At 64.2% G+C, this 230686-nt stretch carries 206 protein-coding genes, 5 tRNA genes, 1 other RNA gene, 1 pseudogene and 1 riboswitch (2 of these 214 only partly in view); of the genes and pseudogenes, 80 read left to right on the top strand and 133 right to left on the bottom strand.

From position 1 onward, the window contains the following. A protein-coding gene (locus ACOOGG_RS15370; RefSeq protein WP_420437627.1) for a fumarate hydratase crosses the window boundary here: on the top strand, positions 1-1368 show its 3' portion. Its footprint begins 267 nt before the window's first position; 1368 of the gene's 1635 nt are visible here — the last part of the coding sequence; its start codon lies beyond the left edge, outside the window; the stop codon is at positions 1366-1368. Between the two features lie 4 nt (positions 1369-1372). On the opposite strand, the gene ACOOGG_RS15365 is transcribed toward ACOOGG_RS15370, so the two are convergent. Continuing rightward, a complete protein-coding gene (locus ACOOGG_RS15365; RefSeq protein WP_420436588.1) occupies positions 1373-2908 on the bottom strand; it encodes an AMP-binding protein in 1536 nt (511 codons plus the stop codon). A 75-nt stretch (positions 2909-2983) separates the two neighbouring features. On the opposite strand from ACOOGG_RS15365, the gene ACOOGG_RS15360 reads away from it, so the two are divergent. Continuing rightward, positions 2984-4348 carry a class E sortase gene (locus tag ACOOGG_RS15360; RefSeq protein ID WP_420436586.1) on the top strand — a complete coding sequence of 455 codons (1365 nt, stop codon included), beginning with the start codon at positions 2984-2986 and terminating at the stop codon, positions 4346-4348. Positions 4349-4363: 15 nt separating this feature from the next. Beyond that, the gene (locus tag ACOOGG_RS15355; protein ID WP_420436584.1) at positions 4364-4948 is read left to right on the top strand and encodes a septum formation family protein; all 585 of its coding nucleotides are present in this window, start codon (positions 4364-4366) and stop codon (positions 4946-4948) included. A gap of 20 nt (positions 4949-4968) precedes the next feature. Here the strand turns inward: ACOOGG_RS15355 and ACOOGG_RS15350 are convergent, their stop codons facing one another. After that, positions 4969-6126, bottom strand: coding sequence for an MGH1-like glycoside hydrolase domain-containing protein (locus ACOOGG_RS15350; protein ID WP_420436582.1), 1158 nt, complete (start codon positions 6124-6126; stop codon positions 4969-4971). A 46-nt stretch (positions 6127-6172) separates the two neighbouring features. On the opposite strand from ACOOGG_RS15350, the gene ACOOGG_RS15345 reads away from it, so the two are divergent. Both ACOOGG_RS15345 and ACOOGG_RS15340 read left to right on the top strand, forming a co-directional pair. After that, on the top strand, positions 6173-7201 hold the full coding sequence (locus ACOOGG_RS15345) for a glycosyltransferase family 4 protein (RefSeq protein ID WP_420437625.1): 1029 nt from the start codon (positions 6173-6175) through the stop codon (positions 7199-7201). After that, positions 7198-7446, top strand: a complete 249-nt coding sequence (locus ACOOGG_RS15340; RefSeq protein WP_420436580.1) for a hypothetical protein — start codon at positions 7198-7200, stop codon at positions 7444-7446. Before ACOOGG_RS15345 ends, ACOOGG_RS15340 begins: the two co-directional genes overlap by 4 nt. Here ACOOGG_RS15340 and ACOOGG_RS15335 read toward each other — a convergent pair. Further along, entirely contained in the window at positions 7443-7931 is a 489-nt protein-coding gene (locus ACOOGG_RS15335; RefSeq protein ID WP_420436578.1) for an NUDIX hydrolase, read from the bottom strand. The genes ACOOGG_RS15340 and ACOOGG_RS15335 overlap by 4 nt on opposite strands. Positions 7932-8049: 118 nt before the next feature. Between ACOOGG_RS15335 and ACOOGG_RS15330 the strand changes: the two genes are divergently transcribed. The 5 genes from ACOOGG_RS15330 to ACOOGG_RS15310 all read left to right on the top strand — a co-directional run bounded on the left by ACOOGG_RS15330 (position 8050) and on the right by ACOOGG_RS15310 (position 14331). Beyond that, positions 8050-9216: an LLM class flavin-dependent oxidoreductase gene (locus ACOOGG_RS15330; protein ID WP_420436576.1), complete on the top strand. Its 1167-nt coding sequence runs from the start codon at positions 8050-8052 to the stop codon at positions 9214-9216. A gap of 112 nt (positions 9217-9328) precedes the next feature. Then, on the top strand, positions 9329-10453 hold the full coding sequence (locus ACOOGG_RS15325) for an amino acid ABC transporter substrate-binding protein (protein WP_420436574.1): 1125 nt from the start codon (positions 9329-9331) through the stop codon (positions 10451-10453). A gap of 104 nt (positions 10454-10557) precedes the next feature. Further along, a complete protein-coding gene (locus tag ACOOGG_RS15320) occupies positions 10558-12105 on the top strand; it encodes an ABC transporter permease subunit (RefSeq protein ID WP_420436572.1) in 1548 nt (515 codons plus the stop codon). Between the two features lie 4 nt (positions 12106-12109). Beyond that, positions 12110-13534, top strand: a complete 1425-nt coding sequence (locus tag ACOOGG_RS15315; protein ID WP_420436570.1) for an amino acid ABC transporter permease — start codon at positions 12110-12112, stop codon at positions 13532-13534. Further along, positions 13531-14331 (top strand): amino acid ABC transporter ATP-binding protein, encoded by an 801-nt coding sequence (locus ACOOGG_RS15310; protein WP_420436568.1) that lies wholly within the window; start codon positions 13531-13533, stop codon positions 14329-14331. The genes ACOOGG_RS15315 and ACOOGG_RS15310 overlap by 4 nt, the downstream gene beginning before the upstream one ends. On the opposite strand, the gene ACOOGG_RS15305 is transcribed toward ACOOGG_RS15310, so the two are convergent. After that, positions 14328-15506 (bottom strand): citrate/2-methylcitrate synthase, encoded by a 1179-nt coding sequence (locus ACOOGG_RS15305; protein ID WP_420436566.1) that lies wholly within the window; start codon positions 15504-15506, stop codon positions 14328-14330. The two genes, ACOOGG_RS15310 and ACOOGG_RS15305, sit on opposite strands and share 4 nt — an antisense overlap. Before the next feature lie 81 nt (positions 15507-15587). Between ACOOGG_RS15305 and ACOOGG_RS15300 the strand changes: the two genes are divergently transcribed. Next, entirely contained in the window at positions 15588-16721 is a 1134-nt protein-coding gene (locus ACOOGG_RS15300) for a citrate/2-methylcitrate synthase (RefSeq protein WP_420436564.1), read from the top strand. A gap of 51 nt (positions 16722-16772) precedes the next feature. Here ACOOGG_RS15300 and meaB read toward each other — a convergent pair whose 3' ends face one another. Genes meaB through ACOOGG_RS15285 form a run of 3 tightly spaced genes read right to left on the bottom strand, consistent with a single transcriptional unit; the run spans position 16773 to position 21642 of the window. Beyond that, a complete protein-coding gene (gene meaB, locus ACOOGG_RS15295) occupies positions 16773-17747 on the bottom strand; it encodes a methylmalonyl Co-A mutase-associated GTPase MeaB (RefSeq protein WP_420436562.1) in 975 nt (324 codons plus the stop codon). Beyond that, entirely contained in the window at positions 17744-19942 is a 2199-nt protein-coding gene (gene scpA / locus ACOOGG_RS15290; RefSeq protein ID WP_420436560.1) for a methylmalonyl-CoA mutase, read from the bottom strand. Before scpA ends, meaB begins: the two co-directional genes overlap by 4 nt. Beyond that, positions 19939-21642 (bottom strand): methylmalonyl-CoA mutase family protein, encoded by a 1704-nt coding sequence (locus ACOOGG_RS15285; RefSeq protein WP_420436558.1) that lies wholly within the window; start codon positions 21640-21642, stop codon positions 19939-19941. The genes scpA and ACOOGG_RS15285 overlap by 4 nt, the downstream gene beginning before the upstream one ends. Before the next feature lie 129 nt (positions 21643-21771). On the opposite strand from ACOOGG_RS15285, the gene ACOOGG_RS15280 reads away from it, so the two are divergent. From ACOOGG_RS15280 to ACOOGG_RS15260, 5 genes are all read left to right on the top strand, one after another. Further along, complete coding sequence (locus tag ACOOGG_RS15280; protein WP_420436556.1) at positions 21772-22056, top strand: hypothetical protein; 285 nt, start codon at positions 21772-21774, stop codon at positions 22054-22056. Positions 22057-22253: 197 nt separating this feature from the next. Beyond that, entirely contained in the window at positions 22254-23456 is a 1203-nt protein-coding gene (locus tag ACOOGG_RS15275) for an amidohydrolase family protein (protein WP_420436554.1), read from the top strand. Positions 23457-23471: 15 nt separating this feature from the next. Next, positions 23472-24338, top strand: a complete 867-nt coding sequence (locus ACOOGG_RS15270; RefSeq protein ID WP_420436552.1) for an amidohydrolase family protein — start codon at positions 23472-23474, stop codon at positions 24336-24338. 17 nt (positions 24339-24355) lie between these two features. Continuing rightward, a complete protein-coding gene (locus ACOOGG_RS15265; RefSeq protein ID WP_420436550.1) occupies positions 24356-24835 on the top strand; it encodes a nitroreductase/quinone reductase family protein in 480 nt (159 codons plus the stop codon). Between the two features lie 11 nt (positions 24836-24846). Then, entirely contained in the window at positions 24847-26058 is a 1212-nt protein-coding gene (locus ACOOGG_RS15260) for a DegT/DnrJ/EryC1/StrS family aminotransferase (RefSeq protein ID WP_420436548.1), read from the top strand. A 20-nt stretch (positions 26059-26078) separates the two neighbouring features. On the opposite strand, the gene ACOOGG_RS15255 is transcribed toward ACOOGG_RS15260, so the two are convergent. Further along, on the bottom strand, positions 26079-26453 hold the full coding sequence (locus ACOOGG_RS15255; RefSeq protein ID WP_420436546.1) for an SgcJ/EcaC family oxidoreductase: 375 nt from the start codon (positions 26451-26453) through the stop codon (positions 26079-26081). 154 nt (positions 26454-26607) lie between these two features. On the opposite strand from ACOOGG_RS15255, the gene ACOOGG_RS15250 reads away from it, so the two are divergent. Both ACOOGG_RS15250 and betA read left to right on the top strand, forming a co-directional pair. After that, positions 26608-27678: a glycine betaine ABC transporter substrate-binding protein gene (locus tag ACOOGG_RS15250; RefSeq protein ID WP_420436544.1), complete on the top strand. Its 1071-nt coding sequence runs from the start codon at positions 26608-26610 to the stop codon at positions 27676-27678. A 78-nt stretch (positions 27679-27756) separates the two neighbouring features. After that, positions 27757-29409: a choline dehydrogenase gene (gene betA / locus ACOOGG_RS15245; protein WP_420436542.1), complete on the top strand. Its 1653-nt coding sequence runs from the start codon at positions 27757-27759 to the stop codon at positions 29407-29409. Here the strand turns inward: betA and ACOOGG_RS15240 are convergent. Then, a complete protein-coding gene (locus ACOOGG_RS15240) occupies positions 29370-29987 on the bottom strand; it encodes a TetR family transcriptional regulator (protein ID WP_420436540.1) in 618 nt (205 codons plus the stop codon). The genes betA and ACOOGG_RS15240 overlap by 40 nt on opposite strands. A gap of 96 nt (positions 29988-30083) precedes the next feature. Here ACOOGG_RS15240 and ACOOGG_RS15235 point away from each other — a divergent pair, with 96 nt between their 5' ends. Together ACOOGG_RS15235 and ACOOGG_RS15230 are read left to right on the top strand one after the other, a co-directional pair. Continuing rightward, a complete protein-coding gene (locus ACOOGG_RS15235) occupies positions 30084-31097 on the top strand; it encodes a quaternary amine ABC transporter ATP-binding protein (RefSeq protein ID WP_420436538.1) in 1014 nt (337 codons plus the stop codon). Further along, on the top strand, positions 31097-33046 hold the full coding sequence (locus ACOOGG_RS15230) for an ABC transporter permease (protein ID WP_420436536.1): 1950 nt from the start codon (positions 31097-31099) through the stop codon (positions 33044-33046). Before ACOOGG_RS15235 ends, ACOOGG_RS15230 begins: the two co-directional genes overlap by 1 nt. A 10-nt stretch (positions 33047-33056) precedes the next feature. Here ACOOGG_RS15230 and ACOOGG_RS15225 read toward each other — a convergent pair whose 3' ends face one another. Beyond that, on the bottom strand, positions 33057-33584 hold the full coding sequence (locus ACOOGG_RS15225; protein ID WP_420436534.1) for a pyridoxamine 5'-phosphate oxidase family protein: 528 nt from the start codon (positions 33582-33584) through the stop codon (positions 33057-33059). A 16-nt stretch (positions 33585-33600) separates the two neighbouring features. After that, positions 33601-35133, bottom strand: a complete 1533-nt coding sequence (locus tag ACOOGG_RS15220) for a class I adenylate-forming enzyme family protein (RefSeq protein WP_420436532.1) — start codon at positions 35131-35133, stop codon at positions 33601-33603. Between the two features lie 48 nt (positions 35134-35181). On the opposite strand from ACOOGG_RS15220, the gene ACOOGG_RS15215 reads away from it, so the two are divergent. The 8 genes from ACOOGG_RS15215 to ACOOGG_RS15180 all read left to right on the top strand — a co-directional run bounded on the left by ACOOGG_RS15215 (position 35182) and on the right by ACOOGG_RS15180 (position 43729). Beyond that, positions 35182-36201: an LLM class flavin-dependent oxidoreductase gene (locus tag ACOOGG_RS15215; protein WP_420436530.1), complete on the top strand. Its 1020-nt coding sequence runs from the start codon at positions 35182-35184 to the stop codon at positions 36199-36201. Between the two features lie 168 nt (positions 36202-36369). Further along, positions 36370-37491, top strand: coding sequence for an ROK family transcriptional regulator (locus ACOOGG_RS15210; RefSeq protein ID WP_420436528.1), 1122 nt, complete (start codon positions 36370-36372; stop codon positions 37489-37491). Next, on the top strand, positions 37488-38735 hold the full coding sequence (locus ACOOGG_RS15205) for a M20 family metallopeptidase (protein WP_420436526.1): 1248 nt from the start codon (positions 37488-37490) through the stop codon (positions 38733-38735). The genes ACOOGG_RS15210 and ACOOGG_RS15205 overlap by 4 nt, the downstream gene beginning before the upstream one ends. 14 nt (positions 38736-38749) lie before the next feature. Next, complete coding sequence (locus tag ACOOGG_RS15200; protein WP_420436524.1) at positions 38750-39973, top strand: substrate-binding domain-containing protein; 1224 nt, start codon at positions 38750-38752, stop codon at positions 39971-39973. Between the two features lie 10 nt (positions 39974-39983). Next, complete coding sequence (locus tag ACOOGG_RS15195; RefSeq protein ID WP_420436522.1) at positions 39984-40994, top strand: ABC transporter permease; 1011 nt, start codon at positions 39984-39986, stop codon at positions 40992-40994. A gap of 2 nt (positions 40995-40996) precedes the next feature. Further along, complete coding sequence (locus tag ACOOGG_RS15190) at positions 40997-42211, top strand: alanine racemase (protein WP_420436520.1); 1215 nt, start codon at positions 40997-40999, stop codon at positions 42209-42211. Further along, the gene (locus tag ACOOGG_RS15185; protein WP_420436518.1) at positions 42208-42969 is read left to right on the top strand and encodes an ATP-binding cassette domain-containing protein; all 762 of its coding nucleotides are present in this window, start codon (positions 42208-42210) and stop codon (positions 42967-42969) included. The genes ACOOGG_RS15190 and ACOOGG_RS15185 overlap by 4 nt, the downstream gene beginning before the upstream one ends. After that, positions 42950-43729: a glucosamine-6-phosphate deaminase gene (locus tag ACOOGG_RS15180; protein ID WP_420436516.1), complete on the top strand. Its 780-nt coding sequence runs from the start codon at positions 42950-42952 to the stop codon at positions 43727-43729. The genes ACOOGG_RS15185 and ACOOGG_RS15180 overlap by 20 nt, the downstream gene beginning before the upstream one ends. 3 nt (positions 43730-43732) lie before the next feature. On the opposite strand, the gene ribA is transcribed toward ACOOGG_RS15180, so the two are convergent. Further along, positions 43733-44341: a GTP cyclohydrolase II gene (gene ribA / locus ACOOGG_RS15175; RefSeq protein ID WP_420436514.1), complete on the bottom strand. Its 609-nt coding sequence runs from the start codon at positions 44339-44341 to the stop codon at positions 43733-43735. 66 nt (positions 44342-44407) lie between these two features. Here ribA and ACOOGG_RS15170 point away from each other — a divergent pair, with 66 nt between their 5' ends. Continuing rightward, a complete protein-coding gene (locus tag ACOOGG_RS15170; RefSeq protein WP_420436512.1) occupies positions 44408-45262 on the top strand; it encodes an LLM class F420-dependent oxidoreductase in 855 nt (284 codons plus the stop codon). Positions 45263-45341: 79 nt separating this feature from the next. Here the strand turns inward: ACOOGG_RS15170 and ACOOGG_RS15165 are convergent, their stop codons facing one another. Genes ACOOGG_RS15165 through ACOOGG_RS15155 form a run of 3 tightly spaced genes read right to left on the bottom strand, consistent with a single transcriptional unit; the run spans position 45342 to position 48763 of the window. Continuing rightward, positions 45342-46448, bottom strand: coding sequence for a Zn-dependent alcohol dehydrogenase (locus tag ACOOGG_RS15165; protein WP_420436510.1), 1107 nt, complete (start codon positions 46446-46448; stop codon positions 45342-45344). Positions 46449-46472: 24 nt separating this feature from the next. After that, entirely contained in the window at positions 46473-47474 is a 1002-nt protein-coding gene (locus tag ACOOGG_RS15160; protein ID WP_420436508.1) for a DUF7065 domain-containing protein, read from the bottom strand. A gap of 59 nt (positions 47475-47533) precedes the next feature. Continuing rightward, the gene (locus ACOOGG_RS15155; RefSeq protein WP_420436506.1) at positions 47534-48763 is read right to left on the bottom strand and encodes an MFS transporter; all 1230 of its coding nucleotides are present in this window, start codon (positions 48761-48763) and stop codon (positions 47534-47536) included. A gap of 68 nt (positions 48764-48831) precedes the next feature. Between ACOOGG_RS15155 and ACOOGG_RS15150 the strand changes: the two genes are divergently transcribed. The 4 genes from ACOOGG_RS15150 (at position 48832) to ACOOGG_RS15135 (ending at position 54317) form a co-directional block, all read left to right on the top strand. Continuing rightward, positions 48832-49635 carry a DUF2889 domain-containing protein gene (locus tag ACOOGG_RS15150; RefSeq protein WP_420436504.1) on the top strand — a complete coding sequence of 268 codons (804 nt, stop codon included), beginning with the start codon at positions 48832-48834 and terminating at the stop codon, positions 49633-49635. A gap of 19 nt (positions 49636-49654) precedes the next feature. Continuing rightward, the gene (locus ACOOGG_RS15145; RefSeq protein ID WP_420436502.1) at positions 49655-50608 is read left to right on the top strand and encodes an AAA family ATPase; all 954 of its coding nucleotides are present in this window, start codon (positions 49655-49657) and stop codon (positions 50606-50608) included. A 77-nt stretch (positions 50609-50685) separates the two neighbouring features. Beyond that, on the top strand, positions 50686-51954 hold the full coding sequence (locus ACOOGG_RS15140) for a DUF58 domain-containing protein (RefSeq protein ID WP_420436500.1): 1269 nt from the start codon (positions 50686-50688) through the stop codon (positions 51952-51954). Then, entirely contained in the window at positions 51870-54317 is a 2448-nt protein-coding gene (locus ACOOGG_RS15135) for a transglutaminaseTgpA domain-containing protein (RefSeq protein ID WP_420436498.1), read from the top strand. Before ACOOGG_RS15140 ends, ACOOGG_RS15135 begins: the two co-directional genes overlap by 85 nt. Before the next feature lie 18 nt (positions 54318-54335). On the opposite strand, the gene ACOOGG_RS15130 is transcribed toward ACOOGG_RS15135, so the two are convergent. The 3 genes from ACOOGG_RS15130 to ACOOGG_RS15120 form a co-directional block, all read right to left on the bottom strand. Next, entirely contained in the window at positions 54336-54731 is a 396-nt protein-coding gene (locus ACOOGG_RS15130; RefSeq protein ID WP_420436496.1) for a DUF3040 domain-containing protein, read from the bottom strand. A 78-nt stretch (positions 54732-54809) separates the two neighbouring features. Further along, entirely contained in the window at positions 54810-56057 is a 1248-nt protein-coding gene (locus ACOOGG_RS15125; RefSeq protein ID WP_420436494.1) for a DNA polymerase IV, read from the bottom strand. A gap of 3 nt (positions 56058-56060) precedes the next feature. Next, complete coding sequence (locus tag ACOOGG_RS15120; protein WP_420436492.1) at positions 56061-56570, bottom strand: NUDIX hydrolase; 510 nt, start codon at positions 56568-56570, stop codon at positions 56061-56063. Positions 56571-56699: 129 nt separating this feature from the next. Here ACOOGG_RS15120 and ACOOGG_RS15115 point away from each other — a divergent pair, with 129 nt between their 5' ends. After that, positions 56700-57017 (top strand): transposase, encoded by a 318-nt coding sequence (locus ACOOGG_RS15115; RefSeq protein ID WP_420433439.1) that lies wholly within the window; start codon positions 56700-56702, stop codon positions 57015-57017. Beyond that, complete coding sequence (locus tag ACOOGG_RS15110; protein WP_420433441.1) at positions 57014-57907, top strand: IS3 family transposase; 894 nt, start codon at positions 57014-57016, stop codon at positions 57905-57907. Before ACOOGG_RS15115 ends, ACOOGG_RS15110 begins: the two co-directional genes overlap by 4 nt. A gap of 116 nt (positions 57908-58023) precedes the next feature. On the opposite strand, the gene ACOOGG_RS15105 is transcribed toward ACOOGG_RS15110, so the two are convergent. Both ACOOGG_RS15105 and ACOOGG_RS15100 read right to left on the bottom strand, forming a co-directional pair. Beyond that, a complete protein-coding gene (locus ACOOGG_RS15105) occupies positions 58024-59319 on the bottom strand; it encodes a DUF222 domain-containing protein (protein WP_420436490.1) in 1296 nt (431 codons plus the stop codon). Between the two features lie 343 nt (positions 59320-59662). After that, positions 59663-60016, bottom strand: a complete 354-nt coding sequence (locus tag ACOOGG_RS15100) for a DUF2442 domain-containing protein (RefSeq protein WP_420436488.1) — start codon at positions 60014-60016, stop codon at positions 59663-59665. A gap of 408 nt (positions 60017-60424) precedes the next feature. Here ACOOGG_RS15100 and ACOOGG_RS15095 point away from each other — a divergent pair, with 408 nt between their 5' ends. Continuing rightward, the gene (locus ACOOGG_RS15095) at positions 60425-60712 is read left to right on the top strand and encodes a hypothetical protein (RefSeq protein WP_420436486.1); all 288 of its coding nucleotides are present in this window, start codon (positions 60425-60427) and stop codon (positions 60710-60712) included. 63 nt (positions 60713-60775) lie between these two features. On the opposite strand, the gene ACOOGG_RS15090 is transcribed toward ACOOGG_RS15095, so the two are convergent. Continuing rightward, positions 60776-61813, bottom strand: coding sequence for a threonine aldolase family protein (locus tag ACOOGG_RS15090; protein ID WP_420436484.1), 1038 nt, complete (start codon positions 61811-61813; stop codon positions 60776-60778). A 48-nt stretch (positions 61814-61861) separates the two neighbouring features. Between ACOOGG_RS15090 and ACOOGG_RS15085 the strand changes: the two genes are divergently transcribed. The 4 genes from ACOOGG_RS15085 to ACOOGG_RS15070 are packed head-to-tail and all read left to right on the top strand — an operon-like array spanning position 61862 to position 65604. Beyond that, positions 61862-62662: an inositol monophosphatase family protein gene (locus ACOOGG_RS15085; RefSeq protein WP_420436482.1), complete on the top strand. Its 801-nt coding sequence runs from the start codon at positions 61862-61864 to the stop codon at positions 62660-62662. A 46-nt stretch (positions 62663-62708) separates the two neighbouring features. After that, positions 62709-63389: a response regulator gene (locus ACOOGG_RS15080; RefSeq protein ID WP_420436480.1), complete on the top strand. Its 681-nt coding sequence runs from the start codon at positions 62709-62711 to the stop codon at positions 63387-63389. A gap of 11 nt (positions 63390-63400) precedes the next feature. Further along, positions 63401-64834, top strand: coding sequence for a sensor histidine kinase (locus ACOOGG_RS15075; protein ID WP_420436478.1), 1434 nt, complete (start codon positions 63401-63403; stop codon positions 64832-64834). Then, positions 64831-65604 (top strand): GerMN domain-containing protein, encoded by a 774-nt coding sequence (locus tag ACOOGG_RS15070; protein ID WP_420436476.1) that lies wholly within the window; start codon positions 64831-64833, stop codon positions 65602-65604. Before ACOOGG_RS15075 ends, ACOOGG_RS15070 begins: the two co-directional genes overlap by 4 nt. A gap of 21 nt (positions 65605-65625) precedes the next feature. On the opposite strand, the gene ACOOGG_RS15065 is transcribed toward ACOOGG_RS15070, so the two are convergent. Genes ACOOGG_RS15065 through trpD form a run of 8 tightly spaced genes read right to left on the bottom strand, consistent with a single transcriptional unit; the run spans position 65626 to position 73364 of the window. Next, a complete protein-coding gene (locus ACOOGG_RS15065; RefSeq protein ID WP_420436474.1) occupies positions 65626-66657 on the bottom strand; it encodes a 6-phosphofructokinase in 1032 nt (343 codons plus the stop codon). A gap of 14 nt (positions 66658-66671) precedes the next feature. Further along, the gene (locus tag ACOOGG_RS15060; RefSeq protein ID WP_420436472.1) at positions 66672-67847 is read right to left on the bottom strand and encodes an aminotransferase class I/II-fold pyridoxal phosphate-dependent enzyme; all 1176 of its coding nucleotides are present in this window, start codon (positions 67845-67847) and stop codon (positions 66672-66674) included. A 29-nt stretch (positions 67848-67876) separates the two neighbouring features. After that, a complete protein-coding gene (locus ACOOGG_RS15055) occupies positions 67877-68338 on the bottom strand; it encodes an SRPBCC family protein (protein WP_420437623.1) in 462 nt (153 codons plus the stop codon). Next, positions 68331-68834 carry a hypothetical protein gene (locus ACOOGG_RS15050; protein WP_420436470.1) on the bottom strand — a complete coding sequence of 168 codons (504 nt, stop codon included), beginning with the start codon at positions 68832-68834 and terminating at the stop codon, positions 68331-68333. Before ACOOGG_RS15050 ends, ACOOGG_RS15055 begins: the two co-directional genes overlap by 8 nt. Further along, entirely contained in the window at positions 68831-69973 is a 1143-nt protein-coding gene (locus tag ACOOGG_RS15045) for a glycosyltransferase family 4 protein (protein WP_420436468.1), read from the bottom strand. Before ACOOGG_RS15045 ends, ACOOGG_RS15050 begins: the two co-directional genes overlap by 4 nt. A 3-nt stretch (positions 69974-69976) precedes the next feature. Next, entirely contained in the window at positions 69977-71023 is a 1047-nt protein-coding gene (queG, locus tag ACOOGG_RS15040; protein ID WP_420436466.1) for a tRNA epoxyqueuosine(34) reductase QueG, read from the bottom strand. Further along, entirely contained in the window at positions 71020-72312 is a 1293-nt protein-coding gene (locus ACOOGG_RS15035) for an NYN domain-containing protein (RefSeq protein WP_420436464.1), read from the bottom strand. The genes queG and ACOOGG_RS15035 overlap by 4 nt, the downstream gene beginning before the upstream one ends. Continuing rightward, positions 72309-73364, bottom strand: a complete 1056-nt coding sequence (gene trpD / locus ACOOGG_RS15030; RefSeq protein WP_420436462.1) for an anthranilate phosphoribosyltransferase — start codon at positions 73362-73364, stop codon at positions 72309-72311. Before trpD ends, ACOOGG_RS15035 begins: the two co-directional genes overlap by 4 nt. Positions 73365-73409: 45 nt before the next feature. Here trpD and ACOOGG_RS15025 point away from each other — a divergent pair, with 45 nt between their 5' ends. Beyond that, entirely contained in the window at positions 73410-74849 is a 1440-nt protein-coding gene (locus tag ACOOGG_RS15025; protein ID WP_420436460.1) for an FGGY family carbohydrate kinase, read from the top strand. 46 nt (positions 74850-74895) lie between these two features. Continuing rightward, an RNA gene (gene rnpB / locus ACOOGG_RS15020) (RNase P RNA component class A) lies at positions 74896-75269 on the top strand. Between the two features lie 24 nt (positions 75270-75293). Here rnpB and ACOOGG_RS15015 read toward each other — a convergent pair. The 5 genes from ACOOGG_RS15015 to ACOOGG_RS14995 form a co-directional block, all read right to left on the bottom strand. Further along, entirely contained in the window at positions 75294-75797 is a 504-nt protein-coding gene (locus tag ACOOGG_RS15015; RefSeq protein WP_420436458.1) for a hypothetical protein, read from the bottom strand. A 13-nt stretch (positions 75798-75810) separates the two neighbouring features. Further along, positions 75811-76533, bottom strand: a complete 723-nt coding sequence (locus ACOOGG_RS15010; RefSeq protein ID WP_420436456.1) for a zinc ribbon domain-containing protein — start codon at positions 76531-76533, stop codon at positions 75811-75813. A 16-nt stretch (positions 76534-76549) separates the two neighbouring features. Beyond that, positions 76550-78895: a transglycosylase domain-containing protein gene (locus ACOOGG_RS15005; RefSeq protein WP_420436454.1), complete on the bottom strand. Its 2346-nt coding sequence runs from the start codon at positions 78893-78895 to the stop codon at positions 76550-76552. Between the two features lie 78 nt (positions 78896-78973). After that, entirely contained in the window at positions 78974-79438 is a 465-nt protein-coding gene (locus ACOOGG_RS15000) for a pyridoxamine 5'-phosphate oxidase family protein (RefSeq protein WP_420436452.1), read from the bottom strand. A gap of 44 nt (positions 79439-79482) precedes the next feature. After that, positions 79483-79818 (bottom strand): hypothetical protein, encoded by a 336-nt coding sequence (locus ACOOGG_RS14995; RefSeq protein ID WP_420436450.1) that lies wholly within the window; start codon positions 79816-79818, stop codon positions 79483-79485. Between the two features lie 66 nt (positions 79819-79884). Here ACOOGG_RS14995 and ACOOGG_RS14990 point away from each other — a divergent pair, with 66 nt between their 5' ends. Next, a complete protein-coding gene (locus ACOOGG_RS14990) occupies positions 79885-81042 on the top strand; it encodes an amidohydrolase family protein (protein ID WP_420436448.1) in 1158 nt (385 codons plus the stop codon). Here the strand turns inward: ACOOGG_RS14990 and ACOOGG_RS14985 are convergent. Beyond that, complete coding sequence (locus tag ACOOGG_RS14985) at positions 81020-82132, bottom strand: DUF1214 domain-containing protein (RefSeq protein WP_420436446.1); 1113 nt, start codon at positions 82130-82132, stop codon at positions 81020-81022. The genes ACOOGG_RS14990 and ACOOGG_RS14985 overlap by 23 nt on opposite strands. Positions 82133-82229: 97 nt before the next feature. Here ACOOGG_RS14985 and ACOOGG_RS14980 point away from each other — a divergent pair, with 97 nt between their 5' ends. The 5 genes from ACOOGG_RS14980 (at position 82230) to ACOOGG_RS14960 (ending at position 86870) form a co-directional block, all read left to right on the top strand. Further along, positions 82230-82805, top strand: coding sequence for a M48 family metallopeptidase (locus ACOOGG_RS14980; protein ID WP_420436444.1), 576 nt, complete (start codon positions 82230-82232; stop codon positions 82803-82805). An 86-nt stretch (positions 82806-82891) separates the two neighbouring features. Then, a complete protein-coding gene (locus tag ACOOGG_RS14975) occupies positions 82892-84097 on the top strand; it encodes a DegT/DnrJ/EryC1/StrS family aminotransferase (protein ID WP_420436442.1) in 1206 nt (401 codons plus the stop codon). Positions 84098-84118: 21 nt separating this feature from the next. Then, positions 84119-85204 carry a Zn-dependent alcohol dehydrogenase gene (locus ACOOGG_RS14970; RefSeq protein WP_420436440.1) on the top strand — a complete coding sequence of 362 codons (1086 nt, stop codon included), beginning with the start codon at positions 84119-84121 and terminating at the stop codon, positions 85202-85204. A gap of 27 nt (positions 85205-85231) precedes the next feature. Further along, positions 85232-86029: an SDR family NAD(P)-dependent oxidoreductase gene (locus ACOOGG_RS14965; protein WP_420436438.1), complete on the top strand. Its 798-nt coding sequence runs from the start codon at positions 85232-85234 to the stop codon at positions 86027-86029. Positions 86030-86081: 52 nt separating this feature from the next. Continuing rightward, the gene (locus tag ACOOGG_RS14960) at positions 86082-86870 is read left to right on the top strand and encodes an SDR family oxidoreductase (protein ID WP_420436436.1); all 789 of its coding nucleotides are present in this window, start codon (positions 86082-86084) and stop codon (positions 86868-86870) included. Positions 86871-86875: 5 nt separating this feature from the next. Here the strand turns inward: ACOOGG_RS14960 and ACOOGG_RS14955 are convergent, their stop codons facing one another. Further along, complete coding sequence (locus tag ACOOGG_RS14955; protein ID WP_420436434.1) at positions 86876-88093, bottom strand: aspartate aminotransferase family protein; 1218 nt, start codon at positions 88091-88093, stop codon at positions 86876-86878. Between the two features lie 62 nt (positions 88094-88155). Between ACOOGG_RS14955 and ACOOGG_RS14950 the strand changes: the two genes are divergently transcribed. After that, positions 88156-89226, top strand: a complete 1071-nt coding sequence (locus ACOOGG_RS14950) for an LLM class F420-dependent oxidoreductase (RefSeq protein WP_420436432.1) — start codon at positions 88156-88158, stop codon at positions 89224-89226. On the opposite strand, the gene ACOOGG_RS14945 is transcribed toward ACOOGG_RS14950, so the two are convergent. Next, positions 89219-90409, bottom strand: a complete 1191-nt coding sequence (locus ACOOGG_RS14945; RefSeq protein WP_420436430.1) for a cytochrome P450 — start codon at positions 90407-90409, stop codon at positions 89219-89221. The genes ACOOGG_RS14950 and ACOOGG_RS14945 overlap by 8 nt on opposite strands. Before the next feature lie 41 nt (positions 90410-90450). Between ACOOGG_RS14945 and ACOOGG_RS14940 the strand changes: the two genes are divergently transcribed. Further along, positions 90451-91260 carry a sugar phosphate isomerase/epimerase family protein gene (locus tag ACOOGG_RS14940; protein ID WP_420436428.1) on the top strand — a complete coding sequence of 270 codons (810 nt, stop codon included), beginning with the start codon at positions 90451-90453 and terminating at the stop codon, positions 91258-91260. Further along, the gene (locus ACOOGG_RS14935; protein ID WP_420436426.1) at positions 91257-92456 is read left to right on the top strand and encodes an acyl-CoA dehydrogenase family protein; all 1200 of its coding nucleotides are present in this window, start codon (positions 91257-91259) and stop codon (positions 92454-92456) included. Before ACOOGG_RS14940 ends, ACOOGG_RS14935 begins: the two co-directional genes overlap by 4 nt. A gap of 18 nt (positions 92457-92474) precedes the next feature. Here ACOOGG_RS14935 and ACOOGG_RS14930 read toward each other — a convergent pair whose 3' ends face one another. After that, complete coding sequence (locus ACOOGG_RS14930; RefSeq protein ID WP_420436424.1) at positions 92475-93278, bottom strand: alpha/beta fold hydrolase; 804 nt, start codon at positions 93276-93278, stop codon at positions 92475-92477. 57 nt (positions 93279-93335) lie between these two features. Here ACOOGG_RS14930 and ACOOGG_RS14925 point away from each other — a divergent pair, with 57 nt between their 5' ends. The 3 genes from ACOOGG_RS14925 (at position 93336) to ACOOGG_RS14915 (ending at position 97311) form a co-directional block, all read left to right on the top strand. After that, positions 93336-94385 (top strand): ABC transporter ATP-binding protein, encoded by a 1050-nt coding sequence (locus ACOOGG_RS14925; RefSeq protein WP_420436422.1) that lies wholly within the window; start codon positions 93336-93338, stop codon positions 94383-94385. A 98-nt stretch (positions 94386-94483) separates the two neighbouring features. After that, positions 94484-96082 carry an ABC transporter permease gene (locus ACOOGG_RS14920; RefSeq protein WP_420436420.1) on the top strand — a complete coding sequence of 533 codons (1599 nt, stop codon included), beginning with the start codon at positions 94484-94486 and terminating at the stop codon, positions 96080-96082. Positions 96083-96141: 59 nt separating this feature from the next. Further along, positions 96142-97311: an epoxide hydrolase family protein gene (locus tag ACOOGG_RS14915; RefSeq protein WP_420436418.1), complete on the top strand. Its 1170-nt coding sequence runs from the start codon at positions 96142-96144 to the stop codon at positions 97309-97311. 3 nt (positions 97312-97314) lie between these two features. Here the strand turns inward: ACOOGG_RS14915 and ACOOGG_RS14910 are convergent, their stop codons facing one another. Continuing rightward, positions 97315-97668: a carboxymuconolactone decarboxylase family protein gene (locus ACOOGG_RS14910; RefSeq protein WP_420436416.1), complete on the bottom strand. Its 354-nt coding sequence runs from the start codon at positions 97666-97668 to the stop codon at positions 97315-97317. Between the two features lie 21 nt (positions 97669-97689). Next, positions 97690-97875: a hypothetical protein gene (locus tag ACOOGG_RS14905; protein ID WP_420436414.1), complete on the bottom strand. Its 186-nt coding sequence runs from the start codon at positions 97873-97875 to the stop codon at positions 97690-97692. Positions 97876-97942: 67 nt separating this feature from the next. Between ACOOGG_RS14905 and ACOOGG_RS14900 the strand changes: the two genes are divergently transcribed. Together ACOOGG_RS14900 and typA are read left to right on the top strand one after the other, a co-directional pair. Further along, positions 97943-99619, top strand: coding sequence for a PQQ-binding-like beta-propeller repeat protein (locus ACOOGG_RS14900; RefSeq protein WP_420436412.1), 1677 nt, complete (start codon positions 97943-97945; stop codon positions 99617-99619). 126 nt (positions 99620-99745) lie between these two features. Beyond that, positions 99746-101602 carry a translational GTPase TypA gene (gene typA / locus ACOOGG_RS14895; protein ID WP_420436410.1) on the top strand — a complete coding sequence of 619 codons (1857 nt, stop codon included), beginning with the start codon at positions 99746-99748 and terminating at the stop codon, positions 101600-101602. A 28-nt stretch (positions 101603-101630) separates the two neighbouring features. Here the strand turns inward: typA and ACOOGG_RS14890 are convergent, their stop codons facing one another. From ACOOGG_RS14890 to ACOOGG_RS14880, 3 genes are all read right to left on the bottom strand, one after another. Then, positions 101631-102518 (bottom strand): DMT family transporter, encoded by an 888-nt coding sequence (locus ACOOGG_RS14890; protein WP_420436408.1) that lies wholly within the window; start codon positions 102516-102518, stop codon positions 101631-101633. A gap of 149 nt (positions 102519-102667) precedes the next feature. Then, positions 102668-109273: a PEP/pyruvate-binding domain-containing protein gene (locus ACOOGG_RS14885; RefSeq protein WP_420436406.1), complete on the bottom strand. Its 6606-nt coding sequence runs from the start codon at positions 109271-109273 to the stop codon at positions 102668-102670. 217 nt (positions 109274-109490) lie between these two features. Continuing rightward, positions 109491-109567 (bottom strand) — tRNA-Val (locus ACOOGG_RS14880). A 99-nt stretch (positions 109568-109666) separates the two neighbouring features. Here ACOOGG_RS14880 and ACOOGG_RS14875 point away from each other — a divergent pair. After that, positions 109667-109978 (top strand): hypothetical protein, encoded by a 312-nt coding sequence (locus ACOOGG_RS14875; RefSeq protein WP_420436404.1) that lies wholly within the window; start codon positions 109667-109669, stop codon positions 109976-109978. On the opposite strand, the gene ACOOGG_RS14870 is transcribed toward ACOOGG_RS14875, so the two are convergent. The 4 genes from ACOOGG_RS14870 to ACOOGG_RS14855 all read right to left on the bottom strand — a co-directional run bounded on the left by ACOOGG_RS14870 (position 109979) and on the right by ACOOGG_RS14855 (position 120766). Beyond that, positions 109979-111178 carry a cation:proton antiporter gene (locus ACOOGG_RS14870; protein ID WP_420436402.1) on the bottom strand — a complete coding sequence of 400 codons (1200 nt, stop codon included), beginning with the start codon at positions 111176-111178 and terminating at the stop codon, positions 109979-109981. It lies immediately after the preceding gene. Positions 111179-111181: 3 nt separating this feature from the next. Then, entirely contained in the window at positions 111182-111670 is a 489-nt protein-coding gene (locus ACOOGG_RS14865) for a cation:proton antiporter regulatory subunit (protein ID WP_420436400.1), read from the bottom strand. Between the two features lie 54 nt (positions 111671-111724). Next, positions 111725-120412: a hypothetical protein gene (locus tag ACOOGG_RS14860; protein WP_420436398.1), complete on the bottom strand. Its 8688-nt coding sequence runs from the start codon at positions 120410-120412 to the stop codon at positions 111725-111727. 280 nt (positions 120413-120692) lie between these two features. After that, positions 120693-120766, bottom strand: a tRNA-Cys gene (locus tag ACOOGG_RS14855). A 118-nt stretch (positions 120767-120884) separates the two neighbouring features. On the opposite strand from ACOOGG_RS14855, the gene ACOOGG_RS14850 reads away from it, so the two are divergent. From ACOOGG_RS14850 to ACOOGG_RS14840, 3 genes are all read left to right on the top strand, one after another. Further along, entirely contained in the window at positions 120885-122885 is a 2001-nt protein-coding gene (locus ACOOGG_RS14850) for a GNAT family N-acetyltransferase (protein WP_420436396.1), read from the top strand. Beyond that, on the top strand, positions 122878-123330 hold the full coding sequence (locus ACOOGG_RS14845; RefSeq protein WP_420436394.1) for an ASCH domain-containing protein: 453 nt from the start codon (positions 122878-122880) through the stop codon (positions 123328-123330). The genes ACOOGG_RS14850 and ACOOGG_RS14845 overlap by 8 nt, the downstream gene beginning before the upstream one ends. A 501-nt stretch (positions 123331-123831) precedes the next feature. After that, positions 123832-125202 (top strand): hypothetical protein, encoded by a 1371-nt coding sequence (locus ACOOGG_RS14840; RefSeq protein ID WP_420436392.1) that lies wholly within the window; start codon positions 123832-123834, stop codon positions 125200-125202. Positions 125203-125240: 38 nt separating this feature from the next. Here ACOOGG_RS14840 and ACOOGG_RS14835 read toward each other — a convergent pair. Further along, a tRNA-Cys gene (locus ACOOGG_RS14835) sits at positions 125241-125314 on the bottom strand. Between the two features lie 82 nt (positions 125315-125396). Between ACOOGG_RS14835 and ACOOGG_RS14830 the strand changes: the two genes are divergently transcribed. From ACOOGG_RS14830 to ACOOGG_RS14820, 3 genes are all read left to right on the top strand, one after another. After that, the gene (locus tag ACOOGG_RS14830) at positions 125397-126083 is read left to right on the top strand and encodes an alpha/beta hydrolase (RefSeq protein ID WP_420436391.1); all 687 of its coding nucleotides are present in this window, start codon (positions 125397-125399) and stop codon (positions 126081-126083) included. A 40-nt stretch (positions 126084-126123) separates the two neighbouring features. Next, entirely contained in the window at positions 126124-126366 is a 243-nt protein-coding gene (locus ACOOGG_RS14825; protein WP_420436389.1) for an integrase core domain-containing protein, read from the top strand. Positions 126367-126634: 268 nt separating this feature from the next. Then, positions 126635-128152: a copper resistance CopC/CopD family protein gene (locus tag ACOOGG_RS14820; protein WP_420436387.1), complete on the top strand. Its 1518-nt coding sequence runs from the start codon at positions 126635-126637 to the stop codon at positions 128150-128152. 221 nt (positions 128153-128373) lie between these two features. Here the strand turns inward: ACOOGG_RS14820 and ACOOGG_RS14815 are convergent. Further along, a tRNA-Cys gene (locus ACOOGG_RS14815) sits at positions 128374-128450 on the bottom strand. Positions 128451-128585: 135 nt separating this feature from the next. Between ACOOGG_RS14815 and ACOOGG_RS14810 the strand changes: the two genes are divergently transcribed. From ACOOGG_RS14810 to ACOOGG_RS14790, 5 genes are read left to right on the top strand one after another with little or no spacing between them, the layout of a single operon-like run. After that, on the top strand, positions 128586-128846 hold the full coding sequence (locus ACOOGG_RS14810; protein ID WP_420436385.1) for a type II toxin-antitoxin system Phd/YefM family antitoxin: 261 nt from the start codon (positions 128586-128588) through the stop codon (positions 128844-128846). Between the two features lie 3 nt (positions 128847-128849). Continuing rightward, the gene (locus tag ACOOGG_RS14805) at positions 128850-129251 is read left to right on the top strand and encodes a type II toxin-antitoxin system VapC family toxin (RefSeq protein WP_420436383.1); all 402 of its coding nucleotides are present in this window, start codon (positions 128850-128852) and stop codon (positions 129249-129251) included. A gap of 28 nt (positions 129252-129279) precedes the next feature. Next, complete coding sequence (locus ACOOGG_RS14800; protein WP_420436381.1) at positions 129280-130230, top strand: DUF7065 domain-containing protein; 951 nt, start codon at positions 129280-129282, stop codon at positions 130228-130230. Positions 130231-130240: 10 nt separating this feature from the next. Further along, positions 130241-131218, top strand: a complete 978-nt coding sequence (locus ACOOGG_RS14795) for an LLM class flavin-dependent oxidoreductase (RefSeq protein WP_420436379.1) — start codon at positions 130241-130243, stop codon at positions 131216-131218. Between the two features lie 5 nt (positions 131219-131223). Continuing rightward, on the top strand, positions 131224-132153 hold the full coding sequence (locus ACOOGG_RS14790; RefSeq protein WP_420436377.1) for a hypothetical protein: 930 nt from the start codon (positions 131224-131226) through the stop codon (positions 132151-132153). A 135-nt stretch (positions 132154-132288) separates the two neighbouring features. On the opposite strand, the gene ACOOGG_RS14785 is transcribed toward ACOOGG_RS14790, so the two are convergent. The 9 genes from ACOOGG_RS14785 to lgt form a co-directional block, all read right to left on the bottom strand. Then, positions 132289-132364: transfer RNA gene (locus ACOOGG_RS14785), tRNA-Gly, on the bottom strand. Between the two features lie 61 nt (positions 132365-132425). Further along, complete coding sequence (locus ACOOGG_RS14780; RefSeq protein ID WP_420436375.1) at positions 132426-133028, bottom strand: DUF4202 domain-containing protein; 603 nt, start codon at positions 133026-133028, stop codon at positions 132426-132428. 9 nt (positions 133029-133037) lie between these two features. Continuing rightward, positions 133038-133265 carry a hypothetical protein gene (locus ACOOGG_RS14775; RefSeq protein WP_420436373.1) on the bottom strand — a complete coding sequence of 76 codons (228 nt, stop codon included), beginning with the start codon at positions 133263-133265 and terminating at the stop codon, positions 133038-133040. After that, positions 133265-133582, bottom strand: a complete 318-nt coding sequence (locus ACOOGG_RS14770; protein ID WP_420436371.1) for a hypothetical protein — start codon at positions 133580-133582, stop codon at positions 133265-133267. Before ACOOGG_RS14770 ends, ACOOGG_RS14775 begins: the two co-directional genes overlap by 1 nt. Positions 133583-133623: 41 nt before the next feature. Then, positions 133624-134409: a DNA-formamidopyrimidine glycosylase family protein gene (locus tag ACOOGG_RS14765; protein WP_420437621.1), complete on the bottom strand. Its 786-nt coding sequence runs from the start codon at positions 134407-134409 to the stop codon at positions 133624-133626. A 41-nt stretch (positions 134410-134450) separates the two neighbouring features. Continuing rightward, entirely contained in the window at positions 134451-135686 is a 1236-nt protein-coding gene (locus ACOOGG_RS14760; protein WP_420436369.1) for a trans-sulfuration enzyme family protein, read from the bottom strand. Next, positions 135676-136932 carry a homoserine O-acetyltransferase MetX gene (gene metX / locus ACOOGG_RS14755; protein WP_420436367.1) on the bottom strand — a complete coding sequence of 419 codons (1257 nt, stop codon included), beginning with the start codon at positions 136930-136932 and terminating at the stop codon, positions 135676-135678. The genes ACOOGG_RS14760 and metX overlap by 11 nt, the downstream gene beginning before the upstream one ends. A 51-nt stretch (positions 136933-136983) precedes the next feature. Continuing rightward, a riboswitch (SAM-I-IV-variant riboswitch) is annotated at positions 136984-137127 on the bottom strand. Between the two features lie 52 nt (positions 137128-137179). After that, positions 137180-138346: a DEAD/DEAH box helicase gene (locus tag ACOOGG_RS14750; RefSeq protein WP_420436365.1), complete on the bottom strand. Its 1167-nt coding sequence runs from the start codon at positions 138344-138346 to the stop codon at positions 137180-137182. Positions 138347-138410: 64 nt separating this feature from the next. Continuing rightward, positions 138411-139250 (bottom strand): prolipoprotein diacylglyceryl transferase, encoded by an 840-nt coding sequence (gene lgt, locus ACOOGG_RS14745; protein WP_420436363.1) that lies wholly within the window; start codon positions 139248-139250, stop codon positions 138411-138413. 89 nt (positions 139251-139339) lie between these two features. On the opposite strand from lgt, the gene ACOOGG_RS14740 reads away from it, so the two are divergent. The 3 genes from ACOOGG_RS14740 to ACOOGG_RS14730 are packed head-to-tail and all read left to right on the top strand — an operon-like array spanning position 139340 to position 141476. Then, a complete protein-coding gene (locus ACOOGG_RS14740) occupies positions 139340-139798 on the top strand; it encodes a nuclear transport factor 2 family protein (RefSeq protein WP_420436362.1) in 459 nt (152 codons plus the stop codon). Further along, positions 139791-140576 (top strand): SDR family oxidoreductase, encoded by a 786-nt coding sequence (locus ACOOGG_RS14735; protein WP_420436360.1) that lies wholly within the window; start codon positions 139791-139793, stop codon positions 140574-140576. The genes ACOOGG_RS14740 and ACOOGG_RS14735 overlap by 8 nt, the downstream gene beginning before the upstream one ends. Before the next feature lie 15 nt (positions 140577-140591). Next, the gene (locus tag ACOOGG_RS14730) at positions 140592-141476 is read left to right on the top strand and encodes a 3-keto-5-aminohexanoate cleavage protein (protein ID WP_420436358.1); all 885 of its coding nucleotides are present in this window, start codon (positions 140592-140594) and stop codon (positions 141474-141476) included. Between the two features lie 12 nt (positions 141477-141488). Here ACOOGG_RS14730 and ACOOGG_RS14725 read toward each other — a convergent pair whose 3' ends face one another. The 3 genes from ACOOGG_RS14725 to ACOOGG_RS14715 all read right to left on the bottom strand — a co-directional run bounded on the left by ACOOGG_RS14725 (position 141489) and on the right by ACOOGG_RS14715 (position 147094). After that, positions 141489-143108 (bottom strand): alpha-amylase family glycosyl hydrolase, encoded by a 1620-nt coding sequence (locus tag ACOOGG_RS14725; protein ID WP_420436356.1) that lies wholly within the window; start codon positions 143106-143108, stop codon positions 141489-141491. Positions 143109-143139: 31 nt separating this feature from the next. After that, positions 143140-144234, bottom strand: coding sequence for a Zn-dependent alcohol dehydrogenase (locus ACOOGG_RS14720; protein WP_420436354.1), 1095 nt, complete (start codon positions 144232-144234; stop codon positions 143140-143142). A gap of 94 nt (positions 144235-144328) precedes the next feature. Further along, entirely contained in the window at positions 144329-147094 is a 2766-nt protein-coding gene (locus ACOOGG_RS14715; RefSeq protein WP_420436352.1) for a vitamin B12-dependent ribonucleotide reductase, read from the bottom strand. Between the two features lie 338 nt (positions 147095-147432). Between ACOOGG_RS14715 and ACOOGG_RS14710 the strand changes: the two genes are divergently transcribed. Then, positions 147433-148167: a dihydrofolate reductase family protein gene (locus tag ACOOGG_RS14710; RefSeq protein ID WP_420436350.1), complete on the top strand. Its 735-nt coding sequence runs from the start codon at positions 147433-147435 to the stop codon at positions 148165-148167. 30 nt (positions 148168-148197) lie between these two features. On the opposite strand, the gene ACOOGG_RS14705 is transcribed toward ACOOGG_RS14710, so the two are convergent. The 10 genes from ACOOGG_RS14705 to ACOOGG_RS14660 form a co-directional block, all read right to left on the bottom strand. Beyond that, entirely contained in the window at positions 148198-148476 is a 279-nt protein-coding gene (locus tag ACOOGG_RS14705) for a hypothetical protein (RefSeq protein ID WP_420436348.1), read from the bottom strand. Positions 148477-148580: 104 nt separating this feature from the next. Next, positions 148581-149645: a succinyl-diaminopimelate desuccinylase gene (dapE, locus tag ACOOGG_RS14700; RefSeq protein ID WP_420436346.1), complete on the bottom strand. Its 1065-nt coding sequence runs from the start codon at positions 149643-149645 to the stop codon at positions 148581-148583. Positions 149646-149765: 120 nt separating this feature from the next. Then, a complete protein-coding gene (locus ACOOGG_RS14695) occupies positions 149766-150590 on the bottom strand; it encodes a 2,3,4,5-tetrahydropyridine-2,6-dicarboxylate N-succinyltransferase (protein ID WP_420436344.1) in 825 nt (274 codons plus the stop codon). A 19-nt stretch (positions 150591-150609) separates the two neighbouring features. Further along, complete coding sequence (locus tag ACOOGG_RS14690) at positions 150610-151764, bottom strand: aminotransferase class I/II-fold pyridoxal phosphate-dependent enzyme (RefSeq protein ID WP_420436342.1); 1155 nt, start codon at positions 151762-151764, stop codon at positions 150610-150612. Between the two features lie 46 nt (positions 151765-151810). After that, the gene (gene hflX / locus ACOOGG_RS14685) at positions 151811-153121 is read right to left on the bottom strand and encodes a GTPase HflX (RefSeq protein WP_420436340.1); all 1311 of its coding nucleotides are present in this window, start codon (positions 153119-153121) and stop codon (positions 151811-151813) included. Continuing rightward, positions 153114-153896, bottom strand: a complete 783-nt coding sequence (dapF, locus tag ACOOGG_RS14680; protein ID WP_420436338.1) for a diaminopimelate epimerase — start codon at positions 153894-153896, stop codon at positions 153114-153116. Before dapF ends, hflX begins: the two co-directional genes overlap by 8 nt. Before the next feature lie 49 nt (positions 153897-153945). Next, a complete protein-coding gene (gene miaA / locus ACOOGG_RS14675; RefSeq protein ID WP_420436336.1) occupies positions 153946-154893 on the bottom strand; it encodes a tRNA (adenosine(37)-N6)-dimethylallyltransferase MiaA in 948 nt (315 codons plus the stop codon). After that, a complete protein-coding gene (gene miaB / locus ACOOGG_RS14670; protein ID WP_420436334.1) occupies positions 154860-156272 on the bottom strand; it encodes a tRNA (N6-isopentenyl adenosine(37)-C2)-methylthiotransferase MiaB in 1413 nt (470 codons plus the stop codon). Before miaB ends, miaA begins: the two co-directional genes overlap by 34 nt. A gap of 34 nt (positions 156273-156306) precedes the next feature. Next, positions 156307-157317, bottom strand: coding sequence for a recombinase RecA (gene recA / locus ACOOGG_RS14665; RefSeq protein WP_420437619.1), 1011 nt, complete (start codon positions 157315-157317; stop codon positions 156307-156309). 534 nt (positions 157318-157851) lie between these two features. Further along, positions 157852-158955 (bottom strand): hypothetical protein, encoded by a 1104-nt coding sequence (locus ACOOGG_RS14660; protein WP_420436332.1) that lies wholly within the window; start codon positions 158953-158955, stop codon positions 157852-157854. Positions 158956-159389: 434 nt separating this feature from the next. Here ACOOGG_RS14660 and ACOOGG_RS14655 point away from each other — a divergent pair, with 434 nt between their 5' ends. Both ACOOGG_RS14655 and msrB read left to right on the top strand, forming a co-directional pair. After that, positions 159390-160166 (top strand): glucose 1-dehydrogenase, encoded by a 777-nt coding sequence (locus ACOOGG_RS14655; RefSeq protein WP_420436330.1) that lies wholly within the window; start codon positions 159390-159392, stop codon positions 160164-160166. A gap of 127 nt (positions 160167-160293) precedes the next feature. Continuing rightward, positions 160294-160689, top strand: a complete 396-nt coding sequence (gene msrB, locus ACOOGG_RS14650; protein ID WP_420436329.1) for a peptide-methionine (R)-S-oxide reductase MsrB — start codon at positions 160294-160296, stop codon at positions 160687-160689. Between the two features lie 7 nt (positions 160690-160696). Here the strand turns inward: msrB and ACOOGG_RS14645 are convergent, their stop codons facing one another. The 8 genes from ACOOGG_RS14645 to ACOOGG_RS14610 all read right to left on the bottom strand — a co-directional run bounded on the left by ACOOGG_RS14645 (position 160697) and on the right by ACOOGG_RS14610 (position 170651). Continuing rightward, positions 160697-161935, bottom strand: a complete 1239-nt coding sequence (locus ACOOGG_RS14645; RefSeq protein ID WP_420436328.1) for a competence/damage-inducible protein A — start codon at positions 161933-161935, stop codon at positions 160697-160699. 31 nt (positions 161936-161966) lie between these two features. Beyond that, positions 161967-162548: a CDP-alcohol phosphatidyltransferase family protein gene (locus tag ACOOGG_RS14640; RefSeq protein ID WP_420436326.1), complete on the bottom strand. Its 582-nt coding sequence runs from the start codon at positions 162546-162548 to the stop codon at positions 161967-161969. Further along, positions 162545-163840: a 30S ribosomal protein S12 methylthiotransferase RimO gene (gene rimO, locus ACOOGG_RS14635; protein ID WP_420436324.1), complete on the bottom strand. Its 1296-nt coding sequence runs from the start codon at positions 163838-163840 to the stop codon at positions 162545-162547. The genes ACOOGG_RS14640 and rimO overlap by 4 nt, the downstream gene beginning before the upstream one ends. Further along, a complete protein-coding gene (locus ACOOGG_RS14630) occupies positions 163815-164873 on the bottom strand; it encodes a sodium:calcium antiporter (protein ID WP_420436322.1) in 1059 nt (352 codons plus the stop codon). The genes rimO and ACOOGG_RS14630 overlap by 26 nt, the downstream gene beginning before the upstream one ends. Positions 164874-164906: 33 nt before the next feature. Further along, positions 164907-167318: a DNA translocase FtsK gene (locus ACOOGG_RS14625; protein ID WP_420436320.1), complete on the bottom strand. Its 2412-nt coding sequence runs from the start codon at positions 167316-167318 to the stop codon at positions 164907-164909. Positions 167319-167391: 73 nt separating this feature from the next. Next, positions 167392-169050, bottom strand: coding sequence for a ribonuclease J (locus tag ACOOGG_RS14620; RefSeq protein WP_420436318.1), 1659 nt, complete (start codon positions 169048-169050; stop codon positions 167392-167394). Between the two features lie 53 nt (positions 169051-169103). Continuing rightward, the gene (gene dapA / locus ACOOGG_RS14615) at positions 169104-169997 is read right to left on the bottom strand and encodes a 4-hydroxy-tetrahydrodipicolinate synthase (protein WP_420436316.1); all 894 of its coding nucleotides are present in this window, start codon (positions 169995-169997) and stop codon (positions 169104-169106) included. A gap of 9 nt (positions 169998-170006) precedes the next feature. Next, positions 170007-170651 (bottom strand): transcriptional regulator, encoded by a 645-nt coding sequence (locus ACOOGG_RS14610; RefSeq protein ID WP_420436314.1) that lies wholly within the window; start codon positions 170649-170651, stop codon positions 170007-170009. Positions 170652-170894: 243 nt separating this feature from the next. Between ACOOGG_RS14610 and ACOOGG_RS14605 the strand changes: the two genes are divergently transcribed. After that, the gene (locus ACOOGG_RS14605) at positions 170895-174407 is read left to right on the top strand and encodes a hypothetical protein (protein ID WP_420436312.1); all 3513 of its coding nucleotides are present in this window, start codon (positions 170895-170897) and stop codon (positions 174405-174407) included. A gap of 24 nt (positions 174408-174431) precedes the next feature. On the opposite strand, the gene ACOOGG_RS14600 is transcribed toward ACOOGG_RS14605, so the two are convergent. From ACOOGG_RS14600 to rpsO, 4 genes are all read right to left on the bottom strand, one after another. Beyond that, on the bottom strand, positions 174432-175160 hold the full coding sequence (locus ACOOGG_RS14600) for an SURF1 family protein (protein WP_420436310.1): 729 nt from the start codon (positions 175158-175160) through the stop codon (positions 174432-174434). 15 nt (positions 175161-175175) lie between these two features. Further along, positions 175176-175946, bottom strand: coding sequence for a 4-hydroxy-tetrahydrodipicolinate reductase (gene dapB / locus ACOOGG_RS14595; protein ID WP_420436308.1), 771 nt, complete (start codon positions 175944-175946; stop codon positions 175176-175178). Positions 175947-176010: 64 nt separating this feature from the next. Further along, complete coding sequence (locus ACOOGG_RS14590) at positions 176011-178602, bottom strand: polyribonucleotide nucleotidyltransferase (RefSeq protein ID WP_420436306.1); 2592 nt, start codon at positions 178600-178602, stop codon at positions 176011-176013. 160 nt (positions 178603-178762) lie between these two features. Further along, positions 178763-179032 carry a 30S ribosomal protein S15 gene (rpsO, locus tag ACOOGG_RS14585; protein WP_420436304.1) on the bottom strand — a complete coding sequence of 90 codons (270 nt, stop codon included), beginning with the start codon at positions 179030-179032 and terminating at the stop codon, positions 178763-178765. 138 nt (positions 179033-179170) lie between these two features. Between rpsO and ACOOGG_RS14580 the strand changes: the two genes are divergently transcribed. Beyond that, positions 179171-180031, top strand: a complete 861-nt coding sequence (locus ACOOGG_RS14580; RefSeq protein ID WP_420436302.1) for a ribokinase — start codon at positions 179171-179173, stop codon at positions 180029-180031. Between the two features lie 6 nt (positions 180032-180037). Here the strand turns inward: ACOOGG_RS14580 and ACOOGG_RS14575 are convergent, their stop codons facing one another. From ACOOGG_RS14575 to infB, 6 genes are all read right to left on the bottom strand, one after another. Next, entirely contained in the window at positions 180038-181147 is a 1110-nt protein-coding gene (locus ACOOGG_RS14575) for an LLM class flavin-dependent oxidoreductase (RefSeq protein ID WP_420436300.1), read from the bottom strand. 5 nt (positions 181148-181152) lie between these two features. Beyond that, positions 181153-182106, bottom strand: a complete 954-nt coding sequence (locus tag ACOOGG_RS14570) for a bifunctional riboflavin kinase/FAD synthetase (protein WP_420436298.1) — start codon at positions 182104-182106, stop codon at positions 181153-181155. A gap of 68 nt (positions 182107-182174) precedes the next feature. Next, positions 182175-183041, bottom strand: a complete 867-nt coding sequence (gene truB / locus ACOOGG_RS14565) for a tRNA pseudouridine(55) synthase TruB (RefSeq protein ID WP_420436296.1) — start codon at positions 183039-183041, stop codon at positions 182175-182177. Further along, the gene (rbfA, locus tag ACOOGG_RS14560) at positions 183041-183412 is read right to left on the bottom strand and encodes a 30S ribosome-binding factor RbfA (protein WP_420436294.1); all 372 of its coding nucleotides are present in this window, start codon (positions 183410-183412) and stop codon (positions 183041-183043) included. The genes truB and rbfA overlap by 1 nt, the downstream gene beginning before the upstream one ends. 2 nt (positions 183413-183414) lie before the next feature. Continuing rightward, positions 183415-183708: a DUF503 domain-containing protein gene (locus ACOOGG_RS14555; RefSeq protein WP_420436292.1), complete on the bottom strand. Its 294-nt coding sequence runs from the start codon at positions 183706-183708 to the stop codon at positions 183415-183417. A gap of 8 nt (positions 183709-183716) precedes the next feature. Further along, the gene (gene infB, locus ACOOGG_RS14550) at positions 183717-185567 is read right to left on the bottom strand and encodes a translation initiation factor IF-2 (protein ID WP_420437617.1); all 1851 of its coding nucleotides are present in this window, start codon (positions 185565-185567) and stop codon (positions 183717-183719) included. Between the two features lie 101 nt (positions 185568-185668). Between infB and ACOOGG_RS14545 the strand changes: the two genes are divergently transcribed. Beyond that, positions 185669-186076, top strand: a complete 408-nt coding sequence (locus tag ACOOGG_RS14545; RefSeq protein ID WP_420437667.1) for a hypothetical protein — start codon at positions 185669-185671, stop codon at positions 186074-186076. A gap of 304 nt (positions 186077-186380) precedes the next feature. Here the strand turns inward: ACOOGG_RS14545 and ACOOGG_RS14540 are convergent. From ACOOGG_RS14540 to ACOOGG_RS14350, 39 genes and pseudogenes are all read right to left on the bottom strand, one after another. After that, positions 186381-186503, bottom strand: a pseudogene (locus ACOOGG_RS14540) (translation initiation factor IF-2 N-terminal domain-containing protein); the annotation flags it as partial. A 176-nt stretch (positions 186504-186679) separates the two neighbouring features. Beyond that, positions 186680-187843 (bottom strand): transcription termination factor NusA, encoded by a 1164-nt coding sequence (nusA, locus tag ACOOGG_RS14535; RefSeq protein WP_420436290.1) that lies wholly within the window; start codon positions 187841-187843, stop codon positions 186680-186682. Next, positions 187840-188322: a ribosome maturation factor RimP gene (gene rimP / locus ACOOGG_RS14530; RefSeq protein WP_420436288.1), complete on the bottom strand. Its 483-nt coding sequence runs from the start codon at positions 188320-188322 to the stop codon at positions 187840-187842. The genes nusA and rimP overlap by 4 nt, the downstream gene beginning before the upstream one ends. 167 nt (positions 188323-188489) lie before the next feature. Continuing rightward, positions 188490-189938 (bottom strand): proline--tRNA ligase, encoded by a 1449-nt coding sequence (gene proS / locus ACOOGG_RS14525; RefSeq protein WP_420437615.1) that lies wholly within the window; start codon positions 189936-189938, stop codon positions 188490-188492. 2 nt (positions 189939-189940) lie between these two features. Next, positions 189941-191164 (bottom strand): flavodoxin-dependent (E)-4-hydroxy-3-methylbut-2-enyl-diphosphate synthase, encoded by a 1224-nt coding sequence (ispG, locus tag ACOOGG_RS14520; RefSeq protein ID WP_420436286.1) that lies wholly within the window; start codon positions 191162-191164, stop codon positions 189941-189943. A gap of 60 nt (positions 191165-191224) precedes the next feature. Then, on the bottom strand, positions 191225-192436 hold the full coding sequence (locus ACOOGG_RS14515) for a M50 family metallopeptidase (protein ID WP_420436284.1): 1212 nt from the start codon (positions 192434-192436) through the stop codon (positions 191225-191227). Between the two features lie 96 nt (positions 192437-192532). Continuing rightward, complete coding sequence (gene dxr / locus ACOOGG_RS14510) at positions 192533-193708, bottom strand: 1-deoxy-D-xylulose-5-phosphate reductoisomerase (RefSeq protein WP_420436282.1); 1176 nt, start codon at positions 193706-193708, stop codon at positions 192533-192535. A gap of 30 nt (positions 193709-193738) precedes the next feature. After that, complete coding sequence (locus tag ACOOGG_RS14505; RefSeq protein ID WP_420436280.1) at positions 193739-195031, bottom strand: phosphatidate cytidylyltransferase; 1293 nt, start codon at positions 195029-195031, stop codon at positions 193739-193741. 24 nt (positions 195032-195055) lie between these two features. Next, complete coding sequence (gene frr / locus ACOOGG_RS14500; protein WP_420436278.1) at positions 195056-195631, bottom strand: ribosome recycling factor; 576 nt, start codon at positions 195629-195631, stop codon at positions 195056-195058. Positions 195632-195655: 24 nt separating this feature from the next. Next, positions 195656-196399 (bottom strand): UMP kinase, encoded by a 744-nt coding sequence (pyrH, locus tag ACOOGG_RS14495; protein WP_420436276.1) that lies wholly within the window; start codon positions 196397-196399, stop codon positions 195656-195658. A 2-nt stretch (positions 196400-196401) separates the two neighbouring features. Further along, entirely contained in the window at positions 196402-197193 is a 792-nt protein-coding gene (tsf, locus tag ACOOGG_RS14490; protein ID WP_420436274.1) for a translation elongation factor Ts, read from the bottom strand. After that, the gene (gene rpsB, locus ACOOGG_RS14485; RefSeq protein ID WP_420436272.1) at positions 197190-198083 is read right to left on the bottom strand and encodes a 30S ribosomal protein S2; all 894 of its coding nucleotides are present in this window, start codon (positions 198081-198083) and stop codon (positions 197190-197192) included. Before rpsB ends, tsf begins: the two co-directional genes overlap by 4 nt. Before the next feature lie 162 nt (positions 198084-198245). Further along, positions 198246-198761: a murein hydrolase activator EnvC family protein gene (locus tag ACOOGG_RS14480; RefSeq protein WP_420436270.1), complete on the bottom strand. Its 516-nt coding sequence runs from the start codon at positions 198759-198761 to the stop codon at positions 198246-198248. 49 nt (positions 198762-198810) lie between these two features. Further along, positions 198811-199719: a tyrosine-type recombinase/integrase gene (locus ACOOGG_RS14475; protein WP_420436268.1), complete on the bottom strand. Its 909-nt coding sequence runs from the start codon at positions 199717-199719 to the stop codon at positions 198811-198813. Between the two features lie 45 nt (positions 199720-199764). Beyond that, on the bottom strand, positions 199765-200895 hold the full coding sequence (gene dprA, locus ACOOGG_RS14470) for a DNA-processing protein DprA (RefSeq protein ID WP_420436266.1): 1131 nt from the start codon (positions 200893-200895) through the stop codon (positions 199765-199767). Between the two features lie 7 nt (positions 200896-200902). Continuing rightward, positions 200903-202438, bottom strand: coding sequence for a YifB family Mg chelatase-like AAA ATPase (locus ACOOGG_RS14465; protein ID WP_420436264.1), 1536 nt, complete (start codon positions 202436-202438; stop codon positions 200903-200905). A 144-nt stretch (positions 202439-202582) separates the two neighbouring features. Further along, positions 202583-202951, bottom strand: a complete 369-nt coding sequence (locus ACOOGG_RS14460) for a c-type cytochrome (RefSeq protein ID WP_420436262.1) — start codon at positions 202949-202951, stop codon at positions 202583-202585. A 146-nt stretch (positions 202952-203097) separates the two neighbouring features. After that, complete coding sequence (locus tag ACOOGG_RS14455) at positions 203098-203442, bottom strand: YraN family protein (protein ID WP_420436260.1); 345 nt, start codon at positions 203440-203442, stop codon at positions 203098-203100. A gap of 35 nt (positions 203443-203477) precedes the next feature. After that, positions 203478-203822, bottom strand: a complete 345-nt coding sequence (gene rplS, locus ACOOGG_RS14450; protein WP_420436258.1) for a 50S ribosomal protein L19 — start codon at positions 203820-203822, stop codon at positions 203478-203480. Positions 203823-203895: 73 nt separating this feature from the next. Further along, on the bottom strand, positions 203896-204618 hold the full coding sequence (gene trmD / locus ACOOGG_RS14445) for a tRNA (guanosine(37)-N1)-methyltransferase TrmD (RefSeq protein WP_420436256.1): 723 nt from the start codon (positions 204616-204618) through the stop codon (positions 203896-203898). Further along, positions 204615-205082, bottom strand: coding sequence for a ribosome maturation factor RimM (gene rimM, locus ACOOGG_RS14440; protein ID WP_420436254.1), 468 nt, complete (start codon positions 205080-205082; stop codon positions 204615-204617). The genes trmD and rimM overlap by 4 nt, the downstream gene beginning before the upstream one ends. 19 nt (positions 205083-205101) lie before the next feature. Next, positions 205102-205425: a KH domain-containing protein gene (locus ACOOGG_RS14435; RefSeq protein WP_420436252.1), complete on the bottom strand. Its 324-nt coding sequence runs from the start codon at positions 205423-205425 to the stop codon at positions 205102-205104. After that, positions 205422-205907 (bottom strand): 30S ribosomal protein S16, encoded by a 486-nt coding sequence (gene rpsP, locus ACOOGG_RS14430; protein WP_420436250.1) that lies wholly within the window; start codon positions 205905-205907, stop codon positions 205422-205424. The genes ACOOGG_RS14435 and rpsP overlap by 4 nt, the downstream gene beginning before the upstream one ends. Before the next feature lie 138 nt (positions 205908-206045). Then, entirely contained in the window at positions 206046-207479 is a 1434-nt protein-coding gene (ffh, locus tag ACOOGG_RS14425; RefSeq protein WP_420436248.1) for a signal recognition particle protein, read from the bottom strand. A gap of 48 nt (positions 207480-207527) precedes the next feature. Next, complete coding sequence (gene ftsY, locus ACOOGG_RS14420) at positions 207528-208424, bottom strand: signal recognition particle-docking protein FtsY (protein ID WP_420436246.1); 897 nt, start codon at positions 208422-208424, stop codon at positions 207528-207530. Between the two features lie 11 nt (positions 208425-208435). Continuing rightward, entirely contained in the window at positions 208436-209854 is a 1419-nt protein-coding gene (locus tag ACOOGG_RS14415; protein WP_420436244.1) for a S1C family serine protease, read from the bottom strand. 16 nt (positions 209855-209870) lie between these two features. Continuing rightward, the gene (smc, locus tag ACOOGG_RS14410) at positions 209871-213365 is read right to left on the bottom strand and encodes a chromosome segregation protein SMC (RefSeq protein WP_420436242.1); all 3495 of its coding nucleotides are present in this window, start codon (positions 213363-213365) and stop codon (positions 209871-209873) included. A 66-nt stretch (positions 213366-213431) separates the two neighbouring features. Further along, complete coding sequence (locus tag ACOOGG_RS14405; RefSeq protein WP_420436240.1) at positions 213432-214277, bottom strand: Fpg/Nei family DNA glycosylase; 846 nt, start codon at positions 214275-214277, stop codon at positions 213432-213434. A 22-nt stretch (positions 214278-214299) separates the two neighbouring features. Then, complete coding sequence (rnc, locus tag ACOOGG_RS14400) at positions 214300-214983, bottom strand: ribonuclease III (protein WP_420437613.1); 684 nt, start codon at positions 214981-214983, stop codon at positions 214300-214302. 23 nt (positions 214984-215006) lie between these two features. Beyond that, positions 215007-215306 carry an acyl carrier protein gene (locus ACOOGG_RS14395; RefSeq protein WP_420436238.1) on the bottom strand — a complete coding sequence of 100 codons (300 nt, stop codon included), beginning with the start codon at positions 215304-215306 and terminating at the stop codon, positions 215007-215009. Positions 215307-215406: 100 nt separating this feature from the next. Next, entirely contained in the window at positions 215407-216402 is a 996-nt protein-coding gene (gene plsX, locus ACOOGG_RS14390) for a phosphate acyltransferase PlsX (protein ID WP_420436236.1), read from the bottom strand. A 33-nt stretch (positions 216403-216435) separates the two neighbouring features. Continuing rightward, the gene (gene rpmF / locus ACOOGG_RS14385) at positions 216436-216615 is read right to left on the bottom strand and encodes a 50S ribosomal protein L32 (protein WP_420436234.1); all 180 of its coding nucleotides are present in this window, start codon (positions 216613-216615) and stop codon (positions 216436-216438) included. Between the two features lie 70 nt (positions 216616-216685). Beyond that, positions 216686-217183 carry a YceD family protein gene (locus tag ACOOGG_RS14380; protein ID WP_420436232.1) on the bottom strand — a complete coding sequence of 166 codons (498 nt, stop codon included), beginning with the start codon at positions 217181-217183 and terminating at the stop codon, positions 216686-216688. Between the two features lie 18 nt (positions 217184-217201). Next, the gene (locus ACOOGG_RS14375) at positions 217202-217792 is read right to left on the bottom strand and encodes a hypothetical protein (protein ID WP_420436230.1); all 591 of its coding nucleotides are present in this window, start codon (positions 217790-217792) and stop codon (positions 217202-217204) included. After that, a complete protein-coding gene (coaD, locus tag ACOOGG_RS14370; RefSeq protein ID WP_420436228.1) occupies positions 217785-218264 on the bottom strand; it encodes a pantetheine-phosphate adenylyltransferase in 480 nt (159 codons plus the stop codon). The genes ACOOGG_RS14375 and coaD overlap by 8 nt, the downstream gene beginning before the upstream one ends. A 27-nt stretch (positions 218265-218291) precedes the next feature. Then, complete coding sequence (locus ACOOGG_RS14365; RefSeq protein WP_420436226.1) at positions 218292-218816, bottom strand: RsmD family RNA methyltransferase; 525 nt, start codon at positions 218814-218816, stop codon at positions 218292-218294. A 6-nt stretch (positions 218817-218822) separates the two neighbouring features. Beyond that, complete coding sequence (locus ACOOGG_RS14360) at positions 218823-219455, bottom strand: GNAT family N-acetyltransferase (protein WP_420436224.1); 633 nt, start codon at positions 219453-219455, stop codon at positions 218823-218825. A gap of 15 nt (positions 219456-219470) precedes the next feature. Further along, entirely contained in the window at positions 219471-221642 is a 2172-nt protein-coding gene (recG, locus tag ACOOGG_RS14355; protein ID WP_420436222.1) for an ATP-dependent DNA helicase RecG, read from the bottom strand. After that, the gene (locus ACOOGG_RS14350; protein ID WP_420436220.1) at positions 221639-223297 is read right to left on the bottom strand and encodes a DAK2 domain-containing protein; all 1659 of its coding nucleotides are present in this window, start codon (positions 223295-223297) and stop codon (positions 221639-221641) included. The genes recG and ACOOGG_RS14350 overlap by 4 nt, the downstream gene beginning before the upstream one ends. A gap of 131 nt (positions 223298-223428) precedes the next feature. Between ACOOGG_RS14350 and ACOOGG_RS14345 the strand changes: the two genes are divergently transcribed. Both ACOOGG_RS14345 and ACOOGG_RS14340 read left to right on the top strand, forming a co-directional pair. Then, positions 223429-223677, top strand: a complete 249-nt coding sequence (locus tag ACOOGG_RS14345) for a hypothetical protein (RefSeq protein ID WP_420436218.1) — start codon at positions 223429-223431, stop codon at positions 223675-223677. Then, the gene (locus ACOOGG_RS14340) at positions 223674-225332 is read left to right on the top strand and encodes a phosphoenolpyruvate carboxykinase (ATP) (RefSeq protein WP_420436216.1); all 1659 of its coding nucleotides are present in this window, start codon (positions 223674-223676) and stop codon (positions 225330-225332) included. Before ACOOGG_RS14345 ends, ACOOGG_RS14340 begins: the two co-directional genes overlap by 4 nt. Here the strand turns inward: ACOOGG_RS14340 and galE are convergent. Next, a complete protein-coding gene (gene galE / locus ACOOGG_RS14335; protein WP_420436214.1) occupies positions 225329-226360 on the bottom strand; it encodes a UDP-glucose 4-epimerase GalE in 1032 nt (343 codons plus the stop codon). The two genes, ACOOGG_RS14340 and galE, sit on opposite strands and share 4 nt — an antisense overlap. 48 nt (positions 226361-226408) lie before the next feature. Next, complete coding sequence (locus ACOOGG_RS14330) at positions 226409-227968, bottom strand: hypothetical protein (RefSeq protein WP_420436212.1); 1560 nt, start codon at positions 227966-227968, stop codon at positions 226409-226411. A gap of 230 nt (positions 227969-228198) precedes the next feature. Between ACOOGG_RS14330 and ACOOGG_RS14325 the strand changes: the two genes are divergently transcribed. Continuing rightward, positions 228199-228435, top strand: a complete 237-nt coding sequence (locus tag ACOOGG_RS14325) for an Lrp/AsnC family transcriptional regulator (RefSeq protein ID WP_420436210.1) — start codon at positions 228199-228201, stop codon at positions 228433-228435. An 18-nt stretch (positions 228436-228453) separates the two neighbouring features. Here ACOOGG_RS14325 and ACOOGG_RS14320 read toward each other — a convergent pair whose 3' ends face one another. The 3 genes in view from ACOOGG_RS14320 to ACOOGG_RS14310 are tightly spaced (each overlapping or abutting the next) and all read right to left on the bottom strand, a layout consistent with a single transcriptional unit that may run on beyond the window. Next, the gene (locus tag ACOOGG_RS14320; RefSeq protein WP_420436208.1) at positions 228454-228840 is read right to left on the bottom strand and encodes a hypothetical protein; all 387 of its coding nucleotides are present in this window, start codon (positions 228838-228840) and stop codon (positions 228454-228456) included. Next, positions 228837-229637 carry a PIG-L family deacetylase gene (locus tag ACOOGG_RS14315; protein WP_420436206.1) on the bottom strand — a complete coding sequence of 267 codons (801 nt, stop codon included), beginning with the start codon at positions 229635-229637 and terminating at the stop codon, positions 228837-228839. Before ACOOGG_RS14315 ends, ACOOGG_RS14320 begins: the two co-directional genes overlap by 4 nt. Next, positions 229638-230686 carry the 3' portion of a CaiB/BaiF CoA transferase family protein gene (locus ACOOGG_RS14310; RefSeq protein WP_420436204.1) on the bottom strand. 88 nt of this gene lie beyond the right edge of the window, so only the last 1049 of its 1137 coding nucleotides appear in the window; the start codon falls outside the window, past its right edge — the gene reads right to left on this strand; its stop codon occupies positions 229638-229640.

Genomic DNA, 230686 nt, shown 5'->3' with positions numbered 1-230686 from the left:
CTTCGCAACGCCAATATCGCGGCCGGCGGCGTGCTGCCCGGCTGCCAGGACACCGGGACGGCCGTGGTGATGGGCCACAAAGGCGAGCGAGTGCTAACCGATGCTGACGACGAGCAGGCTATCGCCCGGGGAGTGTTCGACACCTACCAGACCTCGAACCTCCGCTATTCGCAATTGGCCCCGATGTCCATGTTCGAGGAGCGCAACACCGGCAACAACTTGCCCGCGCAGATCGAGATCTATGCAGTGCCGGGAGATGCCTACTCGTTTCTATTCATGGCCAAAGGTGGCGGCTCGGCCAACAAGTCGTATCTGTTCCAGGAGACCAAGGCGCTGCTCAACCCCGAGTCGCTCACCCGATTCATGGACGAGAAGCTCCGCACCTTGGGAACCGCCGCCTGTCCGCCCTACCACTTGGCCGTGGTCATCGGAGGCACCTCCGCGGAGTACACGCTCAAGGTGGCCAAGTACGCCTCAGCCCGTTACCTGGACACCCTTCCCACCGAGGGTTCTGAGACCGGCCATGCCTACCGCGACCTGGAGTGGGAGGATCGCATTCTGGAGCTGACCCGGAACTTCGGGATCGGGGCCCAATTCGGTGGCAAGTACTTCTGCCACGACGTGCGGGTGATCCGGCTGCCCCGCCACGGCGCCTCCTGCCCGGTGGGGGTGGCGGTGTCGTGCTCGGCCGACCGTCAGGCTCTGGGCAAGATTACGTCTGAGGGGATCTTCTTGGAGCGGTTGGAGACCGATCCGGCCCGCTTCCTGCCGGAGGTCACCGACGACGACCTGAGCGACCAGGTGGTTCGCATCGACCTGAATCGGCCCATGGCCGACATCCGAGCCGAGCTGTCAAAGCACCCGGTGAAGACTCGTCTGTCGCTCACCGGCACCTTGGTAGTGGGTCGAGACATCGCCCACGCCCGGATCAAGGAGCGCCTCGACGCCGGCGAGCCCATGCCCGGGTACCTGCGCGACCACCCGGTGTACTACGCCGGCCCAGCCAAAACCCCTGAGGGCTACGCCTCAGGATCGTTCGGCCCCACCACCGCGGGGCGCATGGATGCCTACGTGAACCAGTTCCAGGCCGCAGGCGGAAGCCTGATCATGCTGGCCAAGGGCAACCGATCCCGTCAGGTGATCGATGCCTGCGCCCGCTACGGCGGGTTCTACCTCGGCTCGATCGGCGGCCCAGCAGCCCGGCTGGCCAAGGACTCCATCCGCAAGGTGGAGGTGCTGGAGTACCCCGAACTGGGCATGGAAGCGGTGTACCGGATCGAAGTCGAGGACTTCCCCGCCTTCATCGTCACCGACGACAAAGGCAACGACTTCTTCACCGAGGTATCAACCCCGGTGGCGATCAACTAGAGAGCTAGTTGATTCTGCGGTCTCGGTCGATCCAGTAGGGGTCGCGGAGGCGGTATTTTTGGAGCTTGCCGGTGGCAGTGCGGGCCAGTTCCTCGCGGAACTCCACTGATGTGGGGCACTTGTAGTGGGCCAAGCGGTCGCGGCAGTGCTGGATCAGCTCGGCTTCGGTGGCCGATGCTCCCGGGGCCAGCACCACCAGGGCTTTCACCGTCTCGCCCCACTTCTGGTCGGGTACTCCGATGACCGCCACCTCGGCCACCGCCTCGTGGGAGAACAGGGCATCCTCCACTTCTATGGACGAAACGTTCTCGCCGCCGGAGATGATCACGTCCTTCTTGCGGTCCGACAATGAGAGATAGCCCTCGGCGTCGATGTGGCCGCCGTCGCCAGTGTGGAACCAGCCCCCGGCCAAGGCCTCAGCCGATGCCTCGGGCTGCTCCCAATAGCCGGCCAGAACATGGTTGCCCCGGGCCAGCACCTCGCCGGATTCGTCGACGTCCAGCGAGACGCCCAGCGCGGGTACTCCCTGGCGAGACAGCTTTGAGGCCCGCTCCGCCGGGCTCAGATGGTCCCACTCGGCCCGGCGGCGGTTCATGGTCAAATAGGGGGCAGTCTCGGTCAGGCCGTAGAGCTGCATGAACTCCCAGCCCAGTTCGGTCTCCATCCGCTCGATGGTGCGGGTGGGCGGGGGCGCCCCAGCCACGGTCATCCGCACCCGACCCGAACCGGGAATCTCCCCCTCCCATTCCTGGGCGGCGTCCAACACCGCGGCCACCACCGCCGGTGCTCCGCACATGTAGGTCACTCCGTGGCGCTCAACCCGGCGAAGGATCTCCTCGCCGTCCACTTTGCGCAGCACGATGTGGCGGGCCCCGGCCCCGCTGACGGCATAGGGCATGCCCCACCCGTTGCAGTGGAACATCGGAAGCGTGTGGAGGTACACATCCCGGTCGCTCACACCGGCGGCCCAGCCGAAGGTGGTGGCGTTCAGCCACAGCGAGCGGTGGGTCATCTGCACGCCCTTGGGGCGGGCGGTGGTACCCGATGTGTAGTTGATGGTGGCAGTGGCGTCCTCTTCGGGAGTCCACGGCTCGGGCTCAACGTCGAACCGGTAGAGGGCGTCATCAGATTCGGCGCCGATCACGTAGCGATGGCGGCACTCGACCCCGGCCAGCGCGTCGCCCAGCTCGGGGTCGATCAGCAGCATCGTCGCTCCGCAGTGCTCAACGATGTAGCTGATCTCGTCTTGATTGAGCCGGAAGTTGATGGGCACGCACACCCGGCCGTTCCCGCTCACTCCGAACAAAGAGACCATCAGCCGCGCCGCGTTGTGAGACACGATGGCCACCCGCTCACCGAAGCCGATGCCGTGCTCGTCCAACCCCGCCGCCTGGGCTCGGGCCAATTCGGCCATCCGAGAATAGGTCAGCTCGCCCCACCCCTCTGCAGGTTGATCCGGTTCGTCTACGATTCCCACTCGGTCGCCGTACACCGTCTCGGCCCGGGCCAGGAAATCCCCCACGCACAGAGCAACTTTCATGCCCCCACCGTATCCACCCCCTTGCGTTGAGTGCCTGCTGTGGGTTCGCCGCAGTCCACTCCTACAATTTCAGCCGTGACGGTTGCGCGAATCCTCGGAGCATTCGGCAAGACAGTCATCTGCATCGGCATCATCATCCTGCTGTTCGGTATCTTCCAGCTGTGGGGCACCGGTGTCATAGAAGCCCGGGCCCAGCAAGATCTAGAAGGCCAGTTCTCCGATCTGCTGGAGACCTCTGAGGGACTCAGCCCGCCGCCCTCCGATCCGGGGGTGTCCACCACCCCCGAGCCCACTCCTGAGCCCACCGCCACCCCCGAACCCACCGAAGACCCTCTTCCCGTGGAGGAAATCGACCCGGTCCAGACAAAACCGAGCCCGACCCCGACAGCCACCCCCCAACCCACCGCCACCCCTGAGCCCACCCCCGATCCTGCGTGGCTGGAACTGCTCTACCCCGACTGGGGATCGCCTCTCGCCCGGATCCACATCCCCACCATCGGATTGTCCAAGACCGTGGTTGAGGGGGTTAGGGTCAGCGATCTCCGCAAAGCCCCTGGCCATTACCCCAACACGCCCCTTCCCGGCCAGGCAGGAAACGCGGCCATCGCCGGGCACCGCACCACCTATGGGGCGCCCTTCGGAGAGATCAACGAGTTGGTTCCCGGCGATCAGATCTTCGTCGAGACCATCCAGGGGAGATTCGTCTACCAAGTGGTGGCCCAGGGAGACGGCCACGGGCACCTAATCGTGTCGCCCGGCGCGATTGAGGTGCTCGACCAGGATTTCAGCGAGCACCCCAATCGACTCACCCTCACCGCCTGCCATCCCAAGGGCTCGGCCCGACAGCGCATCATCGTGGTGGCCGAGCTGGTGGGCGAACCCGTTCCTTCCTATCGCCAACTCGGCGCCGACGGTCAAGTGGACGCTCAGCTGGCTGATGAGGATGTGAACGAGACGGCCGACCCCACCGAGACGGTCACCCAGACCCCGACGCCAACGGCTGCTCCAGTAGAAGAGGCAACGACGACCCCGACGCCGCCATCTGCCGACGACACGACCCCAACCCCGACGCCAGCGGCTGCTCCAACAGAAGAGGCACCCGCGGGAGCCCCGACTCCGGAGGCCGCCGAAGAGGCGCCCGAGCAAGCGCCGGTAACTGCCGCTGGAGATCAACCGCCTACCGAGCCGCAAAGCCCCGTCCCTGCGGCGCAGGCACCCACCGCGACTACCGATTCCTTCGGTGAGGGGCTCAACGGTGACGCCGACGCATGGCCGCCGGCCGTATTGTGGGGTTTGGCCGCGCTGGCCATCTGGTTCTTCGCCCTGTTCGCGGGACACCGGTGGAAGAAGCTGCCTGCCTACGCCCTGTCGGCTCTACCCTTCCTGGTCGTGATGTTCATGGCGTTCTGGCACATCGACAGGATCCTCCCCTCCTACTGAGTTATGGACTGATTGATGGACCACCGGACGCCGGGAGTCAACCGCATCCTGACAGCCGTGGCGCTGTCGCTGGTGCTGGCCCTTACCGCTACCGGCTGCGCCGGCGAAGAGTCCGAGGAATCCCGGCTTGACGAGGTGTTTGTTGAGCCCACCGCCGAGCCCGATCTGCTGCCCACGGAGGAGGATCTGCGGGATCGGTTCGAGGGGCTCGTCACCGAGCCCTATGACCTTCTGGTGGGAACGTGTTTCAACCAGTACCGGTATCTGGACCGTAACGACCTGCCCGCGCAGCTGACCACTGCCATTGGCTGTACCCGCCCTCACAATGCCCAGGTGTACGCCATCGTTATCAACGACGCCCCGCCCGGCGCCCCCTATCCCGGGGAAGAGGCGGTCAACGATTGGGGTCAAAAGCAGTGCTATGACCGGTTCGAGCCGTTTGTGGGTCTGGTCTACGAGTTGTCAGAGCTCGACATCGGCATGATCACCCCCAGCCGAACCGACTGGGAGGGCGAAAACTACCGCCGCCGGATCTCCTGCTATGTGTTCGACCGCAATCGGTGGCTCCTGAAGACCGATGTGGAGGGCATCGGCCTCTGAGATCTAGTCCCGAGCACGCATCACACCATCAGCGCGGCCAATGCCGTCCACGACTGCGGCACAGCACCACCCCCGGTTCCGTCGTCTGGGTTCCAGTACTCGGCAAATCCGCTCCGCATCGCCCCTCTCACGGTGGATGAGACCACCGCCTCAGCGGCTTCGCCCTGGCCGTGCCGGCGCAATCCCACCCACATCAGGTAGCTGAGCTGGGGCCATGCCGGCCCTCGCCAATAGGCGCGGGGATCGAAAACGGGCTCCTCCCGGTGAACGCCCGTCGGCCCGCAGCTTCCGCCATAGGCCGAGGGATCGACCAAGTCGGCAGCCACCGCGTCAATCCGGCCGGACTCGGAGGAAACCAGCATCGGCAGCAGTCCGTCCAAAGTGCGCACCCGCCCTGATCCCTCCTCCGCCGCGCCGGCATCAGCCCAGGTACGATGGGATTCGTCCCATCGGGTGGCCAGACATCCAGCCAGATCGTCAGCCCGGTCGGTCACCTCCGACCGCCCGGCCACTGCGGCCAGTTCCCAAGCATTGAACACCACCAATGCGTTGAATCCCGCCGATGCAGACTCGAACGCCGGATTGGCCACCGGAGAGCCTGCCGGACTGTGCTCGATCGACGCCACCAGCTGGTTCTTGAGCGGTCGCCAAGCTTCCAAAGAGAATCCACCGGGACAGAAGTCATCCCAGCGGGGACTGTCGTCAGCGCCGCTCTCCCACGGATGACACAGCGCCACCAGCCCACTGGGATGGCGGTGGCGGTCGAACAGCAGAAACCGCAGGCCGTGCTCGGCCTTGGCCAACGTCTCATCGTCGACGTCTGCCCCTCGCCGCACCAACTCCGCTACGGCATGCCCGTACATGGGGGGCTGGGTGATAGACGATGCCTCATTTCGACCCCACAAGTCGGCGGCCACACCGGGATGGCGCACATAGTTCATGTGGGGAACGAACCCGTCGACGGATTGAACCGACAGCGCAGTCTGGAGCTCGGTCAGCCCGCGGTCGTCGCCCAGCTCAGCCCAGCACACCGCGTGAAAGCACGAATCCCACAACCACTGCCAGGGGTAGGTCGCAGGATTCGGAACGGCATAGCCCTCAGGAACCCAGTGGGCTTCCAGTACTGCCCGGGCCGCATCCCGCACCGCTGAGCGGTTGAATTCCTCGGGCTCGTCCATATCTCCAGAGTCTCACGATAGGACGCAATCTGGTTACCTCGTGGGAATGGTCCGGGCCGCGATCGTCTCATTTCGACTGGGGTTGAGCGACGGCGTGTCGGTCGTCGCCCGGCTCTGGCAGAAGATGCTCGCCGACATCGGCTTCGACATTGTGACGGTGGCCGGGGAAGGTCCGGTTGACCGGCTAGTTCCCGGCCTCGGCATCGACCAGTTCGACGGACCCGACCCCGACCTTTTCACCGCCGCGGTGTCTGATGCCGATTTGGTAGTGGTGGAGAACCTCTGCACCATCCCTCTGAACCTCCCGGCTGCCCGGACGGTGGCCCGTGTTCTGGCCGGGCACCCCGCCATCCTCCACCACCACGATCCCCCGTGGCAGCGGGAGCGGTTCGCAGCGGTGACCGAGCTGCCCCCCGACGACCCCTCTTGGCGCCATGTGGTCATCAATCGGTTCACCGCCGAGCAGTTCTCCCAGCGGGGCATCGAAACCACTGTGATTTACAACGGCTTCGACACCACCAGCCCCGAGGGCGACCGGGCCGCGATGCGGGCCAAGCTGGAAGTGGACGACGAGACCCTGCTCGTCGCCCACCCGGTGCGGGCCATTCCCCGCAAGAACATCCCCGCGGCCATCGCCATCACCGAAGAGCTGAACGGCGCCTATTGGCTGATGGGGCAAGCAGAAGAAGGATACGACACCACCTTGGAGCGCCTGTTGGCCGAGGCCCGCTGCCCGGTCATTCATCGGCCGGTGGCCCGCACTCCCGACATCTACGCCGCCGCCGATCTGGTGGTGTTCCCGTCGGTCTGGGAGGGATTCGGCAATCCGCCGGTGGAGGCAGCCATCTGGCGGCGACCTTGCGTTGTGGGCGACTACCCGGTGGCCCACGAGCTGGCCGAGTTCGGATTCCAGTGGTTCACCCCCGACCAACTCGTTGAGATCCAGGCGTTCCTGAACTGCCCCGACACCGATCTGTTGGACCAGAATCAAGCCATCGCCCAGCAGCACTTCTCCTTGGAACGAGTCCGATCAGACTTGGTCGCACTCTTGGACGACGCCGGATGGCTGCCGTGAGCGCCGGGGACCTAGCCGCCCGCCGTCGGCTAATCGCGCGGTTGACCACAACCGGCCAGAGACTGGGCTATCTGCTGTATCTGGCCGCCGCCGCCCTGTTCTTCACCGGCTTCGCCTCCAGCTTCCGCAGCTCCCTAGTCACCGCCATCATCGTCTGCCTCCTCGTCGGCTCCCTCGTCCTCGCCCCCGCCATCATCTTCTCCTACGCGGTAAGAGCCGCCGACCGGGAGGAACCCTTGAGCTAAGGGCTTATGTCGATCGGCTCTTCAGGCAGCCGGCCAGCAACCACATCAGGCAGGAACTCCCGCAGCCGCTCCGGCAGTACCTGATCATCGGAACCCAGCAACTCTTCCAACGTCCACCAGCGGGCATCCTCAAACGCCGCCGCCTCGAGTGCCTCAAGATGTTGAGGAGCCCATTCACCCCCGTCAGGGCACCAGGCCACATGGATGCGCTCATTGGAGTCGAAATGGATGCCGGCGAAATCGAACTCCACGTGCTGGGTCCAAATGCAGGGGCCGACCTCCACGTCGGCAAACCCGGCTTCTTCCCAAAGCTCGCGACGGGCCCCCTCCGCCGAATCCTCCCCCGGGCCCAAGCCTCCGCCCGGAATCTCCCACCAAGGCCCCTTATGGGGGTCGATGGGGTCGCTGGCCTGCATCATGAAGATGCGCCCATGCCGGTCTAACAGCACCACGCGGGCTGCCGGTCGCCGCAAGGTCCATGCCATGGCCGCCGACCATACCCGCCGGGGCCACAGAGCGGCCGATTCAGTCCCTGGATAGATCGCTGTCGCCGTGCGCCGGTACAGTCCGGCTCGACACGCCACAACCAGGGGGATGCCCAAAATGGAGTTCGGATATTTTGCCCAGTGCTTCGTGCCCGATTTCGGCTACGAAGGCAATCCCGACTGGGAGGCCCAGCGCATCCGCGACAACTTGGAGATCTCGCAGCTTTGCGACAGCAACGGGTTCAAGTACATCTGGGCCTCAGAGCACCACTTCTTGCGGGAGTACTCCCACATGTCGGCCCCCGAGGTGTTCCTCTCCGCGGTGGCGTCCACCACCGAGAACGTGCATCTGGGCTCGGCCATCTTCAACATCACCGCCCCGGTGAACCACCCGGTTCGCTCGGCCGAGCGGGCCGCCATGATCGATGTGCTGTCCAACGGCCGCTTCGAGTTGGGCACCGGCCGGGGCTCGTCGTCCACCGAGGTGATGGGCTTCGGCATGCCAGGCACGCCCCGCGACCCGGATACCGGTTTGGCCGACACCGAGGTAACCCGGGGACTGTGGGGCGAGGCCATCGCCCAGATCCCCCAGATGTGGCGCGAGGGTGCCTACAGCTATGAAGGCGACAGTTTCTCGATGCCGGCCCGGGAGATCTTCCCCAAGCCGGTCACCAAACCCCATCCTCCGCTGTGGGTGGCCTGCGGCAGCCCGGGCACCTTCGAGAAGGCCGGCAAGCTGGGCATCGGAGTGCTGTGCTTCACCATCGGCACCCCCGACGAGATTGCCCCGCTGATCGAGATCTACAAGAACGAGATCGCCAGCTGCAAGAACCCGGTGGGCGACTTCGTCCACGACAATGTGATGTGCGTGGGATTCGGCATCTGCCTGGACGACCGTGAAATGGCCATCGACCTGGCCACTCGCAGCCACATGTACTACTACCAGTGCCTCGTGTACCGCTGGCTGGACACCTTCCCCAAGCCCGAGGGGATCCCGGAGTGGCCGGCGGTCATCCCCGAGCCCACCCACGAAGACGTCAAGATGGCCATCGACGGCGGGTCGCTGTGCGTGGGCAATGTCGAGGACTGCATTCATGTGTCCCGCCAGTACGAGAGGGTGGGAGCGGATCAGTACGTGATCAGCCCGCTCACCTCAACCCTGCCCATGGAGGTGGTGCGCGAGACCATCATGAACTTCGGCGACCACGTCATCCCGGTGATCGACACCGACCCGGTCCACCGCTCAACCCGCCAGCGCGAGGCAGCCCTAGCCGCGGCGGGGTAGGGCAAGCGCGCGCAAGTCACCTCGAAGCTAGACTTCACGCGGGTCTAGCCAAGCCGCGACCTGGGCGCTAACCTCTTGTCCGTCCCTTGAGTCCAACGTTGGGAGCAATAACATGCAAAAGTCCTTTCACCGCTTGCTGGCCCTGCTCGGGTTGGTGTTGGCCTTCTCGTTGATTGCCGCTTCGTGTGGCAACGATGACGATGACAGCCCGGCGGCCCCTGAGGCCACCGAGGCAGCCACCCAAGCGCCTGAACCCACTGAGGCACCCGAAGCCACTGTCGATCTTGTCCAAGACGGCGGAACCTTGCAGGCCGTCATGGACCGCGGCCATGTGCTGTGCGGCTCCCGCGACGACGTGCCCGGCTTTGCATTGTTGAACGAGAACGCCGAGTACGAGGGCTTCGACATCGACATGTGCCGCGTAGTGGCAGCCGCCATTTTCGGCGATGCCGATGCCGTTGAGATCGTTCCGGTCACCAGCGCCGAGCGCTTCACCGCCCTGGCCTCAGGCCAGTTCGAGGTGATGAACCGCAACACCACCTGGACCGCCACCCGTGACGGTACCGAGGGTGCCAACTTCTTGTTCACCACCTACTACGACGGCCAGGGCCTCATGGTGCCGGCCTCCACCGGCTTCACCACTCTGGACGACCTGGCCGACGCCAACATCTGCGTGAGCACCGGTACCACCACCGAGCTGAACCTCACCGCAGTGTTCGCCGCCCGCGGCATCCCCTTCAACCCGGTCACCTTCGAGGGCTTCGACACCTTGGTGCCAGCCTACGAAGAGGGCCAGTGCGAGGCGATGACTGCCGACAGCAGCGTGCTCGGCGTGTTCAAGTACGAAATCGAGCAGAACAACGGCCCCGAACAGCACGTCATGGCCGAGCTCATCTCCAAGGAGCCCCTTGGCACCGTGGTGCGCGACGGCGACACCGAGTGGGCGCAGGTTGTGAACTGGGCCACCATGGCTACCGTGCAGGCCTGGGAGTTCGGGCTCGACTCCACCAACATCGGCAGCTATGACGGCACCGACCCCAACATCTTGAACTTCCTCGGCCGCGACGGTTTCGATCCGGGCCTCGGCCTGCCCACCGACTTCGCCGTGAACGTGGTGGAGCAGGTTGGCAACTACGAGGAGATCTTCAACCGCTATCCGCAGTTGGGGGTCCTCAACGGCAGCGTGAACGACCTCTGGTCCAACGGCGGGCTCATGTACGTCCCGCCCTACCGCTAGGGAAAACCCCGCTCGTTTCCCAGCGAGCGAACACTGAACAATGAGCGGCCCACCGGTCACCAACCGGTGGGCCGCTCTCGTCTAATGTTCAAAGTCACACTGCTATGAGCAGCACCGCTGATTTCGCCAGCACACAAGCTGATCTCACCGCAGTACCTTCCGCGCCCTTCAGCCGTAGGGCTTTTGCCGGGGTGATCGACCTGCTGGTCCTGGGCTTTGTCGGGGTGGTCTCCTGCTGGCAGCTCGGCCTCAGGCTGCTCGATGGATATAGCGACCTCCCTGAGCTGGTCCTTGCTTGGTTCTTCCTCGTGGCAGCCCCCGCAGCCGTCGCCGCCATCATGATTATCGACGCTGTGCGAATCGGCCAGACCCCGGGCAAAACCGCGGCCGGGATACGAACCATTTTCGATGGCGTCGAAAAGAGAACCCTTCCTACCAGCGATCCGCGAGTTCCAGAACCGGGCATTCCAGCCCTTTGGCGCGATGTTCGAGTACTCCGGGTCGCCATCCAGATACTGGCAGTGGTCGTCGTAGTAGCTCTCATCCGCTGGATGTTCCACAACCTCATCGAGAAGATGGACGAACTCGGCCTGCCCAAAGGCTTCGACTTCCTTGACAAGCCTTACGGAGTGGCTCTCCGCGACGCCTTCGGCTTCAACGTGCGAGACCCTGTGTGGAAAGCGCTTTTCATCGGCTTCAAGAACACCATCGCCGCGTCATTGGTCGGCGTCTTCATAGCCACTCTTGTAGGACTCTTCGTTGGAATCGCACGCCTATCGTCCAACTGGCTATTGGCCAAAGGGGCAGCCATCTACGTGGAGACCCTGCGCAACATCCCCCCGCTGGTAGTCATCGTCTTCTTCGGGTTCGCCATCTTCACTTACGGCCCACTCCCCAAGTTCAACCCCTCCAACCCCCCGTGGCAGGGCAAGCTGCCAGGCTCCGACAGCAACTGGATCATTGTCAGCAAAGACCGCTGGGCCATCCCCTCGTTCTCAGAAGAAGGCAACTTGGCCGCCTTCTGGGTCGTCGTGCTGGCCGCGGCGATCATCGCCGCGGCCGTCTGGAGCTGGCGTACTCGCCGCAATAGCAATACAGGCATCCCCCACCATCGCCTAGCTTGGTCGCTTGGTACTTTCGCAGTAATCGTCGTCTTGGCATTCATAGCCACGGGCTCCCCGTACTCGTGGTCCTGGCCAGCCGTCTCTGAGTCTGGAAGAAAAGTGGAGGGAGGATTCAGCACCAACTCCGGTTACATGGCCCTTACCCTGGCCTTGGGCTTGTACACCGCCAGTTTCGTAGCTGAAATAGTTCGAGGGTCCATACTCGCTGTGCCCAAGGGGCAGACAGAGGCAGCAACGTCGGTGGCTCTAAAGGCAGGGCAGCGCTATCGCCATGTCGTCTTGCCGCAGGCCCAGAGGATTGCAATACCCCCCTATATCAGCGAGTGCGCCAACCTCATCAAGAACACATCTCTTGGCATTGTCGTCGCTTACCCAGATCTGACACAGGTCGCCGTCACCGCTTGGGGCATAAACTTCCCCGCTCCCCAACTCGTGCTGATCTTGATAACCGTTTACTTGACTATCAACCTCGTGGTATCTGCACTGTTAAACGTCTACAACCGCTCTCTTCAGCTAAAGGAGAGATAAGGCAATGACGTCTCCCGCTTCCCCCATGATGCCTAACCCCAAAGAGAGACTTGCCCCTGATGCCACACTTTCTGCGGGGGATTGGGCACGCAAGCACCTCTTCAACACATGGTACAACGCACTTGTCACCGTAATTGCTGCGGTAGTGGGGGCAATCCTCGTCTACTACGCCGGGCGCTTCATGTTGGTCACAGCCCAGTGGGAAGCAGTGCGCAAGAACCTCACACTGCTCATGACTGGCACATACCCCCGCGACGAGCAGTGGCGCCTCGTGGCGCAGATGTACTTGGTAGTAACCGCTGTTGGTCTGGCATGGGGTGCCTCAACCGCGCAAAGCAAAGATCGGGCCAAAGACACCGGCGTGGCCTTTAGCCTGCCTAAGCCCTTAGACCTGCTCCGCCGCTATTGGCCTGTCCTCTTCTTGCTGATCTTCATCTTGCTGTTCACCCGCACTATCTGGCCGACTCTGTTCACACTATCCACAGTCGTACTGGGCCTGTCAGTACGGTCTATAGCCATACGCCTACCGCGTGCAGCTAGACAGACCTCTTGGCACACCTCGGCCTTGTTGTCCATTGCGTCTTTCCAAGTGGTTTCGGGCACACACGGCAGCGCCTGGTGGTGGACCGCTGGTCTGGGCGCATTTGTAGCCATGCAGGCCACGTCCAAGATTGAAACCGAAACCCCCTGGCATCGCAGCGCTTGGCGCTTCACAGCGATTGTGGCCGCTGTTGTTGTCGTGCGAATTGCATACTGGCTCATAGGTGAGAATTCCGGGATCAGCTGGGACAACTGGTCGGGCTTGTACCTCACCTTGGTGGCCACCATTACCGCCATCACCTTGTCCTTCCCGCTAAGCCTGCTCTTGGCCGCCGGACGACGCTCTTCGCTGCCTGTGGTCCGTTGGCTCTGCGTAACCTACATTGAGTTGTTCCGCGGTGTGCCCTTTATCGCCCTGCTGTTTGTGGCGAAGATTTTCATTGATTTCTTCCTGGATGTGGAAACACCTCTGTCGCTGACTACCCGAACCCTCATTGCCTTCACCATCTTCAGCTCGGCATATTTGGCTGAGGTAGTGCGAGGCGGACTGCAAGCCGTGCCCAAAGGCCAGATCGAGGCTGGTCAAGCAATAGGACTTCAGCCTCCCGGCGTCATGCGTCTCATAGTGCTGCCTCAGGCCCTACGGGCGGTTATCCCCGCAATGGTGGGACAGTTCATCAGCCTGTTCAAAGACAGTTCGCTGTTCGCCATTATCAGTGTGGTGGAATTCTACCGGGCCCGAGAGCTCATCCACTCCCAGCAGGAGTACTCAACTACGGCTATTGCAGAAACCCTGGTGTTTGTGGCTATCGCCTACTGGGCGCTCAGCTACACCATGTCCAAAGAGAGCCAGCGCCTTGAGCGCCATCTCGGAGTCGGAGAACGATGACAGATACAACAGCATTTACCCCATCCACCACCGGCGTCGACAGTGATGCCACCCAGATCGGTGGACGCGAGCTAATGGTCGAGATGGCGGGCGTGGACAAGTTCTTTGGGACCTTCCAAGCTCTCTCCAACATCGATATGAAGGTGGGCGCAGGCGAGGTTGTGGTGGTGATCGGGCCGTCGGGATCGGGAAAGTCCACCCTTATCCGCTGCATAAACAGGCTGGAGCAACACGATCGAGGCCGCATAGTGGTAGACGGGGTCGAGCTCACCGATGACGTGCGCAACATCGCCCTCATCCGCCGGGAGACCGGCATGGTCTTCCAGCAGTTCAATCTGTTCCCCCACCTCACTGTGATCGACAACATCACCCTGGGGCCCCGCCAAGTTCTCAAGATGCCCAAGAAGCAGGCTGAGGATCGGGCAATGGAGCTCTTGGAGCGAGTCAAGATCCCCGAGCAAGCCCGCAAGTTCCCCGGTCAGCTCTCCGGTGGCCAGCAGCAGCGGGTGGCCATTGCTCGATCGCTCGCCATGCAGCCCAAGATCATGCTGTTCGACGAACCCACGTCGGCCCTAGACCCCGAGATGATCTCCGAAGTTCTCGATGTGATCCTCGAACTGTCACAGACGGGAATGACCTTGATCGTGGTAACCCATGAGATGGGCTTCGCCCGGGAAGCTGCCGACCGGGTCATTTTCATGGCCGACGGCGAGATCGTCGAAGTGGGCGAGCCCGAGCACTTCTTCACCAACCCCCGAGAAGAACGCACCCAACTCTTCCTGTCTCAGATCCTCTAGTCCTCGATGTACCGGGCTCGGAAGCGGAAGCGGACTGGGTCTTCGCCGTATTCCTCTAGGGCGTGAGCGATCCAGCCAGCGGTGCGGGCTATAGCGAAGATTGCTTCGCCCGCTTCAGGGCGCATTCCGGCCAAGAAGGTCATGGCACCCAACGCGAAGTCCACGGTGGCGGGTGCATCGGTGCGCTCTGTTGCCAGGCTCTGCACGGTGAGCACCTTTGGAAGATGCTCGTGCGATGCCCACGCTCCGGCCACCGCCTCTATGAGCGCGCTGCAACGAGGGTCCCGCTGGCGGTAAACGGCATGGCCGAACCCGGGAGTGTAGCCAGTCCTTCGCTGGGCCTCGCCCAGCGCTCCAGCGGGATCACCGCTGGCTGCGGCATCTTGGAAGATGCGGTGAACAGGACCGCTGGCCGCCCCGTGCAGCCGCCCGCCCAGAATCCCAAGGCCGGCTGCCACTGCTGAATAGGGGTCGGCTCTCACCGACGCTGCCACCCGAACTCCGAGCGTCGAGCTGGCCAGGCCATGGTCTAGCAGTAGGACTAGCGCACGATTGAGGACTGCCCGCTGCCGTGGATTGGACCGTCCCGGAGCCAATCGACACCAGAGCCGCTCAGACAGATCACCCTCCCTAGGTGCCGCGACCACCGGTAGTGAGTGCACCATCACAAAAAGCAGCCTTCGGCCCGCAGCCCGTACTGATGAGGCCGAGAGGTCATTGCGGAGTGGGTCGGTGGCCGACGCGATGCTCACCGCGATTCGGAGGCGGTCCATCATCGAGTCGGTATCAGGCAGCAGGCCTTGGACTTGACGGGACAATTCCTCTGCCTCGTCGCTCTTGGGCCACTCGGCATCAGGCTCAGATCCCCACGCCCAATCGACTGCACCTTCAAATCGGGTTTCGGCAGCCAGCCCGATCAGATCTCGCCCTCGTACCCGAAGGTCCCCATCATCAACATGGGTAATGCCAGTGGAAACCAGGACACCGATCTCGTCCTCCCGTCGACGGCCCGAACGGGAGCGCAACTGATCCACTTCCTCGGGGTCGAAGCGAGAGCTGCGGCCGTCCAAATCAACCACTCGCTGCAATAGACCTCGGCTCACATAGGAGTAGAGCGTGGCCCGCTTGACCCCCAGACGGGCCGCGGCCTCGGTACTAGTCAGCCAGTCATCCATTTCCACCTCACTATATTGATTGATCAATGTAGATATTGATCAATATTGTCGATATATCAATACAGCGGCATCATGGGCGGCATGAACGTTGACTGCCTGCCGAACGAGAACATTGCCCCGCCTGGCCTCAAAGGTCTGATAGTGGCCGACACAGAGGTGGGCTCGGTTCGCGGGGATGAAGGGTGGTACCACTATCGAGGCTGGAATGCCGCCGCATTGGGCCGCGATCATTCTTTCGAGGCAGTGGCTCACCTGCTGTTGAGCGGTGCGCTTCCGGACCAAGAGGCCGAGGATACGTTTAGGGCCGAGCTGGGCGCGGCTCGACGCCTGACTCCGGAGACGGTGAAGATTGTCGCCGCGCTGGCTCGGACTGATCTTCCTCCGATGTCCGTCCTGCGCAGTGTGCTGGGGATGGAGGTCGATCCTCGGCCCACGTTGGACCTCGAACATGACGAAAGACGGGCTGCGGTCATACGGGCCATTGGCATTACCCCCACCGTGCTGGCCGCGGTCACTCGCATTCGCTCTGGTTCTGAACCGCTGTACCCCGACGAGTCGCTGTCCCACAGCGCTGACTATCTGCGAATGACTTTGGGGCAGACGCCGCTCTCCCAGCACGCCCGTGCCGTGGAGACTTACCTGTGCCTGACGGCCGACCACGGCTTCAACGCCTCCACGTTCACGGCCCGGGTCATCACTAGCACCGGCACTGACGTGGGCGGGGCCATGGCCGGAGCGCTGGCCGCCCTGGCCGGACCGCTGCACGGCGGGGCTCCAGGCCGGGTGCTGGACATGCTGCGGGCCATCGGCCATCCCGACAATGCCGTGCCCTGGATCGCGGCCGAGCTGGACGCCGGTCGCAAGATCATGGGATTTGGCCATGCTGTTTATCGGGCAGCCGACCCCCGCTCGGAGACCCTAAAGGCCGTCGCGATCGATTTGGGCGGCAAGCTAGTGGACCGAGCCCTCGACATAGAGACCCGGATCCTCGGCTATCTGGCCGAGTGGAAGCCCAACGCGGTGATCGTGACCAACGTGGAGTTCTACGCCGGCGTGGTTCTCCACCTGGCAGGTTTGCCCCAGGAGGCGTTCACCCCCACCTTCACCACCAGCCGTGTGGTCGGCTGGGGCGCCCATCTGCTGGAACAGGCCGCCAACAACAAAATCATACGCCCCAACGCCCGCTACACCGGGCCCCTGCACAACTCCAACTAGGGCCGCTTACACCTCTAACAGCAAATGGTGTAAATGGCGCAAACAGCCAGGTCAGGTGTCGAAGGCTTTGAGGACTTGGTCGGCGGCGGCGGCAGGGGTGATTAGGCCGGCGGCTACCTGATCCTCTAGTTCGGCGGACACGCTGGAAACTTCTGGGGAGGCTTGGAGGCGGTCTCGGAGGCGGTCCTCAACCATGGCCCACATCCAGCGCACTTGCTGGTCGGCCCGGCGGTCGGCCATCTCGCCGGAGTCGGTCAGTGCGCGGTAGTAGGCATGGATCTGTTCCCACACCTGGTCGAGTCCGGTGCCCTCGATAGCGCTGACCGCCAGCACGGGGGGAACCCATCTGGGACTGGCCGGTGCGGTCAGCGAAAGCGCAGCCCGGTAGTCCCGGACCGCCCGCTGGGCGGCGATCTCGTTGCCGCCGTCGGCCTTGTTCACCACCAGAGCGTCAGCCAACTCCAGCACTCCTTTCTTGATGCCCTGGAGCTCATCTCCTGCTCCGGGCAGCATCATCACCAAGAAGAAGTCCACCATGTCGGCCACCGCGGTCTCCGACTGGCCCACGCCCACAGTCTCAACCAGGACGACATCGAATCCGGCCGCCTCCACCACCGTCATGGTCTCGCGGGTGGTGCGGGTCACCCCGCCCAGCGATCCAGAAGACGGCGACGGCCGAATGTACGCGGCATCGTCGATGGCCAGGTTGGGCATCCGGGTTTTGTCACCGAGGATGCTGCCCCCTGATACCGACGAGGACGGGTCGACCGCCAGCACCGCCACCCGGTGTCCTTGTGAGGTGAGGTAGGTGCCCAACGCTTCAATGAAGGTGGACTTGCCCACCCCGGGCACACCGGTGATTCCCAACCTTCTGGCCCCACCGGTGTGGGGCAGAAGCCGATTCAGCAGCTCGGTAGCCGCCACACGGTCCTCAGGCCGGGTGCTCTCCACCAATGTGACCGCCCGGCCTAGCCAGGTTCTATCGGCGTTCAGCACCCCCTCGACACAGGCGTCGAGGTCGATCACTGGCGGTCGTCCAAAGCAGACAGCAACTCTAGGGCGGCGTCAGCGATAACCGTGCCGGGACCGAAGATGGCCTGTGCCCCAGCAGCCCGCAGCTCGTCGTGGTCGCTGGGCGGGATCACCCCGCCAACCACGATCATGATGTCGCCCCGTCCCAGCTGCTTCAGCTCAGCCCGCAGCTCGGGCACCAGCGTCAGGTGGCCGGCAGCCAGCGACGAAGCTCCCACGATGTGTACATCGGCCTCCACTGCCTGGCGGGCCACCTCGGCCGGGGTTTGGAACAGCGGCCCGACGTCCACATCGAAGCCAAGATCGGCAAACGCGGTGGCGATCACTTTCTGGCCCCGGTCGTGGCCGTCTTGGCCCATCTTGGCCACCAGAATGCGGGGCCTGCGTCCGGTTCGGGACGCGAAGCCGGCTACCGCATCCCTCACCTCTCCGGTGCCTCCGCCATTGCCGTCGCTTTGTCTCATTTCTGATTGGTACACCCCGGAGATGGTGCGGATCCGGGGCGCATGGCGACCATACACCTTCTCCAGCGCGTCGCTGATCTCCCCCACAGTGGCCCGGGCCCGGGCGGCGTCCACGGCAAGGGCCAAGAGATTGGAGTCCGAACTGCCCACTGGGCGCTCGGCTCCCGCCGTCAATGCGTCTAGAGCACGACCGCAGGCCTCGCTGTCCCGGTCGGCTCGGAGCCGCTCGAGTCGGGCTATCTGGGAAGCCCGCACCTCGGCATTGTCCACCTTCAGCACCTCGATGCCCTCTTCGCCGTCCACCTGGTAGCGGTTCACGCCAACCACTGTCTGGGCGCCGGAGTCGATGCGGGCCTGGGTGCGGGCCGCGGCCTCCTCGATGCGCATCTTGGGGATTCCGGCCTCGATGGCCTCGGCCATGCCACCCGCGGCCTCAACTTCGCTTATGTGCTCCCACGCTCGCCGGGCCAAGTCGTGGGTCAGTCGCTCCACGTAGTACGAACCGCCCCAGGGATCGGCCACCCGGCAGGTGCCCGACTCGTGCTGAAGCAGAAGCTGGGTGTTGCGGGCAATTCGAGCTGAGAAATCGGTGGGCAGGGCAAGCGCCTCGTCCAGGGCATTGGTGTGCAGCGACTGGGTGTGGCCCTGGGTGGCAGCCATGGCCTCGATGGTCGTGCGCACCACGTTGTTGAAGACGTCTTGGGCGGTGAGGCTCCACCCCGAGGTCTGGCTGTGGGTGCGCAGCGACAGCGATCGGGGGTTGGATGGATTGAACGGGCGCATCAGCTTGGCCCACAGCAGGCGGGCGGCCCGCAGCTTGGCCACCTCCATGAAGAAGTTCATGCCGATGCACCAGAAGAAGCTGAGCCGGGGGGCGAAGGCGTCGATGTCCAGCCCCGAGTCCAGCCCGGCACGCACGTATTCCACGCCGTCGGCCAGGGTGTAGGCCAGCTCCAGATCAAGAGTGGCTCCGGCCTCTTGCATGTGGTAGCCGGATATGGAGATGGAGTTGAACTTCGGCATGTTGGTCGAGGTAAAGGCGAATATGTCGGAGATGATCCGCATCGACGGCGCCGGCGGGTAGATGAAGGTGTTGCGGACCATGAACTCCTTCAAGATGTCGTTCTGAATGGTCCCGCCCAATTTCTGGGGATCTACCCCCTGTTCCTCTCCGGCCACGATGTACATGGCCATGATCGGCAGCACCGCGCCGTTCATGGTCATCGACACGGTCATCTGATCCAGCGGAATGCCGTCGAACAGAATCTGCATGTCGGCGATGGAGTCGATGGCCACCCCGGCCATGCCCACATCCCCGCTCACCCGCTGGTTGTCGGAGTCGTAGCCCCGGTGGGTGGCCAGGTCGAAGGCCACCGACAGGCCCTTTTGGCCGGCAACCAGGTTGCGCCGGTAGAAGGCGTTGGAGTCCTCGGCGGTGGAGAATCCGGCGTACTGGCGGATGGTCCACGGCTGGGTGGCGTACATGGTGGCGTAGGGACCCCGCAGGTAGGGCTCCAGACCGGGGTAGGTGTCGCAGAAGTCCAGCGGGACCCGATCCTCGGCGGTGTACAGACGGCGCACGTCGAATCCCTCCGGCGTGGCCCAGGCGAGGCTGTCGGGGCTCTCCCCCACCTCGGAGTCCACGAGATCGGCCCAGACCGTCCCGTTGGCCCCCGCACCGATCTCGGAGTAAAGGTCGACGCTGGTGAAGTCAGGAACGGTCACAACTCCAGCCTCTGGTGAATGGCCTCCAGGGCCGCTGGCACGTCACAGCCCATGTAGATGTAGCCGTCGGCCCCCCAGCTCTCATCGGGGCGTCCGGCCAGCAGCACATATCCGCACCCGGCCTCTTTGAGCGCGGCAACGGCGGCCGAAGCATGCTCTCGATACATCTCATCGGATGAGCACACCACAGCAATGGGCGAGCCCGAATCAGACCAAGCCTGAGCCGTTTGATCCGCAGTGCTGTAGCCCTCGTTGGCCAGGGCCCGGATTCCACCCGCGGCCAGCAGATTGGCGGCAAAAGCAGACCGGGCGGTGTGGACGGCAACGGGACCGAGACTGGCCAAAAACGCCGTTGGAGGCAATTGGGCGGCGTCAGCAGCATCCCGAAGTGCCTCGAACGGCTCGGCCAAACGGCTCAACTCGGTATCGGTGTGAGCTGGCGGTCGCTCCACCACCGGTTCGTCCAAGTCCGGAAACTCGCTTACTCCGGTGATGGGCAGGCGACGGGTGGCCACGTCGCGGCTTCGCTCCCCACGGGTTGCTTCAATGCGCTCGGCCAGGCTCGCTCCCGCCTCCAGCTCCTGGAACAGGCCCCAGGCGGTCGTCGCCAGCGCGTCGGTGAGCGATTCCACGTAATAGGAGCCGCCAGAGGGGTCGATCACCTGAGCGACGTGGGATTCCTCGCGCAACAAGAGCTGCGTGTTGCGGGCGATGCGAATCCCTAGCTGGTCTGGGGCGCCGATGGCCGCGTCGAAAGGGCTGACCGTTATCGCATCAGCACCACCGGCAGCAGCAGCGAAGCAGGCCACGGTGGTGCGGATCATGTTCACGTACGGGTCGCGACGACTCATCATCGCCCCCGAGGTGACCGCATGCTGGCGTTGGGCAGCAGGCTCGAAGCCGCACGCCTCGGTCACCCGAGACCACAGGCGGCGGGCGGCCCGGAACTTGGCCATGGTCAAGAACTGGTCCACACCGGCGGCGTAGCGAAACTCCAGCCTGTCTGCCGCCAGCGCCAGGTCGAGGCCCGCCTGTTCACAGGCCCTCAGGTAGGCGACTCCGTCGGCCAGCGATCCGGCCAGCTCCTGGGCTTCGCTCGCGCCCTGGTCGGCCAATCGCACCCCGTCGGCAACCGCGACCAACACGTTGGCGTAGTTCCGGGTCAAGGTATTGGCAACTGACTCGGCTACCGCGGGATCGCGAGGGGCCATCCCGAAGCCGCCGAGAGCCTTGTCTCTAGCCACTCCCCTTTTGTCCCACAGGCTGACCAAGTGCCAGATTGCGGCCTCGCTCCCCGGCGCCAGCATGATCGGCACCGTGGCCGGAACCCCATCGAGCAGGTGTTCGAGTTCTTCCAGGCTGGATTCGCCGTCGATGTGGAGCTCTATGGCATCAGCCCCCCCGCTCAAGTCGTCCAGCACCGCGTCGTTCCCGGTAGCACGGCTATGGGCCTGCCGAACCTGCCACGGTCCGCCGACAACCTTGCTGCCACGGGTATAGGGCGCCACACCGGGCAGGCCGTTGTCGCCACCATGGTCGGCGCCGGTGTAGAGCGGCTGGATTGCGATGCCGTCGTAGGTGGAACTCACCAGCTTCTTGTCGAACGGCGCCCCCCGCAGCACCTGCTCCACCAGCTCCATCCACTGGTCTCGCCCGGCCAGTTCGAAATCCCCGGCCAGGCTCATCACGGCATCGCTCACAGCCACGATGGTAGGCCCTGCCCCCTCCCCTTCCCCCAACCGGCCCGCTCCGTCCTCCCTCACTATTCCGGCACGGGCAATAGAGCGAAAAGGGATTGACATACATTTGATATGGTCTAAAGTACTGACGTGGCCGATATCGAGCAGCAAGAGAAACAGAGCACATGCCCCGTGTGTTCCCTCCGGCAGCACTTGGCCACTTCTAGAACGCCCGGCGACGACGAAGTCCGTGCTCTTGAAGATGCCGCCATTATCGAGGCCGGTCTTGCCGACATGAAGGAATGGGAGGCTGAGTACGGCGCCTTCACCGAAGAAGAGATCGCATGGGCGGACGAAGTGCTAGACCGCGGGCGGCGGTTTTATGAGAATCAAGAGATCCATTGTCAGGAATCACCTACGACACTGGGGCACTGATCGCCGCTGTCGCGCGAGGAGATCAAGTGGTTACCAGTGATCCATTTGACATCATCCGGCTCAGCACCGCCGTTGGCCACAGAATTATCCTGCGGGAAATCTGAGCAAGCTACCCGGACGCAGCGGGATTTGTAGGACTGGGCTGGCGCGGCGAAAATCGGGATAACGACCCCCCCACTCCAACCAGAGGTAGCGCCATGGCAGAACTGCCGTTCAAGGTGTTCGACGCCGACAACCACTACTACGAGGCCACCGACGCCTTCACCCGCCACATTGACCCGGCCATGAAGAAGCGCTGCATGCAGTGGGCCAACATCGACGGCAAGCAGCGCTTGCTGGTGGCGGGCAAGATCAACCGGTTCATCCCCAACCCCACGTTCGACCCGGTGTCCAAGCCGGGAGCGCTTCAAGACTTCTTCCGAGGGCGCAACAAAGACGGCGTGGACGTGAAGACCATGTTCGGCGAACTCGACCCCATCTCCGAGCGGCCCGAGTACCGCAACCGCGACAAGCGCCTGGAGTTGATGGATGCCCAGAACATCGAGGCCGCCCTGTTCTTCCCCACATTGGGCGTGGGCATGGAGCAGTCGCTGCGCCACGACCCTCCGGCCGTGGTCGCCGCCTTCACCGCATTCAACCGGTGGCTGGCCGAAGACTGGGGATTCGCCTACCAAGAGCGCATCTTCGCCGCCCCGGTGATCTCGATGATCGACGTGGACTGGGCGGTATCCGAAGTGGAGTGGGCCTTGGCCAACGATGCCCGCATGGTGGTGATGGTGCCCGGCCCGGTGCCCACTCCCGACGGGGGCGACCGCTCGCCAGGCATGACCCACTACGACTCGGTGTGGGCTCGCATCGCCGAGGCTGGGATCACCGTGGGCATGCACGGCGGGGACGGCGGCCTGCACGACTACAACGAGCGGTGGGAGCCCACCGCCGACTTCCAGTCGTTCCGCACCTCCACGTTCAAGCAGATCACCGGCCACGACCGCCAGATCTTCGACACCATGGCCGCCCTGGTGTGCCACGGCCTCTACGATCGCCACCCCAATCTGCGGATCGCCTGCATTGAGAACGGGGGCATGTTCGCCCCCCGACTGGTGGAGGAGCTGAAGATCGCCTACGGCAAGATGCCCCAGGAGTTCCGAACCGACCCGGTGGAGCAATTCGTGAACCACGTTTGGGTCTCGCCCTACTACGAGGACGACATCGACCTGATTAAAGAGACGATGGGCGCCGACCACATGCTGTTCGGCTCCGACTATCCCCATGCCGAAGGGCTGGAAGAGCCCACCGACTTCATCTACGACATACCCAACTTCACCGACGCCGAGGCCAAGGCCATGATGCGCGACAACGCGTGGGATGTGATCACCCCCCGCTCCGCGCTGGCTGCCTGAGAGAGGATTCACACCATGGCCATGCCCACCGACATCCCGATCATCGACACCATGATCGGGTTCCCCAAGCCGGATTTCTCCACCTACGACTTCATCCGGGCCCAGACCAAAGACTCCCAGTCGTCCGAGGAGTTCGACTTCCCGGTGGAGTACATGTTCAAAGGGGTGCCCAAGGAGCTGTACGGCACCGATAATGACCCCGTTCAGGTAACGCTGAAAGAGATGGACCGGTTCAATATCGAACTCGCCCTCATCTCCTGTGAGGACGAGTCCGGCCAGCGGGCGCTGAAGGACTACCCCGAGCGGTTCATCGCCTCCATGAGCGTCGATCCCAACGACGTGATGGGCGAGGTTCGCCGCATCGACCAGCTCCACCGGGAGTGGGGCGTCAAGGCGGTGGGGGCGTTTCCGGCGGGCTGCTTCCCCCAGGTGCCCATCGACGACGCCAAGTTCTATCCGATCTACGCCAAGTGCGTGGAGCTGGATTTGCCCATTTTCGTGTGCGCCGGCGTGCCCGGCCCCCGGTTCCCGTTCTCACCCCAGCACGTGGAGCGCATCGACCAGGTGATGTACGACTTCCCCGAGCTCACCTTCGTAACCCGCCACGGCTGCGAGCCGTGGGAGGACTTGGCCGTCAAGCTCATGTTGAAGTGGCCCGGGCTGCACTACTCCACCTCGGCGTTCGCCCCCAAGCACTACCCCGAGGCCATCATCCGCTACGCCAACACCCGGGGCGCCGAGAAGATCATCTACGCCGGCTACTTCCCCATGGGCCTGTCGCTGGAGCGGATCATGACCGACATGAAAGACGTGCCCTTCCGCGACAAGGTCTGGCCCGGCTTCTTGCGGGAGAACGCCCGCCGAGTTCTCAAGTTGGATTGAGCTACAGGAGACAGGACATGAGCGATCAGCGAGTAGAGCAGACCTGGGAGACACCCTCTTTGGAGGAGATCCCGGTTATAACAAAGATGCACGTGGAGGCCATGGAGTCGAGCGACGACCCCATGGTGTGGGCCCAAGTGGGCATGCACCATGTGCTTATCCGCACCATCGGCCGGCGCTCGGGCAAAGAGCACAAGGTGGCCCTTCCCTACTGGCGCGATCCCGATGGCCACCGCATCGTGGTGGCATCGTTCGCCGGGGCCAAGGCCCACCCCTCGTGGTACTTCAACCTGGCCGACAAGGAGGCCAATCCCGAGCTGTTGATCACCGAGGAAGGCCGGCAGTTCTGGGCGATGGCCGACATCTGCGAGGGCGACGACTACCAGGCCACCTGGCATGGCTTGGTGGCCGACCGGGCATGGTACGCCGACTACCAGGCCAAGGCCCCCCATCGCCAGATCCCCCTGGTGCGGCTGGTCGAGAAGCGCCCGGCCTAGGGTTCAGCGCCATGACCAGCCAACCAATACGCACCCTGCCGCCCGCGGGGGCCATCCAAGACGAGCGCGAGATCGAAGCGGTGCTCGAAGTACTGCGCTCAGGCAACCTCAACATCGGCGACAACGTGGCCCGCTTTGAAGACGAGGTCTCCACCATATTGGGCAAGGAGCGGGGGGTGATGGTCAACTCCGGCTCCTCGGCACTGCTGCTGGCCATCAGCCTGCTCGACTTGGCGCCCGGAGACGAGATCATCACCTCGGTGCTCACCTTCTCCACCGACGTGTCGTCCATCGTGCAGTTGGGCCTGGTGCCGGTGTTCGTCGATGTGGAGCCCGACACGTACCAGATCGACGTGAGCCGGATCCCCGAGATGATCGGCCCCCGAACCAAGGCCATCATGACCCCCAACCTGATGGGCAACTGCCCCGACTGGGACGCCATCCGGGCCATTGCCGACGAGCACGGGCTGAAGGTGATCGAGGACTCCTGCGACGTGCTGGACACCCGGTTACGAGGGTCCAGGATCGGCGCCCGCAGCGACATCAGCCTGACCAGCTTCGCCATCTCCCACTCGCTCACCTGTGCGGGCAACGGTGGCATGGTGGCCATGGACGATCCTGAGATGCACGACAAGTGCCTGACCCGGCGCCGCTGGGGACGGCGCTCAGAGTCGTATCTGTATGGCTCCCGAAAGGGCCAGGACACCCGATGGGGCCCGCTGGACGACGGCACCATGTACGACCAGATCTTCATTTTCGATGACCTGGGCTACAACTTCGAGCCCTCCGAGCTGGGCGCGGCCTACGGACTGGTGCAGCTCTCCAAGCTCGAGGAGTTCAACGCCCGCCGCCGTCACGCCTTTGATCGCTACAACGACCTGCTGGTCAATCACACCGACAAGGTGATCCTGCCCCGCACCACGCCCGAGTTGGAGACCACTTGGATGCGCTACGGGTTCATCCTTCGGCCCGAGTCGGGTTTTGACCGCACTGAAGTGCAGAACTATCTCGAAGACCGCAATGTGCAGTCCCGCATGGTGTGGACCGGAAACATCCTGCGCCAGCCCGGCTTCTCGGGAATTGAGCACCGGGCCCCAGGCGACGGTTTCCCCCACGCCGATCTGGTGATGGACAACGCCCTGTGCATCCCCACCCACCACGGCATGGGGTCGGACGACGTGGGTTACGTAGTCGACACCCTCTCTCAGCTATTCGGCGACTAGCGCCCGGTAGCACCGACTGCTCAGGTACGGCCTAGCTGGCCCATGTCGAAGTAGTCCGACCAGCGGGCGATGCGGCCGTCGCGTATTTCGAATACTCCGCACACCGGAAGAGCCACTTGGCCATCGGCGGTGTTGATGTAGTCGGTGCGCTCGTTCAGAACGACATTGCCATTGGCCGCCTGATGGTGGGTCTCAAACGAGATGCCCCCGGAGGCGGGGAAAAATCCCTCCAAGAACGCCCGAATGGCCTCGGCCCCCTCTAGGGGATCCATAGGCACGTTGTGGTACACAGCGTCGTCGGCGAAGTAAGCCATGAGCTCATCGGCGTCGCCATTGGCCCACGCCGCGCAGAATTGGCTCACCAGCTCATACGGGTCGGTCGGCAGATCAGCCATTGCATTCTCCTGTGATCGGGAAAGACCAGCATGGCGCGCCCCGCGCCCACCCTGCCAAATGGCAAAGAACCTCTAGCGCCCGGCCAAACGATGTGCTATCTTTCAAAACAGTCCAGCTAGCCTGTTTTTGGCAATTGACAGTAGGGGGGATCCCATGCGGACTTACAAGACCAATCCATTCCGACGCTGGCGAATCATCGCCGTGCTTCTTGCCGTACTCGCCCTGGTTGCGGCGGGCTGTGGAAACGACGATGACGATACCAGTGCCCCGGTTGCCACAGAGGCGCCGGCGACCGAGGCCCCCACGCCTCCGCCGACCCAAGCCCCTGAGCCAGAGCCCGAAGATACCCGTGGGTCACAGACGACGATCACGCTTGCCGTCAACCCCTGGAACGGTTCGGCGGCCAACGTGGCCGTAGCCGCCCAACTGCTCGAAAGCGAACTCGGTTACACCGTAGAGCGGGTGGACATCGACGAGAACGCCCAGTGGGCCTCAATCAACACCGGTGATATCGACGCCTCGCTGGAGGTATGGCCATCGGGCCACGCTGACAATGTGGCCGACTTCATCGACAGCGCCGACGGCAATGTTGACAACGCCGGTTTGATCGGCCCCGTTGGCGAAATCGGCTGGTTCATGCCCACCTACATGGTGGAGCGGGAGCCTGCTCTGGCTACCTGGGAAGGCTTTGCCGACCCCGCCCTCGCCGGGCTGTTCGCCACCGCCGAGACCGGCGACAAGGGACAGTTCCTCAGCGGCGATCCAAGTTGGACGATTTATGACGAGCAGATCATCAATAATCTGAATCTGCCGCTGGAGATTGTCTACGTCGGCTCCGAGGCCGGAATCCTGGCCGCAGTGGACGCCGCTTACAGCCGCGAAGATCCAGTGCTGTTCTACTTCTGGACGCCGCACTCGGCGTTCGGCTCCTATGACCTCACCAGAGTGGCCCTCCCCGCCTACAGCGATGAGTGCTACGCCAGAGATGCCGACGGCGGCATCGACTGCGATTATCCAGAGGACGCTCTGTTCAAGATCGTTAACGCCGACTTGGCGGAGAACGCTCCTGACGCAGATCACCTCCTGCGGGCAATGAGCTACTCCACAGCCGACCAGATCCAAATGCTGGCCGCTATCGAAAACGACGGCATGTCAGTGGACGATGCAGCAGCGGCATGGATCGCGGATAACGAGAGCGTCTGGAGCGCTTGGCTCCCCTCCTAGGCTCCAGCTGAGAACCGGTGTCGGCGGCTTGCGGGAGCTGCCGACGCCGGTTCTCCAATTTCCATTGAGGAGCAGTCGTTGTACGACTTCATCATCGTCGGAGGCGGCTCTGCCGGCTGCGCCCTGGCCAACCGGCTGAGCGCGGACAGCGGCAACCAGGTCCTGGTGTTGGAAGCCGGGCGCCGAGACTACAAGTGGGATGTGTTCATACACATGCCCGCTGCCTTGGCGTTTCCCATCGGAAACCGCTTCTACGACTGGAAGTATGAGAGCGAGCCCGAACCCCATATGGGAGGCCGTCGGGTCTACCACGCCCGGGGGAAAGTGCTGGGCGGCTCTAGCTCCATCAACGGGATGATCTTCCAGCGGGGAAATCCCGCCGACTACAACAAGTGGGCCGCGGCACCCGGTATGGCGTCGTGGGATTACCGCCATTGCCTGCCGTACTTCAAGCGCATGGAGACCTGCTTGGCCGGCGCCGACCAGTGGCGAGGGGGCGAAGGGCCGCTGGTTTTGGAGCGAGGACCGGCCGACAGCCCGCTGTTCACCGCCTTCTTCAAAGCAGTGCAGGAGGCCGGTTACGAGCTGACCGACGACGTCAACGGCTACCGCCAAGAAGGGTTCGCGGCCTTCGACCGCAACGTACACCGCGGCCGGCGGCTCTCGGCTTCGCAGGCCTATCTGCACCCGGTGATGGGCCGCAAGAACCTCAAGGTCGAGACCGGAACCCTCATCAGCCGAGTGCTGTTCGATGGCAACCAGGCCACGGGCGTGGAGTATCGCCAAAGAGGGCGCAAGCGCACTGCCCAGGGTGCGAACATCCTGCTGTGCGCGGGGGCATTCGGATCGGCCCAGCTGCTTCAGCTTTCCGGGGTCGGGCCGGCTGGTCTGCTGGAGTCATTGGAGATCCCGGTGGTGGCCGATCGGCCCGGAGTGGGAGAGAACCTCCAAGACCATCTGGAGGTCTACGTCCAGTACGCCTCCAGCCAACCGGTTTCCATGCAACCCCATCTCAAGATGTGGCGCCGCCCCTGGATCGGCCTTCAATGGCTGGCCCGCAAGGGGCCAGGGGCCACCAACCACTTCGAAGGCGGTGGTTTCGTTCGCTCCAATCCCGACGTGACCTACCCCAATCTCATGTTCCACTTCCTGCCGTTGGCCATCCGCTATGACGGCTCGTCGCCGAGTGGGGGACACGGCTACCAGGTTCACGTGGGGCCGATGTACTCAGACGCCCGGGGCCATCTGCGTATCAAGTCACGCGATCCACGGGTGAAGCCGGCGATCCAGTTCAACTACCTGTCCACCGAGCAGGACCGACGCGAGTGGGTGGAGACCATCAGGGTGACCCGCAGAATCATGAACCAGGCCGCCTTCGCCCTCTACAACGCGGGCGAGCTGTCGCCGGGCCCCGAAGTCGCCACCGACGACGAGATCATGGACTGGGTGGCCCGCGACGCCGAGACTGCCCTGCATCCTGCGGGGACGGCTCGCATGGGCGCCGATGACCGATCAGTGGTGGATCCGGGCACAATGCAGGTTAACGGGACTGAGGGGCTGATGGTTGTGGACGCCTCGGTGATGCCCACCGTCACCAACGGCAACATCTACGCGCCGGTGATGATGATCGCCGAGAAGGCAGCCGACTTGATCTTGGGCAACGAGCCGCTAGCCCCCCAAGATGCCCCGAGCTACTCCGCTGAGCCGGCCACCTTCGATGCCGCTCCATGAGCGGTGATCATGTTCGAGACGAGGTCGAGCACCTTCCTGCGTTCCTCCGCGGTGGGCGGTGCCAATCCGAACAGGTCGATGAGCCAGAGCCCGTCGCCGACGATTCGGGCCAACAGCGCCTGAACGTCTTCGACCCCATCGTCGTGGCGCAGCCGATTCTGCCACCGCTGAAATGTGGCCCGCGTGCTGTCCAGCAGGTCGTCGTCCACCGCGGCCGCGGCCAGGATCGACACCGCGGTGTCGGTGGCCGCCTGGGTCGGCTCCCGCACGTAGTCGAGGTAGGCCAATGCGAATGCTCCCCGTTTCGAGTCGATGCCCTCGGCCAGCACGTTGAGCTCGTTGTCGAGCACTCCCATGACCTGATTGAGCAGCCCGATGATCAACGCGTCCTTGGAGCCGAAGTGGTAGAGGAAGCCGCCCTTGCTCACCCCGGCTCGGGCCGCCACCTTGTCGAGGGTCAACGACGAGACGCCTTCCTGGGTGATCACCTCGGTGGCGGCTTGCAGAATCCGGTCGCGGGTAAGCACGGCCCGCTCCTGAACCGGCAGATTCCTGGGCCGCTCGCCCGTCTCTCCCATCGCCAGGTCAGGGTAGCCCAAACCAATAGCCGTCTGACCGGACGGTAAAGTCGGGATCCGGGAGAGGCGATGGACACAACCAGCCAGTCAGCCCAGGTGAGCGTCGATGGAGTGTGGAAGGTCTTCGGGCGCAAGGCCCGCGAGGCACGGGAAATGGCCACCGCCGGCGCATCCCGGGAGGAGATCCAAACAGCGACCGGCAGCGTGGTTGCGGTGCGAGACATCTCCTTCGATGTCGCACCGGGCGAGACGTTCGTGGTGATGGGCCTGTCAGGCTCGGGCAAGTCCACCCTGATCCGGTGCGTCTCCCATCTGGTGGAGCCCACCGAGGGAAGGGTCAGGTTGTGCGACACCGACCTTACCCGGGCCGACAGTGCCACGCTGCGCAACCTGCGCCGACAGAAGATGGCGATGGTGTTCCAGCACTTCGGGCTGTTCCCCCACCGCAAGGTGGTCGACAACGTGGCCTACGGTCTCGAGGTTCAGGGTGTGGAACGCCGAGTGCGGCACGAGCGGGCCCGAGAGCTGCTTGACACGGTGGGCTTGGAGGGCTGGGGCGACCACTACCCCCAGCAGCTCAGCGGCGGCATGCAGCAACGGGTGGGGCTGGCCAGAGCCCTGGCCGTCGACCCCGAGGTGCTGTTCTTCGACGAGCCGTTCTCGGCCCTCGACCCGCTCATTCGCCGCGACATGCAAGACGAGCTGATCGACCTCCAGCTCAAGCTCCAGAGAACGCTGGTGTTCATCACCCACGACTTCGCCGAGGCGCTGAAGCTGGCCGACCGGATCGCCATCATGAACGACGGGGCCTTCGTCCAGGTGGGCACCCCGGTGGAAATCCTCACCGACCCAGCCGACGACTACGTGCGGGCCTTCACCCAGGATGCCCCGGTAGCCAAGGTGTTGCCGGCATCCTCGCTGATGCAGCCTCTCGATGGGACGCCCATCGATCCCGGTTGGACCCGGTTGGCATCGAGCACCCCGCTGGAGGCCGCGCTCCCCCACCTGTTGGGGTCCACCAATCCGGTGGTGGTCTGCGATGAGCAGCTCACGCCGGTGGGGCTGTTGCGCGGTCAAGACGTTGCCGGTGTTCTCTCTGAGAACCGCTGATGACGGCGGTAGACGAGGTCCGCGCCAAAGCCGCCGGGCTCCGCACTGCCTCTGAGCACAATCTGGCCCAATTCTTCCTGGCCGCAGGCACAATCGCGATGCTGGTCTTGGTGTTCCGGCTGTTCACCAATTTCGGGATCTTCCCCGATTCCTGGGACATCGGGCTGGCCGATCCCATTGACCGGGCCCGACGGTGGCTGATCAACAACCAGACCTCCCACTGGCTTTACACCGTCTTTTTGAATCCGATCACCGACGCCATCGACTGGGGCATCCGACGATTGGAGTCTATCCTCAAGTGGTTCCCGTGGTTCTCCTACCCGCTGTTCACCGGACTGGGACTGTGGTGGACCCGGGGACGGATCGCGGGAGCGCTGGGCCTGGCCAGCGTCGCGCTCATCGGAGTTGTCGATCTCTGGGCGGAGTCCTTCGCCACATTGGCGTTGATGAGCGTGTCGGTGCTCATCTCGGTGGTGATCGGCATTCCGCTGGGCATTGCGGCCTGGCGCAAAGAGTCGGTGGCCAAGGTTGTGCGTCCCACCCTGGACGCCATGCAGACCATGCCGGGGTTCGTCTACCTCATCCCCTTCGTGCTTTTGTTCGGGTTCGGACGCGTCCCGGCCTTGATCTCCACCGTGATCTTCGCCTTGGCGCCGGTGGTGCGGCTCACCGAGGTGGGCCTGCGCACGGTGCCCCAAGTCACCGTCGAGGCGTCGGAGATGTTCGGCGCCACCGAGCGCCAGACACTCCGGTTGGTGCGGCTCCCCCAAGCCCGTCCGGCCATTTTCGCCGGCATGAACCAAACCACCATGCTGGCCATGAGCATGGTGGTCATCGCCGCATTCATCGGTGCCGGCGGCCTAGGCCAAGTAGTGCTGCGGTCTATGCAGAACATCGACGTGGGAAGGGCATCGGAGGCAGGCATCGCCATTGTGATCATGGCTATCGTGTTGGACCGCTTCTCCACCGGGTTTGCCACCGCCGATCCGGGTCGAGATGCCCGTGTTATGCGATGGCTGTCTCCAGCGGTATCGGTGGTTGCGGTAGCCGGAGGCATCCTCGGCCAAAACGAGTTCCCCGAGTCGCTGAGGTGGCAATTCGCCCCTTATGTGAACGACGCGACCGATTGGGCCCGCGACAACCTCTACGACATAGGCGGCTCGGGTATCGGGACCGGCCCGTTCAGCGACTTCGTCACCCTGGAGTTCGTGACCCCGCTGCGCGAGTTGCTCTCAGCCGACATCCCGTGGCCGGCCATGATCGGGATCGGCGTCGTCTTGGGCCTGTGGGCCCGGGGCATCCGCCTGGCCATCGGCATCGGAGCGGCGTTATTTGCAATCGGGTTCTTGGGCATGTGGGAGCTGTCCATGGACACCCTGGCCCAGACCATCGTCGGGGTCGCCATCACCCTGGCCATCGGCGTGCCGGTGGGCATCATGACCTCCCACAACGACCTGCTCCGATCCGCCCTGAAGCCGGTGCTGGACTTCTTTCAGACCATCCCCAGCTTCGTGCTTCTGGTGCCGGTGATCACGCTCTTCCACGTGGGGCGCATCCCCGGAATCATCGCCTCGGTGATCTACGCCCTGCCCGCCGCAGTCCACTACACCGATCTCGGGCTTCGCCGGGTGCCCGCCGAGATCCATGAGGCGGCGGAGAGCTTCGGGGCCACCCGCGGACAGCGCCTCAGGCGGGTCGAGATGCCGCTGGCCGCTCCTGAGCTGATGGTGGCGGTAAACCAGGTGATCATGCTCATTTTGGCCATGGTGGTGATCGCCGGATTGGTGGGCGGTGGCGGTCTGGGATTGGAAGCCGTGCGGGGCCTGCGGCGCAGCGACGCGGTGGGCCGGGGCTTCGAGGCCGGCATCGCCATCGTGCTGTTGGCCAGCATCCTCGACCGCCTCACCCGGGCCATCGCCGACCGCCTCCGCCCCCCAGCCGCGGTCTAGACAGAAGAGATCAGCGGCTGTCCTCGATCCACGCCGCGGTTTCGGCGGCCTGCTTGGTGCCGTCAAAGGAGATGCGCTGGCTGGGCTCCACCTCCAGGATCACCCGCCGAGGGGAGTCCAGAAAACGGGCGAAGTGGCGCTGTGTGTCCTTGTCGGGATGCAGGGCGGCGGCCAGATTGGGATAGAACCAGGCCTTGGTCTCATCGTCGTCGTGGAGGCGGCAGATGCCCTTGTAGGTGACCGTCTGCCTCTGGGGCACCCCGGAGGCACCCGTGCTGGTCACCACTATGCACACCCGGGGGTCTCGGCGGACCGCGGCGATGCGGGCCCGCTGGCCGCTGGCCGTGAGCCAGAACCGGCCTTGGCGCCAGATGAAGCTCATGATGACCCCCACCGGCCACCCCTCTTTGTTGGCCCAGATGAAGGTGCACTCCGTTTGGGCGGCCAGCATGGCCTCCTCGGCATCTGTGTCCAGCCACCACCCGGTCACATCTTCGTAGTCGGGCGATCCCGCCCCAGATTGGTGTTCGTCGCTCATTGCTGCCTCCGCTTGCTCAGCCCCCGGCCATTGTTTGTACTTGGGATCGGGCGATCTTTCCCAGAGGGCTGCGGGGAAAGGCTTCCACGAAACAGATCTCGCTGGGAACCTTGAACGAGGCCAAGTTGGCCCGACACAGGCCGATCAGGTCTTCTGCCGTCACTTCGACGCCAATGGCTGGCTGTACGAAGGCCACCACCACCTCGCCGAGGCGATCATCGGGCCGGCCCACTACACAGCACTCAGCCACCCGGCTGTCGGCCCCCAGCACCCGCTCGATCTCGGCCGGATAGATGTTGTTGCCACCCCGGATGATCAGCTGGCTGCGGCGCTCCACGATGTACAGCTCGCCGTCGGCGTCGAAACGGCCTAGATCGCCGGAGTGGACCATGCCGCCTCGCAGCGTCTCTGCTGAGAGCTCAGGGCGGCCCCAGTAACCCAGCATGGTGGGATACACCCCGGCCCACCGGCCGTCGCGACGGGGGCCGAAGCAGATCTCCCCCACCTCTCCCACCGGAACGGGCTGGTCATCGTCATCGAGCACCATCACCTCGATGTGGGGCAGCGGGCGCCCGCAGCTTCCCTCGATGATCGGCCGGTCGAGATCTTGGCGGGCCACCAGTGTTGGCCCCTCGGTAAGGGCGTAGCTGGTGGCGGGCTTGGCCCCGAAGCGCTCTTCGAATAACAGCTTTGCTGCTTCGGGCATTCCCGCTCCGCCCACCCGGGGCTTGGTGACGCTGGCCAGGTCTTCGGGATGGATTTCGGGATGGGTCAACAGGTCGTAGGCCACCGTCGGAACGACTGCGAAGTGAGTGACGCCCTCCTGCCTTATCCAGCGGGCCAGCGATACCGGGTCGGGGCGGTCGGCAATTGCACACGTGGCAAGTGCCTGAACGGTGGTCAGCGGATTGAGCACTTGCAGATTGAGGATCGTCAGCGGTTGGACGCAAAGGAACACGTCATCGGCGTCGTAGCTGCCCCGAAAAGAGGCCACCGCCCCTTGCAGCAGAGCATTGTGCTGGCTGTGCATCACCCCCTTGGGATGTCCGGTGGTGCCTGATGTGTAGGCAATGGCGGCAACTGCCAGGGGATCGACCTCGGGCCACGGATCAAGGGGATCGGCGCAGGCCACCCGTGACCGCCACTCGTCCAACCCAATGACGCGGGGCGTGTCCCCTTCCTCTGAGGGGTCAGCGGCCAGAAACAGGGAAGGGTCGCAATCATCCAACAGATAGCGTTTCTCGGGTGGAGCCAACACGGTGTGGACACCGACAAACACGGCGCCCCGGGCCCAGATGCCCATGAGCGCTACCACGATGTCGACGTCGTTAGGAAGGCACACGGCCACCCGGTCGCCGGCCTGAACCCCGAGCCCGTCTAGCGCGGCAGCGACTCGGGCTACCTCGTCGGCCAGCTCGACATAGCTCAGCCGCCCGCTAGCCCCCACCACCGCGGTCTTGTCCGGAACCTCGGCCACCGACCGGTCCAGCAGCGGACGCAGCGACAGCGCACGGCTGAAGTCGATCGAGGGTGCCTCCGCGGTTGGCATCAAACGCAGATGGTACGCGGATGCCGGCCATGCCTCTATCCTCGGGCCATGAGCCCCTCTATCGCATTCGGCACCGGAAAGGTCCCCGAGGATCTGTCGACCTACGGGGCCTGGGCCCGCCAAGTCGAGAATTCCGGGTTCTCGATGGTTGTGGCCGGTGACTCCCAGTCACTGTGGGCCGATCCGTTCATGACCCTCACCGTGGCCGCCAATAACACCGAGAACGCCCTGCTGGCCACCACCGTCACCAACCCGGTCACCCGCCATCCGGCGGCGGCCGCGTCCACCGCCATGGCGCTCCAGCAGATTTCCGAGGGGCGATTTCGCTACGGGATTGCCTCAGGCGACAGCGCACTGCTCAACATCGGGGAGAAACCGGCCAGCGTGGACTATCTGCGGGACTACACCGCGGCGGTCAAAGCACTCAGCAACCGCCAAGTGGCCCACTGGGAGGGCAGGGAGCTGCACATGCGCTGGGGTCCGGCCCCGGTACCGGTGTGGATCGCAGCTGAGGGACCCCGCACCCAGTTCATGGCCGGGCAGATCGCCGACGGCGTGATCCTGTCCAACAGCCTTCCCGCCGACGTGTGCGAGATCGTGCTGGGCAACATCGCCGAGGGCGCCCGCTCAGTGGGCCGTGATCCCGACGAGATCGAGGTGTGGTGGTTTGCCAACCTCTTGTTCGCCGAGTCTGAAGAGGCCGGTTTGGAGCAGATCAAGTTCTTGATCGCGGGCACTGCCAACCATGTATACCGGTTTCACATGGACGGCAAGGGCCTTCCCGAAGACATCAAGCCCAAGGTGGCGGCCATGATGGCCGAGTACGACAGTCGCCACCATGCCTTCGCCGACGGTGCCAACGTGAATGCCGGGCTGGCCGACAAGCACGGACTGACCGAGTTCCTGGCCAGCCGGGGCACCATCGCTGGCCCGCCCGAATACTGCATCGACCGATTGACCGAGTTGGCCGAACGGGGGGTGAACAAGATGGTGTTGGCCCAGTTCATGGAGGACAAAGAAACCTGGATGCGGACATTTGCCCAGCACATCGCCCCTGTTTTCTGCTGAGGCTCATTAGGCCACGCAGAATGGGCTAAGCCGCTCGTCTCAGCCTGGAACTCCATTGAGACGGCTATTGCGTCAGACTTATTTGTTAGTTATGCTTACAAACTAGTGCGAGGGGCCTCAGATTCACGACTGCTTCGGCTGCTAAACGGCCAGCGAATTGTCGATGCCATGTTCGATGCTGCCCCCCAAGGAATCTCCCGGGCAGACATCTCCCGAGTGACCGGGCTGTCCAAACCGACGGTTTCCAACTTGGTGGCAGATCTGGAGCAATCGGGACTGATTCGCCTGTCCGCTACCCCAACCACATCCGGGAACGTCGGGCGACCAGCCGCTCTTTACGAGTTCGTGCCCGAGGCAGGATTCGTTGTGGCGGCCGATGTCGGGGCCTCCAAGATCATCGTCGGCGTGGCCAATCTCCTTGGCACAGTGATCGCCGAGCAAGAGCTGGAGACCGGCCCGAACGCCGAGACAGCGCTCAACCGCGTAGCGGAAACGGCCCGTCAGATGCTGTCGGAGATCGGAGGGCAGGCCGGATCGGCCTGCGTAGGCGTCCCCGGCATCTACCGCCCGCATTCAGACAGCGTCGAACAGGCTCTGAATCTGCCCGGCTTTGAGGGGCTGCGGGTTCGAGCGAGGCTCGAAGAGCTGCTCGATATGGAAGTCCACGTGGACAATGACGTGAATCTGGCTGCACTAGCCGAGGCGGACCTAGACATCGACCAAACCAACTTTGCGGCCATCTCTATCGGCACAGGAATAGGCATGGGCATCATCGTGGGCGGAGAGCTGTACCGCGGTGGAATTGGAGCAGCCGGAGAGGTTGGCTCGCTGGTGCTGCACGACTCGCCCGCCGACTCCAATTCGTCTTTCATCCTGGAAGACGTCTCATCGGCCCCCGCCATCCGCAAGCAATTCGGACAGGCAGCGGAGTCCGGACACCCGACAGAGCTGCATGGCAGCGCCGATGTGCCGGAGATCTTCGATGCAGCTGCCCAGGGCGACCCGGCAGCCGTGCATGTCTTGGAGAACGCGGCGTCCGCCATGGCGACCGCAGTCATGCAGCTGTGCCTGATCATTGACCCAGAGCGGATCGTGTTCGGCGGCGGCGTGGGGGCCAATCAGGTGTTCGTGGAGGCAGTAAACGCCGACCTGCATCGACGGCACTCCCAACCGGTGGAAATCTCCGCCTCGACGCTCGGGCGGCGCGCCACATTCCTCGGAGCTGTGTCTTGGGCGCTTGACGAGCTGCACGAGTCGCTGGTCACCGACACACTCGGGAGCCAGCGGTGACCCCCACGGCCGTTGCCGATGCCGTCAACCCCGACGGACTTGTAGAGCTCGTCCAAGAGGCCGTCCGCATCCCCAGCGTGACTCCCCATGAGGGGGAATTCGCCCGCTGGGTGCATGGGCAGCTCCAAGATGGGGTGTGGGACAAAGCCCGGCTCTCCCCTTGCGCCAACAACCGCCCAAATGTCTACGCCAGCGCCGGACAGTCAAGTCCCTCGTTGGTTCTGGCCGGACATCTCGACACCGTGCATGCCGACGACTGGAAGGCGCACTGGGCTGGGACCGACCGCGCTGATCCCTATTCGGCCCCGATCATCGACCGGGCGATCTGGGGCCGGGGGGCCGCGGACCAAAAGGCAGGCATCTGCGCCATTCTTGAGGCCTTCCGAGCCATCGGTCGAACTGGCTGCCAACCGAAGGGCCGCATCACCGCGCTGTTCGTATGCGATGAGGAGTCAGGCCAGTCCGGCAGCGGCGTGTCGGCCGGCATGAAGACAGCCATCACCGATGGGGTCATTCCGCAAGATCACCCTCCCGACTTCCTCATCTATACCGAGCCCACAACCTCGGCCATCTACACCGCGCAAATGGGCTTTCTAATTGCCCAAATCACGCTTACCGGGCAGTCGGCCTATTTTGGGCGGCCTGAGCTCGGTGTGGACGCGCTCGAGGCAGGTCACCGCCTTTTGTCTGCACTGTGGAAGCACTCTGATGATCTGCGCGCCCAGCCCCAACACCCTCTGATCGGCCCGGCATTCCTGCTGGTCACCGAGGTCAACTCTGGGGGAAGCATCGCCGTGCCTGGACAGTTCAACCTGTCTTTGATCCGCAAGGTCCTCCCCGGAGAGAGCCTCGACGCCGCGGCGGACGCCATCCGAGACATCGCAGCCCAAGTGGCCTCAGATTACAAAGTAGAGGCTTCGGTAGAGTTCTCCGCCCCGCGCGACCACCCGGTGGGCGGCACTCCAGACGAGATCCCCACCGACCATGCCGCGGTGCAGGCTCTGGGAGAGTCTATTTCCGCGGTAACGGGCGATGCACCCCGGATCGAGGCCGCTCCTTTCTGGTCAGAGAAGTCATTCCTCGCTTCGCGAGGTGTCCCGGGCGTTTACTTCGCCCCCGGTGACATTTCCAACTGCCACACCCCGTTCGAGCACGTTGAGATCGACGAACTCATAGCCGCCACCCGCACCCTGGCCCATTTCGTGGCGTCGTGGTGCGGTCTCGAACCAGCCCCAACCACCTAACGAAGGAGAAAACCATGCACCCACACAAGAGATCGAGATGGCTCGCACTCAGCGCCTTGCTTGCTGTCTTCGTTCTGTTGGCCGCAGCTTGCGGCAACGACGACGACAGCGAAAGCGACGCCCCGGCTGCACCGGCAACCGCCGCGCCCACTGCGGCTCCCGAGCCGCCTGACGAGCCTGCCCCTGAGACCACGCCCGAGCCGGAGCCCATCGAAGCAGAGGCCCCGGCGATGGAGGCCCCGGTAACCCAGGGGCCGAACGGCGAGCCAGCCAGTCCATCAGGCGACATCATGCTGACCGCCGACGAGCTGAGCCAGATACAAGAGGGCGACTACACCGCCGCCCTTCTCTGGCACATCTCCGGCGCGTTCACCGACGCGGTGAGCCAGGGGGCGCGCGACGCCTTCGCCGAGATGGGAATCGAGGTGGTAGTCGAGACCGAAGCCGGTTTCGACGCCGCCCAGCAGGCCAACGACGTCGAAACCGCCATGGCTCTGAATCCCGACATCATCCTCAGCCTCACCATCGACCCGGTCTCCGCGGCGGAGGGCTTCCGGCCCGCCGTGGACGCTGGGGTGCAACTCGTGTTCTTGTCGACTACTCCCGAGGGGTATACGCAAGGCGAGGAGTTCGTGGGGGTCGTCACCGACGACTTGGCCGCCATGGGCATAGCCGCGGCCAATTTGCTCGGCAATGCGCTCGGCGGTGAAGGCGAGATCGGCTTCATCTTCCACGACGCCCCGTTCTACGTGACCAACCAGCGCGACCAGGCGTTCAAGTCCTGGATTGAGATCAATTTCCCCGGAATCCAGATCGTCGCTGAGCAAGGTCTTGCCGACCCCGCGACCGCGGAGGACATCGCTTCTACCATGCTGACCCGCAACCCCGGCCTCGATGGCATCTATGCCCCGTGGTCGGCCGGCCCTGCCGATGGCGTGCTGGCCGCGCTGCGGGCGGTGGGCGCCAACGATGTGGCCGTGGTGACCATAGACCTGGACACCAACGTCTCCCTCGACTTGGTGGAAGGCGGCAACATCGTGGGCATCGCGGCTGACGAGGCCTATGAAATCGGGCGCACAATGGCCACCGAGGGCGCATACGGTCTGCTCGGGAAGGAAGCACCGCCATTCGTGGTTGTACCTGCCATAGAGGTAACCGCCGACAACATCGTCGAGGCATACAGGGTGTCGCTGGCCGCTGATCCACCGCAACAGGTGCTAGACGCCCTCGGCGGCTAGACCTGGGCAGGTGACCAGAAGATCGATCCACAGACAGGCCTCGACCGGACTCCCCTCCCCGGTCGAGGCCTGGATCGACCGCTACAAACATGACGGCGGCGTTCGTCGGTTCGTTGTCTACTTTGCGTTCGCGCTGATTCTGGTGACGTTCAGCATCATCCTGCACGACGACGGTTTCCTCAGCTCCTCCAACCTGCTCAATATCGGCCGGCAAGCTGCCCCCATCGCGGTCATGGCGGTGGGGATGGCCTTCGCCCTGGCCGCGGGGGAAATCGACCTCTCGGTTGGCTCAGTGGTGGCGCTCTCATCGTTGGTGGCCGCGGAAATGGTGGGCAATCACGGATTCCTGGTCGGCGTGCTTGCGGCCCTGGGGACATCGGTGCTCGTCGGCCTGGTGAACGGGCTGATCACGGTAAAAGTGCGAATCCCGTCTTTTCTGGTCACGCTGGGGATGCTGGGCATCATCAGCGGGATTGCCCGCAACTGGAACGACTTGCAGTCTCTGCCCATCCGCAACGACAGATTCAGCGGGATTTTCGGCGCTGGCGGACTGGGCCCTGTCTCTTCGCTGCTCATCTGGATCATCGTGGTCGGCGGCCTTGGCCATATTGCGCTTCACCATCTGCGCTGGGGACGCCACGTCCTTTCCACCGGCGCCGACCGAGACGCGGCCAACGCGGTGGGGATCAACACCGCTCGGGTGAAGATCTCGGCCCTGGTGGCCAGCGCCACCGCAGCAGGCTTTGCCGGGATTCTCCTCGCCGGTCGGCTCAGCATCGGTAGACACGACCTGGGCGAAGACTACCTGCTCACCGTGATCGCCGCGGTGGTAATCGGCGGGACCAACCTGTTCGGCGGGAGGGCTTCAGTGGTCGGGGCTGTCACTGGAGCCCTCATCATGGCCATGCTCAACAACGGCCTCATTCTCATGGGCCTTGAAGTGGCCGATCAGCTCATTGCCCGAGGGGTGATCATCATCTTGGCCGTGGCCTTGAGCATGAGAGAGGCCAAGGAGGCCTAAACGTGTTCCTGCGATCCCTTCTGGACAAGAACCCGGCCTTCGTGGAAGCCGTTGTGGCATTGCATCAGGCCGGTTCCATCCCGGCCAACAGCTATGCGATCGACCTCGACGCGTTGGCGACCAACACCTCACGCCTTATGGATGAGGCCAAGAAGCTGGGATTGACGGTGTACGCCATGACGAAGCAGCTTGGTAGGGCGCCAGGCGCCCTCGATGCCATGAGCGGTGCTGGAGTGGACGGATATGTTGCAGTGGACATGGGCTGCGCCCGGCCCATTGCCGCCAACGGGCACAACCTCGGACACATCGGCCATCTAGTACAGGTGGCTGCGGCCGAAGCCGGCGAGGCCATGGCCATGCAACCGGACTACTGGACTGTGTTCTCGCCCAACAAGGCGGCAGAGGCGTCGGCTGCCGCCTCACGAATCAGACGGGTTCAGGATCTGCTGGTACGGGTCTTTGCTCCCGACGATAAGTTCTACCCGGGCCACGAGGGTGGCATACCGCTCGAAGACCTACCCGCGATGATCGCCCACATCGCCGGGCTGCCCGGAGCCCGGTTCGCCGGACTCACCACGTTTCCGGCGCTGCTGTTCGACCCGGCCACCGGCCGCGCCCGAACCACTCCCAACATGGCAACCCTGGCCCGGGCTGTGGAGTCGGCTCGGCGGCATCTGGGCCGTGACCACCAGGAGTTGCTCCAGATCAACGCCCCGGGTACCACGTCCACCGCGGTGCTGGCCCAGCTCGCCGATGCCGGCGCCACCCAAGTGGAGCCGGGGCACGGGCTCACCGGTACCACTCCCCTGCATGCGGTGGGCGACCTGCCCGAGCGACCCGCGGTGTGCTACGTCAGCGAGATCGCCCACATCCATCAGGGCACGCCGTTCTGCTTCGGCGGAGGTCTCTACATCGACCCGGTTTTCGGGGACTACCAGACCACTGCTGTGGTGGCCCGCGATCCCAGCGAAGCGGCCACCAAGCCCATTCCCGTGGACATGCCCGACCCTGCGGCCATCGACTACTACGCCAAACTCAACCCCGCATCGGATCGCAAGATCAGCGAGGGCGACGCCGTGGTGTTCGGCTTCCGCATCCAGGCCTTCGTGACGAGGGCATTTGTCGCGGGCGTGGCCGGTGTGCGGTCTGGAGCGCCGTCGGTCGCCGGTATCTGGGACGTGCTGGGCAACCCTGTGAACTGGGAGGGCAGCCGATGAGCATGACTCCCGCGCTGGCTGCTGTTGGAATCTCAAAATCATTCCGGGCCGTGCAGGCTCTCAACGACGTCTCCATCGAGTTGCGCCATGGTCGAGTCACCGCGCTCTTGGGCGATAACGGCGCCGGCAAGTCGACGCTGGTGAAATGTCTTGCCGGCCTCTATCAGCCCGACGCGGGCAGCATCTTCGTCGAGGGCACTGAGCATCGCATCAACTCCTCACGTCACGCTCGCGAGCTGGGCATCGAGACGGTTCACCAAGCCTTGTCGGTCATAGACCCGCTCGATGTGGCGGAAAACCTCTTCTTGAATCGGGAGCAGACCCGGGGTGGATGGATGGGTGAGCGCATCGGCCTGCTCGACAAGCGGCGCATACGCGAGGAATGTGCGGCCACGCTGTCAGGCCTCGACATCCGGATCCCGTCGCTGCGGCGCTCAGTGGGCTCGCTTTCGGGCGGGCAGCGCCAAGCGGTCGCCATCGGCCGAGCGGTGGCGTGGGGCCAGAAGATCGTGCTGCTCGACGAGCCGGCCGCAGCACTCGGCGTAGAGCAGACCCAGAGAGTCCTCGACCTCATCGCCAACATGCGAGATCAAGGCGTGGCGGTTCTGCTCATCACCCACAACATGGACAGAGTGCTGGCGGTCTGCGACAAGGCGGTCGTGCTCTACCAGGGCCGGAAGTGCGCCGAAGTCGACGTTCCCGATGTCACCAAAGACGACCTGGTGTCGTTCATCACCGGTGCCCGCGGCACAGGGTGAGCGCCGAGGACCAGCGGTGCGCTTCCACATCGCCGCCGATGCCGCAGCCACCGCCGAGATGGCAGCCGACTCTGTGGAAGGTGTTATTCGGTCGAATCCCCGGGCAAGCATCGGGCTGGCCACCGGCGCCACGATGGAGGGGGTTTACCGCTCTTTGGTCAGGAGATGCCAAGAGGGCTCGCTCAGCTTCGCCGAAGCCACGGTCTACCTGCTCGACGAGTACATAGGCCTCGATGCCGACCACCCGCAGGCCTACCGAAACGTCATCACAAGGAGCTTCACCGAACTTGTCGACCTGCGCGATGACGCGGTGTTTGCCCCCGATTGCCGAGCACCCGACCTCGACACAGAAGCCCGGCGCTACGACCGCCTCGTGCGCGCCGCTGGCATTGACATCCAACTTCTCGGAATCGGGAGAAACGGCCACATCGCCTTCAACGAACCCGGTACGCCATTCGATGCCAAGACCAACGTGGTCTCGCTTAGCAAGGCCACCAGGCGGGACAACGCCCGCTTCTTCGACTCAGCAGAAGAGGTTCCCCTCCAGGCCATCACCCAGGGGACAGGGACCATCCTGCAAGCAAAGCAGATCCTGCTCGTGGCTCAGGGATCGCACAAGTCGCGACCCATACGAGACGCTCTGGAAGGGCCGGTGACAAGCGAAGTTCCGGCGTCGGCGCTCCAACTTCATGGTGACGCCTCCGCGGTCCTCGACCTCGAAGCAGCTTCTCGCCTATCGACTGACCAACCGCAGGTTTGACGTCTAGCCCAAGTTGAGCAGGTGGCCGAGGCGCTGTTGTTTGGTGCGGAGGTAGTCCATGTTCTCGGATCTAGGGGCCACTTCTAGGGGAACGCGGCGGGCTATCTCCAAGCCGAAGGAGGCCAGGCCGTCATGCTTGGTGGGGTTGTTGGTCATCAGCGCCACTCGCTTGACCCCCAACTCGGCCAAGATGGCCGCTCCAATGCCGTAGGTACGATCGTCCACCGGCAGGCCGAGTTCCAGGTTGGCGTCTACCGTGTCGCGACCCTGGTCTTGAAGGGCATAGGCCTGCACCTTGTGGCCGATGCCGATGCCTCGCCCCTCATGGCCCCGCAGATACACCAGAACACCGGTGCCGGTGGCGGCGATGGCATCCATGGCCGCGTGGAGCTGGGCCCCGCAGTCGCAGCGCCACGAGCCGAACACGTCTCCGGTGAGGCACTCGCTGTGTACTCGTACCAGCACCTCGTCGGCTAAGTCCACGTCGCCGAGGGCGAATGCCACGTGCTCTTCTCCGTCGTCCATTGATTCGAAGGCGTGGCAGGTGAACCGGCCCCAGTTCGTGGGCACCTCGGTGGTGGCGATCAGCCTGATCTCCGGTTGGCGTGTCATGAGGTGGCCCTGAGAGTACCCCTGAGAGAAGCGAAACTGGCAGCCAAAGCGACATACGCTTTAGCCGTGAGATTCGGGGTGATGATGCAGACCACCGATCGGTCGATGTCGCCGGTGCGCCTGGCCCAGGAGTCCGAGGCCCGGGGCTACGCCTGCATCTACCTGCCCGAGCACACTCACATCCCGACCAGTCGGCGCACCCCGCCTCCCACCGGCGAAGACCAGCTGTCTGAGACCTACTTGCGGACCCTGGACCCCTATATCGCCCTGGCCGCCTGCGCCCAGGCCACCACAACTGTCGGGCTGGGAGTGGGAGTGGCGCTGCCCGCCCAACACGACCCCATTGCTTTCGCCAAAGAGTGCGCCACCCTCGACTGGATGAGCGGAGGCCGTCTCGTGCTGGGAATCGGCTACGGGTGGAACCACGAAGAGATGGAGAACCACGGCATCGACGTAAGCCGACGCCGAGCGCTGGCCAGAGAGCACATTCTCTGTGCCCAAGCGCTCTGGGCGCAGGAAATTGCCGAGTTCCACGGCGAGTTCGTCCACATGGAGCCCTCGTGGAGCTGGCCCAAGCCGGTCCAGCAGCCCCGCATCCGCACCATCATCGGCGCCGCTCCCGGTCCGACCACCTTCGCCCACATCGCCGAGTTCGGCGACGGCTGGATGCCCATCGGCGGGGCCGGAATGCGGGCGGCGCTCACTGATTTGGGCCAGGTGATGGCCGCCGCAGGCCGTAGCCTCGACGAGTTGGAGCTCATCACATATGGCACCCACCCCGACCCCGGCAAGCTGGCCTACTACCGCGACCTCGGCATCACCGAGGTGGTGCTGCGATTCCCCCACGGCGGCTCAGCCGACGAAGTAATGCCCGTGCTCGACGACTACACCCGCTGGATCAACGAATTCGGCTCTGTCTAATTGCCCGTCGCTCTGCTTGATTGCCCGGCACTGTGTCTGATTGCCCGGCGATAATCCGCCGCGCGGGGTGCCTGATGGCTCACTCCTGGCCGATATCTAGAACAGTGCGGACCACGCCGCCGGTGTCCAATTCGTCTAGGGCGGCGGTGACGTCGTCTAGGGGGCGGTGCTGGGTGATCAGCTCGTCGAGCAGTAGCTCGCCAGATCGGTAGAGGTCGAAGATCCACGGGAAGTCCCGAGCGGGAGAGGAGTTGCCGTACATGCTGCCGGTCAACGCCTTGCCGAAGTAGATCTCGGTGGCATCGATGTGGAACGGGGTTCCCGCCGGCGGCCCACCCACCATCACGGCCAACCCGCCCATGCCGATCGAGTTCCAGGCATTCATATAGGTGGCGCCGGTGCCGATCACCTCAAAGGCGTAGTCGGCACCCCGCCCGCCGGTCATCTCCATCACCGCGGCCACCGGATCGCCGTCGGACGCGTTCACCGTATCAGTGGCACCGAATTGCTCAGCCAGAGCTAGCTTGTCGTCCAGCAGGTCCACGGCCACGATCTGGGCCGCCCCCATGAGGCGGCAGCCCTGGATCACGTTGAGGCCCACACCGCCGCAGCCGTAGATCACGCAAGTGCTGCCCCGACGCACCTGGGCGGTGTTGACCGCCGAGCCCACCCCAGTGGGAACCCCGCAGCCCACCAAACAGGCCACATCCAAGCCCACGTCGTCGGGCACCGGAACCGCCTTGGAGTAGTGGACCACAGCCTGGGTGGCGAATGATCCCACCGTGCAGAACGAGTGGTGGATCTCTCCGTCCCGCTCGAAGCGGTGACCACCGTCGTAGTAGGTGCCGATGGGGAAGGCGGGCAGCTCCCGGCAGCGGTTGGCGAAACCTGTGGCGCACGACCGGCACCGTCCGCAGCTGGCCACCAGGGAGAGCACCACTCGGTCGCCGGGGTTGATGCCGGTAACGCCCTCCCCCACATGCTCGACCACCCCAGCCCCCTCGTGGCCCAGGATCATGGGGGTCTCCCAGTCGCGGTTGCCGTGGTACACGTGCAGGTCGCTGTGGCAGATGCCGCTATGGGTGATCCTCACCAGCACGTCCTGGGGGGCCAGGTTGCAGATGTCCAGCTCGACGATTTCCAGCGGCGCATTCGGCTCCCGATACACCGCAGCCCGCGTCTTCATGGCTATTCCTCCTATTGGTGCGTCCTATTGGATTGCTGCCAGCCATTCCCGCAGCTCCCGGACGCCCCAGTGCCAGCGGTATTCCCCTATGCCCGACTCGCCCTGATAATCCCAGTCCACAAAGCCGTTGCACGAGAATGCGTTGGTGGACACCTTCTCGATGGTGCGGGCCACCCGTCCGTCGAATCGGTGGGATCTGCCCCGCTCGTCGACTAATTCATAGACAAGGGCAGTGGTGCGGTAGCTGTCCAACTCGAATCGGCCGACGCCTTCGGCTATGCGGACGACGTCACCTCCGTCCAGTAGGTAGCCGTGGGTGATGACACAGGAATCAGGAGCGTCGTTGCGGGTCTGCACCAAGAAATGGAAGTCGTCGCCCCAGTGGCCGTCGTCGAAGTTGCCGCATCCGAGCCGGGGCACCGATTCCCGGCGGGGCCCCCACGAGTGATCGCGATTCACCGCGCAGTCCACCTCGAAACGCTCCCCGTTCACCATGACCTCTCCCGAGACGTGCAGGGTCTGGTCTATGTGGCCGTGGGCCAATTTGGCGTCTGTGCGCTGGATCGACCCAAATCCCTGACCCGCACCGGCAACCTTGGTCTCCCCCACTTCTACTGGCGGCATCAACGCGGTGTACTCCAGATCGAACACCGTGCCGTCAATGCCGTCGTAGCGGACTTCCCAGCGTTGGAATGCCTCGGTTTGGCGCACCGCGATGCCGTTGTCGAGGCGGTAGTCGTCCAAGTTGTGGGGGGGCATGGGCATGGCGAAGCGGTCATCGTGCATGTCGTCGGCCAAGGCCCCGGTGGCATCCAGCCCCCGGTCGGAGTACACGAATACATTGGCCCCGACGACGCCCAGCGTGGGCCGCCACACCGAACGCAGGTGCCCGACCATGGCCTCCTCGGGGACGAAGAAGCAGAACCAGTTGGTCTCCACCCAGTTCCAATCCCGAAAGCGGGGCTCGTGTAGAAATCGGTCCCGTCGGCTCAACCGCGTTCCCGGTGCAGGGTTGCTCTCTCCCATCGCTATGTGACCGTACTCTGCGGACGAGCCCTGACGTTGCCGTCAAAGGCATCTGGGGATCACTCAGGACCTCGATCGAGGCCCGCGAAGCCGTTGGATCGGATCACGGTGATGGCCCAGAAAACAGCCAATATCCCCCCGAACAGCAGCAATACGAACCGCATGGAGACCAAGTCACCCAAATAACCGCCGATCAACGAGCCGATGGGCAGCCCAGCCAGCACCGACATCAGCCACACCGACATCACGCGGCCCCGATACTGCTCGTCCACCTGTATTTGCAGGGCGCTGTTCACTGTTACGCCGTGGGCCATGTGGGCCGCCCCGAACACAAAGTAACCCAAGAGCCCAAATGCCAGCCACGGGGTGACCCCCACGAGCAGCACGCCCAGGGCGTACACCCCCACCGCGGCCATCTCCACACGGGAGCGGAGGTGACGGTCGCCATAGCGGGTCACATACAGGCCCACCGCCAGCGATCCGAATCCGAATACCGCCGTGAGCCAGCCCAGCCCGCCGTCGCCCAAGGCGAACACGTCATCGGCCACGCTGGCCACGAGTGCAAACGCGAATACCGCTCCGACGGCGGCCACGACGAACGACGTGGACACCACCAAACGCATCTCCGGACGGCGCCAGATGTATTCCATGCCGTGGCGGAACTGCAACCAGAACGGCTCCTGCTCAACCGGCTCCGCCACGCGAAGCCTCATCGGGGCCATCAGCAACAAGCCGGCGCCAAATCCAACGATAGTCACCGCGAATGCCGGTCCCGGACCCCAATACAACAGGGTGAGTCCGGCCAAGGCCGGACCGATCGCCCGCCCGGCTGTGAACGACAGCGACACGAATCGAACCGCCGACAGCAAGTCCTCCGGCGGCACCAACAGCGCAGTCATGGCCTGGGTGGGAGCCCACTGAAACCCCGACGCCATCCCCACCACCACTTGGATCGCGAGCATCAGCCACGGAGTCAGCTGGTCGGAGGCAAACAGAACCAAGAACGCGGCCGAGCAGGCCAACTGGGTGAAGAACGACCCGAACAAGATGGCCTTGCGACTGATCCGATCGCTCCAGATGCCCGCAACCGGGGTCATGATCAGCGACGGGATCAGCACCGCGAAAGCCGAGCTCCCCACCCAGAAGTTCGAGTCGGTCAGCTCGTTCATGTAGAAGGGCACGGCCAGCGACTGCATGAACTGGCCCGAGGTGGCAATGGACACCCCTATAAAGAACAGCAAGAACGATCGGTGGGAAAGAGCGCGGAGGGCAGTAGGCGGGGCAGGCACGATCAGCCGACAGTACTTGCCCCGACCACAAATCTGGTCGTCTGGCCTCGGTGTGCGAACATCAGCCAGTGCCCCAGCATGAACTTCAGCCCGAGCTGGTCCGCAATCGCCACGGAAGCGGTGCGTTCCGCCGGCGGCTGCGTATGATCGCACCTGATGCCCGGACCGTGATCGTCGGTATCGAGGACGACATGCACCACTACGAGGCCGCGCTGTACCACGACAGCCAGCGGATAACCGAAGTGGCCGCCACTGGCCCCCGGATGCCGTGGGAGCCGTGCTCGGGAGCGCTCGACCAACTCCAGAGCCTGGTGGGCTGTCCCCTGACCACCGCTGCTTCCCAAGTCTTCGCGTGGACTGAAGTACGCCAGCAATGCACCCACCTCTACGACGCGGCCGTTTTGGGAGTGCTCCATGCTGCCCGGGGGCATATCGGCACTCGCCAGTACGACGCAACCGTCCCTGACTGGGACCAGCCTCCGTTCGACTCCTGGATTGAGCGGGACGGGGAGGAAATTTTCCGCTGGAAGATGGCCAAAACCCTCGAAATCGAGTCCCCAGCGCCATTTTCTGGCCGAGCCATCAAGGGCGGCTTCGTCCGCTGGTGCGAGCAAATGTTCGACTCCGACGGCGCAGAGGCCGCTTGGGTGCTCCAGCGCACCACCTGGCTCTCCGGGGCCCGGCGCAGCGAACTGGAGGATTGCGACGACGCCATCGAGTCGGGGCTGGTCTCCGGGGTTTGCTGGACCTCCCAACCTGAGCGCTACCAAGTTGCCTTCCGGCGCCGGGGCACCTTGCGCGATCACGGTCCCAGCCCCAACGGAATGCTCGTCGACATGCCCGCGCGCTGGCCGCAACTCCGCGCTACCTGAGAGACTCAGCGACATGGCAATGAGCAGAACAGAGGAAACTCTGTTCGCCGAGCAGTTCCAATCGATCACAGCCAACATTGGCCGGGCCATTTTGGGGAAGCCCAATGTGCTGGATCTGGCCGTGACCTGCCTGCTGGCCGAGGGGCACCTGCTCATCGAGGATGCCCCCGGTGTCGGCAAGACCAGCCTGGCCAAGGCGCTGGCAATTACAGTGCAGGCCGAATTCGGCCGCATCCAGTTCACCCCCGACCTGCTTCCTTCCGATGTTGTGGGAGCCACAATCTGGAACCGGACGGCAAATACCCTGGATTTTCAGCCTGGACCGGTGTTCTCGGGAATCGTGGTGGCCGACGAGATCAATCGAGCCTCCCCGAAAACCCAATCAGCGCTTTTGGAAGCCATGGCTGAACGGCAGGTCACCGTTGACGGCACAACCCACAGCCTCCCTCGGCCGTTCATGGTGATCGCCACCCAGAACCCGCTGGAGCATGAGGGCACCTATCCGCTGCCCGAAAGCCAGCTCGACCGATTCCTGATGCGAATCGAAGTGGGCTACCCCTCTAAGCAGGCAGAGCTGGACATTCTCGAAGCCCACGGCGCCGACGGCCCGTTGGACACTCTTCGCCCCGTATTGGATTCCCAAGCAGTCACCGCGCTGGCTGACCGCGCCAGCGCGGTGTTCGCGGCTCCGGGGATCAAGCGTTATCTGGTGCAGATCGCCAATTCCACCAGAGATCACCCCAGCCTCATTTTGGGGATGTCCACCCGGGCCACATTGGCGCTGCAACGGGCCAGCCGGGTGCGGGCGGCCTCCCAGGGGCGGGATTACGTTCTTCCCGACGACGTGAAGCAGCTGGCTGTGCCCGTGTTGGCCCACCGGCTGCTGTTGAACCCCCAAGCCCGGGCCCAGGGCACACCGCCCGCTCAAATCGTGGACGACATCATGAGCTCGGTACCGGCCCCGGTCGACTGACTCCCCGCCTCTGATGGCCGAACGCCCCCCTATTTCGCCAGGGACGACCTCCCCGGTCGACTAGCAAGCCGCCGACCATGCTCACCCCAACGGGCTGGCTGCTCTTGATCTCTTCCACTGTGCTGGTGGCGGCCGGCCCGGTGTTCGGCGCCAGCGAGCTGCTGGCCGTAGGCATCGCCGGCGCCTCGGTAGCAATCCTCTCGTTGGCCTACGTCAGAGTCCGCCAGCCCCTGCGGATAACAGCCCTGTCGCTCAAACCCCAGCAAGTACATGTCGGCGACGACTGCCAAGCGCGCATTGAACTGACCAACCCCAGCCGCCTGCGCAGCCCGGTGCTGCGACTGGCCGACAACCAATCTTTCTCCACCGAGAGCTCAACCGACTATTTCCTGTCGCTAGACATGCTGGCAGCCCCGATCCCGGGCCGAGACCAACTGACGGTTTCCTACCGGCTGCCCACAGCGAAGCGAGGGCGGCTCAAGACCGGACCGCTCGACCTGACGCTGACCGATCCGCTTGGGCTTTCAAAACGGCGCTTCGAGATCGGCGACGCCGCTGAGGCGTTGGTCTATCCCGCTGTGTTCCCCGTCAGTCCCCCCCCTCGCTTGCCCGGCAATACCTTCGAGGCAGTACGGCGCAGCCCCATGGCCCAAAGCGGTGACGAGCTGTACGGGCTGCGCCCGTTCCAGAGGGGCGATGACCCTCGGCGCATTCACTGGCGGTCGTCGGCCCACCACGACGAACTGATCGTCCGCCAGTTCGAAGAGTTCTCCCATACCCACACCACCGTTCTTCTGGACACCAGGGATGTCCTAATGGACTTCCAGTCGGCCTTCGGAGACGACGAGCGGTTCGAAGCCATGGTGTCGGCCGCCGCCAGCATCTGTCGGGCCAGCCAGCGCCGGGGAGACCAGGTTCGTCTGGTGACCACTGCGGATTTCGACAGCGGCTACGGGTCGGACTCTGCCCACCTGCACAAGATTTATCGGCACCTGACCTTGGCCAGTCCCGACTTCGGCAGCCTGTTCGGCGCCGTCGAATGGCTCAGCCGAGGGCAAGGCGGCGGACTAGTGGTATTGGTGGCGGCCGCGGTGGACGGAACCGAACCGGGGTCGCTGACATCGTTGGGCTCGCACTTCAGCTCCAAGACAGCGGTGCTGTTCGCCGATGACGAGCCAGCCCAACCGGAGCAACTGCCCCCGGGGTTCATCCCCGGCACGGCCCTCCTAGTCATCGACGAACCCATGGGATTCGCCGCCGCGTGGGCCGCCCATACGGCCTCCAGCGAGGATTCCTTGATCATGCCCAAACCGGCGGGATCAACCGCTCCCAATCCCAGCCCATGATCGCCTCTCCAGGATCGAATCACCGATGGCCAACCGGGTGGGAGTACGCGTTGGAAATTGCTGGGCCGATTCTGACCGCCGCCACTGCCTTCAGCCTCATCCGGGTTTTCGAGGGAAACGGCTGGATTCTGCCCGTGTTCGGGGCTGCCGCAATCAGCCATCTGCTGGCGCTGGCCATTCGCCGCATCGGCTGGGGAATGCTGATCTCCACTCTGGCCACCGTCGTAGGTTTGATCCTGACGGTCACATGGTCCCGCTACTGGGCAACCACCTTGTGGGGCCTGCCCATCGGGGACACTTGGACTGCACTTGCCGATGACCTAGAGCAAGCCTGGACCTCCTTCGGCGACCTCAGCCCCCCCGTGGAGCCGCTGGACGGTTTCACCGTGAGCGCTATGGCCGGATTGTGGCTGCTCGCCTTCCTCAACGACTGGACCGCGATGCGAATGCGGACCCTGTTTGAACCCATGGTGCTGCCGATTGCCGCCTTTGGCTTCATGGGGCTGGTGGGCGACGACCAGCACCGGGTTCTAACCATTGGGGTGTTTACTGCGGCCCTGCTGCTGTTTACCTCAATCCACCGGGTGGCAACCCGCACCGCGGATGCCGCTTGGTTGGGAGGCGAAGACCGGGCGTCAGCTGGGCGCCGGTCGCTCTTGACCGGAAGTGCGGCGATTGCCGCAGTGGCGTTGGCAGCCGGGGTCGCCACCGGGCCGGTTCTGGGCAACAACGAAGACCCGATCATCGACCTGACCGAGACCATCGAGCGGAGCAGGAGGAGTGCAGGGAGAGTGGTGATCAGTCCCCTGGTGGACATCAGGGGCCGTCTGGTGACCCAAGCCGAGACGGTGATGTTCCGGGTACGGGCAGAAGAGCGGTCTTACTGGCGCCTCACTTCGCTAGACCAATTCGACGGACGGGTGTGGACATCACGAGCCGATTACGCTGCTCGGCCCACACAGTTGCCGTCCCTGTTTCAGTCGGGCTCCAGCCTCGAGGAATCCGTCCAGGAATACAGCATTGAACAACTGGGCGCGGTGTGGCTGCCCGCTGCATTCGAACCCCGATCCCTGGTGGCGAGCACTGGTGGTGTGAACAATTTCGACATCGGCAGTAGCAACCTCAACAGAAGTGACATCAGCTATGAGCCCTCTTCTTCCACACTCATCGTGGGCCGCTCACTGGCCAGCTCCAACGGACTCACCTACTCCGTCTCATCGGCGCTGCCCCGATTCGACCCCGAGTTTCTCAAGGCCATCCCCCTTGATACAACTCCGGTCCCCGCGGTGGCTTCATATACCGCGCTGCCGTCCGACTTCAGCCCCCACGTGAAAACGCTGGCCGACCAGCTAACCGCGGGGGCCAGATCAGGCTACGAACAGGCTCTGGCCCTTCAGGGTTTCTTCCGCAACGGGGGCTTCGTCTATGACGCCAATGTGGCCCCCGGCCACTCCGGAAACCGGATCGAGGAGTTCTTGGATACTCGAAGGGGATATTGCGAGCAGTTCGCCGGGACATTTGCCGCCATGGCCCGGTCGCTGGGACTGCCCGCTCGAGTGGCGGTGGGGTTCACCGTGGGCGAGGCCGACCCGGACGACCCCGACCTCTATGTGGTGCGGGGAAGGCACGCCCACGCCTGGCCTGAGGTCTATCTGTCCGGGGTTGGCTGGGTCGCCTTCGAGCCCACACCAGGCCGAGGAGCTCCCGGCGCTCAGAACTACACCGGTTTGGCCGAGGATCAAGCAATCACCGGATCCGACCTGGTGATGCCCGAGGAGGAATCGACTACCGACCGGCCCGACTCCGTGGTCCCCCAGACCGACTTCGAGAGTCTTATCCCCTCCCAGCTGGAGGATCTAGGAGGTGTACCGCCATCGGCCAGCAGAGGCCGCGGCGGGTTGACTTGGAAGACATGGATTTCCATTGCCGCCCCCCTTCTGGTCGTCTTGCTGATATTGCTCATTCCTTTGTTCAAGCGAGTCCTAAGTCAGCGGAGATTCTTGAGGGTCCAGGGCAACCGGGGAAAGATCAGGCTTCTTTGGGATGAGGCGGTCGAGTCTCTAGCTCTTATCAATATGGCCCCCCGGCTCGACGAGACGTACGCCGAGTTCGCCCGTCGGGCCATCGAGCAAGTCCCGCTCCACAGCCCTGACTTGCGCCAACTGGGCGAGCTGGCCGCGGCCGCCACTTTCGCTCCAACTGAGCCCACCGACCACAACCAGTGGCTGGCCCGGACTTGGTCGCTGTCGGTGCGCGCCGAAGTCAATTTCAGGGTGAGCCGCCAGCAGAGGCTGATCGCCGCCTTCAATCCTCGACCGCTCATCAGTTCACGGCGGCGGGACCGGCGGGGGCGAAACCCCTGATCTAGGGGAGAGTCCGGGTTAGTCGCGCCCGGTTTGCTCGGCGCCGCCCCGGCGCAAGCGATTGAGGATGCGACGGCTCGGCGACCGCAGATAGCTGCTCACATCGCCCCGGCTGATGCTGTCGCTGATCTGCTGAAGCCCGAACCGCCCGAGCTGCCGCAGGTTGCTCCAGCCCCAAAGCGACGCGGCCAGCATGACCAAAAACCCCAGAAACGACAGCCAAAACGATGTGGAAAGAGTCAGAATCATGTACACCAGCCCGGCGATGAAGGCCAGGATGGCCAGCCGCAGATTGCGGGCCGGGTGGGTGAACACCGTGGTCCGGCCGACCTCGCGGGCCAGTGCCGGATCGGTTTCATAAAGCTGCTCCTCTATTTCGCTGAGGATCCGTTGCTCGTCCTCGGAAAGTGGCACCTGCTAAGTGTCTCACAGGCCGGCTCTCCAGACAATGCCAGCTGACCTACTACTGCCAGTTGCCGCAGACCATCAAGCCTAATTCGGCCGACTCCAGCTGGTTCCACTAGACCCGGTGTCAGCGGCACCCCCAGGTCGAATTGCCCCCGATCCAAATCTGCCTCTTATGCGGTCGATTGCCTGATCGACATCGTGCCAAGACGGGGCAGCAGTGTCCTCGAATGAGAGCTGACGCTGGTCGGAATCCTCCAACTCAGAAACACCCACCCCAATCAATCGCACGCCCGGAGCCACATCCACTGCCTTGAGCAATTGTTTGGCCTCCCGGGCCAGGACCACCCCAGAATCGACTGCGCTGGCCAGAGTGTGAGATCTCGTGATGGTGGTGAAGTCCCCGAAACGGATCTTGATGGTGACCGTCCGCCCCGCTACCCCGGCAGCCCTCAGCCGGGAGGCCACTGAGTCGCTGAGCGTCACCAGTACTGCGCCGAGGTCCTCGTAGGTGTGGATGTCGCGGGCAAAGGTCTCCTCGCGGCTCATCGATTTGGCGGCCATCTCCGGCACCACCGGACGAGGGTCCACCGCGTTTGCCAGGCTGTGCAGATGCCGGCTGTGGGCCTTGCCGATGACCTCCTCCAACCGCCCGAGAGGGAGCTCGGCCAACTCCCCGATGGTGGCGATGCCGATCCGGTTGAGCTTGGCCAGCGTGACCGGTCCCACTCCCCAGATGTCTTGAACTGGGCGGGGAGCCAAGAACACCCGCTCCTCCCCCGCGGGCACCTCGAAAACCCCTGCCCCACCTGAAGGCCCCGACGGTGTGGGCTTGGGCTTGGCCAACTTGGAGCTCAGCTTGGCTAAGAACTTGACCGAAGCCACCCCGACCGCGCAATTGATCCTCTCATGCTCATAGACCCGCTCGCGGATCAGACGGCCGATCTCAACCGGGGGGCGCTGGGCACCGGATACATCAAGAAAGGCCTCGTCTACCGACAGGGGTTCGACCAGAGGCGTGAACGACCGGAGGATATCCATAATGCGCCCGCTCACCTCTGAGTAGAGCTCGTGATCGCCCGGCAAGAGCACAATCTCAGGGCACAGCCGACGGGCCTGGCCCGCTGGCATGGCTGAATGAACTCCGTAGGCTCGGGCCTCGTAAGAGGCCGAAGCCACCACACCCCGGCTGCCCGTGCCGCCTACTGCCACCGGCAAACCCCGCAATTCGGGACGCCGCAGCTGCTCCACCGACACAAAGAAGGCATCCATGTCAACGTGCAGGATCGACCCCGATTGCGGTCGGCTGAGGTCCCCTTGGGCTCTGCCTGTCATTGGCTATAACCGGACCACCGCGAGGCGGTCGATCTCGGTGCCGGTCACTTCGTAGCGAAAGCTCAGCATCTGCTCGGGGCGCTGGCGCCACCATTCCAATAGCGGCTCCCGCACCCAAGGGGGGCTCTGGACCAAGCGGGCTTGGCAACCTTCGGAGTCATAGAAATCAGCGTGCTCCACGATGCCGTCGGGGTCTTCCAGGACTATCTCGCCATTCCAATCAACCGCCCGATAGACCTCCACCCGCATCAGCCAGCCCAAGTCAGCAAAATTAACGGTGATCTCATACAGCGGCCCCTCCCAGACGTTGACTCGGATGCCGGTCTCCTCCCGCACTTCCCGGCTCAGAGCCTCCAGAAACGTCTCCCCCGGGTCCACCACTCCGCCAGGTGTGCTCCATTCCACCGAGTCGTTGCGGCGCCGGTTCCGCACCAGGAGCAGCTTCTCACCCTTCAGTACCACTCCCCCGGCCACCGCCCAATCCCGAACTCCGCCCCCGGCCCCTTCCGCCATCCCCCCAGTATGGCCCGACCCGGCGACAGCACGCCCCCAGCAATCAAGCCCGCGCCGCGCAGCACCATCTCAGCCACTGGTAATCTGAGCATCCCCCCTTTGGCCGGTCACCTCGATTAGGAGGTATCCATGTCATTGATGGAAAAGGAGAGGCCGCCGGGCAGGTCCAGGCGGCGTTTCACCAAGGAGTTCAAGGCTGACGCGGTGGCGTTGGTGTTGGACGGGGAAAGGCCGGTCGCCCATGTGGCCCATGATCTGGGTATCGGGGCGACGAGTTTGGGGAACTGGGTTCGCCAGGCCCGCGTCGACCGTGGGGAGAAGCCGGGTTTGACGACCGAGGAGCGCTCTGAGCTGGTGCGGTTGCGCCGGGAGAACTCGAAGCTGCGGATGGAGCGTGAGTTGCTCAAACGAGCGACGGCCTTCTGGGTGCAGGAGTCGGGCCAGTGACCCGCTATTTGTGGGTCGCTGCCCGGAGGGCCGAGGGGTTCCCGACCACAGCCGCGTGCCAGACAGCCGGCGTGAGCCGCCAGGCGTTCTATGACTGGTCCGCCCGCCACAAGGCGGGGCCCTCACCAGCCGAGCTGGCCGAGGCCGAGCTGGTCGCCGCGATACGCCGTGTCCACGTGGACTCCGGCGGGGCGTACGGGTCGCCGAGGGTGACCGCGGAGCTGCGCCGCCAGGGCCGGCGGGTGAACCCCAAGCGCGTCTGCCGGCTCATGCGGCTCCACGGGATCTGCGGCATCCACAAACGCCGCAAGCCCCGCTGGAACGGAACTGGAGGCACCCGCCCGGCGCCGGCCGATCTGGTGCGCCGCGACTTCCGGCCCGGCCCCCCGGATCGTGTGTGGGCCGGCGACATCACCTACATCCCCACCGGCCAGGGGTGGCTCTATCTGGCCGTCGTGTTGGACCTCGGGTCCAGACGGGCGGTCGGATACTCCATGGCCCCGCACATGTCCGCCCAACTGGTCATCGACGCGCTGGACACAGCCGCCGCCTCCAGAAGCGGCCGCACCGCAGGGGTGATATTCCACTCCGACAGGGGCCCGCAATATCTCAGCGGCGATTTCGCCTCGGCGCTGGCCCGCCACGGCATGAGCCAATCCGCAGGCCGGGTGGCAACTTGCTGGGACAACAGCGTCGCCGAGTCGTTCTTCTCATCCCTCAAAAGAGAACTCGTCACACAGACCCGGTTCTCCAGCCGAGACCAGGCCCGCCGAGAGATCTTCGCCTGGATCGGCCGCTACAACACACACCGGATCCACTCCACCCTCGACTACCGAACACCGACAGAATGGGAGAAACACCACCGGCAACGACTAGACCAAGCCGCATAAAACAAGTGTCCAGCCAACAGGGGGAAGCTCAAATCGGCAATCGCCTCGACCTTGAGTCTGGCGTTTGCCGCGAGATCAAAAACCGCTCGACGGCGCATCGATTCTGGGTTCCCGTGTCAGTTCAACAAGAGCTGTTTGGTGTGTTCGGGCTGCCAGGTGGTGATGGTGTGATCGGGGAAAGGGTCGCTAATGCCGTCGGGGCTGGATTGCGATCTTGCGGGTGGTGGCCCTGGGCGTGCCTGCCAGGGCGGGTAGTCAGCATATGGGGCTGGTGGTGGTCGTAGTTCGTAAGTGCCGTTTCGGTTTCGGTGTACGGTCCAGCCGTCGTCGTGGATGTTGTGGTGGCAGCTTTTGCAGACCAGAACGAGGTTGTCGATGTCGGTCGGGCCGCTGCTGAGCCATTCTTGGATGTGGTGGGCTTCGCACCATACGGCTGATCTTCCGCATCCGATGCAGTGCTTGTCTCTGATGATGAGCGCAGCCCGCTGGGCTTCGGTGGCCAGCCGGTGTTTGCGCCCCACCCACAGTTCCTGGCCCTCGGTGTCGAACACCGAAGGCACGATGTCGGCGTTGCAGGCCAGCCGCAGGGCCTCAGACACAGGCAGAGGCGTGCCGTCGAGCAGGCGGGCATCAGCCAGCTTCTGGTTCAGCGCGTCCCAGTCGGCGGTCAAGATCAGCGTAGTGCCCTGAGGCTTGCGGTCTTTGGCGTCGGCGCAGACCAGGTTCTCCAAGGCGTCGGCCATCCGCTGGTCGAACGCCGTCTGGTCGCCGTCTTTGCTGCTGTTGGCCAGGCGGCGCACCTCATCGGCCAGCGCAGCCTCCATACGATTCCCAGCAACCGGATCGAACCGTCCGTTCACAACGAACATACCGTCGTCAGGAGACTTAAAAAAACGAAATGAACGCCGCTCCCGCTGCTTGGCCATCAACGACTTGCCGTCATCGCCCGACTGCTCATGCTGGTGGTCACGCAGCGTCTTGGAGAAGGTGCCGAAATCCTCGTGTCGGGCCGCCTCCACCAGCACGGCCTCGTCAACGGGCCCCTGGGAAGCGGCCTTGGCGATCTGCTTGGCATGGGCCTCGGGAATCTCACCGGCGCCCAACGCATCAAGCGTCTCGGGAACCTGCGAAAGCTGGGAGGCCGTCTCCACCTCCTGTCGGGCCTGCTGCTTAGAAGCCTGAAGCTCTTCCAGAGCAACCCGCCGCGCCAAACCTTCGCCTCCCCGGCTGGCATACGCGGCCAGCGCTGCCGTCTTCATCGCCGCCAGCCGGGCCTCGGACCTCTTGATCAAACCCAGCCGCTCACGCAGCTCGCACAGCGATAAAACCTCGACATCAGCCGCCTCCGGCCAAACCGGCACCGAAGGCCCGCAATCAGCCCGTTTCCCCTGTTCAAGGGACCTAAACTCCATACATGCAAGTATACCGACCCCAGTGACAACAACCCCCTGAATAAGCTTGATTAGGTGAATATTTCTTATCAATCATCAATATCTATTTGAACACAAGTAACACCACTTACATCCCTCCACATTCCAGTGTGGAACCCATGGGAGGATGCTCGTTTCTTGTCTCTTATCAGCCAAGCGGGGCGATCTTGTCTGGGCTCGTGCCCCGGGCGAGTGCGGCCCAGGCTGCTCAAAGTTCTGAGCGATGCAGGTCACTCCACTGGTCGACCAGCTCTTGCGCACGCTTCGGGAGTCCTCCTCGCAGCAGCTGCGACGAATCGAAACGGCTCAGCTCCGGCACTGCCGGCTAGTCAGCGATTGCTGAGAAGGTTTCTGAGGACAGTTCGTCGAAGGTTTGGCCAGTGATGTCGAGGTAGAGGCTTAGCGGGCAGGCGTCGACTTCAGTGCCGTCACCCCACGCCACCGAACCGGAATCGGCCACAATGTGCGCTGAGTGCCAGAAGTCCTGGTCAGACCATGCCGCAAAAATGCCGCCAAGCGCCGCACTGTCGGACAGATCGACAGTGCCGGTGATGCCGTCATCAAACCGCAGCCAGAGCTTGTACGGCTCTAGAACCTCGAGTTCGACCACATGCGGCGACAGCACGCGATAAACGATACCGGCAATGCCCCGCCAACCGCGGACGAACTGCCTCGCCAAGCTAGCTATGGCGGCCTCACCGGCTATGAGCAGGCTCGGGCAAGTCCCAGTCATCAATCTCAAGGGTGGCCAAGTCCAGCAGGGCGTCTGCGGATGTCTGTTCGTCGGCCTCGGGTATCGGCAATCCCTTCAGCCGGTAGCCCAGAGATGGTTGGTCGTGGCACAACAACAAGTCGGCCGGCCCCTGGTTGATGGCCCGCTCGGCGTTCCCTCGACTGGAAGCACAAGCAGCAAACCCGCTCAGCAGTCAAGACCACGGTCAAGGACATCCTCGACAACGAGCTGCCCGACGTCTACGGACCAGAACTCTTCAATCGCAAAGTCGACGCCATCTTCGAGCACATCTACACCAGCTACCACGACAACGGCGAGTCTGTATACAGCTCACCGCCCCCGTAACATGGGCGGATGGTCGATCCGGGATCTCATGAGGAGCGCTCGGCGCTTCCTCCCAAGGGGGCGCGGTGGCTGGCCTTTGCGGCGATATTGCTCGGCGGACTGTGCGGTGGGCTGATCGGGTTCGCCTATATCGATCTCCAGTGTGAGGGCGACTGCGGCCTGTGGACCGGACTCGGCGCCTTGATAGGCGCGGTGGCCGGCACCGTGGGCTTGGCGGTAGTAGCTGTCTTGACTCTGCGGGCCATGGACGAGTGGCGCCGATTCGGCGGGCGTCGACAAGACCGCGACGGCTACTAATCCGGAGCGGGGTCCTCACCGCGGCCCCGCCAATACTGGGGTACCTATCAGGCCTAATCCGTGCTATTCGGGAGCTGAGGCCAGCGCGGCGACAGCCCGGTCTATGTCCGCGTCGCCCACATCCAAGTGGGTGACTAAGCGCACGATGCCAGGGGCCAAGAGCCCAACTCGGATACCGGCCAAACGCAAGTGGTCCAGTAGACCGAGGGAATCGGGATGGCGGAAAGCCACCACGTTGGTGAGCGGGCGCCCGCAGGCTGCTTCCGCTTCGCCCAACCGGGCACCGGGCCATCGCTCAGCCACCACCTGACCCAAGCGGTCGGCTCGGGCGTGGTCGTCGGCCAGCCGGTCTATGTGATGGTCGAGCGCATACATCCCGCCAGCAGCGATCACCCCGGCCTGGCGCATGGCCCCGCCCAGCCGCCTCCGGTGCAGTCGGGCCTCGGCCACCAGATCAGCCGGCCCGGCCAATAGCGATCCCACCGGCGCGCCCAGACCCTTCGATACGCACGACATGACTGTGCTCGCCGTGCTGGCCAACTCGGCGGCTGTGGTTTCCCGGGCAATGGCCGCGTTGAACAGGCGGGCGCCGTCCAGATGCACCGGAGGTCCCAGCCCAGCAGCCGCCGCAAGCTCCTCAGCCCCGAGGGCCAGACCGCCCGAGGCCAAATGGGTGTTCTCCAGGCAGATCAGCGATACCGCAGGCCAAAAGCCGCCGCGGCCCGCGGCCACTGCCTCGGCCGCTGCCGCCGCATCGACCACACCGCCGGTGTCGTCCACGGCGTAGATCTGGAAAGTATTGTTCCAACCAGTAGCACCGCTCTCATAGGACATCAGATGCTGCCGCCTGCCCACCACCACGTTGCTTCCCGGCGTTCCGTGCAGCCGAAGAGCGATCTGATTGCCCATCGTGCCCGAGGGCACGTAGACCGCGGCGGGTTTGTCGACAAGTTCGGCAAACCGGTCCTCCAAGCGGTTGACGGTCGGGTCCTCCCCATAGCGGTCATCCCCTACCGGCGCAGTGGCCATGGCCGCCCTCATGGGCTCGGTCGGCTGGGTCAGAGTGTCTGACCGAAGATCGACCACGCCGCGAGATGACATGGCAATGAGCGTAGAGTTTCAACCGTGCCGGAACCCGAATCATCTCCAATGCCAGGAATTCCCGCATGGGACTACCTGGAGAAGCTGGCCACGGAGGCCGCCGAAGTGGCGGCATCGCTGCTGCGGGCCGAGACCGGTGCCAAGCGTCAGATCGCGGCCAAATCGTCGCGCACCGACTTGGTAACCGACATGGACCTGGCCTGCGAAGCCGCCATTGTCGACTTCCTGACTGCTCGTCGGCCCAATGACGGGATGATGGGGGAAGAGGGCTCGGGTCGCGACGGCACCAGCGGCGTGCGCTGGATCATCGATCCCATCGACGGCACGGTCAACTTCATCTACGGCCATGTCGGCTTCGGGGTGTCGGTGGCCGCCGAAGTCGACGGCCAAGTTGTCGCCGGCGCAGTGATCGACCCGGTACTCAACGAGACCTTCACCGCCCACCGAGGCGGCGGGGCCCGCCTCAACGGAGACCCCACCGCTGTCCGCCCAGACGGCGACCCTGCTCTGGCCCTAGTGGCAACTGGGTTCTCCTACGCCCACGAACGGCGACCACGCCAAGCCGAGGTGCTGGGGGTGCTGCTGCCCCTCATTGGCGACATCCGGCGGGTGGGTGGGGCGGCGGTCGACCTCTGCACAGTGGCCTGCGGCCGAGTGGACGCCTTTTTTGAAGTGGGGCTCAACCCGTGGGACTACGCCGCCGGAGCCCTCATAGCAGAAGAGGCCGGCGCGGTTGTCCAAGACCTGAAAGGCGGCCCCCCTAGCAGCGATTTCGTGTTCGCAGCTTCTCCGGGAGTGGCCGACACCCTGCTTAAACTGCTGCAAGGCGCCGAGGCCGACCAACTATAAGGCCTCCTGCCACGCATTTGACCCAAAAATCGGGCACCATTCAAGGGTGGAAACCCGCATCTTGGCCATCGAGGACGACGAGAGAATTCGTACCGCGGTCCGCTTGGCCCTCGAAGACGAGGGCTGGGACGTTCAGGAGGCGGCCAACGGACAGGAGGCGTTCACCGCGTTCTCCGAGACTCCCGCCGACGTGGTGCTCATCGACATCATGCTTCCGGACATCGACGGGTTCGAGGTGTGCCGAACATTGCGCCGGACCAGCGACGTGCCCATCATCATGGTCACCGCCCGAGCCGACACCCATGACGTGGTAGCCGGATTGGAGGCAGGGGCCGATGACTATCTGACCAAGCCCTTCGCTCCCAAAGAGCTCTCCGCCCGCATCCGCGCCCTACTGCGCCGAGTGCGAATAACCGACACCGCCATGAGCGATCTCCGATTCGGCCAGCTGGAGATAATGCCCGAGCAGGGAATGGTGACCGTCAGCGGCGAAGAGGCCCACCTCACCAAAACTGAGTTCCGACTTCTGGTGGAGTTGGCCACCAACTCCGGAAAGGTACTCAGCCGAGAAGTTCTCCTTGAGCGAGTGTGGGATCTCGGGTACTTCGGCGATGGCCGTTTGGTGGACGTCCACATCCGACGGCTGCGTACCAAAATCGAGACCGACCCGGCCAACCCGCGCTACGTGGTCACCGTTCGCGGCCTGGGGTACAAGCTCCAGGCATAGGGGCGAAGTTGATGCCGGCACGGCCGGGACTCCGCTCCCGCATTTGGCACCGAGCGGGCTCCCGTGCCCGACTGCTCGGGCTTCGCACCCGAATCATCTTGGCCTTCGTGTTCACCACTCTCTTGCTGTCGGCCTTGCTCAGCGTGACCGTGTTCGCGCTGACCCGTCAAAACCTGCTCACCGGGCGGGAGAACGATGCCCTGGCCACGGTGGGGTTCAATGCCTCCACAGTCAGCCGCCGCCTCAATCCCGACATCGAGTCGGAAGCCCTCCAGAACCTGATCAGCACGCTGGCCACACCGGAAGGCTCTCGCCCAGTTCTTCGGGTGGGTGGCGACTGGTTCCAACAGTCCTTCGAGTTCGAGTCGGGCGACATCGATGAGCGCCTGCGCCGCACGGTGGAAGGCGGGAGGCCAGCCCAGATGCGCTACCGGGTCAGGGGCAAACCCTTCCTGGTAGTGGGCATCCCCATCCCCGACCGCAACGCCTCCTACTACGAGGCCACGCCGCTGGACGAAATAGAGGACACACTGGGCTCACTGGGAATCATCCTGGCCAGCGCCGGCGGAGGGGTGACTCTGGCATCGGCCGGGGTCGGCTCTTGGGCCAGCCGCCGCCTGCTGCGCCCACTGGTGAGCATCGGCGAAGCCGCTCAGTCCATCGCCCAGGGCGATCTGAGCACCCGTCTGGAAGCCGGGGCGGCCCGCGAACTGGTTGCGCTAACCGACTCGTTCAACGACATGGTGGGCGCCCTCCAAACCCGGATCGCCCAAGACGAGCGATTTGCTTCTGAGGTGAGCCACGAACTCCGCTCGCCCCTAATGACGCTCTCCGCTTCGGTGGAGGTCATGAACACCCGGCGGGCCGAACTGCCCGAGCGGGCTCGAACCGCGCTAGACCTGTTGACCGAGGACGTCAACCGATTCGAGCACCTCGTAGAGGACCTGCTGGAGATCTCCCGATTCGATGTGGGTACCGCCGAACTGGATCTCGATGTATTCAACCTGCTTGAGTTCGTTGAGAACGCAGTGTCGGCCACCAGCCCGGTTGTCATCCCCATCCTCTGCGATCCGGCCACCTCCATGGTGCGGGTCCAAGCCGACAAACGCCGGCTGATGCAGGTCATAGACAATCTCTTGACCAATGCTCAAAAGTACGCTCGAGGCGCCACCGGCATCGTCCTCAAGCATCGGGGGCAGAACATCGAGATCGTCGTGGAGGACGGCGGACCGGGAGTTGCCGCCGACGAGCGAGAGCACATTTTCGACCGGTTCTCCCGAGGCCGGGAAGCAGGCGAGCGGGGAGCCAGCACCGGTGTGGGCTTGGGATTGGCGCTGGTAGCCGAGCATGTGCGCCTTCACCAGGGTCGAGTCTGGTGCGAGGATCGGTTCGATGGCCTCCCTGGTGCCCGCTTCGTCGTCCACCTACCCATCGCAGTCGTATGACCCGGCTAGCAGCACTCTGGCGCCTGTGGGCGGTCCTCTCCGCAGCCGTGCTCGTGGCCGCAGCCTGCTCAGTGCCCGAGGACAATCGCCCCCGAGCGCTGGACTACTCCCTGCTCCCCGACGACTTGGTGGCAGCCACCGAAACTCCAGAGCCGACTCCGCTGATCACCCGGGAGGTCCTCATCTACCTGATCGACGAGAACAACCTGCTGTCTGACGTTGCCCGCAACGTGGCCAGCCCGGCTCGTCCTATCACGGTGCTGGAGGCTCTGTTCTCCGCGCCCAATGAAGCGGAGTCCGAACAAGCCTTGTCCACCGCTCTGCCGGCCGACGTCGAAGTGGTGTCCGTTGACATCGACCAAGCCAACGACCTCGTCACCGTGGCCCTGGAATCAGAAGTCTTCGAAGAGCGCCTCGAAGGCGAGAACCGCCAGCTGGCTGTAGCGCAGTTGGTATTCACGGCCACCGAGACCACCGGGACCGCCCGCTTCTCCTTGCTGCTGAACGGCAACCCCGTACCGCTTCCCACCGACAACGGCGAGAGCGACGTTCCGGTGACACGCAGCGGCTTCCAGTCGGTCGACCCTGAATACCAGCCCGAACCCACTCCGAGCGAGACCCCCACGCCAACCGAACCCCCCACGCCGACCGCGCCGCCCGAGACGCCGACTCCGACAGCTACCCCCACAGTCGTAGTGACTCCTACCCCCGAGCCCGGGCCTACCCTGCCGCCCGGGCTTCCTCCCGACTTCACCCTCGACTTGTCCTGAGACTGCCACCTACAGTGACAGTCAGGGAAAGAAGACCTTGGCCACGTCGTAAAGTGCTGGGCTAACCGGTTTCAGCTCGGCCACCGCATCAGCCAATCTCACCCGGGCCATTTCCCCGCCGCGAAAGGCCACCATCGACCCCCAGTCCCCGTCGTGGACGGCGTCGATAGCCGCGATGCCGTACCGCGAGCACAGAACCCGGTCTAGGGCGGAGGGAGTGCCCCCCCGCTGAACGTGGCCCAATACCGTCACTCGGGTGTCATAACCGGTGCGGGCCTCGATCTCGGTTGCCACCATTTGGCCGATTCCCCCCAGCCGGGCATGGCCGTACTGGTCGATCTCGGGCTCGGGCATATCCAAGGTCCCCTCTTTGGGCCGGGCACCCTCGGCCACCACCACAATGGATGCCCACCTGCCCCGCGCATGGCGCCGGGTGATGGCCTCGGCTACCGCGTCGATGTCGAAGGGCTCCTCGGGAATCAGGGTGAGTGTGGCTCCTCCGGCGATACCCGCCCAGGTGGCGATGTGCCCCACATGGCGACCCATCACCTCCACCACCATCACCCGATCGTGCGACTCGGCGGTTGTGTGCAGTCGGTCTATGGCCGCGGTGGCCACCCCCACCGCGGTGTCGAAACCGAAGGTGAGCTCGGTAAGTCCGATGTCGTTGTCGATGGTCTTGGGAACACCCACCACATTGGCCGCTCCCGCTTCATTTACGCCCACGCCCGCCGACAAAGTGCCTTCACCCCCGATGACGATCAAGGCGTCGGTGCCCGTTGCCCCAATGGTCGACCGCACCCGCTCGATCCCGTCCTCGTACATCCGGGGCGACATCCGAGAAGTGCCTAGAACGGTGCCGCCCCGGGGCAAGGTGCCCCGCATCCGCTCCACATCCAGCTCAACGAAATCGCCTTCTAGAACTCCCCTCCAGCCGTCAAGAAAGCCCAGAACGGTGTCTCCGTAATGGCGCTCGGCCTTGCGCACGATGGCCCGTATCACCGCATTCAGCCCGGGGCAGTCACCGCCTCCGCTCAGCACGCCGACTCTCATGGGGGGTTGGCCCGCTAACCCAGCTTGGTCAGTGATTGGCGGAGCTGTCGGATGGCCTGAGCGGTTCGCTGCTCATTCTCAATGAGGGCGAACCGCACGTGGCCCTCACCACCGGGGCCGAAGCCAACGCCGGGAGATACCGCCACCCGGGCATCACGAACCAGCCAGGAGGCGAATTCCACCGACCCCATCTCCCGGTAGGGCTCGGGGATCTTGGCCCACACGAACATTGTCCCCTTGGGAGGCTCCACCTCCCAGCCCATGCGGTTCAGCCCCGAGCAAAGGGCGTCTCGGCGGCTCTGGTAGATGTCGCACACCTCTTTGGGGAAGCCGGGAGCCTCATTCAAGGTCACCGTGGCTGCTATTTGAATGGGTTGGAAGGTGCCGTAGTCCAGATACGACTTGAGCTTGGCCAAAGCCGCCACCACCTGGGGATTTCCCACCATGAACGCCACCCGCCAACCAGCCATGGAAAAAGACTTAGTCATGGAGTAGAGCTCCACCGCCACATCCTTGGCCCCCTCAACCTGCATGATCGACGGCGGCAGGTAGCCGTCGTACCCCAGGTCGGCATAGGCGAAATCGTGGACCAACAGCACATCGTGCTCTTTGGCAAAAGCCACGACACCGGCCATGAACTCCAAATCCACGCATGCGGTGGTGGGATTGTGGGGAAACGACAGCACAATGATGCGGGGCTTGGGCCAGGAGTACTGCCAGCGCTCCTGCATGGTGCCGAAGAAATCGGTCCCGGTGCTCAGCGGGATCTCACGCACCTCGGCGCCAGTGAACAACGGGGCGTACAGATGTATCGGATAAGACGGCGACGGGACCAAAGCAGCGTCACCGGGTTGCAGCAGGGTCCACATGAGGTGGGAGAACCCCTCTTTGGCCCCGATGGTGTTGATCACCTCGGTATCAGGATCGAGATACACCCCGAATCGCCGGGCATAATACCCGGCGATAGCCTCGCGCAGCTTGGGGATCCCACGGCTGGCTGAGTAGCGGTGGTTGCGGGGGTTCTGGACGGCCTCCGCCAGCTTCTCCACCGCTATATCGGGCGACGGGAGGTCGGGGTTGCCAAACCCCAGGTCGATGATGTCGTGGCCAGCTCGGCGACCCTCCACCTTCAGATCGTTGATGATGGTGAAGACATAGGGAGGCAGGTTGTTGATGCGGCGAAACTCCACAGAGTCAATCTACTTTCCCGCGAGCGGATTTAACGTGGTTTCCCAGCGCCGGTTTCGGCTCGGCGGCGAAGGTCCTCCAGCGCGGTTCGCATGACTCGAGCTTCGGCCCGGCGCTTCACAAACCCGGGCAGGGGCATCACCATCTGAACGGCGAGGTGGTAGGTGACCTCGGTGCGATCCGGCTCACCGGAAACTGGGTTGAAGCAGTACTCCCCGTCGAGGCGCCTGGTCAGATCGCCCTGCACCAAACGCCAGGACACCCGCAGCGGGTTGGATCCGTAGTAGTACTCCAGCACGTAGTTGGTGCTGCGGCCCATGGCCGCAGCCCGAAACGACACCAAACCGCCCCGGCCATCATCATCCCGTCGGATCACCTCGACCTGCTTCACCTCGGTGGCCCATTCGGGATAGGACTCGAAGTCGCACACCACCTCAAAGCAGCGCTCCGGCGATGCTTCAATCGAAATGCTCTTGGTGGCCTGGTCAAACATCGTCACCGTTCCTGCTGGGATCGCCGCGTTCTGAAGTTGTGCTGTTGGAGGGCCGGGGTTGGAAGGTCCCGTGCCTGGCTCCCCAAGCGCCAGACAAGCCCAGCGCGTAGACAGGTACCAGGATACCGAACGCGGAGGCAGTGAAGGGACGCACTGAGGCGGCGGCCAGCGCCACCACCACTTCCACAGCCAGCGCGGCCATCATCGAGAACCGCACCGAACGAGGAGCGCAACCGGCCAGGAAATACAGGCCGCTCACACCGATCAGCTCATAACGGCTGCGCTGCAATGCCCGTTGGAAGGCCCACAGCATGGCCGCGCACCCAACGGCCAGCAGTCCAAGCGACACCACGGCAATGGGAACAGCCATCGGGTCGGGAAATGCCGTAGTAAGAATGGCTACCGCGGTGAAGACACCGGTCCCTGCCCAGCAGGCCTGAGGGAATTCCCGACCCTCGACTCCCGGCGCCACCAGATAGTCGCGCAGCACGATCAACGGCTCTTCCTGCGGGCGATGACCTCGGCGATCACGGTTCGAAGTCGCTCGGCCATGTGGTCGTAGGAGAATTCGGCCACTGCCCTCAGCCGGCTATCCATCCCCATCTGTCGAAGGCGAACCCGATCCGACAGCATGGCGTCCAAGGAGGCGATTACCGCATCACGATGGCTGGGCCTGTCCACCACCAGGCCGGTCCTTCCATGCTCCACCGCTTCGGCCGCTCCCCCGCTGTCTCCGGCCAGCTGCGGCACTCCGGCCGCGGCTGCCTCCAAGAACACGATGCCGAAACCTTCCTGCTCCAAGCCGCCCCAGCGCTGGCGGCAGATCATGGCAAACACGTCGGCGCAGCCGTACAGATCGGGCAAATCCGAGTCGGCCACCCGGTCGAGAAGGCGGGCGGGTGCGCCAGTGCGCCCGATGAGGCGGTCCAGCCGGGCCCGGTCCCGCCCCGCCCCGGCCACGGCCAACGTGAGCCCCGGATGCCGGTCAGCTAGCCGGGCGGATGCCGAGATCAGCACATCCATGCCTTTGCGAGGCACCAACCGGCTGATCGACACCACCACCGGGGCATCGACCGGTAGCCCGAACCGAATGCGGGCATCTCGTCGCTGGACCGCATTCAGGGGCTTGAAGCGCTCGATATCCACCCCCGGGGGCACGATGACTGCGGGCAGCGGTCCCCCCGCAGCCCTTTCGGCCTCATCCACCGAGTACCGGCCGGCAGTGACAACCACCTGCGCGCCGCGCAGAACTTGAGCCAAGAGCTGCTTGGTGCCCGGCAGGCGTCCGGGAACGGTCACCTCAGCACCATGGAGAATCACGCCATAGGGATGGGGCAAGCGCGGGGCCAGTGCTCCCAAGGGAACGGCGGGGTCGTATAGAACCAGTTCGGCGCCGATCTCGTCGGCCAACTCTGTGATCTCTTCGCCCATGTCGGAGGTGGGAAGAAGAAATTGGCGAGGAGAGCGGATCACCTGGTGGTTCTGTTGGGCATCCCATTCCGCGTCTCCGGGATGGGAGCGGGTCAGCACACAGACGTCGTCAGGTGGCAGCCGGCGCCACAGCTCCCACAGGTAGTTCTGAATACCCCCGAGCTTGGGGGGATAGTCGTTGGTGACCAGCAGGTGCCGGGCCATTGCTCAAACCGACGCCACTGCGCCCACACCAAGGCGACGGGCGGCCCAATCGGCGTGGCGCACCAGCATGGGATCGGGATCCGACTCATAGCGGCGCACGATTTCGATCACTTCAGGATCGGCCCCTCGTCCAGAGTTTCCCAGTGCGATCAGCGCGTTGCGCCGCACATAGCGAGGCTCCCGCCGGGGGATGTACCAGCGGCCGTAGCGGGCCATCAGCTCGTCGTCGTCCGATTCCAGCAGTTCCACAAGGTCTACCCAGGCGATGTCATCATCGAGCCCTTCCCCCGCATTGCCGCTGTTCGACTCGGCATGTCGGTTGGGCGGGCACACCTCCTGGCAGTCGTCGCAGCCGTAGATCCGATCGCCGAGCGCCTCGCGAAACTCGAGGGGGAAATCTCCGTCAGCCTGCACCAGCCAGGCCAGACAGCGCCGGGCGTCGATCACGCCTGGGGCCACAATGGCGCTGGTCGGGCAGCCGTCCAAGCATCGGCGGCACGGCCCGCACTGGTCGGGAACCGGGGTAGAGGGTTCGAGCGCAGCGGTGGTGATCACCGAGCCCAGCACAAACCAGCTCCCCTGACCGGGCAACAGGATGTTGCTGTTCTTTCCGTACCATCCCAGCCCGGCCCGTCGAGCCGCCTCCCGATCCACCAACGTGTTGTCGTCGGCCACCACCGCGGCCTTGTGCCCAACGCCTCTCAGGATCTCGGCTATGTGGCCCAGGGAACATCGCAGCTTGGCGTAGTGGTCGCTGCGGGCGTAGGCAGCCACCCGCCCCGCGGCCCGGTCCGGAGCGGCCGGAGCGGAAATGCGATAGCCGAGCGCGCCGACCACCAGGGACTGGGCGCCAGGAACAGCTTTTGCGGGGTCGGTGGAACGGTTGGGGTTGCGATAGGTAAAGGCCATCCCCCCGTGCAGCCCACGCTCTCGCCGCTCCGTGAGCGTGACCCGGGTGGACTCGAACGGCTCGGCTGAAGCCACCCCAACGGAGTCGAGTCCCGCAGCCAATCCGGCGGCGATCACGTCATCGGCGCTGACGGTGCTCACCGTACCGCGAACCCCAGAAAATCATCTCCATCGTCCATCTCAACGCCCATCAGCACGAGGAGCTTGCTGGGTTGAACAAGATTGGCCCCCAGTTTGCGCGCGCTCTCTCGGACCCGGCTGTCGTGGGATACCACCACCAACGGCTGCCACAATGGATAGTCGCGGCATCGCTCGATTATTACATCATCGGCCTCAATACCCGCCGGGGAGAAGCGAACGGTCACCCCGAGCGAGCGAGCGGTAGTGGAGATGTAGTCGTAGTCGGTCGCAGTGCCGTCAAATACCACCACAATCTCGGCCTCTGGATACCGAGCGCTCATTTCCTCCAGCCTTTGCAACAGACGCATCCGCTGCTCTCGCACCGGAAACCCCTGCCAGCTCTTGAAGGTCACGTTGTAGCCGTCCACCAGCATCACCACCTTGGGTGTCCGCAGAAGGTGCTCTGTGGCAACCACGGTGTCCTTGAGCATGCCGGGAGGCAAGGTAACTGGTGTCCGACGAGTAAGCGGAGGCGGAGACTCGTGCTCGGGTTCCCTCGGAGGCGTGAACCCTGCTTCCCGCGCCGCGGCCACTTCCACCTCAGCCACCGCCAATCGCTCCTTGAGTCTTCCGACTTCCTCCTCGTGCTGTTGGCGGGAATCTCTCAGCTCCCTGTTGAGCCGCTCGATCTCCTTTTGTGCTTTCTTGAGCCTGTCGTCGGTTCGAGACTCTTTCCGCTGAATGCGCTCCAGATTCTTTTGGATGGCGTCCAGGTCTCCACGAGTTTTGGCCAACTCAGTAGCCAGCTTGATGGACTCCTCTTGGGATTGACGGGCCTCGGCGCGGGCCTGTGTGGACTCCAACCGGGCCTCATTGCGGTCGCGCCCGGACTTCTCCCGCTGGCGCTCGGCCTTTTCCAAGGCTGCCTCGGCCCTTCGCAACCTCTGCTCCAGTACTCGGTGGCTCTGAGCGTCGGCTGCCATTTCCGACTCCTGCTCCGCCGCCGCGGACAGTTCTGCGCACTCCTTCTCCCAGCCGTCCGGGCGGGCCAGCCACAGCCACCCGACCCGGCCCACCTTCTTCTCGTTGATGGCCTCCACCACTCGCTCTCGAAACTCTTCGTCGTCTTCCACCACCTGGCGCACTTGGTCCAAGGCCCGTTCCGAGAACTTCTTGAATGTCAGGAGCTGCTTCAACCGCGTCGGCGGGTCCACCGGAGGCTTCTCCTTCTGCCCTTCTCGAGCCACCTCCACTACGGCTTTCAACGCTTCCCTCAGAGCTTCATTGGTAGGACTATCTCCCGGTCTCATCCTTGTTCCTCCTCGGCTCGGGCCGCATTGGAGACTGAGACGAAGTTCTCTAGAACCTGCCCAGCCAAGCCTTCGTCTATCGACACCGCGGCAGCCTCCAGCCCTTGTGCCATTGTGTGGGAAACCTCGGCTACCACCAGGGCGGCAGCCGCGTTGAGCGTCACGATATCCCGGTGCGCTCCCCCCTGGCCGTCGAACACCCGGCGCAGACAGTCGGCATTGACCGACGCATCCCCTCCCCTCAGGTCACCTAGGGATGCCGGTGCCAATCCGAACTCTGCTGGGTCCACTGTGTAGCGAAGCGTATCGCTGTCCCGCAGCTCCCAGACGTCGGTCGGGCTGGTGGTCGACAGCTCGTCCAATCCGTCGTGGCTGTGCACGATCATGGCCCGCTCCGAGCCGGTGGCGGACAGCACCTCCAACATGATCTCGGCCATCGCCCGGTCGCTGGTTCCCACCAGCTGGCGCCTGACACCGGCCGGATTGGCCAGCGGCCCCAGAAAATTGAACACGGTGCCCACTCCCAATTCCCGGCGGGGCGGACCGGCGTGGCGCATGGCCGGGTGAAATCGAGGAGCCAAACAAAAGCCAAAGCCAGTTTCAGTCATACACCGGGCCACTCCGACCGGGCCCAGGTCGATGACCGCACCCAGCTCTTCCAGAACATCGGCTGAGCCGCAGAGCGACGAGGCCGACCGATTGCCGTGCTTGCACACTCTGGCCCCCGCCCCCACGGCCACCAGCGCCGCGGCGGTGGACACATTGATGCTGCCGCTGTGATCGCCGCCGGTGCCACACGTGTCGATGAGGCCTGCGGCGTCCAATGGGACTGCTTCCGCGGCGGCACGCATCGCCGATAGCAGGCCGACCAGCTCCTCGGCGGTCTCCCCCTTGGTGCGCAAGGCCATCACGAATCCACCGATCTGCGCCGGAGTGGCTTGCCCGCTCAAGATCTCGGTCATGGCCGCATTGGCGACGTCGGCGGTGAGGTGGCCGCCTTCCGTCAGCCGGCGGAATAACCCTGCCCACCCTCCGTGTTCGTCCAGGCTCACCGTCTTAGTGTGGACCATCATCCCCGCCCTGCCACAATCTCTTTCATGAACATTTGCGTCATCGACGTGGGCACCAGCAGCATCCGCTCGGCGGTGACCGACGGGCACAGAGTGACCTGCTTTCGCCAGCAGCGCACGCCGCCCGACATGCCCGAGCCGGGACTGGTGGAGTTCGATGCCGGCGAAATGGCCGGGGTCATCCTTCAGACCGCCACCGAGGTGATCGAAGAGGTTGGCGGGGTCGACGCCGTGGCCGTGACCAACCAGCGCGGATCGGCGGTGGTGTGGGACCGCAAGACCGGTGAGCCGGTGGGCCCCGCGCTGGGCTGGCAGGATCTCCGCACGGTGGGCGAATGCCTGGGGTGGCAGGCCGAGGGGCTTCGGCTGGTGCCCAACGAATCGGCTACCAAGCTGGTCTGGCTGCTCGACCGGCACGACCCCGACCGCACCCGCGACCTCTGCTTCGGCACTGTGGACACATGGGCGATGTGGTGCTTGTCACAGGGTGCCAGCCATGTGGTGGATCCCTCCAACGCGGCCATGAGCGGGATGCTGAGCGACGATGGAACCCGCTGGTCGGACGAGATCACCGACAGAATCGGAGTGCCATCTAGCTGCCTGCCAGAGATCGTGGACTCCACCGGGGTGGCGGGCGCCGCTACCGCCCTTCCCGGCAGCCCGCCGATTGCCGGGATAATCGGCGACCAGCAATCATCGCTGATCGGGCAGCGCTGCGTGCTGGAGGGACTGGCCAAGCTCACCTTCGGCACCGGTGCCTTCTTGGATGTTTGCACCGGCCCCGACAGGCCCATTGCCGACAAGCGCAGCGACCGGGGAACATTCCCAATCGTGGCCTGGCAGGAGAACGGAGCCATTGTCTGGGGGGTGGAGGCCATGATGATCGCCGCCGGGTCCAACATGAGCTGGCTCATCGACGACATGGGCCTGCTGGCCGACCCCTCCGAGTCGATCGAGATTGCCGGAAGCGTGGCTGATGCCGGGGGGGTGGTGTATGTACCAGCCCTCTACGGCCTTGGCACCCCTTACTGGGACTTCGGGGCCCGGGGGGCGCTATTCGGCATCACCGGGGGAACCACCGCGGCCCACATCGTGCGGGCGGTGTTCGAAGGAGTGGCCCAGCGAGCCGCCGACTTGGTGGAAGCCGCCGAGGCCGACAGCGGCCACCGCTTGGAGCGGCTCAGAGTGGACGGCGGGATGTCGCAGAACCCGGTTTTCATCCAGATCCTGGCGGACGCCCTGGGCCGGACGGTGGAGCTGTGCCCGGTGCCGGAGGGCACTGCGCTGGGCGCGGCGGTCCTGGCCGGACGGGCACTGGGCCAGTGGTCTAGCTGGCAGGAGGTGGCCGACTCGTGGTCGCCGCGAGCAGTGATCGAGCCGCAGGCAGCCGTCGACCGTGACCGCTGGCGCGACGCGGTCGCCCGAGCTTCCCGCTGGTATCCCGAGCTTTCCGACATCGGCCTGTAAAACCCCCTCGCCCCAACGTGGCCGGGCTGTCAGACTAGATACACGGTGAGTCGGCCGGGTGGCCGCGGCATCGGGGCTTGGTCTTGCAGGCTGCGATGTTGAGGAAGGTCGGGACTCCGCAGGGCAACGGTGCTGGCTAACAGCCAGTCGGGGCGACTCGAAGGAAAGTGCCACAGAGAACAAACCGCCGATGGCCCGGATTTCCGGGCACAGGCAAGGGTGAAACGGTGCGGTAAGAGCGCACCAGGGGCCGGGGCGACCCGGCTCGCTCGGCAAACCCCACCGGGAGCAAGGCCAAGCAGGGGACATGGTGGCCCGCCGCCCCAAAAGGGGCAGTCCCCGGGTAGGCCGCTTAGATGGATGGCCGCCCAAGGTCCGCAAGGACCCGGACAGAATCCCGCCTACAGGCCGACTCACCGTCCAATCTCTCTTGAAATTGGCATATCAGCGCTGCCGCGGCCGGGCACCTCCCATCTGAACCCGATCCAGCCGGCCCTGGGTGCACAACAGACGCAACCGCTCTCGATCGGCTAGGCCGTAGCGGCGAACCGCCCAGGCCCCTGCCGCCACTCCAATCAACTCCAACGCGATCAGCAAGGCCGCAGGCTTGAAGTCGGGCAGGTCGCCGCCGTCCACCCGCACCCCCAGAACCGGCCACCAGAACAACTCGGTTCGCAGCCAGGCCCCATCCAGCACCAGGTACAAGAACAGCCCGATGGGCAATCCCAGCCACCGGCGCCGAACCAGGCGGCGTCCCCTGGTAACCAGCATCACCATCACCAGCACTACCAATGGGGCCAACAGGGTGTGCAGCGCCCAAGGGCCGTCGGCCAGAAGCTCGACCACCGGCAACACCGACCCGAGCATCACCATCCGATAGTCCAGCGCCGGACTGTCGAACACCAAGGCCACCAGCACGAAGCTGAGAGCCAAGAACCAGAAGAACACCGGGTCTTCCCGGTCAGGTCCGCACCAAGATGCGACCGCATTCCTCGCAGTAGCACACCTCGCCGGCCGGTGCGTGTCGGATCCGGTCCAACTCCATGGCCGACAACCCGAGGTGGCAGCCCTCGCAGGTGCCATTGCGGAGCCGGGCCACCGCCACGCCGCCCATTCGGTTCCTCAGATCCTCGTAGCTGGCCAGAGTCGCTGGGGCGATGTCGGCGGCCTCAGTTGAGCGGGCGGCGGTCTCCTGGTCGATCTCCGCCCGGACTACCGCCTCCGCCTCAGCCAATTGCTGTTGGGCGGCATCCACTTCGCCGTCGGCCGACTCAAGCTGGCCGGCCAGTGCCTCCACCCCGGCTTCGGTCTCCTCGATTTCCTCCATCAGCTCCAAGGCACTGCTTTCCATGTCGGAGCAGCGAGACCTCAATCCGTCTACCTCCTCTTGAAGGGTTAGAAGTTCCCGAGTGCCGGTTATCTCCCCCGAGTAAAGCCGGTCTTTCTCCCGCTTTACTCGTTCTTCCAAGGCAGTCAGCTCGTCCTCGTTGCGCTTGAGGTTGCGCTGAAGCTCCAGTCTCTGAACCTGCTTGGCCTCTCGCTGGTCGTGGACCTGTTGGCGAGACTGCTGGCGGGCCGCGAGCTCAGCCCGCTCGGGAAGGGTCTCGAAACGGTGGCGGAGCTGGTCGATCCGGGTGTCGCGGTCTTGGACCGACAGCAGGGGCAGGAAGTGATCGTCGCTCACAGTGCGATCCTAGTTATCAGGTTCCGGGATCAGGCACCGTGCCCGGATCAGGACCGTCAACGGACTCAGGTTCGACGCCGTCGTCTGTTGGGAGATCAGTACTAGTTTCCGTACCCAAGCAGGTGTCGGCGACGCCGTCATCGTTTGAGTCCAAGGGGAACTGACCTTCGAGACATTCCACCTCGATGGGCGAGGGGGTTCCGCAGTACAGCGGGATGGGCTCTCCGCCCTCCTCCGCGAACTCGCTGAACCCGCAGGGCTCGACTCCTTCGGTGACCAACAGGTCTATGCAGGCGTCGTGGGTGCCGTCGTCGTCGGTGTCCACCGGCACGATGATCGGCACGATCGCCTCCGGGTCTTCAGGCTCGGGCGGCGTCGCGCAGGGAGCGCCCACCGTGAACACGTCCTCCAGCTCTATCAATTCGCTGATCCGGAGCTCGCTGGAACAATTCGGGAAATCCACCACCTCAAGGCCCTCGTGGTAGCTGGTCATGAACCGGCCCCACGCCACCGCCGGATAGGAGCTGCCAGTCACATTGCGCATGGGGATCCGCTCGTTGGGGTTGCCCAGCCACACCGCGGTGGCCAGATGAGGGGTGAATCCCACAAACCAGGCATCGGCCGACTCCTCGGTAGTGCCGGTTTTGCCCGCAGCGGTCTGGAGCGGCAACTGAGCCCGTCTCCCGGTACCGTTGACCATGTTGTTCTCGAGCACGTCGGTGGCCCAACAGGTGGAGCGCTCCGACACCACTCGCTGGCCCGACAGCTCGTGGTCGTAGAGCACGTTGCCCTGGCGGTCAACGATCCGCTCGATGAAATAGGGCTCATAGCGGATACCGCCGGTGGCCATCACTCCGTAGGCCGACGCCATGTCGATGGGGTGGACTTCTTCAGAACCCAGCGGTAGTGATGCCACCGATTCCAGCTCGGTGGTGATGCCCATCTTTGATGCGGTGTCGATGACCGGCTCAATTCCCGCCACCCGGCCCAGCCGCAAGAACGCACAGTTGGAGGAGACCCTGATCTGATTCGTGATGGAGTCCACCTGTCCCGGCGAGCTGGCGAAGTTGTTGGCCACATAGGGGTCGGGGACGCCGCCGGGATTGGGAATCTGGCAAGGCCCCCGCCCGCTGATCCGGTCACTGGGCTGGTATCCCTGTTCGAACAGGGCCATCATCACAAACGTCTTGAACGCCGACCCCGGCTGGCGGGAGCCCTGGGTGGCCAGGTTGAACTCCTCTTGATCCTGGGCGAACCCCGGTCCCCCCACCACCGCTCGCACCGCCCCGGTATCGGGTTCGAGGGCGGCCAGGGCCATGGTGGCCTCTACGCCGCCGTGTTCTCCCTCGTTGTACTCAACCAGGGTGGCGGCTACCGCGTCCTCAGCCTGCCGCTGGGCGACGGGGTCGAAGGTGGTATAGATGCTGAGGCCGCCGTTGAATACCAGGTTGAAGCGATCCTCAGGACTCCCGCCCAGATACCGGGGGTCATCTAGGAGTTGCTGTTTCACTTCTTCCACGAAGTAGCTCCTGGGTGGTAGCTCGATCTCGTCAATCTCGGTGGGCAGCGGCTGGAGGTCGAACAGGTCGGCCTGCTCCTGCGTGATGTAGCCCAGCTCAGTCAGCCGGTTCAGCACAATGCGCCGCTGGCGCAGGGCCCCCAAGGGGTTGTAGATGGGGTCATAGCCACTGGGGTTGCTGATGAGCGCGGCCAACAGAGCAGCCTCCCCCCAACCCAGATCGGCGGCGTCCAGCCCCCAGTACACCTCGGCGGCAGCTTGCACGCCGTAGGCTCCCTGACCGAAATACACCGTGTTGAGATAAAGGTGGAGAATCTCGTCTTTGTCCATCTCCCGCTCCAGGCGCTTGGCCATGGACATCTCCTGGAGCTTGCGCTCAGCCTCGACCTTGTTGCCCACCACTAGGTTCTTGATGAGCTGTTGGGTGATGGTGGATCCACCCTGGGTGATGCCCCCGGCCCCGACGTTCTCGAGACCCGCCCGGAATACCGCGCTTAGGTCGATGCCGGTGTGCAGGTAGAAGTTCTCGTCCTCAATGGCGATCACCGAGTGCTTCACCTGCTCGGAGATGTCGTCAAGGTCGACCAGTCCCCGGTTCTCGACGTAGCTGAACACATCGATGATCCGGCGATCGGCGTCGTAGACGTAAGAGCGAATGGACAGCTCGTTCAGGCTCACGTTCTCGGTGAGATTCACTTCCACCGCAGTGGATTCCCAAGACTTCAGCACGTCGGCCGTCGGAGGCCATGCCACGAACAGGGTGGCGGCCAGGGCCAGCGCCAGCATGGGCATGAGCACAGCGAGCCGGAGCAGGTGGGACAGCCACCTCAGGAGGTCCTTCACCAGACCCCCAACGCTACCGGCCGGTCAGTCGACAGCGGGCGCGGACTGGAGGCCGCAATGCTGAGGGCACAAGCGGTGTCAGTAGGAACCGCCCAGCTTGGTGTGGTCCCAGCTGATGGTCTTCTCGGCCTTGACAACTACTGCGGTGCGCTTCAAGGCCATGCTCTCGGCCGCTTTCGACAGCATCTCCCGATCGACGTCGGGGTTGTTGCGATCCATCACCTCTAGGGCGTAGCGGTGGACCACGGAAGGGTCGGTGTGCAGCTCGGCGTGCCCGTTGATGGCTACGCCCCGGAGCTTGTCGTACTCAACACCGTCCTCCAGCAGCAGCGCGATGCGGTTGTCCCGCTCCAGGTTCTTGATCTTCTGCGACTTGGTGTAGGTCTCGAACACGATGTCGCCATCCACCACTGCGAACCACAGGGTGCTCAGATGAGGGGTGCCGTCCTGGTTGATGGTGGCCACCTGGAGGCTCTTCTGCTCCTCGATGAAGACCTCGAGTTCTTCAGGTGTGAGGCGGATCTTGTCGCGTCTTTTGGCCATGCGCTCAGCTTTCCACACGGAGTAAAGCGGCCGCTTTACCGTGGTCAGAAGAAATCGGGCTCCGCCAGCCACCACCACCAGGCTGCGACCGCCACCGAGCCGAAGATCAGGGCGACGATAAAGGCCCTCTTCATCAGCTTGTACAAGAACACCAGTGAGGCCACTACCGCAACGACCACTGCCGCTAGGGCCAGTTCAGGATTGGTCGTAGCGAACTCGATCAGCTCGTCGGGAATGCGGTCGCGCACATCGGCGGGCAAACAGTCGAGGGCGTGCTCGGGGAGCTTGTCGATCACCCCGTTACGCAGCTTTTGCAGCACATCGGGGTCGACGCAGTCCAGCCCGTCAGGCAGCCCAGTCGCCTGGCCCTGCAATTGCATCCCGACATTCTCCCCGACCAGCGGCCCGATTCCGCGCACCCCATTGTCGGAGGTCACAATTGAGCCATGGAAGGCCTGTTGATGATCTCCGCCGACTGCCACGCCAGTGCGCTGCCCGACACCTACCGGCAGTACCTGGACCCCGGCTTGGAAGATGCCTACGACCAATGGCTAGGCGACACCGAGAGCAAGAGGAGGCGAAAGGCCGAGCACACTGGGGCGGCGATCTACAGCGAACAGGCCCTAGAAGAGTTCGGCACGATCGAGGAGGTGGCCGCCGGTGGCCTTGGCGGAGGCTGGGACTCGGCCCGGCGGCTTCGAGAGCTCGAGGCCGACGGGACCGTCGCCGAGGTGCTGTATCCGGGCGCAGGTGACCCGTCGGTGACCCCTTTCGACGTGGGGCTGATGACCTACCAATACGAGCAGGACCCGGCCCTGTGGCTGGCCGGTTGCCGGACATACAACCGCTGGCTGGGCGACTTCTGCAATGACGCGCCTGGGCGGCGGGCCGGGGTGGGCCTTATCACGGTGGACGACATAGACACCACCGTGGCCGAGATCCGGCAGATGCGCGATCTGGGGCTTTTCGGGGGCGTGCTGCTGTGCAGCGGCACCGGCGACAACCCGCTGTACAACCACCCCCGCTATGAGCCGGTGTGGGCGGCCTGCGCGGATGAGGGGCTGCCGGTTCACACCCACTCGGGCTGGACCCCCAACTACGGAGACTTCACCGGCTCACTGGGCATCTTCCTCACCGAGATCAGCTGGTTCGCCCACCGCCCCTTCTGGCTGCTCATGTGGTCGGGGGCCTTCGAGCGCCACCCCGACCTGCGCATGGTGATGAACGAGCAGGGCTCAACTTGGGCACCGGCAACACTGGATGAGTTGGACCGCTTCTACGAGCTGCGCATGTTCGACCAGCTTCGCCGAGACCTGCCGCTCAAGCCCAGCGAATACTTCCGCCGCCAGGTGTACCTGGGAGCAGGCTTCACTGATCCCGAGGAAGTGGACGTGGTGGATCAGCTCGGTGCCGGACAACTGATGTGGGGCTCCGACTACCCCCATATTGAGGGAACATGGCCCCGCTCTCAGGAAATGCTGATAGAGCAGTTCGCCGGTCGGCCAGACAACGAGGTGGCCCAGTTGGTTGGGGGCAACGCCGCCGACCTCTACGGGTTCGACTCGGAAGCCCTTACTTCTCTCAGCGTAGATCTGAGAGCTTGACCAGCTCCGGCTCGATTCGCTCCACGTCACCCGTCGGCAGGAAGAACCGCCAGAAGATGCTGCCGGAGGGGCGTCCCTCGGTGTCCAGCCAGTTGTACACACCGGGGTCTTCGTGGGCGATGACCATCTTGAACGAGCCGTCGGCCTCAAGTGTGGTGTTGGCCCGGTTGCGGCTGGTGACGCGGTTGGCGTAGTCGTAGGTCTGGCCAGCCGCGTTCCACAGGCATACGTTGCCGAACTTGCACTCCGGCCAGCGCCCGGTCATCACCAGGGCCTCGTCGGGGCCGAGCACATAGCGACCCAGGGTGTAGTAGGCATCGAAGGCCGCGAAGCCCATGGTGCCGGGGGGCTGGGGGTCGGGCAGAACGTTGGGCTCGCGGCTAACCCACGTCGGCATGGGATAGGTGCCGGGGATGGGCTGCTGGAGGGTTTTGCCCAGTACATGGTTGTTGACCCGGTTGATGGCTGCGGCCACCGTCTCGTCGGTCCACAGCGTGGCCGGGCCCACCGGCGACAGGCACTCGATGGTGAGGGGAATGTGGAGCGACTCGTCGGCCGCGGCCGGCTTGGGCACTTCAAAGTAGTGGCGGGTGGTGATCCGACCCGCGTCGGGGGGCAGGTCCAGCCAGTTGCGGTCCCGGGGCTCACCGCCCAAGAACACCTCGTAATTGCCGTCGGAGTCCACGTCGATGTCGTCGTCGTTGAGCACTCCACCGGTGCCGGTGGCGTACTTGCCGTCGGCAGAGCCCAGTTCCACGGTAAACGAGGTGTAGACCGCTCCGGCCAGGTTTCCGGTGACCCGGTAGGCCAGGTCGCCGCTCACCGGGGCCTCGAAGTACACCGCATCGGCGTTGTCGCCGGTGAACTTGCGGGTAGGCGACACGATTCGGCGCCACACCGGGCGCTCGGGATCGAACTCGGCGTGGGAGAACAGAGCCGACTGGAGAATGTGCAGCACCAGGCGGTGGCTGTCGGCGATGTCCTGTTCACCGGACACCCCCCATTCCTCGCCGCAGAAGCGTTCGCTGACCTCTGACAGAGCGTCAACCATTTCGGCCCATGCCGCCTGAGTCTTGGTCTGATCAGCCATTTCCATCTCCCCCTTTGGTTTTGGCCGGACGTTACCGCAGGCGCTTCGCTACCCCACCATCCACCAAACTGTCATTCCCCGTCGGTATGGTCGCACCGTGAGTTCGACCCTCTTGGACACGGCATCGGACGCTGCCACGGGCACTGCCGTCGACGCAGTTCCCGAGGCGCCGCCCCGGCTACCGGTTCGCGTCATCCGCAGTCCCAGGCGTCGGAAGACGGCCGCAGCCAAGATTCTGCCCGACTGCATTGAGGTGCGGGTTCCCGCCGGAATGACCCCCGACGCCGAGGCCGAGATGGTGGCCAGCCTGGTAGTGCGCCTCGAGCGCAAGCGGGCAGCCGAGGCTGGCGGGGTGAACCTGGCCGAGCGGGCCGTCAAGCTGGCCTCACGTTATGGCCTCGCCCAACCCGAGTCGGTCACCTGGGCCGAGCAGAACGACCGCTGGGCGTCCTGCACCTCGGCCCGGGGCACCATCCGAGTCTCCACCCGCCTGGCCCGGGTGCCCAGCTGGGTGCTCGACGCCGTCATCGTCCACGAACTGGCCCACCTCAGCGAACCCAACCACAGCCCCGCCTTCTGGGAACTGGCCAACCGCTACCCCCGCCAAGAACGCGCCTCCGGCTTCCTCGAAGCCATGTCCGCCGGCCACTCCGACCCCTGCCACACGGTCTAATCGCAACAAGCCGACCTGGTCGGCGAGGGCTTGAGCCGCCGCTTCGATCACTGCTTGTCCACGCGGGTGGGGCAGACTGAGAATCAATGGGTGAGCGGATCTTCTATGCGGCCAGTGTGCATGACGAGGCCGAGATTGAAGCGGTGACAGAGGTGCTGCGGGGAGGGGCGGCCGCCCTGTGGCCGGGGCGCAACGTCACCGCATTCGAATGGGAGGTGGCCGAGCGTTTTGGCAAGCGACGCGGGTTGATGTGCAATTCGGGCTCATCGGCGCTGTATTTGGCAGTGGAGCTGGCCGACCTGCCGCCGGGCAGCGAGGTGATCACCGCGGCGGTGACCTTCTCCACCGATGTGGCCCCGCTGGTGCGAGCCGGACTGGTTCCGGTGTTCGCCGACGTGGATCCCGAGACCTACCAGATCGACGTCGATTCCATCGAGGCCCTGGTCAGCCCAGATACCAGGGCCATCTTGGCCCCCAACCTCATCGGCAACGCCCCCGACTGGGACGCCATTCGGGCCATTGCCGACCGCCACGGGCTGTTCGTCATCGAGGACAGCTGCGATGCCCTGGGGCCGGTGCTGCGGGGCTCCCCCACCGGCACCCGCAGCGACCTGACGGTCACCAGCTTCGCCTCCTCGCACATCATCACCTGCGCGGGCAACGGCGGCATGGTGCTGCTCGACGACGAGGACCTGCGGGACCGGGGTCTTTTGCTGCGCCGCTGGGGACGCCGCTCCGAGCTGCACTTCTATGGGTCCAAGCGCCAGGACCGGGACTTCTGGGAAGACCTCGATGGCATCCACTACGACAATCAGTTCATCTTCGACGAGCTGGCCTGGAATTTCGAGCCCTCCGAGATCGGCGCCGCCTTCGGCCGACAACAGCTCGACAAAGTTCCCCAGAACTTCGCCCGGCGCACCCGCAGCTTCGATCTCTACACCGATTTCTTCTCCGCCCAGGCCGACCGCTTCCGCCTCCCCCGACAGACCGAGGGCCTGGATACCGCTTGGCTGTGCTACCCGCTCACAATCGCACCCGACGCTGGTTTCGTGCGGGCCGATCTGCAAGCCCACCTCGACGGCAACGGTGTGGACACCCGCACAGTGTGGACTGGCAACGCCACCCGCCAGCCCTTCATGTCCGGCGTGGACTTTCGCCAGCCCGCCGGCGGGCTTCCCAATGCCGACGCCATCATGGAGCAGGGAGTAGTGCTCCCCATGAACCACTCACTAGACGACGAAGACATCGGCTATGTGATCAGCCTGATAGAAACCTTCTTGACCACTACCTAGCCCCCCACAAAGGAGAACCCCATGCGCGGCGCTGTTTTGCACACCAGTCCAGGCGAGCTGGTTGTCGAGAACCTGACCGTCGACAAGCCCAATCCCAACGAGGTGCTCATCAGCACCACCCACGCCGGGTTGTGCCACTCCGACCTGCACTTCATGGACGGGCATTGGCCGGTGGCGGAGTCGATGGTGATGGGCCACGAGTCGGCCGGGGTGGTGGCCGCGGTGGGCGAAGACGTGACCTACGTGAAGCCCGGCGACCACGTCATCACCTGCGTGTCGATGTGGTGCGGGGTGTGCCGCACGTGCCTCCAGGGCAAGCCCTACCTGTGCCTCGACGCCGACTCCATGCGCTCAGGCCGCCCATCCCCCTCGCTGAGGTTCGAAGACGGCCGGGGCTGCACCGCCTTCGCCGGGCTGGGATCGTTCGCCGAGGAACTGCTGGTGCACGAGCGGGCGGTGGTCAAGATCCGCGACGACATGCCGCTTGACCGGGCCGCCCTCATCGGCTGCGGCGTCACCACCGGGCTGGGCGCAGTCATGCGCACCGCGGCGGTTCCGGCCGGCTCCAGCGTGGTGGTGATCGGCTGCGGCGGCATCGGACTGTCAGCCGTCCAGGGAGCCCGCATCGTGGGCGCCACCCCCATAATCGCAGTGGACCTAGTGGCCTCCAAGCTGGAGATGGCCCGCACCCTGGGGGCCACCCATACCGTGAACGCCTCCGAGGTAGATGCGGTGGCCGCGGTCCACGAGATCACCGGCGGCGGCGCCGACTACTCGTTCGAGGCCATCGGTCTTACGGCCACCGCCGAGCAGGCTTGGGCCATGATCGGCATCGGCGGCACGGCCACGGTGATCGGGATGCTGCCCATGACCAGCCAGGTGACCATCCCCGGCGGGGAGATCATCTTGAGCGAGAAGAAGCTCCAGGGATCGCTCATGGGCGGCAACCGCTTCCGCCTGGACATGCCCAAGTTCATCGACTTGTACCTCGACGGACGGCTCAAGCTGGACGAGATGGTGTCGGCCACCATCGGCATCAGCGAGGTGAACGACGGATACGCCGCCATGAAGGCGGGTGAAACCCTGCGCTCGGTTATCGCTTTCTGAGCAACCAAAACCTGAAAGGAGCACAACATGGGACAACTAGACGACCGGGTGGCGGTGGTCACCGGCGGCGGCGACGGCATCGGCCATGGAATCAGCCGGCGGTTCGCGGCCGAAGGGGCCAAGCTTCTGGTCACCGACATCGACAACGAAGCTGCCGAGCGAGTGGCCGGCGAGCTGCGCGACGAATTCGGCGCCGATGCCCGGCCAATGCGGGTAGACGTGGCCGAAAAGGACGAGGTGCTGGCCATGGTGGACACTGCCATTGAGAACTGGGGCCACTTGGACGTACTCATCAACAATGCGTGGGGTGGAGGCGAGCTGTGCCGGGTGGAGGTCAAGACCGACCAGCTGATGAACGACGCCATGCACGTGGGCCTCTATGGCCCACTGTGGGCCATGCAGGCAGCCTTCCGTCCAATGCGGGATCAGCAATACGGCCGAATCGTGAACCTGTGCTCGCTCAACGGGGTGAACGCCCACATGGGCACACTCGAGTACAACTGCGCCAAGGAGGCGCTGCGGACACTGAGCCGCACCGCGGCCCGGGAGTGGGCCCCATACGGCATTGTGGTGAACGTGATCTGCCCGGGGGCCAAGACCGCGTCGGCCCGAAGGGTGGAGCAGATGATGCCCGATCTGATCCGCAACGCCGAGGCGGCCAATCCCATGGGCCGAATGGGCGATCCAGAGGGCGACATCGCCCCGGTGGCCCTGTTCTTGTCGACCGAGGACGCCCAATACCTCACCGGCAACACGCTGTACGTGGACGGCGGCAGCCACATCAACGGCGCCAACTGGGCCCCCGACATGCCAGAGACTGAGTAGCGCCGATGCCGCCGGCGTCGGACCGAGGCACCATGATCAGCAATGGAACCAGATGAACCGCTCGATGACTGGCAAGGTGGCCATCATCACTGGGGCTGGTCTGGGGTTGGGGCGGTCGTGTGCGCTGGCCTTGGCCGAAGACGGCGCCGACCTGGCCCTAGCGGCCCGTCGGGCCGAGCCGCTCGAGGCGCTGGCCGCTGAGGTGGCCGCGGCCACCGGACGGCGGGTGCTGGCCATACCCTCCGACATTGCCCACCACGACTCGGCCGCAGCCCTGGCCGATACCGCGGCCGCCGAGCTTGGCCGGGTGGATGCGGTGGTGAACGTGGCCACCGCCGGTGGCGCCCGCGCCGCGGTGGCCGACATCGACTGGGGCGACTACCGCTATTCCTTCGAGCTGAACGTAGTTGGCACCCTGGAGGTGAGCCGTCGCGCCGCTGAGCACATGAAGGCGGTCGGCGGGGGCTCGATCGTGCAGATCAGCACCCTCAGCACCCATTCGGTACCCGAGAAGATGGCCATCTACACCTCCACCAAGTCAGCCATGCACACCGCTTCGATGGTGATGGCCCGAGAGCTCGGCCCTCACAACATCAGGGTGAACATCGTCACCCCCGGCTACATCACCGGCGACAACTTGGATCGGCTGTGGCAGGGCATCGCCGGTCAGACCGGCAAGACCGCCGAGCAAGTCTCTGAACGCGCCGCCCGGAGCGCGGCCCTGCGGCGACATGTCGACCCCGAAGACATCGCCGAGGCAGTGCTGTTCTTGGCCTCTGAGCGGGGCCGAGGCGTGACTGGCCTCGAGATCCGGGTGGACGCCGGCCAGATGATCGGCTGAGTGAGTCAGCCCTGCTCGTCCCCCCGGGCCAAGACTTCGACCATGGTGTCAAACAGTGTGCCGATCTCGTGGTCGGTGATCACCAGGGGCGGGCATATGGCCAAGGCAGTTCCAACGGGCCGTAGCACCACGCCAGCTTCCAACAGCCGCATCCGAGCAGCCGCAGCGTCGTAACCCAACTCTGCGGCATACACCGCCCCGGTTCCCCGGTAGCTCTGGATGAGCCCGTCGGCTTGGAGCGCGGCAAGCCCCTCGGTGAGTTTCTTGGCCAAATGCGGCACTCGCTGAACCAGCTGCTCCTTTTCCATCAAGGCCAGGTTGGCCACCCCGGCGACCATGCACGTGGGGTGCCCGGCATAGGTGTAGCCGGTGCGCAGCAGAAAGCCGGGCTGCTCCAAAACGTCGCACACGCTTCGGCTGCAAATGACCCCGCCCACCGGCTGGTACCCCGAGGTAACCCCTTTGGCGAACGTCATCAGATCAGGGGTGACGCCGTAGTGCTGGGCCCCGAACCACTGACCGGTGCGGCCGAATCCGCAGATCACCTCGTCCATGATGAGCAGGGCTCCGTGCTGGTCGCACAGGCGCCGCAGTCCCTCCAAGTAGCCGTCTTGGGGTGGGAATACTCCCCCGGCACCCTGCATCGGCTCAGTGATGACAGCGGCCACCCGCCCCTCATTGGCGGCCATGGTTGTGCTCACAGCCTCGATGTCGTCACGGGGGACTTCTACGAAATGCGGCACCAGATCCCCCCAGCCCTCCCGGTTTCCAGCGATGCCCTGGGCCGAGGTTCCCCCGAAGTTCGTGCCGTGGTAGCCATCAGTGCGACGGATGATCACCTGGCGGTCGGGCTCGCCCCGGAGCCGGTGTACCGCCCGGGCGATCTTCAGCGCGGAGTCCACTGCCTCTGATCCCGAGCCGCAGAAGAATACCCGGCTGTCGGCCAGCGGCGACCGCTCGGCCACCATCGAGGCCAACTCCTCGGCCGGCTGGTTCGTGAACGGTGCGAACGTCTGGTAAGCGTCGAGCAGCCGCATCTGGTCGGCCACTGCATCGATTATCTCAGCGCGGCCGTGGCCGACTTGGCAATACCACAGGCTGGCCATGGCATCCAGATATCGCTTCCCCTGTTCATCCCACAGGGTGCATCCCTCGGCCCGCACGATGGTGATGAAATCGTCAGCGGAGGGTGGGGTAAATGAATGCAAGAGCTTGGTAGGCACCGCCGAATTCTATCCACCGCCAATTCACTTGCCGGCCGCCGGGGGTGGGATAGTCAGGGCATATGAAGCTGGGAATCGGAGTAGATCTTTGGAACCAGGCCAGGCTGGATACCTCGCTGGCCAAAGAGCAGTTGGCCAGGGTGCAGCTGGCCGAGCGGCTGGGATACGACTCGGTGTGGTCGGCAGAGATCTACGGGATTGATGCCATAACCCCGCTGGCCTGGATCGCGGCCCATACCCGCCACATCCGCCTCGGCACCGCGGTGTGCCAGGTGGCCGCCCGGCCGCCGGTGACCGCCGCCATGCAGTTCGGCACCCTGGAGGCGCTGGCCGGACCGGGCCGGGCCATCTGCGGGCTGGGTCTGTCGGGTCCCCAGATAGTGGAGGGGTGGTACGGCCAGCCCTGGGGCAAGCCCAATGCCCTGCTGCGCGACTACGTGTCCATCATCAAAAAGGTGTTCGCCCGGAAGGGCCCAGTTAGCCACGAAGGATCGCAGATCAGCCTGCCCTATAGCGGCGATGACGCACTGGGCATCGGCAAGCCGCTCAAGTCGATCCTTCACATGAACCCCGACATCCCGGTGTTCTTGGCCACCGGAGGGCCGGCCAACACTGCTCTGATGGCCGAGCTGGCCGACGGGTGGCTCCCCTTGGGCTACACCCCGGGCAGCGCCCACCTCTATACCGAGGCCATCGAGAAGGGGCTCGACCGGGCAGGTCGCACCTGGGACGACATCGAGATCCAGGCCGGGGCCCGGGTGTCGATCACCGACGACGTGCAGGGAACCATCGACGAGGCCAAGCCGCAGTTCGCCTTCTTGGTGGGGGGCTACGGGACCCGGGAGCACAACTTCCACCGCGACGCCATGGTGCGCCGGGGCTTCGGTGAGGCTGCCGAGCGCATCCAGGAGCTGTTCATGGCCGGGCGGCGGGATGAGGCGGTGGCCGAAGTGCCCGACGACTACATCGACGACGGAGCGCTGATCGGATCCCGCCAGCGCATCAAGGAGCGCTTCGCCCGCTGGTACGACACCAAGGCCACCGGCCTCACTATCAGAGCCGACACCGACGAGGAACTGGCCTATATCGCCGAGCTCGCCGAGGCGAAGCCCCGTTCTACTTGTTCTACTTAGCCGTCAGCCTGGCCGGAATGGGCAGGTGCGACATGCCACCGGGCAGCGGCGGGTAAGTCGCCCCTTCCACCGCCGACATCTCCGCCACCCGATCGCAAAGTACGTTGACCGCGCTGATGGCCTCGATACGGGCCAGAGTGGCCCCGGGGCATATATGGGGCCCGCCGCCGAACCCCAGGTGGTCGCGGGGGTCGTCGCGGTCTAAGCGAAACACGTCGGGGTCGTCATACACGGTTTCGTCCCGGTTGGCCGAGCCGATGCCAACCTCCACCCAGTCGCCAGCCTGCATCTCCACACCGTCAAGCTCGACCCTGCGGGTGCAACGGCGGGTGGTGGCCTGCACCGGGGCATCGTGGCGCAGCGACTCCTCCACCAGCGGAGCAACCAAGTCGCGCTCCGCGGCCACCCGCTCGAACAGATCCCGATCCCGCAGCAGCCGGTGGGCCAGGTGTACCAGCAGCGCCCGGGTGGTGTGGACCCCGGCCATGACCATGAACTGGAGCTGGGTGACGATCTCAGCGTCGCTCAGCGCAACCCCGTCGATCTCGGCATCCATTAGGCCGATGATCACGTCATGGGGACGCTCCTCACCGGCAGCCGCTGATGCTCGGCGTTCGGCCAGCGCTTCTCGGAAATAGTCCAAAATAGGCGGCCCCGATGGATTGATCCCCGGCGTTCCCGGGCGCTGCATGAGCGTGCCGTCGAAAGACCAGCCCATGAACTTGTCGCCCGCCTCGGAGGGCAAGCCCATTAGGTCGGCCAGGGTGGCACTGGGGATTGGCATCGCGTAGCCCGCGTGCAGGTCGCCCTCGCCGGCAGCCAGCATCGGGTCGAGCAGCTGGTGGCATGTGCGGGTGACGAATTCCTCGGTGTTGCGCAACCGGTGGGGGGCAAAGTTGGAGTTGTACAGCCGCCGGATACGGCCGTGGCGGGGCTCGGGAATCTCGCTCAAGAACAGCTCCTCGGGCGGAACTACCTCGGTGCCGGGCAGTCCGGCCATCGGGGCCAGATCGGCCACAAAGGTCTCCACCTCCTTGAGGGCGGTGTCGATGTGGCGGCGGGTCGAGAGATACCAACCGCCGGTCGGCGAGGGGCAGATGGGCTCCTGGGAGCGAATGCGGGCCAACGTGGGAAACGGGACTCCTTCGATCTCATGGGCCGGATCGCGGGCGTCGAACTCCATGGCCGCACGGTAGTGCGGGGATGCACCACTAGTCTCGGCCCGTGAACTATCCCCCCTACCTCTGCACGGGGACGCTGGGCCGGGTGCCATGGGATGACAAGGCCCGGGCCGCTTCAGCCGCCGGCTTTGCTCGGCTATCGATCTACGGGTGGGAGCACCGCAAGCTGTATGAGCGGGGATGGAACGATGCAGCCATCCGGGAACTGCTGGAGGATCTCAGCCTGAAGATCGCCGAGTACGACGGAGTGGCAATGACGATGCGGTCGCCAGAGGGCGCCGAGGACGCGGTGGCTGCGGCCGCGGCTCTAGGGGCCCGGTCCATTACGGTTCTCGAGCATTCCGACTGGCACCCGGGCGAGCACCGGGATCAAGCCGCGGCGACTTTGGCCGAAATCGCCGATCAGGCTGCTGAACACGGCATCTTGGCCTTGATCGAGCCCTTCTCCTGGTCGCCGTTGGACGATCACCGGGTGGCGGCTGAGATTGTCGAGCGGGCAGGCCGCCCAAACGCGGGGTTGCTGCTCGACACCTGGCACTTGTCGCGGGGACCGGAGCGAGGCCAGGTGGACTCGGCCATCGACCCAGCCATGATCAAAGCCATCCAAATCGGAGACACCGGGCCCGACCCCGTGGGCCAGCCAACCCCCGATGAGATTGCCTATGAGTGCGTTCACCATCGCCTGATGCCCGGTGAAGGCCACGGCAACATCGCCGGTTTGCTGGCTGATCTGGACGATCGCGGCGTCGACGCACCTATCGCAGTCGAGGTGTTCTCGGACGAGCTCAATGCGCTGGAAACCCATGTGGCGGCCCGCCAATCAATGGAGTGCTTCGCTAGATTGGCCTTGTGAGCACTGAAGGCATCCCCCAAGAAGTTGACGACGCTATCGACTCCCTCTTGGCTGAACACGATCCCACCACAATGTCGGTGGAGGAGTTCCGCGGCTACCAGTACGACTACGGACTGGCCTGGGTGCATTTTCCTGCCGGCTTCGGCGGTCTCGGCTTGGCTCCTCGCTACCAGCGACATATCGAAGGGCGGCTGCGAGGCGCGGGAGCGGGGCCGGCCGACCCTGGCGCCTTCTTCTTCGCCCTAGCCGGGCCCACCGTGGTTACCCACGGAACCGATGAGCAGAAGCGCCGGTTCCTGCGGCCCATGTTCACCGGCGAGGAGCGCTGGTGCCAGCTCTTCTCTGAGCCGGGCGCGGGCAGTGACTTCGCCGGGTTGGCCACTCGGGCGGTGCGCGACGGCGAGGTCTGGGCCGTTGACGGCCAGAAGGTCTGGAACACCCTCGCCCACCTCGCGGATCGGGGCATGCTGGTGGCCCGCAGCGACCCCGACGCCCCCAAGCACAAGGGAATGACCTATTTCGCACTGGACATGCACGCCGAGGGGGTGGAGGTGCGCCCGCTGCGCCAGATCACCGGTGAGGCCGAGTTCAACGAGGTGTATATGACTGGCGTGCGGGTGCCCGACGCCGACCGCATCGGCGATGAGGGTGAGGGGTGGCGGGTGGCTCTCACCACACTGATGAACGAGCGCACCGTGATCGGGGGCGGAGGCTCTCCCAAGCAGGGATCGGGCAGCATCGCCGAATTGGTGCGGGTGTGGGCCGGGCTGCCCGACGAGCAACGCACATCAGCCCGCCAAGACCGGGTAATGCAGTTGTGGAGCCAGGCCGAGACGCTGCGGCTCACCAACATGCGGGCCTCGCAGAACCGCCGGGCCGGCAACCCTGGTCCCGAGGGCTCGGTGGCCAAGGCCATCCACTCCGAGCTGAACAAGGCGATCTTCGAAGAGTGTGTGAACCTCCAAGGGCCAGCGGGCTCGGTGGACTTCGACTACACCTTCCGCCGTCCAGACATGGCGTCGGATTCCGGGGCCGAGAACGGGATCGGCCATGCTTTCTTGCGGACTAGGGCCAACTCCATCGAGGGCGGCACCACCGAGATCATGCGCAACATCCTGGGCGAGCAGATCCTCGGCCTCCCCGGCGAACCCCGGGTGGACAAAGCCATCCCCTGGAACGAGGTCCCCCGCAACTAACTGAGCGCCTGAAACCAACTAGACGCGGGTTTCAGCCCGGCGGTGTTCAAGCCAGCCGATCACCGCTTCGGCCACCGCTTCGGGCTGCTCGGGCAAAAGGGCGTGGCCGGCATCGGGGATGACCACTACCTCCACCCGATCGCCAACGGCCTCGACTAGGGCATCGGCATTGGCGGGCACGGCTAGCTGGTCGTCGGCGGGCTGCACGGCCAGCATGGGGGCGGTGCCTCCGGCCCACCAATCGCTTACCGGGGTGTTCACGGTGGCCTGTTCTTGATGACGGGCCAGCGACCCGTGCCAGCCGTCGGCCCAAACGCTGGGGTCGTTCCCCGGGGCGAAAAACGCACGGGCCACCGCGTCGAGGCGGGCTTCGGGCGGGTTGCGGGTGTCGAAGATGGTCCGCATCGCCACGCCCATCTCCTCGGTGACCGGGATGAAGCCACCGCACGCCAGCAGCACCAGGCTCTCCACCAGCTCCGGATGGTTGGTGGCGGTCATGCGAGCGATCCGGTTGCCGTAGGCGTGGCCCACAACCACCGCGGGGCCGTCGCCGATTTCGGTGATCACCGCGGCCACATCAGCGGCCAGCGTCGACAGGGTCTCCTGCCGGTCGGGCGCCGCGCTGGCCCCCAGACCCCGGGGCTCGGGACAGGCCACCCGGTATCCGGCGGCGGCCACGTCAGTGGCCAGTCGGTCGAAGTCTCCCGCGCCTCGGCCCATCGACGGCAGCATCACCACCAGCGGACCCTCGCCGCAGATGTAAGCCTGGATCGGTCCGCCGTCGGTGGGAACCATCGTGATCTGGGGGCGATCCTGGGGCATGGCCAAGTACTGTACTTCTGCGCCAGACCGCATCGATATAGGTACCCTTAATGCCTCATGGCCCCCATCACCCCGGAACCTCTGCTGTCGGTGCAGAACCTCTCCAAATCCTTCGGCGGGGCCAGCGTGATCGAAGATTGCAGCCTTGAAGTGGCCAAAGGGGAGATGCTGGCCCTGCTGGGGCCAAGCGGGTGTGGGAAGACCACGCTTCTTCGGATCATCGCGGGGCTAGAACAAGCAGACCACGGAGAAATCCACATTGCTGGCAGCCTGGTTGATGGCAATGGAACCTCAGTGAGGCCAGAAGACCGCAACGTCGGCATGGTGTTCCAAGACTGGGCGCTGTTCCCCCATCTGGATGTGGCCGGCAACGTGGGCTACGGGGTTCCCCGCCGTCAGCGGCCAGTGGAGGTGGCCAAGACCCTGGAGCTGGTGAACCTGCCGGAAATGCAGGACCGTATCCCCGACACCCTCTCTGGCGGCCAGCAGCAGCGGGTGGCACTAGCCCGGGCGCTGGCCCCCAAGCCCACGGTTCTGCTTCTTGACGAGCCGTTCTCCAACCTGGACTCCGCCCTGCGGCGCGACATTCGGACCGAGGTGCGCCAACTTCTGCGGGACACTGCCATGACCGCGGTGTTCGTCACCCACGACCGGGAGGAAGCACTGGTCTTGGGTGACCGGGTGGCGGTCATGGACGCGGGCCGCATCATGCAGACTGGATCGCCGGCCGAGATCTACCAGAACCCGGCCACCCCGTGGGTGGCTGCCTTTGTGGGTGCGGTGTCCATGTATCCCGGTGTGGCCACCGGGGAGGTTGCCGAGACCGATTTCGGCCCCGTGCCATTGCTCAAGCCCGCCCATGGATCAGTCGAAGTGGTGGTGAGGCCCGAAGCCGTGACCCTTCGCGCCGGCGACGGCGACGACGAGCACACCGTCGAGCACTTCGAGTACCGGGGACCGGATGCCATGGTAACCGTGGCCAATGCCGTCGGCGTCCGCCTTCGTGCCCTAGCTCGCGGATTGACGAGCTTTGCTCCCGGTGACCGGGTCTCCCCTGCTTATACCGGGCCACCCGCGGTCGCCTTTGAAACCCCTGAATCCAACTGACGGTTGGTAGCCGACGCACCGAACAGGTTGCGGTAGCCAGCCAGAAGGCGTAAAGCAAGCTTTACCTCTAGCTCTACCTGTGGATAAGGTCGCACCCTGTGCGGTCGCCCACGATCGGTTCTCCGGCGCTGTTGAAGGTGGTTGCCGTATTGGCGACCGTGGGGTTCGCTTTCCCCGCGGGCTATCTGGTGTGGCGCAACTTCACCTTCAGCAGCGATCCGCTGGGAGTGCTGTTCTCCCAGCGAACCCAGGGACCGCTGCTGCGCACCCTGCAACTAGCAGTGCTGGTGTCGGCCTCCACCGCGGCGCTGGGCACCGCCCTGGCCTGGTTGACCACCCGATGTGACGTACCCCTGAGGCGGCTATGGCAGGGGCTGTTGCCGCTGCCGCTGGTGTTCCCCACATTCATCGGCGCCGCGGCCCTCATCCGCACCCTCAACCCCGGAGGGTTGCTGGCCGACTGGCTCGACAATGTGGGAGTTACCTGGGACGTGGAGATGCGAGGACTGTTCGGGGCATGGTTGGCGCTCACCCTGTTCACCTATCCCTATGTCTACCTGCCGGTGGCCGCCCGACTGAGGCGGCTGCCCGGCTCGGTGGAGGAGACCGCCCGGCTGCTGGGCGACAGCCCGCTGACGATCATCCGGCGGGTGGTTCTGCCGCAGGTAGCCACCGCCATCAGCGCCGGGACCCTGTTGGTGTTCCTGTACGCCATCAGCGACTTCGGCGCGGTACAGCTCATGCGCTACGACACCCTCAGCCGGGCCATCTACACCACCCGGCTCAACAACCAGCCGGTCTCTTTGGCCCTAAGCGTGATCCTGCTGGTGTTGGCCGCCGCCTTCGTTCTGGCAGAGCGGGCGGCCACCCGGCGCTTCGAGGTGGCCGCACCGGTCCGCTCGCGGCGCCCTGTGCTCTACCGCTTGGGCCGGGCCAAGCCTGCCGCGGTGGCCTTCCTCATCGCGGCGGTGGCGGTGAGCTTGTTGGGCCCTCTGGCCTCGCTGGTCGACTGGGCCGTTGACGGCATCGCACTCGACGCCTCCGGCGGGCGAGACCTGCTGGTGGGCTGGGACGACGTGTGGTCGCCCACCTGGAACACTGCTTTCGGCAGCGTCGTGGCCGCAGTGGTGGCGGTGGCGGCGGTGCTGCCGGCCGCCTATCTGGTGGTGCGCTTCCGATCCCGGATCGGAACGGTGGCCAACGCGGTCATCGTGTCGTCGTTCGCACTGCCCGGGATCCTTATCGGGCTGGCGCTGTTGTTCTGGACGCTCAAGACCGACGTGGGCAGCCACTTGCGCAACACCTTGGTGTTGCTGGTGTTCGCTTACGTGGTGCGCTTCGGCGGCCAGACCATGCGCACTTCCCAGGTGGCAGTGGCCGCGGTGTCGACCCGGCTTACCGACGCGGCCCGCACTTTGGGGGCAAGCTGGGCCCGTCGCTTCCGAACGCTGGAGCTTCCGCTCATGGCGCCGGGGCTGTTGGCCGGCGGCGGGCTTGTGATGCTGTCGGTGATGAAGGAACTGCCCATCACCTTGCTCATCGCCCCGTTCGACTTCCCCACCCTCACCACCAAGGCGTTCAACAGCATCGAAGAGGCATTCGTGGCCGAAGCCGGCGTGTGGTCGGGAGTGCTTGTGGTGCTGTCGGGGGTGCTCACCTGGTTCTTCATCGTCCGCCGGGCGGATCATTTCGACTAGGCCACTTCGACTAGCGGTCCGCCTGCAAGATGGTCGAGGTGGTGTGACACGCTCAGAGCATGAGCATCGAGCCGTTTGAGATCGACATCCCCCAAGCCGACCTAGACGACCTTCACCAGCGCCTGGCTATGACCCGCTGGCCCGACACCGTGCGCCCGGGGTGGGCCGACGGCGCTTCGGTGGCCTACATGCGAGAGCTGTGCGGGTACTGGGCCGACGACTATGACTGGCGGGAACGTGAGGCGTACCTCAACGCCTTTCCCCAGTTCACCGCCGCCGCGGCTGGTGAGCAGGTCCACTTCTACCACGTGCGCTCGCCGGAGCCCGATGCCATACCAATGGTGCTGATCCACGGCTACATGGGCTCGGTGGTGGAGTTCCGGGAGATGATGGGGCCGCTGTCAGATCCGGTGGCCCACGGCGGTGATTCGGCCGACGCCTTCCACGTGGTGGTGCCTTCGCTGCCCGGTTACGGCTTCTCCGGACCCACCGCCAACCCCGGCGTGGACATGCACCGCTGCGCAGATGCCATCGCCGGAGTCATGGAGCAGCTGGGCTACGAACGCTACATAGTGCAGGGGGGCGACTGGGGGGCGCTGGTCACCCGGCGAATGGCCGAGGCCTACGCCGACCGGCTCATCGCCGCCCACTTCAACATGCTCTTCGCCCAGCCCACCGCTGAGGAGTCAGCCGACCCGGCCAAGATGATGGAGGGAGTGACCGAGGCTGAGCAGGCGGCCATAGGCCGCTCGCTGGAGGTGATCGACGGAGGCACTGGGTACATGGCGATGCTGAGCACCAAGCCCCAAACCCTGGCCATGGCCCACAACGACTCCCCCGCTGGGCTGGCCGCGTGGTTCATCGAGAAGTACCAGCACTGGTGCGATCTGGAAGATGGCGACCTGGAGAGCGTGTTCACCAAAGGCCAACTGCTCGACAACGTGATGCTGTATTGGATAACCAGCACCGCAGCGTCATCCGGGCGGCTGTATCTGGAGTCGGCCCGCACCGGCACCTCGGCGCTGGACTCCTGGGCTGGCCGGATAACCGTGCCCACCGGCCACGCGGCCTACCCCCGAGAGCTGCTGCAAACCCCCCGAGCATGGGCCGAGCGCCGCTACAACATCGTCCACTGGTCGGTGCAGCCCAAAGGCGGCCACTTCGCCCCCTTCGAGCAACCCGAGCTGTTCACCGACGACCTGCGGGTGTTTGGCCGCTTGTTCCGCTGAGGCCTACGCGAATCGGGCGGAGCGCATGGCTAGGAGGTCGCCGTTGGCGGCCTCTTGGTTCTCGCGGGCCTCGTCGGGGCCTTTCATCCGCAGCGGGCAGGAGACGACCACGTCCATCACCTGGTTGAGGCGCCCGAAGGCGATCCAGCAGCCGATGGCGAGGGTCATCTCCACCACCAGCTCGTCGCCGAAATGGCCGACCATTCGGTCCATGAATTCCTGGTCGATGGACAAGTGGTCGGTGGCGAATTTCTCCGCGTACTCCAGGGCGTCGCGTTCGGCCTCGGTGAAGCCGTCGTATTCGTCCCGGTTGCCGACGTTGAGGTAGTCGTCCTCGCTCAGTTCATATTGCGTCAACGACGCAATGCGGGTGTCCAGTCAAACCACGCACTGGTTGAGCTGGGCGATCCTCATTCGAAGCAGCTCCCGCAACCGCACAGGAAGCTTGCTCTCGTTGTACACCGCGCCACTGAACGCCGATGCCGGGCCGGACAGCTCCGGGGTCATCATCCACAACCGATGCAGCTCCTCCTCGGGGCCGTCGGGGATCTTGATTCGGGCCATGGGTCCTCCTTGGCTGGGGTACCAACACAGTAATGGCTCGCAGCCGATGAGCACTTACAGTCGGGGTATGGGCAGCAGGTTTGACGCCGCTCGCCGGATGGCCCTCACCGGGTTCGCAGCCGCCTTGATATTGGCTTCCTGCGCGTCGTCGGATGAATCAGAAGAGCTGACCTCGCCCACGTCGGCACCGTCAGGATCTGCTGAGGCGGCGCCCGACGAGAGTGCCCACGAGGCGAGCCCCGAGCCTGGGCCGACTGCCGATGCCCCGCTATTGGGCAGCCCGCCCGAGGTGGTCGCGCACGCCGAGGATTGGCCGCTGCCCAACCGCGACCTTGCCTCCACTCGGGCGGTGTTCAACAGCCCGATCGATTCCACCACCGTCGATGGCCTGGAGGTGGCCTGGACAGCCGATGTACGAGGCGGGAGCACGTGGGGCAATCTGGCCACCTCGCCGTTGATATTGGGCGACCGGGTGTTTGTGGCCGGACTCGACGGTGGAGTCCACGCCTTCGACACCACCACCGGAGAGAACCTTTGGAGGGCGGGAAACCGAGGCGGAATGTACGGCCCGTCGGGTGTGGCGGTGGGCTGGGGCAAGGTTTTCGCCATCAAGATCGGCAATCGATTGCGGGGTCAGCAGATCGCGGCTTACGACGCCGACACCGGTGAGCAGATCTGGGCTACTGAGATCACCGAGGGTGGCAGCGAGCTCAACGTGCAGCCGTTCGTCTACAACGGAATGGTGTTGGCCTCTACCAGCGGCTTCCCCGCCGGGGTGCGGGGCACCATCTATGCCTTGGACCAGGCGACCGGCGACGTTGTATGGACGTTTGCCACGGTGGAAGACGAAGGCCTTTGGGGCAATCCCGACGTCAACAGCGGCGGCGGGGCGTGGTACCCGCCGGCGTTGGACCCCGACACCGGCACCCTGTTCTACGGAGTGGGCAACCCCTACCCGTTCCCCGGCGCTCAGGGCTGGCCCGCAGGGTCGAGCCGTCCCGGCGACAACCGCTGGACCAGCGGCACGGTGGCGCTCGACATCAACACCGGCGAGCTGCGATGGGGGTTCCAAGCCTTCCCCCACGACATCTTCGACCGCGACCATGTGCTAGTGGCGCTGGCCAAAGCTGAAGACCACGGTCTCGAACACGATGTGCTCGTGTCGGCCGGCAAGGGCGGGGTGGCGTTCGGCCATGATCCGGCCACCGGCGAAGTGCTGTGGCGAACCTCGGTGGGATTGCACCGCAACGACAGCCTCGAGAGTTTCAGCGCCCCGGTGGAGGTGCTGCCCGGCGCCCAGGGCGGCATGGTCACACCCGCGGCCTTGGCTGACGGAGTGTTCTACGCCGCCATGGTGAATGCCCCCTCCTACTACGAGTCCGACCAGGTGAGCAGCGGCGGCGAGGGCACGCAGATCTTCACCCGTCCCAGCAACGTGGTGGCCATCGACATCGCCACCGGCGACATCGTCTGGGAGGTCAAGATTGAGACCAAGATCCCCGAGATTCCCGCCGCTGATGTGTTTGGCGGCATGACGGTGGTGAACGACCTGCTGTTCACCTCCACTTTCTTCGGGGAGCTGCTGGCCCTCGACCGGGCCACCGGCGAGATCGTGTGGCACCACCAGGCCCAAGGCGCCACCAACGGCTGGCCCTCGGTGGCCGGGGACATGATCATCTACCCCATCGGCTTGGTCGAAGAACCCCAAGTCCCCCACCTGCTGGCACTTCGCTTGAAGCAATAGCGGCCAATAGCCCACCGACTAGCTGGCCATCACCAGTAGAATGCTAAGTCGCGCCATAAACTGCGACAGTATCGCCGCTGCCAGTGTCCCGCTTCGGGACGGCGCCATCTGCATGTGAGGCTCACAATGGCTCGAAACCCCTACCTTGCGGCGCGCTCCGACCTGCGCAACGTGGCGATCATCGCCCACGTCGACCACGGCAAGACCACTCTCGTCGACGCCATGCTCTGGCAGTCGGGAGCTTTTCGCTCCAACGAGACGGTGGCCGAGCGTGTAATGGACTCGATGGACCTCGAGCGAGAAAAGGGCATCACGATCTTGGCCAAGAACACCGCAGTCCGCTACACCCGCGACAGCGGCGAGGAGATCAAGATCAATATCGTCGACACGCCGGGACACTCCGACTTCGGCGGCGAGGTAGAGCGGGCTCTGACAATGGTCGACGGGGTCCTCCTGTTGGTCGACTCAAGCGAGGGCCCGCTGCCCCAGACGCGGTTTGTCCTGCGCAAGGCACTGGGACTCAAGCTGCCCGTCGTGCTGGTGGTCAACAAGATCGACCGGCCCGATGCCCGCATTTCCGAGGTGGTCGATGAGGTGTACGAGCTGTTCCTAGATCTGGACGCTTCCGAGGATCAGATCGACTTTCCGATTGTGTACTGCAACGCCCGTCGGGGCACCGCCACTCTCGACCCACGTGAACAGGGCACCGATCTGCGCCCCATGTTCGAAACGCTGCTCAACGCTGTCCCCGCACCCCGCCACGATCCCGAGCACCCGCTCCAAGCCTGGGTCACCAACCTCGATGCCAGCCCATATGTGGGGCGCATCGCGCTGTGCCGGGTCATGCACGGAACCATCAAGAGGGGCCAAGAAGTGGCGTGGTGCCGCACCGACGGGACGATCACCACCGCCAAGGTCACCGATCTCTACGTGACTGAGGACCTCAACCGGGTGGACGCCGAGGTGGCCAGCGCCGGGGAGATCATCGCCATCTCGGGCATCCCCGAAATCACCATCGGCGAAACGCTGGCCGATCTCACCAGCCCCGCGCCGCTTCCCGGCATCACGGTGGACGAGCCCAGCCTCTCCATAACGATCGGAACCAACACCTCTCCCATGGCGGGGCTCGACGGCGACAAACTCACTGCTCGCTTGATCAAGAACCGCCTCGACACCGAGCTGATCGGCAACGTGTCGATCCGAGTGTTGGACACCGACCGTCCCGACACCTGGCAGATCCAGGGACGAGGCGAGCTTCAGCTCGCGGTGCTGGTGGAGATCATGCGCCGTGAGGGCTTTGAGATGATCGTCGGAAAACCCGAAGTGGTCACTCGCACCATCGACGGAAAGCTCCATGAGCCCACCGAGCAGGTCACCATCGACATTCCCGAGAGCTTCGTCGGCGCGGTGACGCAGCTTCTGGGAGAGCGCAAGGCCACCATGGTGAACATGTCGAACCACGGCACCGGCTGGGTTCGGCTCGACTACATAGTGCCGGCGCGGGGCCTCATTGGCTTGCGCACCGACTTCCTCACCGAGACCCAAGGCACCGGCCTGACGGCCAACGTGTTCGAGGGCTACACACCCTGGATGGGCGAGCTTCGCACCCGTCGCTCAGGCTCAATCGTCGCCGACCGAAAAGGCCCGGTAACCGGATACGCCGTGGCCGCCATCCAAGAACGGGCTTCGCTTTTCGTCGCTCCCGGCGATGAGGTGTACGAGGGCATGGTGATTGGCGAGAACCCCCGCCCCGAGGACATGGACGTCAACATCTGCCGGGAGAAGAAGCAGACCAACGTTCGGGCCGCCGCTTCCGACGACACCGTCCGTTTGACCCCGCCCCGCATTTTGTCGCTAGAGCAATCCCTAGAGTTCATCGCCGACGACGAGTGCATCGAGGTCACGCCCGGCTCCATCCGCCTCCGAAAGACAGTCCTCGACGCCGGCACCCGCGCCCGAAACAAGAAGCGCCTCCAGCGCTAGCTGATGGGCAGCGCCCCAGCCATTCCGGCTAGCCCGCAGATGCCGAAACCTGAGGCCGGGTTGTGGCGACGGTGCCGTAGAACACGCCGACTAGGACGATGGCTGCGCCAACTGCGGCGACAGGCCGGGGCATCTCATTGAAGAACGCTGCGGCCCATATTGTGCCGGCCACCGTCTCAATGGGCGAGAACAGAGCCACATCGGCCACCGGGGCGAAGCGGGGGGCGTTGGACAGCGCCAATCGGCCGAAGGGGTTGAACACCAGGCCCATGGCGGCGATCGACAGGTAGGCCCGGACATCCAACGAGAGCGGCGTTGCCGAGTACACCAAGGCCCCCACGGTCATCACCCCGCCGATGGACAGCCCCACCAAGCGGCTCATATCGGGATACCGGCGCCACATGGTCAAGCTCACCGCAAAGCCCACAATGGCCAAGATACCCAGCAGGTCGCCGGTGAGGGTGGGCTCGCCCACCGAACTCGACACAATCGCCCCTATTCCCACCATGGTGATGGCGATGGCGATGGCCATCTTCCGGGAGATGCGCTCCCTCAGCCATATCCAGGCGCTCACCGCGGCCAGCAGCGGCACTGCGGCCACGATGGCCACCACATTGGCTATCCGGGTCTGGGTGATGGCGATGACGAAGCAGAGTTGGCTGCCCCCGGTCACAAAACCAATGACTAGTTGCTGCCACGGGTGGCGGCGGAACGCCTCCAGCGGCCAGCAGCCGTCCACACGATGGCTGAGCGCGGTGTAGATGGGCACCGAGCAGCACGCCACCCAGAACGAGACATCAATGGCGTCGGCCTCCGAGAGCCGGATCCACAGCGAGTCAGTGGACACCGCCAGCATGCCCACCCCGGCAAGCAGCCAGCCCAGCCGCCGACGATCACTGGACTGGGCGGGATCCATTCAGTGTGCCGTAAGGGACTCGAACCCCTGACCCCCTGCGCGTCATGCAGATGCTCTAGCCAACTGAGCTAACGACCTTGAATTAGAGAGGCTAGCAGGACAAGCGGTCTATCGTGGCTGGAACCTGGAGGGCTTGCCGAGCCTTTCGGCTAGTCGTTGTCGGTGATGGTGCCGGTGGCGTAGAGGAAGCCGTCGCGGATGACGATTCCGCTGATGGCGTAGACATATATGCGCAGCGTTTCGTCGTTTTCTGGGGTGTCGTCGTCGATGACTGGCACAGTCAGGTCGATGGTCGTGTCGCCGGCATCCAGTGTGAACGCCTTGTATTCGATGGTCCAGTCCTGCCACAGCGTCGCGGTGCGGGCGTATCCGCCGTAGCGGAACGTGATCGGGTCGGGATTGGGTTTCGACAGTGTCACCACGAACACCAGGTTCTGCGCGCCCTCAACGGCGGTGGCGTCGCTGACGGTCACCGTCGGCGGCCCTGATGACGGCAGATCGTTGTCGGACACCGCGACTGTCGCCGCGCCCTGCGCGGACGACACGGTATAGCCCGTGCCGCTGTCGACCGTGACGGTCAGAGAACCGTCGGGCTCGTCGGTGCTGTCGTCTCTGGTGCCGAGCCTCAGGGTGTAGGTGCCCGACGACGCCATCTGGATGGTTGTCGTGCCGGGCAGCAAGTAGTAGTTGCCGCTCTGGGAGACCGTCAGGCTGACCGTCAAGGGCGCCGTCGGTGCGGGACTGGCCGTGATCGTGAAGGTCGCATTGCCACCTTCTGTGACCGCAGTGCCCCCGACGATGCTGATGACCGGCGTGTTCGGCGGCGGCGCCGCGTCGTCGTCATCGGACACCGCGACTGTCGCCGCACCGGCCGACGACGACACCGTGTAGCCGGTGCCGCTGCCCACTGTCGCGGTGACCGACCCGTCCGCCTCGTCAGTTGTGTCGTCGGTGGTGGCGACGGTCAGCGTGTAGCTCCCGCCGGTCGGGATGGTCACTGTGCGCGCCCCGGTGGACACGCCGAAGCTGCCGCTCTGGGCGACGGTGACGCTGACCGACAGGGCTGTCGTCGGCGCAGGGCTGGCGGTAAGCGTGAACGTCGCAGCAGTCCCCTCGGTGACATCGCTGCCCGCAGCGATGCTGATCTCCGGTTCAGCCGGCGGCGGAGGGGGTGGTGCCGGGTCGTCGTCGTCTGAGACCGCGACCGTCGCCGAACCGGCTGACGATGACACCGTGTAGCCGGTCCCGGTGTCGATCGTGACGGTCACCGACCCGTCGGCCTCGTCGGCGCTGTCACCAGTGGTGTCCACCGACAGCGCGAAGGTGCCCGCGGTGGAAATCGTCACGGTCCGAGCTCCGGTCGTCACACCGAAATCGCCTGACTGCGACACCGTCACATCGACCGTCAAAGCAGCCGCCGGCGCCGGAGACGCGGTGAGCGTGAACGACGCCGCCGAGCCCTCGGTCACACCGCTGCCCGCAGCAATGCTGATCTGCGGGCTCGCGGGCTGCTGGGCTGCCTCGATGCACTCCAGCGCCTCGCGGAACGGCCTCCACCCGAACCAGAGCTGCTCGCGCTCGAGCGCCTCAGCCGCAGTGAACGCAGTCACCTGATCATCGACGACGTCGCCGAACGCGACCAGCACCCGAAGCCAGTTACGGCCATACCCCGGAGCGCGATCACGGTTCAGCTCGTAATAGTCCCGCGCCAACCCCAGCGTCTCATCAGAAACACAATCCGCAGGCGGAGGCGGAGGTGGAGGCGGGTCGTCGTCATCAGACACCGCCACCGTGGCGCTGCTGTTGCTCGACGAGACGGTGTAGCCCGTGCCACTGCTCACCGACACTGTTACCGACCCATCAGCCTCGTCGGTGCTGTCACCGGTGGTGGCGACGGTCAGGATGTAGCTGCCACTGGTCGGGATCGTCACGGTCCGCGCCCCTGCCGTCACACCGAAATCGCCTGACTGCGACACCGTCACATCCACCGCCAAAGCAGAAGTCGGCGCCGGAGACGCAGTGAGCGTGAACGACGCAGCGCCGCCCTCGGTGACACCGCTGCCCGCCGCGATGCTGATCTCCGGCAGCACAGCGGGCGGCTGCTGAGCGGTCAAGCCGTCAACGCTCAGCGTGAAAGCGCCCGTAGTCGACCGACTGAACGTCGTCGCCTCAACCGTGTAATCCCCCGCAGCCAACGACTCCGAGATCCGCGAGTTGTAGCCGTCGCCGCCATCATCGTTGCGAGACAGCTCCCCACCGTCGCGGCCAAGCCCGCTGCGCAAGAACAAATACGTATCAACAGACGACTCCAAATCGATCGTCACTGTGGCCCGCTGCGCCAAAGAGAAAGTAAAGAACCGGGCATACCGGCCCTCGCGGCCCTCCGAATCGCACGCGTCCGTCCATTGCCCCGCGACGCTCCCATCACCCTCCAACGCCGACACACACACATCAGCAACCACAAGCGGCACATCATCATCAGACACCGCCACCGACGTCGAACCCGCCGACGACGACACCGTATAGCCCGTCCCGCTGCCCACCGACACCGTCACCGAACCATCCGCCTCGTCATCGCTGTCGCCGCTGGTCGCGACCGTGAACGTCGCGCTGCCCGACGCCGTGACCGCCACCGTCCGCGATCCGGTCGCCACACCGAAATCGCCGCTCTGCGACACAGCGACCGCCACATCCAGACCAACCGCAGGCTTCGGCGACGCAGTCAACGTGAAACTCGCAGCAGACCCCTCAACCACACCGCTGCCAGCCGCAATGCTGATCTCAGGCACATCATCATCAGACACCGCCACAGACGCCGCGCCCTGCGCAGACGACACCGCATAGCCCGTCCCGCTGCCCACCGACACCGTCACCGAACCATCCGCCTCATCAGCCGAATCATCCACCGTCGCCACAGTGAACGCCTTGGAACCAGACGCCGGAATCGTAACCGCCCTCGAACCAGCCGACACACCAAAATCGCCGCTCTGCGCAACAGTCAGATTGACCGTCAGGGGCGCCGCCGGTGCAGGACTGGCCGTGAGCGTGAACGACGCAGCGCCGCCTTCTGTGACACCGCTGCCCGCAGCAATGCTGATCTCCGGAACCGGCGGCGGCGGGTCGTCATCGTCAGACACAGCGACGGTCGCGGAGCCAGACGAAGTTGACACTGTGTAGCCGGTGCCGGTGTCGATCGACACTGTCACCGACCCGTCGGCCTCGTCAGCCGCGTCGTTCGCCGTCGCCACAGTGAACGTCTTGCTGCCCGTGGTCGGGACCGTCACGGCCCGCCCCCCTGCCGTCACACCGAAATCGCCTGACTGCGACACCATCACATCCACCGTCAAAGCAGCAGTCGGCGCCGGAGACGCAGTGACGGTAAACGACGCCGCCGAGCCCTCAGTAACACCGCTGCCCGCCGCAATGCTCACTTCAGGCTCAACATCGCACTGAGCCTGCTCCAAGGCCGCCAGAGTGCGCGAGATGCGATCCCAACGCGTGTTTCCCAGCCAATCGGCCACACCCTGAGCCTGGTCAGCCGTCATCGGCGTATGGCCCGTGTCTGTGCCCAAAGCAGCCAGCACCCGATTGAAACGCTTGACCCCAGCCCAAGCAGCAGCAGACAAGGCATCCCGCCAACCAGTGACCTCCGACACCGTCACCGCATCGTCCGGCAACACCACGCTGCACCCACCATCATCATCTGACACAACGACCGTGGCCGCAGCACTGCCCGACGACACCGTGTAACCCGACCCGGCCTCGACCGTTGCGGTGACCGAACCGTCCGCCTCATCGTCGCTGTCATCGCTGGTAGCCACAGTCAACGCAAAACTGCCCGACGCCGGGATCGTCACCGTGCGCGAACCGGTCGCTACGCCGAAATCGCCGTCCTGGGAGACTGCAACCGTCACATCCAGACCAACCGCAGGCTTGGGCGACGCAGTCAACGTGAAACTCGCCGCCGCCCCCTCGGCGACGCCGCTACCCGCAGTAATGCTGACCTCAGGCGTCGTGGACGGCAGGTCGTCATCGGTGATGGTCGCCGATGCAGAGCCCGGGGTGCCGATGGTGTAAGCGCTGTCGGCGCTAATGCTGACGGTTACGACGCTGTCATCTTCGTCTTCTTGGTCATCGTCAATAGGTACGGCGATGGAGGCGCTTGTCTGGTTGCCTGGAATCGTCACGGAAGCTGGCTTGTTACTCAGCATCGCCTGGGTTTCGCTCCAAGCCAGGTCAACGGTGAGCGGCGTCGACAGGATGCCTCCGCTGCGAGTCGCGGTGAGGTCTAGCGACTCGCCCTCGGCGACCTGAGCCGAACTGAGGGCGATGGACACCTCCGGGTTCGGAAGCACCAGCGGTTCGGGGAAAATCCAAGGCCGCGCCTGCTTGATGGCGATTTTGTTGGCCGCCGTGATCTTGAACTCGATCTCAATGGCGAAATCCTCACCGTCCTGGACCTCATATAGGGTTCTGAAGCGGTTATGGATGGTGTCCAGGTTGCTTCGGAGTTGGCGCATCTGGGCAGCACTCATCAGGAGCTTGTTCGACTTAGCCAGGCTTGAGCGCGACAGCACCGTGGCGCTGCCGGCAGCACTCAGCAGCAGTTGTTCAGGCTGGGAGTTCGCCTCCGGGTTGGTGACCAAATCCTCCCCCACTTGTGAGTTGATGTAATGGGCATTGTCCTGGAAGGTGATCGGGTCGTAGCTGACCGCGACACCGTTGACCAGCTCGTCTGAGTAATTGGGATGGACCAGAACTCCCATGGCCACGGTGGTGTGGTCCACCCGATGGAAATCGCGTTCCAAAAAGGCGCGGTGATTCCAGAGGCTGGCCCAGACGGCCTTGATGGATTTGTCGATGCCGTCTGCGGTGGTCTCGTCGGGGTCCTGCGTCTTGGAGTCATACAGGCCGGCCCCGCTGAACGCGGGCAAGTCCTCATTGTTGGTGCTGGACCGGTACCGCAGGGACTGGCCATCCGGGTAAGCACCGTGCAAATTGTTCAGCGCCGTAATGATCCAGGAGGGGGACGTCGCATTCTTGATGGCCTTGCGCAAGTCGTCCAGCATCTCCTCTTGGATGTCGGAATCGGTCTGGAAGTACGAGTGGGCCAGCATGGCTGACACTGCTTGAGCCAGCGTTGTCTCTGCCGAGAGTGTGATCTTCTCCGCGTCTGGAGCCTTCTTCTTGCCCAATATCGTCTGTTCGCCGAGCGTTGCCTGCTTCATGAATTCGTCGTAGAAGTAGAAGGGGACGGCGTACCCCACCGGGGTTGTGCCGCTGGGCAGCGACAATTTGGTCAACTCGGCCAAGTTGGCTGCCTTGACGCCGAAGGCATCCCAATCCGAAAAACTCACGTTCGCCAGTGAGGTAATGGATGTCTTTGTTAAGTCTCGCTGAAGGGTCTGAGTTTGAGGGGGGCGCAGCTCCTGAAAGTGCTGGTCTACATCCGCTTTGGTCGCGGCGCGAATCGTGTAGCCATCGGCGCCGACGGCGTAATAGACATAGCTGTCGACCAGAGACTTGATGGTGTCATCCTTCAGAGCATCGCGAATGTATGCATTGGGCAGGCCGTTTTGGATGGCACGCAAGTTGACGTGAGATAGCGGCGTTTGAGGCACAGTGGTGATAGTTCCGGCAACACGCGGAAGGTCATTGGGCAGCGTGGTATAGATAGCCACGTCGAACGGGCTGGGCCGGTCACCTTCCGCCATCAGTCGCAGGCGTCCGTAACCCTCCGCCTGGTTAAACGGGATGTAGTCCACATCGGGGTTTATGTCCTCATCCAGCAGTACGTTGACCCGAGAGCTGTCGTACCGGCTCTTATCATTCTTGTACACATTGACCTGTGATTCCGTAACGGGGTGGTAGTACAGGTTGTTTTTCAGAAAGGGCATACCCGCGGCTAGGGTCTCGTAGTATCCCTCGACGGTGCTGAGGCCTGCGATACCCCAAAGGGAAAAGCGAAACGCATACACACCTAGCGACCCGTCCGGCGCGGCGACGTGTGGGTAATAGACGATAGTGCCATTGCCGGTTTCTGTGGGCGTACTGATCGAGACACCGATGGCCCTATCGAAGTTGGCGTGGATCTTATGAGTATTCGAGTTTATGAAGTATGCCGCCGGGGTCTCACCCGAAAGACTTCGAATAGAGAATTTGACGAACTCCAATCCGTTGAGGTGCTCCAATCCCCTCACGCCCGTGTCGCCGTTAAAGGACAACGTCTGGAACATTTCCCGAGAGGATATGGCTACTGCACCATTGGTGATATCTAATTTCTTTCCGCTGTTGATGGGGTTGTAGGTACCCAACTCCTTCAGCTCTGTGACGTCGTCAACACAGTCACCGTCGAGGTCGCCGGGCTGCGCAACCGAGAATTTGTCCAGGCGATACCGGCTGGCGCTCAGGGGTGCGAGGTTCTCAGAAAGGGTGGTCGTACCATCCTCCCCCAACTTGACCAGAATCGGTCGATCTTTGGTCGAAGTGTGCGGGTTGCTAGCCCGAACGTAGAGCACGAAATAATCAGCAGTGGTCGAGTTCACCGTGATGGGGACACTGGTAACCGGGATATTGGTCGGAGTGGGCGCGACATAGCCGTCTTCACAGGGACCGGGTGCAGTCGAAGTGTCGGCTGAAGCCAGTGACCCAATCGGAGCAATGGCTGCCAGCAGGCTCAGCGCGACAACAAGGATCCCAAAGAACCGGAGAAAATCGGACTTCTGCTTGAACGCGTGCGAGCACGAAACCGCCATGGCACAACCTCTTGTTGGGCAAATGATCCCGGACTAACCCGGACCAAACCGACACCAACCCATACCGCGAACCAAATCACAGCAAAAGATGCGACAATCGCCGCTCCCATGTGTGACCCGTACGCAGTCCGCCACTTGGCTATGCTTGCGCCCAGTCTACCCGTGGGGTCTGGGATTCACAAAACGGCGTGCCCCTGGGTCAAGGCGATCCAGGTAATGGTGGGCCGTAAGGGACTCGAACCCCTGACCCCCTGCGCGTCATGCAGGTGCTCTAGCCAACTGAGCTAACGGCCCTGAACAAATCAGGGTAGCAGGGTCGCCGCTGAGTACGCCGATGCATATATGGTAGAACCCAGTACTACACCAGCAGTCGAATCACCCTAGGGGGCGCAGATGTCTGGAGATGTCACGACGGAGAAGTGCACGGTTGGCTTTGTCGCTCTAAATCGCTTCAATGCAATCGGGCTTGCCGCCATCGCCGGTATCAACGCCCTTGGCATCGCGGCACTGGGCTTGTTGAACGCGATGGGCCTGGTGACGTTTGGCGCGGTCAACTCGATGGGCATCGTGACGGTGGGCGGCGTAAACGCAATCGGCCTGGTCACGCTGGGCGGGGTCAACTCAATCGGCATCGTGGCCATTGGCGGACTGAATGCCACCGGCGTTGTCGCCATCGGCGGAGGCAACGTAACCAGCATGGTGTAGTCACTTTCCTGCGCGGCGAGATTTGCGCTGCCACTTAGCCCGGTAGGACTCGCTCGGTGCGCGGAGGGTTATCGAGTCGGAGTACTGGTAGAGCACCGCGCCGACCAGTGTGAGGATGATGACGTAGGCGGCGGCGAGTGCTCCGAGGTCGCTCTCGCGGGCGATGCCGAGTTCGGCGATGACGATCGAGAACTCCCCGTGGGCGATGAGGGCAGCCCCCGCACGGGCCCGCCCGGGCTTGCCGATGGCGGCTCGTCCAGCGCCGATCCAGCCGGTGGCGAACTTGGTGGCGATGGTGATGACGGCGATGACCACGGCGGCGACGGCGACATCGGAGAGGAGGCGAATGTCTACCTGGAGGCCGAAGAACACGAAGAAGACCGCGGCGAACAGGTTGCGCAGCGGCAACAGCAGGCCGCGGGCATGCGAGACGATATCTCCCGATAGCGCGACGCCCACGACGAAGGCGCCCACCGCCGTTGACAGGTTGAGGCGTCCGGCAATACCGGCGAAGAGGAGCGTGCCGCCGAGCAGGGTCAACAACAGCGCTTCGCTGGACTGGCTCAAGGCGATGGCGCTCAGCCGGTCTCCGAAGAAATAGGCGGCACCGAGCACGCCAACCACCACCAGCAACGCCACGGTGACGGTGACGGTGGTGCTCAACACCGACCCGCCGAAGAGCACCCCAGAGACGATGGGCAGATAGAGCACCATGGCCAGGTCTTCGATCACCAGCACGCTGAGGATCACCGATGTCTCATGGTTGCCGATGCGGTCGAGATCGGCGACCAGCTTGGCCACGATGCCCGACGACGATATGTAGGTCACGCCGCCGAGCAACACGGCGACGATCGGGTCGAACCCCATTAACAGGCCGGCGACGAAACCGGGAGGGAAGTTGAGAAACAGGTCGACTATCCCGGCCAGGGTGGACCGTCGCACATTGTCGATCAGCTCGTGAGCCGAGAACTCGAGTCCCAGCATCAACAGCATCAAGATGACGCCGATCTCGGCGCCCACCTCGATGAACTCCGTTGACGCCGGCAACTCGACGAGGCCGCCATCGCCAAGCGCCAGTCCCACCAGAAGGTACAGCGGAAGCGCAGGCAGGCCGATCCTCCGGGCCAGGCGGGCGACGATGGCCAAGACCAGAACCACCGCTCCCAGTTCGATCACAAACAGATCGCTGGCCGTGTGCATGGGCTAGTCCGATTGGATAAGCAGCTTGGTGGCCGCCTTCACCGCGGCAGGGACCCCGACAACCACAGCCGTGGCACCAGCTTCAAGGCGGTCGGCCCCGCCAGGGATTGGAATTGAGCCCGCGTCGGTGACGAGCGCGACGACACCCGCACCGGTTTGTGCCCTAAGCCCGGCTTCGGCGAGGGTGAGCCCGGCGAGAGACGACTTCGAGTCGATCTTCACCCAAGAGATCACGAGGTCCTCAAGCCGATGTACGGCGTCATCGAGATGCTCCAAGACCGGGTTGCCGCCCAAAAGCTCACCGAGGGTGTGCCCCTCCTCCTCGGTCAACTCCACGCTCTCGCAGGCGCGATCAACGTCCCGCTCGTCATAGACCACCAGATCGCGCCTGCCAGTCTGATGAACGACCACACCGACAGAGCGACCAGCGTTCGTTTCCAGGTCGAATCGAACCCCCACACCGGGCAAATCTGTCTCGGTGGCCTTTCCCACTGGTCTCTCCTCCCGATCGTGGTCGAGGGCCAACTCTAACCTTGGGAGATTCGGTCAGTCGTCGTCGGTGATGGTGCCGGTGGCGTAGAGGAAGCCGTCGCGGATGACGATTCCGCTGATGGCGTAGACATATATGCGCAGCGTTTCGTCGTTTTCTGGGGTGTCGTCGTCGATGACTGGCACAGTCAGGTCGATGGTCGTGTCGCCGGCATCCAGTGTGAACGCCTTGTATTCGATGGTCCAGTCCTGCCACAGCGTCGCGGTGCGGGCGTATCCGCCGTAGCGGAACGTGATCGGGTCGGGATTGGGTTTCGACAGTGTCACCACGAACACCAGGCTCTGCGCGCCCTCAACGGCGGTGGCGTCGCTGACGATCACCGTCGGCGGCCCTGATGACGGCAGATCGTTGTCGGACACCGCGACTGTCGCCGCGCCCTGCGCGGACGACACGGTATAGCCCGTGCCGCTGTCGACCGTGACGGTCAGAGAACCGTCGGGCTCGTCGGTGCTGTCGTCTCTGGTGCCGAGCCTCAGGGTGTAGGTGCCCGACGACGCCATCTGGATGGTTGTCGTGCCGGGCAGCAAGTAGTAGTTGCCGCTCTGGGAGACCGTCAGGCTGACCGTCAAGGGCGCCGTCGGTGCGGGACTGGCCGTGATCGTGAAGGTCGCATCGCCGCCCTCCGTGACCGCAGTGCCCCCGACGATGCTGATGACCGGCGTGTTCGGCGGCGGCGCCGCGTCGTCGTCATCGGACACCGCTACCGTCGCCGCGCTCTGTGTCGACGACACTGTGTAGCCGGTGCCGCTGCCCACTGTCGCGGTGACCGACCCGTCGGCCTCGTCGGTTGTGTCGTCGGTGGTGGCGACGGTGAACGTGGCGCTGCCCGTCGTCGGAATCGTGACCGTCTGCTCGCCGATGCTGGCGAAGTCGCCGCTCTGGGACACGGTCACGCTGACATCGAGACTCGCCGCGGGCACAGGGCTGGCCGTGACGGTGAACGTCGCAGCCGAACCCTCAGTGACGCCGCTGCCCGCGGCGATGCTGATCTCGGGCACGTCATCGTCGGCCACAGCGACCGTGGCGCTGCTGTCGCTCGACGAGACTGTGTAGCCCGTGCCGCTGCCCACTGTCGCGGTGACCGACCCGTCCGCCTCGTCAGTTGTGTCGTCGGTGGTGGCGACGGTCAGCGTGTAGCTCCCGCCGGTCGGGATGGTCACTGTGCGCGCCCCGGTGGACACGCCGAAGCTGCCGCTCTGGGCGACGGTGACGCTGACCGACAGAGCCGACGCCGGCTGGGAGCTGGCGGTGAGCGTGAAGGTCGCAGCAGTCCCCTCGGTGACATCGCTGCCCGCAGCGATGCTGATCTCCGGTTCAGCCGGCGGCGGAGGGGGTGGTGCCGGGTCGTCGTCGTCTGAGACCGCGACCGTCGCCGAGCCCGCTGACGATGACACCGTGTAGCCGGTCCCGGTGTCGATCGTGACGGTCACCGACCCGTCGGCCTCGTCGGCGCTGTCACCGGTGGTGTCCACCGACAGCGCGAAGATGCCCGCGGTGGAAATCGTCACGGTCCGCGACCCGGTCGCCACACCGAAATCGCCTGACTGCGACACCGTCACGTCGACCGTCAAAGCAGCCGCCGGCGCCGGAGACGCGGTGAGCGTGAACGACGCCGCCGAGCCCTCGGTCACACCGCTGCCCGCAGCAATGCTGATCTGCGGGCTCGCGGGCTGCTGGGCTGCTTCGATGCACTCCAGCGCCTCGCGGAACGGCCTCCACCCGAACCAGAGCTGCTCGCGCTCGAGCGCCTCAGCCGCAGTGAACGCAGTCACCTGATCGTCGACGACGTCGCCGAACGCGACCAGCACCCGAAGCCAGTTGCGGCCATAACCAGGCGCGCGATCACGGTTCAGCTCGTAATAGTCCCGCGCCAACCCCAGCGTCTCATCAGAAACACAATCCGCAGGCGGAGGCGGCGGTGGAGGCGGGTCGTCGTCAGACACCGCGACCGTGGCGCTGCTGTTGCCAGACGAGACGGTGTAGCCCGTGCCACTGCTCACCGACACCGTCACCGACCCATCAGCCTCGTCGACGCTGTCACCAGTAGTGGCGACAATCAGCGCGTAGCTGCCACTGGTGGAAATCGTCACGGTCCGCGCCCCGGTCGCCACACCGAAATCGCCTGACTGGGCGACGGAGACGCCGACTGTCAGCGCTGACTGCGGCACAGGGCTGGCCGTGAGCGTGAACGACGCAGCACCGCCCTCTGTGACACCGCTGCCCGCAGCGATGCTGATCTGCGGATCCGGCGGCGGCGGAGGCGGGTCGTCATCGTCAAACACAGCCACGGTCGCGGAGCCCGACGAAGTCGACACTGTGTAGCCGGTACCGGCGTCGATCGACACTATTACCGACCCGTCAGCCTCGTCGGCGCTGTCACCGGCGGTGGCGACAGTCAGCGTGTAGCTGCCGCTGGTGGGGACCGTCACGGTCCGCGCCCCGGTCGTCACACCGAAATCGCCTGACTGCGACACCGTCACACCGACCGTCAAAGCAGCAGTCGGCGCCGGAGACGCAGTGAGCGTGAACGACGCAGCGCCGCCCTCGGTGACACCGCTGCCCGCCGCGATGCTGATCTCCGGCAGCACAGCGGGCGGCGGCTGAGCGGTCAAGCCGTCAACGCTCAGCGTGAAAGCGCCCGTAGTCGACCGACTGAACGTCGTCGCCTCAACCGTGTAATCCCCCGCAGCCAACGACTCCGAGATCCGCGAGTTGTAGCCGTCGCCGCCATCATCGTTGCGAGACAGCTCCCCACCGTCGCGGCCAAGCCCGCTGCGCAAGAACAAATACGTATCAACAGACGACTCCAAATCGATCGTCACTGTGGCCCGCTGCGCCAAAGAGAAAGTAAAGAACCGGGCATACCGGCCCTCGCGGCCCTCCGAATCGCACGCATCCGTCCATTGCCCCGCGACGCTCCCATCACCCTCCAACGCCGACACACACACATCAGCAACCACAAGCGGCACATCATCATCAGACACCGCCACCGACGTCGAACCCGCCGACGACGACACCGTATAGCCCGTCCCGCTGCCCACCGACACCGTCACCGAACCATCCGCCTCGTCATCGCTGTCGCCGCTGGTCGCGACCGTGAACGTCGCGCTGCCCGACGCCGGGACCGCCACCGTCCGCGAACCGGTCACCACACCAAAATCCCCGCTCTGCGACACAGCAACCGCCACATCCAGACCAACCGCAGGCTTCGGCGACGCAGTCAACGTGAAACTCGCAGCAGACCCCTCAACCACACCGCTGCCAGCCGCAATGCTGACCTCAGGCACATCATCATCAGACACAGCCACAGACGCCGAACCCGCCGACGACGACACCGCATAGCCCGTCCCGCTGCCCACCGACACCGTCACCGAACCATCCGCCTCATCAACCGAATCATCCACCGTCGCCACAGTGAACGCCTTGGAACCAGACGCCGGAATCGTAACCGCCCTCGAACCAGCCGACACACCAAAATCGCCGCTCTGCGCAACAATCACCGTCACATCCAGATCAACCGCAGGCTTCGGCGACGCAGTCACCGTGAAGCTCGCAGCGACCCCCTCAACCACACCAGCACCCCCAGCAATGCTGATCTCCGGATCATCCTGCTCGGCATCGTCGCCGCACTGAACCTGCTCCACCGCCGCCAAAGTGCGCGAAATGCGATCCCAACGCGAGTTCCCCAGCCAATCAGCCACACCCTGAGCCTGCTCAGCCGTCATCGGCGTATCACCAGTATCAACACCAAGCGCAGCAAGCACACGATTGAACCGCTTAACCCCCGCAGCCGCAGCAGCAGACAACCCATCCCGCCAACCAGTCACCTCATCAACTGTGACCGCGTCGTCAGGCAACTGCGGCGCGCACTCGGCCGGATCATCATCAGACACAGCCACCGACGCCGAACCCAAAGACGACGACACCGTGTAACCCGTGCCCGTGCTCACCGTCGCAGTGACCGACCCGTCCGCCTCGTCGGTTGTGTCGTTGGCGGTGGCGACGGACAGAGTGAAACTGCCCGACGCCGGGACCGTCACCGTCCGCGACCCCGTCGCCGCACCGAAATCACCGCTCTGCGACACAGCGACCGTCACATCCAGACCAGCCGCCGGCTTCGGCGACGCAGTCAACGTGAAACTCGCAGCCGTCCCCTCGGAGACGCCGCTACCCGCAGCGATGCTGACCTCGGGAACATCATCATCAGACACAGCCACAGACGCCGCACCCTGAGTGGACGACACCGTGTAGCCCGTCCCAGCGGACAGCGACACCGTCACCGAACCGTCAGCCTCGTCGATACTGTCGTCACTCGTGCCCAGCCTCAGGATATGGGTGCCCGACGTCGCGATCTGAACAATCGCCGGACCGGTCCCAACATAGAAATCGCCGCTCTGGGAGACCGTCACGTTGACCGTCAGCGGCGCAGCCGGCGCAGGACTGGCCGTGAGCGTGTACGTCGCATTCCCACCCTCGGTCACCGCCGAACCACCGACAATGCTGACGACCGGCAACGGATCATCATCATCAGACACAGCCACCGTCGCCGCGCCCTGCGTGGACGAAACCGTGTAACCCGATCCGCTGCCCACCGTCGCGGTCACCGAACCGTCCGCCTCATCAGCCGAATCGTCCGCCGTCGCGACAGTAAACGTCTCCGAACCAGACGCCGGAATCGTCACTGTCCTCGAACCCGTCGTCGCGCCGTAGTCACCGCTCTGCGACACACTGACCGTCACATCCAGACCAGCCGCAGGCGACGGCGCCGCGGTCACCGTGAAACTCGCAGCAACACCCTCAGTCACACCGCCCCCACCAGCAATGCTGATCTCCGGGACATCATTGTCGGCCACAGCCACCGTGGCGCTCCCGCTGCCCGACGAGACCGTGTAGCCCGTCCCGCTGCCCACCGTCGCAGTCACCGAACCGTCCGCCTCGTCAGCCGAATCGTCCGCCGTAGCGACAGCAAACGTCTCCGAACCAGACGCCGGAATCGTGACTGTCCTCGAACCCGTCGTCGCACCGTAGTCACCGCTCTGCGACACACTGACCGTCACGTCCAGATCAGCCCCAGGCGCCGGCGCCGCGGTCACCGTGAAACTCGCAGCAGCACCCTCAGTCACACCGCCACCACCAGCAATGCTGATCTCGGGTTCAGTTGGCTGTGACGCCAAGCCGGTGATGGTCAGCGAAAAGTCGCGAGTGATGCCACTCGCGTAGGTGGTCGCCTCGATGGTGTACCAGCCTGCCGCAAGCGTTTCGCTGATGCGGGAGTTCAGGTTTCCTCCGCCGACGTCGTCGTTCTTATACAGCGGCTGGCCGCTCTGGGTGTTCTCTCCTGAGAGCAGGAACATGTAGGTGTCGGCCGATGACGTGAGTTCGATGGTGACGTTGCTCGATTGCTCCAGCTCGAAGATGTAGTACCGAGCGTTTCTGCCTGGACGCTGTTGGGAATTGCAGTCATCGGCCCATGTCCCCGAGACCTCGCCGTCGGTCGTTAACGTTGTTGTGCAGGCGAGCCCCCCGTCATCATCGGCGACGTTGACCGTCGCGATGCCGGCACCGGTGCGCTCGGATACTGAGATTGTCGAGGACACGGCATAACCGTTGCCATCCCTGATCGCCGCGGTGATGGAACCATCGGACTCCGCGACGCTGTCGTTGTCTGTGTAAACCGTCAAGGTGGCGCTGCCCGTGGCGGGAATCGTCACCGTCTGCGAGCCGGTCGTGGCGAAATCCCCGTCTTGCGTGACCGCAACAGTGACATCGAGGTCGGCCGCAGGCGCGGGGGAGGCAGTGAGAGTGAAGCTGGCGTCTTCACCCTCGGTGATGTCGCCGCCGTCGGCGATGCTGATCACCGGAACCGATGTCTGCGGGCTCAAGCCCCGGATCTGCATCTTGAATGAGCCGGTTTCCTCGTGATCGAGGGATGTTGCCTCGATCGTGTACCACCCGGCGCTGAGAGCCTCGCTGATGCGGGCGTTCAAGTAGAGGGCCGTGCCGGGCGGGTTCTGTGATTCTCCCGCGTTGTCATTGAAATGCAAGGGCGTGCCCGTCCGCGCATCCTTGCCGTGACGCAGCATGAGGTACGGGTTCAGCTCCGTCGACTCCATCTCGATGACGACGCCGCTGCGTTGGGCAATCTCGAACGAGTAGAAACGGGCGTACCGCTTGCTGTCTTCTGAGTAGAAGCTCTGCTTGCAGTTCGTGACCAAGATGCCGTCGACGGAGCCGTCGGCGGTCACGAGGTCATGGCAGCTGAAGTTGTCGTTGTCGTTCACGCCGACAGTGGCTGCCGACGCGCTGGACGACACGTCGTAGCTAGCGCCTTTGACGAGCATTGCGGTGATGCCGCCGTTCGCCTCGGGGACATTGTCGTTCGCGGTGGAGAGAACGAGTTGGGTGCTGCCGGTGCTGGTGGGGATGTTGATCGTACGCGTGCTGGGTGTCACCCCGTAGTCGCCCGTCACCGAGACCTGCACCTTGACGGGCATCGGCGAGCTCGGTATCGGGCTGGCGGTCAGGGTGAAGCGGACGTTGGAGCCCTCGGTGACATCCGCGCCGCCGCTGAGACTCACTACAGGCACTGCCGCTAGACCGTTGATATCGAGCGAGAACGCACCGGTCTGCGAGTTGGCGGCCGTGGTCGCTTCGATCGTGTAGCTGCCCGCTGCAAGCGTGGCGCTGATCCGGGCGTTGTTGCCAGTGCCGCCGTTGTCGTCGCTGTGCAGCGCAGTGCCCTGCTGGGCGTTGTAGCCATTGCGCAGGCGGAGATAGGAATCGACGCTCGACGACAGGTCGATCGCCACCGTCGATTCCTGCAAAACCCTGATGTTGTAGTAGCGGCCGCTCTTGGCGGAGTCGGCGGCCGAGACGCAGCCATTCGTCCAACTGCCCGACGTGGTGCCCGAACCGTTGAGATCCTCAGCGCAGCTGGGCGAGGGCAGTTGCGCGAAGCCGTGCCCCCAGGTGCTGTTCGGCACGATAGGGCCGTTCGCAATCGCGTGCGCCTTGAGGTAACCGGTGACCTCAGTCGGAGCGAAGCTGGGATTCTGCTGGACAACGAGCGCTGCCAAGCCGCCGACATGGGGGGTAGCCGCGCTGGTGCCCCAGAATGTGCCGTCCGCAGCGGTCTGCATGCCGGCTGCGCCGACGATGTCGGGCTTGACGCGGCCGTCGGGAGTGGGCCCGCGGCTGCTGTAGTTGTGAATGGCTATCGGGCTGCCGGCCCCGACTGCCAGCATGCCAGGGTGCGGGCTGTCCGCAGGCGACATAACGCTGTAACCGTCTGATTGGGTTCCGAGGACGCCGCCCCAAGCGACCAACTGAATCCAGCTGGGCTTGGACCCGTCCATGGACTTGACCCTCAAAGCGACAGTGGCAGACTGCGATCCTGTGTTTTCGATGGTGACGTTCTCGAAGGGCTCGTGATGGGAGTCTCCCGTCTGCGAGTCGTTCGCCGTGGCAAGGACAGCCTCATCGGGAGAGCCGGGCTTGGTCACGACCATCAGGGCAAGGTCATCGTCGGCGCCCTCCCACGTGTCGTCCCAGCGCATGAACACACGCACGCTCTTGCCCGGCCCCAAAGTGAGGTACTGATTTTCGGTGCCGGCCCTCCACTCGTGAATGTTGTCGGTGTCAGCATCTGCAAAGGGGCCGTACCAAGTGTCTCGATGTCGGTTACCGGCTGCGTTGACCCAGACGATGCCGTTGTCGGCCGCCCACTTCACCGTGTTCAGCGGGCCATAGGGGTAGGGGCTGGTGCCATCGGGCGGACCGTGGAACTGCCAAGTAATGGAGTAGACGATGACCTGGACACCCTCGCCGTGCATCCACTGGGCCGTGCGGCGGAGATCGGCCGACGAGACCGGGTTGGCGATGTACAGGCTGGCCTCGGGGGCCACGTCCATCACCGTCTCGGCCACGATGGTGCCATGATTGTTTCCGCCTGCGGCAGAGCAATCAGCAATGTTGCTCGTGTGTTTGCCCAAATCGGTGTAACACCGAGCGGTGACGGCACTCGGCAGATCGGTACCCAACAGTGCGGGCGTTCCGGTGAAACCATCCCTAGTCGTGGACCCTCTTGGCACGTCGATCACGCCGATCTTGACGCCTTGGCCCTTGATCCCGGCGTCGTGCCAGGCGCTGGCGAGGTGCTGCGCGACACCACCGCTGGTGACCGTACCCCTGGCCTGCAACGGCCGCGCCAGCTCTCGTGCCCAGCTCACTCCGGGCGTCTGCGCCAACCGGGCGAGCACGGTCGGCGGCACATAGGCCTCGATGTAGCTGCCAAGCACGTTGCGGACATCGCCGCCGTTGGCATTGATCACGTCGACGACGCGCCCGACGTCGCCGTCGACGATGATCGAGAGCGCCAGCATCGAGGCGGTATGGTTCCCGGTGTCGCCGGGTTGGAAGGGCGATGCGGCAACACCGTTGCCTGAGCCGCCATCGCCTGAGCCGCCGCCCCAGAGGAAGTCGGCACCGTATTGCGAGCCATCGGCGAGGTCGCTGAGGCCCCAGCCGAGATTGGGATAGGTGAGGCCGTCTTGTCCGGGCAGCTCGGGCGAAGCAAGGCCCGCAGTGAGGTCGAAGCCATCGCCATCGTCGGCGTGTACGCCGGTCGTGAGCGTGGCCAACAAGGCGAAGCAGATCAGCAGTACGACAAACAGAGGCAGAAACAACGGCCTTCTGCGCAGCGACCCATACATCGAGCTTGCCCCCCTAACCCCATCTCCTCGTGGTTCGGACAGAACTCCTTCTATTTTAGCCTGTCTCCTCAAAATGATGGGAATTTCACCAGATCCACGGATCATCCTGGCTCGAAGGCAACAACCAGCAATGACAACTCTCACAAAGCGGCGTCGAGCTTCACCGGTTGTCGCGCAGGCGACCTGAAACCCGGGGAGGTTCAGGCGAGTTCTCAGTGGTGTTCGTATTGGTCAGGTGTCAAGCAGCCACTAGAGCGCCGGACGGGATTTGAACCCGTGAATCATGGCTTTGCAGGCCACTCCCTTAGTCCACTCGGGCACCGACGCGTGCCAGGCTGCCGGAGCAGCCAGAGCAAGACCGCAGCTGCTCAAGTTGTCATCTCCCCGCCGTACAATCGGAGAGGTTTGTCCAGCATGTTGCTTGCACACAGAACAACGGAGGGCGATGAGCATGATCGAGGCGGTGGGACCTGATTCGCCGCACTACCAGCGGGTCATTGAACTTGGAAATGCCAACAGCGCGACCTTGGGCTTCTTGCCCTATGAAGCGATCAAACAGGCCGCAGAGGAAGGCAGGGTGCTCGCGTTCGTTGAAGACGGTGAAGTCAAGGGGTACGCACTCTATGGAAAAAGGGTCAGAACGGGAGACATCTCTCTTACCCATCTTTGCGTTGACAAAGATCAACGAGGACAGGGGATCGCACGCGAGCTAGTTGAGGGCATCGTCGAGCGCAACCCCCGCAGGGCGGGGATCCGCTTGTCGTGCCGCAAGGACTATGACGCGAACGACATGTGGCCCAAACTCGGGTTTACGCGCTGGGGAGAGAAGCCTGGTCGCAGCCGCGCTGGACACCTCCTCGTGACGTGGTGGAGGCCCATCGCCGCTCAAACCCTATTTGGGGAACCTGACCACGAAGATGCTCGACTTTTGGTTGCCATCGATACCAACATTCTGCTGGACATCTTGGAGCAACGTGATTTCCCTGCCTCGCTGGCACTCACGGCGGACTGGGTCGAGGAGGTCGCAGAGTTGGCAGTAACTGCGCAGAGCCGCTCAGAACTCTCAGACCAGCGTTCTAGAAGCGATGGCTTTGAATCCAAACTCCGCGAGTTTCGGATTCTGGAGCCATCCTCCGAAGCATGGCACGCAGAATTGGAGTCGCTCCAGCAAGCACCGTCTGCTGCTCGAATAAGGGTAAGTGATCTTCGGGTAGTCGCACAGGCAGCGACCAGCGATGCCGCGTACTTCGTGACGCGAGACAAGAGCCTTCTCAAGCATGGGAAGCACATTGAGCAGTCGACCGGCTTGAGCCTGGTTGGTCCAGACGACTTCCTCCTGCGGCTCCAAGCCTCAGGAGGCGAACACAGCCATCAGAGTCGAGCAATCGCCGCTTCCGGCATGTCCGTGGCAACCGTCTCGCGGATGCCAACGAATACCGAACTATCCGTGTACTGCCATCATCACGTGGGCGAGAGTCCGGCTGACATAAGGCAGCGCCTCAGCAAGGCCACCGCCCACGAGGGACGCATCAAGCAAATCGAGACAGAATCGGGGGAGCCTGTTGCGCTCGGAGCGATGTATCGCGAACAATCCCGCGTAACAGTGACGGCGCTCCGTAGCGCCTCGGGGCAGCATTCGTATTCGGCAGCTAGGCAAATGATTCATCACCTGCGAACGGCCGTCGCAAAAGAAGGGTCGGCGGGCCTTGTCATAGAAGACCAGACGCAATCGCCCGTCGAACGGGCTCTGCGCGACGAGGGGTTCAGGTCCGAGGGGGCAATTTGGAAAGCGGCTGTTCAGACCGGCATGTTCGGACCTGGCGATGCACTTCCACAGGAGTTGAGCCAGATCGGCTGGAACAGGCTGACCGCGAACCTGATCCGAGACTATGAGCGGTACGCATGGCCCTCGAAGGTGTTCAGCGGAGCCGTCACTTCATATTTTGTCCCGATCAAGCCGGAGTACGCCCGCGTCCTCCTCGGGTATGAGGAACCCCAGGCGCGACTGTTCGAGATGCATCTTCGAGCGGCTGCTGCCCGTGACAACACCTACTACATGGCACCCCGCCAATCCGTTGAAGCACCCGCACGAATCATCTGGTGGGTCTCCGGAGGAGGGCGATTCGGAGGTGTGCGAGCCATGTCTTGGCTTGACACGGTAGACACCGGCGATCCACGCCGCCTCTACCGCCAGTACCGCGATCGCGGGGTGCTCGACAAGCCGCAGGTTCTAGACAGCGCCAAGTCGTCCGGAAAAGGCGGTCACCCCAAAGCAACCGCGTTGCTCTTCAGCCAGACCGAGATTTTCCATGAGCCAATACCGATTGGCAGGGCACGGGAGTTGTGCCCTGCCATGAACACAGACGGTTACTTCATAACGACTCGGGAAATCGACGAAGCTAGTGTCCAGGCATTCTACGAGGAAGGGTTGAGACAACATGGCTGAGGAAATGCCAGAACTCGATCAAGACCGGATGGTTGTCCTCTCTCTCAAGCCGAGATTCGCTGAAGCCATCCTTGCCGGGACGAAGACGGTTGAACTGCGCCGCACGACGCCCAAAATCGAAGTTCCGACTCGGGCACTGTTGTACGCGAGCTCACCGGTGAGAGCACTGCTCGGCAAATGCATCATCACTAGCGTCAAATCGGCCCACCTCACAGACTTGTGGCGCGAGTTCGGCTCAAGAGCCGACCTGTCCTACCCCGAGTTCAGGCGCTACTTCGAGGGTGTGGAAGTTGGCACAGCGTTAACGCTGGACGAGCAGCGACCTCTGTCCAGAAGAGTGCCTCTCCAAGACCTGCGGGCGAAACCAAGGGGCTTCCGACCTCCCCAGAGCTTCGCCTACGTCGACTCCAAGACCGGAAATCGGCTTCTACAAATGGCCGCCTAGCTGAATTGCCGAAGCAAGCTACGGGCGCGTGAGTCCAACATGCCTTCAAAGGGGGTTGAATCTCCTCCAAAAGCTCATTCCACCAAGTTTGAAATCCCTGTGGACGCTGGTGCTAATAGGGCCATGATGATGCGGTGGGTTCTGTCGAGGAGCTAGCGGCCGTGGCGTGACCCCCTGTGATTGGTCCACCTGATCTGTGTCCTGTCAACGCTGCCGGTGTTTGCGCTTGAGGCTTCGGTCCGGTCTGAGGGGCGGTCCACCGCGGCTGCGAGTTCGCCGACCTGATCGGCAAACGTCCAAATACGCGTTCGCTCCTCGGTTTCTTCCCTAGCAGGGTCGTGGGCTTTCCCCCTGGAGTTGGGTCCAGCGTCTAACCCCTGCTGTTTGGACTGGACTACGAGCTGGCCGTTCAGAGCTGCTTGGACTGCGGTCGATGCCGGATGTGTAGGGTGGCCGGGGTTTGTGCCTACAGCGCAGGCCAGACCGAAAGCGATGTGGGCTATGGCTGAGACCGAGTTTGAACGGGCGCGATTGATACCGGTGGCTGGGATCAAGGGGGCGAAAGAGGCTGAGGACCGGGCGACTTCCGCATTGCTGTCAGTGATGAGCGTGGTCCCGTCGTTTAGCCGGGCACTGCTAGTCCCCCTGGGGAGCACGTCTGCAAAGAAGGCACAGATTTCCACGTTCGTCAAGCCCGGCTACCGGACAGGCGACGGCCGCCTCGTCATTCCCGACGGGCTGATCCGTGTAGTGGTGGGCCAAAGGGTCGCGTTCGAGGCCCTTGTTGAGGTTAAGACTGGGATGAACAAACTCAACGCAGACCAGTTGAACGAATACCTGGAGGTCGCCCGAGGGGAAAGCATCGACTGCGTCATCACAATTTCGAATGAGATCGCGCCATCTCCTGGGGTCCACCCCACTGACGGGCTGAGGGTAAGGTCCAATTCAAGGACGCAAGTCCATCATCTGTCGTGGTCGCTGATTTTGGCTGAGGCTGTCAAAGAGCACTCGCATCGCGGAGTTGACGACCCCGAGCAGGCTTGGATCCTCGATGAGCTCATTCGCTATTTGAACCATGAGAAATCGGGGGTGGTGGACTTCTCAGACATGGGCGACAACTGGGCGGCCGTACTCGAAGCAGCGACCGACGGGAGCCTGTCGCGCCGAAGCCCGGAAGCCGCCGAGATCTGCCAACGGTGGGACCAACTGCTGAGATTCGCCACATTGAAATTGGGAGCTGAGATCGGCGCCGACGTCACCGAGTTCATCCCACGTGCTCACCGCCAGAACCCGCCGGCACGCAACAAGGAATTCGTAGCTTCGCTGTGCTCAGAGGGCTCTCTGCACGGTGTTCTGCGTGTCCCAGACGGAGCCGCCGACCTGTCTGTTTCGGTGGACCTAAAGGCCCGCAAGATCGCGGTCAGCACCCAGCTAGCGGCCCCCGACGACCGGACCCCTAGGGCTGCCGTAGTCTGGCTCGTCAAACAGATGAAAGACGCGCCCGGCACCGTCCTCATTGACGTCTATCAGAAATCTGGGCGCATCCCCGCCACCGCATCCCTGGAACAACTGCGAGAAGACCCCAAAACCGGTCTGCCCGAATCAAAGCAACCACCGAATAAGTTCCTCGTCCGCCAGCAAACCAAAATGGGCACAGGCCGCCGCTCCACCCGCAAGAAGGGTTTCATCGACTCAGTCGTCGACGCGGTGATCGAGTTCTACGCCAACGTGTTCCAAGACCTTCAGGCATTCGTCCCGCGCGCCCCGGCACTGGAACGTCAGCAAAAGACAGAAGTAAAGGTGAACAGCGCAAGCCGCCAGAACGAACCGGTTGGCCTTCCCAGCGGCGGACAAGAACCCTCCCCGAGTTGATTTCGGCTGCAGCCACAAATCTGGCGAAGACCCCTGAGAGCGCCGGACGGGATTTGAACCCGTGAATCATGGCTTTGCAGGCCACTCCCTTAGTCCACTCGGGCACCGACGCGTGCCTGGCTGCCGGGGCAGCCAGCGCTGACAGTGCACGGGATTGGGCTGGCGGGACCACACAGGGGTTTATGGTTTCGTGCATGGCTGACGGCGGGACCCGATCTCCACTGGAGCTGTTGGACGTGATGGGGATTGTGGAGGCGGAGGCGAGTCGGGGGTTGCGCCACTTGGAGGTGTATTGCCCTGACGGGCTGTTGACTCTGCTCTGGCACGGACCGACCGACGCTACCGATGTGGTGGTGACATTGGGCGGGGCCATTGGGGGGCTGTTGGGGCCGGCCCGGGCGCTTTATCTGCGGCTGGGTGAGAACTTGGCTGCGGAAGACATTGCGGTGATCCGGGTGCATTATCGGCGGCCAGGGATCATCGAGCGCTGCTTGCTGGATGCGGCCGCGGCGGCCGATCTGGCCGCTCGGGAGCAGGCGCGGCGATTCATCTTCATGGGGCACTCATTTGGAGGGGCGGTGGCGGTGCAGGCTGGGATCGCTCTGGGAGAACACACGGCGGGGGTGGTGGGGCTGGCCACCCAGTCGGCTGGGTGCGAGAACGCGGCGGCCCTGGGGGGCACTCCCCTGCTGTTGCTACATGGAGGCCAAGACCAGATCTTGCCGGTACACGCCAGTGAGGCGGTGCGGGCACTGGCGGGAGGCGGCGAGCTGATCGTGTACCCCGAGGCCGACCACGGGCTGGCCTCGGTGGCCGATGAGATCGCCGCTACGCTCGCCGACTGGATACCGGTCCGGTTCGCCGAGCACGCCAACCAATAGAGGAGCCACCGCATTCGCCTCGGCTCTGACCCGCCACGGCATGAGCCAATCCGCAAGGCCGGTGGCAAAATGCTGGGAAATAAGCGTCGTCGAGTCGTTCTTCTCATCCCTCAAAAGAGAGTTCGTCTCACAGACCCGGTTCTCCAGCCGAGACCAGGCCCGCCGCGAGGTCTTCGCCTGGATCGGCCGCTACAACACACGCCGGATCCACTCGACCCTCGACTACCGAACACCGACAGAATGGGAGGAACACCACCGACAACGATTAGACCAAGCCGCATAAACCAAGTGTCCAGCCAACGGGGGGAAGCCCAGAAGGCTTCATCGGGGGGATCGAGAGTTTCGCGCCACTGCTACAAGCACGCGTTACCTATCAAGCCCTCTGGCTGGGACCTAGCCACCTTGCCTGACCAGGGCCTACCCGAACGATTTTCGGGGTGCTCCACTTGAGAGAAGATGAAGCCCAGTGCCCTCATTTGCAAGCGATAGAATCTAGTGGCATCACCCGATCACTTGGAATTGCCAGGCGCGTTTCTGCCTCCCTGTTCCTGGTGTTCATCGGTGCAGTGGCGGCGACGGCTGCCACAGCGGCCCCGGTTGCCGCTCATACCGAATTCGAGTCATCCCAGCCGTCACACGGAGACCTCGTCGACCAGCCGGTTTCCGAAATCTCCCTAACGTTTACTCGCTCGATCGAGTTGGTTGCCGACGATCTGTTGGTAGTCAATGAGCTAGGGCTCCAATACACACCCGATGCAGTTGACTCTGCCGATGGGCAGACCTGGGTCCTCCGCTATGAGACACCGCTGGGAACCGGGAGATTCGAGGTATATTGGAGGGCGGCAGCCGCTGATGGGCACTTCATCGAGGGAGCATTCGCTTTCGCAATAGCCCTTTTCGAGGCCGAACGCTCGCCCGTGCCATCTGCCGGCACGCCAGAAGTGCCCGATGCCCAGTCATCGGAATCCGTCGGATCGCCGACACCAGAGCACCACGAGCCCTCCTCGAGCCCAACTGCCTCGCCCAGCGTCTCCGAGATCCCCTCCACGCCGCAAGCAGACACCACAGCCAGCCTTTCCCCGGAGGCCACGGACACCGCGCATTCTTCCTTCACCGCCAAAGGGACGGAACGCGGCGCAGCCGATCGCAGCACGGCGTTGTCCACATCCCGGCGCTCCGGAGCAACTAAAGGGCAGCAGCGCTTGGCAGATGCAGCACGAATCCTGACCGTGTTGTCGACATTGGGGATTGTGGGCGGACTGGCGTTCATGGCATTCATCGTGCGCGGCGAACCGCTCGACTGGAACCGGGCGCGGAATTGGGTCGTAGTCTTCGGGTACCTGCTCGCGGCCAGCACAGTCGTCGCATCGCTCAATCGAGCCGCCGTGGTTGAACGCGAATGGGCGGCATTCTGGTCACCGGAATCGGTTGCCGATGCCGTCTGGTCGAATTTTGGTGCAGCCGCCGGCCTGCGGATGGCGGGCGGACTTCTCGTTGCCGTCGCGCTGTATCACATGGCTAAGCATCCAGGACGCATTCCCACTGCTGCGGGTGCGTTCGCCGGTGGTGTGCTCGTCGTGGGCTCGTATGTCTTCGATGGCCACACGGTGACTGAGGGGCCGAGATGGCTGCATGCCTTGGCCAGCGCGTCCCATGTCAGCGCGGCCGCAATTTGGAGCTGTGGTGTGGCCTTGCTGGCCGACCTCCTATGGCGCCGCCACCGCCGGGGGGCTGACTTTGTCAGGCCATTGACGCGATTCTCACGAATGGCCGCCATCGCGCTCGTGGTCGCGGGCGTGGGCGGCTCGGTCATGGCGTTCCTGGTTTTGGACAAATTCACCGATCTCTGGTCCACCCCATGGGGACGGCTGCTGCTGGCCAAGATCGCTCTCGTCGCGGTGGCCGCGGGCATCGGGGCCCACAACCGCTGGAGGCTGATCCCCGCGGTCAACCGGCCCGGTGCGGCTGAAACTCATCGGCGTCTGAGAAGAAATGCGGTGGTCGAGGCCATCGCATTGGGATGCGTTGGCGTCATCACCGCCTTTCTAGTGGCCGCATCTCCGGTCTAGTCCATGTAAAGCATCTTGTTTGGGCAGAGGTCGCCGAAGAAGGTGTAGGCGAAGCCGTCGGATTCTCGGTGACGAGGCCGATGCGGGGCGGTTCAGCGTGACCAATCCTAAACGGCCCCCAGCACCCCCAAACAACGCCCAAGAACCCCAAAACCCCGCCCAAACCGGCCGATCCGGCCTAATGCGATCACATCTAGAGTCCTATCGATATAACGACCAATTGGAGCGCCGGACGGGATTTGAACCCGTGAATCATGGCTTTGCAGGCCACTCCCTTAGTCCACTCGGGCACCGACGCGTGCCTGGCTGCCGGAGCAGCCAGCGTTGACAGTGTACGGGATCGGGTTGGCCATTCCATATGGGGATTTACCGAATCAGATATATACTGACTAGTGTTCAGACTAGTTAGCGGTGTCACTTCATTGGAGGCAGCATGGAGAGGGTTTGGCCGGTGCAGGACGCGAAGGCCCGGTTCAGCGAGTTGCTGGAAACCAGCCTTGCCGAGGGTCCCCAGATCGTCACCAAACGGGGGGTGGAGACCGCAGTAGTGATTCCCATTGACCAGTGGCGCCAGCTGGTGGGCCGGGCCAAGCCGAACCTCAAGGAATTGCTGCTTGCCTCAGATGCCCGCACCGAAACGCTGGTTCCGCCGCGGCAAAGACTCCGCCAACGATTACCATTGTCATTCGACTAGCGCATGTACCTCCTCGACACCAACGTCGTCTCCGAGTTGCGCCGGGCTCGCCCACACCAGTCGGTGTTGAACTGGATACAAGGCATTCCCGCCGACCACCTCCATCTGTCGTCAGTCACAATCGGCGAGATCCAGGCAGGCATCGAAATCACACGCGAGCAAGACCCGGCCAAAGCAGAAGAGATTGAGAACTGGCTGGAACAAGTGCTTGATGCCTACGACGTCTTGCCAATGGACGCAGCCGCGTTTCGACAATGGGCCCGGCTCATGCACCAACAAGCAGACCACCTGATCCAGGATGCTCTGATCGCCTCCGTTGCCGTAGTCCACAGGCTTACCGTTGTCACCCGGAACACCCGCTACTTCGAACTGCTCGATGTTGCGATGCTCAACCCCTTCGACTAGTCAGGCTGACCAACAGAGGAGCCACCGCATGGGAGCAGCTGAGGACGCCCTGATCGGGCCGGAGGACGACAACTTCCACCCCCCTTCTGATGATCCGTGGGAGACCGAGACCTGCTGGTACGCCTTCTGCGTCCCCGAGCGCAACATGATGGGCTATCTGTACACCTGGATCCGCCCCAACCTGGGCATCGCCGGGGGCGGGGCCATGGTGTGGGACCACACTGCGTATCTGCCGTGGGAGGTGCCGTTCTTCGACTACAACCACAGCATCCCACTGCCCGACGGACTCGACCTGCGAGATGCAGTGCTGCCCACCGGGATGCGGGTGAAGGCGATCGATCCGCTCACCAGCTACGAGCTGGGCTACCGCTACCGCCGGGGCGACATTTTCGAGGCCGAGCTGCGCTTCGACGCCCTCACCCCGCCCCATGTGTTCACCCGGGGCGAGCCGCCGTTCACCATCGCCAGCCACATCGACCAGCCTGGCCGGGTCACCGGGAGCTTCCGCCTCCACGGCGAGGAGATCGACGTGGACTGCTGCGCCATGCGGGACCGGTCGTGGGGGCCTCGAAGCGACCTGCGGGGCTTTCGCATCGGCTACTCATTCGCCACTGCGTCAGGCCAGAGCGCCTTTCTGTGCTACTCGCTGCCCTCTGAAGACAGCGACCCGATCAACGCAGGCTACTACCTGCGCGACGGGGTGCGGGCCGACATCACCAGCGGCCGGCGGCGGGTGGAGCGCGATTCCGAGCACGGCTACGCCACCGCCTTCGAGATAGAGGCCACCGACGAGTTGGGCCGAGAGCTGCGGGCCGTGGGAACTCCGGTGAGCCGCATCATCTTCAACCCCTACCCCAAGATGCTCACCTGGGTGAGCACCACCGCCTGGGACTTTGACGGTGGTACCGGCTGGGGCGAAGACCAGGACTGCTGGCGCCCCGACCAGTGGTCCCGCAACCGCCGCAGCCTCCGCCAGTAGTCTCTGCGCCATGTTCACCGCCAGATTCGAGCTGCGAGTTCCCCCGTTCGCCGATGTGACCCATGCCCAGCTGCACCGCGAATACCTGGACATGGTGTCGTGGTGCGACGACAACGGCATTTCCACCGTCATCGTGTCGGAGCACCACGGTGCCGACGACGGGTTCATGGCCTCCCCGCTGGTTTTGGCCAGCGCCGCATTGGCCCGCACCGACAACATCATGGTGGCCATCTCGGCACTGCTGCTGCCGTTCCACGACCCCATCCGAATTGCAGAGGACATCGCGGCCATCGACCTGATGGCGCCGGGGCGCCTGTCAGTGACCATGGGGGTGGCCTACCGGGAGTTCGAGTTCGACATGTTCGGCAAAGACCGCACCCGCCGGGGGCGCGACACCGAGGAGGCCATCAAGCTCATCTTGAAGTGCTGGTCGGGCGAGCCGTTCGAGCATGAGGGCCGCACCATCTGGGTCACACCCAAGCCGGTGACCGAGCCCCATCCAGTGTTGATGGTGGGCGGCTCTGTGCAGGCCTCGGCCCTGCGGGCGGCCCGACTTGGCCTCCCCTTCTCCCCCTCTACTCCCGACCAGTCGCTGGCCGACCTCTACTACAAGGAAGCGGCCCGGTTGGGCTATGAGACCCCCTTTGCCATCGTGCCCGACGGCCCGTCGATGGTGATGGTCACCGAGGACCCAGAGCGCACCTGGGCGGCCATCGAGCGCCATGCCCTGTACGACGCCGGGCTGTACAACAGCTGGCAATACGACGACCACCACAACCTCACCGCGGTCGATGCCGATGACGTGGCCGGGCTGGCCGCCAGCGGGCAGTGGGATGTGCTCACCCCCGAGCAGTGCGCGCAGCTGGTGCGGGACAAGGGCAGCGCCATGCTGCACCCGCTGGTGGGCGGCATCGACCCGGCCATCGGCTGGGAGAGCCTGGAGCTGACCAAGAACAAGGTCATGCCCCTGCTGGCTGCCGATGGATAGCGGCGATGGGTGAGGCTGGCGAGCGACTGCTGAGCACAGAAGAGCTGGCCAAGCTCAGCCAGCCGCCCCGGGCCGATCTGGTGGAGGCGCTCGCCGATGGGCCGGAAACCGCCGTCGAGGTGTTCCGGCGCATCGACCGGGCCTACCGGAACTTCATCGACGGGTTCGGGGCGTGGATCGCCACCACCCAGCGCTTCGTCGCCGATCGCTACGGTATCGAGGGCTTGGCGCAGGTGGTCTCAGCCGACGACGCCTATCGATCGGCCCTGCTGCACGGATTGACCTACGAAGATGTCGCAGGCCGCCATCAGACCGACCGGGCCGACGCCATTGTCCACCTCATCGCCGACAGCGACCCCGAAGCGGCCTTGGCCGCCTTCGACGCCTTGGAGGCGAGCTACCGCCGGATCCACGATGTGGAGCGCGACCGGGTGGCGTCGGTGCTGTCGCAGGTATATCGGGCTTGGGGGCCCGATGTGCTGGAGGAGAGCATCAGGTTCTCCGGCGAGGAGACCCTGCTGGGGTGGATGCCCCACGATGTGGCCCGACCGGCCGAAGTGCGGGTGCGCCAGTGGGCCGCCATGCAGAAGGGCAACTTCGCCGACATCACCGTGACTGAGACCGACGATGCCTTCACAATCACTCTTCACCCGTGCGGTACGTGCGGGCGCCAGGTGTCCGACGGCTGCTACGGGGAGAACCTGGATCTGGCCGTGGTCGCCGAGGACCACCCGCTCACCTTCGGACAGGGCCCCGCCCCCATCTACCGCACCCATGTGGCGGTGATGCACTTTGTGGTCCCGATGGAGCGCACCGGGGTGCCGTGGCCAGTGATCCAGTGCCCGAAGGGGTTGGACGCGGAGCCCTGCCGAGTGGTGCTGTTCAAAGACCCTGAGGCCACGCCGCCAGAGGCATACGGGTTCGCGACTTCCTGATCAGCGCAAACGCTTGACATAAACCACCGACCTGGAGCGGATGACCGGGCTCGAACCGGCGACCTACACCTTGGCCAACGTGATCGTGCTCTACTAACTGAGCTACAAACACAAACAGAGCCCAAACCCACAACCTGGAGCGGATGACCGGGCTCGAACCGGCGACCTACACCTTGGCAAGGTGTCGCTCTACCAACTGAGCTACATCCGCAGGGCTGCCCAGCATAGCAAGCAGCCAACAAGACACCCATTGCAATAGGCCAACGCCGGAATCAGCCCTTGGCCGCCTCAAGCAGGGCCGCGGCCCGGTCGCCCAAGTCTAATTCTTGGGCTATTAGGACCGCGGCGGGGCTCATCTTGACCAGGGTCTTGGCCAGGACTTCGGCCATGTGGTCGTCGCCCAACTTGTCGGCCAGATCGCCAAGCTGGGTTTGCAGAAACACCAGGCACAGGGCGTCCTCGTGGGTCTGCACCCGGGGGTCGGTGCTCAGGCCCTTCTTGGCCACGATAGCCGACACGTCGGCCGCGAAGTCGTGGTCATACCCCACTGCGGTGACGATTTCGGCCACCTCGGCGGCGTGGCGCTTGGCCTGGGCGGTTCGCCACCGCAGGTAGCCGGCCCGGCCCTTGGGGTAGTCGGATCGAGCCAGAATCCAACGCCTCAGGTGGTGGGCTCGGGCGGCCACCAGCTGGGCGTCGTCGGCGTCGGGATCGAGGCGCCGCACCCAATCGGTCATCAGCTCGGCGTGGGCCAGTTCCTTGGGCCGAGCCACCCCATCCACCGCGATGGTGTGGGGATCGTCGGCGTTGGCCTCGTCGATGGTGGCCAGAGCGGCGCCCAGCTTCGAGCTTTGGCCAGTGGCGTCAATTCCCATTTGCGTCGATCAAGAGTCAGCGGGCGGGCGCAGGTCCACCCGCAGGACCAAAAAGCCGTCTTCGATAACGCCAACCGCGTCGCCGATGATGGCGAAATCCTGGAAGTCCTCCTGGGCCCGGCGAATGAATAGCGTCCGCTCCTCACCGCCCACCGGCGGCAGGGGGCGGCTCCTCACCGCTTCGGCCCGCTCCCGGAACCGTTTGATCATCGCCTCCACGTCCAATTCGTCGGCCATCAACTGAGCGTATCTTCTGGCTCTGGGGTGTCCGACGAATCGCCGCCACCCAGCCGAGGGCTGTCGCCGGTGCGCACCCAGTAGACCAGCGTGCCCAACAGGGCAATCACGGCCACTGCGATCAACAGGGCCATAACCAGCCGAACCTCGTCGTCGGAATCAGACGGCGACGGGGGTTCGGCCGGTTGCTCTTGGGCCACCGGATCAGACAGTCCGGAGGCCGCTGCCGCTGACCCCCATGCGGCAGCCCCCCACAACAGCGCCAGGATCAAGCCATAGGCCAGCAACCGGTTCGCAGATCGACCACGAGCACCCACGGTGTCCAGTCTCGCGCGGCATATTGCCGCCGCGGGTCCGTTCACCGTTGATGTTTCGGGCAGGAGTAGGTGGTGCGCCCGCCGATGGCACGCCGATTCAACAACTCGCCGTCGCGGGGGCACGATCCGCCCCGTACTCGGGCCAGGTGGAGGTCGCCGGTGTGCGATCCTCCCCGCCCAGCCAGCTCGGCAACCGTGGAGCGGATCGCCTCGGCCAGCTCGTCCTGTTCGGCCCCGCTCAGCGAGCCCGCCTCCCGGGCCGGGTCCAGCCCAATGCGCCACAAGATCTCGTCCACCAGCAGGTTGCCCAGCCCGGCCACTCGCCGCTGGTCGAGCAACCGGGCTTTCAGCGCGGTTCGGCTGGCTTCCAGCGCCGAAGCCAATTGATCCGCGGTCAGCCCGAAGGCGTCGGGGCCGAGCCGAGTGTCGTCGGGATCCAACTCCACCCCGCCCAAGCGCCGGGGATCGATGACGGCCAGGGTCCCCCCGTCGGCGAAGTCCAGTTCGAACCGCCGCCACTCGGGAACTTCTCGGGCACTGGAATACTCCAGTTTCTCGATGACCGCGTGGCCGTCCACAACCAGCCTGCCGGTCATGCCGAACCGAAGGCCCAACATGGCGCCTGTCTGTTTGTCGGGGCCGCCGAAGTCCATCATCAGGAGCTTTCCGATCCGGCGCACTCCGGCGACGGTCCGGCCTTCCAACGCCAGGCTCAGCGCGGCGGCATCAGCGCCCCCTTTGATGAACCAGCCATCGGGGGCATCGACGAGAGAGACGGTGCGGCCCACGGTGGCCGCGGCGGCGCGGCGGTAGTACTCGACCTCGATGATCTCAGGCAGTGAAATCGACCTCGGCGTCCCAAGCGATCTCAGGCAGTGGCCTTGTCGGCGGCGTGCAGCAGGTCGGCTATTACATCGTCGCTGTGCTCCAGGCCCACCGAGACCCGGATAGTGCCCGGCCCGATCCCGGCTGCCGCCAACTCCTGGGGAGTCAACCCGGCATGGGTGGTGGATGCCGAGTGGGTGACCAGGGTTTCAGGGCCGCCCAGCGATGTGGCGATCTGGGCCAGCCTCACCGCTTCGACGAACCGCTCCCCCGCCCCGTGCCCGCCGGCAAGGTCGAAGGCCAACAGCCCGCCGAACATGCGCATCTGCCGCTTGGCCAGCTCGTGTTGGGGGTGGGAGACCAGACCGGGGTAGCGCACTGTGTCAACCCCAGGGTGGTCCGACAGCGCCTCAGCCAGCCGCTGGGCTGTTGCGCTCTGGCGCTCGAGGCGAACCCCGAGAGTGCGCAGGCCCCGCAATCCGTTCATGGCGTCGAACGGGGCGGCGTTGGCCCCCTGCAAGATGGCGAACGCCCACAGCGATGCGATCAGATCGGCGCTGCCCGACACCACTCCGAGAGTGGCGTCGTTGTGGCCGCCCAGGCCCTTGGTGGCCGAGTGGATGCTCAGGTCAACGCCATAGTCCAGCGGCCGGGTGATGCTCGGCGGGGCGAAAGTGGCGTCCACCGCTTTCAGCGGACCCCGAATGGCGCCCAGCTCCTCCAAGTCGACCAAGTCGAGCCGGGGGTTGGCCGGGGTCTCGGTGAACACCAGCATGGTCCGGCCCGGCCGCACCGCGGCTTGGAATGCCCCCGGCTCGGTGCCGTCGACAAAAGTCACGTCGATCCCGAAGCGGGGGCACACCGCCTGGAGCAGGAACTGGGTGCCGGAATAGAGCTGGCGCTGGGCCACGATGTGGTCGCCCGCCGAGCACAGGCCCAGGATCACGCAGCTCACCGCGCCCATCCCCGACGCGAAGGCTCGGGAGGACTCAGCCCCCTCCAGTTCGGCCATGGCCTCCTCGAAGGCCGCCACAGTGGGATTGCCGTTGCGGGTGTAATAGTGGCTCTCGTTGGCATCCAGCGCCATGCGCCGCCCGGCCTCAAGCGACGGTATGCGGAACGTGGTGGTGGGGTGAAGCGATGGGGCCAACTCGGCTCCGCCCGAGCGACGGCCGGCCAACACGGCCAGGGTGTCGGGGTGGGTGAACCCCGCAGGATCGGGCGCGGCCACGGCTTGTTGGCTGTTGACTGCCTCGTCCCAACTCGCCTCAGGCGACACTGCTGCCCACCTTCTCCAGAAAGTCCTTGATGGCCTGGCCCACCGCCTCGACTTCCAACAAGAACCCGTCGTGGCCGTGAGGACTGTCCACCAGGGAGTACACGCACCGCCCGCCGGCCGCCACCACCGCATCGTGGAGCTCGACTTGCTGGCGGGGCGGGTACAGCGTGTCGCTGGTGATGCTCAGCGAGAGCACTGGCGAGGTAATCCGGGAGACCGCCGCGGCAATGCCGCCCCGGTCCCGGCCGATGTCGTGCAGGTCCATCACCCGGTTGAGCACCAGATAGGTGTTGGCGTCGAACCGCCGGACCAGTTTCTCCCCGTGGTAGTCGAGGTATGACTCCACTTGGAACCGGTCCCACGGGCCGTACACCGAATGGATATCGAACAGCTCCCGGCCGAAGCGGTCTTCGAACACCTCGTCGGATCGGTAGGTGATCTGGGCCAGCGACCGGGCGATGGCCAGTCCGGCATGGGGGCCTTGGCCGGACGGGCTGTCGTAGTAGTCGCCCCCTCGCCAGTTGGGGTCCAGCGCCAAGGCGGTGCGGCCCACCGCCGACCAGCCGATCTGCTGGGCGCTGGCCGCCATGCAGCCGGCCAGCGAGCACACCGAACCCACTCGGTCGGGGAACATGACCCCCCACTCAAGGGCCTGCATTGCCCCCATGGAGCCCCCCACCACCGTCAGCCACCGCCTGACGCCAAGATGGTCGGCCAGCCGGCGCTGAGAGCGCACGATGTCGCGCACGGTCACCGTGGGGAACGACGAGCCGTAGGGCTGGCCGGTTTCGGGGTTGGGCGACGCCGGTCCGGTGGTGCCCTGGCAGCCGCCCAACACGTTGGCGCACACCACGAACAACTCATCGGTATCGAGGGCCTTGCCCGGCCCGACCATCTCTCCCCACCAGCCGGGGGTGGGATGGCCGTGGCCGGCGTCACCCGACACATGGGAGTCGCCGGTCAGGGCGTGGCAGATGAGCACCGCGTTGGATCCGTCTGAGGCCAGCTGCCCCCAGGTTTCGTAGGCCACGGTCACCCCCCGCAGCGCTTTGCCGCCCTCCAGCACGAAGGTATGGGGACGGTCGAGGGCGAAGAACTGGCGGTTGCCGGGAGGATCGCCGGACAGCCACGCCCCGGTCACCGGCAAATCGGCGCTGTAGCCCCGAGGATGGGGCGCAGGGCTCTCGCTATCGGCTGACTCCGCGAAAGGAAGCTGCTCGCGGCTGAGGTTCTCGTCTGCCGGCATGGTCCTCCCTTCGTCTGTTTATGGGAGGGCCACTTTTGCCGTAGCGGATAAGCACGGACACTTGGTTGTCTCCGGATTGGCCGGAGACCACATCTCCCGCTGGCGCGGGCGAGCACCTTGGGGGTCCCTCCCAGGTTGCTGGACCAACCGCCCGAGCATGGTGGCTCGGGCGGAAAGCCGCTCTCGATGTACTCCTACAGGGTAGCGGGGCACAGAACTCAGGCTCAACCTTTTATGGATTGAGGGATCAGACGGCCTCGGCCACCGGATCCCATCGGTCGAGGGCGTCGAGCCGATCGTCGTTGGAGAACATCTCCACGATGGGGACGTCCAACGACAGCCGACGCTGAAGCCGCTTGACCTCAAGCTCCTCGTTCCACAGCGACAAGGTGACGGCCATGCCCGTCTCCCCGGCCCGGGCGGTGCGCCCCGAGCGGTGGATATAGGTCTTATGGTCGGGCGGCGGATCGAAGTGGATCACCACGTCCACATCGTCGATGTGCAGTCCCCGGGCGGCCACGTCGGTGGCCACCAGCGCCTGGATCTGACCGGACGCGAACCGGGCCAGCGAGTGCTCCCGCGCCTTTTGGCGGAGGTCGCCATGGATGGGCTCGGCCCGCACATTCTCCGACTTGAGCTTGCGGCTGAGCCGGTCACATCCGTGACGGGTGGCAGAGAACACCAGCGCACGGTTGGAGGCCCGGATGATGGCGGCAGCCACCTTGACCTTGTCCATCTCATGGACGGCCACGAACCGATGCTGCATCTCGTCCACCGTCACCTGCTTGGACTGCACCTCGTGGCGCACCGGATCGCTCTGGTAGCGCCGCACCAGGGCGTCCACCGCCCCGTCTAGGGTGGCCGAGAAAAGCAAGGTCTGGTGGCGGGACTCCACGTGGCGAAGAATCCACTCCACCTGGGGCAAGAACCCCATGTCGGCCATGCGATCGGCCTCGTCGACCACCACGATCTCCAGCTTGGCCACCGAGAGCGCTTTTCGGTCGATCAGGTCGATGAGCCGTCCGGGGGTGGCCACGATGATGTCCAGACCAGCCTCGATCTTTTCGATCTGAGCTTCAATGGGCGCCCCGCCGTAGACCGGGGCCAGGTCGAGCTGGCGGCACCGGGCCAGCGGGCGCAGTTCCTTAGCCACCTGTACGGCCAGCTCCCGGGTGGGAACCAGGATCAGGCCGCGCACCCAGTGGGAGTCGGCATGGGAGAGGTTCTCCACCATGGGCAGGCCGAAGGCCAGCGTCTTGCCCGACCCGGTCTTGGCTTTGCCGCACACGTCCCGGCCGGCGAGTCCGTCGGGGATGGTAAGGGTTTGAATGGGGAACGGAGCTTGGATGCCCCGTTCTTTGAGCGATGCCGCCAGATCAGCAGCCACGCCCAAAAAGCGGAATTCTTCTGTCATCTATGGTCCGGGCTGCGGAAGGAAGCGGAAGGTTTCGTCAGCCCGCTCTTAAAGGATACCGGGTTTATGACTCCAAAGAGATGTTTTCAGACTCCGTATCGTCTGACACGGATTCGACGTCGTCACCTCGGCCCCACAGCAAATAGGTCACCGAGCCGATGATCAGAGCCAGCATCACCCAGATGTTGACCCGCACCCCGGCCAGCTCGCTGGCGAAGTCCACCCGGATGGTCTCGATCCACAGCCGACCCAGCGCATACCCCAACACGTACAGCCCGAACAGGCGGCCGGGCTTCAGGGAGAAGCGCTTGCCCACCCACAGCAGAACCCCGACAAGCGCCAGGTTCCAGATGCACTCGTACAAGAACGTGGGATGGAAGGTGTCGTCATTTGGGTAGCCAGCTCGTGAAGCTGGGCCAGGATCGATCTCCAGAGCCCACGGCAGATCTGTCGGACGTCCGAACAACTCCTGGTTGAACCAGTTCCCCCACCGTCCGATGGCCTGGCCCAATGGGAGGGCGGGGGCCATCGAATCAGCGATGTCCGACATGGGGATGCCCTTTTGTCGGGCGTACACCCACATGACCGCCGCGGCGGTGATGACCGCGCCGGGGATGCCCAGGCCTCCCTCCCAGATCTGCCACGCCTCGCCCCAGTTGCCCTCGTAGGTCTTCCAATCGGTGATCACGTGATAGATCCGGGCGCCGACCAAACCGGCGATCACCGCCCACACGGTGACCGAGCTGGCCAGATCGGAAGAATGACCCCGCTCGGTGAACCGTCGGTGGAATAGCCAGGCTGCGGCCAACACGCCGAGGGCGATCATCAGGCCGTATGCCCGCAGGTCCAAAGAGCCGATCTCCAGGCTGTCGGAGCCCGGACTGGGAATCGAGGTCAATATCACTGCCCTACTCTGCCATGTCCAACCCGAAAAGCGGCCCATCAGAGCTGTACTCACACTCAGGGGGGTCCGGTCTGATTAGATTTCAACCCATGAGCGACAGCGCACGACAGATTGAGAACCTCATGTACACCTATGCCGAGCGAATCGACGCCGGCAACCTGGAGGGGGTGGCTGCCCTTTTCGCCCACGGCCACATCGTCGCTGCCCCGGATACGCCTCTTGAGCAGAAGGTGTCGGGCAGCGCCGAAGTTCTGGCCATGTACCAGGGCTCTACCCGGATTTACCCCGACGGCTCTCCCCACACGAAGCACGTCACCACCAACGCCATCATCGAGGCCGACGAGGACGCCGGCACCGGGTCGGCCCGCTCCTACTACACCGTCTTCCAGCAGCTCGACGACTTCCCGCTGCAACCCATCATCACCGGCCGCTACCACGACACATTCCACCGCATAGACGGCGAGTGGTGGTTCGACCAGCGGACCATGCTGGTGGACCAGTTAGGCGACCTGAGCCGCCACCTGCTGTTCGAACTGGGCCATGACTGATCTCACCCCGGCCAACCTGTTCGACCTCGAAGGCAAGATAGCCCTGGTCACCGGGGGCGGACGGGGCATCGGAGCCATGATCGCCGAGGGTCTTTTGGGTGCGGGGGCCCGGGTGATCATCTCCTCCCGGCGCCAAGACCAGCTAGACGACGCGGTAGCAGAGCTGTCGGGCATCGGCCCCGTGGAGGCCATCGCTGCCGACTGCTCCACCGAGCAGGGCTGCAACGGCCTGGCCGAGGCCGTGGGCGAGCGCACTGAGCGGCTCGACATCCTGGTAAACAACGCCGGGGCCACCTGGGGAGCGCCTTTGCGGGAGTTCCCCGACTCCGCCTGGGACAAGGTGCTGAACCTGAACGTGAAGGGGGTGTTCCAGCTGACCGTGGCCCTGCTCCCTCTGCTGGAAGCGGCGGCCACCGCTGACGACCCCGCCCGGGTGATCAATCTGGGGTCGATTCAGGGACTCCAAGCCCCCGACATTGAGAACTACTCGTATTCGGCCAGCAAGGCCGCGGTCCACCATATGACCCGGGTCTTGGCCAAGAAGCTGGGGCCCAGCCATATCACGGTAAACGCCATCGCCCCGGGGGCGTTCTATACCAAGATGATGGCCTACACGCTGGACAATTTCGGCGATGAGATAGCGGAGGCCACCGCTCTGGGCCGGCTGGGCCAACCAGAGGACATGGCCGGAGCAGCCGTGTTCCTGTCGGGACGGGGCGGGTCGTATCTCACCGGAGCGGTCATCCCGGTGGACGGCGGCTACTCCACCACCCTCTAGGGGAAGGTACCGCTCATGTCTCCAGTGTTCATAGAAGTCAGGGCCAACGAGTACACCGGGCGGGAGGCCAACCCCAACGTGCCCTGGTCGATCGAGGAGCTGATCGCCGATGCGGTGGCCTGTGCCGAGGCGGGGGCGTCGGTCTACCACTTCCACGGCAGGGACCCCGCGACCGGGGCGCCAGTGTGGGATGCCGACACGCTGGGCGCGGTGGTTTCGGGGGTACGCGAGGCCTGCGACTTGATACTCATGCCCACCCTTGGGGCATCCACCGTGCCCGATCCCCACGCCCGGCTGGCCCCGGTGCTGGAATTGGCCGCCGATGAGGCAACCCGGCCCGAGCTGGCCCCCATCGATTTGGGCAGCTTCAACATCGACCCCTACGACCCAGCGACCAGGGCGTTCGGCAACCCCGACATCGTGTATATCACCCCGCTGCGGGCGCTTCGGGAGATGGTGGCCGCCACGGCTGAGACCGGGATGAAGCCGATGGGCGCGCTGTGGACGGTGGGATCGGCCCGGCTGCTGGCGGCGTTTCTGGACACTGGTGACTTGGCCGCGCCAGCTTATGGCGAAGTGACGCTGTCGGACTCGTGGCTGTCGGGCCATCCGGCCACGGTGGACGGGCTGGACGCCATGACCCGCTTTTTGCCCGACGACGGCCGGGCGGTGTGGGGCTGTCTGGCCTACGGCGCCGACCTGCGTCCCCTTGCCCCTGAGGTGATCGCCCGGGGCGGCCATCTCATCGCCGGGCTGGGCGACTATCCATACCTGGAGCTGGGCACTCCCACCAACGCAGATGTGGTGATGGCGCTGTCCGGCTGCATCGCCGAGGCAGGAGCCCAGCTGGCCACCGTCGGCCAGACCCGGGCGATGCTGGGCCTGGCACCAATTTCCTGAGTCTGGACTGAGTCAGGCTGTGTCCGGCACGCGGACCAGCAGAACGCCTTCGGGGGCATCGAGGCTGATTGCCGCCTCGGCCACCGCACCGGCAGGCCGCTGAGAGGAGAACGCCAGCCGCCACTTTCCCGAAGGCAGCTGAAAGTCGGTGGCAACTTCGGCCACGTTGAGGGCGCACACGCAGTCACCCCTCCGGAAGCCGATCACTGCCGCTGCGCGGTCGGTCATCCACTCCAGTTCGCCGGCATGGAGGTCGCCAAGCTCATGGCGCACCGCGAGGAGTTCCTGATACTTGTAGAGCACCGAGCCCGGGTCGTCTTGCTGGGCCGACACCGTGTGGGCATCGGCTCGGTCGACGGGCAGCCACGTCTCGGCTCCATCGGTGAACCCTCCCGCCGGCCCCGGTGACCACGGCATCGGAGTGCGGCATGCGTCCCGGCCATCGGCGGGGTTCTGGTTCCGGATGGCCACTGGATCCAGGCACCGATCCAGAGGCACGTCCACATCTTCCAGGCCCAGCTCATCGCCCTGGTACAAGAATGGCAGGCCGGGCAAGGCGAACAGCAGCACGCAGTAGGCCAGCGACCTCGACTGGCCCAGCTCACCGCCTCCCAACCGGGTGGGCGCCCGGGGGTCGTCGTGGCTGCTGATGGCCCAGGACAAGTCTCGGGGTGCGGCGTCCAGCGCGTCTCGGAACGTGGACCACATGGCCACCGGATCCCAGGGGGTGTGCATGGGGGCGAAATAGAAGGCTCGGTGCAGCCCGTCCTGATTTGCCACATACCGGCTCACTTGATTGGGGTTGTTGTCCCTCAGGTAGACCTCCCCCAGCAGCAGGGCGTCATACCGCTCAGCGACGGCCCTCCAGCGGCGGTAGATGGCGGTGGTACCCGCCTGATCGAGGTCGTAACGATGGTCATAGCAGCCGAATGCCTGACGGGGACTCATGTCCGGGGTAATCGGAAATCGCTGCGGATTGTCGGGCATGAGCATGTTCTTGACCAGACCATGGGCCACGTCCACCCGGAACCCATCCACGTCGCGATCCAGCCAGAACGCCAAAACATCGTCGAATTCCCGCACCAGTTTGGGGTTGGACCAATTCAGATCGGGCTGCTCGGGCAAGAACAGATGCAGGTAGTACTGCTCGGTGGCCTCGTCGTAAGTCCAGGCCGGTCCGCCGAAGTGAGATATCCAGTTGTTGGGGGGGCCACCGCCCAGGGCTGGGTCCCGCCAGTGGTAATAGCCCCGCATGGGGCTATCGGGATCGGCCCGAGAGGCTTGGAACCACGGGTGCTGGTCGGAAGAGTGGTTGGGAACCAAGTCGATCAGCATTCGGAGTCCCAGCCGATGGGCCTCGGCAATGCAGGCATCAAAGTCGTCCAGCGTGCCGAACAGGGGGTCGACCCCGGTGTAGTCGGCCACGTCGTAGCCGAAATCGCACATAGGCGACGGGTAGAAGGGGGTGATCCAGACGATGCCGACCCCTAACCAGGCCAAGTAGTCCAGCTTTTCGGTGAGGCCGGGGAAATCGCCGATCCCGTCTCCATTTCCGTCGACGAACGACCGGATATAGACCTCATAGCCCACCTCGCGATCCCACCAGCGATGGCTGCTTTGGGCCATGTTCATATGTTCCTGTCTATCGGGGAGATAAACGAGCTCAGTTGAAGGCGATGACGCTGCGCACCACATCGCCGGCCTTCATGGCGGCAAAGCCGTCGTTCACGTCATCGAGGGTGATGGTGGCCGACACCATCTCATCCAACATCAGGCGGCCGTCGAGGTAGAGGTCGACGAGGCGGGGCATGTCCACCCGAAAAACGTTGGAGCCCATCAGCGACCCCTGGAGTCGCTTGTCGGACATGAACAGCTCCTGCCCCTCGATCTCCACCTTGGTTCCCGGGGGAATCATGCCCATCACTGTGGCCGTTCCCCCCCGGCGGATCATCCCGAACGCTTGCTGGGCGGTGAGCGCCAAACCGATGGCCTCAAAGGAGTAGTCCACTCCGCCGCCAGTCAACTCCAAAACCTGCTCAACCGGGTCGCCGTCGGCGGGATTGACCGCGTGCGTGGCGCCTAGGCGCAACGCAGTGTCCAGCTTTCGGGGCTCGAGGTCCACGGCGATGATCGTGGTTGCCCCGGAGATGCGGGCGGCTTGGATCGACGACATGCCAACCCCGCCACTGCCGATCACCGCCACTGAGGAGCCAGGCTCCACCCCGGCGGTGCGGAACACCGCCCCGGTGCCGGTGGTAACCCCGCAGCCGATGAGCGCGGCCCGGTCCAGCGGCATTTCGTCTCGCACCTTCACCACTGCGTTCTCATGCACCAGCATCAGCTCGGCAAACGACGAGAGGTTGGCGAACTGGAACACCTCCTGGCTGCCGCGTGATAGCCGGGCAGGCTCTTCCGAGGAGCGGACGCACTCCGTGCGGCTTCGCACGCACAGGTAAGGCTGGCCGCTCAAGCACACCTCGCAGCGCCCGCAGAACACCGACAAACAGCAGATCACGTGGTCGCCGGGCTGCACCTCGCTCACATCTGGCCCCACCTCCTCTACCACCCCAGCAGCCTCGTGGCCCAACACGATGGGACGGGGCACCACCCACCCATCGGTCTCCATGAAGTGCAGGTCGCTGTGGCACAGTCCCGAGGCCGCGGTCCGCACCATCACCTCGTTGCCGATCGGCGAGGCGACATCCACCTCGTCTACCACTAGATCATCTTGGCCATCCAAAAACAGCGCTGCTCTCATCGATTCCTCCCCTGCCTGACCCGATGGCAAGCTCCGTAAAACTACCAACGAGGGTTGCTCCTATGCCGAAGCTGGAGCGGCCACGAGACTGAAGTCAGGAGCAGCCAGACGTTGATCCGCAGTCTGGGCAGGCGTGGCAGCTTCCGGCTCGGACCATAAGCACACCGCAGTCAAAGCAGACCGGGGCGTGGGCATCCAAGGGGATCTGTCTGGTGTAGGGCGACGGTGGATCGGGTTCAACGATCTCGCCGTGCACGGCAATCGGCACCTGTTCCTCCACTCCGGGCAGGGTGGGCTGAATCCGCTCGTCGGTGGTGTAGATCCCCAAGCCGACCCGTTCGTCCGGGTCTAGGTAATCCACCGCCATGCGGCGGAACAGGTAGTCGATGAGGCTGGTGGCAATACGGATGTCGGAGTCGTCGGTCATCCCGGCCGGTTCGAAACGCATGCCGGTGAAGGCATCCACATAGGCCCGCAGCGGCACCCCGTATTGCAGGCCGTGGCTCACCGCCATGGCGAATGAGTCCATGACCCCGGCCAGCGTGGAACCCTGCTTGGACACCCGAATGAAGATCTCGCCGGGGCTGCCGTCCTCGTACTCCCCTACCGTGACGAAGCCCTTGCAGTCGGCCACCCGGAACTCGAAGGTGCGACTGGTGCGAGACCGGGGCAGGCGGCGCCGCTCGGGCTGCGCCGACTCCGGTTCAGCCGGCGAGACCTGATCGGGCTGCGTGGCCGAGGCATCGGTTACCGCGACATGTTCAGACGCGGCTTTGCCAGAGTCGGTTACCGACAGCGGCTGGCCCACCTTGCAGTTGTCCCGGTACACGGCTAGGGCCTTGACCCCCATCTGCCAGGCATCCACGAACAGTTTCTCTACCTCAGCCGCCTCGGTGTCCTCGGGGACGTTGACCGTCTTGCTGATGCCCCCCGAGAGCCAGGGCTGCACGGCGGCCATCATGGCCACATGTCCGCTGGGCGAGATCACGTTGTCGCCCATAGAGCAGGCGAACACCGGCAGATGGGCAGCATTCAGGTGAGGGGCGCCCACCACCGAGCCTCGCTCGTGGACATAGGCCTCGATGTCGGCGACCTGAGCCGGGCTGTAGCCCAGCCGGTGCAGCGCCCGATCCACCGTCTGGTTGACGATGGGCATGGTGCCGCCCCCCACCAGTTTCTTGGTCTTGACCAGACCCAAGTCTGGCTCGATGCCGGTGGTGTCGCAGTCCATCATGAACGAAATAGTGCCGGTGGGAGCCAGCACAGTGGCCTGCGAGTTGCGGACACCGACCGTGTCCCCCCACTCCACCGCGTCGTCCCACGCGGCTCGGGCCGCTTCCAGCACCTCCGGAGGCGCCGGCTCGCCCTCCAGCCGGCTGAGCGCATCCCGATGCATGCGTAGCACCCGCCGGGTTGGTTCCCGATTCTCGGCGAACCCCTCGAACGGTCCGAGGCGGGCGGCCATGCGCCCCGACGTCTCGTAGGCCACGCCGGTCATTAGCGCGGTGACCGAGGCGGCCAGGCCCCGGCCCTCGTCAGAGTCGTAGGCCAGGCCCAGGGCCATGAGCGCGGCCCCCAGGTTGGCGTAGCCCAAGCCCAGTTGGCGGAATCGGCGGGTGGTGGCCCCGATTTGCTCGGTGGGATAGTGCGAAGGGCCGACCAAGATCTCTTGGGCGACGGTCATCACCCGAACCGCCGCGCTGAATCCCTCCACGTCGAACCTTCCGTTGTCTTCAATAAACGACAGCAGGTTCAAGCTGGCCAGATTGCAGGCCGAGTTGTCCAAGTGGAGGTACTCCGAACAGGGATTGCTGGCGGTGATGCGACCGGTGTTGGCCGCGGTGTTCCACCGGTTGATGGTGGTTTCGAATTGCACCCCGGGGTCGGCGCACTCCCAGGCGGCCTCCGCGATCTGAGCCAGCAGGCCCCGAGCCGACACTGTCTCCTCCACTTCACCGGTGGTGCGAGCAGTGAGATGCCACTCGCCGTCATCGACCACCGCCGACATGAACTCATCGCTCAGCCGCACTGAATTGTTGGCGTTCTGGTACTGGATGGAGTGGACATCGGCACCGTCGAGATCCATATCGAACCCGGCGTCCCGAAGCGCCCGGGCCTTGCGCTCTTCGATGGCCTTGCACCAGATGAACTCGGCCACATCGGGGTGGTCGGCGTCGAGCACAACCATCTTGGCCGCCCGACGGGTTTTACCCCCCGACTTGATGGTGCCGGCCGAGGCGTCGGCACCCCGCATGAAGCTCACCGGCCCGCTGGGGGCGCCTCCGCCGCTCATGCGCTCCCGCCGGGACCGGATCCGGCTCAAGTTGACGCCGGCCCCCGATCCGCCCTTGAAGATGCGGCCCTCCTCTCCGTACCAGTCAAGAATCGACTCCATGGTGTCGTCTACCGACAGGATGAAACAGGCGGATGACTGCGGCACGGCACCGGAAACCCCGAGGTTGAACCAGACTGGCGAGTTAAATGCCGCCCGCTGGCGGACCAGCAGCCAGCGGAGCTCGTCGGCAAACGCCGCAGCCTCCTCCGACTCGGCCAGATGCCCCGACTCGGTGCCCCACGCCACCAACGTGTCCACTACGCGGTCGATGACCTGGCGCAAGGAAGTTTCCCGCTCCGAGGTTCCCAACCCGCCCCGGAAGTACTTCTGGGTCACGATGTTGCCCGCGTTGACCGACCAGTCAACCGGAAACTCCACATTCGTCTGCTCGAAGGCGACCTTGCCGTCGGCGGCGGTGATTCGGGCGTCGCGGCGGTGCCATTCAACCTCGTCATAGGGATGGACATCGGCGCGGCTGTGGTAGCGGCTCAAGCCGATCCTGGTGCGATCAGATGCCAGAGCCATCAGCACTCCTCAAAGGAATGCGGCTCTGTTAGGCGCATTCCACCTTCGTATTCTAGCGGTGTCGATTGAGGCTGCGGCGTGAGCGGCCAGGTCAAAGGGACCTCATCAAGAGGCATGCCAATCCGCCCAAACGGCGGGCTGAACCCCCCAAGGAGTCGCCTGAACCCCACTATGGTCGTCGGCGTCAGCCACCATTCCGGCCCCTCACGCCGCAGCAGTAAATCACCGTAGAGTATGAAGCCTGTGGACAGTAAGAAGGGGAATAGGGATTCCCTGTGGATATCAGGTGAATTTCTGGAGACTCGCTGGACCGAGTCGCCTGCTACGGTCGGCGGCAGGTGGATCAGCTGCTCCCTCGGTTTGTCTCCGACGTCAACCCGGTCGCCCTGTATGCGTCTGACAGCCGCAATCCGCACCCTGACCGCCCTTGGCTGATGCTGAACATGGTCACCTCCGCGGATGGCGCAACGGCGAGCGGCGGCGTGTCCGGGGGCTTGTCGAGCCCCGAGGACCGCGAGGTGTTCGCGGCCATCCGAGCGGTGGCCGACGTGATTCTGGTCGGGGCAGAGACGGTGCGGCGCGAGGGCTACGGGCCGCCCAAGGCCCGCCCTGAGGCGGCCGAGAGCAGAGCGAACCGCAGCCAGGCGCCGAGACCGTGCCTGGCCGTGGTGAGCCGCTCGCTGGATCTGGACTTCGCCGCCCCGCTGTTCGACGACCATCCCCCGCCGATGCTGTTCACTGTGGCCGACCCGCCCGCTGATCGGCTGGCCAAAGCCGAAGCGGTGGCCGCAGTCCACCGCCTGGGAGCTGAGCGCGTGGACTTGACCGAGGTCTTGCGCCGGATAGGCCAAGAGGGCGCCCGGGTGGTATTGGCCGAAGGCGGTCCCGGCCTCAACGCGCAGCTCTTGGCTGCCGGGCTGTTGGACGAGGTGTGCTGGACGATCTCGCCGACGCTGGCCGGCGGCGACACTCCTCGGATGGTCCAAGGCGCCCCTCCCCGGCTCGACCGGCTCCGGCTGGTGCGGGTACTGGCCCAGGGCCACACCCTGTTCTTGCGCTATCTCAATCATTGAATGACCCTTGCTGCCACCCCTCCCGGCTTGTCAGCGGCTGGCGGAGCTGACTGGCAGGGCGGTGTCGCCCGCGATCACATAGGCCGGTTCTAATGGAGACAGCCCCGCGGCCGGAGCCTCGGGGGACAGCGACCAGTGGAGCTTGGCGGCCAGCAACGAACTAGCCCACAGAAAGAGAAACAAGGCGGACACGGTCAGCGCCCTTCGGAACCAATACACCTTGGCCGGCAATCGCCGGGACAACGGCGACTCACGGAAGTCGTCAGACACCAACACCAATGCGGGACGAGCCATTGGTTGATCAAACATAGGTATAGCCATGCGGCCATTGTCCAGACCACGGTGACAGTTTGTCGGCTAGCAGGCCAACAATGGCTACCAGGCTGGTGTTTTACCAATGCCCGCGCAGTGCTTCAGTCGGCGGTCAGAAGCGTTTCCAGACAGCGCCGATACGCCTCGACTGAAGCTCGGTCCACCCGCTCTTCAGCAGTGTGGGCCAGCGTCGAATCTCCAGGCCCGCAATTGGCCGCCGGAATCCCCCGCTCGGCGAAGAAGGCCACGTCGGTCCACCCCAGCTTGGACTTGATTTCCAGGTTGTTGTCTTTGATCAGTTGTTGCAACAACGGATGACCCAGGCCCGGCGAAGCGGCCGGTGCGTGTTCGGTCACCTCGAAGTGGTCGTCGTTGCCCAGCACAGGAAGCAACAACTCTCGCAGGGCGGATTCGGCGGCAGCACCGTTCCGGTCGGGTGCGTATCGATAGCCCAGGGTGACCTCGGCGCGGTCAGGCACCACATTGCCGGCCACCCCGCCCGTCACCGCCACTGCCTGAAGCGACTCCCGATATTGGCACCCGTCGATCACCGGCGTACGAGGTTCATACGCCTCCACCAACCTCAACAGTGAACCCAGACGGTGAATGGCATTGACCCCCATCCACGGCCGGGCGGTGTGGGCCCTGGCCCCGGTCAACGTCACCACCGCCCGCATCGACCCCTGGCAGCCGGCCTCCACCGCTCCCCCGGTAGGCTCCCCCAACAGAGCCACGTCGGCAGCCAACAGGTCGGGGCGGGCGTCGAAGATCTCCCGAAGCCCGCTGTCGGCAATACGCACTTCTTCGCGGGCGTAGAACAGCCACGTCACATCGACCGTGGGCTCGGCAACTGACGCGGCCAATTCCAGCATGACTGCGAGAGCCGCCTTCATATCTGCGGCGCCGAGACCCCATACCACGTCGCCGTCGATGCGGGCGACCTCGTTGTTGTTGGGAGGCACCGTGTCGCTGTGGCCGCCGATCAGTACCCGCCGAGGCCGCCCGAGATCGGTCCGGGCCACCACGTTGTCACCCACGCGATCCACGGTCAGCCCAGGCACGGCCTTCAACCTGGCCTCGATGAGTTCGGCAATTACGGCCTCCTGGTAGGACACCGAGGCCACATCGATCAACTCAGCGGTCTTGACCAGCAGGTCGGTAGTCATAAATGCATCTGCCAACGTTGGGCCAACAAATGGGTCGTCATGGACACGCCTCATCGAGGTTCTCCGACAAGCCAGCAGCGGAGGAGCCCTCAAAACGGTCAGCGTGTGGATAAGCCATGCCTACGTAGCTGCTCCGTGGTCCCGTAGCACGGCATTCAACTGGGCCTTGTCATGGCGTTCGCCGGGTTCAAGATGCTTGATCACCAACACGCAGGGCATGCCGAACGTGCCCCCGTCAAATTGCCGGGGCCGGGTGGCCGACACCGCCACCGTCCAGTCGGGGACTGAGCCGCGGTCCAACTCCTCGCCGGTGGCGGCATCGATGACGGGGATCGAGCCGGTGAGCACGCACCCCGCGCCCAACACGACTCCGTCTCCTAAGCGGGCACCATCGGCCACAATGCAGCGGCTGCCCACCAGGCAATCGTCGCCCACGAAGACGGGCACGGCTTGGGGAGGTTCCAGCACCCCGCCGATGCCCACACCGCCCGACAGGTGCACATTGGCACCGATTTGGGCGCACGAACCCACGGTGGCCCATGTGTCGACCATGGTGTTGGCCCCCACCCGGGCGCCGATGTTCACATAGCTGGGCATCATGATCACGCCCCGGTCCAGAAACGAGCCCCAGCGGGCCGACGCCCCTGGCACTACCCGCACGCCAGCAGACTGGTAGTCGGACTTGAGGGGAATCTTGTCGGCGTACTCGAACGGTCCCAGCTCCATGGTCTCCATCTGAGCCATGGAGAACAGCAAAAGGATGGCCTGCTTGAGCCACTGGTGGACCACGACATCGCCGTCGTCGCCCATCTCGGCCACCCGGGCAGCCCCGGTGTCCAGCAGGTCGATGGCCTCGGTCACCGCGGCCCGGGCCTCGGGATCGCCGTCAGTAATCGGGGTCCGGTCAGCCCAAAGCGCCTCGATCTGGGCTTGCAGATCGCTCATTGGTTCAACCTCGCAATGCTCATTGCCATTTCCCCACGGTATCCCTCTGATAGGCCGCCATACGCTGTTCAAGCAGGTCAATCCGAGCGTCGGGGGCCACCGCGGCCACCCTGACGTGGCCAGCCCCTGCTGAGCCGTAGAACTCGCCCGGGCTGACCAATGCCCCCATTTCCTCGGCCACCCGGCGGGCCAGAGTCCAGCCGTTGCCGTCGGGAGACGCCACCCACAGATACAGCCCGCCTCCGGGCAGGGCTACTTCCGGGTCATAGCCCGAAAAAAGCGCTCGCAGGCGGTTCAGGCGAGACGTGTAGACCGACCGCTGGGCATCGACATGGGCGTCGTCATTGAATGCGGCTACCGCAGCAGCCTGCGCAGGTCCGGGAATCATCATCCCCGCGTGCTTGCGAACCTCGGACAAATAGCCCACCAGCTCGGCATCGCCGGCATAGAACCCCGCCCGGATACCGGCCATGTTCGACCGCTTCGACAAGGAATGCACCGCCATCGCCCCCCTGTCACCGTGATGAAGGATGCTGGCACCGGCATCGGCTCCCCAGGTGAATTCGATATAGCACTCGTCGCTGAACACCGGCACCCGGCGGTCCCTCCCCCATTGCGCGATTACCGCAAGGTCTTCGAGTCCACCGGCAGGATTGCCGGGCGTGTTGACCCACAGGCACAGGGCGCGAGCGGCATCGTTTGGATCCACAGCATCGAGGTTGAGGCACCACTGCGCGTCTACCGGCACCGGGACGGCCCGGCAGCCGGCCAACGCCGCTCCCATGGCGTATGTCGGATAGGAGATGGCGGGGTACAGCACCGTGTCGCGGCTGGGATCCCGCAGCTTCAGATAATGGGGAACGGATGCCACGAACTCCTTGGTGCCCACACAGCCGGCTATGGCGACCCCGGAGGTGTCGATGCCGAATCGGCGGGCCAACCAGCCCATCGCCGCCTCCCGGTAAGCAGCCGAACCCAGCGACGCCGGATAGCCCCGCTCGGCGCCAGAGGCCGACAGCGCATCAACCACCGCCGACGAGGGCGGATCCGACGGCGCGCCCACCGACAGGTCGACACACCCGCCGTCGAAAGGGTCGGCAATCGCTCGCAGCTCGTCGAGTCGATCGTAGGGATAGGGAGGAGGAACGAAACCAGCCACTACCCGACCACCCATTCAGAGACCCGGAATTCCACCGGGCGCAGCAACAGTCGCAACGGCGTCATCCAACCACCCACTCAGACAATCGGGCAGCCGAGGCCGCATCTAGGCGGGCCTGCAACCGGTAGCCTTCGTCCTCGTTATCGGTGGTCAGCACGTGTCCCGCCCGCTGTACTGCGGCCAGCACCTCACCCCGGGCATAGGGCACGAGCAGCTCGACGATGACCGCAGAGGACCGCAGCTCGTCGGCCATGGCGGCCAGCAGCTTGTCGGTCCCCTCCCCAGTGGCCGCCGAGATCATGATGGTGTCCTTGTTGGCTCCCAGGAGGATCTCGTTGCCGGCCAGCAGGTCGCATTTGTTGTACACCAAGAGCTCGGGCACGTCTCCTGCGCCGATCTCCCGCAGCACTTGGCGCACGGCGGCGATGTGGGCGTCGGGATCGGACCCGGCGGCGTCCACTACATGCAGTAACAAATCGGCCTCGGTCACCACGTCGAGCGTGGAGCGGAATGCCTCTACCAACTGGTGGGGCAGCTTCTGGATGAACCCGACGGTGTCGGTGAGCAGCACCCTCTCCCCGCCGGGCAGCTCCAAACGCCGGGTAGCGGCGTCGAGGGTGGCGAACAGCCGGTTCTGCACCAAAACACCCGAGTCGGTGAGCCGGTTGAGCAGCCGAGACTTGCCCGCGTTCGTGTAGCCCACGATGGTGACTGCACTCTGGGCGGACCTCTGGCGGCTTCGGCTCTGCACGCTGCGGTTCTTTTTGATGTTGCGGAGCTGGGCCTCAAGTTTGTGGATGCGCCGCTGGATGCGTCGGCGGTCTACCTCCAGCTGTGTCTCTCCCGGCCCACGGGTGCCGATCCCCCCGGCCTGCTGGCTGAACCCCCGGCCCCGACGCAGTCGGGGCAGCCGATAGCGGAGCTGGGCCAGCTCCACCTGGGCTTGGCCCTCCTGGCTGCTGGCGTTTTGGGCGAAGATGTCGAGGATCACCGCCGTGCGGTCAATGGCGGTGCGACCGAGGATCTTCTCCAAGTTGAACTGCTGGGCGGGACTCAGCTCATCATCGAACACCACGGTGTCGGCATCAACCTGCTCGCTCACCTCCAAGATCTCGTCGACCTTGCCCTTGCCGATGAAGGTAGCCGGATCGGGGGCGCGGCGGCGCTGGACCACCCGGCCTACTTCATCGGCCCCCGCGGTGTCGATGAGCTGGGCGAGCTCGTCAAGATCGGCGTCGGTGCGGGCTACATCGCCGTCGTCCAGGGTGACGCCCACCAACACGATCTTCTCTCGGAACGCCCGCTCGATGAACGCGCCCGACTCCCCGCCATGGGTGCCAAATCCGCCTCGGTGGGAGTCCTTGTCAGCCATAGTCCACCGCCGCGATGTACTCCGCAGGGCCGATCAGCACGGCGGTGTCGCCCAACTCCACGATGACGTTGCCGCCGGGCATCGACACCAAGACTGGTTGGCTGGTCAAACCCCAATCATGGGCTGCTTGGGCGGCGGCGCACGCGCCAGTCCCGCACGCCTCTGTTACCCCCACACCTCGCTCCCATACCCGTAGTTCGATACCTTCGCCGCCCGGACGCGGGCTGATGAATTCCACATTTACTCCTCTGGCGAGCCGGGACAACCTCTCGCCGTCAGCAGCCACATCAATAGCGTGGACGTCGGGTATATGAATGATCAGATGGGGATTGCCCACATCGGCGGTCGTGAATCGCAGCCCGTCGGGATAGCCGATTTCCCCCAGTGCTGGGCCGGCGCTCACCGGCCCCATATCTACGCGGGCTTGGATGACGGAAGGGTCATCGGAGGGCTCGACGCTCACAACGCGAAGTCCGGCATCGGTACCGATCCGCAACTCCACACCGCACCCGCCTCGTGCGACAACCGCCTGGGCCAAGCAGCGGATGCCGTTGCCGCTCATCTCGGCCCGGCTTCCGTCAGCGTTGAACAGCACCATGGTGACGTTGGTGCCGGCCTCAGCATCCCCGGGCAAGCCGAAAATCAAACCGTCGGCACCTACACCCCGAGTGCGATGGCACACCGCCTCGGCCAACGCGGGAGCATCAGCGGGCAGCGCGTTGGCCAACGCAATCAAAAAGTCGTTCCCCAAGCCGTGGTGCTTGGTCAGCTGCATCGCCTTAGTCTGGCAAGTTCTGCCTGTCTCGCCGCGCACCATTTCGATTTCAAGCGTCGGACCGGTGTTGCTCAAGCCGGGTCAGCGCCTCAGCAGCCAGCGTTTGGGCCTCAGCATCGGCGTCCAACCAGACAATGCGGGGGTCTCGGCGGAACCACCGCTCCTGGCGACGAGCGAACTTCCGGGTGCGGGTAATGGCCAGCGCCACCGCCTCGTCCAATGGCATCTGGCCGTTGAGATGGGCCAACAGCTCTTTGTAGCCCAGGGCCTGCGAGGCAGTGCGCGACAGTGGACAGGCCCGGGAGGCCAGCGCCTCCACCTCAGCCAAGAAGCCAGCTTCCACCTGCTGGTGATAGCGCTGCTCGATGCGGCGGTCGACCTCGTCTCGGGGCCGCCATAGGCCGATCTGGGCGATGTCGCAGGGCGGGTACTCGCTCAAGCCCGGCCCGTAGGAGGAGAACGGTCGGCCGCTGCCCACCGTTACCTCCAAGGCCCGCACGATCCTCCGCCGATTGGTCGGCTCCATGCGGGATGCGGCCAGCGGATCGAGCTTTGTCAAACGGCGATGCAATGCGCCGGTGTCGGGCTCTTCCTCCAATTCGACAACCACCTCGGGAAATCGGCCCGGGATGTCCAGATTGTCGATCACCGCCCGGTGGTAGAGCCCAGTGCCCCCTACCAGCATCGCCATGCGATTTCGGTCGGCGATGTCGGCCCGGGCTTGACGGGCCGCGGCTTGGAACCTGGTCAGCGAGTAATCCTCAGAGGGATCGGCTACGTCGATGAGGTGGTGGGGCACCTCGGCGCGCGCCTCTACCGAGGGTTTGTCGGTACCGATGTCCATCCCCCGGTATACCTGCATTGAGTCCACCGAGATGATCTCGGCGCTTCCCAGGAGGCGGGCGATGGCCAGTGCCACCGCCGATTTGCCGGTAGCCGTGACCCCGACGATGGCCAGCGTGCTCAGAGCGCGGCCACCGGGATTCGGGTGCGCCACCGGGGGGGCGCGGTGACCTCGGCCAACTCGCCCCGCAGGTGATGGGCACCCGCCTCGGTCACGTCCACAGTGGCATAGGTTCCCGGCTTCAGCTTCTGGGGCGACGGGAAGTGGACCAATCGGTTCTGGCGGGTCCGGCCGGTGAGCACGGTGGGGTCCTTCTTCGACGGGCCTTCCACCACAATTTCCTCCCGGTGCCCGACGCGGGCCTCATTCCCCCGGCGGCTGGAGCGCTCTACCACAGCCCGGAGCCGCTCGAAGCGGTCCTTCACCTCATCGGGATCACAATACCGATCGGCCATTTCGGCGGCCTCGGTACCGGGACGGGGAGAGAACACGAAGGTGAACGCCGAGTCGTAGTGGGCCTCGGCGGCCACTAGCAGCGTCTGCTCGAAATCGTCCTCGGTCTCGCCGGGAAAGCCCACGATGATGTCGGTGGACACCGCCAGGTCGTCCACTGCGTCTCGGGCGGCCCGCAGCCGCTCCAGATATCGCTCGGCGGTGTAGCCCCGGTGCATGGCGGCCAGCACCCGGTCGCTGCCCGATTGCAGGGGCAGGTGAAGATGCTCGCAGACGGCGGGAACCTCGGCCATGGCCTCGATGGTCTCGGGGCGCAGGTCTTTGGGATGGGGGCTGGTGAACCGGATTCGCTCAATGCCGTCCACCGCGCCGATAGCCCGCAACAGGTCGGCGAACAGCGGGCGAAGCGGCACCCGCTCGCCGGCCTGGCGGCGTTCCCGCTGGAGATCGCGGCCATAGGAGTTCACGTTCTGGCCCAACAGAGTTATCTCGGTGACTCCGCCATCGGCCAGTTCTTCGGCCTCAGCCACCAGCAGGTCGAGCGGGCGGCTGATCTCCGCCCCCCGAACCGCGGGCACGATGCAAAAGGCACACGAGTTGTCACAGCCCACCTGGATGGTCATCCACGCCGCATAGGGGGCGTCGCGGCGCACCGGCAACGCCGAGGGGAAGCTGTCGCGGTCGTCTTCGACCGCTGCCTCCAGGATCTCCACAATGGGCCCTTCGGACGCGGCACCGATCAACTCGGCGGCCCGGTGAACGTTGTGGGTGCCGAACACCACGTCAACGTGGCCGGCCTTCTCCCTGATCAGCTCCCGGTCTTTCTGGGCCAGACAGCCCGCCACGGCAATCTGCATGTCTGGGCGGGCCTGTTTGAGCTGTTTGAGGTGGCCGAGCTGGCCGTAGAGCTTGTTGTCGGCGTTCTCGCGGATGCAGCAGGTGTTCAACACGATGACGTCGGCCGACTCCATGGCGTCGGCCGAGGTCATCCCGTCGGCTTCCAGCAGCCCGGCGATGCGCTCGGTGTCGTGCTCGTTCATCTGGCACCCGTAGGTACGGATGAAATAGCTGCGGCTCACCTCGTCAGGCTACCCGTCGGCTGCCAACAGCCTCCTAGCCAGTTTGCGCGACCGGCTCCTCGGTTTCAGGGGCTGCTTCCTCCTCGGCTGAGGGGTTCACGGCGTTCCACACCCGATCGGTGATCTCCACCATGATCTCGGGATGCTCGGCCAAAAACATCTTGGCCTTCTCCCGGCCCTGGCCTAGATGCTCGCCTTCGTAGGTGAACCAAGCCCCGGACTTCTCGACGATGTCGAGGTCGACGCCCACATCGAGCAGCGAGCCCTCCCGGCTGATGCCCTTGGAGTACATGATGTCGAACTCGGCCTGCCGGAACGGCGGGGCCACCTTGTTCTTGACCACCTTCACCCTGGTGCGGTTGCCGATCACATCCACCCCCTGCTTGAGGGACTCGATGCGGCGGATGTCGAGGCGGACCGACGAATAGAACTTCAGAGCCCGACCGCCAGGGGTGGTCTCGGGGGAGCCGAACATCACACCGATCTTCTCCCGAAGCTGGTTGATGAAGATGCACACCGTCTTGGACTTGTTCAAGTTAGCGGTGAGCTTGCGCAGGGCCTGAGACATGAGGCGAGCTTGGAGGCCCACATGGGTGTCGCCCATGTCTCCCTCGATCTCGGCCCGGGGAGTCAGGGCGGCCACCGAGTCGATGACGATCACGTCGAGTGCGCTCGACCGGATCAACATGTCGGTGATCTCCAGGGCCTGTTCGCCGGTATCGGGCTGAGAGATCAACAGCTCGTCCACGTCCACACCGATGGCTTTGGCGTAAACCGGATCGAGGGCGTGCTCAGCGTCGACGAAGGCGCAGATGCCCCCGTTGCGCTGGGCCTCGGCCACTGCGTGCAACGCCAAAGTGGTCTTGCCCGAGGACTCCGGGCCGTAGATCTCCACCACCCGGCCCCGGGGCAGCCCCCCGACGCCCAGCGCCAGATCGAGAGCCAATGCCCCGGTAGGGGTGGTCTCGATGGCCATGGTGCCCTTCTCGCCCATCTTCATGACGGCGCCTTGGCCGAATTGCTTCTCAATCTGGCCTAGGGCCATCTCCAATGCTTTTTCTCGCTCCACAACTCCTCCTTCAGGTCGTGTTTCGTGGCTACGGGTTATTCGGGGGAATGTCGAGCCACACTCTAAAGACGACCAGTGACAGTTGGTCGCCGCCCACCAGCGACACTCTAGTTACATCGCTGAAATTCCACAAGCACCCATCCCCCGGCACTCCGCAGGCAACGCCACAGCACCCGGGGCCGCGACCACCAGCTCAACGCCGCGCCCCGCAAGCGGTGGAGGCAGATCGCGCCAGCATGCCTCCGATTGTCCCAACGCCGACGGCAGCCGCCCCCACCGCCGGCGGGCATCTAGATTTACTGAAGTAAGACTAGATGCCCGCGCACGAGGGATACTCCCCCTGAGCTAAAGTAAAAAAATTTAAATTTTAATAGTGTATTCTTTAATATATAGGTCACTACCCCCTCACTTGTTTGAAAGCAAGGAGGGAGTAGCAACCTGTTGCTGTACTTTGAGCTAGAAAGCACAACTTAGATGATGACCCTCATCCCGATTGGCTTGGGCGACGTGTCAAGAATCTTCGAGAAATTCAGGTTGGTAACAATTACCCCAGGGATCTAATGCCAGATCATCATTCTCGCAATAATCGTTTCTTGCCGGATCTTGATCTCGACAATAATTCCAAGGATCTAATGCCCAACCAGCTGGACACTCACCATCATGTGAATAACCCTGACAGTAACCCAAGAAATCTAATGCCAGATCATCTGGACATTCACCCCAGATTGCAGGATCATAGCACAGTAGCTGAGCATCCATGACTGTATCATCTGAACAATCAATGAATCTGTCAACATCTTGACACATATCCCAGTCAGTCCACGTAAAACCTTCTGGACAGATATCATTGTACGAAGTGAATTCAACAACCAAGAAACAGTAATCGACATCTGTTCCCTGTACTCTGAACCAGCCATTCGGACAACGACCATTCTCAGGTGTAGGCATGATATCAGCACTACTGTCAGACTCTTCCTCAGGCGGAGGTGGAGGAGGTGGCTTTTCAACAACCTCTTCTTCCTCTGGAGCTTCTGAAGTGTCATCCACTGGGATATCATCACCAAGCTCTGGAATAATGTTACCCGTCAAGGCTGACGGGCTACCTGCTAGACAAGTGGCATCTGTACTTGAAAACAGAATCACTCCATTATTGTTAGGAGTACATTGATACGGATTAAGCATCAACTGTTGATTCAAGCTCAGAGACGCCCAGTTACCAGGGATTGAGACTACATGAACAGGCTTTTCCTCTTCCTCTTCGACTACTGGATCAGGCTGTTGACTTTCGTCATCGTCTGAGGTAGAAGATTCTCCTTGGACGTCTTCTACGTCAGTGTCTTCAGGAATTGGATCTATTTGAGTATCTGTGTCAGTCTCATCCTCAGTTACTTCAGACTCCTCAGTTGTATCTTCCTCTTCGATGACCTCTTCCTCTGGTTGAGGAGTGGGTGTTAGTGTTGGTGTCTCCACAGGCATGGTCGTCGCTGTTGGTTGAGGTTGAATAACCTCTTCTTGTGTGACTGTCTCCTCTTCTTCCAAGATTGGAACCTCTATTTCTAGAGGTCGTGCCATATCTGTCTGTTGAGGGGTTGGATCAGGTGTTGATGACTCCATGGAGTCATTTGTACTTGATGCACAACTGGGGCCAAAGATTGAGCCCACTAGAAAGACGACTGCTGTCAGCCAGTAGCCCCAACGGAAGCTGGAACCACCATTGTCTGTGTTTTTTGCAGATTTGAGGGAAGATTCCCTCGATGGATTGGTAACCATGAATACTTCCTTAAAACTACTTGTTGGGAGGGCAGCAGCCGGGGACTAGTACGGACGCGGCGAGACCTGACAGCACTAAGCACACCGACGCCAAGATAGCGAGCAGGATCTGGTCGGGAACATGCGCGTCTCCTCCGGTCAAGGAAAACTCAGAGGCTAGCTGACTCGGCCGTGAGGGCCGCAGCCTGCCGGGGCCCGGCACAGGAGCTTGCCAAGGACCAGGTGTACCGCCATATCGCTTAGGCTCGACTGCGACATCTCTGGAGAGGAGAACTGATATGGGAAGGCTCGACGGCAAAGTAGCCATTGTTTCCGGCGGCGCCCGGGGCCAGGGCGAGGCCGAAGTGCGGCTGTTCGCCGCCGAGGGGGCCAAAGTGGTATTCGGCGACGTCCTCCACGACTTGGGCGAGGCAGTGGCCGCCGATGTGGGCCCCAATGCCCACTACCTGCCCTTAGACGTGACCGATCCCGTGGCGTGGCAGGAGGCGGTGGCCGAGACCACCAGCCGCTTCGGCCCGCCTACCGTGCTGGTCAACAATGCCGGGGTGCTCCTGTTCGGGGTTTCCATGGTGGACACCCCGCTTGAGGACTACATGCGGGTGATCAACATCAACCAGGTGGGGGTGTTCCTGGGCATGAAGTACACCGCGCCAGCCATGATCGAGGCCGGCGGCGGGTCGATCGTGAACATCAGCTCCACCAACGGTATAGCCGGCTACGGCGGCACGGTGGCCTACACCGCCTCCAAGTTCGCCGTGCGGGGCATGACCAAAAACGCCGCCCTGGAGCTGGGCCAACACGGCATCCGGGTCAACTCCATCCACCCCGGCGGCGTGGACACTGCCATGACCGCTCCCGACACCCTGGGAGACGCCATTTCCGACGAAGAGCGAGAAGCAACCTTCGCAATGCTCCCCCTGGGCCGTGTGGGCCAACCCGTCGAGATAGCCCACCTGGCCGCTTATCTGGCCTCTGACGAATCCTCCTACAGCACCGGCGCCGAGTTCATCGCCGATGGAGGAATGCTGGCAGGAGTGGTAAACCCCGAGGTGTGAATCGTCCAGAAGGCGCGCCGACTCGTTTGCATCCTCCGGGTGATTGCGGCATTGCCTCTAGCCTTCCTTGCGGGCAAGTCCAGCCGCGAGAAACCAAGGGGCCTTCGCGCCAGATACGGTAAACCCCATGGCAGAGCAAGCATTCACCGACGAGGAACTGCGCCAGCGGCTGACCGCCGAGCAGTACCACATCACCCAGCAGGCCGGCACCGAGCGAGCCTTCACCGGCGAGTACTGGGACTGCAAAGACGAGGGCACGTACCGATGCCGGGTGTGCGACGAACCGCTGTTCTCGTCGGAGACCAAGTACGACTCGGGCACTGGCTGGCCCTCGTTCTATGAGGAGGCCGGCGAGGGCAAGGTGGACCGCCACACCGACCAGAGCCATGGCATGGTCCGCACCGAAGCGGTGTGCGGTTCGTGCGGGGCCCACCTGGGCCACATCTTCCCCGACGGCCCCCACCCCACCGGCGAGCGCTACTGCATGAACTCAGCATCGCTTAGGCTCGACCGCGACACCTGACAAGGCGCTACTTGCCCGCCAAAACCCTCATGCGGAGGTTGTTGAGGACCGAGACGGTGGTGAATTGGCGAGTGCGCTCGCGGTCGAAGGGGAACTTGACCCGGGTGGCCTCGACTTGGCCGTTGACCAGGGTGGCCATCCACACGGTGCCGGGGTCCTCGCCATCTAGGGGATCAGGGCCGGCTACTCCGGTGACGGCGATGGCGCAGTCGGCGCCCAATAGCTTGGCGGCACCGTGGGCCATGGCGGTTACCGCTTCTTCGCTCACCACCGGACCCTGGGGCACGTCTAGCAGGTCGAACTTCACGTCGCTGGCGTAGGACACCAGCCCGCCTCGGAACACGTCGCTTGCTCCGGGCACGGCGGTGAGCCGAGAGCCGATGAGCCCGCCGGTGAGCGACTCGGCCAGCGCCAGGGTCCAGCCCCGACTCCGCAGGGCGTCGAGCACGGCGGATTCCATGGTCTCGTCGTCTACGCCGAACACGATGTCGCCGATGATGCCCCGAACGATCTGCTCCTCGTTGGCCAGAATCTCGTCGGCGGCGGCCTCGCTGGGGGCCTTGGCCGTCAACCGGACTTTGAGGCCCTCCATGCCCGAGGCCAGAAAGGCGATGGTGCACCCGCCGACTTCATCCAGCCTCTCGATCTCTTCGTGGAGCTTCTCGGCCAAACCCGACTCGGAGTCGCCCCAGGTGCGCAGCGTGAGGCTTTTGATCACTGCGGTGATCCCGGCCCGGGCCTTGAGGTCGGGCAGCACGCACTCCCCCACCATCTGCTGCATCTCCCAGGGCACGCCGGGCACGGCGTATACCGCCTTGTCGCCGCTCTCGATCTTGAAGCCGGCAGCGGTGCCCGGCATCACCGGCAACACGTCGGCGCCGTCGGGGATGTCGGCTTGGCGAAGGTTGTTCTCGGGCATGGACCGCCCCCGGCCCCCGAATACGGTAGAGATGCGCTCCACGATGTCGTCGCGCCTTACTAGCTCGACCCCCAAGGCAGCGGCGATCACGTCGCGGGTGATGTCGTCTTGGGTGGGGCCCAGCCCGCCGCACATGATGACCGAGTCGCTGCGCTCCAAGGACTGTTCCAGCACGGCCTGCATCCGCCCGAAGTTGTCGCCCACCTTGACCTGGTGGTGCGAGTCGATGCCGGCCAGGGCCAGCTGCTCGCCAATCCACGACGAGTTGGTGTCGACAATCTGGCCGAGCAGCAGCTCGGTTCCTACCGCGATGACCTCACAATTCACGCCCGGAGGCTATACCCCCGCCGCCGACCGGCTACTGGTCTGCGGCGGCAATCGCCCCGGCTCGGCCGTCAGCCAAGTAGCGCCAGCCGGTGTAGAGGGTGAGGGCCACTGCCAGCCAGATGGCCAACGACGACGCCCAGTCGTGCTCCTCCAATGGTGGCAGCGCGGCCACAATGAGAGCCGCACCCTGCAAAAGCGTCTTGTACTTGGCCGAGAGGCGGGCGGGAAGCGACAGGCCCTCTCGAGCCCATCGGGTCCGGGCCGCGCTCACCAGCAGCTCTCGCACCGAAATGATCAGCACCGGAACCCAGAACAGCCGGTCCACCGCCACAAAGCACCAGGACGCCCCCAGGATCATCACCTTGTCGGCCAGCGGATCCAGAAAGGCACCCCAGCGGCTGACGCTGCCGGAAGATCGGGCTACCCAGCCGTCGTAGTAGTCGCTGGCCCCCAACACCAGCCCCACCGTCAGGACCGACCACGACGCTCCCCGGTTGTCAGACGCGGCCAGGATGAGCACAAACAGCACGGGCGACGCCGCAATGCGCCCCAGCGTGATTAGGTTGGCCGTCAACCGCAGATCGGCCCAGGAATACGTCTCCACATGGCTCATGACGGCACCGCTTCGGCCAGCAGGTCGGGACCTAGAGCATCTGTCACCTTCACGGTGTGGAACTGGCCGACTGTCAGGTGGTCGGGCACGGCGATCACCCCGTCGATCTCAGGGGCTTCTCGAAAGCTGCGGGCAATGCCAGGAGCGTCCACCAGAACTTCGACCTCGTGGCCGATGAGTTGGTCACGCTTGGCCGCAGTTATCTCGTCTTGGACTTCGGCCAGCTCCCGGCGGCGCTCAGCAGCCAGCTCGGCGGCCACCTCTCCGTCGAGGGTTGTGGCGTAGGTACCCGCCTCCGCGGAGTAGGTGAAGAACCCGCACCAGTCCAGGCCCACCTCGGCCACAAATTCGAGCAGGGCGTCGTGGTCGGCCTCGGTCTCTCCGGGATAGCCCACGATGAAGTTCGACCTGAAGACCGCTTCAGGCTGGCTCTGGCGGATATCGGCGATGCGGGCGGCAAAGCGGTGGCCGTCGCCCCAGCGGCGCATCCGGGCCAGAAGCGGCCGCGACACATGCTGCAACGACAGGTCGAAGTAGGGCACGCCGGTGGCGCAGATGGCGTCGATCAGCAAGTCGGTTAGGTCGGACGGATAAAGGTACAGCAGTCGCACCCATTCGACCCGCTGGCGAAGCGACTCCACCAGGGGAATGATCCCCCGCTCCCCCTGGCCTTGGTCGCGCCCGTAGGAGGCCAGATCTTGGGCCACCAGCACCGCCTCCCGCACCCCGAGGCCCTCCACTTCGGTCATGATGGCCTCAGGCGAACGGGATCGCTGCTGCCCACGGAAACCGGGAATGGCACAGTAACCGCAGCGGCGGTCGCAGCCCTCGGCGATCTTCACATAGGCCCACGGCGCTTCAGCCGGCGGCCGGGGCAGGTTCAGCAGGTCGAATTCCGGCAGGTCAACCGACGCCGGCGAGACCGAGGGCTTGGCCCCTATGCTGACCGGCACGCCGAACCCGGCCACCCGGTCAGCCTCGGGCAGCGCCTCGGCCAGCTCCGCGCCGTATCGCTCGGCCATGCACCCGGTGACAACCAGCTCGGCATCGGTCGCCGCCGAGCGCATTTCCAGCACCGTGTCCACCGATTCTTGGCGGGCGTCCTCGATGAAGGCACAAGTGTTCACCACCACGAGATCGGCATCTTCGGGGGCCTCGGCCGCGGCCATCCCGTCTTCAACTAGCAGACCGGTGATCTTGTCGGAATCCACCTGATTCTTAGGACATCCCAGCGTCTCAACCCAAAATCGGCGCACTCCACTCAGATTATGCGGAGAAATGCCCAAGACCATCAGCGTCGGAAACCGCTGGCATCACCGCCTCGACCGCAGGCTTGCCCCTTGCGCCATGTTCAGCTTCATCGGGATCGTCGGAGATCAAGAACGGCATCGACACCAGGTAGACAGCCAGCAAGAATGCCCCCTCCCACCATCGCTCCAAACCGTCGCCTCCGAACATGAGCAACCACGCGCTCACCGAGATGCCCACCATGATCCACACCGCCAGACCCGAGAGGTTCCCGTCGACCAGAGGCCCCGGGCCGACCAGCGCCACCACCGCGCTCACCAGCAGGCTGTTGAAGGTGTTGGAGCCCAAGATGTTGCCTACCAAAAGATCGGCCTCCCCCCGGCGGGCCGCCTGCACCCCGGTGATCAGCTCGGGCAGCGAGGTGCCGAACGCCACCAGCGACAGACCGACGAATCCCGAGCCAAGGCCAACCTCGTGGGCGATGTCCACCGCACCGGTCACCGCGAGTTGGGCGCCGACCACTGTGGCCCCCAGCCCCAATACGGTACGAACCAGCTCGGCTCGTTGTCTGATCGGCTTGTCGATGTGGACGACATCGGCCGCGTTGGCGTCATAGGCCGGTCGCCACAAGATGATGCTCATGGCCACCACAAACGCGGCCAACAGGACGAAACCCTCCCACCGTTCCAAGCCGTCCTGAACCAGCAGCCAGAACAACAGCGCGGCACCCACCGAAACCACGCCCTCCCGCCACAGAGTGCTGTTGGCCACCTTGATATGCCGGCCCCCGACGGCAACCACCGCCACCAGAGCAGAAACGCCCAACACCAGGCTCAAATTGGCCACGTTGGAGCCGACGATGTTGCCCACGCCCAAGTCGACATCGCCATCGGCAGCGGCCAGCCCCGACACCAGCATCTCGGGAGCGCTGGTGCCGAAGCCGATGACCAGAGCTCCGATCACGATGGGCGAGATACCCCGGGCGAAGGCCAGCCGGGATGCGCCGACAACCAACTGGTCGGCACCCACGGCGAGTACGAGAAGGCCCCCGGCCAGGAGCACCGCTGCTAAAGCCACAATCCGAGACTATCGAGAGCTATTGGGCGTTCATCAGGGAAGCTCGTCGGGGGCCATGAGCACCTCTCGGGCCTTGGATCCCTCCGATGGCCCCACCACGCCCCGCTGCTCCATCAAATCCATCAGCCGGCCGGCTCGGGCGAAGCCCACCCTGAGCTTGCGCTGGAGCATCGACGTGGAGCCCAGCTGGCTCTCCACCACCAGCCTCATGGCCTGGGCCAACAGTTCGTCGTCATCGTCGCCCCCGCCGGTGGAAGCGTTGGAAGGGGCAGCGGTCAGCGGATCGTCGCCGCCGTCGCCCCCATCTGTGGCCACCGGCGGACCACCACTGCTGTGGCCCATGGCCGCAGACTGGCGACGCCAAGCGGCCACCACGCTGCGGACCTCCGCTTCGGTCACCCAAGCGCCCTGAATGCGCTGGGCGGAAGTTGACGTGGGGCTCAGCAAGAGCATGTCGCCCTGGCCTACCAGGCGCTCGGCCCCCTGCTGATCGAGGATCACCCGGCTGTCGGTCTGGCTGGACACGGCGAATGCCAGCCGAGCCGGGATGTTGGCTTTGATGACCCCGGTGATCACGTTTATGGACGGCCGCTGGGTGGCAATCACCAGGTGAATCCCCACTGCCCGGGCTTTCTGGGCGATGCGACAGATGGAGTCCTCGACGTCACGAGGGGCCACCATCATCAGATCGGACAGCTCGTCCACCACAACCAAAATGAGCGGCATCCGCTCTTTGGACTCGGATTCCCCGATCCCCAATTTGCTGTCGTTCTCGAACATTCCCCGGTCGAAGGCGTCGTTGTAGCCGTCGATGTCGCGTACGCCCACTGACGCCAGAACCTCGTAGCGGCGGTCCATCTCCCGGCACGCCCAGGCCAAGGCGTTGGCCGCCTTTTTGGGGTCGGTTACCGGCTGGGTGAGCAGGTGGGGCACATGCTCGTACTGGGCCATCTCCACCATCTTGGGATCGACCAGGATCATGCGGACTTGGTCGGGAGTAGTGCGCATGAGCACCGAGGTGATCATCGAGTTGATGCACGAGGACTTGCCGGCCCCGGTGGCCCCGGCGATGAGGATGTGGGGCATCCGCGACAGGTCCATCATCACCGGCTTGGCGTTGATGTCCCGTCCGATGGCCACCTCCAGGGGATGGGTGGCCTTGCGGGCTTCGGCCGACGCCAATATCCCGCCCAGCGACACCACTTGGCGGTCGCGGTTGGGCACCTCCACGCCGATGGCCTGGCGCCCGGGGATCGGGGCCAAGATGCGGACGTCGGGGGAGGCCATGGCGTAGGCGATGTCTTTGCTCAAGCTGGTTATCCGGCTGACTTTGACCCCCGGGGCCAGCTCCAGCTCATATCGGGTCACGGTGGGCCCGATCACCATGCCGACAAGGGTGGTGTCCACATCGTGGGCGGCCAAGGCCTTCTCCAATGCGGCACCCCGTCGGGACGCCTCCTCTTGGTTGACCTGCTGGGGATCGGACCCGCTCAGCAGTTTGAGCGGGGGAAGCTTCCACTTCGACGACTTGGAGGACTTCGGTGCCTTGTCGCCCACGATGGCCGGAGCCTCCCAGTCTGAACCTGTCGGGGCGGGCTCTGGTTCGGGAGGCGGAGCTGGCTCAGGTACTTGATCTGGTTCCGATCGAGGGGCGGGAATGACCACCACCTCGGATCCGGTTGGAGGAGCCTTTGGATCAGGCACCCGGCGGCCGTCGAGCAGCTCCTCATCGGGCACTGATGGCGAAGAGGTGCCGATGAGCGAATGCATGGCCCGCACCAGGCCGGCTTTGATCTTGGCGCCGTCCACCCGACGGGCCCAGGCCCGCAGCGATATCCGGGTAAGCACCACCGATCCCAAGAGGCCGAACGCGCCTAGTATCAGGCTGGCCCCCCAAACGCCGGCGACCCCGTCCAGGGCTCCTCCGAAGGCCAACCCCAAGGCACCTCCGGCGCCAATCAGGCCGTCCAGGTCTCGGATACCCGGCCGCCCGAGGGTTATGTGGAGCAGTCCGGTCAGCGAGAGGAGCGTCAGGGTGGAGCCAACGCCGAGGCGGACAGTCTGCACCAAGTCGGCCCGAGCTTGGTCGGTATAGGGATTCTTGTCGAACCCCCCCGGTGCGGCCTCCTCATCTGGCCGCGGGCCCCGTAGCAACACGATTCCGATGGCCACCAGTGCGATCGGCACCCCGGCCCTGGCCGTTCCGATCAGCGCCCCTAGTGCTTTCCGGAGCGCCGAGCCGAACGGCCCCGCTAAATCAGCCCATAGGCCGCAGGCCGCCAGCAGACCGCCGAAGATGAACGCGACGGCGATGATGTCAGCGCGGTGCCGGGCCCAAACCGCGGCCGCTGCCTGCTTCAGTCGGCTGTCGGACGGAGCATCGGCTTTGGACTTTGGCTTTGCGCTGGGCTTGGAAGGGGGTTTACGAGCGGTCTTGGTGGCCACAACAACAACAAACGTACCATTGACAACACCAGCAACCAATGGTTTGCGCCGAGAGACAGCCCAAGGGCGACGGTCAGATCTCGATTATCACGGGAACGATCATCGGACGCCGACCGGTGTTGTGATTGACGAATTGGCCCGCAGCCCGACGCACCACGCGCGCCAACCCTTCGGTTTCTCCTGAGGCCAAGTGCTCCTCTACCGCGTCCGCCACTTCGTCGGCACCGGCCAGCTCCAAATCCTGGGCACTGTCGGCGCCTACCCAGCCCTTGCTCTCAAAGTGGGGGCGAGCCAGCAAGCGACCCTTGTCGCGGCTCAGCACCACCACCACATTGACCACTCCTTGACCACCCAGGATGGCCCGCTCGCTGAAGAGCCCCCGATCGCTCTCCACCAAGCGACCGTTCACGTAGTAGTAGTCCCCTGAGGTGACTTGGCCCCGGTTGGCCACACCGCGGTCGCTCAGCTCCACCTGCTCGCCGTCGCGGGCCAGAACCACCCGATCAGATGGCATGCCCATCTTCTTCGCTAAATCACCATGGGCTGCTAGATGGCGGGTCTCTCCGTGAACCGGCACGAAATACTCGGGATCGGCCACCGTGTGCAGGGTGCGCAGCTCGTCTTGTTTTCCGTGGCCGGAGGTGTGGACCTCCAGCTGGCCGCTGTGGACCACGATGGCCTCTCGCCGCACAAGGTTGTTGATCATGCGGGACACACGGGCCTCGTTCCCGGGTATGGGGCTGGAGCTCAGCACCACCGTGTCATCAGCGCCGATGTCGATCCAGCGGCTGTCGCCGGTGGCGGCTAGGGCCAGCGCGGAGCGCGTCTCCCCTTGGGAGCCGGTGGACACAACGCACACTTGCCCGGGGGGATAGTTCTCAACGTCGGCCACATCGATCACCGCATGGTCGGGCAGTCGAAGCAACCCCAGCTCGCGAGCCAGGGCGAAGTTGCGTTTCATGGAGAGTCCCAGAGTGGCCACCTTTCGCCCGGACCCGACCGCGGCATCGGCAACCTGCTGGACCCGGTGGATGTGGCTGGAGAACGCGGCCACCACCAACCTCCGGTCGGGATGGGCGGAGAACACCCCCCTCAGCACCTCCCCGACCTCGGTCTCCGACCGCGAACTACCCGGAATCTCGGAGTTGGTGGAATCGCAGAGCAGCAGGCGAACACCCTCGTCGCGGGCGATCGCCCCGATCCGGGCCAGGTCGGTGCGCCGCCCGTCAACCGGGTTCAAGTCCAGCTTGAAGTCGCTGGAGTGGAGTATCAGCCCTTGGGGAGTGCCGATGGCCGAGATCAACCCGGAGGGAACCGAGTGGGTGACTGGGATGAACTCACAGTTGAAGGCCCCTATGCGGACCCGGTCGTGGTCCCCAATGGGGATCAGGGTCGTGCGGTCGCTCAACCCCCGCTCCTCAAGGCGATTGCGGATCAATCCGAGAGTGAATGGCGACCCATACACCGGAAATGACAGCCATTCCAGTGCCCAGGGCAGCGCTCCGATATGGTCTTCGTGGCCGTGGGTGCAGATGCAACCCACGATCCGATCAGCACGGTCGCGCAGGTACTCCAAGTCGGGAAGCACGAATTCTGCACCGGGCATGTCCTCGTCGGGAAACAGCACTCCGCAGTCCAACAGAAGCACCTCACCACCGCATTCGATGGCTGCGCAGTTTCTCCCGATGTCGCCCAACCCACCCAGAAAGGTGATCTGCACTGCCTCAGCCATGGACTCAGATCCCTTGCGTTCTTGCCCGAAACCCGCAGGCGTTTCGGACCGGCTCAAGCATGGGCCCCCAGTCGGGTGCCGGCCAACACGCTGGCCGCGGCCGCGGCCAGGCCGTCGGGCTCGACGTCCAGCGGCGGGCGGCACCGGCCCACCGGCAGCCCGATGAGTCGCATCATGGCCTTGGCCGGAATGGGATTGGGCGCGGCCAGCCCAGTCTCATAGTCATACGACGGGATGAGGCTGGCGTTGATCCGGCGGGCCTTCGCGATATCGCCGCCCTCAAAGGCCGAGACCATTTCGGCGTGCTCGGCACCGCTCCAGTGGGCCGCCACGCTGATGAATCCCACGGCGCCCACCGCCAACAACGCCAGGTTGAGGCTGTCGTCGCCGCTGTACACCTCGAACCCATCCGGGGCCTGGGCGATGAGCTTGGCCGTCTCTGCCAGATCGCCCGCCGCGTCTTTGAGCCCCACGATGTTGTCCACCCCATGGGCGAGCTCCAACAGCGTCGCGGTGTCCACCTTGCGACCGGTGCGAATGGGAATGTCGTATATGACCACCGGAAGGCTGGTGGCCGAGGCCACCGTCTGGAAGTGGCGGGCCAGACCAGCTTGAGAGGGTCGGTTGTAGTAGGGAGCCACCAGCAAAATGCCGTCGGCCCCAGCCTCAGAGGCCCGCTCGGTTAGCTCGACTGCTGCGACAGTGTCGTTGCTGCCCGTCCCGGCCACCACCGGGATTTCCACTGCCGAGGCGACGGCCCCGATGAGATCGATCTGCTCGTCGTGGGTAAGCGTCGGCGCCTCGCCGGTAGTTCCCGCCACAACGAGGCCTTCGCTTCCGTTGTCCGCCAACCACCGGGCCAACTGAGCGGCAGCGTCCAAGTCGAGCGAGCCATCGTCGCGAAATGGAGTGACCATGGCGGTCAACACTCTGCCGAATCGAGCCATGGACCCTCCTTACGCTTCGGCGGCCATCTCGGCTGCACGGTCGATTCCCAGAGTCGCCAGGAGATCCTCGTGCAACTCGAACCACACCTCATGGTAGGAATCCAAAGATGGCTTCGTAAACCAGTCGATTTCTCCGCTCAACACCCGATTAAGGGCGTTGTCCAGCCGCCCTCCGTAGTGGCCGAAGCGGTCGAGGGCCTCAGACAACTGAGCAACAACGGGCTGGACGCGCTGATTGATCTCGGCCAGGCGGCCGATGACCTCGTTGTCGTAGTCCGGGTCGGTGTGGTCGTTCAGCGTCTGGTTACCCCGCACCTGGAAGTCGGTGCAGACTGCCTTCAACTCTGGATCCAACACCAAAAACGACCGGTACAACTCATGGATCCGGGATCGCACCCCGGATGCATCCACCTCAGCGGCAACCAGCCTCTCGCCCTCGACCCGGCCAGCGCCCAGCAGCATCCATCCTTTGGCCCGGCTGCCGTCCCGATAGCGCACCCACCCCTGTTGGGCCTGCGCCTCCAGCACTGCACCAACCTGCTCAGTCGGCACCCCCGCCGCCTGGGCAACTGCCTCCTCGTCGGCCATGCCCTTGGTCCGCAGAGCATGGAGCACCCGCATTACCAGATCATCTGCCCCCGGCAAACGGCTCACTAGCCCACCCTACTCCAGCCCTCATCCACCGCTGCCCCCATATTCCACCCGCAAGCCGTTCGGCCCCGAGGTGGACAGCCCAATAGTGCATTTTCGAGCCGGCTGACGGGTCGGTAGCGTTGTGAAGATGATGGCGGGCGTCCCACGGGCGTCCCGACAGGAATCGGGGACTGATCCAGCTGTGAAGATGATGGCGGGGGGGCCAAGTTGGGCCGACAATTGACTGGCTCTGCGCTGGGCGTGATGCAGAAGTTGCTGGCCGCAGTCCTCGCAGTGCTGATGGCGTCGTCTGGGCTGGCCGCCATGTTGTCCAGCCCAGCGGTCGCCAACCCAGCGGCCGATAGATGCTCAGCCGTCCACCAGTTCGGGGCGACTCCAGTTCCGGTGGCCAAAACCGCCGACGGAGCCACCGTGCTGGCCCATGTCGAGTGGGGTTACGACTCGTCTATCGGCTGCTATCTGACCCTCGATCAAAACTCAGTCACAACGCTTAGAGCCGAAGCCATTGCCTTCACACTCCCGACTGGAACCATCGATCCCATATCCCAGCGGTGCTCGGCAGTCCACTATTTCGGTGCGACCCCTGTCCCGGTGGCCAAGACTGCCGATGGATCCGGCATATTGGCCTATATCAGATGGCTGCCCAACGACACCGGGGCCTGCTACCTCGTTCTCGACAACCAGGCAACAACCGTGCTGCGAGCCAGCATTGCCGATTCCCTGCCCGAGACCGAGCTTCAAGTCCAGCAGAACCCCTTGTCTGTCGGGACCTGGCACTCGTGCTCCATCCGGGAAAACGGCACCGTCGACTGCTGGGGCAACAACTGGGCCGGTCAACTAAACGCCCCCAGTGGCCGAATCACCGCCGTCGCCGCCGGCAGCGCCCACACCTGCGGCCTGCAAGCCGACGGCACCATCACATGCTGGGGCAATAACACAAGCCGGACGAATGCCCCCAGCGGCCAGGCCGATGCCCCCCGGGGCCGTTTCACGGCCGTCACCGCCGGCGCCTGGCACTCCTGTGCCATCCGGGAAAACGGCACCGCCCAATGCTGGGGCCTGAACGACAACGGCCAAGCCTCCGTACCCGACGGCCGATTCACCTCCATCACCGCCGGCAGCGCCCACACCTGCGGCCTGCAAGCCGACGGCACCATCACATGCTGGGGTTCTGACTTCTACGGGCAAGCCACCGCGCCCGCTGGCCGATATACCGCCATAACCGCCGGTTGGGCCCACACCTGCGGCTTGCGAATCGACGGCACCGCCAAATGCTGGGGCCTCAATTGGGCCAGACAACTCACTTCCCCCGACGGCCGATTCACCTCCATCACCGCGGGCTGGGCCCACACCTGTGGCCTGCGAACCGACGGCACCATCGCATGCTGGGGCTACAACAACGACGGGCAGACTTACGCGCCTAGCGGCCAATTCACCGCCATCGCCGCCGGCGGCTACCACAGCTGCGGACTCCGCCTAAACGGCGCCGCCCAATGCTGGGGCAATAATTTCTACCGCCAGCTGGACGCGCCGGTGAATTCTGAGAGCCAGTACAGCCCAATCGCCGTTGGCGCCGAACACTCGTGCCGAATCCAAGACATCGGCACCATCACATGTTGGGGCAGCAACAGCTTTGGCCAGGCGAGCGCGCCCAGCGGCCAGTTCACCGCCATCGCCGCTGGTAGTTGGCACACCTGCGGACTCCGCCTAAACGGCGCCGCCCAATGCTGGGGCGACAACGACGACAACCAAACCGACACCCCCGACGGCCGATTCACCGCCATCGCCGCCGGCAGCGCCCACACCTGCGGACTCCGCGACGACAACACCACCCAATGCTGGGGTTCTGACTACTACGGGCAAGCAACCGCGCCCGACGGCCGATTCACCGCCATCGCCGCTGGTAGTTGGCACACCTGCGGACTCCGCCTAAACGGCGCCGCCCAATGCTGGGGCAACGACGACGACAACCAAACCGACACCCCCGACGGCCGATTCACCGCCATCGCCGCCGGCAGCGCCCACACCTGCGGACTCCGCGACGACAACACCACCCAATGCTGGGGTTCTGACTACTACGGGCAAGCAACCGCGCCCGACGGCCGATTCACCGCCATCGCCGCTGGTAGTTGGCACACCTGCGGACTCCGCCTAAACGGCGCCGCCCAATGCTGGGGCAACGACGACGACAACCAAACCGACACCCCCGACGGCCGATTCACCGCCATCGCCGCCGGCAGCGCCCACACCTGCGGACTCCGCGACGACAACACCACCCAATGCTGGGGCGAGTTCACGCCCCCTCCCGAACTCGTACCCAATACCCCGCACATCCCCATTTCTGCCGGACAAACCCATACCTGCCATCTGCGGGTCGATCAGACCGCTTTGTGCTGGGGATCTGATTTGTACGGACAGCTCCAAGCTCCAGACGGCCCTATCCTGGCCATATCTTCCGGCGGATACCACTCCTGCGCTCTCCGAGGTGATGGCACGGCCGCGTGCTGGGGCAACGACAGCGACGGGCAGTCGACAGCCCCTGAGGGTCCGTTCACCGCAGTGGCCGCCGGCACCTGGCATTCTTGCGGACTCCGCAGCAACGGCACCGTCGAATGCTGGGGCAGAGACGACGATGGGCAGGCAGATCCGCCCGGCGGGAAGTTCACCGCGGTTTCGGCCGGCTGGGCCCATTCATGCGGCATCCGAGAAAACCGCGCCGTCGAATGCTGGGGTAACGACTGGGCTGGGCAGCTCGACACACCCGACGGCCAGTTCACCGCGGTATCGGCGGGCTGGGCCCATTCATGCGGCATCCGAGAAAACCGAGCCGTCGAATGCTGGGGCGATCGGCGCGGCGACCGGCTGAGCGCGCCGAGCGGACCTTTCTTGGCCGTTTCTGCCGGCGAGTTGCATTCGTGCGGCATCCGAGAAAACGGTGCAATGGAATGCTGGGGCGACAACGACGACAATCAGGCCGACGCCCCGGACGGCCAATTCACGGCCGTTTCTGCCGGAACCTGGCATTCATGCGGGTTGAGAACCAATCAGACTGTGGAATGCTGGGGAAGGTACGTGAGGCCTATTACCGGAAATATAGATGTGCATGTACATTATTGCGCTTCACAAAATGCCAACTACACAGAGGCAGATCTACTCTACGAAATAGACAGATTAAATAGAGTTGTGGCTACGTTTTATGCTGAACAGTCATCAGGCATGGTGATGCTAAATTTTGTGTTAGGCGATATTGTCTCACCAAATGTCGATTGGGAACATTTGTCCATAGGAGACTGGTATAGGGAAAACAAGAACCTATGCTGGCCTGAAGTTCAAGATTCAAACCACAAACATAATCTGATATTGGCGGACATATCCCCAGGCAACGGAGCATCCGGTTTCGCATCGATACTTGGCGATTGGGCGGTCTCAGCTACTGTGGAAAGATATTTTTCGACCTTGTCTGACTGCACATTCGAAGATTCAACCGACCGTGTGCGTGAACAAACAATAGATAACAGTTGTCGTACTACGGGATATGTCCAATATTTCTCCATAATCGCCCACGAGCTAGGCCATTCTCTATTTGGTTTCGGACATCCCCGAGACTGCTCAATTATGGACAACATTCGAATGCCTTCCTGCGAGAATGAACAAACTATCGAGACAAGTGGAATAGGTTGCATGGATCGTCGGCAGCTTGGCTGGCCGGAAGTCGACCAATGCCCGAGCAAATTGGTCAACACCCCTGAAGGCTGAGTACCCCCACGATTCTCTCCGCCGTCAGCGCCGTAACTTGTTGCGACGCAGAATCAGGGGGTAGCCGATGGTGGCGATGGTGGCAAACACAAACCACTGCACGGCATAGGCCAAATGCGATCCCTCGCCAAGGTCGGGAGGCAGGACGGGAATGGGCAGGTCGCCGGCCGGGGGACTCTGGGTTTGGAGCTGCACGTAGACCGGAAGCAAGTCGGCGTCGAGTTGCTGGGCTAATCGGGCCAGATCGGGGCGGGCCATTTCGGCCAGCACGCCGCCAGGAGGATCGGCCTGTTGTAGCCCTGCGGCAGTAACCGTGGCCCGCAGCATTCCGATCACCTCCACCTCCCCGCTAGGAGGTGCGAAATCCGCCGGGGAAGTTCCCGTTCCTACCCCATGGGGAATCCAACCCCGGTTGACCGCCACTGCGTCGCCAGAATCAAACCGCAAGGGGGTGAGCACCCAGTACCCGGCCGAGCCCTGGTGGGTGCGGTTGCGAATCAGCACCTGATCCGCCTTCAGGTAGACGCCGGTGGCCCGGACCGGGCGAAACTCAATCTCGCCTCCCCGATCGTAGGAGTCGTCAGCGCCTGCCAGTTCCTGGATCTCGGCAATAGGCATCCCACCGCGACTGACAACGACGCTATTGCGATCCCGGCGCTCCGACAGCCGGTGGAGCTGCCAGAAGCCCGCGGTCACCATGGCGGCCACCGCCAGCAGTACCGCTATGTTGAGCAGCAGGCGCCGGAGCGACACGACTGGACTCGGGAACTAGATGTCCAGCAGGGCATCGAGGCCGACGATGAGCCCGGTGCGACCTGAGGCGGCCTTCACTGCGGCCAACACTCCTGGCATGAACGAGGACCGGTTGGTGGAGTCCTGACGGATGGTGAGTGTCTGCCCCTCAGCGCCGAGGATCACCTCGTGGTGAGCCACCAACCCTCTCATCCTTACTGCATGCACTCGGATGCCGGCGGGACCTATTGCCCCCCGCACACCAGCCAGCATCTCGTGCTCAGTGGGATCGGGGGCCCAGGTGTCTGACGCCGCTGCCATCCTTTCCACGGTGAGCCGGGCCGTCCCCGAGGGAGCGTCGATTTTGGCGTCGTGGTGAAGTTCGATCACCTCAGCGGTGTCAAAGTAGGGAGCGGCCAGTTCTGCGAACCTCATCATCAGCACCGCGCTAATGGCGAAATTGGGGGCAATTATGCAGGCCCGCTCAGCACTGGTGAACGCGGCATCGAACTGCACAAGGTCTTCATCGGTGAACCCCGTCGTTCCCACAACGGCGTGGATTCGATTCTCGGCCAGCCAGATCACGTTGTCGCGGGCTGCCTCCGCAATGGTGAAATCCACTACCACGTCAGCCCGGGCATCGGCCATGGCCTGGCGGTCGGCAACCGCGACGGCACCTCCTGCGGCAGCACCCACCCGATTGGGGTCGACGGCGGCCACGAGCTTCAGATCAGGGTCGGCAGCCACCGCCTGGCAAACGGTGGCACCCATCCTGCCCCCCGCCCCGAACACCCCTACCTGTAGCATGAACGAGACGTTATAGGCCCGGCCGCGGCGATAAGGCTTCGAAAAGTTCCGGCAGAGGGCTGAATTACCGCGGCGTACGATCCCGGTCGCGGCCGCGGCCCCCTCCACTTCGACGTTGAGAGCCGCCGCCCGGTCCGAGATCGCCGAACTCGTCGCGCAGCTGGGCTTCAAAATCAGCCTCAAAGGAAGCCGCCTGCGCAGGCGCTTCCCAGTCACTGCGGTCCCGACCACCCCGATCCTCAGAACGGCGATTGTCGCGGTCCCGGCGGTCATCCCGACGGTCTCGACGGTCGTCACGGTCCCGGCGGTCATCCCGTCCTCGACTGCCCCGATCCTCAGAACGGCGATTGTCGCGGTCCCGGCGGTCATCCCGTCCTCGACTGCCCCGATCCTCAGAACGGCGATTGTCGCGGTCCCGGCGGTCATCCCGTCCTCGACTGCCCCGATCCTCAGAACGGCGCTCCGCACCGCTGTCGCGATCGCTGTCGTCGCCGGTAAGCTTGAGGCTGATCTTGCCGTTGGGGTCGATGTCCTCCACGACAACATCGAGATCATCGCCCAAGGCAACGACATCCTCTACCCGATCGATCCGACGGCCTCGTCCGAGCTTGGAGATATGCACCAAACCGTCGCGGCCCGGAAGGATGTTCACAAACGCCCCAAATGATGTGATGTTCACCACTTTCCCGCTATACACCTCGCCCACATCGGCGGTGGGCGGGTCCAGGATCAGCCGGATTTGGCGCTCGGCTTCGTCCACGCAGTCGCGGTCGGGCGAGGAGATTGTGACGATGCCAGCGTCTTGGGCGTCATCCACGTTGACCTCGGCCCCGGTCTCGGCCTGAATGGAGTTGATGACCTTGCCCTTGGGCCCGATGACCTCGCCGATCTTGTCCAGCGGGATCTCGAATTTGATGATCTTGGGTGCGGTGGGCCGGACATCGTCCCGGGGAGCGTCGATGGCCCCTGCCATCACCTCCAAGATCTTGAGCCGGGCATCGCGGGCCTGATTGAGCGCACCCGCGAGCACGTCGGCGGGCAGCCCGTCGATCTTGGTGTCGAGCTGGAGCGCGGTTACGAAGTCGGCCGTGCCCGCTACCTTGAAGTCCATGTCGCCGAATGCATCTTCGGCGCCCAAGATGTCGGTGAGCGTGGTGTAGCGACCCTCGTGGAACACCAGCCCCATGGCAATGCCGGCCACCGGCGCTTTGATGGGCACGCCAGCATCCATGAGCGACAGGGTCGAAGAACACACTGAACCCATCGAGGTGGAGCCATTGGAGGAGAGCACCTCCGATACCAGGCGCAGCGTGTACGGGAATTCGTCCATGGAGGGGACCACCGGGACCAAGGCCTTCTCGGCCAACGCTCCATGTCCGATCTCCCGGCGCTTCGGGCCCCGCATGAAGCCGGTCTCGCCGGTGGAGTACGGCGGGAAGTTGTAGTGGTGGATGTAGCGCTTCTTGTCGATGGGGTCGATCCCGTCGATCATCTGGTCCATCCGGGCCGTGCCCAGCGTGGTGATGTTAAGCACCTGGGTCTCTCCCCGCTCGAACAGCCCGGAGCCGTGAGCAGTCTCCACAACCCCAACCTCAGATCCGAGTGGCCGGAGATCTCCAGCGCCCCGACCGTCGATGCGGACGCCGTCTTGCACGATCCGGGTGCGAACGATGCTCTTGGTGAGCGAGCGAACAGCAGCTGAGATCTGCTTGTCAGCTCCCTCGGCTTCGACAAATCGCTCGGCCAGCGCCTCGGCGATCTCCTCTTTGGCTTTGGTCTCGGCTTCCTGGCGCTCAGCCTTGTCGGCGATGGCCATGGCCGCAGCCAGCTTGTCGGCGCCCACCTCGGCTACCGCGGCCTCGACCTCGGGGGTGTAATCCACCTGGAGCTCGTACTCCATGGGCGGCTTGACCCCGGCGGTGGCGATCAGCCGACGCTGGAGGCCCACCGCCTCTTTGATCCACTCTTTAGACCGCTCCAATCCCTCGGCAAGGGCGGCTTCGTCCACTTTGGGGGTTCCGTTGCTGTAGAGCTCCCAGCCAGCCTCAGTGCCGTTGGCCTCCACCATCATGATGGCCACGTCGCCATCGTCTAGCACCCGTCCGGCCACTACCATCTCAAAGGTGGACTCGGCGCCCTCGGCATAGGTGGGGTGGGGAATCCACTCCCCCTCAGCACTGTGCGCCACTCGCACCGCGCCGATCGGGCCGGCGAACGGTATGCCCGAGATGCTCAGTGCGGCCGATGCCCCGTTGATGGCGATCACGTCATAGGGGTTCTCCTGGTCGGCGCCCAAGACAGTTCCGACGACGTGGATCTCATTGCGGAACCCGTCGGGAAACGAGGGCCGCAGCGGCCGGTCGATCAGCCGACAGGTCAAGATGGCCGATTCGGGGGCCCGACCTTCTCGCCGGAAGAATGAGCCGGGGATCTTGCCCGCGGCATACATCCGCTCTTCGATGTCGACGGTGAGGGGGAAGAAATCTGCTCCCTCGCGCACCCGACGGGCCGCGGTTGCGGTCACCAAGATGGTGGTGTCGCCCATGCGGGCCACTACGGCCCCGTCGGCCAGACCGGCCAGACGACCTGTCTCAAAGGACAGGGTTTTGTCTTCCGCGCCGCTTACCGCGGCTGAAACGGTGATGGCTTCCGCCATTTTTGCTCCTCTCCGGACCAAGCAAGGTCCGAGCGGGCCGGAATGGAGCCAGTTCCCAGTTGGAGAGGCCCAGCCCTACTAGGCCCCTTCAACTGGCAGCTGGCCTCTCTTATGGCCCGCTTGTGTATTTTCCATATATCGCCAGGGCGATGCTCGCTTCTCAGCGGCGAAGTCCAAGTTCGGCAATGATGCCGCGGTAGCGCTCCACATCGTTGTCCTTGACGTAGTCGAGCAGCCGCCGCCGCCGGCCCACCATCATCAGCAAGCCTCGCCTGCTGTGGTGGTCCTTGACATGCACTTTCAAGTGCTCGGTGAGGTGATTGATCCGCTCTGTGAGCAGAGCAATCTGTACCTCGGGCGAGCCAGTATCGGTGTCATGCACGCGGTGCTTTTCGATAGTCGCGGTTTTGGGCGCTAGTTTCTCGGCCATCCCTACTCAGTGTGTCCGTCGGTCAGAAAACGGGCGATCTCACGGCACCTTGCCGTGCTTGTGCCCGGGGGACCCATTCAAACTACCACCCCGTTGACAGAAACACCTACCTGAGCACACATGGGCGATACTGGTCGCATGAAGGTTGTGTCCTTCGGAAGCCTCAACTATGACCTGTCCATCTGGCTCGACCGGCTGCCAGGCCCCGACGAAACGCTGCGAGCCCAGAGGATGGAAGCGTTCTCCGGGGGCAAGGGCGCCAACCAGGCAACCGCCGCGGCTCGACTGGGGGCTGACACGCACATGGTGGGCTGTGTGGGCAATGACGATCGGGGCCGCTGGCTGCTTGATGTGCTCAATGACAATGGAGTGGACACCAGCCTTGTCCGCGTCGTGGAGGAGCCCACCGGCACCGCGGTACCGCTCATCACCCCCGCCGACGTCTCCATCGTCATTGTTGCCGGGGCCAATGCCAGCACCGGGGTCGCCGACGCCGACGCCGCCAAGGAGGTCATCGCGACCGCAGATGTTCTCCTGTTGCAAGGTGAGGTTGGGGCGGCCGGCGCAAGGAGGGCAGCTCAAGCCGCCCGCTCGGGGGGAACCACGGTGCTGTTCAACCCTGCTCCGGTAGACCCATTCCTCATAGAGGCCGTCGTGGCGCTTACCGACGTCTTGGTGGTGAACCGGGCGGAGCAAGCCCAGATTGATGCCATCGGACCTGAAACCGGTCAGTGCGACACCGTCGTCACATTGGGCGGCAGAGGAGCCCAACTCGACGATGTCTTAGTTCCCTCCTACCCCGCACAGGTAGTAGACCCCACCGGTGCAGGAGATGCCTTCTGCGGCGCCCTAGGCGTGGCCCTGGCTGAAAAGCGCCCCCTCATCGACGCCGTCCGCTTCGCTAACGCCGCCGGCGCCCTAGCGGTAGCAACTCCCGGCGCCCAGCCCTCGATGCCCACTAGGCCTGCCGTCCAATCGCTGCTCGACGGCCGCCATTAGAGGGGGTCAACGGGTGAGGGCGGGTATGACGTGGGTGGCGGTGAGGCGAATGCTCTCCAGGACCTTGTCATGGGGGATGGCATAGGGGTTCATCATGCATAGGAGCAGGTCGACGCCAAGGTCCGCGAAGCCCTGGCAGAGCTCGATGCACTGGTCGGGGTCACCGGCGATGGCCACGCCCTGATCGACAAGGTCCTCGATGTTGAAAGTACTGTCCCAGTCGGCCTCGGCGGTCATGCCGGGCAGATACCGCAGATAGTTCCAGTCGCCGAGTTCTGCACCCTCTTCCTGGAGCATTTCGGCCACACTGCCCACTAGCTTGAAAGCCACCGTGGGGTACCACCAGAACGACTCCCGAGCGTTCTCGTAGGCCTCCTCGGTGGTGGGCGCACAATGGAACATGGCGAAGGTGGCTACCCGGTCGTTCACAAAACCACCCACCGGGTTCTGGCAGGCCGCCACCGCCTCGCGGTACATGCCGACCCGCAGGCCCAGCTCCTCAAGCGACACCCCGGCGCTGAACGAAAGCAAGCCCATTCCCATCTCGCCCACCAACTGGTGGGTTTCCCGGCTGCCAGTAGCGGCCCACAGGGGCGGATGGGGCTTTTGCACCGGTTTGGGCAGCACCCGGCGGCGAGGCATCGACCAGTACTGGCCCTGGAACTCATGCTCGTCGTTCATCCAACAGCCGGCGATGTGCTCCACCGCCTCGGCCCACATCGCCCGTGTCTCGCGAGGATCGATTCCAAACCCCTCCAGCTCGGCCCGCGTGGTTGAGCGGCCAGTACCGAACTCCACTCGACCACCGCTGAGCAGATCTAGCGTTGCCGCCGACTCGGCGCTGCGCACTGGATGGTTGTAGGGGCGAGGAGTTAGGCGCACCCCATAGCCCAGTCGAATCTGCTCAGTGAGCGCTGCTACCGCTCCGTAGAGCACTTCGGGATTGGAGCTGTGCGACATCTCCTCCAAGAAGTGGTGCTCAACGGTCCAGAAGCTGTGGAAGCCGAGCTGATCAGCCAGCACAGCCTGCTGGATCAACTCTTGATAGCGAAGCTGCTCGCTGTTGTGCTGCCACGGCCGGGGAACCGGGATTTCGGAGAATAGAGCGAGTTCCATTCCGATTAGCGGGATGGTTCCGCTCTCAAGATCTCCCGAGTAAGGGCGACATCCACCCGGAGCTGCTTCACCAGGGAGTCGATGCCGTCGAAGCGGTGCTCGCTTCTCAGCAGCTCCACAAACTCCACTCTGGCCTCCTCGCCGTACAGGTCGCCCTCGAAATCGAGGAGATGCGCCTCCAACAGCGACTGCTGGGCGTGCTCATAGAAAGTGGGGCGTCGGCCGATGTTTATGGCCGCCATGTGCTGGGAACCGTCGGGACGGGTGTACCAGCCGGCGTACACTGCGTCGGCCGGCCAGGCCATGACCATGGAGACCGGGATGTTGGCGGTGGGAAACCCGATGGTCATCCCCCGCCGATCGCCCAATACCACCTTGCCCCTGATCTCGTGGTAGCGCCCCAGCATGGCCGCGGCAGTGCGAACATCTCCGCCCGCCAGCGCCCGGCGCACCGCAGTGGAGGAAACCGGTTCGGGCCACTTCTTGTCATGGTGAAGAAGATCGACGGCGTGCACCTCGAAGCCCATCTCCTGGCCGAATTCCCGCAGAGTGTCGATGTTGCCCAGCCGAGCCCGTCCGAAGTGGAAGTCCTCTCCCACCACCACGCTCCGCACTCGCATTGTGTCCACGAAAACATCGCGCACGAAGTCCTCAGGCATCGTGTGAGCCCGATCAGGGGAGAACTCGATCAGGTACACGTACTCGATGCCAGCCGCCTCGAGCAGTTCCAACTTCTGATCGAGCGAGTTGAGCAGCTTGGGCGCGTTCTCGGGCCTCAAGACCAGCGCCGGATGGCGGTCGAACGTGACCACCGCGGGCGCCACTCCCAGCCGTTTCGCCTCTGAAAGGAGTTGATGGATCACGGCCTGGTGCCCGACGTGGACACCGTCGTACACCCCGATGCTGGCTGCGGTCTCTTCACTGCCTTCCAGACGGCCAAAATCTTCAATGACCTGCACCGCGCTGCACGGTAGCGGCCACAGCCTCAAACTGGACAATCCCCGGTCGACCCGATGCCGCCGATGACCTACCAGGGGATGACCACCGCGGGTTTGACCAGGCCCGGCGTATGGGGCTCGTATACGGCTAAGAGCTGGCCCTGGGATCCAAGCACAGCCCACGGGCCGTCGTTCTCCACGGTCAGATCTTCGGCCGCCATCACCTGGCCGCTTCCCACCCTCCGCCCGAGGGACTCATCGACCGACACCGCGGCGTAGTCGCGCAGGGCTTCGGCCATCGGCAACAGCGCGGGGGCGCTGACCAGTCGGGCCTCGTCAATCGAAAACGAGCCGATGGCCAGGCGCCGCAGCGCCCGCAAGTGGCCGCCACCCCCCAGAGATGAGCCGATGTCAGCGGCCAGTGAGCGGATGTAAGTTCCCGACGAGCAGCTCACCTCAATGTGGTAGACCCCGGCATCGGGGTCCAACGGCGCGACATTCAGTTCATGGACGGTCACCGGGCGGGGTTCCCGCTCCACCTCCACCCCCTCGCGGGCTAACTCGTGCAACCGGCGGCCTCCTACCTTCACGGCCGACACCATAGGCGGAACCTGCATGATGTCCCCGACGAACCCGGTGGCGGCGTCAGCTACCTGCTCCGGGGTGACCGCCGTCATATCGAATACCCCGGTGACATCTCCGGCCGCATCCAGCGTGGTGGTCTCGGTGCCCAGCACCATCTCGCCCACGTACTTCTTGCGAAGCGGAGTGAGAAACCGCAGCAGCCGGGTGGCACGGCCCACCCCCAAGATCAACACCCCGGTTGCATCCGGGTCCAGTGTCCCGGCGTGGCCCACCTTGCGGGTGCCGAAGACTCCCCGGGCCTTGGCCACCACATCGTGGGAGGTCCACCCAGCCTCTTTGTCGATGACCGCCAACCCGTCGGCCTGGCTCACTATTCGGCCTCGTCAGCCAGATCGCGCAAGATTTGGTCGACCCGCTCACCGGCTGAGATTGAAGGATCGAGGGCGAATGACAGATCTGGGACCTTGCGGATAGAAGCTGTCCGGGCCACCGCCTGTTTGAGCTGGACACGATGCTCTTCCAAGGCATCAAGGGCCGAAGACGCCGCCTCGCCGTCCAGCACGCTTATGTACACCGTAGCCTGGCTCAGCTCGACGCTGGTCTCCACTCCAGTGATGCTGGCCAACTCCAGGCGGTCGTCGTCCAGACGGGCCAACTCTGAGGCCATGATTTCTCGCAGCAGCTCGCCAAGCCGTGCTGATCGCGAGTAGCGGGAGGGGCGCGATGCCCGATTGCGAGACACCGCTACTCTTCGGTGTTGAGCCAGTGGGTTGAAGAACTCACAACCTCGATCTCAGGAATCGACCACACATACCGATCCACCTCATCAGCCAACGTCAGACATTGGCTGGATTGTCCCGACACCACAGCGATCCCTATCTCGGCTCTCTGCCATAGATCGTTGTGACCGGTCTCGGCCACCGACACGCCGAAGCGATGGGCCACGCCCGACAGTGCTGGCCGCAGCGCCGAGCGGCGCTCCTTTAGCGACTGACAACCCGGGATGTGCAAGTCATAGACCACGGCGAGAACGTGCATCAGTCTGATCAGACTCGAGCGACTTCCCGCTCCTCGAACGTCTCGATGATGTCGCCCTGCTTGAGGTCTTGGAAGTCGGACAGTCCAATACCGCACTCGTAACCGGATTGCACTTCCCGCACATCTTCCTTGAAGCGCTTGAGTGATGAGACGGTGCCCCGCCAGATGACCGTTCCATCCCGCAAGAACCGGACTTTGGAGCCTCGGTTGATGGCACCATTGAGCACGTAGCAGCCGGCCACCGCACCGACCCGGGGAATTCGGAAGATCTCTCGCACCTCGGCGTCGCCAGTGACGACCTCCTCGAATTCCGGTGCGAGCATCCCCACCATGGCGTTCTCCACATCCTCGATCAGGTTGTAGATGATCTCGTAAGTGCGGATCTCCACCTTCTCCAACTCGGCCAGCTCTCTGGCCTTGCGATCAGGTCGGACGTTGAAGCCGATGATGGTGGCATTGGACGCGGCGGCCAGCTGGATGTCGTTGGCAGTTACGCCGCCCACTCCTCGATGGACAAAGGCCAGTTTCACGTCTTCGCGCCCCAAGCGCTGGAGGCTGTCCACCACGGCCTCGAGTGACCCGTTCACGTCTGCCTTCACGATGAGGTTCAACGTGGCGGTCTGGCCGGCCTGGATCTGGCTGAAGATGTCCTCCAAGCGCGCCCCGCCCGCGGTGGCCGCGGCATCGCGGCCCAGGCTGGCAACCCGCTGGGAATGCTCGCGTGTCTGGGCAACCTTGGCTGCCACTTTCTCATTGGGTGCCACCACGAAGGCATCACCGGCGTTGGCCACATCGGACAGCCCCAGCACTTGCACTGGTTTCGATGGCTGGGCCTCTAAGATCTGGTTGCCCCGGTCGTCGAGCAATGCCCTAACCCGCCCCCATGAGGCGCCAGCAACAACAGGATCCCCACGCTTGAGGGTGCCGTGCTGAACCAAGAGGGTGGCCACCGGGCCCCGGCCAATGTCCAGATTGGACTCCAGCACCACACCCCGGGCCCGCCCCTCCGTGTCGGCCCGCAGATCCTCCAATTCGGCCACCACCGCCAGCTGTTCAAGCAAATCGTCGATACCCAGATTCTGGAGGGCGGAGATCTCCACCATTATGGTGTCTCCCCCCCACTGCTCGGGCACCAGTTCATGCTCGGCAAGCTGCTGCATGGCCCGATTGGGGTCGGCATTGTTGCGGTCGATCTTGTTGACCGCAACCACAATGGGCACTTCGGCAGCCCGGGAGTGGTTGATGGCCTCCAAGGTCTGGGGCATAACCCCGTCATCGGCCGCGACCACCAGAATCACAATGTCGGTGGCATCGGCACCCCGAGCTCGCATCGCAGTGAACGCCGCGTGGCCTGGCGTATCGATAAAGGTCAGGAGCCGACCATCTTTCTCAACCTGGTAGGCGCCGATGTGCTGGGTGATGCCACCAGCCTCGCCCTCAGCCACATTGGCGCTGCGAATCTGATCCAAAAGCTTGGTCTTACCGTGGTCAACATGGCCCATCACGGTGATGACCGGTGGGCGGACCGGGTAGTCCTCTTCGAGTTCATCTTCTTCGAAGTTGGCCTCAAGCAGCTTGAGCAGCTCGTTCTCCTGCTCTTCACCAGGATCCACCAAGCGGATCTCGGCCCCGATCTCTGCCGCGAACAGCTCGATCATGTCGTCAGTGAGCGATTGGGTGGCGGTGACCATCTCGCCCTGCTGCATGAGAAACCGGACCACATCAGCGGCCGTCTGGTTCATCTTGGGCCCCACCTCTAGCGGCGTTGAGGATCGCTCAATCACCACAACCCCGGTGGGCGCGGCCGCATCCGTTGGGGTGTAGTCGGTGATGTTCATGGGCTGAAGGTCTTCGGCCACCCGCCGACGACGCCGACTCTTGCGACGCCTCTGCTGAGGACGCTGAGGACCGCCCCGACCCCGCCCTCCTGGACCTCCAGCTCCACTGGGAGGCCCACTGAGTGCACCCGCGGGGCCGCGTGTGCCTATTGGTGCCGGAGCTCGGCCCGGTGAACTCGTGCTTGGCCCATGAGAACCACCTGCTGGCCGGACAGAACCGCGAGGACCCCTTCGGGGACTGGGGGCCGGACCCCGCCCACCCCGGCCGGGAGGGGGCGGGATGGGCTTGCCCGAAGAAGACACCGGAGGCTGGCCGGGAGGCGGCGGAATGGGCTTGCCCGAGCGGGAAAGCGGAGGACTGGTCGGGGGGGTGGAAGCGGCGGGCTGGACCGCGGGCGCCTCGGCAGCGGGTGTCTCGGCAGCGGGTCTTGGTGCTGGCCGGGGAGGTGTTTGGGGGGCTGCGGGCAAGGAAGGCTCTGACAATGGCGCAGCCGGGCGAGGCCGAGGCGGTATCCCTCCACTGGAGGTGACCACTCGCGCCGGTTTCGGCTTGGGCTCCTCTGCAACCGGCTCCGGCTCGGGGTCTGGCTCCACCGCAACCGGCTCGGGCTCCACCGCAACCGGCTCCGGCTCGGGGTCCGGCTCCACCGCAACCGGCTCGGGCTCCACCGCAACCGGCTCCGGCTCGGGGTCCGGCTCCACCGCAACCGGCTCGGGCTCCGGCTCCGGCTCGGGGTCCGGCTCCACCGCAACCGGCTCGGGATCCGGCTCCGGCTCCGGCGGACGAATTAGGCCATCACGATGTGCCCGGCGGCGGACGCGGTCCGCTTGAGCATCCACGATGCTCGATGAGTGGCTGTTGACGCCGATCCCCAGCTGCACACAGAGATCAAGCGTTTCCTTGTTTGGGAGACCGAGCTCACGAGCTAGCTCGTAAACCCGAATTTTTGCTGGCAAAAAGCTCTTTCTTGGTCTGTCCGCAATGCGCGGCCGACTCCTATGGGTCGGATTTCCATATTCTCACGCCCAGCGCTCAGATTTCGAAGCCAATCCAAGGCATGGGCCGCTACTCCAGGGAAGGCGAGTCCGCTAGAGCCCCTTCCATCTCCTCAATCGGAGCACCCTCGCTGCCACTACTCCAGAGAAGGAACGCTCTCTGGAGCTACCTCCACCTCCTCAGTCGGGGCTCTCTCGCTGCCTTCCGCAGCCCACTCCTCAGCCGATAGCTCTGGCCCTCCCTCAGCAGGACGCCATACCTGCTCACCAGTTGCCTCGTCTACCACCCATTCACCCTCGGCCCATTCCGTATCTTCGTAAGCGGCCTCTTGGGCCAATTGGGTCTCGCTCTTGATGTCGATTCGCCACCCGGTCAGCCGAGCGGACAACCGAGCATTCTGGCCTTCCTTGCCGATTGCCAGTGAGAGCTGATAGTCGGGCACCACCACCTCGGCCACTCCGGTCTCCTCATCGATGTTGACCTCTTTGATCTTGGCCGGCGACAGCGCCTTAGCCACAAAATCAGCCGGGTCGTCGGCAAAGGGAACAATGTCGATCTTCTCCCCTCGCAGCTCATTGACCACCATGCGCACTCGAGCGCCCCGAGCACCCACACAAGCACCCACCGGATCCACGTTCGTATCGTTGGACGACACTGCGATCTTGGTGCGATGACCCGGCTCCCGAGCACAGGCTCTGATCTCCACCACACCATCGGCTATCTCGGGCACTTCCAATTCGAACAACCGCTTGATCAGTCCCGGATGAGTGCGGCTGACCACAATCTGGGGCCCCTTGGCCGTCTTCCGCACCTCCACGATGTATGCCTTGAGGCGGCTGTTGGCATCCGGACGCTCGAAGGGGACCTGCTCAGCTTGGGGCAAGAGAGCCTCTACCCGTCCCAGGTCCAACAGGGTGTAGCGGGCATCGTTTTGTTGGATGATGCCGGTGACGATGTCGCCCTCCCGGCCGGCGTACTCCTCGTACTTCAACTCCCGCTCCACCTCGCGGATCCGCTGCATCATGACCTGCTTGGCTGTTTGCGCGGCAATACGGCCAAAGCCATCCGGCGTGACGTCAAACGGCTCCCCGATAGGCTCTCCGAACTCATCCAGCTTCTGAGCGAAGACCTGGATGTCGGCGGTCTCGGGATTGATGGTGACCCAGGCGTATTCCTCGCTATTGGGCATTCGCTTGTAGGCTGATTCAAGGGCATCGGCCAGCGCGGCCAGCAGAGCATCTACCGAGATGCCTTTGTCGGCGGCTAGCGCCTGGAGGGCTTCTAGCATGTCAGGATTCATCGGCTGCTCTTCTCCTTCAGATTCTTCTCTGACATCGGACCCCACTCAAAAACGGTCTTGGCCTTGGCTATATCGCCATAAACCATTCGACGGGGAACTCCGTCTACATCAACGGTTATCCCCTCATCGTCGCTGCCCATCAACACACCTTGGATCCGGCGGGCGCCATCAATGTGGGGGCCGAGCTTGATGCTCACCGTCTCACCCATGGCCTGGTTATAGTGCTCAGGTCGGCGCAGCGGGCGCTCCAAGCCAGGGCTGGAGATCTCCAGGGTGTACCGGCCCTGCACCATGTCGTGATCGTCCAGCAGGCGGGATGCCACTTTGGAAGCGTCGGCCACCTCGTCCAAGCTGACCCCGCCCGGCTTGTCCACGATTATGCGAAGCACTCCACCGCCGTACCTCAGGTCGTACACCTCCAAGCCCCTCCCCTGGAATAGAGGGGCAAGCAAATCGTGCACGTCGTCTGCCACTGACATCTTGCTCACTCCTTTCCCGGACTGGCACTGGACCGATTTTCTCGCCGCCCCTCAAAGTCAGAAGGCGTGGGCCGGAGCCCACGCCTCACCCGGCAAAAGAGATCGACGATGCATTTTCGATCTTACCCGGTTGAAGCCACGAAGTCGTTACAGAAGCAAAGCGTTTCTCAGTAGCTGCGGCCGCAGACAGCCACCAGATCGGGCTCCTCGCCGCTGTGGGGCAGGGATCCGTCGGGACGCTGCAAACACCGTACGGTGACCGCGTCCTCGGCGAGAGTGGCCTCGCCATCCGGGCCGAGATTGGCCCACGGAATTCGAGCGAATCCGGTGGCCGCCGCCTCTCGCACCTCGGCCAGGGTGGCCGCCTCGGCAATCTGGGAGTCTCGCCACGCGGTGGCACCAGAAAGAATTCGCTCTTGAATACCGTCCAGCAGCGATGCCACTTGCTTGGGCGCCTCAGAGAGACTGACCGTCTGCTTTGAGGCCAGCCCATCGCCTTGGGTTGCCCCCTGTTTGTGGCCGCCAATCCGGGACACCAGCGTAGCCTGATCCTGCTCAAGGTCTCGCGGTCCGATCTCCACCCGGACGGGCACGCCCTTCAGTTCCCAGTCGGTGGCCCTGCGACCGAATCCGGTTCCCGTCCGGGCGTCCACCTTAACCCGAACCCCGGATGCCGCCAGTTCGTCGGCCAGCCGATGGCAGGCATCCACAACCCCGTCGGCCTCGCGCACGGCTATGACCGCGACCTGTATGGGCGCCAACCGGGGTGGGACCACCAGCCCCTGGTCATCTCCATGGGCCATGATCAACCCGCCCACCATGCGAGACGAAACCCCCCAGGAGGTCTGCCACACATGGGCCTGGTTCCCCTCAGCATCGAGGTAGGTGATGTCGAACATGGTGGCGAAGCTTTGGCCCAGCTCATGGGATGTCCCCATCTGGAGGGCCTTGCCGTCGCGCATCATCCCTTCGAGGCACATGGAATTGATGGCCCCGGGGAATCGCTCGGCTTCGGTCTTGTACCCGATGAGCACGGGGATGGCCAGCACCGACTCCATGAAGTCCTTATACACCTCGTGGAGGATCATCGCCGCGTAGTCCCGGGCCTCCTGGCGGGTGGCGTGGGCCGTGTGGCCTTCTTGCCACAGGAACTCCGTGGTCCGCAGGAATATCCGGGGTCGCATCTCCCAGCGGACCACGTTGGCCCACTGGTTGATCAGCAGCGGCAGATCGCGATGGCTCTGCACCCATTTGGAGAAGTAGGCGTTGATGATGGTCTCACTGGTGGGACGCACCACCACCGGCTCAGCCAGCTCCCGACCCCCGCCCTGGGTGACCACCGCCAATTCGGGGCTGAAGCCCTCCACATGGTCGGACTCCCGGTTCAGGTAGCTCTCGGGAATGAACAGCGGGAAATAGGCGTTGTCGGCCCCAGCGGCCTTGATGCGCTGATCAACCTCGGCCTGCATCCGCTCCCACAGAGCATATCCGTAAGGCCGGATCACCATGGTCCCCCGCACCGGCCCGTTGTCGGCCAGTTCGGCTTTGTTGAGAATGTCCTGGTACCAGCGAGGGAAGTCCTCGTGCTGCGGGGTGAGCACCCCCTGTTTGGCCATCGTCACGCTCTCCTGCGGATCAATTCGATTTTCTCACTGGCCTGGTTGGCATCGTCGTCCTGCTCGGCCAGCAGACGGCTGCGGTCCCGCTCGGCCTCCCGGGCGGCGGCCACGGTATCGGCTCTGGCCAATGCAGTCTCGGCGCCATGCTCGTGAATCAGCTCGGCCCACTCCACCAGTGAGCTCACCATGTTCTCCTCGGCCACTACTGCAACGTTACGGCCCTTCACAAACAAGTGGCCCCGCTTATTGCCCGCCGCTATGCCGATATCGGCGTCGCGGGCCTCGCCGGGCCCATTGACCACACAGCCCATGACTGCCACCTGAAGGGGGATCTCCCGGTCGCCGAACGCCTCCATGGCCTGCTCGGCCACTGCGTACACATCTATCTCCGCTCGACCGCAGCTCGGACAGGCGATGAGGTCGACGTTCTTTCGCTCCCGCAAGCCCAGCGATTCCAGAAGCTGGCGACCGGCTTTGGCCTCTTGCACCGGATCAGCGGTGAGGCTGTAGCGGATGGTGTCGCCGATACCCTCGGCCAACAGCGTGCCGATGCCCGCGGTGGACTTGATCAACCCCACCGGCGGCGGCCCCGCCTCGGTCACCCCCAAATGCAGGGGATGGTCGGTGACCTCACTCAGCTGGCGATAGGCCTCGATCATCAAGGGCACGCTTGACGCCTTGACTGAGATCTTGACGTCTTCGAAGCCCACATCTGCGAAGTAGTCGAGCTCCGTTTGGGCCGACTCCACCATGGCCTCGGGCGTAACCCGGTCACCGTATTTGCGGTACAAGTCTGGGTGAAGCGATCCCCCGTTCACCCCGATGCGGATGGGTACCCCCCGGTCCCGGCACTCCGAGGCCACCGCCTGGATGTGCTCGGGCTTGCGGATATTGCCGGGGTTCAGCCTCAGGCACTGGACGCCGGCATCCAACGCGGCCAGCGCCATGCGGTACTGGTGGTGGATGTCGGCCACGATGGGCACGGGAGAGCGGGGCACGATCTGGGCCAGCCCCTCGGCAGCTTCGATCTCGTTGCACGTGCAGCGCACTATGTCGGCACCGGCTGCAGCCAGGGCGTAAATCTGCTGAAGCGTGCCCTCCACATCGGCGGTGCGGGTGGTGGTCATCGACTGGACCGTGATCGGCGCGCCATCGCCCACGGCTACATCACCGACATAAATCCGGCGGGTAGGTTGCCGCTCGAAGGCTGCCTGGACTTCCACGGTATTAGCTTGTCATGCCCGGTTCGGGGCACTCGTATTCACCCATGTCCATCACCTACCTCAGCTCGGAAGCTCCACTGGATCAGTGAAGTCAAGATAAACGGACCCGATGAAGACAAAGCCCAAAATCAAGATCACGGCGTAGGCCACCGGCACCATCTTGGAAACGTCGGCGGTGTATCGACGGCCTCGCCAGGACCGGAGGCGCTCATAGGTGGCGATCACCACATGGCCTCCGTCGAAGGGAAGAAGCGGAATCAGGTTGAAGACTCCGATAAACACGTTCAACAGCGCCAAGAACAGTAGCAAGTTCCCATAGCCGTTCTCGGTGAGGTCAGCACCGATTCGGAGCGCGCCAAAGATCGAGATCACGCGGCCTTGGTCGTCCGATGGCACCGCAGTCGTGACGCCGCTATCAATGGGAGTAATGCCCTGTTGGGTAGGTTGGTCGGCCACATCTCGGAAAAAGTTGCTGAGCCCGCTGGGTGAGAAGAATCTGCCGATGCCCAGGACTGACTCTTTGACGAGGAAGCCGAACTCGTCCAGCGTATCGGGTACTGCCTCGAGGTAGCCGACCTCCACAGATTGGCGCAACTGTGCCGTCCCCGAGGCAATACCGACATACCCCCGGCTGGAATCTTCCGGATGGGCACCGAGCGTCAGCGAGCGGACCAACGCGTCGCCGCCGCGCTGGACCACCAGGATCACCGACGATCCCGGTTCGGGCAAGACCTCCACCATGTCAACCATGGTTGTCACTGGGCTGCCGTTGACCGACGTAATGCGATCGCCCGGCATCAAGCCGGCTCGGTCCGCGGGCGTGCCCTGCATCACCCCGGTCACCGTCCAGTCAGGGGAAGGAACAGCCTCAGTCCTCCCCCCTACCACCAGGAAGGAGAAAATCAGGATCAGCGCCAACAGGAAATGGACGGTGGATCCGGCCACCGCCACGGACAACCGCCGCCAGTAGGGCTTGCTGCGATAGGTGCGGTGCTCTTCAGCAGGGGAAACCTCTTCGAGATTGTTCATCCCGATGATCCGCACATAGGCGCCGACGGGGATCGCCTTGAGGCCGTAGACCGTCTCCCCCCGGCGCACCGACCACAACCGGGGCCCGAACCCCAAGAAGAACTCGGTGACTTTCATGCCCGCGGACCGGGCAGTGAGGTAGTGGCCCAGCTCGTGCAGAAAGATCATGCTGATGACGGCCAGCACCACGATCAGCATCGGCAGCCCCCAAGCCACCTGCACCAAGACGAGCAGACCCGCCACTAGCGCCAGTCCTCCCCAGCGATCTCGTGAGGCCTGCAAGCTGGTGAGCGGAGAATTCAGAGGCCCCTCACTTCGAGAGTGATGTGAGGGCATGGCTCAACCGCGGGCGTACTGGCAACCGACGACGTACTCGGCCGCAGCACGCGCTTTGCCGTCGATCTCCATGACCGCCTCCAGGGAGTCAGCCTCGGTGCCGTCGTGGCCGCCGAGGACCGTCTCCAATACCTCTGGGATTGCCGTCCATCGTATCCGCTCATCGAGAAAAGCCTGCACGGCCACTTCGTTGGCCGCATTCAAAAGGGCAGGCGCGGTCTCGCCCATGCGCCCGGCTATGTAGGCCAACTCCAAGCAGGGGAACGCATCGATATCGGGGGGCTCGAAGTCCAGCCGGCGAAGCTCGGCCCAGTCGATGCGGCCAAACGGAGTGGCTATGCGGTCGGGATAGGCCATGGCATAGCCGATGCACAGTCGCATGTCGGGCAGGGAGAGCTGGGCGATGGTGGCGCCGTCGGTGTACTCCACCATGGAGTGGACCACCGACTGGGGATGGACCACGACCTCGATGCAGTCATAGTCCAAGCCGAACAGCTCGTTGGCTTCGATCACCTCCAAGCCCTTGTTCATCAGCGTGGAGGAGTCCACCGTGATCTTGGGTCCCATACTCCAAGTGGGATGGGCCAACGCGTGCTCCACCGTCACATCAGCCAACTCATCGCGCGTCCGACCCCTGAAAGGCCCGCCGCTGGCCGTGAGCACAATGCGATGTACGCGCTCCATTCCCGCTTCCGAGGTGAATACGTCGTTGGCCCGCAGGCATTGGTGTACGGCGCAGTGCTCGCTATCCACCGGGAGCAGCTCGGCGCCAGGTGTTTGGCGGGCCCTCTGGACAACAGGACCGGCGGCAATCAGTGACTCCTTGTTGGCCAGAGCCAAGCGCCGGCCAGCCTCAAGGGCCGCTAGGGTCACCGGCAAACCAGCAAATCCGACGACCCCGTTGACCACCACTTCTCCCATTGCAGCCGCTTCGGCCAGGGCCGAGGTACCGCTTGACACCGAAATTCCCGGTAGCGCCTCCTGTACCTCTGTGACCCGCTCAGAGTCACCCACCACCACAAGTCGGGGTTGAAACTCCTGGGCTTGGGCCGCTAACTGGTCGGTGGAGCTACCAGCACCCAATGCCACCACGTCCCAGACGCCGGGTTCGGACCGCACCACATCCAGCGTCTGGACTCCAATCGAGCCGGTGGATCCAAGCAATGACAGGGAGGTCATGGGCGAAACACTTCGGGATTCCCCGACGGCTCAGACCACCTCAAGCATCAAGGCGGTGAAGTAGGTGGCTGGAAGCACGAATAGCAAGGCATCAATGCGGTCCAGCATCCCGCCATGGCCGGGGAGCAGAGATCCCATGTCTTTGATCCCGAGGTCCCGCTTGATAGCCGATTCCATGAGGTCGGCCAGCGGAGCCACAACGGCAACCACGATGCCCAAGACCACTCCGTCGGAGCGAGATCCAAGCCCGTCCCCGAAGGGACCGATCTCCAGTATGGAGATAAACACCAATGCGGCCGCGATCGTGGCGATCGTGCCGCCAATTAGGCCCTCAACCGTCTTGTTCGGGCTGGCCTTAGACAGCGGGGTGCGACCAGCAGCCCGTCCGACGGCGAAGGCGCCGACATCATGGGCCACGGTCAAGATCACCGCGCTCAGCACCAGCTCGCGGCCGTCGGGCATATCCAGCAGTAACCCGCCAAAGGCCCCGGCCACACCGATGTAGACAATCCCGAACAGTGTGGCTCCGAGGTTGGAGAGAGGGCGGTCGTGCCCCACACCGCCCACGTACCACAGGCCCGCGCCGAAGAGGGCGAACACCAGAACCAGCACGATGCCGTCGGCACCTCGCCAATAAGCTGCCAGCGGCATGGCCACCACTGCGGCTAAGCCCAACAACGATGGCGGCTGGAAGCCAGCGTGCCGCAAGCTGGTGAACCACTCAGCCGCGGCCAGCAGCAGGGCGATGGTGAGAATGGCGAGGGTGGCCTCCTCACCCAATGCGATTGCACCGAGGACAATGCCGCCCAGCAACAATCCCACCGCGATGGAGATAAGCGTATTGCCCTCACGAGGTGGAACTCGCGACTCTGTCATCGGATAAGGCGGTTGGGACAGCAGCGCTTCCGAGGGTTCGGCGATGCCGGGCATGCCGGAAGACTCTGGAATGTCCAGGGAAAGGACCTCGTCCACCCGGTCAACCGAGGGAAACTCCACTGCCGCAGCGGGCTCAGGATCCTCGAAGACGCTTGTGCTCTCGGTTTGATGGCTGACTGAGGCCATCTCCGGCTGGTCTTCGGACGGGGAGTCATCGGAGTCGTCACGCCATCGGGGGGTTGCGTCAGCCAGGCTGTCCCATTCCTCATCGACGTCCTCGTCGACAGCCTCTTCATCGTCAGCGGACTCACCCCAACGAGGCAGGCCAGGTTCTTCCTCTTCCTCGTCGAAAAACGAAGTCAGGTCGTCCAAGAACATGGCCTGCTCGTCGTCCGGCGACCCTTCGGCGGGGTCATTCGGTCTTTGGAAAGGATTGTCGTCGTCCACTGGCCCCTCCAGGAGTTAGGCAGGTTAGATCTCGAGCAGCTCTTGCTCTTTGACGCCCAGTGCATCGTTGATGAGCTGCTCATGGTCGTGGGTTAGATGGTCAAGTTCTTTCTCGGCCCGGGCAGCTATGTCCTCGGATACATCGCCACCCTTGCTGAGCTGGTCGATTTCGTGACGACTGCTGCGACGGGTGTTCCGAATTGCCACTCGTCCGTCTTCGGCCATCTGCTTGACCATTCTGACCAACTCGCGACGGCGTTCTTCAGTCAGCGGTGGAAATGTCAGCCGCACCACGTTGCCGTCATTGCTGGGATTGAGCCCGAGGTCACCCTGGATGATGGCCCGCTCTATAGCGGAAATGGAACCCTTGTCAAAGGGGGAGATCACAAGAAGCTGTGCCTCTGGGACGCTGAAGCTGGCCAACTGCTGAAGCGGCACTTCAGTGCCGTAATAGTCCACGAGGAACCTCTCGAACAGTGCAGGAGAAGCTCGGCCAGTCCTGACAGTAGCGAACTGTTGGCGGGTGTGATGGACAGCCGAGTCCATGCGCTCTCCGGCCTCGGCCACCACCAAGTCGGTCAACTCATCGCCGGTCGTCATTCCAGCAGCATTCCCAGGGATCCCTCACGACACCAGAGTACCGATCGGCTGACCATCGAGTATGGCAAGGACGTTTCCCGGTGCCATGAGATCAAACACCACAATAGGCAATTCATTGTCCATGCACAGCGAAACCGCGGTGCTGTCCATGGCCTTCAATCCCTGGGACAGCACATCCAGGTATCTGACCTCGTCCAATTTCTCGGCATCGGGATTGGTCCGAGGATCAGCGGTATAGACCCCATCTGTGCCGCTATGGGTGCCTTTCAACAGAACGCCAGCCTCTATCTCCACTGCCCGCAAAGCGGCCGCTGTGTCGGTGGTGAAGAACGGATTGCCGGTTCCGGCGGCAAAGATAACCACCCGGCCTTTCTCCAGGTGGCGGATAGCCCTTCTCCGGATGTACGGCTCGGCCACTTGGGCCATGCCAATGGCGGTCTGCACTCGGGTGGGCTGACCCAGCCGCTCAAGGGTGTCTTGAAGAGCGAGGGCGTTTATGACCGTTGCCAGCATCCCCATGTAGTCGGCTTGGGCCCGGTCCATGCCCGAGCCCGCTCCCGTCATTCCCCGCCAGATGTTGCCGCCACCCACCACGACGGCCACATCCACTTCAAATTCCGACCTGACTTTGACGATCTCGGTCGCGATCTGAACGGCTATCTCCCCGTCAATGCCGTAGCTGGATTCTCCAGCAAAGGCCTCTCCGGAGAGCTTCAAGACGATCCGATCCCACCGTCCCGATCGTCTGGTTCCGCCGTCGTCGATCACCGCTAACTGCCGATGGCCGCTAACTCGAACCGGATGATGACTCCGTCTCCCATCCGGGACTGTACGGTCTCCTTCTCCCCGAACATGCCCTGCTCCAGCAGCACTCGCTCGGCGTACCACGCCCGCAGACGGCCGGTGACGATCTTGTCCCAAGCCTGTTCTGGCTTGCCCTCGGCCTTTGTCATCTCGGTCAGCGAAATTCGCTCCCGCTCTACTTCTTCGGGATCGACATCGTCTCGGTGCAGTACCGAGGGCTTGGCAAAGGCGATGTGGAGGGCAATTTCGTGGGCCAGTTCTTGAGTCATGCCGCGGACCTCAACCACCACTGCGCTGGTCCCACGGCCATCCTGGGTGTGGAGGTAGGTGTCCAGGATATTGCCATCGGCGGCCTGGACCTTGACGACCTTGCCCAATCGAACATTCTCCTTCTTGGCCAGGCTCAGGTCCTCGATGTCTCCCTTGCGGGCTTCTACCGAGTCTTCGCCCTCAGCGAGCACGAGTTGGGCCAACTCGGCGGCCAAGGCTGTGAAATCGTCAGCCTTGGCGGAGAAGTCAGTCTCGCAGCGAAGCTCTACGATGGCGGCGGCATCGCCGTCTACGGCAAGCGCCACTGCTCCCTGGTCGCTGGCCCGATCGGCCCGAGCGGCGGCCTTGGCCATGCCCTTCTCCCGCAACCACTGGGTGGCGGCTTCCATGTCGCCATCATTGTCAGTGAGGGCGCGCTTGCAGTCCATCATTCCGGCGCCAGTGGCCTGGCGCAGGGCCTTGACGTCTTGGGCGGTAAATGAACTCACACCTGCTCCTGGGGTTCGGCCGGCTCGGCCACCTCAGCAACCTGCTCCTGGGGTTCGGCCGGCTCGGCCACCTCAGCAACCTGCAGATCCGAGGCTTGTGCCGGGGTCGACTCCTCTTCCGCCGACGCCTCCGCAACAGCCGGTGGTGCAATATCGGGCTGGGGCACAACATCGAGTTGGGCCTTGGCAGCGGCATTGCCCTGTGCGATGAACCGCCCCTCGAGAACAGCATCGCTGATAATCCGGCACATCAGCTCACCAGAACGGATGGCATCGTCATTGCCGGGAATCACATATTGGATCACATCCGGATCGCAATTCGTGTCCACTACTGCGATTACCGGCAGCTTCAACTTGTTGGCCTCTGCGACCGCGATGTGCTCCTTTTTGGTGTCAAGCACGAACACTGCTTCGGGCGGCCGGGTCAAGTCCCGAATACCGTTGAGATTGCGCTCCAGCTTCACCAGCTCCCGGGTAATAAGAAGGGCCTCTTTTTTGGGCATAACGTCCAACTCGCCGGAACTGCGCATCCGCTGGAACTCCTTCATCTTGCCCATGCGCTTGGAGATGGTCTCGAAATTGGTTAGGAGGCCACCCAACCATCGCTCGTTCACATAGGGCATGCCCACTCGCTCTGCGTAGCTCTGGACGCTGTCTTGAGCCTGCTTCTTAGTGCCCACGAACAGCACTTGTCCGCCTTTGGCCACCAGATCGCGCACATAGGTGTAGGCCGTCTCAATGTAGGCAAGCGTCTGGGTTAGATCGATGATGTAGATGCCGTTGCGCTCTCCGAAGATGAAACGCTGCATCTTCGGATTCCATCGGCGGGTCTGGTGTCCGAAGTGGACCCCGGCATCGAGCAGCTGACGCATGGTCACTACAGGCGCCATGGTGATTCTCCTCTCCCAACGGTTCAGCGAAACCCGGGGTCAGCACCTTACGGCGACCGTGGGATGCCCCGGGCGGTGATTTGCCTTCAGCCGGGAACTGCTTCCAGGCCGGGTCAAACGATAGCCGCTTCATGCTCCTATGCCATAGGCAGAAAGCCGACTTCAGCCGTCGGGGTCGCTATGGGACACCAGTCGCACACGGCCGGTGGTCAGGACCAAACCCGGATCGAGATAATCATCTCCTGCCCTCACACTGAAGAAGAACCGCTCAGAGGTGGTGCCCAACAACTGCCCAGACTCCACCCAGTCGCCCTCTGCGACGGCGATCCAGCCCAGATAGCTGTAGGCAGTGCGCAGCCCGTCGCGGTGGAGCACGGTGACAAACCGGTTGTAGGCCACAGAGCCGGCGAACACAACCTCGCCGTCTGCGGAAGCCCACACTGGCTGCCCAGGCTCGGGATCGTATTCCAATCCCCGATTGCCCGGTGCCCCCACGTGCACCGGAGGCCGAAAGTGATCAACCACCTCGGCATCAACTGGAGGCCGGTACTCCTCCGGCGCCTCGGCCTGCTGGACAGAAACGCCCTCTGTTGGCGGCGACTGCCCAGGCACTGTCGGGCTGACCACCGCAACCAGCCCAGCCAAGCCCGCCCAGCCAATCCGCAATCCCCACGCCATGGCGATTCCTCATGATTTTCAGCAGGAAGGGGAAGCGACGATGAGGCTATCAAGCCCGAGGATGGCTGTCTTCCATCACGTTGCGGAGCCGTTCCCTACTGACGTGGGTGTATATCTGCGTGGATCCCAGATCAGCGTGGCCCAACAACTCCTGCACCTGCCGCAAGTCGGCCCCACCGTCAAGTAGGTGAGTGGCGAAGGTGTGGCGCAGGGCATGGGGATTGGTCTGAACGCTGGCCCGACGATCCACCAGCCGACGGACAGCCTGAGCATTTATCGGGCGACCGCGCAGATTCACGAACACCGCGTCTTCGGCCACAGACGGGTCGGCCATCTCCTCTCGGCCATCGCTCATCCACTCTGATAGAGCGGCCGCGGCAGGTTCGCTCAGCGGCACGATCCGCTGTTTGGACCCTTTGCCGTTCACGGTGAGCCGTCGACGCTCCCAGTCGATATCCCCAGCGCGGATGGCGCACACCTCGCTGACTCGGAGGCCACTGCCGTACAGCAGCTCCAACACTGCGATGTCACGCTGGCGGCGAGCGCGGCTGTCGCCGGCCACCGCCGACCGCGGCTGGTCCAACAGGGTTCGCAATTCCTCGGAGCGCAGCACTCGGGGCAATCGGCGCTCCCGGATCGGGACCATGGCACCGATCGTTGGGTCCGCAGCAACCCGGCCAGTACGCTCAGCCCAGCGGAAGTAGCGGCGCAACGACGAGGCCTTTCGGGCCACTGTCTTGCGGGCATAGCCCTGTGCGCTCAGATGGGCCAGATACCTCCGGACCTCACGGAGGTCGACTTCCCCTGGTCCCGCTGCCCGGGCCGAGCCCGGAGAAGCCCCGACCCGGGATTGCCCGAGCCACTCGGCGAAGGCGGCCATTTCTCGGCAGTACATCGCCGCTGTGTCCTGGCTCACCGACGCAGCCGATGCAGCAAAGGCGTCCAGATCCCATCCCATCAAAGCTCAAGACTACCGATGTGGGTTACAACCCCGACGCCAACCTCATCGGGGAATTCCCACCCGCTCGATCCAACGTCCTGAAACCGCCACCCAGCCCGCAGCTCGCAACCCTTCCACCGCTCCGGCCACCTGGGACATTTCCAGCCCGGAGCGCACCCGGATCTGTTCGGCATCTGCGGGCTGCCAGCCCAGCGCTTCCAACACCTGCTGCCCAATCTCGTCGGGGTCGGGGCGTGAGTCCAATGGGACTGTTTCGGCACCCGACATGCCCAAAGCCAACAGCACATCGTCAGCATCGCGGCAGGGAGCGCAGCCATCGGCCAGCAGCTCATGGCATCCATCAGACGCGGAGCTTCTCACCGGTCCGGGGACGGCTAGAACGGCCCGATTTCGAGCAGCTGCCTCAGCCACCGTGTGCATGGCCCCTCCCGACGCATGGGACTCCACCACCACAACCACATCGGCGAGGGCCGCGATGATGCGGTTTCGAGCCGGAAATCGCCACCGTTCAGGGGGTGCACCCAGGGGAGCCTCTCCCAACAGCAGCCCCCGCTCCGCTACTGCTCGCCACAGACCGCGGTTGCGCTCGGGATAGGCCTTGTCCATGCCGTTGCCCACCACTGCAATCGGGGGTGCACCCTTGGCATCCAGAGCCCCAGCATGAGCTGCAGCGTCGATGCCCAGAGCCAGACCCGAGACCACGCCGACACCAGCCATCGCCAAGTCCCGGCCCAGCTCGAACGCCACATCGCTGCCGTAGCGAGTGCACCTTCGGGTGCCGACAATGGCCACCCGGGGACCGTGGGCCACTTGGGGATCTCCCTGGTGGAACACAACTGCGGGCGGTTCCAAGTCATCGCACAGCACTGCCGGATACCCGGGGGTGCCCAGAGCCGCCACTCCAACGCAGTGCTCTCGGTGCCGAGCCCACAGACGAGCAACATCCAAGCCAATGGCGGTGCGGTGCCATTGCCTGTATAGATCCCGCTTTCCGGCCACCTCGGCAAGCTCAGGAGAAGGCGGGCCTTGCAATCTGATCCACAATTCGGCCGGCGTATCGATAGCCAGCAGGGCCCGCAGTCGGGCGGGCCCCACTGCGGGGAGTGACGCCAGCGCCGCGAGCCAGGCCTCCACAGGCATATCGTCTTCGTCTTCGGCGGGGATCCCTGCCAATGCGAACCTACGGGCGGGCATTGGGGAGGGTCCAAGGGTCGTGGGCCACGGTAACCGGCTCGGTCCGCATGAACAGCGCTTCAGCGACGATCTCACCGGTAAGCGGGGGCGTCTGCCCAGCCAGGTCGGCCAAGGTGAGAGCGACCCGTCGAACTCGCTGAAACCCTCGCGCAGTGAGACGGCCTTCTGCGATGGCGTGGCTGAACAGGCTCTTGGCATCGGGATCAAGGGGGGCCTGATGATCCAATGTGTCGTCCGGCAACTCGCTGTTGGAGGCCGCCCCGCGTTCGCGGGCTGCTGCCCGAGCCTGATCCACCCTTTTTCGCACTTCAGCAGAGGATTCCCCCGGCGGGGCGTCGAATAGGTCGCTGACTTCTGGTCGCCCCACATGAATCCTCAGGTCGAACCGGTCCAATAGTGGACCACTCAGCCGGCGGGCATACCGCAAACGGGCCAGAGGCGTACAACGACACATGCCGGGCTGTCCAAGCTCCCCACACGGACACGGATTCATTGCCCCCACTAACAGGAAGCGGGCGGGAAACGAGGCCGCCGCCGTGGCCCGATTGACTCTGATCACCCCCTCTTCGAGTGGCTGGCGCAGCGCATCCAGGGCTTGGGGCGCGAACTCCCCCATCTCGTCCAAGAACAGCACGCCGCCATGGGCGCAGCTGACCGCCCCCGGACGCAATGCCCGGCTCCCGCCACCCACCAAAGCGATCATGGAAGCCGAGTGGTGGGGTGCTTGCCAAGGGGCCCGGCGAATCAGCCCCGAGGAGGGCAGGTCCAACCCAGTTGCGGAGTGCACCATGGTGGCCTCAATGGCGGTGGACTCATCCAAGGGGGGAAGGAGCCCCGGGAGTCGCCGCGCCAACATGGTCTTGCCCGCACCCGGAGGACCGATCATCAATAGGTGATGTCCGCCCGCCGCAGCCACCTCCAGCCCCAACCGAGCCATGTGTTGGCCCCTCACGTCAGCCAGGTCCACCGCCTCATCCCGCGTATTCGCCAAACCCGACACAGGAGGATCGGGCCAGGCTTCCTCGCCGCGAAGCGCGGAAAGGAGCTCTTGGAGCGTTGACGGCGCCCGAACTACAGGACCATTGGCCAGGGCAGCTTCTACGGCGCTCTCGGGAGCCACCACAATTGCGTTGGCTTCCATACAGCGCACTTGGGGCAGCACACCGGGCACTGCTCGAAGACGACCGTCAAGCCCCAGTTCAGCCAGGAACGCTATGTCGGCCAATGCCTCGGCGGGGAGCTGATCGTCGGCCACCAGCACCCCCATGGCAATAGCCAGGTCGAGCCCTGGACCCTCTTTGCGAATCCCCGAAGGTGCCAAGTTGACGGTGATGCGTCCTGGAGGCCATTTGACGCCGCTGGACAGCAGCGCGGCACGAACCCGGTCACGGGCTTCCCGGCAAGCGGCATCGGGCAGGCCGACGACGGTGAACGTGGGCAGTCCAACCGAGACGTGGACTTCCACTGAGACCGGGTGCCCGGTGATGCCAGAGAGAACGGAGGCGGGGATGGTGGCGAGCACGGCCAGCGCCTTCTCGAGGGTGATTCCTCGTACTTGGAGAGTGACCCCCTGCGCTGGTCACGGGCGTTCCCACAACTATACCGACAGTTGGTGACAACTACACCGCGACATCCGCTCCCTAATAGACCCAAAAGGGCGCAATCCTCAAAGGACGTCGTTGATGTAGCGAAGCACGGCATCGACCTCGACAGCCGTCAGCAGCCCGCCAAAGGCCGGCATGCGGTCTCGCCCCTCAGAAATCACAGCAACGGCATCGCCGGGGTCGGGATACCCCTCCAACAGCCGACCCCGATTCAACCGCGGACCATCGCTGGTTCCGCTGCCATCGGCGTCGTGACACGACGAGCACCGGTCGATGAAGACGGCCCGACCGGCCACCAGGACGGGATCAGGGGTCCCGTCGGGCCCCACCCCCACCTCGGGAGAAGAACCCGACCCGCAACCAGCGGCCCCAACCAGACAAATGGCCAGGACGGCCGATCGCAGAGCAATCCCAGCTTCCCTCACAGCCACCTTCAGGACGATACTGGGGAATATGGGCTTCGATCCCACGCGAAAGCAGCAGCGCACCCGCTTCGACTACTGGTATGTGGCCGTGGGTCTCCTGGTTTGCGCCGGTCTAATTCTGTGGGCAGTGCTGGCGTGATGCGGGCAATCCGCTAGAAGGCCGACTCGATTACCCGGATCTCGCGGCCAACCACCTCGGCCACATCGAATCGAATCTGCACCGGCCCCATGCCTTCCTGCTCGGCCAACCATTCGGCGGCCAACCGGCGTATCCGACGCTGTTTGTCCCGGCCCACCGCCTCCCCGGGCGACCCGAAAGCCAGCGAAGACCGAGTTTTCACCTCGCACACTGCGACTACGCACCCGCGTTGCACGATCACATCCAATTCGCCGCGGCTGCACCGCCAGTTGCGGTCCAATAGCTGAAAACCCTGGCGGCGATACCAGCGCACAGCACGGTCCTCGCCATAGCGGCCCAACGCTTGTCGGTATGCCATTGCCCCACCGTAGGCAGAGCGGGTGACAATTCCCCCTAGAAGCGCTTCTCTTTGACGCGGGCAGCTCGGCCGATGCGATCGCGCAGGTAATAGAGCTTGGCACGACGCACATCGCCTCGGGCCCCCACCTCCACTTTGGCGATGATGGGTGAATGAACCGGAAATGTGCGCTCCACTCCCACCCCGAAACTCACCTTCCGAACGGTGAAGGTCTCCCGTACACCGCTACCCTGACGGCGGATAACCACACCCTCGAAGACCTGGACCCGCTCACGGCTGCCCTCCACAACGCGGACATGCACCTTGACCGCGTCACCGGCGCTGAACTCCGGAATGTCGGAACGTCTGGTATCGCGATCAACGATGTCGGTGGGATTCATAGCACGCCTCTTATGAGTTCTTCAGCGCCCAAGTCAGGCATTGGGGCGCGACGGAAAATTATACCTGGCCCGTTTAGGGGAGGCCGAACTCTTCAAGAAGCGCTTGCTCCTCTTCCAACAAACCACCGCGAGCTTCGATTAGGTCGGGGCGCAAGGCTGCCGTTCGGGCTAGCGACTGGGCCCTTCGCCAGCGATCCACGCGACCGTGATCTCCCGAGCGCAGCACCTCGGGCACAACCCAGCCCCGGTATTCTGCAGGGCGGGTGTAGTGGGGATACTCCAAGAGTCCATCGCTGAACGACTCCTCGGCGGTCGACAAATCGTTGCCCAGAACCCCGGGAACCAAGCGTCCCACCGTCTCGATGATGGCCATCGCGGCCACCTCGCCGCCAGCCAGTACAAAGTCCCCCAGAGACAACTCACCGTCGACCAAATGGTCTTTCACTCGCTGATCCACTCCCTCATAGCGACCGCACAGCAGCGAGAACCCGTCACCGCGGACCAGCTCTTGGGCGACTGCCTGATCGAATCGACGACCAGCAGGCCCCAGCAGAAACAGAGGTCGAGGCGGATCGGCCTGTTCGACCGATCTGAATAGAGGCTCCGGCATCATGACCATGCCCGCACCTCCACCAAACGGGGCATCATCAACCGAGCGGTGAGGGTCTCCCGCCCCCAGTCTGAGGTCGTGAACCCGTACCTCGAGTCGGCCCTGTTCCACCGCCCTCCCAATCACCCCGAAATCTAAGAACGCTTCGAACATCGAAGGAAAGATGGTGAAAATATCGACCCTCATGAGTCGTCGAAGAGGCCCTCTGGCACATCCACAATCAGTTGATCCCCCGTTTCCTCCTGCAAGAAGGTGAGGGGCACCAAAGCCCCGGATTCCAAGACCAGCAAGTCGCTGGCTGGATTGGCTTGCACGGCTTCGACCCGGCCCCGCTCTGTGCCGTTGGTTTCGCACACCATCATGCCGATCAGCTCATGGACCCATAGCTCATCGGGATCAACGATGGGCTGGGCTCTCAACGCTTGGCCTCTCAGGGATTCGGCTGAATGTCGATCCATGATCTCGTCGAACTGCACAATCCAGCGTTGCTGAAATGGTCGGGCAGCTGCCACGGTGAACTCACCGAGATCAGTGCAGAGCACTGATCCAATTTCCAACCGCTCGGCACGGTTGGTCCACAACGTGACCACGACCTCCCCCCGGATCCCATGGGCCCGGTCGATACGGCCAACCTCGAGCAGAGGAGGCACGCTCGGCGCTTTCGATCGGTCAGTCGACGAACTCGACGTCGACGAAGCTGCCGTCTTTGCTGGCTGCGGCCCGCACAACGGTGCGGATGGAGTTGGCCACTCGACCGCGGCGGCCGATGACTCGACCCATGTCGCCTTCGGCCACTGTTACCTCCAGCGCCACCGACCCCTGCCGCTCAACAACCTCAACCTCGACCTCATCGGGGTTTTCCACCACCGACTTCACCAGGTATTCCAAAACATTGCGGGCGGTTGGCACTTCGATGGTGTTGATGTCGCCCGGCTCTTCGAAATCGTCGTCGTCGTATTCCTCGTCCTCAACTCTCAAGTCGGTGTCGCTCACGATTCCCCGCCCTCGGCTTTCTCGGTGTCTTGCTCCGCAGCTTCGTCTGTATCTGTGGCGGCGTCCGCAGCGTCCCCGCCATCTTCGTCTGTGTCTGTGGCGGCGTCCGCAGCGTCTTCATCAGCTTCGTTCGCGACCGCCTCGGCAGTGGAAGCGCCCGTTTCCGCTGAGGCGGCCGTGGTCACTATTGCCGGGCGCTGATCAGCCCCTTGGGCCTGCCCTTCACCACCGGTGAACTCCGCCCACGCCCCTGAAATCACCAGGAGTTTCTGCACCCGCTCGCTCGGCTGGGCACCATGGCGCAGCCAGTGCAGCGCCCTTTCGTTGTTAATCTCAACCAGCGACGGTTCCTGGCGGGGGTTGTAGGTACCTACAATCTCGATGAACCGCCCATTGCGGGCTTTGCGGGAATCAGCGGCTACAACGCGGTAGGTGGGCTGCTTTTTCTTGCCCATCCGCATCAGCCGGAGTCTTACTGCCACTAGCCGGTCAGCCCTTCTGTCTTCTTGGGTCCATTTGGCGTCCTGAGTCCAAATGGCCCCTAATCAGTACCCGTGCAGGCACGAACCGGCGCCGGCCGCCGGAATAGGGAAACTCTACCCGCAGAAAATCCCTGTGGGCTACCTCAGGGAGGAGAGATCGAATTGCCCGTCCTCCAAGCCAGGCAAGGTCAACTTGGACTTGCCCGACTTCTTCTGCTGGCTGCCCGGCGGGGTCACCCGGCTGCCCTTGCGACCCTTCTTGGACTTCTTTCGACCCGAACCGGGTCCCTTTCCGCCGCCCATCTTCTTCATCATCCGCTGGACCTCGCTGAACTGCCGCAGAAGCTGGGAGACCTCAGAGGGACGGGTTCCCGAGCCAGCGGCGATCCGCTGACGGCGAGAGCCGTCGACAACGCGGGGGGTAGCCCGCTCTTGAGGGGTCATCGAGCAGATGATGGCCTCCACCTGGGCGATGCGCTCGTCCTCGATCTCGGCTTTGCGCAACTCGGGGGTTGCCCCGGGGAGCATCCCCACCAGGTTTTGGAGAGAGCCCATCTTCTTGAGCTGACGCATCTGCTCCAAGAAGTCCTCCAGCGTGAATTCCCCTTCCAGCAGCTTGGCCGCGGTCGCTTCCGCCTCGGCCTCCTCGTACACCTGCTCGGCCTTCTCAATCAGCGTGAGCACATCGCCCATGCCGAGAATCCGGCTGGCCACCCGATCGGGGTGGAACAACTCGAACTCGTCGATCTTCTCGCCTGTAGAGGAGAAGGCAATCGGCCGACCCACCACCTCTTTCACCGACAGCGCCGCTCCTCCCCGAGCGTCCCCGTCCACCTTGGTGAGAATCACGCCATCGAGTTCGAGAACGGCATGGAACGACTCGGCAGTGGTCACTGCGTCTTGGCCGGTCATGGCGTCGACCACCAGGAAGGTGTAGTGGGGTTCGATGGCGTCGGATATCCGTCCGACCTGATCCATCATCTCGTCATCGATGGCCAATCGCCCGGCGGTGTCGCAGATCACCACATCCCGGTTGGAATCCAAGGCCTCGGCCACGCCTTGTCTGGCCACCGCAACCGGACCGGAAGGCTCGCTGAACACAGGAACCCCGATGGCTGCACCGAGGGTGCGGAGCTGTTCAACTGCCGCGGGACGCTGCAAATCGGCGCCCACCAGCATCGGGTTGCGGCCCTGCTGCTTGAACCAGGAGGCCAGCTTGGCCGCGTTAGTGGTCTTGCCCGAACCCTGGAGTCCAGCCAGCAGCACCACCGTGGGAGGCTTGGCTGGATGGGAGATCTCCAGGGTCTCGCCGCCCAGGGTGGCGATAAGCTCCTCGTGGACGAACTTGATCACCTGCTGGACTGGGTTCAGCGCCTTGTGAACCTCGGCGCCCACGCACCGCTGGCGGACCCTCTCCTGGAAGCCGCGGACCACATGGAGGTTGACGTCGGCCTCCAGCAGGGCTAAGCGAATCTCCCGCAGAACCTCGTCGACGTCTCCCTCCCGCAGGGTCCCCAACCCCCGCAGGCGCTTGAATATGCCCTCGAACCGGTTGCTCAGCGTGTCAAACATGGGCTGCTTACCCTAGTGGTCCGCCCCCGAAAAACGTGCTTCGAGAAGTCAGGAGAGCAGAGCATCGACGAATTCGACGGCGTCAAATTCCACCAGGTCACCGACACCCTCCCCCAGCCCCACCAGCTTCACCGGGATGTCCAGTTCATTTTGCACAGCCATCACGATGCCGCCCTTGGCCGACCCGTCGAGCTTGGTGAGCACGACGCCGGTCAGCTCAGCCGTCTCGGTGAACCGGCGGGCTTGGGCCAAGCCGTTCTGGCCGGTGCTGGCGTCGATCACCAGCAGCACCTCGGTGACCATGCCCGGCCCTTTGCCGGCCACCCGATAAATCTTGGCCAGCTCGTCCATCAGGTTCGTGCGGGTGTGCAGGCGACCGGCGGTATCGGCCATGACCAGCGGCACTCCCGCGGCTGAAGCGTGCTCGATGGCGTCGTAGACGACCGAACTGGGATCAGCGCCCTCGGCGCCCCGTACCAGCTCGGCGCCCGACCGGTCGGCCCACTGACCCAGTTGTTCGACGGCCGCCGCTCGAAAGGTATCGCCCGCGGCCAACACCACCTTGCGGCCGCCCTGCATCTCCCGGGCGGCCAGCTTGCCGATGGTGGTGGTCTTGCCCGCACCGTTCACTCCCACGAAGAGCCACACCGCGGGGTTGCCGTCGGTCCGCAGCTCCAGATCCCGGCCTCCCAGGTCTTCGGCCAACTGGGCCTTGAGCAGAGCCACCAGAGCATCGGCGTCGGAGACCTTCTCGGCCTTGACCCGCTCCTTCAGCCGGTCGAGCAGCGCAGTGGTGGCCCCCACACCGGCGTCGGCCAGAATCAGCGCCTCCTCCAGCTCCTCCCAGGTGGCGTCGTCCACCCCCCGGGAGACCACCGACGACAAGAACCCTGAGAACGCGCCGCGGGCGGACGCCATTCGACCACGGAATCCGGTTCGCGCCATGCGACTAGCCCCTAACCGTCTTCGAGCTCTTCAACGGGCAGCGAACCGATGACCACCGTGAGCGTGATGCGCTCGTCATCGCGCACCACCTCCAGCTCCACCTCGGTGCCAGGAACTCGGAACTGAACCTTGGCGGCCAGCTCGGTGAAGGTCGACACCACCTCGCTGTCGATTAGAACGATTAGATCCCCGGCCATCAACCCGGCCCGGTCAGCAGGTGTGTCCTCATGCACCTGGAGGACCAGGGCACCGGGATGGCCTATTTCAGGATCGGTTCCCGAAACACCCAGAAATCCCAGTTCGGTGCTCTCACCAGCCAAGATGCGCTGGGCGATGTTCAGGGCGATGTCGGAAGGGATGGCGAAGCCCAAGCCGATGTTGCCAACCGAGCCGTCGGTCTGGATGAGGGTGTTCATGCCGATGACTTGGCCAAAGCGGTTGGCCAGTGCACCGCCTGAGTTGCCGGGGTTGATGGGAGCATCGGTTTGGATCATCTCCACGAAGGCGCTCTCACCAGTTCCCTCTCTGATGGCGCGACCCACAGCGCTGACAATGCCCGAGGTGACCGACTGCTGCAACCCGAACGGGCTGCCCACCGCCACCGCCAGTTGCCCCACCTCAACCGTGGATCGGTCGGCGAATACCGCCGGTGTGAGCGCTACATCGGTGTCGACCTTCACCAACGCCACATCGATGGCCGGGGCGGTGCCCACAACCACGCCTCCTGCCCGAGTGCCGTCGGCCAGCTGCACCCTGACGGCCTCAGCATCGCCGACCACGTGCGCGTTGGTCAGTATGTGGCCGGACGCGTCGTAAATGATACCCGACCCCTGCCCGACGATCAGCGGCCGATCCTCAAGGCCGTCAGGCTCTTCCCCTGGTGGCTCCAGATCATTTCTGGGAGGTAGCTCGCCCTCGGGGTCTATTCTTGGCAGGTCAAACTCGGGAATCTCCGCCTCGTCCCCAGTGGCGATCGCCTCGATTAGCACCACCGAAGGGGTGACCGCCCGGGCCACTTCAACCACAGGATCCACAGGAATGGCCGACTCGGTGGATTGCTCGGCGGGCGACTGATCCGCGGGCGGCACCACCAGGGGTGCCTGAAGTGCCGGCGGTTGGCCCGGAGAGGCGCTCACCACCTGCGGACCTGAGACCACCACCACCTCAGGGGTAGGGGTGTCCTGGTTGAAGAAAACGCTGCCGACGCCGATTCCGATTCCCACCAGGCCGAAGACAGCCAGCAGCACTGACACCGCCAACATGGTCACCGCAGGATTGCGAGATCGGTACGGTGGGTCTCCGGGCGGTACCGAGGCGACGACCTCCACCGCGCGGGGCACGGGCAAGTTGCTGGTTTGGTTGGCTGGGCCTTCCAGTTCCCACCCCAAGGGATCCCACTCCGACCGGGGATCGTCGGGCTCGTTGCTCATCGTGTGCGCTGAGTCCTCAGCTCTGTTGGAGAAGTACCTTCGATTCCGAGGCTACCACCACTTTTTCGGAAAGCACCTTGGAGCTTCCCCCCGGTTTCATGGATACGCCGTAGAGACAGTCGGCTGCCTCCATGGTGCGCTTCTGATGGCTCACAATAAGCAGCTGGGCATCGGCCCGGAACTCATCGATGAGCTGGAGGAAGCGGTGCAGGTTCACGTCATCGAGCGCGGCTTCCACCTCGTCCATGACATAGAACGGCGACGGCCGGCTCCTGAACACCGCAAACAGAAAAGCGAGCGCGGTGAGCGAGCGCTCCCCACCCGACAAGAGGCTCAGGCGCCGAATGTTCTTACCCGATGGTCGGGCCTCGATCTCCACCCCGGTGTCCAGCAGCGCATCGGGTCGGGTGAGCCGCAGATTTCCCTCTCCGCCGGGAAACAGCGTCTGGAACAAACCGGCGAAGTTGCGCTCCACATCGGCAAAGGCGGCCGAGAACACGTTGACGATTTCCTCGTCGATCTTGCGGATCACTTTGCGGAGCTCACGGCGGCTCTGGCGGATGTCGTCAATCTGACCCTGGGTGAAGTTGTGGCGCTCCAACAGCGCCTCGCACTCCTCCAGCGCCAATGGGTTCACCGGCCCCATGATGCGCAGCTCTTGCTCCAATGCCCTTATCCGGTCAACGGGAGCGACGCCCGGCTCTAGGGGCGGGCATTCGGTGGCCACCGCTTCACCCGGTTCGCAGTCCAACTCCCGACGGCACCGGTCGACCGAAGCTTCCAGCCTGATCCCCGCCTCGGCCAACTCGATATCCATACTGCGGTCCCGCTCCTGACACTGCCCCAGCCTGGCCTCGGCTTGAGCCCGCTGGCTTCGCAGGTCCTCAAGTTGCCGCACGGCCGCTGCAGCCGCTTGCGATTCCTCGGCCCGCCGACGGCGCAGACCCTCAAGCTGCCCCCCCACCGCTTCGAGCCCTTGGGCCACCCAGCCAGCCAGCTCGCCGATAACTTCCAGCCGGGTATCGAGGGCCTCTCGACGAGAGGTGGCCTCAACGCGGGCTTCTGCCATCCGGCCCAACCGACGTTCAATTTCGCCGCGCTGAGCGGTCAGCAAACGGCGTCGCTCTTCCAGCCCGGCAGACCTGACTTGGAGTTCCGAGCGAAAGCTGCTCACCGCCTGCGACTGCCGGGACAGCTCATCGCGGGCCCGATTCATGCTCTCGGCGCGCTCAACCTGCTCCGCTTCCCGGGCTTCGTGCTGCGGCAGCTCTTGGCGCAGCACGTCAGCCCGTCGGCGACCCTCAGCGATCTTGTCCTCCAACTCATCTCGACGAGGGACGAGCGCGGTGATCTCCACCTCTGTGTCGCGCAGCTTCCGTTCTGCGGCATTGGCCTGACTCCGGACATCGGCCACCGCCCCAGACTGCGCCAGAGCAGCTTGCCTCGCTTGATCAACGGCCTGCACAGCCTCCTCTAGACGGCAATCAGCCATACTCAATTCCTGCTGCGCGGCATCGAGATGGCGAGCCGCCCGGGCCGACTCCCGCTCAGCTTCCTCAAGCAATCCCTTCGTGGCCCCCGAGTGCCGCACGCCCACCCGCCAGCCCGACGGGGAGAACCGGTCGCCCCGGCGAGTGACAACCACAGCCGACGGATCGGCAACCGCCGCGGCGGCTGCTTCCTCACTGGTGTCCACCACCCCGACACGGCCGACCAATACGTCCAAGAGGCCATCCACCCCAGCTGTCGAAGACCGCACATGGGAGCGAAGGGGTGTACCGACAGCTGGAGCAGGCAGTGGCCCGCCCATTGCGCCTAGGGCCAGCACCGCGCCGCTCACGTCGTCGGCCTCCAGCGTGGCGATGGCCCGCATGGCTATCTCGGTGTCGGTGGCCACAACCGCGGCCACCGCCTCGCCAGCCGCCGCTTCAAAAGCTGCCTCCCAGCCCCGGTCTATCTCCACAACCTCCAGCAAGGTACCGACGACTCCCTCAATGCCGGCCAGCCGCTGGGCACCAGACCGGTCGCGGGCCTCGTCCAACGCCAACGAAAGCGCCTCTCGCCGAGCCCCCCACGCCTGATGATCGCCAACGGCATCAGCAAGAGCCGCCCTGGACCGCTCTCGGGCTTCCCGAGCCTCCTCGCATTCCTGCTCGGCAACCGCTTGCTCTTGCTGCCGGGTCTCCTGAGCCACCTCGGCATCAGCGGCCTTGGCCCATGATCGGTACAACTCACCAGCAAGCTTCTGGAGACGCGATTCCAATTCCTCCAAGCTCCGGCCCAGTCGGTCCGCCTCGGCCCGGTCCCGCTGGATCGATGCCCCCAATGCCCTCATCTCGCCTCTCAACCGGGGGGCATCCGACCCGGAAGCGAGCAGGGCTTGGCCACCCCACTTCTCATCGAACGACAGCCGGAGCTGCTCCAGCTGCTGCACGGCATCGGCAACCGCGGCGGCATCGGGCGCCATGGCGGCCGCCTCAGCTTCCACTTCGCTCAGCTCTCGGCCCAGACGGTCCGACTCGGCTTCCAGCGTGGCCACAACATCTTCGTCCATTCCAGCGCTGCGGTCGCGCTGCACGCGCAGACGTCGCTCTGACAACAGCGCGTCCAACCCCCGGAGGCGCTCGTTGAGCCCTTCGAACCGCATCAGGGCATTGCTGATGTCCTGTCCATCTGCGGCTGACAGCCGAGCCTCGGCCACGGCCACGTCTCGGTCCAAACCCTCTGCCTGCACTGATAGCTTCTGCATCTCTTGGCGATTGCCCGCCTGGTCCTGGGTCAGCTGGCCAACCCTGTGGCGAAACTGCTCTATCTCCTGCCCAGCCAGATACCGGCGAAGAGTGCTCAACTCAGCCAGTAAGCCTCCGTGGCGCCGGGCAGCCTCGGCTTGGCGCTCCAGCGGTCGCAGCTGGCGGCGAATCTCTCGCACCACATCGGACAGCCGGGTGAGGTTAGCCTCAGTCGCCGCCAGCCGCCGCTCGGACTTCTCCTTGCGGCGGCGATACTTCAGCACGCCGGCAGCCTCCTCGATGACCGCCCGGCGATCCTCGGGTCGGGCACTCAATACTCCCTCGATTTGGCGCTGGGAGACGATTACATGCTGTTGGCGGCCAACCCCGGTATCGCTCAGCAGCTCTTGAATGTCGAGCAGGCGACATGGCACCCCGTTGATGGAATAGGTGCTGTCCCCGCTGCGGAATAGCGTGCGGGTGATGGTGACCTCTTCGAACTCGATGGGAAGAAGGTGGGCGGTGTTGTCGATGCTCAGCGATACCTCTGCCCGACCCAAGCCCGGCCGGGAGGCGGTCCCGGCGAAGATGACATCGTCCATCTTGGCCGAGCGCACCGCCGTGGGGGCCTGGGCGCCCAATGCCCAGGCCACCGCGTCCACCACGTTGGACTTGCCGCTGCCATTGGGACCCACAATCACCGTCACGCCCGGCTCGAAGACCAGCGTGGTGGAGTCGGCAAAGGATTTGAACCCTTTGAGGGTCAACGCCTTCAAGAACACTCATTCGACCCTACCCAGCGGCGGGCCGCGATTTGTGGAACTAGTTGTCCGGCGGCGTGTCGGCGGTCAGATCTGGCACTGCTCGCAGAAGTAGGTCCAGCGGCGGCGGAAGCGGTACTTCTGGATTGGGCGGTGGCAGCGGGGACAGGGGTGCCCGTTCCTACCCGCCTGCTTGAACACGTTTATGTACTCCTCATACCCCCCTGGCTGGCCGTGTACATCCACGTAGAGTCCGTCTTCCAGCGTGGCGCCTCGATGCTTGGCCGCATCATGCAGGGTCTCCACCATCGCCCGATGCAACCGGCGCACTTCCTGGGGCCCCAACGAGTTGGTCATTCGGTCGTACCGCAAGCCGGCAGTGAACAGAATCTCGTCGGAATACATCTCGCCCAGCCCCACCACCACGCGGTCATCGGTCAGCACCGCCTTCAGCTTGGCGTCTTGGGCCAGGAGAATCTGGCCGAACATCCGCCACGGCACCGGCTGATCAAGAGGGTCGATGCCCAGTCCTTCTAGCTCGGGTACTTCCTCCACCAACTTCTCAGCACTGGCCAAAAACAGTTCGGCATCACCGACCCCATCGACTAGCCGGAGCTGCCCGCTCTTGGTGAATGTGATGGACAAAATGGTGTTGGGCTCGGTCTGGTCTCTGTTGGCATGACGACGAAGCTGCCCGCCGCTCCCCAAATGGGCCACGATCACATCCTCGCTATCCAAGCTAATGATCAAATAAAGGCCACGACGCCGCACACCTGTGATCTTCGCCTTCTCCAGACGGCCGGCGAACTTCTTCGCCCCGCCTGATCGCTTTGTCAGCCGGGTATCCATGACTTCCACCGATTTGATGCGGAGGCTGGACAGTTCTCTGTCCAAGTCCCGGCGGATGGTCTCGATTTCGGGCAAGGCGATCATCAGATGGCTCCTGTCAATGGGGTCATGGGGCATTTCCCGTCGTCGCGACCGTCAGAGTTTGCCAAGCTGAGGCCGCCGCCGCCTGCTCAGCCTGCTTCTTCGATCGGCCCTCGCCTCGACCTCTCTCTTGGCCGTCAACATGCACAACGGCCACAAATTGCTTCGCGTGGTCAGGACCCTTCTCGGTTAGCCGATACTCGGGGGCGTCCTGCCGGTTGCGGGCACAGTACTCCTGCAATCGGGTCTTGAAGTCCCGGACACCGGGACCTTGGGCCGCAATGGCAATCCGATCGGCCAGCCACACTCGGACCAACTCAACCAGTACCTCCCAGGGAGCATCCAAATAGACGGCACCGATCACCGCCTCCATGGCATCGGAGAGAATCGATGGCTTTTCCCGGCCCCCAGATCCATCTTCGCCGCGACCCAGCCGCAGGGCCTCCCCCAACCTCAATTCAACGGCCAGATCGGCCAGCGCTTCGGCTTGGACCACTTCAGCCCGCAGCGGAGCCAACTGTCCCTCCGCCATTTCAGGGTAGGCGGCATAAATGTGGTCGGTCACCACTAGGGCCAGCACGGCGTCGCCCAAAAACTCCAGCCGCTCGTTGGACGATTCACCCTCGTGGTCAGCGCACCACGAGCGATGGGTCAATGCCTCGACAAGCAGACCGGGCTGCGCGAATGCATAGCCGAGTCGCTCGGCCAGAGCGTCGAGGTTGGCTTCGGCGGTCAGGAGCTTCGGCTCAGCCGGCCGTGGACATAGTCGACGGCGTCGCGCACCGTCTTGAGATCTTCCAAGTCCTCGTCGTCGATGCTGAACCCGACTGCCCTCTCGCTCAACTCATCTTCCAGGGTTTCCACCAGCTCGATAAGGGCAAGTGAATCAGCGTCGAGATCATCGGCAAATGCCTGGCCTTCCGTGATGCGGTCGGGGGAGATCTCCAAGATGTCGGCCAAGCACTCTCGGACGAGGGACAAGACTCCCTCGCGGTCCAGCGGGCTCTGTTCGACATGGGTTTCGGATGGCACGACTTCTCCGGAGCTGTTCAGCAAACGGCGCCCGAAAAGTATACGCCAGCTTCTTGCCCATCCCACCCACTGGACGCACAGATGATCGGGCCGATGACTCCTATTGGGCGCGCAGAACCCGGCGAAGAGAGCCCACGGTGTCGCGTTCGGCCAGCTCGTGGGCCACTTGCACCGCGTTGGCCAGCGCCTTCGGGGAAGAAGCTCCGTGGCTGATAATGCTGACACCGTTCACACCGAGGAGGATGGCGCCACCCACTGAGTCGGGACTGAATTCGTCGTAGAGCGGGGCCAGCGCCGGCGCCAGAAGCCTGGCCCCCTCCCGAGCCTCCTCGGAGGACTCGAATGCCCCCATCAGGGCACCGATCAGCTGCTTGGCCACCCCCTCGGCGGTCTTCAGGGCCACATTCCCGGTGAAGCCATCAGTGACGATCACGTCCACCAGGTCTTCCAACAAGTCCCGCCCCTCCACATTGCCGGCGAAGACCGCGCCGGTCCGAGTCTGCCAATCCCGATCGCCCAAGAGCTCGAATGCCTGCTTCACCAGGGGTGAGCCCTTGCCGGCCTCTTCCCCATTGGACAAAAGTCCCACGCGGGGTTCTTGAACCCCCCAGCGATCGCGGCAGTACACCGCCCCCATCTGGGCAAACTGCACCAGCCACTCGGCGGTGCATTCCGTGTTGGCCCCCGCATCCAACATCACGTTGGGCCAAGCCCGACCAGGCACAATGATCGGAGTGGCAATAGCCGGACGGGCCACTCCCCGGATTCGCCCCATCTTCAGCAGCGAGGCCGCCATGGCCGCTCCGGTATTGCCAGCGCTGACCATGGCCGAGGCCCGTCCGTCGCGCACTGCTTCGGCCGCGCGTACCAGCGAGGAGTCCTTCATTTTCCGCACGCTGGCCGCCGCCTCTGCGCCCATGGCGATCACCTGCGACGCGGGAACCACCTCGAAGTCGCGGACATCGGCCAGCTGTTCGGGTTGACCCACCAACAAAACGGGAATGCCCCGCTCGGCGGCGAGACGGGCCCCGGCAAGCACCGACCGAGGGGCGTCGTCACCCCCCATTGCGTCTACCGCAACCGGAAGCAAAGCCAAAAAGAGCCCTTTAAGGGGTCCGGGCAGGGCGGCCTATGCCACCTCAACGGCTTCACGCCCTGCGTACCAGCCGCACACCTTGCACACCCGATGCGGCCGCTTGACCGACCCGCACCGAGGGCAGGTGCTCTGCGCCGGAGCGGACACCCGCCAAGCCGATGCCCGGCGGCTACGGCCTTTGGCTTTGGATGTTTTCTTCTTGGGTACAGCCATCGGACAGTCCTACATGTGGAGGAAGAATGCCGCGCCACGAACAAAAACGGCGCGGACGCAGCCCATAAATCTACTGGCCAGTTCTCAGCGCGTCTAACGCAGCCCAGCGGGGATCTCTCGGGCGGTCTTCTGCGGAGATTTCGGGCTTATTCATCGGATAGTCATCGGGGGCCGGGCCGGCGCAATCCTCTGAGCACAGCGGAGCGATGGGCAGGGCGAGAACAAGGCAGTCGCGAACCATCGAGGTCAGGTCCACCTCGCCGTCTGTTATCAGATACGTCTCGTCGTCGGCTGGTGCGCTGCCGAACATCTCCCGCAGTTCCTGCTGCACCGTCTGTTCAATGGTCTCCAGGCACCTCCGGCAAGACCCGCGCCACCCTGCCGCCAGCGAACCGCTTACCTCCAGCCCGCTGACAACCGATTCCAGATGGAGCTGGAGATCGACCGGCCCGTGTACAGCAGCATCCGAGGTGGCCAGCCCGTCGACCTCTACTTGGATCGAAAGCTCGCGATGAGATCCGGGACGGCGCAGCAATTCCGCCACCGGTACGAGCAGCTGGCTCGACATACCACCTCCTCCCGCGGCTTAGCCCACGGTGTCTTGATCGAAAAAGCCGTCGTCAGGCTCAGGTTCAGGCTCGGGGCCGTAGGCCCGAACCAGATCGGCCAGCGGGTCGCCTTGAAGCCGGGTCCGGGCCTCTTTCACCGTATTCAGAATCCGCTCGAGGGCGTTTTCAAAGCTCCCCAACTTGGTGTCGCAATAGTCCTCGGTCTCGAGACGCAACCGGCGAGCGGTGGCTTCGGCTTCTTCCACCATGCGCCGAGCCCGCTGCTCGGCCGCCTTGACCACCTCCGTGCGCTGCACCATGGTCTCGGCCTGTGATCGAGCGGCCACCAGTATCTCATCGCCCTCCCGATGCACTCTCTTCAAGAAATCCTCTCGCTCCTTCAACAGCCAGCGGGCTGCCCGCATCTCCTCGGGCAGCCGGTTCAGGCAGTTCTGAAGCAGCTCCAAAACCTCATCCTTGTTGATCATGGAGGATGCCGACAGCGGCATAGGACGGGCCGCGTCAACCAGCTCAATTGCCCGCCGCAGCAGCAGATCGAATTCGGGATCTACAAACGTCCCGGTGGCTGAGTGGTGGGCTGCGGTGGTGTTGGGATCGGGGTCAGTCATCTCGATACCTCTCGATAAGTCGTTTGGCCACCGGTGGGGGGACCATGGAGTCAATCTGCTGCCCGAAGCGGGCCAGCTCGCGGATCAGCTTGGAGGCCAAGAACGAGTGCTTGCTGGCTGAGGGGATGAACAGGGTGTGCACCCCGGAAATAGCTTGGTTCATCTGGGCCATCTGAAGCTCGTTCTCGAAGTCGGAAACCGCTCGGAGGCCCTTCACGATGAAATCGACCCCTTCATCTTGGGCCAAGTCCACTACAAGCTTGGCGAACATGGTGATCTGCACATTGGGCAGGTGGGCGAAGGACTCCTCCAACATCGCCTTTCGCTCTTCCAACTCGAACAAAGGGGCCTTCTGGGGATTGCGCACCGCCGCCACGATCACCTCTTCGAACAGGCGCGCCGCGGTCTCCACGATCTCCATGTGTCCGTTGTGTATGGGGTCGAACGATCCGGGGAACAGGACACGCGTCACTGATGAGTCTCCTGGGGCTTGTCGATGCTATTGCCGGCTGGCAATCACCACAACGGTACCCGCGTAGCGTTGCTGTTTGATGACATCCCAGCCAAGACCAGGAACCACCGCCTGATCAGACTCGGCCACCACAGTGTCCGCAGGGAGTCGAAGCAACAGCTCTGGCCATGCGGTGAACCGATAGGGCGGATCGCACAAGGCCACGTCGTAGTCGCCATCCAGCCGGGGCAGCTCCTCCATGACAGCACCGGGCACTACCCGGCAGCGGTCGTTGAACCCAGTGAGGTCGATGTTGGCCCTCAATGCGGCCAGTGCCGACGGGGCAGACTCCACAAAGGTGGCCGAGGCCGCGCCTCGCGACACGGCTTCTAGCCCCAACGCTCCCGTCCCGGCGAACAGGTCCAGCACCTCGGCCCCTTCCAAGCAGCCCAGGCTGTGCAGTGAGTTGAACACCGCCTCCCGGACCCTCCCGGTAGATGGGCGCACGTCCATGCCCTCAGGAGTGCTCAACCGACGGCCCCGGGCCTCCCCGGCGATGATCCGCAGCGCCATGGCCGTTCAGCCCAGCGGTGGATGGGGCTCACGGGACATAGGCGTTATGAGCACCCCATCGCCCAAGGTGAACTCACCGAGCGGCTCGAATCCATGACGACGGTAGAAACCCACGTTGGCCGGGTTGCTGGACTCCAGATAGGCCAACTCGCCGATGCGATCGCAGCGATTCAGCATCGGGGCCAGCACCCTGCCGCCCAGGCCCTTGCTCTGCTGGTTGGGCGAAGTGCCCAACACGGCCAGATACCAGTGAGGCTCGGACAGCCGGGCTTGTTGCATCTGTCCCAGAGCCTCCATGCGAGACGGGGCCAATTCCCCCAAGAGCTCGCTCATCATGGCGACGAACACCATTTGGCCTTCTGACCCCCCCCGATCAGCCTCTTCGGGTCCCTTCGATATGTCTTTCTTGCTCTGAGGTGGCTGCCAGTAGGCGACGCAGCCATCGATCCGGGTGCCGTGTAGCTCGGAGCCAGGGGGCTGGTGGTCAAGGAAGAACGCCCACCAGCGCCGCAGCGACTTCACCCGGACGGCATCATCGGGGAACACCCATTTCATCAGCGGGTCCTGCTCGAATGCGTCGGCCCAGATGCTCGCGATCTGCTCTTTGCGCTCCAAGCCCATTCTTACGATCTCCAACACGAATACTCCCAGCTGTCAGCTCTTCATCAGGTAGTCGGCATCATCATCCCCCAGCAACAGCTCCACCTCAGCACGCAATTCCGAATGCTGTTGCAGGTCGGGGTCGTCATCCAGCATCTCCCCGGCGGCCCGTCGGGCCCCCACCACCCAGTCCTTGTCCCGCCGAAGAGAGGCCAGTTGCAAGTCGTTCCGTCCCTTTTGGCGCTCACCCAAGATGGTGCCCTCCCCCCTCAACTCCAAATCGGCCTCGGCCAACTCAAACCCGTCGGTGGTCTCCACTAAGGCCCGAAGCCGCTCAGCGGCAATCCCCACCGCATCAGCGGCCAACAGGCAGCACGTGGACTCCTGATCGCCCCGGCCCACTCGTCCACGGAGCTGGTGAAGCTGCGCAATCCCGAACCGATCAGCGTCCACGATCACCATGACGGTGGCATTGGGCACGTCCACCCCCACTTCGATCACAGTGGTGGCCACCAGCACGTCGATGGCCCCGCTCCGAAACAGGGCCATCACCGACTCCTTCTCAGCCGGCGTGAGCTGACCGTGGAGCAGCCCGATCTTCAGCCCTGCCAGCTCATGGCTTTGCAGGCGCTCGTACGTCTCGGTGACCGACCGGGCCTCGATGGTGTCAGATTCCTCGATCAGCGGACACACCACATAGGCCTGGCGGCCATGGCCCACTTCGACCCTGACCTGTTCCCAAACCTCGGCTTCCTCAGCCGCGGTTCGAGCCCACCGGGTGGCGATCGGTGTTCGCCCAGGTGGCATTTCATCCAGAGTGGACACATCCAGGTCGCCGTACACCGTCATGGCTGCGGTGCGGGGTATGGGGGTGGCCGTCATGACCAGCACGTCGGGGGATGCGGCCTGAGACCCCTTGGCCCGCAGTGCGGCCCGCTGCTCGACCCCAAAGCGGTGCTGTTCGTCTACGACCACCATCCCGAGAGAGTCGAAGTCCACCCCCTCCTGGATGAGGGCATGGGTGCCGATCACGATGTCCGTCTCTCCCAAAGCGAGCGATTCCTGGAGCCGAGCCCTTTCGGCGCCGGGGGTTTGATTGGTGAGCAGCGCGACCCGCAGGGGCCGCTCAGTCAACAGCGAATCGAAGGCGGGCACGGCCAGATCATCCAGTAGGGAGCGAACTCCCAGGTAGTGTTGGGTGGCCAGCACCTCGGTGGGAGCCATCAGCGCTCCCTGATGGCCTCCCTGCACCGCCGTGAGCATTGCGGCCACCGCTACAACGGTTTTGCCCGTCCCCACATCGCCCTGCAAGAGGCGGTGCATGGGTACCGGGCGGGCCATGTCGGCCACCACCTCGCCGATCACCCGGTGCTGGGCCCCGGTCAGGGGAAATCCCAGCGAGCTGGTGAACCGCTCGACAAGCTTCCCGCTGGTGTCGTGGCAGACTCCGAACGCGGCCCGTTCCACGGCCCGCTTGCGCATGATCAGCTTGAGTTGGAGCCGAAGCAGCTCATCGAACACCAGCCGATCCCGGGCGGTGTACTGGGCGTCCATGGACTCCGGTCGATGGATGCCGTCGATGGCCTCGTGGCGTCCAATCAAGTTGTGGTGCCGCCGCAGGTACTCGGGAACCGGGTCGCTGATACCCCGCTGCGCTGAACGCCTCAGCGCCTCGTCCACCCACCGCCTGATCTCCCGGGTCTGTAGTCCGGCCTTGCCCGATTGGGGGTACACCGGCACGATGCGCCCTGTCTCGTCGCCCACCAAGTCCACGATGGGGTTGGTCATTTGATGCTGGCCCCGATAACGGTCCAGCTTCCCGAACACCACCACCTCCTGGCCCGGGGACAATTGGCGATCCCGCCACGGCTGGTTGAAGAAGACCAACCGCAACCGACCGGTCTGGTCGCTGACCGCCACATTGACCATGGAACGGCTTCCCGGCAGCTTCTTCGAGAACACGCTGTCCACTCGAGCCATCACCATGGCCTCAACACCGTCTTCAAGGTCGCTGATCGCCGCTTGGTTAGTCCGGTCGATGTAGCGGCGGGGGTAGTAGGTCAGCAGGTCCAGCACCGATTCCACTTCAACTGAGGCCAGGGCCCTGGCCTTGGCCCGCCCCACTCCGCTCAGTACCTCCACATTCATGGCCTCGAAGTCGGGCATCGTGAGCGGAGGCCGAGGGTCGACCTCGAGGTCAGGATCGACCGAGGTTGGGTGGGTCACTCCACTCCGAAATAGAACGGATAGAGAGGTTGGCTGCCGTCGTGAACCTCTGTCTCGACCGCGGGATGATGCTCGGCCAGCCAGGCGACCACCTCCTCAACTTGAGCGGCGGTGGTGTCGGCGCCGGAGATCACCGTCACCAGTTCGTGGCTGTCGTCGATGAGCTCGGCCAAAAGCGCGGTGGCCGCCCCGGCTGCGCTTTGGTCCACCACCCGCAACCCCTGGCGATCCAGTCCCAGCCACTGACCGGCGACAATGGATCCCAACTCGCTCTCGGTGTCCCGCACCGCTTGGGTAACCTCGCCAGTCACCACGCCTTCAGCGGCCTCAGCCATTGCCGACTGGTTCTGATCGGCGCTGGCCGACGGATCGTAGGCCATCAACGCGGCCAGCCCTTCGGCGATCCCCCTCGTGGGGACCACCCGCACAGCGGCGTCGGTGCAGTCGTCCACCCTTTCGGCCACCGGCACAATGTTCTTGTTGTTGGGCAAAAGCACGATCTCGTCGGCGTCAAGCTGCTCTACCGCCTGCACGAAATGCTCGGTGGAGGGGTTCATGGTCTGGCCCCCGGCGATAATGGCCCGAACCCCCAGCGATTCGAAGAGGCGGCGCACGCCTGCACCCACCGAAACCGCCACCACCGCAGTTTGAACCGGCTCCCCAGCCACAGTGGTGACCGCACCGCCGACCTCGGAGGCCATCAGCGATTCGACGTGTTCAACCTGCTCGAACAAGTCGGTCACCCGTATGTCGAATGGGCGACCGACACCGATGCCCGCCTCGATGCTGCCACCGATGTCATTGCTGTGGATGTGGCAGTTCCACAAGCCGTCGCTGCCCACCACCACGATTGAATCACCCAGGGCCTCCCAAGCAGAGCGGAAATCGCCGATCCGGTGGTCTTCGGCCTCCAAGAAGAACATCACCTCATAACGGGTGCCGTCGACATCGTCATCGGTGCCATGGGGGTTTTCGGCTCCGGCCACAGCCGCGCCCACCCCCGCCGACGGGTCCACCGGCGGCGGGTCGGGGAGCGGCCGACCGTCCATCGCAGTGGCCATCGCATCGAGAAACAGCAAGAACCCCGCTCCCCCGGCATCCACTACATTGGCCCGGGCCAACTGGGGCAGCAACTCCGGCGTTCGGTCCAGCGAGACCCGCCCCGCCCGCTGGCATCCCTCCACCAGCTGGATGAGGCCGTCGACGCCCTGGTCGACCGCCTCACCGGCAGCGGTCGCCACGTCCCGCACCACGGTCAAGATGGTTCCCTCCACCGGAGTGGACACCGCCTCATCGGCCGCGAACGAGGCTTGCTTCAGCGCACCGGCCAAGATCGGCGGATCTATATGGCCGGCGGTGGCCACCGTCTCGGCCAAGCCCCGCAAGATCTGCGACAGGATCACCCCGGAGTTGCCCCGGGCGCCCATCAGCGAACCATGGCTGATGGCGTGGCAAACCTCGCTCATCTGATCCCCTGCGGCAGACACCTCGGTGACCACCGTTTCCAGCGTGAGCGCCATATTGGTGCCGGTATCGCCGTCGGGCACCGGATACACATTGAGCTGATTGATGACGTCTCGGTGCGTAGCCAAGGCGTCGCGGAACCACTCCATCGCGGCCCGCAATCCCTCAGCCCCAAAACGGTCTGCTGTCATGCCCCGCGATGCTACTTAGTAGTCGCTGCCCCACTCGCGAACCACGGCCCGATGAACACTGCCCGACTCGCGAACCGCCATGACCAGCCGTTACCCTGCACTAACCCCGATCACTGGCAGAAAGAGTCCCCGTGCAGGGTGTGATCAAGGCTTATGACCCATCAACTGGCATCGGCGTGGTCGTGCGCGACACCGACTTGGCCGAATTCGATTTGGCTCCAGACGCGCTCGAGGGGTCGGTGTTCCGGATGCTGCGCCAAGGCCAGCGAGTGCTGTTCGACTTGGAAGGGAATGAAGCCACCCGTCTGCGAATAGGCTCGGAAGTGGACATGGGTACACCGTCGTTCCTCACTCCGTCCGGCAATCCGGAGCAAGCGTGACAACTCCAGTCGCCGACCAACTCCGCATCCGCTTCGGCTTGGACTCGGTAGATGTCCGGTCGGGACTGACCCAAGACGAACTGTTCGATGCGGCCATCGCCGGAGACCGGGGCCGCACCCGCATCGACGGCGGTGAGCACGACCAGAAGGCGTTCGCCACCGCCCTAGGTTCAGATGGTCCGCTGATCTTCTATTCCGATCCCACCTGCACTGGCCGTCCGGTGCAGGACACGTTCGCGGTGGCCTGGCCCGAAGTAGTGGACGATGTCTGGTGGAAGTCGGACTTCAACAAGCTGGACGCCGACTACTTTCCGGGATTGCTCGAGCGGGTGGTAGCCCACCTGAATGAGCGACAGGCCACGCTGTACACCGCCGATGTGTTTTGCGGCTGGGACCCGGAGTTCGCCATCCCCTATCGGCTGGTCAGCGAGTACGCCACCCACGCCTACTTCGCCAACATCATGTTCCCCAAGGGGGTGCGCGACAACGGCGACCGCGGGCCCAACGGTTGGACCATGATCAACGTCCCCAGCTTCCGGTGCGATCCCGACCGCGACGGCACCCGCACCGACCGGGCGGTCATCATGGACCTGCACAACCGGCTGGGGTTGGTGCTGGGGCGAGCCGACTACTGCGGTGTGGTCAAGAAGACCATGTTCACGGTGATGAATTTCGTGCTGCCCGACGCCAAGCAGCTCACCATGCACTGCTCGGCCAACGTGGACGACAGCGGGAACAGCGCCATCTTGTTCGGCCTGTCCGGCACTGGAAAGACCACCCTGTCGGCCGATCCCGACCGCAGCCTGATCGGCGACGACGAGCACGTGTGGACAGAATCGGGGGTTTCCAATTTCGAGGACGGCTGCTACGCCAAGCTCATCGAACTCGACAAAGACGCCGAGCCGATCATCGCCGACGCCATGTCAATGAGCGGGACCCTCATCGAGAACGTCCCCGCCTTGCCCGGCCGCGATCTAGCCAACACCGATCCCCAAGAACTCGACCTCACCGACGACTCCATCACCGAGAACACCCGCTTCGCCTATCCGCTGGATTGCAACCCCCATGTGGCCCCCGGTGCCAAGGGACCGCACCCCCGCACCATCGTGCTCTTGACCGCCGATGCCTTCGGCGTGCTGCCCCCGGTGTCGATTCTCGAGCGTGACGAGGTTATGTACCACTTCGTGATGGGGTTCACCTCCAAGCTGGCCGGCACCGAGGTGGGAGTGGTCGAGCCGCAGGCCACATTCAGCTCCTGCTTCGGAGCACCGTTCATGTCGCACAAGCCGTCGGTATACGCCGAACTCCTCGCCCACCGGATGGACGCCCACCAGGCACGGTGCATCCTCTTGAACACCGGCTGGTCGGGAGGTCCTCACGGGGTGGGCGAGCGCATGTCCATCGCCCACACTCGGGCGCTGCTCAATGCCGCTCTCAACGGCGATCTTGACGCGGTGGAAACGGTCAGTATCCCCATACTGGGGCTGCGCATCCCGATTTCCTGTCCTGGCGTCCCTGATGAGGTTCTGAACCCCCGCAACACCTGGAGCGACCCCGATGCCTACGACGAGGCCGCGATCCGTTTGCGCAACCTTTTCCGCCAGAACTACGAGGATCAGGACTACGCCTCGTTGGGCATAAAGGCGATGCTCTAGGGCAAGCCCCTGCTTCTATAACCCTGCGGATGGGACGATTGCCAGTCCCAGGCGTCTCGGCACATCTCAGCCAGTGTCCGAGTGGCTGACCAACCCAGTTCCCGATGGGCCTTGCCAGGGTCGGCCCATAGCTCGGGGACGTCTCCGGGGCGGCGGCCGAGTTCTTCATATGGCAGCGGGTGGCCGCTGGCATCCCGCATGGCGGCGACCACCTCCAGTACCGACGTGCCTTGACCGGTGCCCAAGTTGTAGGCCTGCACCTGTCCGGGAGCGGAATCCAGGTGCTCCAGGGCAGCCAAATGGCCGTCGGCCAAGTCCATCACGTGGATGTAGTCGCGCCGCGCGGTGCCATCCGGAGTGGGGTAGTCGGTCCCGTACAACGGAAGTCGGGGGCGGCGGCCCACCGCCACTTGGAGCAGGTAGGGCATGAGATTCCCGGGCACCCCTTCGGGATCCTCCCCGATCAATCCGCTGGGATGCGCCCCAACCGGGTTGAAGTAGCGAAGCAGAGCCGCCGACCACCGGGAATCGGCACTTACCACATCGGCGATCATCTGCTCGACCATCAGTTTGGTCGAGCCATAGGGGTTGCCCGGGCGGGTCGACGCGGTCTCTGGCACCGGTAGGACGTCGGGGTCCCCGTAGACTGTGGCCGACGAGGAGAACACGATCTTGCCCACGCCGCAGCGCTCCATCACCGACAACAGCACGGCAGCGGACTCCAGGTTGTGGCGGTAGTACCGGAGCGGATCGGCCACTGAGTCGGGCACCGATTTGAGCCCGGCAAAGTGCAGCACCCCGTCGGGCCGCACCTCGGTGATCACCTTCTCCATAGCGGATTCATCCCGGCAATCGACCACGTCGAGCCGGGGGCGGCGGCCGGCTATCTCGGCCACCGCGTCGACCGCCGCCGCCGAGGAGTTGGCCAAGCTGTCCAGCACCGCCACCTCGTAACCGGCCTCCAGCAAGGCGACACAGGTGTGGCTACCGATGTAGCCCGCTCCCCCGGTCACCAACACCGACTCCATGTGCGGCACGTTAGCGGTGTGCCGCCATGGAATCGGCGCACATTGCCGCTAGCCCGGACCTCGCAGGATGCGGGTTTTGCCGTACATCGAGCCGAACAACAGCCGGCCGTCGTCGTCCACGGTCACCCCCGCGCCGATGGTGTTGAACTTGGAGCCTCCCAGCACGTAGTGGAATCGGTACTCGCCGGTCGCCCAGTCGGCGGCCTCGATCGTCCAGCGCTTGTCGCGAACCCCGCAGGTGTAGACCAGGCCGCTCTCCTCGGCCACAAAGGGAACCGAGTTGGGCGACGAGATGTCGAGGTTGACCCATGCCTGCTTCAGTTCCCGGGCCAACGGATCCCACTCGTACTTGTGGAGTCCGTGGGGCTGGTATTCGGGTTTGTGGCCGAGCATGAAGCACAGCATCCGGGCGGCTTGCTTGGGATAGCCGTCGGGGATTGAGGCCGGCTCATTGTTGACTGTCATGGCGCCGTAGCCCGACACCGTGATCGACTGCTCGGTTTTGATCTCGGCCAGATCGGAATTTCCCATGTTGGCCGGCCCGATGCCAGCGATGCGGCGATCGGGCGCGTCGGGCAGTTGCTCCCAATCGTCGGGAATCTCGTCCCGCCACAACAAGGTGATGTTCACCACCTCGTCGCCGTCGCCGATCACCACGAACTTGTCCTCATCGGGGCCGAATCCCATGAGCGACGGCGTGGTCCCAGAGCCGTGGCCGCCGCCGTTTCGGTAGGGCACACTCCAACATCCGCGGGCGGGGTCGTCGGAGAGCTCAGAACCCGTCCAGCGCAGCTTGTGGTGGTGGTCATTGGACGACACATAGATGCCGTTGTCACTGTCCAAGCAAATGCTGGTGCGGACCCAGCCATAGCCCGTGTTGCCCCGTTCGGCTGCTCGCTGGGCACAATACTCGGCAGCGTTCTCGGCCCCTCCGGCGATTTGGAGCGCGTGGTAGGCGCTGAAATCGCGCTCGAGCACTACGACCCAGCCATGATCGGTGGACATCACCAGCTTCCCGTCGAAGGTCATGTTCATCCCCACGAAGAAGCCCTCTATCTGGTCGGGCTTGTTCCACCGGTCCCGCTCCACGATGGGCGACGACGGGTCGGACGGATCGGTCTCCACGTAGGCCACCGCGTGGTCCTTTCGGCCGAGGAACAAGGTGTGGTCGCAATCCAACAGCGCATAAACCCCGTCAATGCCGGACATGAACTTCATCGACAGCTCGATGGCATGCTCGATGGCCTCCCAGCCCTCTTTCTTGTCGAGGCCGAGGAGGTTGTCCTCCAGTTCGGGAGTGGGAGTGCGGCCCTCGCCGCCGACGATCTCGTGGTCGGCCAGAACTTCAAGCGTCTCGTAGTCGAGCTTGGCGATGTTCTGGCGTCCGTTGGTCCACAAGACCCGCCGGCCGTCCGGGTACGGACCCGACGTCAGGTGGCCGAAGTGGCATGGGCCGAGCCACGCGTACTGGAGGTCGGACTCCTCATCGAGCACCTCGGTAGGGCCCTCGGGCCCCCGCCAGGGCACGTTATCCTGCTGGTCGCACCGACCATGCGCGATGGCGTAGGAGGAATGGGCAAGGAACGGGTTCTCAGGAGCGAGGCTCATAGACCGACATATTCGCCCACCGACCCTGCAAAATCCTCAGCAGACCCAATAGCTCTGTAACCATTCCGGCATCTGAAGCAGTCAAACCACCGATTGAACAGATCTCGAATAGATCCCCCTCCAGCCCGGCCCCCTGATTATCAGGGGGCCGGGCCGCGTTCGGATCTCGCTAGACCATGCGAGTGCATCTTTGAGTACGATGCGGGAAAACCGACCGGAGGTGCAGTCACGTGGGTGTCAGCTCATATGTTTTGATCCAAACCGAAATGGACAAGGCCCGTCAGGTGGCCGAGTCCATCCGCGAGATCGATGGCGTGGTGATCTCTGAGATCATGACCGGTCCCTACGATGTGATCGCCAAGGCCGAGGCCGAGTCCATGGACCAACTGGGCCGACTGGTTGTGAGCCAGATTCAGATGGTGGACGGCATCACCCGGACTCTCACCTGCCCTGTCGTAAACCTCTAACCATGTCCCGGGCCTCGGTCAACTGAGGATCATGGCCCGGATAGCCAGTCCGGCCAGAAAGAAGCTGCCGCCGGCATAGAGCAGTTCGCGTCGATGAGCGAGCTGAATTCGATAGGCGTAAACCATGGCCACTGCGGCAATGGCCGCGAAGCCGTAGAGGCGGTGCAAGTCTCCGGGATCGGCACCGGAGCGGTTCTCGAGCACCACGCCGACAATCACTTGGGCGAACACGGTGCCCTGGGCCAAGGTGATGAACACCCACAGCGGCCAGCCTCGCAGACTCGGGCGGAAGTGGGCGCCCAGCGCCCATCCTCCGGCCGCGGCGTTGGCCAGCATCACCACCCAGGAGAACCAGTCGTGAAAGTCGGCCAGTGTCGTGGCGGCGAGAACCGAGGCAGCGCTCACCTGAACAAGTCGGTGGCGAAGTCGCCCGTGCGGGTCAGCCCCGGGGCCACAAACCACTCGGTGCCGAACGCGTCGGCGAACTGCTTGTCGGTCATAGAGCCGAAGAAGGAGTCGGCGGTGATTTGGCTGGCATGGGCCAGCATGGCAGACCTCTTGCGCTTCAAGTAGGCGCTCACATCAACTGCGTGGGTTATTTCGGCCTCCTCGGTGCCGAAGTCTTCCTCGCTGAACCGCTCGGCCCGCTCAGCGTCGATCTCCTCGATCGCCTCGGCAAAGGCCTCCACCTCGGCCATCTGCCGCAGGATTTGAGTGCGGTTCATGGTGACGTAGAACACTCTCTCAACCCCGGCCTTGTGGGCCGCATCCACCCCTACCCGGTGGACCTGGATGTGGTCGGGGTGGCCGTAACCGCCGTGGTCGTCGTACACGGTGAGCACATCGGCGGATTCCTCCACCAGGATGCGAGCCACTCGCTCCACTGCTTCGTCGAAATCTGCCTGCCAGAAGCAGGCCGGGTTGTCGTTGGCCTCTTCGCCGGCCATACCGGAGTCCTCATAGCCCAAGAACTCCACCCGGTGGGCACCGATGATCTTGGCCGCGTCATGGGTCTCTGCTTCACGCCGCCCGCCCAGCGTCTCGCCCGGGCTCAGCGCATCGGGCTCCGTCTCGCCTTGCTCCCCCTTGGTAGCTACCACCAACACCACCCGGTGGCCCTCGTCAGCCGCCTTCATCATGGTGCCCGAGGTGGCAATGGCTTCGTCATCGGGATGGGCGTGAAAATTCACCATGGTGGCCATCTACTTGACGGCCCCCGATTCTTGTAGGGCGGCTACTGCGGCGGCATCAAAGCCCCAGTCGGCCAGCACCTCAGCAGTGTGCTGTCCAGGGTTGGGGGCGGGACGGGCGACCCTTGCCGGAGTGCGGCTGAAGCGGGGCGCGGGGCCGGGCTGAACAGCTCCCCCCACCTCGACGAACGTGCCCCGAGCCGCGTTGTGAGGATGTTGGGGAGCCTCAGCCAGGCTGAGCACCGGGGCGAAGCAGACGTCGGAGCCGTCGAGGATTTCACACCACTGGTCCCGGGTCTTGGCCTTCACCGCCGCAGCCAACCGGGACCGCATCTCCGGCCAGGTGGAGCGGTCGTTCTGGTCGATCCCGTCGGCGTTGATGCCTGTCTTTTCAACCATCTCTGCGAAGAACTGCGGCTCCAGGGAGCCCAGCGAGATGTACTCTCCATCGGCACACTCGTAGACGTCGTAGAACCATGCACCGGTGTCCAGCAGATTGGTGCCCCGCGGCCCCCACGCCCCCATGCCGTGCAGGCCATACACCATGGTGATGAGCAGCGCCGATCCCTCCACCATTGAGGCGTCAACTACCTGGCCCTGGCCCGAGACGCGGGCCTCGAGCATTCCGGCCAGCATGCCGAGAGCCAGCAGCATCCCTCCCCCGCCGAAATCACCGGCCAGGTTCACCGGGGGCACTGGGGCCTCGCCCTCGCGGCCGATGGCCCCCAGCACGCCTGAAAGAGCTATGTAGTTGATGTCGTGGCCGGCCATCGACGCATACGGGCCGTCTTGGCCCCATCCGGTCATGCGCCCGTACACCAGCTTGGGATTGCGGGTCAGACAGTTGTCGGGCCCTATGCCCAAGCGCTCGGCGACACCGGGGCGGAATCCCTCGATCAGCCCGTCGGCACCCTCCATCAGCTTCAGCACGGCCTTGACACCTTCAGGGTTCTTGAGGTCGATGCCCACGCTTCGGCGCCCCCGATTGAGCAGGTCGGGATGGGGGGTGTTGGGAATCTCATCGCGGACCCGGTCGACCCGATCGATCCGCACCACATCGG

It is taken from the genome of Candidatus Poriferisocius sp., assembly GCF_965214065.1.
Classification (GTDB): domain Bacteria; phylum Actinomycetota; class Acidimicrobiia; order Acidimicrobiales; family Bin134; genus Poriferisocius.
Note: the sequence above shows the minus strand (reverse complement) of the source record. Positions and strands in the feature narration are given on the sequence as shown.

Coding starts and splice junctions, on each gene's coding strand:
- ACOOGG_RS15365 (WP_420436588.1), bottom strand. CDS start 2,908: ATGAAAGTTGCTCTGTGCGTGGGGGATTTCCTGGCCCGGGCCGAGACG.
- ACOOGG_RS15355 (WP_420436584.1), top strand. CDS start 4,364: ATGGACCACCGGACGCCGGGAGTCAACCGCATCCTGACAGCCGTGGCG.
- ACOOGG_RS15350 (WP_420436582.1), bottom strand. CDS start 6,126: ATGGACGAGCCCGAGGAATTCAACCGCTCAGCGGTGCGGGATGCGGCC.
- ACOOGG_RS15345 (WP_420437625.1), top strand. CDS start 6,173: ATGGTCCGGGCCGCGATCGTCTCATTTCGACTGGGGTTGAGCGACGGC.
- ACOOGG_RS15335 (WP_420436578.1), bottom strand. CDS start 7,931: ATGGCATGGACCTTGCGGCGACCGGCAGCCCGCGTGGTGCTGTTAGAC.
- ACOOGG_RS15330 (WP_420436576.1), top strand. CDS start 8,050: ATGGAGTTCGGATATTTTGCCCAGTGCTTCGTGCCCGATTTCGGCTAC.
- ACOOGG_RS15325 (WP_420436574.1), top strand. CDS start 9,329: ATGCAAAAGTCCTTTCACCGCTTGCTGGCCCTGCTCGGGTTGGTGTTG.
- ACOOGG_RS15320 (WP_420436572.1), top strand. CDS start 10,558: ATGAGCAGCACCGCTGATTTCGCCAGCACACAAGCTGATCTCACCGCA.
- ACOOGG_RS15315 (WP_420436570.1), top strand. CDS start 12,110: ATGACGTCTCCCGCTTCCCCCATGATGCCTAACCCCAAAGAGAGACTT.
- ACOOGG_RS15310 (WP_420436568.1), top strand. CDS start 13,531: ATGACAGATACAACAGCATTTACCCCATCCACCACCGGCGTCGACAGT.
- ACOOGG_RS15305 (WP_420436566.1), bottom strand. CDS start 15,506: ATGGATGACTGGCTGACTAGTACCGAGGCCGCGGCCCGTCTGGGGGTC.
- ACOOGG_RS15300 (WP_420436564.1), top strand. CDS start 15,588: ATGAACGTTGACTGCCTGCCGAACGAGAACATTGCCCCGCCTGGCCTC.
- ACOOGG_RS15275 (WP_420436554.1), top strand. CDS start 22,254: ATGGCAGAACTGCCGTTCAAGGTGTTCGACGCCGACAACCACTACTAC.
- ACOOGG_RS15270 (WP_420436552.1), top strand. CDS start 23,472: ATGGCCATGCCCACCGACATCCCGATCATCGACACCATGATCGGGTTC.
- ACOOGG_RS15265 (WP_420436550.1), top strand. CDS start 24,356: ATGAGCGATCAGCGAGTAGAGCAGACCTGGGAGACACCCTCTTTGGAG.
- ACOOGG_RS15260 (WP_420436548.1), top strand. CDS start 24,847: ATGACCAGCCAACCAATACGCACCCTGCCGCCCGCGGGGGCCATCCAA.
- ACOOGG_RS15255 (WP_420436546.1), bottom strand. CDS start 26,453: ATGGCTGATCTGCCGACCGACCCGTATGAGCTGGTGAGCCAATTCTGC.
- ACOOGG_RS15250 (WP_420436544.1), top strand. CDS start 26,608: ATGCGGACTTACAAGACCAATCCATTCCGACGCTGGCGAATCATCGCC.
- ACOOGG_RS15240 (WP_420436540.1), bottom strand. CDS start 29,987: ATGGGAGAGACGGGCGAGCGGCCCAGGAATCTGCCGGTTCAGGAGCGG.
- ACOOGG_RS15230 (WP_420436536.1), top strand. CDS start 31,097: ATGACGGCGGTAGACGAGGTCCGCGCCAAAGCCGCCGGGCTCCGCACT.
- ACOOGG_RS15225 (WP_420436534.1), bottom strand. CDS start 33,584: ATGAGCGACGAACACCAATCTGGGGCGGGATCGCCCGACTACGAAGAT.
- ACOOGG_RS15220 (WP_420436532.1), bottom strand. CDS start 35,133: ATGCCAACCGCGGAGGCACCCTCGATCGACTTCAGCCGTGCGCTGTCG.
- ACOOGG_RS15215 (WP_420436530.1), top strand. CDS start 35,182: ATGAGCCCCTCTATCGCATTCGGCACCGGAAAGGTCCCCGAGGATCTG.
- ACOOGG_RS15210 (WP_420436528.1), top strand. CDS start 36,370: ATGTTCGATGCTGCCCCCCAAGGAATCTCCCGGGCAGACATCTCCCGA.
- ACOOGG_RS15200 (WP_420436524.1), top strand. CDS start 38,750: ATGCACCCACACAAGAGATCGAGATGGCTCGCACTCAGCGCCTTGCTT.
- ACOOGG_RS15185 (WP_420436518.1), top strand. CDS start 42,208: ATGAGCATGACTCCCGCGCTGGCTGCTGTTGGAATCTCAAAATCATTC.
- ribA (WP_420436514.1), bottom strand. CDS start 44,341: ATGACACGCCAACCGGAGATCAGGCTGATCGCCACCACCGAGGTGCCC.
- ACOOGG_RS15165 (WP_420436510.1), bottom strand. CDS start 46,448: ATGAAGACGCGGGCTGCGGTGTATCGGGAGCCGAATGCGCCGCTGGAA.
- ACOOGG_RS15160 (WP_420436508.1), bottom strand. CDS start 47,474: ATGGGAGAGAGCAACCCTGCACCGGGAACGCGGTTGAGCCGACGGGAC.
- ACOOGG_RS15145 (WP_420436502.1), top strand. CDS start 49,655: ATGAGCAGAACAGAGGAAACTCTGTTCGCCGAGCAGTTCCAATCGATC.
- ACOOGG_RS15140 (WP_420436500.1), top strand. CDS start 50,686: ATGCTCACCCCAACGGGCTGGCTGCTCTTGATCTCTTCCACTGTGCTG.
- ACOOGG_RS15125 (WP_420436494.1), bottom strand. CDS start 56,057: ATGACAGGCAGAGCCCAAGGGGACCTCAGCCGACCGCAATCGGGGTCG.
- ACOOGG_RS15120 (WP_420436492.1), bottom strand. CDS start 56,570: ATGGCGGAAGGGGCCGGGGGCGGAGTTCGGGATTGGGCGGTGGCCGGG.
- ACOOGG_RS15115 (WP_420433439.1), top strand. CDS start 56,700: ATGTCATTGATGGAAAAGGAGAGGCCGCCGGGCAGGTCCAGGCGGCGT.
- ACOOGG_RS15105 (WP_420436490.1), bottom strand. CDS start 59,319: ATGGAGTTTAGGTCCCTTGAACAGGGGAAACGGGCTGATTGCGGGCCT.
- ACOOGG_RS15095 (WP_420436486.1), top strand. CDS start 60,425: ATGGTCGATCCGGGATCTCATGAGGAGCGCTCGGCGCTTCCTCCCAAG.
- ACOOGG_RS15090 (WP_420436484.1), bottom strand. CDS start 61,813: ATGTCATCTCGCGGCGTGGTCGATCTTCGGTCAGACACTCTGACCCAG.
- ACOOGG_RS15085 (WP_420436482.1), top strand. CDS start 61,862: ATGCCAGGAATTCCCGCATGGGACTACCTGGAGAAGCTGGCCACGGAG.
- ACOOGG_RS15075 (WP_420436478.1), top strand. CDS start 63,401: ATGCCGGCACGGCCGGGACTCCGCTCCCGCATTTGGCACCGAGCGGGC.
- ACOOGG_RS15070 (WP_420436476.1), top strand. CDS start 64,831: ATGACCCGGCTAGCAGCACTCTGGCGCCTGTGGGCGGTCCTCTCCGCA.
- ACOOGG_RS15065 (WP_420436474.1), bottom strand. CDS start 66,657: ATGAGAGTCGGCGTGCTGAGCGGAGGCGGTGACTGCCCCGGGCTGAAT.
- ACOOGG_RS15055 (WP_420437623.1), bottom strand. CDS start 68,338: ATGTTTGACCAGGCCACCAAGAGCATTTCGATTGAAGCATCGCCGGAG.
- ACOOGG_RS15045 (WP_420436468.1), bottom strand. CDS start 69,973: ATGGCCCGGCACCTGCTGGTCACCAACGACTATCCCCCCAAGCTCGGG.
- ACOOGG_RS15035 (WP_420436464.1), bottom strand. CDS start 72,312: ATGAGACCGGGAGATAGTCCTACCAATGAAGCTCTGAGGGAAGCGTTG.
- ACOOGG_RS15025 (WP_420436460.1), top strand. CDS start 73,410: ATGAACATTTGCGTCATCGACGTGGGCACCAGCAGCATCCGCTCGGCG.
- ACOOGG_RS15000 (WP_420436452.1), bottom strand. CDS start 79,438: ATGGCCAAAAGACGCGACAAGATCCGCCTCACACCTGAAGAACTCGAG.
- ACOOGG_RS14995 (WP_420436450.1), bottom strand. CDS start 79,818: ATGCAATTGCAGGGCCAGGCGACTGGGCTGCCTGACGGGCTGGACTGC.
- ACOOGG_RS14990 (WP_420436448.1), top strand. CDS start 79,885: ATGGAAGGCCTGTTGATGATCTCCGCCGACTGCCACGCCAGTGCGCTG.
- ACOOGG_RS14985 (WP_420436446.1), bottom strand. CDS start 82,132: ATGGCTGATCAGACCAAGACTCAGGCGGCATGGGCCGAAATGGTTGAC.
- ACOOGG_RS14975 (WP_420436442.1), top strand. CDS start 82,892: ATGGGTGAGCGGATCTTCTATGCGGCCAGTGTGCATGACGAGGCCGAG.
- ACOOGG_RS14970 (WP_420436440.1), top strand. CDS start 84,119: ATGCGCGGCGCTGTTTTGCACACCAGTCCAGGCGAGCTGGTTGTCGAG.
- ACOOGG_RS14965 (WP_420436438.1), top strand. CDS start 85,232: ATGGGACAACTAGACGACCGGGTGGCGGTGGTCACCGGCGGCGGCGAC.
- ACOOGG_RS14960 (WP_420436436.1), top strand. CDS start 86,082: ATGAACCGCTCGATGACTGGCAAGGTGGCCATCATCACTGGGGCTGGT.
- ACOOGG_RS14950 (WP_420436432.1), top strand. CDS start 88,156: ATGAAGCTGGGAATCGGAGTAGATCTTTGGAACCAGGCCAGGCTGGAT.
- ACOOGG_RS14945 (WP_420436430.1), bottom strand. CDS start 90,409: ATGGAGTTCGACGCCCGCGATCCGGCCCATGAGATCGAAGGAGTCCCG.
- ACOOGG_RS14930 (WP_420436424.1), bottom strand. CDS start 93,278: ATGCCCCAGGATCGCCCCCAGATCACGATGGTTCCCACCGACGGCGGA.
- ACOOGG_RS14925 (WP_420436422.1), top strand. CDS start 93,336: ATGGCCCCCATCACCCCGGAACCTCTGCTGTCGGTGCAGAACCTCTCC.
- ACOOGG_RS14915 (WP_420436418.1), top strand. CDS start 96,142: ATGAGCATCGAGCCGTTTGAGATCGACATCCCCCAAGCCGACCTAGAC.
- ACOOGG_RS14905 (WP_420436414.1), bottom strand. CDS start 97,875: ATGGCCCGAATCAAGATCCCCGACGGCCCCGAGGAGGAGCTGCATCGG.
- ACOOGG_RS14900 (WP_420436412.1), top strand. CDS start 97,943: ATGGGCAGCAGGTTTGACGCCGCTCGCCGGATGGCCCTCACCGGGTTC.
- typA (WP_420436410.1), top strand. CDS start 99,746: ATGGCTCGAAACCCCTACCTTGCGGCGCGCTCCGACCTGCGCAACGTG.
- ACOOGG_RS14890 (WP_420436408.1), bottom strand. CDS start 102,518: ATGGATCCCGCCCAGTCCAGTGATCGTCGGCGGCTGGGCTGGCTGCTT.
- ACOOGG_RS14885 (WP_420436406.1), bottom strand. CDS start 109,273: ATGGCGGTTTCGTGCTCGCACGCGTTCAAGCAGAAGTCCGATTTTCTC.
- ACOOGG_RS14875 (WP_420436404.1), top strand. CDS start 109,667: ATGTCTGGAGATGTCACGACGGAGAAGTGCACGGTTGGCTTTGTCGCT.
- ACOOGG_RS14870 (WP_420436402.1), bottom strand. CDS start 111,178: ATGCACACGGCCAGCGATCTGTTTGTGATCGAACTGGGAGCGGTGGTT.
- ACOOGG_RS14850 (WP_420436396.1), top strand. CDS start 120,885: ATGAGCATGATCGAGGCGGTGGGACCTGATTCGCCGCACTACCAGCGG.
- ACOOGG_RS14845 (WP_420436394.1), top strand. CDS start 122,878: ATGGCTGAGGAAATGCCAGAACTCGATCAAGACCGGATGGTTGTCCTC.
- ACOOGG_RS14840 (WP_420436392.1), top strand. CDS start 123,832: ATGGCTGAGACCGAGTTTGAACGGGCGCGATTGATACCGGTGGCTGGG.
- ACOOGG_RS14830 (WP_420436391.1), top strand. CDS start 125,397: ATGGCTGACGGCGGGACCCGATCTCCACTGGAGCTGTTGGACGTGATG.
- ACOOGG_RS14825 (WP_420436389.1), top strand. CDS start 126,124: ATGAGCCAATCCGCAAGGCCGGTGGCAAAATGCTGGGAAATAAGCGTC.
- ACOOGG_RS14810 (WP_420436385.1), top strand. CDS start 128,586: ATGGAGAGGGTTTGGCCGGTGCAGGACGCGAAGGCCCGGTTCAGCGAG.
- ACOOGG_RS14805 (WP_420436383.1), top strand. CDS start 128,850: ATGTACCTCCTCGACACCAACGTCGTCTCCGAGTTGCGCCGGGCTCGC.
- ACOOGG_RS14800 (WP_420436381.1), top strand. CDS start 129,280: ATGGGAGCAGCTGAGGACGCCCTGATCGGGCCGGAGGACGACAACTTC.
- ACOOGG_RS14795 (WP_420436379.1), top strand. CDS start 130,241: ATGTTCACCGCCAGATTCGAGCTGCGAGTTCCCCCGTTCGCCGATGTG.
- ACOOGG_RS14790 (WP_420436377.1), top strand. CDS start 131,224: ATGGGTGAGGCTGGCGAGCGACTGCTGAGCACAGAAGAGCTGGCCAAG.
- ACOOGG_RS14780 (WP_420436375.1), bottom strand. CDS start 133,028: ATGGGAATTGACGCCACTGGCCAAAGCTCGAAGCTGGGCGCCGCTCTG.
- ACOOGG_RS14775 (WP_420436373.1), bottom strand. CDS start 133,265: ATGGCCGACGAATTGGACGTGGAGGCGATGATCAAACGGTTCCGGGAG.
- metX (WP_420436367.1), bottom strand. CDS start 136,932: ATGCCGGCAGACGAGAACCTCAGCCGCGAGCAGCTTCCTTTCGCGGAG.
- ACOOGG_RS14750 (WP_420436365.1), bottom strand. CDS start 138,346: ATGACAGAAGAATTCCGCTTTTTGGGCGTGGCTGCTGATCTGGCGGCA.
- ACOOGG_RS14740 (WP_420436362.1), top strand. CDS start 139,340: ATGAGCGACAGCGCACGACAGATTGAGAACCTCATGTACACCTATGCC.
- ACOOGG_RS14735 (WP_420436360.1), top strand. CDS start 139,791: ATGACTGATCTCACCCCGGCCAACCTGTTCGACCTCGAAGGCAAGATA.
- ACOOGG_RS14730 (WP_420436358.1), top strand. CDS start 140,592: ATGTCTCCAGTGTTCATAGAAGTCAGGGCCAACGAGTACACCGGGCGG.
- ACOOGG_RS14725 (WP_420436356.1), bottom strand. CDS start 143,108: ATGAACATGGCCCAAAGCAGCCATCGCTGGTGGGATCGCGAGGTGGGC.
- ACOOGG_RS14720 (WP_420436354.1), bottom strand. CDS start 144,234: ATGAGAGCAGCGCTGTTTTTGGATGGCCAAGATGATCTAGTGGTAGAC.
- ACOOGG_RS14715 (WP_420436352.1), bottom strand. CDS start 147,094: ATGGCTCTGGCATCTGATCGCACCAGGATCGGCTTGAGCCGCTACCAC.
- ACOOGG_RS14705 (WP_420436348.1), bottom strand. CDS start 148,476: ATGTTTGATCAACCAATGGCTCGTCCCGCATTGGTGTTGGTGTCTGAC.
- dapE (WP_420436346.1), bottom strand. CDS start 149,645: ATGACTACCGACCTGCTGGTCAAGACCGCTGAGTTGATCGATGTGGCC.
- ACOOGG_RS14695 (WP_420436344.1), bottom strand. CDS start 150,590: ATGAGCGATCTGCAAGCCCAGATCGAGGCGCTTTGGGCTGACCGGACC.
- ACOOGG_RS14690 (WP_420436342.1), bottom strand. CDS start 151,764: ATGGGTGGTCGGGTAGTGGCTGGTTTCGTTCCTCCTCCCTATCCCTAC.
- hflX (WP_420436340.1), bottom strand. CDS start 153,121: ATGGCTGACAAGGACTCCCACCGAGGCGGATTTGGCACCCATGGCGGG.
- dapF (WP_420436338.1), bottom strand. CDS start 153,896: ATGCAGCTGACCAAGCACCACGGCTTGGGGAACGACTTTTTGATTGCG.
- recA (WP_420437619.1), bottom strand. CDS start 157,317: ATGGCCCTAGGCCAGATTGAGAAGCAATTCGGCCAAGGCGCCGTCATG.
- ACOOGG_RS14660 (WP_420436332.1), bottom strand. CDS start 158,955: ATGGAGTCATCAACACCTGATCCAACCCCTCAACAGACAGATATGGCA.
- ACOOGG_RS14655 (WP_420436330.1), top strand. CDS start 159,390: ATGGGAAGGCTCGACGGCAAAGTAGCCATTGTTTCCGGCGGCGCCCGG.
- msrB (WP_420436329.1), top strand. CDS start 160,294: ATGGCAGAGCAAGCATTCACCGACGAGGAACTGCGCCAGCGGCTGACC.
- ACOOGG_RS14640 (WP_420436326.1), bottom strand. CDS start 162,548: ATGAGCCATGTGGAGACGTATTCCTGGGCCGATCTGCGGTTGACGGCC.
- rimO (WP_420436324.1), bottom strand. CDS start 163,840: ATGGTCTTGGGCATTTCTCCGCATAATCTGAGTGGAGTGCGCCGATTT.
- ACOOGG_RS14620 (WP_420436318.1), bottom strand. CDS start 169,050: ATGGCTGAGGCAGTGCAGATCACCTTTCTGGGTGGGTTGGGCGACATC.
- dapA (WP_420436316.1), bottom strand. CDS start 169,997: ATGGCTCGATTCGGCAGAGTGTTGACCGCCATGGTCACTCCATTTCGC.
- ACOOGG_RS14605 (WP_420436312.1), top strand. CDS start 170,895: ATGCAGAAGTTGCTGGCCGCAGTCCTCGCAGTGCTGATGGCGTCGTCT.
- dapB (WP_420436308.1), bottom strand. CDS start 175,946: ATGCTACAGGTAGGGGTGTTCGGGGCGGGGGGCAGGATGGGTGCCACC.
- ACOOGG_RS14590 (WP_420436306.1), bottom strand. CDS start 178,602: ATGGCGGAAGCCATCACCGTTTCAGCCGCGGTAAGCGGCGCGGAAGAC.
- rpsO (WP_420436304.1), bottom strand. CDS start 179,032: ATGGCCGAGAAACTAGCGCCCAAAACCGCGACTATCGAAAAGCACCGC.
- ACOOGG_RS14580 (WP_420436302.1), top strand. CDS start 179,171: ATGAAGGTTGTGTCCTTCGGAAGCCTCAACTATGACCTGTCCATCTGG.
- ACOOGG_RS14575 (WP_420436300.1), bottom strand. CDS start 181,147: ATGGAACTCGCTCTATTCTCCGAAATCCCGGTTCCCCGGCCGTGGCAG.
- ACOOGG_RS14555 (WP_420436292.1), bottom strand. CDS start 183,708: ATGCACGTTCTCGCCGTGGTCTATGACTTGCACATCCCGGGTTGTCAG.
- nusA (WP_420436290.1), bottom strand. CDS start 187,843: ATGAATCCTGACATGCTAGAAGCCCTCCAGGCGCTAGCCGCCGACAAA.
- rimP (WP_420436288.1), bottom strand. CDS start 188,322: ATGTCAGTGGCAGACGACGTGCACGATTTGCTTGCCCCTCTATTCCAG.
- proS (WP_420437615.1), bottom strand. CDS start 189,938: ATGGCCAAACAGGGGGTGCTCACCCCGCAGCACGAGGACTTCCCTCGC.
- dxr (WP_420436282.1), bottom strand. CDS start 193,708: ATGACCTCCCTGTCATTGCTTGGATCCACCGGCTCGATTGGAGTCCAG.
- frr (WP_420436278.1), bottom strand. CDS start 195,631: ATGACGACCGGCGATGAGTTGACCGACTTGGTGGTGGCCGAGGCCGGA.
- rpsB (WP_420436272.1), bottom strand. CDS start 198,083: ATGGCGCCTGTAGTGACCATGCGTCAGCTGCTCGATGCCGGGGTCCAC.
- ACOOGG_RS14480 (WP_420436270.1), bottom strand. CDS start 198,761: ATGGCGTGGGGATTGCGGATTGGCTGGGCGGGCTTGGCTGGGCTGGTT.
- ACOOGG_RS14475 (WP_420436268.1), bottom strand. CDS start 199,719: ATGGGATGGGATCTGGACGCCTTTGCTGCATCGGCTGCGTCGGTGAGC.
- ACOOGG_RS14455 (WP_420436260.1), bottom strand. CDS start 203,442: ATGGCATACCGACAAGCGTTGGGCCGCTATGGCGAGGACCGTGCTGTG.
- rplS (WP_420436258.1), bottom strand. CDS start 203,822: ATGAATCCCACCGACATCGTTGATCGCGATACCAGACGTTCCGACATT.
- trmD (WP_420436256.1), bottom strand. CDS start 204,618: ATGAGGGTCGATATTTTCACCATCTTTCCTTCGATGTTCGAAGCGTTC.
- ffh (WP_420436248.1), bottom strand. CDS start 207,479: ATGTTTGACACGCTGAGCAACCGGTTCGAGGGCATATTCAAGCGCCTG.
- ftsY (WP_420436246.1), bottom strand. CDS start 208,424: ATGGCGCGAACCGGATTCCGTGGTCGAATGGCGTCCGCCCGCGGCGCG.
- ACOOGG_RS14415 (WP_420436244.1), bottom strand. CDS start 209,854: ATGAGCAACGAGCCCGACGATCCCCGGTCGGAGTGGGATCCCTTGGGG.
- ACOOGG_RS14405 (WP_420436240.1), bottom strand. CDS start 214,277: ATGATCGCCTTGCCCGAAATCGAGACCATCCGCCGGGACTTGGACAGA.
- rpmF (WP_420436234.1), bottom strand. CDS start 216,615: ATGGCTGTACCCAAGAAGAAAACATCCAAAGCCAAAGGCCGTAGCCGC.
- ACOOGG_RS14380 (WP_420436232.1), bottom strand. CDS start 217,183: ATGTCGAGCCAGCTGCTCGTACCGGTGGCGGAATTGCTGCGCCGTCCC.
- ACOOGG_RS14375 (WP_420436230.1), bottom strand. CDS start 217,792: ATGACTGACCCCGATCCCAACACCACCGCAGCCCACCACTCAGCCACC.
- ACOOGG_RS14365 (WP_420436226.1), bottom strand. CDS start 218,816: ATGGCGCTGCGGATCATCGCCGGGGAGGCCCGGGGCCGTCGGTTGAGC.
- ACOOGG_RS14350 (WP_420436220.1), bottom strand. CDS start 223,297: ATGACAGCAGACCGTTTTGGGGCTGAGGGATTGCGGGCCGCGATGGAG.
- galE (WP_420436214.1), bottom strand. CDS start 226,360: ATGGAGTCGGTGTTGGTGACCGGGGGAGCGGGCTACATCGGTAGCCAC.
- ACOOGG_RS14330 (WP_420436212.1), bottom strand. CDS start 227,968: ATGAGCCTCGCTCCTGAGAACCCGTTCCTTGCCCATTCCTCCTACGCC.
- ACOOGG_RS14315 (WP_420436206.1), bottom strand. CDS start 229,637: ATGGCCACCATGGTGAATTTTCACGCCCATCCCGATGACGAAGCCATT.